At 38.6% G+C, this 230,686-nt stretch carries 223 protein-coding genes, 1 tRNA gene, 1 other RNA gene, 4 pseudogenes and 2 riboswitches (2 of these 231 running past the window's edge); of the genes and pseudogenes, 42 read left to right on the forward strand and 187 right to left on the reverse strand.

All coding sequences use genetic code 11. The features are described 5' to 3' along the window. Window positions 1-119 carry the 3' portion of an AzlD domain-containing protein gene (locus PDT38_RS08170; RefSeq protein WP_270800429.1) on the forward strand. 205 nt of this gene lie to the left of the window's left edge, so only the last 119 of its 324 coding nucleotides appear in the window; the start codon falls outside the window, past its left edge; its stop codon occupies window positions 117-119. Window positions 120-189: 70 nt separating this feature from the next. Here the strand turns inward: PDT38_RS08170 and PDT38_RS08175 are convergent, their stop codons facing one another. The 4 genes and pseudogenes from PDT38_RS08175 to PDT38_RS08190 all read right to left on the reverse strand — a co-directional run bounded on the left by PDT38_RS08175 (window position 190) and on the right by PDT38_RS08190 (window position 4,511). Next, a complete protein-coding gene (locus tag PDT38_RS08175) occupies window positions 190-2,190 on the reverse strand; it encodes a DUF6270 domain-containing protein (RefSeq protein ID WP_270800432.1) in 2,001 nt (666 codons plus the stop codon). A gap of 527 nt (window positions 2,191-2,717) precedes the next feature. Further along, window positions 2,718-2,980, reverse strand: a pseudogene (locus PDT38_RS08180) (SufD family Fe-S cluster assembly protein); the annotation flags it as partial. A gap of 535 nt (window positions 2,981-3,515) precedes the next feature. Next, a complete protein-coding gene (locus PDT38_RS08185) occupies window positions 3,516-3,761 on the reverse strand; it encodes a hypothetical protein (RefSeq protein ID WP_270800433.1) in 246 nt (81 codons plus the stop codon). A 249-nt stretch (window positions 3,762-4,010) separates the two neighbouring features. Beyond that, entirely contained in the window at window positions 4,011-4,511 is a 501-nt protein-coding gene (locus tag PDT38_RS08190) for a phenolic acid decarboxylase (RefSeq protein WP_270800434.1), read from the reverse strand. 180 nt (window positions 4,512-4,691) lie between these two features. Between PDT38_RS08190 and PDT38_RS08195 the strand changes: the two genes are divergently transcribed. Next, window positions 4,692-5,201 (forward strand): PadR family transcriptional regulator, encoded by a 510-nt coding sequence (locus tag PDT38_RS08195; protein ID WP_270801693.1) that lies wholly within the window; start codon window positions 4,692-4,694, stop codon window positions 5,199-5,201. A 356-nt stretch (window positions 5,202-5,557) separates the two neighbouring features. Here the strand turns inward: PDT38_RS08195 and sufB are convergent, their stop codons facing one another. From sufB to PDT38_RS19415, 20 genes and pseudogenes are all read right to left on the reverse strand, one after another. Then, window positions 5,558-6,955, reverse strand: a complete 1,398-nt coding sequence (sufB, locus tag PDT38_RS08200; protein WP_270800435.1) for a Fe-S cluster assembly protein SufB — start codon at window positions 6,953-6,955, stop codon at window positions 5,558-5,560. A gap of 19 nt (window positions 6,956-6,974) precedes the next feature. Next, window positions 6,975-7,418, reverse strand: coding sequence for a Fe-S cluster assembly sulfur transfer protein SufU (gene sufU, locus PDT38_RS08205; protein ID WP_270800436.1), 444 nt, complete (start codon window positions 7,416-7,418; stop codon window positions 6,975-6,977). Further along, a complete protein-coding gene (locus PDT38_RS08210; RefSeq protein WP_270800438.1) occupies window positions 7,408-8,628 on the reverse strand; it encodes a cysteine desulfurase in 1,221 nt (406 codons plus the stop codon). Before PDT38_RS08210 ends, sufU begins: the two co-directional genes overlap by 11 nt. After that, window positions 8,628-9,941, reverse strand: a complete 1,314-nt coding sequence (gene sufD, locus PDT38_RS08215; protein WP_270800439.1) for a Fe-S cluster assembly protein SufD — start codon at window positions 9,939-9,941, stop codon at window positions 8,628-8,630. Before sufD ends, PDT38_RS08210 begins: the two co-directional genes overlap by 1 nt. Before the next feature lie 13 nt (window positions 9,942-9,954). Beyond that, entirely contained in the window at window positions 9,955-10,740 is a 786-nt protein-coding gene (sufC, locus tag PDT38_RS08220) for a Fe-S cluster assembly ATPase SufC (protein WP_270800441.1), read from the reverse strand. Window positions 10,741-10,952: 212 nt separating this feature from the next. Beyond that, window positions 10,953-11,858, reverse strand: coding sequence for a cation diffusion facilitator family transporter (locus tag PDT38_RS08225; RefSeq protein WP_270800443.1), 906 nt, complete (start codon window positions 11,856-11,858; stop codon window positions 10,953-10,955). Window positions 11,859-12,030: 172 nt separating this feature from the next. Continuing rightward, entirely contained in the window at window positions 12,031-12,177 is a 147-nt protein-coding gene (locus PDT38_RS08230) for a hypothetical protein (protein WP_394356245.1), read from the reverse strand. Window positions 12,178-12,367: 190 nt separating this feature from the next. Further along, window positions 12,368-12,736, reverse strand: a complete 369-nt coding sequence (locus PDT38_RS08235; RefSeq protein WP_270800444.1) for a carboxymuconolactone decarboxylase family protein — start codon at window positions 12,734-12,736, stop codon at window positions 12,368-12,370. Window positions 12,737-12,836: 100 nt separating this feature from the next. Beyond that, complete coding sequence (gene metQ / locus PDT38_RS08240) at window positions 12,837-13,661, reverse strand: methionine ABC transporter substrate-binding lipoprotein MetQ (RefSeq protein WP_270800445.1); 825 nt, start codon at window positions 13,659-13,661, stop codon at window positions 12,837-12,839. A 13-nt stretch (window positions 13,662-13,674) separates the two neighbouring features. Continuing rightward, entirely contained in the window at window positions 13,675-14,343 is a 669-nt protein-coding gene (locus PDT38_RS08245; RefSeq protein ID WP_270800447.1) for a methionine ABC transporter permease, read from the reverse strand. Then, window positions 14,336-15,361, reverse strand: coding sequence for a methionine ABC transporter ATP-binding protein (locus PDT38_RS08250; protein WP_270800449.1), 1,026 nt, complete (start codon window positions 15,359-15,361; stop codon window positions 14,336-14,338). Before PDT38_RS08250 ends, PDT38_RS08245 begins: the two co-directional genes overlap by 8 nt. A gap of 114 nt (window positions 15,362-15,475) precedes the next feature. Further along, a riboswitch (SAM riboswitch) is annotated at window positions 15,476-15,583 on the reverse strand. 102 nt (window positions 15,584-15,685) lie between these two features. Further along, window positions 15,686-16,030 (reverse strand): hypothetical protein, encoded by a 345-nt coding sequence (locus PDT38_RS08255; protein WP_270800451.1) that lies wholly within the window; start codon window positions 16,028-16,030, stop codon window positions 15,686-15,688. A gap of 119 nt (window positions 16,031-16,149) precedes the next feature. Beyond that, the gene (locus PDT38_RS08260) at window positions 16,150-16,458 is read right to left on the reverse strand and encodes a thioredoxin family protein (RefSeq protein ID WP_270800453.1); all 309 of its coding nucleotides are present in this window, start codon (window positions 16,456-16,458) and stop codon (window positions 16,150-16,152) included. A 19-nt stretch (window positions 16,459-16,477) separates the two neighbouring features. Next, window positions 16,478-16,819 carry a toprim domain-containing protein gene (locus PDT38_RS08265; protein ID WP_270800454.1) on the reverse strand — a complete coding sequence of 114 codons (342 nt, stop codon included), beginning with the start codon at window positions 16,817-16,819 and terminating at the stop codon, window positions 16,478-16,480. Between the two features lie 515 nt (window positions 16,820-17,334). Further along, on the reverse strand, window positions 17,335-17,718 hold the full coding sequence (gene gcvH, locus PDT38_RS08270) for a glycine cleavage system protein GcvH (protein ID WP_270800456.1): 384 nt from the start codon (window positions 17,716-17,718) through the stop codon (window positions 17,335-17,337). Window positions 17,719-17,777: 59 nt separating this feature from the next. Further along, on the reverse strand, window positions 17,778-18,134 hold the full coding sequence (locus PDT38_RS08275) for an arsenate reductase family protein (protein WP_270800458.1): 357 nt from the start codon (window positions 18,132-18,134) through the stop codon (window positions 17,778-17,780). Window positions 18,135-18,257: 123 nt separating this feature from the next. Continuing rightward, window positions 18,258-20,042 carry an acyl-CoA dehydrogenase family protein gene (locus PDT38_RS08280; protein WP_270800460.1) on the reverse strand — a complete coding sequence of 595 codons (1,785 nt, stop codon included), beginning with the start codon at window positions 20,040-20,042 and terminating at the stop codon, window positions 18,258-18,260. Between the two features lie 19 nt (window positions 20,043-20,061). Beyond that, a complete protein-coding gene (locus tag PDT38_RS08285) occupies window positions 20,062-21,237 on the reverse strand; it encodes an acetyl-CoA C-acetyltransferase (RefSeq protein WP_270800462.1) in 1,176 nt (391 codons plus the stop codon). Window positions 21,238-21,247: 10 nt separating this feature from the next. Then, window positions 21,248-23,638: a 3-hydroxyacyl-CoA dehydrogenase/enoyl-CoA hydratase family protein gene (locus PDT38_RS08290; RefSeq protein ID WP_270800463.1), complete on the reverse strand. Its 2,391-nt coding sequence runs from the start codon at window positions 23,636-23,638 to the stop codon at window positions 21,248-21,250. 211 nt (window positions 23,639-23,849) lie between these two features. Next, a pseudogene (locus PDT38_RS19415) lies at window positions 23,850-24,074 on the reverse strand (DUF3221 domain-containing protein); the annotation flags it as partial. 344 nt (window positions 24,075-24,418) lie between these two features. On the opposite strand from PDT38_RS19415, the gene PDT38_RS08295 reads away from it, so the two are divergent. Genes PDT38_RS08295 through PDT38_RS08305 form a run of 3 tightly spaced genes read left to right on the forward strand, consistent with a single transcriptional unit; the run spans window position 24,419 to window position 25,212 of the window. After that, window positions 24,419-24,580, forward strand: coding sequence for a YuzL family protein (locus tag PDT38_RS08295; RefSeq protein ID WP_270800465.1), 162 nt, complete (start codon window positions 24,419-24,421; stop codon window positions 24,578-24,580). 37 nt (window positions 24,581-24,617) lie between these two features. Continuing rightward, window positions 24,618-24,869, forward strand: coding sequence for a hypothetical protein (locus PDT38_RS08300; protein WP_270800466.1), 252 nt, complete (start codon window positions 24,618-24,620; stop codon window positions 24,867-24,869). 10 nt (window positions 24,870-24,879) lie between these two features. After that, window positions 24,880-25,212, forward strand: coding sequence for a spore coat protein (locus PDT38_RS08305; protein WP_270800468.1), 333 nt, complete (start codon window positions 24,880-24,882; stop codon window positions 25,210-25,212). A gap of 32 nt (window positions 25,213-25,244) precedes the next feature. On the opposite strand, the gene PDT38_RS08310 is transcribed toward PDT38_RS08305, so the two are convergent. The 5 genes from PDT38_RS08310 to PDT38_RS08330 form a co-directional block, all read right to left on the reverse strand. Further along, window positions 25,245-26,177, reverse strand: coding sequence for an RtcB family protein (locus tag PDT38_RS08310; protein WP_270800469.1), 933 nt, complete (start codon window positions 26,175-26,177; stop codon window positions 25,245-25,247). 333 nt (window positions 26,178-26,510) lie between these two features. After that, entirely contained in the window at window positions 26,511-26,729 is a 219-nt protein-coding gene (locus tag PDT38_RS08315) for an RtcB family protein (protein ID WP_270800471.1), read from the reverse strand. Between the two features lie 294 nt (window positions 26,730-27,023). Continuing rightward, complete coding sequence (locus tag PDT38_RS08320; RefSeq protein WP_270800472.1) at window positions 27,024-27,842, reverse strand: ABC transporter ATP-binding protein; 819 nt, start codon at window positions 27,840-27,842, stop codon at window positions 27,024-27,026. Window positions 27,843-27,862: 20 nt separating this feature from the next. Next, entirely contained in the window at window positions 27,863-28,915 is a 1,053-nt protein-coding gene (locus PDT38_RS08325; protein WP_394356246.1) for a FecCD family ABC transporter permease, read from the reverse strand. Beyond that, window positions 28,912-29,913 (reverse strand): FecCD family ABC transporter permease, encoded by a 1,002-nt coding sequence (locus PDT38_RS08330; protein ID WP_270800474.1) that lies wholly within the window; start codon window positions 29,911-29,913, stop codon window positions 28,912-28,914. The genes PDT38_RS08325 and PDT38_RS08330 overlap by 4 nt, the downstream gene beginning before the upstream one ends. A 146-nt stretch (window positions 29,914-30,059) precedes the next feature. Between PDT38_RS08330 and PDT38_RS08335 the strand changes: the two genes are divergently transcribed. Beyond that, complete coding sequence (locus tag PDT38_RS08335; RefSeq protein WP_270800476.1) at window positions 30,060-31,031, forward strand: ABC transporter substrate-binding protein; 972 nt, start codon at window positions 30,060-30,062, stop codon at window positions 31,029-31,031. Between the two features lie 43 nt (window positions 31,032-31,074). On the opposite strand, the gene PDT38_RS08340 is transcribed toward PDT38_RS08335, so the two are convergent. The 3 genes from PDT38_RS08340 to PDT38_RS08350 all read right to left on the reverse strand — a co-directional run bounded on the left by PDT38_RS08340 (window position 31,075) and on the right by PDT38_RS08350 (window position 34,573). After that, window positions 31,075-31,512 (reverse strand): YusW family protein, encoded by a 438-nt coding sequence (locus PDT38_RS08340; RefSeq protein WP_270800478.1) that lies wholly within the window; start codon window positions 31,510-31,512, stop codon window positions 31,075-31,077. Window positions 31,513-31,580: 68 nt separating this feature from the next. After that, the gene (locus PDT38_RS08345; protein WP_270800480.1) at window positions 31,581-33,338 is read right to left on the reverse strand and encodes a M3 family oligoendopeptidase; all 1,758 of its coding nucleotides are present in this window, start codon (window positions 33,336-33,338) and stop codon (window positions 31,581-31,583) included. A gap of 77 nt (window positions 33,339-33,415) precedes the next feature. Next, on the reverse strand, window positions 33,416-34,573 hold the full coding sequence (locus PDT38_RS08350; protein WP_270800481.1) for a D-alanyl-D-alanine carboxypeptidase family protein: 1,158 nt from the start codon (window positions 34,571-34,573) through the stop codon (window positions 33,416-33,418). A 239-nt stretch (window positions 34,574-34,812) separates the two neighbouring features. Here PDT38_RS08350 and PDT38_RS08355 point away from each other — a divergent pair, with 239 nt between their 5' ends. Then, window positions 34,813-35,277 (forward strand): Dps family protein, encoded by a 465-nt coding sequence (locus tag PDT38_RS08355; RefSeq protein ID WP_270800482.1) that lies wholly within the window; start codon window positions 34,813-34,815, stop codon window positions 35,275-35,277. 37 nt (window positions 35,278-35,314) lie between these two features. Here PDT38_RS08355 and PDT38_RS08360 read toward each other — a convergent pair whose 3' ends face one another. Beyond that, complete coding sequence (locus tag PDT38_RS08360; RefSeq protein ID WP_270800483.1) at window positions 35,315-36,661, reverse strand: S1C family serine protease; 1,347 nt, start codon at window positions 36,659-36,661, stop codon at window positions 35,315-35,317. A gap of 223 nt (window positions 36,662-36,884) precedes the next feature. Between PDT38_RS08360 and PDT38_RS08365 the strand changes: the two genes are divergently transcribed. Together PDT38_RS08365 and PDT38_RS08370 are read left to right on the forward strand one after the other, a co-directional pair. Next, a complete protein-coding gene (locus tag PDT38_RS08365; protein WP_270800485.1) occupies window positions 36,885-37,553 on the forward strand; it encodes a response regulator transcription factor in 669 nt (222 codons plus the stop codon). Further along, the gene (locus PDT38_RS08370; RefSeq protein WP_270800486.1) at window positions 37,550-38,890 is read left to right on the forward strand and encodes a sensor histidine kinase; all 1,341 of its coding nucleotides are present in this window, start codon (window positions 37,550-37,552) and stop codon (window positions 38,888-38,890) included. Before PDT38_RS08365 ends, PDT38_RS08370 begins: the two co-directional genes overlap by 4 nt. A 24-nt stretch (window positions 38,891-38,914) precedes the next feature. Here the strand turns inward: PDT38_RS08370 and spxO are convergent, their stop codons facing one another. After that, entirely contained in the window at window positions 38,915-39,079 is a 165-nt protein-coding gene (gene spxO / locus PDT38_RS08375) for an anti-adapter protein SpxO (RefSeq protein WP_172297778.1), read from the reverse strand. A 178-nt stretch (window positions 39,080-39,257) separates the two neighbouring features. Between spxO and PDT38_RS08380 the strand changes: the two genes are divergently transcribed. Then, on the forward strand, window positions 39,258-40,136 hold the full coding sequence (locus tag PDT38_RS08380) for a TetR/AcrR family transcriptional regulator (RefSeq protein WP_270800489.1): 879 nt from the start codon (window positions 39,258-39,260) through the stop codon (window positions 40,134-40,136). Window positions 40,137-40,169: 33 nt separating this feature from the next. Here the strand turns inward: PDT38_RS08380 and fumC are convergent, their stop codons facing one another. Then, entirely contained in the window at window positions 40,170-41,558 is a 1,389-nt protein-coding gene (fumC, locus tag PDT38_RS08385; protein ID WP_270800491.1) for a class II fumarate hydratase, read from the reverse strand. 222 nt (window positions 41,559-41,780) lie between these two features. Between fumC and PDT38_RS08390 the strand changes: the two genes are divergently transcribed. Next, the gene (locus PDT38_RS08390; protein ID WP_270800492.1) at window positions 41,781-42,155 is read left to right on the forward strand and encodes a hypothetical protein; all 375 of its coding nucleotides are present in this window, start codon (window positions 41,781-41,783) and stop codon (window positions 42,153-42,155) included. 26 nt (window positions 42,156-42,181) lie between these two features. On the opposite strand, the gene PDT38_RS08395 is transcribed toward PDT38_RS08390, so the two are convergent. The 17 genes from PDT38_RS08395 to PDT38_RS08475 form a co-directional block, all read right to left on the reverse strand. Then, on the reverse strand, window positions 42,182-42,817 hold the full coding sequence (locus tag PDT38_RS08395) for a response regulator (protein ID WP_270800494.1): 636 nt from the start codon (window positions 42,815-42,817) through the stop codon (window positions 42,182-42,184). Beyond that, complete coding sequence (gene liaS / locus PDT38_RS08400) at window positions 42,795-43,883, reverse strand: two-component system sensor histidine kinase LiaS (RefSeq protein ID WP_270800496.1); 1,089 nt, start codon at window positions 43,881-43,883, stop codon at window positions 42,795-42,797. Before liaS ends, PDT38_RS08395 begins: the two co-directional genes overlap by 23 nt. Continuing rightward, entirely contained in the window at window positions 43,880-44,611 is a 732-nt protein-coding gene (gene liaF / locus PDT38_RS08405) for a cell wall-active antibiotics response protein LiaF (protein ID WP_270800498.1), read from the reverse strand. Before liaF ends, liaS begins: the two co-directional genes overlap by 4 nt. 33 nt (window positions 44,612-44,644) lie before the next feature. Continuing rightward, window positions 44,645-45,508, reverse strand: coding sequence for a LiaG family protein (gene liaG, locus PDT38_RS08410; RefSeq protein ID WP_270800500.1), 864 nt, complete (start codon window positions 45,506-45,508; stop codon window positions 44,645-44,647). Between the two features lie 175 nt (window positions 45,509-45,683). After that, window positions 45,684-46,367, reverse strand: a complete 684-nt coding sequence (gene liaH / locus PDT38_RS08415) for a stress responsive protein LiaH (RefSeq protein WP_270800502.1) — start codon at window positions 46,365-46,367, stop codon at window positions 45,684-45,686. A gap of 20 nt (window positions 46,368-46,387) precedes the next feature. Then, complete coding sequence (locus PDT38_RS08420) at window positions 46,388-46,777, reverse strand: protein liaI (protein ID WP_270800503.1); 390 nt, start codon at window positions 46,775-46,777, stop codon at window positions 46,388-46,390. Between the two features lie 181 nt (window positions 46,778-46,958). Next, window positions 46,959-47,648 carry an aspartate/glutamate racemase family protein gene (locus PDT38_RS08425; protein ID WP_270800504.1) on the reverse strand — a complete coding sequence of 230 codons (690 nt, stop codon included), beginning with the start codon at window positions 47,646-47,648 and terminating at the stop codon, window positions 46,959-46,961. Window positions 47,649-47,666: 18 nt separating this feature from the next. Further along, the gene (locus PDT38_RS08430; protein WP_270800506.1) at window positions 47,667-48,278 is read right to left on the reverse strand and encodes a cob(I)yrinic acid a,c-diamide adenosyltransferase; all 612 of its coding nucleotides are present in this window, start codon (window positions 48,276-48,278) and stop codon (window positions 47,667-47,669) included. Then, window positions 48,275-49,627, reverse strand: a complete 1,353-nt coding sequence (locus tag PDT38_RS08435; RefSeq protein ID WP_270800508.1) for an ABC transporter ATP-binding protein — start codon at window positions 49,625-49,627, stop codon at window positions 48,275-48,277. Before PDT38_RS08435 ends, PDT38_RS08430 begins: the two co-directional genes overlap by 4 nt. After that, complete coding sequence (locus PDT38_RS08440; protein WP_270800510.1) at window positions 49,611-50,684, reverse strand: FecCD family ABC transporter permease; 1,074 nt, start codon at window positions 50,682-50,684, stop codon at window positions 49,611-49,613. The genes PDT38_RS08435 and PDT38_RS08440 overlap by 17 nt, the downstream gene beginning before the upstream one ends. Continuing rightward, window positions 50,647-51,603: an ABC transporter substrate-binding protein gene (locus PDT38_RS08445; protein ID WP_270800511.1), complete on the reverse strand. Its 957-nt coding sequence runs from the start codon at window positions 51,601-51,603 to the stop codon at window positions 50,647-50,649. Before PDT38_RS08445 ends, PDT38_RS08440 begins: the two co-directional genes overlap by 38 nt. Before the next feature lie 176 nt (window positions 51,604-51,779). Next, entirely contained in the window at window positions 51,780-53,525 is a 1,746-nt protein-coding gene (locus PDT38_RS08450; protein WP_270800512.1) for a HAMP domain-containing sensor histidine kinase, read from the reverse strand. Beyond that, window positions 53,522-54,247, reverse strand: coding sequence for a response regulator transcription factor (locus tag PDT38_RS08455; protein WP_270800514.1), 726 nt, complete (start codon window positions 54,245-54,247; stop codon window positions 53,522-53,524). Before PDT38_RS08455 ends, PDT38_RS08450 begins: the two co-directional genes overlap by 4 nt. A gap of 121 nt (window positions 54,248-54,368) precedes the next feature. After that, entirely contained in the window at window positions 54,369-55,181 is an 813-nt protein-coding gene (locus PDT38_RS08460; protein ID WP_270800515.1) for an ABC transporter ATP-binding protein, read from the reverse strand. A gap of 17 nt (window positions 55,182-55,198) precedes the next feature. Continuing rightward, window positions 55,199-56,212, reverse strand: a complete 1,014-nt coding sequence (locus PDT38_RS08465) for a FecCD family ABC transporter permease (protein ID WP_270801696.1) — start codon at window positions 56,210-56,212, stop codon at window positions 55,199-55,201. A 5-nt stretch (window positions 56,213-56,217) separates the two neighbouring features. Further along, window positions 56,218-57,195 carry a FecCD family ABC transporter permease gene (locus tag PDT38_RS08470; RefSeq protein WP_270801698.1) on the reverse strand — a complete coding sequence of 326 codons (978 nt, stop codon included), beginning with the start codon at window positions 57,193-57,195 and terminating at the stop codon, window positions 56,218-56,220. Window positions 57,196-57,415: 220 nt separating this feature from the next. Continuing rightward, window positions 57,416-58,810: an amino acid permease gene (locus PDT38_RS08475; protein ID WP_270800517.1), complete on the reverse strand. Its 1,395-nt coding sequence runs from the start codon at window positions 58,808-58,810 to the stop codon at window positions 57,416-57,418. Window positions 58,811-58,917: 107 nt separating this feature from the next. Further along, a riboswitch (Lysine riboswitch) is annotated at window positions 58,918-59,094 on the reverse strand. 317 nt (window positions 59,095-59,411) lie between these two features. Between PDT38_RS08475 and PDT38_RS08480 the strand changes: the two genes are divergently transcribed. Both PDT38_RS08480 and PDT38_RS08485 read left to right on the forward strand, forming a co-directional pair. Next, window positions 59,412-61,268: an LTA synthase family protein gene (locus tag PDT38_RS08480; protein WP_270800518.1), complete on the forward strand. Its 1,857-nt coding sequence runs from the start codon at window positions 59,412-59,414 to the stop codon at window positions 61,266-61,268. A 131-nt stretch (window positions 61,269-61,399) separates the two neighbouring features. Then, complete coding sequence (locus PDT38_RS08485; protein ID WP_270800520.1) at window positions 61,400-62,827, forward strand: MDR family MFS transporter; 1,428 nt, start codon at window positions 61,400-61,402, stop codon at window positions 62,825-62,827. Between the two features lie 92 nt (window positions 62,828-62,919). Here PDT38_RS08485 and PDT38_RS08490 read toward each other — a convergent pair whose 3' ends face one another. Continuing rightward, a complete protein-coding gene (locus PDT38_RS08490; protein ID WP_270800522.1) occupies window positions 62,920-63,759 on the reverse strand; it encodes an aldo/keto reductase in 840 nt (279 codons plus the stop codon). 25 nt (window positions 63,760-63,784) lie between these two features. Beyond that, the gene (locus tag PDT38_RS08495) at window positions 63,785-64,645 is read right to left on the reverse strand and encodes an ROK family protein (protein ID WP_270800523.1); all 861 of its coding nucleotides are present in this window, start codon (window positions 64,643-64,645) and stop codon (window positions 63,785-63,787) included. A 373-nt stretch (window positions 64,646-65,018) separates the two neighbouring features. Here PDT38_RS08495 and PDT38_RS08500 point away from each other — a divergent pair, with 373 nt between their 5' ends. Then, a complete protein-coding gene (locus PDT38_RS08500; RefSeq protein WP_270800524.1) occupies window positions 65,019-65,435 on the forward strand; it encodes a DUF5412 domain-containing protein in 417 nt (138 codons plus the stop codon). A 5-nt stretch (window positions 65,436-65,440) separates the two neighbouring features. Here PDT38_RS08500 and helD read toward each other — a convergent pair whose 3' ends face one another. The 6 genes from helD to PDT38_RS08530 all read right to left on the reverse strand — a co-directional run bounded on the left by helD (window position 65,441) and on the right by PDT38_RS08530 (window position 72,647). Then, window positions 65,441-67,771 carry an RNA polymerase recycling motor HelD gene (gene helD, locus PDT38_RS08505; RefSeq protein ID WP_270800525.1) on the reverse strand — a complete coding sequence of 777 codons (2,331 nt, stop codon included), beginning with the start codon at window positions 67,769-67,771 and terminating at the stop codon, window positions 65,441-65,443. A 178-nt stretch (window positions 67,772-67,949) separates the two neighbouring features. Further along, on the reverse strand, window positions 67,950-68,558 hold the full coding sequence (locus PDT38_RS08510) for a trimeric intracellular cation channel family protein (protein ID WP_270800526.1): 609 nt from the start codon (window positions 68,556-68,558) through the stop codon (window positions 67,950-67,952). Between the two features lie 271 nt (window positions 68,559-68,829). Beyond that, the gene (locus tag PDT38_RS08515; RefSeq protein WP_270800527.1) at window positions 68,830-69,309 is read right to left on the reverse strand and encodes a GNAT family N-acetyltransferase; all 480 of its coding nucleotides are present in this window, start codon (window positions 69,307-69,309) and stop codon (window positions 68,830-68,832) included. A 25-nt stretch (window positions 69,310-69,334) separates the two neighbouring features. Beyond that, window positions 69,335-69,748 (reverse strand): disulfide oxidoreductase, encoded by a 414-nt coding sequence (locus PDT38_RS08520; RefSeq protein ID WP_270800528.1) that lies wholly within the window; start codon window positions 69,746-69,748, stop codon window positions 69,335-69,337. Next, window positions 69,738-70,442, reverse strand: a complete 705-nt coding sequence (locus PDT38_RS08525) for a thioredoxin domain-containing protein (RefSeq protein WP_270800529.1) — start codon at window positions 70,440-70,442, stop codon at window positions 69,738-69,740. Before PDT38_RS08525 ends, PDT38_RS08520 begins: the two co-directional genes overlap by 11 nt. Window positions 70,443-70,535: 93 nt before the next feature. After that, window positions 70,536-72,647 (reverse strand): heavy metal translocating P-type ATPase, encoded by a 2,112-nt coding sequence (locus PDT38_RS08530; RefSeq protein ID WP_270800530.1) that lies wholly within the window; start codon window positions 72,645-72,647, stop codon window positions 70,536-70,538. Window positions 72,648-73,190: 543 nt separating this feature from the next. On the opposite strand from PDT38_RS08530, the gene PDT38_RS08535 reads away from it, so the two are divergent. Genes PDT38_RS08535 through PDT38_RS08545 form a run of 3 tightly spaced genes read left to right on the forward strand, consistent with a single transcriptional unit; the run spans window position 73,191 to window position 75,739 of the window. Continuing rightward, complete coding sequence (locus tag PDT38_RS08535) at window positions 73,191-73,934, forward strand: metal ABC transporter ATP-binding protein (protein ID WP_270800531.1); 744 nt, start codon at window positions 73,191-73,193, stop codon at window positions 73,932-73,934. Next, on the forward strand, window positions 73,934-74,794 hold the full coding sequence (locus PDT38_RS08540) for a metal ABC transporter permease (protein ID WP_270800532.1): 861 nt from the start codon (window positions 73,934-73,936) through the stop codon (window positions 74,792-74,794). The genes PDT38_RS08535 and PDT38_RS08540 overlap by 1 nt, the downstream gene beginning before the upstream one ends. Window positions 74,795-74,812: 18 nt before the next feature. Further along, on the forward strand, window positions 74,813-75,739 hold the full coding sequence (locus PDT38_RS08545) for a metal ABC transporter substrate-binding protein (RefSeq protein ID WP_270800533.1): 927 nt from the start codon (window positions 74,813-74,815) through the stop codon (window positions 75,737-75,739). Between the two features lie 124 nt (window positions 75,740-75,863). Here the strand turns inward: PDT38_RS08545 and PDT38_RS08550 are convergent, their stop codons facing one another. The 5 genes from PDT38_RS08550 to PDT38_RS08570 all read right to left on the reverse strand — a co-directional run bounded on the left by PDT38_RS08550 (window position 75,864) and on the right by PDT38_RS08570 (window position 79,858). Continuing rightward, window positions 75,864-76,079: a DUF6007 family protein gene (locus PDT38_RS08550; RefSeq protein ID WP_270800534.1), complete on the reverse strand. Its 216-nt coding sequence runs from the start codon at window positions 76,077-76,079 to the stop codon at window positions 75,864-75,866. Between the two features lie 100 nt (window positions 76,080-76,179). Continuing rightward, window positions 76,180-78,600 (reverse strand): heavy metal translocating P-type ATPase, encoded by a 2,421-nt coding sequence (locus PDT38_RS08555; protein ID WP_270800536.1) that lies wholly within the window; start codon window positions 78,598-78,600, stop codon window positions 76,180-76,182. Window positions 78,601-78,629: 29 nt separating this feature from the next. Beyond that, entirely contained in the window at window positions 78,630-78,842 is a 213-nt protein-coding gene (gene copZ / locus PDT38_RS08560) for a copper chaperone CopZ (protein ID WP_270800537.1), read from the reverse strand. Window positions 78,843-78,904: 62 nt separating this feature from the next. Then, window positions 78,905-79,204, reverse strand: a complete 300-nt coding sequence (csoR, locus tag PDT38_RS08565) for a copper-sensing transcriptional repressor CsoR (RefSeq protein ID WP_270800538.1) — start codon at window positions 79,202-79,204, stop codon at window positions 78,905-78,907. A 102-nt stretch (window positions 79,205-79,306) separates the two neighbouring features. Beyond that, window positions 79,307-79,858 carry a DJ-1/PfpI family protein gene (locus PDT38_RS08570; protein WP_270800539.1) on the reverse strand — a complete coding sequence of 184 codons (552 nt, stop codon included), beginning with the start codon at window positions 79,856-79,858 and terminating at the stop codon, window positions 79,307-79,309. An 854-nt stretch (window positions 79,859-80,712) separates the two neighbouring features. Between PDT38_RS08570 and PDT38_RS08575 the strand changes: the two genes are divergently transcribed. Beyond that, on the forward strand, window positions 80,713-81,234 hold the full coding sequence (locus PDT38_RS08575) for a hypothetical protein (protein WP_270800540.1): 522 nt from the start codon (window positions 80,713-80,715) through the stop codon (window positions 81,232-81,234). A 73-nt stretch (window positions 81,235-81,307) separates the two neighbouring features. On the opposite strand, the gene PDT38_RS08580 is transcribed toward PDT38_RS08575, so the two are convergent. After that, complete coding sequence (locus PDT38_RS08580; RefSeq protein ID WP_270800541.1) at window positions 81,308-82,534, reverse strand: MFS transporter; 1,227 nt, start codon at window positions 82,532-82,534, stop codon at window positions 81,308-81,310. A gap of 435 nt (window positions 82,535-82,969) precedes the next feature. Between PDT38_RS08580 and PDT38_RS08585 the strand changes: the two genes are divergently transcribed. Beyond that, window positions 82,970-83,725 (forward strand): tRNA-dependent cyclodipeptide synthase, encoded by a 756-nt coding sequence (locus PDT38_RS08585; protein ID WP_270800544.1) that lies wholly within the window; start codon window positions 82,970-82,972, stop codon window positions 83,723-83,725. Further along, the gene (locus PDT38_RS08590; protein WP_270800546.1) at window positions 83,722-84,939 is read left to right on the forward strand and encodes a cytochrome P450, cyclodipeptide synthase-associated; all 1,218 of its coding nucleotides are present in this window, start codon (window positions 83,722-83,724) and stop codon (window positions 84,937-84,939) included. Before PDT38_RS08585 ends, PDT38_RS08590 begins: the two co-directional genes overlap by 4 nt. Window positions 84,940-84,980: 41 nt before the next feature. Here PDT38_RS08590 and PDT38_RS08595 read toward each other — a convergent pair whose 3' ends face one another. Beyond that, entirely contained in the window at window positions 84,981-85,454 is a 474-nt protein-coding gene (locus tag PDT38_RS08595; protein WP_270800549.1) for a MarR family transcriptional regulator, read from the reverse strand. Between the two features lie 154 nt (window positions 85,455-85,608). Between PDT38_RS08595 and PDT38_RS08600 the strand changes: the two genes are divergently transcribed. Then, the gene (locus tag PDT38_RS08600) at window positions 85,609-86,658 is read left to right on the forward strand and encodes an oxidoreductase (RefSeq protein WP_270800551.1); all 1,050 of its coding nucleotides are present in this window, start codon (window positions 85,609-85,611) and stop codon (window positions 86,656-86,658) included. 313 nt (window positions 86,659-86,971) lie between these two features. Here the strand turns inward: PDT38_RS08600 and PDT38_RS08605 are convergent, their stop codons facing one another. The 4 genes from PDT38_RS08605 to PDT38_RS08620 all read right to left on the reverse strand — a co-directional run bounded on the left by PDT38_RS08605 (window position 86,972) and on the right by PDT38_RS08620 (window position 91,438). Then, window positions 86,972-88,156: an MFS transporter gene (locus PDT38_RS08605; protein WP_270800554.1), complete on the reverse strand. Its 1,185-nt coding sequence runs from the start codon at window positions 88,154-88,156 to the stop codon at window positions 86,972-86,974. Window positions 88,157-88,230: 74 nt separating this feature from the next. Continuing rightward, entirely contained in the window at window positions 88,231-89,277 is a 1,047-nt protein-coding gene (locus PDT38_RS08610; protein ID WP_270800555.1) for a Gfo/Idh/MocA family protein, read from the reverse strand. Between the two features lie 15 nt (window positions 89,278-89,292). Next, entirely contained in the window at window positions 89,293-90,138 is an 846-nt protein-coding gene (locus PDT38_RS08615) for an HAD-IIB family hydrolase (RefSeq protein ID WP_270800556.1), read from the reverse strand. Next, window positions 90,125-91,438 (reverse strand): DegT/DnrJ/EryC1/StrS family aminotransferase, encoded by a 1,314-nt coding sequence (locus PDT38_RS08620; protein WP_270800557.1) that lies wholly within the window; start codon window positions 91,436-91,438, stop codon window positions 90,125-90,127. Before PDT38_RS08620 ends, PDT38_RS08615 begins: the two co-directional genes overlap by 14 nt. Window positions 91,439-91,538: 100 nt before the next feature. On the opposite strand from PDT38_RS08620, the gene PDT38_RS08625 reads away from it, so the two are divergent. Then, complete coding sequence (locus PDT38_RS08625) at window positions 91,539-92,528, forward strand: LacI family DNA-binding transcriptional regulator (RefSeq protein ID WP_270800558.1); 990 nt, start codon at window positions 91,539-91,541, stop codon at window positions 92,526-92,528. A gap of 415 nt (window positions 92,529-92,943) precedes the next feature. On the opposite strand, the pseudogene PDT38_RS08630 reads toward PDT38_RS08625, so the two are convergent. From PDT38_RS08630 to PDT38_RS08670, 9 genes and pseudogenes are all read right to left on the reverse strand, one after another. After that, window positions 92,944-93,213 (reverse strand): annotated as a pseudogene (locus PDT38_RS08630) (T7SS effector LXG polymorphic toxin); the annotation flags it as partial. Window positions 93,214-93,800: 587 nt separating this feature from the next. Further along, window positions 93,801-94,286, reverse strand: coding sequence for a hypothetical protein (locus PDT38_RS08635; RefSeq protein ID WP_270800560.1), 486 nt, complete (start codon window positions 94,284-94,286; stop codon window positions 93,801-93,803). 65 nt (window positions 94,287-94,351) lie between these two features. After that, window positions 94,352-94,741 (reverse strand): hypothetical protein, encoded by a 390-nt coding sequence (locus tag PDT38_RS08640; RefSeq protein WP_270800562.1) that lies wholly within the window; start codon window positions 94,739-94,741, stop codon window positions 94,352-94,354. Window positions 94,742-94,951: 210 nt separating this feature from the next. After that, window positions 94,952-95,377, reverse strand: a complete 426-nt coding sequence (locus PDT38_RS08645; protein ID WP_270801700.1) for an immunity protein YezG family protein — start codon at window positions 95,375-95,377, stop codon at window positions 94,952-94,954. Window positions 95,378-95,433: 56 nt separating this feature from the next. Then, window positions 95,434-97,563, reverse strand: a complete 2,130-nt coding sequence (locus PDT38_RS08650) for a T7SS effector LXG polymorphic toxin (RefSeq protein ID WP_270800564.1) — start codon at window positions 97,561-97,563, stop codon at window positions 95,434-95,436. A 20-nt stretch (window positions 97,564-97,583) separates the two neighbouring features. After that, window positions 97,584-97,844: a DUF5344 family protein gene (locus PDT38_RS08655; protein WP_172297889.1), complete on the reverse strand. Its 261-nt coding sequence runs from the start codon at window positions 97,842-97,844 to the stop codon at window positions 97,584-97,586. Beyond that, on the reverse strand, window positions 97,841-98,275 hold the full coding sequence (locus PDT38_RS08660; RefSeq protein WP_270800567.1) for a DUF5082 domain-containing protein: 435 nt from the start codon (window positions 98,273-98,275) through the stop codon (window positions 97,841-97,843). The genes PDT38_RS08655 and PDT38_RS08660 overlap by 4 nt, the downstream gene beginning before the upstream one ends. Before the next feature lie 457 nt (window positions 98,276-98,732). After that, window positions 98,733-99,605 carry a manganese catalase family protein gene (locus tag PDT38_RS08665; RefSeq protein ID WP_270800568.1) on the reverse strand — a complete coding sequence of 291 codons (873 nt, stop codon included), beginning with the start codon at window positions 99,603-99,605 and terminating at the stop codon, window positions 98,733-98,735. Window positions 99,606-99,701: 96 nt separating this feature from the next. Further along, window positions 99,702-100,334, reverse strand: coding sequence for a spore coat protein (locus PDT38_RS08670; RefSeq protein ID WP_270800569.1), 633 nt, complete (start codon window positions 100,332-100,334; stop codon window positions 99,702-99,704). Window positions 100,335-100,753: 419 nt separating this feature from the next. On the opposite strand from PDT38_RS08670, the gene PDT38_RS08675 reads away from it, so the two are divergent. Then, a complete protein-coding gene (locus PDT38_RS08675) occupies window positions 100,754-101,869 on the forward strand; it encodes a delta-aminolevulinic acid dehydratase (RefSeq protein ID WP_270800570.1) in 1,116 nt (371 codons plus the stop codon). A 20-nt stretch (window positions 101,870-101,889) separates the two neighbouring features. Then, entirely contained in the window at window positions 101,890-102,840 is a 951-nt protein-coding gene (locus tag PDT38_RS08680; protein ID WP_270800571.1) for a DMT family transporter, read from the forward strand. 30 nt (window positions 102,841-102,870) lie between these two features. Here PDT38_RS08680 and PDT38_RS08685 read toward each other — a convergent pair whose 3' ends face one another. The 3 genes from PDT38_RS08685 to PDT38_RS08695 all read right to left on the reverse strand — a co-directional run bounded on the left by PDT38_RS08685 (window position 102,871) and on the right by PDT38_RS08695 (window position 104,418). After that, window positions 102,871-103,506, reverse strand: a complete 636-nt coding sequence (locus PDT38_RS08685; RefSeq protein ID WP_270800573.1) for an FMN-dependent NADH-azoreductase — start codon at window positions 103,504-103,506, stop codon at window positions 102,871-102,873. A gap of 140 nt (window positions 103,507-103,646) precedes the next feature. Next, window positions 103,647-103,853 (reverse strand): sigma-O factor regulator RsoA, encoded by a 207-nt coding sequence (gene rsoA, locus PDT38_RS08690; protein ID WP_270800575.1) that lies wholly within the window; start codon window positions 103,851-103,853, stop codon window positions 103,647-103,649. Continuing rightward, window positions 103,840-104,418 (reverse strand): sigma-70 family RNA polymerase sigma factor, encoded by a 579-nt coding sequence (locus tag PDT38_RS08695; RefSeq protein ID WP_270800576.1) that lies wholly within the window; start codon window positions 104,416-104,418, stop codon window positions 103,840-103,842. Before PDT38_RS08695 ends, rsoA begins: the two co-directional genes overlap by 14 nt. A 230-nt stretch (window positions 104,419-104,648) precedes the next feature. Between PDT38_RS08695 and PDT38_RS08700 the strand changes: the two genes are divergently transcribed. Both PDT38_RS08700 and PDT38_RS08705 read left to right on the forward strand, forming a co-directional pair. After that, window positions 104,649-105,800, forward strand: coding sequence for an oxalate decarboxylase family bicupin (locus tag PDT38_RS08700; protein ID WP_270800578.1), 1,152 nt, complete (start codon window positions 104,649-104,651; stop codon window positions 105,798-105,800). 134 nt (window positions 105,801-105,934) lie between these two features. Beyond that, entirely contained in the window at window positions 105,935-107,374 is a 1,440-nt protein-coding gene (locus PDT38_RS08705) for an alpha/beta hydrolase family protein (protein ID WP_270800579.1), read from the forward strand. A 440-nt stretch (window positions 107,375-107,814) separates the two neighbouring features. On the opposite strand, the gene ssrA is transcribed toward PDT38_RS08705, so the two are convergent. The 7 genes from ssrA to PDT38_RS08740 all read right to left on the reverse strand — a co-directional run bounded on the left by ssrA (window position 107,815) and on the right by PDT38_RS08740 (window position 112,900). Continuing rightward, window positions 107,815-108,172: a transfer-messenger RNA gene (ssrA, locus tag PDT38_RS08710) on the reverse strand. Window positions 108,173-108,283: 111 nt separating this feature from the next. After that, a complete protein-coding gene (gene smpB / locus PDT38_RS08715) occupies window positions 108,284-108,757 on the reverse strand; it encodes an SsrA-binding protein (RefSeq protein WP_172297901.1) in 474 nt (157 codons plus the stop codon). A gap of 89 nt (window positions 108,758-108,846) precedes the next feature. Beyond that, window positions 108,847-111,135 carry a ribonuclease R gene (rnr, locus tag PDT38_RS08720; protein ID WP_270800581.1) on the reverse strand — a complete coding sequence of 763 codons (2,289 nt, stop codon included), beginning with the start codon at window positions 111,133-111,135 and terminating at the stop codon, window positions 108,847-108,849. Between the two features lie 13 nt (window positions 111,136-111,148). Beyond that, window positions 111,149-111,895, reverse strand: coding sequence for an alpha/beta hydrolase (locus PDT38_RS08725; RefSeq protein WP_270800583.1), 747 nt, complete (start codon window positions 111,893-111,895; stop codon window positions 111,149-111,151). 155 nt (window positions 111,896-112,050) lie between these two features. Next, window positions 112,051-112,284: a preprotein translocase subunit SecG gene (gene secG / locus PDT38_RS08730; RefSeq protein ID WP_270800585.1), complete on the reverse strand. Its 234-nt coding sequence runs from the start codon at window positions 112,282-112,284 to the stop codon at window positions 112,051-112,053. Window positions 112,285-112,393: 109 nt separating this feature from the next. Continuing rightward, window positions 112,394-112,699 (reverse strand): AbrB/MazE/SpoVT family DNA-binding domain-containing protein, encoded by a 306-nt coding sequence (locus PDT38_RS08735; RefSeq protein WP_172297909.1) that lies wholly within the window; start codon window positions 112,697-112,699, stop codon window positions 112,394-112,396. A gap of 15 nt (window positions 112,700-112,714) precedes the next feature. Next, the gene (locus tag PDT38_RS08740; RefSeq protein ID WP_270801702.1) at window positions 112,715-112,900 is read right to left on the reverse strand and encodes a helix-turn-helix transcriptional regulator; all 186 of its coding nucleotides are present in this window, start codon (window positions 112,898-112,900) and stop codon (window positions 112,715-112,717) included. Between the two features lie 202 nt (window positions 112,901-113,102). Between PDT38_RS08740 and PDT38_RS08745 the strand changes: the two genes are divergently transcribed. The 3 genes from PDT38_RS08745 to PDT38_RS08755 all read left to right on the forward strand — a co-directional run bounded on the left by PDT38_RS08745 (window position 113,103) and on the right by PDT38_RS08755 (window position 115,917). Then, complete coding sequence (locus PDT38_RS08745; RefSeq protein ID WP_270800588.1) at window positions 113,103-113,507, forward strand: helix-turn-helix domain-containing protein; 405 nt, start codon at window positions 113,103-113,105, stop codon at window positions 113,505-113,507. Window positions 113,508-114,137: 630 nt separating this feature from the next. Then, window positions 114,138-114,530, forward strand: coding sequence for a helix-turn-helix domain-containing protein (locus PDT38_RS08750; RefSeq protein ID WP_270800589.1), 393 nt, complete (start codon window positions 114,138-114,140; stop codon window positions 114,528-114,530). A gap of 616 nt (window positions 114,531-115,146) precedes the next feature. Continuing rightward, a complete protein-coding gene (locus PDT38_RS08755) occupies window positions 115,147-115,917 on the forward strand; it encodes a zinc ribbon domain-containing protein (protein ID WP_270800590.1) in 771 nt (256 codons plus the stop codon). 46 nt (window positions 115,918-115,963) lie between these two features. Here PDT38_RS08755 and PDT38_RS08760 read toward each other — a convergent pair whose 3' ends face one another. The 5 genes from PDT38_RS08760 to PDT38_RS08780 are packed head-to-tail and all read right to left on the reverse strand — an operon-like array spanning window position 115,964 to window position 121,621. Beyond that, window positions 115,964-117,145 (reverse strand): ATP-grasp domain-containing protein, encoded by a 1,182-nt coding sequence (locus PDT38_RS08760; protein ID WP_270800592.1) that lies wholly within the window; start codon window positions 117,143-117,145, stop codon window positions 115,964-115,966. Then, window positions 117,111-118,346, reverse strand: coding sequence for an MFS transporter (locus PDT38_RS08765; RefSeq protein WP_270800595.1), 1,236 nt, complete (start codon window positions 118,344-118,346; stop codon window positions 117,111-117,113). The genes PDT38_RS08760 and PDT38_RS08765 overlap by 35 nt, the downstream gene beginning before the upstream one ends. Next, window positions 118,343-119,542 (reverse strand): ATP-grasp domain-containing protein, encoded by a 1,200-nt coding sequence (locus PDT38_RS08770; protein WP_270800597.1) that lies wholly within the window; start codon window positions 119,540-119,542, stop codon window positions 118,343-118,345. Before PDT38_RS08770 ends, PDT38_RS08765 begins: the two co-directional genes overlap by 4 nt. Window positions 119,543-119,575: 33 nt before the next feature. Continuing rightward, window positions 119,576-120,481, reverse strand: coding sequence for an ATP-grasp domain-containing protein (locus PDT38_RS08775; RefSeq protein ID WP_270800599.1), 906 nt, complete (start codon window positions 120,479-120,481; stop codon window positions 119,576-119,578). Between the two features lie 27 nt (window positions 120,482-120,508). After that, window positions 120,509-121,621 (reverse strand): PLP-dependent cysteine synthase family protein, encoded by a 1,113-nt coding sequence (locus PDT38_RS08780; RefSeq protein ID WP_270800602.1) that lies wholly within the window; start codon window positions 121,619-121,621, stop codon window positions 120,509-120,511. Between the two features lie 418 nt (window positions 121,622-122,039). Here PDT38_RS08780 and PDT38_RS19420 point away from each other — a divergent pair. Further along, window positions 122,040-123,005 (forward strand): annotated as a pseudogene (locus tag PDT38_RS19420) (PDC sensor domain-containing protein); the annotation flags it as partial. Window positions 123,006-123,128: 123 nt separating this feature from the next. Next, window positions 123,129-123,947 carry a methyl-accepting chemotaxis protein gene (locus tag PDT38_RS19425; RefSeq protein WP_394356258.1) on the forward strand — a complete coding sequence of 273 codons (819 nt, stop codon included), beginning with the start codon at window positions 123,129-123,131 and terminating at the stop codon, window positions 123,945-123,947. Window positions 123,948-124,304: 357 nt separating this feature from the next. On the opposite strand, the gene PDT38_RS08790 is transcribed toward PDT38_RS19425, so the two are convergent. The 12 genes from PDT38_RS08790 to lacA form a co-directional block, all read right to left on the reverse strand. Next, a complete protein-coding gene (locus PDT38_RS08790; protein WP_270800606.1) occupies window positions 124,305-124,466 on the reverse strand; it encodes a hypothetical protein in 162 nt (53 codons plus the stop codon). Between the two features lie 94 nt (window positions 124,467-124,560). Next, entirely contained in the window at window positions 124,561-125,853 is a 1,293-nt protein-coding gene (gene eno, locus PDT38_RS08795) for a phosphopyruvate hydratase (protein ID WP_270800607.1), read from the reverse strand. A gap of 24 nt (window positions 125,854-125,877) precedes the next feature. Continuing rightward, window positions 125,878-127,413 (reverse strand): 2,3-bisphosphoglycerate-independent phosphoglycerate mutase, encoded by a 1,536-nt coding sequence (gpmI, locus tag PDT38_RS08800; protein ID WP_270800610.1) that lies wholly within the window; start codon window positions 127,411-127,413, stop codon window positions 125,878-125,880. After that, window positions 127,406-128,167, reverse strand: a complete 762-nt coding sequence (gene tpiA / locus PDT38_RS08805) for a triose-phosphate isomerase (protein WP_270800612.1) — start codon at window positions 128,165-128,167, stop codon at window positions 127,406-127,408. Before tpiA ends, gpmI begins: the two co-directional genes overlap by 8 nt. A 31-nt stretch (window positions 128,168-128,198) precedes the next feature. Further along, on the reverse strand, window positions 128,199-129,383 hold the full coding sequence (locus tag PDT38_RS08810) for a phosphoglycerate kinase (protein ID WP_270800613.1): 1,185 nt from the start codon (window positions 129,381-129,383) through the stop codon (window positions 128,199-128,201). A gap of 140 nt (window positions 129,384-129,523) precedes the next feature. Further along, entirely contained in the window at window positions 129,524-130,531 is a 1,008-nt protein-coding gene (gap, locus tag PDT38_RS08815; protein ID WP_270800615.1) for a type I glyceraldehyde-3-phosphate dehydrogenase, read from the reverse strand. Between the two features lie 35 nt (window positions 130,532-130,566). After that, window positions 130,567-131,607 carry a sugar-binding transcriptional regulator gene (locus PDT38_RS08820; protein WP_270800616.1) on the reverse strand — a complete coding sequence of 347 codons (1,041 nt, stop codon included), beginning with the start codon at window positions 131,605-131,607 and terminating at the stop codon, window positions 130,567-130,569. A gap of 280 nt (window positions 131,608-131,887) precedes the next feature. Further along, complete coding sequence (locus PDT38_RS08825; protein WP_270800618.1) at window positions 131,888-132,637, reverse strand: DeoR/GlpR family DNA-binding transcription regulator; 750 nt, start codon at window positions 132,635-132,637, stop codon at window positions 131,888-131,890. Between the two features lie 146 nt (window positions 132,638-132,783). Beyond that, on the reverse strand, window positions 132,784-133,794 hold the full coding sequence (gene lacD / locus PDT38_RS08830; protein WP_270800620.1) for a tagatose-bisphosphate aldolase: 1,011 nt from the start codon (window positions 133,792-133,794) through the stop codon (window positions 132,784-132,786). 13 nt (window positions 133,795-133,807) lie between these two features. Continuing rightward, entirely contained in the window at window positions 133,808-134,743 is a 936-nt protein-coding gene (locus tag PDT38_RS08835; protein ID WP_270800622.1) for a hexose kinase, read from the reverse strand. Window positions 134,744-134,768: 25 nt separating this feature from the next. Further along, window positions 134,769-135,287, reverse strand: a complete 519-nt coding sequence (lacB, locus tag PDT38_RS08840) for a galactose-6-phosphate isomerase subunit LacB (protein WP_270800623.1) — start codon at window positions 135,285-135,287, stop codon at window positions 134,769-134,771. Between the two features lie 13 nt (window positions 135,288-135,300). Further along, entirely contained in the window at window positions 135,301-135,729 is a 429-nt protein-coding gene (gene lacA, locus PDT38_RS08845; protein WP_270800625.1) for a galactose-6-phosphate isomerase subunit LacA, read from the reverse strand. Between the two features lie 386 nt (window positions 135,730-136,115). On the opposite strand from lacA, the gene PDT38_RS08850 reads away from it, so the two are divergent. Both PDT38_RS08850 and PDT38_RS08855 read left to right on the forward strand, forming a co-directional pair. After that, window positions 136,116-136,781, forward strand: coding sequence for a DeoR/GlpR family DNA-binding transcription regulator (locus tag PDT38_RS08850; protein WP_270800628.1), 666 nt, complete (start codon window positions 136,116-136,118; stop codon window positions 136,779-136,781). A gap of 81 nt (window positions 136,782-136,862) precedes the next feature. Further along, window positions 136,863-137,711, forward strand: a complete 849-nt coding sequence (locus tag PDT38_RS08855; RefSeq protein ID WP_270800630.1) for a Cof-type HAD-IIB family hydrolase — start codon at window positions 136,863-136,865, stop codon at window positions 137,709-137,711. A 321-nt stretch (window positions 137,712-138,032) separates the two neighbouring features. Here PDT38_RS08855 and PDT38_RS08860 read toward each other — a convergent pair whose 3' ends face one another. From PDT38_RS08860 to PDT38_RS08875, 4 genes are all read right to left on the reverse strand, one after another. Next, window positions 138,033-138,755, reverse strand: a complete 723-nt coding sequence (locus PDT38_RS08860) for a LutC/YkgG family protein (protein ID WP_270800632.1) — start codon at window positions 138,753-138,755, stop codon at window positions 138,033-138,035. After that, entirely contained in the window at window positions 138,752-140,188 is a 1,437-nt protein-coding gene (locus PDT38_RS08865; RefSeq protein ID WP_270800634.1) for a LutB/LldF family L-lactate oxidation iron-sulfur protein, read from the reverse strand. The genes PDT38_RS08860 and PDT38_RS08865 overlap by 4 nt, the downstream gene beginning before the upstream one ends. 38 nt (window positions 140,189-140,226) lie before the next feature. Further along, the gene (locus PDT38_RS08870; protein ID WP_270800636.1) at window positions 140,227-140,943 is read right to left on the reverse strand and encodes a (Fe-S)-binding protein; all 717 of its coding nucleotides are present in this window, start codon (window positions 140,941-140,943) and stop codon (window positions 140,227-140,229) included. 129 nt (window positions 140,944-141,072) lie between these two features. Further along, complete coding sequence (locus PDT38_RS08875; RefSeq protein ID WP_270800638.1) at window positions 141,073-141,807, reverse strand: FadR/GntR family transcriptional regulator; 735 nt, start codon at window positions 141,805-141,807, stop codon at window positions 141,073-141,075. A gap of 166 nt (window positions 141,808-141,973) precedes the next feature. Here PDT38_RS08875 and PDT38_RS08880 point away from each other — a divergent pair, with 166 nt between their 5' ends. Then, the gene (locus tag PDT38_RS08880; RefSeq protein WP_270800640.1) at window positions 141,974-143,665 is read left to right on the forward strand and encodes an L-lactate permease; all 1,692 of its coding nucleotides are present in this window, start codon (window positions 141,974-141,976) and stop codon (window positions 143,663-143,665) included. A 48-nt stretch (window positions 143,666-143,713) separates the two neighbouring features. Here the strand turns inward: PDT38_RS08880 and rpoN are convergent, their stop codons facing one another. Further along, window positions 143,714-145,006 (reverse strand): RNA polymerase factor sigma-54, encoded by a 1,293-nt coding sequence (gene rpoN / locus PDT38_RS08885; RefSeq protein ID WP_270800642.1) that lies wholly within the window; start codon window positions 145,004-145,006, stop codon window positions 143,714-143,716. A gap of 75 nt (window positions 145,007-145,081) precedes the next feature. On the opposite strand from rpoN, the gene yvfG reads away from it, so the two are divergent. Then, window positions 145,082-145,288, forward strand: coding sequence for a protein YvfG (gene yvfG / locus PDT38_RS08890; protein WP_270800644.1), 207 nt, complete (start codon window positions 145,082-145,084; stop codon window positions 145,286-145,288). A 13-nt stretch (window positions 145,289-145,301) separates the two neighbouring features. On the opposite strand, the gene PDT38_RS08895 is transcribed toward yvfG, so the two are convergent. From PDT38_RS08895 to PDT38_RS08965, 15 genes are all read right to left on the reverse strand, one after another. After that, entirely contained in the window at window positions 145,302-146,270 is a 969-nt protein-coding gene (locus tag PDT38_RS08895; protein WP_270800645.1) for a polysaccharide pyruvyl transferase family protein, read from the reverse strand. 15 nt (window positions 146,271-146,285) lie between these two features. Then, window positions 146,286-147,431 (reverse strand): DegT/DnrJ/EryC1/StrS family aminotransferase, encoded by a 1,146-nt coding sequence (locus PDT38_RS08900; protein WP_270800646.1) that lies wholly within the window; start codon window positions 147,429-147,431, stop codon window positions 146,286-146,288. Window positions 147,432-147,436: 5 nt separating this feature from the next. Continuing rightward, window positions 147,437-148,078 (reverse strand): acetyltransferase, encoded by a 642-nt coding sequence (locus PDT38_RS08905; protein ID WP_270800647.1) that lies wholly within the window; start codon window positions 148,076-148,078, stop codon window positions 147,437-147,439. After that, window positions 148,079-148,681: a sugar transferase gene (locus tag PDT38_RS08910; RefSeq protein WP_270800649.1), complete on the reverse strand. Its 603-nt coding sequence runs from the start codon at window positions 148,679-148,681 to the stop codon at window positions 148,079-148,081. 20 nt (window positions 148,682-148,701) lie between these two features. Then, window positions 148,702-150,258: an MATE family efflux transporter gene (locus PDT38_RS08915; protein ID WP_270800651.1), complete on the reverse strand. Its 1,557-nt coding sequence runs from the start codon at window positions 150,256-150,258 to the stop codon at window positions 148,702-148,704. A 3-nt stretch (window positions 150,259-150,261) separates the two neighbouring features. Next, entirely contained in the window at window positions 150,262-151,275 is a 1,014-nt protein-coding gene (locus tag PDT38_RS08920; protein WP_270800652.1) for a glycosyltransferase, read from the reverse strand. Beyond that, window positions 151,272-152,351 (reverse strand): polysaccharide pyruvyl transferase family protein, encoded by a 1,080-nt coding sequence (locus PDT38_RS08925; protein ID WP_270800653.1) that lies wholly within the window; start codon window positions 152,349-152,351, stop codon window positions 151,272-151,274. The genes PDT38_RS08920 and PDT38_RS08925 overlap by 4 nt, the downstream gene beginning before the upstream one ends. Window positions 152,352-152,362: 11 nt before the next feature. Next, window positions 152,363-153,394 (reverse strand): glycosyltransferase family 2 protein, encoded by a 1,032-nt coding sequence (locus PDT38_RS08930; protein ID WP_270800655.1) that lies wholly within the window; start codon window positions 153,392-153,394, stop codon window positions 152,363-152,365. Window positions 153,395-153,419: 25 nt separating this feature from the next. Continuing rightward, window positions 153,420-154,523: an EpsG family protein gene (locus PDT38_RS08935; RefSeq protein WP_270800657.1), complete on the reverse strand. Its 1,104-nt coding sequence runs from the start codon at window positions 154,521-154,523 to the stop codon at window positions 153,420-153,422. 1 nt (window position 154,524) lies between these two features. Then, a complete protein-coding gene (locus PDT38_RS08940) occupies window positions 154,525-155,682 on the reverse strand; it encodes a glycosyltransferase family 1 protein (RefSeq protein WP_270800659.1) in 1,158 nt (385 codons plus the stop codon). After that, window positions 155,675-156,517: a glycosyltransferase family 2 protein gene (locus PDT38_RS08945; RefSeq protein ID WP_270800661.1), complete on the reverse strand. Its 843-nt coding sequence runs from the start codon at window positions 156,515-156,517 to the stop codon at window positions 155,675-155,677. The genes PDT38_RS08940 and PDT38_RS08945 overlap by 8 nt, the downstream gene beginning before the upstream one ends. Beyond that, window positions 156,514-157,665, reverse strand: a complete 1,152-nt coding sequence (locus tag PDT38_RS08950) for a glycosyltransferase family 4 protein (protein ID WP_270800662.1) — start codon at window positions 157,663-157,665, stop codon at window positions 156,514-156,516. Before PDT38_RS08950 ends, PDT38_RS08945 begins: the two co-directional genes overlap by 4 nt. A gap of 10 nt (window positions 157,666-157,675) precedes the next feature. Then, a complete protein-coding gene (locus tag PDT38_RS08955) occupies window positions 157,676-159,493 on the reverse strand; it encodes a polysaccharide biosynthesis protein (protein WP_270800664.1) in 1,818 nt (605 codons plus the stop codon). Between the two features lie 250 nt (window positions 159,494-159,743). Further along, window positions 159,744-160,433 carry a CpsD/CapB family tyrosine-protein kinase gene (locus PDT38_RS08960; protein ID WP_270800666.1) on the reverse strand — a complete coding sequence of 230 codons (690 nt, stop codon included), beginning with the start codon at window positions 160,431-160,433 and terminating at the stop codon, window positions 159,744-159,746. Beyond that, window positions 160,423-161,175, reverse strand: a complete 753-nt coding sequence (locus tag PDT38_RS08965; RefSeq protein WP_270800668.1) for a YveK family protein — start codon at window positions 161,173-161,175, stop codon at window positions 160,423-160,425. The genes PDT38_RS08960 and PDT38_RS08965 overlap by 11 nt, the downstream gene beginning before the upstream one ends. Before the next feature lie 234 nt (window positions 161,176-161,409). Between PDT38_RS08965 and slrR the strand changes: the two genes are divergently transcribed. Together slrR and PDT38_RS08975 are read left to right on the forward strand one after the other, a co-directional pair. Then, on the forward strand, window positions 161,410-161,868 hold the full coding sequence (slrR, locus tag PDT38_RS08970; protein WP_270801704.1) for an HTH-type transcriptional regulator SlrR: 459 nt from the start codon (window positions 161,410-161,412) through the stop codon (window positions 161,866-161,868). 195 nt (window positions 161,869-162,063) lie between these two features. Beyond that, window positions 162,064-162,591: an NAD(P)H-dependent oxidoreductase gene (locus tag PDT38_RS08975; protein WP_270800670.1), complete on the forward strand. Its 528-nt coding sequence runs from the start codon at window positions 162,064-162,066 to the stop codon at window positions 162,589-162,591. A gap of 38 nt (window positions 162,592-162,629) precedes the next feature. Here PDT38_RS08975 and arcC read toward each other — a convergent pair whose 3' ends face one another. The 6 genes from arcC to PDT38_RS09005 all read right to left on the reverse strand — a co-directional run bounded on the left by arcC (window position 162,630) and on the right by PDT38_RS09005 (window position 169,864). Next, entirely contained in the window at window positions 162,630-163,574 is a 945-nt protein-coding gene (gene arcC / locus PDT38_RS08980; protein ID WP_270801707.1) for a carbamate kinase, read from the reverse strand. 16 nt (window positions 163,575-163,590) lie between these two features. Then, entirely contained in the window at window positions 163,591-164,991 is a 1,401-nt protein-coding gene (gene arcD / locus PDT38_RS08985) for an arginine-ornithine antiporter (RefSeq protein ID WP_270800671.1), read from the reverse strand. A gap of 79 nt (window positions 164,992-165,070) precedes the next feature. After that, window positions 165,071-166,063: an ornithine carbamoyltransferase gene (gene argF / locus PDT38_RS08990; protein ID WP_270800673.1), complete on the reverse strand. Its 993-nt coding sequence runs from the start codon at window positions 166,061-166,063 to the stop codon at window positions 165,071-165,073. 48 nt (window positions 166,064-166,111) lie between these two features. After that, window positions 166,112-167,344, reverse strand: a complete 1,233-nt coding sequence (gene arcA, locus PDT38_RS08995; RefSeq protein ID WP_270800674.1) for an arginine deiminase — start codon at window positions 167,342-167,344, stop codon at window positions 166,112-166,114. A 645-nt stretch (window positions 167,345-167,989) separates the two neighbouring features. After that, window positions 167,990-169,351: a Kelch repeat-containing protein gene (locus PDT38_RS09000; RefSeq protein ID WP_270800676.1), complete on the reverse strand. Its 1,362-nt coding sequence runs from the start codon at window positions 169,349-169,351 to the stop codon at window positions 167,990-167,992. A 437-nt stretch (window positions 169,352-169,788) separates the two neighbouring features. Further along, a tRNA-Arg gene (locus tag PDT38_RS09005) sits at window positions 169,789-169,864 on the reverse strand. Between the two features lie 252 nt (window positions 169,865-170,116). Here PDT38_RS09005 and clpP point away from each other — a divergent pair. Further along, the gene (gene clpP / locus PDT38_RS09010; protein ID WP_270800677.1) at window positions 170,117-170,713 is read left to right on the forward strand and encodes an ATP-dependent Clp endopeptidase proteolytic subunit ClpP; all 597 of its coding nucleotides are present in this window, start codon (window positions 170,117-170,119) and stop codon (window positions 170,711-170,713) included. A 39-nt stretch (window positions 170,714-170,752) separates the two neighbouring features. Here the strand turns inward: clpP and PDT38_RS09015 are convergent, their stop codons facing one another. The 20 genes from PDT38_RS09015 to PDT38_RS09110 form a co-directional block, all read right to left on the reverse strand. Next, complete coding sequence (locus PDT38_RS09015; RefSeq protein WP_270800679.1) at window positions 170,753-172,696, reverse strand: FtsX-like permease family protein; 1,944 nt, start codon at window positions 172,694-172,696, stop codon at window positions 170,753-170,755. Next, entirely contained in the window at window positions 172,671-173,450 is a 780-nt protein-coding gene (locus PDT38_RS09020; RefSeq protein ID WP_270800681.1) for an ABC transporter ATP-binding protein, read from the reverse strand. Before PDT38_RS09020 ends, PDT38_RS09015 begins: the two co-directional genes overlap by 26 nt. Before the next feature lie 84 nt (window positions 173,451-173,534). Further along, window positions 173,535-174,605: a sensor histidine kinase gene (locus PDT38_RS09025; protein WP_270800683.1), complete on the reverse strand. Its 1,071-nt coding sequence runs from the start codon at window positions 174,603-174,605 to the stop codon at window positions 173,535-173,537. Further along, on the reverse strand, window positions 174,598-175,314 hold the full coding sequence (locus PDT38_RS09030; protein ID WP_270800686.1) for a response regulator transcription factor: 717 nt from the start codon (window positions 175,312-175,314) through the stop codon (window positions 174,598-174,600). Before PDT38_RS09030 ends, PDT38_RS09025 begins: the two co-directional genes overlap by 8 nt. A 2-nt stretch (window positions 175,315-175,316) precedes the next feature. After that, window positions 175,317-176,081, reverse strand: coding sequence for an arylamine N-acetyltransferase (locus PDT38_RS09035; RefSeq protein WP_270800688.1), 765 nt, complete (start codon window positions 176,079-176,081; stop codon window positions 175,317-175,319). Between the two features lie 122 nt (window positions 176,082-176,203). Then, window positions 176,204-176,461, reverse strand: a complete 258-nt coding sequence (locus tag PDT38_RS09040) for an HPr family phosphocarrier protein (RefSeq protein WP_270800690.1) — start codon at window positions 176,459-176,461, stop codon at window positions 176,204-176,206. A 24-nt stretch (window positions 176,462-176,485) separates the two neighbouring features. Next, the gene (gene whiA / locus PDT38_RS09045) at window positions 176,486-177,436 is read right to left on the reverse strand and encodes a DNA-binding protein WhiA (protein WP_270800693.1); all 951 of its coding nucleotides are present in this window, start codon (window positions 177,434-177,436) and stop codon (window positions 176,486-176,488) included. 26 nt (window positions 177,437-177,462) lie between these two features. Next, complete coding sequence (locus tag PDT38_RS09050; protein ID WP_270800695.1) at window positions 177,463-178,416, reverse strand: gluconeogenesis factor YvcK family protein; 954 nt, start codon at window positions 178,414-178,416, stop codon at window positions 177,463-177,465. Between the two features lies 1 nt (window position 178,417). After that, the gene (gene rapZ, locus PDT38_RS09055; RefSeq protein WP_270800696.1) at window positions 178,418-179,305 is read right to left on the reverse strand and encodes an RNase adapter RapZ; all 888 of its coding nucleotides are present in this window, start codon (window positions 179,303-179,305) and stop codon (window positions 178,418-178,420) included. 18 nt (window positions 179,306-179,323) lie between these two features. After that, the gene (locus tag PDT38_RS09060; RefSeq protein ID WP_270800698.1) at window positions 179,324-179,797 is read right to left on the reverse strand and encodes an 8-oxo-dGTP diphosphatase; all 474 of its coding nucleotides are present in this window, start codon (window positions 179,795-179,797) and stop codon (window positions 179,324-179,326) included. A 369-nt stretch (window positions 179,798-180,166) separates the two neighbouring features. Continuing rightward, complete coding sequence (trxB, locus tag PDT38_RS09065) at window positions 180,167-181,117, reverse strand: thioredoxin-disulfide reductase (protein ID WP_270800700.1); 951 nt, start codon at window positions 181,115-181,117, stop codon at window positions 180,167-180,169. A 329-nt stretch (window positions 181,118-181,446) separates the two neighbouring features. Continuing rightward, the gene (locus PDT38_RS09070) at window positions 181,447-182,898 is read right to left on the reverse strand and encodes a tetratricopeptide repeat protein (protein WP_270800702.1); all 1,452 of its coding nucleotides are present in this window, start codon (window positions 182,896-182,898) and stop codon (window positions 181,447-181,449) included. Window positions 182,899-183,070: 172 nt separating this feature from the next. After that, a complete protein-coding gene (hisIE, locus tag PDT38_RS09075; RefSeq protein ID WP_270800703.1) occupies window positions 183,071-183,691 on the reverse strand; it encodes a bifunctional phosphoribosyl-AMP cyclohydrolase/phosphoribosyl-ATP diphosphatase HisIE in 621 nt (206 codons plus the stop codon). Then, on the reverse strand, window positions 183,688-184,446 hold the full coding sequence (gene hisF / locus PDT38_RS09080; protein ID WP_270800704.1) for an imidazole glycerol phosphate synthase subunit HisF: 759 nt from the start codon (window positions 184,444-184,446) through the stop codon (window positions 183,688-183,690). The genes hisIE and hisF overlap by 4 nt, the downstream gene beginning before the upstream one ends. Further along, window positions 184,443-185,180 (reverse strand): 1-(5-phosphoribosyl)-5-[(5-phosphoribosylamino)methylideneamino]imidazole-4-carboxamide isomerase, encoded by a 738-nt coding sequence (gene hisA / locus PDT38_RS09085; protein WP_270800705.1) that lies wholly within the window; start codon window positions 185,178-185,180, stop codon window positions 184,443-184,445. Before hisA ends, hisF begins: the two co-directional genes overlap by 4 nt. Further along, window positions 185,177-185,815: an imidazole glycerol phosphate synthase subunit HisH gene (hisH, locus tag PDT38_RS09090; RefSeq protein WP_270800707.1), complete on the reverse strand. Its 639-nt coding sequence runs from the start codon at window positions 185,813-185,815 to the stop codon at window positions 185,177-185,179. Before hisH ends, hisA begins: the two co-directional genes overlap by 4 nt. Further along, on the reverse strand, window positions 185,816-186,400 hold the full coding sequence (hisB, locus tag PDT38_RS09095; RefSeq protein ID WP_270800709.1) for an imidazoleglycerol-phosphate dehydratase HisB: 585 nt from the start codon (window positions 186,398-186,400) through the stop codon (window positions 185,816-185,818). Then, window positions 186,400-187,680, reverse strand: coding sequence for a histidinol dehydrogenase (hisD, locus tag PDT38_RS09100; RefSeq protein WP_270800710.1), 1,281 nt, complete (start codon window positions 187,678-187,680; stop codon window positions 186,400-186,402). Before hisD ends, hisB begins: the two co-directional genes overlap by 1 nt. Beyond that, entirely contained in the window at window positions 187,677-188,315 is a 639-nt protein-coding gene (hisG, locus tag PDT38_RS09105) for an ATP phosphoribosyltransferase (protein ID WP_270800711.1), read from the reverse strand. The genes hisD and hisG overlap by 4 nt, the downstream gene beginning before the upstream one ends. Further along, window positions 188,308-189,480 carry an ATP phosphoribosyltransferase regulatory subunit gene (locus PDT38_RS09110; protein WP_270800712.1) on the reverse strand — a complete coding sequence of 391 codons (1,173 nt, stop codon included), beginning with the start codon at window positions 189,478-189,480 and terminating at the stop codon, window positions 188,308-188,310. Before PDT38_RS09110 ends, hisG begins: the two co-directional genes overlap by 8 nt. 215 nt (window positions 189,481-189,695) lie before the next feature. On the opposite strand from PDT38_RS09110, the gene PDT38_RS09115 reads away from it, so the two are divergent. Further along, window positions 189,696-190,409: a C39 family peptidase gene (locus tag PDT38_RS09115; protein ID WP_270800713.1), complete on the forward strand. Its 714-nt coding sequence runs from the start codon at window positions 189,696-189,698 to the stop codon at window positions 190,407-190,409. A 20-nt stretch (window positions 190,410-190,429) separates the two neighbouring features. Here the strand turns inward: PDT38_RS09115 and PDT38_RS09120 are convergent, their stop codons facing one another. The 4 genes from PDT38_RS09120 to hprK are packed head-to-tail and all read right to left on the reverse strand — an operon-like array spanning window position 190,430 to window position 193,388. Then, window positions 190,430-190,951 carry an acyltransferase gene (locus PDT38_RS09120; protein ID WP_270800714.1) on the reverse strand — a complete coding sequence of 174 codons (522 nt, stop codon included), beginning with the start codon at window positions 190,949-190,951 and terminating at the stop codon, window positions 190,430-190,432. Beyond that, window positions 190,948-191,595 carry a pyrophosphatase PpaX gene (gene ppaX, locus PDT38_RS09125; RefSeq protein ID WP_270800715.1) on the reverse strand — a complete coding sequence of 216 codons (648 nt, stop codon included), beginning with the start codon at window positions 191,593-191,595 and terminating at the stop codon, window positions 190,948-190,950. The genes PDT38_RS09120 and ppaX overlap by 4 nt, the downstream gene beginning before the upstream one ends. 36 nt (window positions 191,596-191,631) lie before the next feature. Beyond that, on the reverse strand, window positions 191,632-192,444 hold the full coding sequence (gene lgt, locus PDT38_RS09130; RefSeq protein WP_270800716.1) for a prolipoprotein diacylglyceryl transferase: 813 nt from the start codon (window positions 192,442-192,444) through the stop codon (window positions 191,632-191,634). Window positions 192,445-192,455: 11 nt separating this feature from the next. Beyond that, entirely contained in the window at window positions 192,456-193,388 is a 933-nt protein-coding gene (gene hprK, locus PDT38_RS09135) for an HPr(Ser) kinase/phosphatase (RefSeq protein ID WP_270800717.1), read from the reverse strand. Between the two features lie 173 nt (window positions 193,389-193,561). On the opposite strand from hprK, the gene PDT38_RS09140 reads away from it, so the two are divergent. Both PDT38_RS09140 and PDT38_RS09145 read left to right on the forward strand, forming a co-directional pair. Then, the gene (locus tag PDT38_RS09140) at window positions 193,562-194,044 is read left to right on the forward strand and encodes a MarR family transcriptional regulator (RefSeq protein WP_270800718.1); all 483 of its coding nucleotides are present in this window, start codon (window positions 193,562-193,564) and stop codon (window positions 194,042-194,044) included. 138 nt (window positions 194,045-194,182) lie between these two features. Next, complete coding sequence (locus PDT38_RS09145) at window positions 194,183-195,709, forward strand: MFS transporter (protein WP_270800719.1); 1,527 nt, start codon at window positions 194,183-194,185, stop codon at window positions 195,707-195,709. A gap of 52 nt (window positions 195,710-195,761) precedes the next feature. Here PDT38_RS09145 and PDT38_RS09150 read toward each other — a convergent pair whose 3' ends face one another. The 4 genes from PDT38_RS09150 to PDT38_RS09165 form a co-directional block, all read right to left on the reverse strand. Then, on the reverse strand, window positions 195,762-199,556 hold the full coding sequence (locus PDT38_RS09150) for a metallophosphoesterase (protein ID WP_270800720.1): 3,795 nt from the start codon (window positions 199,554-199,556) through the stop codon (window positions 195,762-195,764). 115 nt (window positions 199,557-199,671) lie between these two features. Continuing rightward, complete coding sequence (locus tag PDT38_RS09155; protein ID WP_270800721.1) at window positions 199,672-200,031, reverse strand: phage holin family protein; 360 nt, start codon at window positions 200,029-200,031, stop codon at window positions 199,672-199,674. Then, complete coding sequence (locus PDT38_RS09160) at window positions 200,032-200,229, reverse strand: PspC domain-containing protein (RefSeq protein ID WP_270800722.1); 198 nt, start codon at window positions 200,227-200,229, stop codon at window positions 200,032-200,034. A 4-nt stretch (window positions 200,230-200,233) separates the two neighbouring features. Beyond that, on the reverse strand, window positions 200,234-201,328 hold the full coding sequence (locus PDT38_RS09165) for a DUF4097 family beta strand repeat-containing protein (protein WP_270800725.1): 1,095 nt from the start codon (window positions 201,326-201,328) through the stop codon (window positions 200,234-200,236). Window positions 201,329-201,714: 386 nt separating this feature from the next. On the opposite strand from PDT38_RS09165, the gene PDT38_RS09170 reads away from it, so the two are divergent. Next, a complete protein-coding gene (locus PDT38_RS09170; RefSeq protein ID WP_270800727.1) occupies window positions 201,715-201,936 on the forward strand; it encodes a hypothetical protein in 222 nt (73 codons plus the stop codon). A 29-nt stretch (window positions 201,937-201,965) separates the two neighbouring features. Here the strand turns inward: PDT38_RS09170 and uvrA are convergent, their stop codons facing one another. From uvrA to hag (PDT38_RS09300), 26 genes are all read right to left on the reverse strand, one after another. Continuing rightward, window positions 201,966-204,863 (reverse strand): excinuclease ABC subunit UvrA, encoded by a 2,898-nt coding sequence (uvrA, locus tag PDT38_RS09175; RefSeq protein WP_270800729.1) that lies wholly within the window; start codon window positions 204,861-204,863, stop codon window positions 201,966-201,968. 7 nt (window positions 204,864-204,870) lie between these two features. Continuing rightward, window positions 204,871-206,856 carry an excinuclease ABC subunit UvrB gene (gene uvrB, locus PDT38_RS09180; RefSeq protein WP_270800732.1) on the reverse strand — a complete coding sequence of 662 codons (1,986 nt, stop codon included), beginning with the start codon at window positions 206,854-206,856 and terminating at the stop codon, window positions 204,871-204,873. 147 nt (window positions 206,857-207,003) lie between these two features. After that, on the reverse strand, window positions 207,004-207,234 hold the full coding sequence (locus PDT38_RS09185) for a CsbA family protein (protein WP_270800733.1): 231 nt from the start codon (window positions 207,232-207,234) through the stop codon (window positions 207,004-207,006). A 368-nt stretch (window positions 207,235-207,602) separates the two neighbouring features. Beyond that, window positions 207,603-208,811 carry a PDZ domain-containing protein gene (locus PDT38_RS09190; protein ID WP_270800734.1) on the reverse strand — a complete coding sequence of 403 codons (1,209 nt, stop codon included), beginning with the start codon at window positions 208,809-208,811 and terminating at the stop codon, window positions 207,603-207,605. A gap of 168 nt (window positions 208,812-208,979) precedes the next feature. Further along, on the reverse strand, window positions 208,980-209,333 hold the full coding sequence (locus tag PDT38_RS09195) for a swarming motility protein SwrAA (protein WP_172298093.1): 354 nt from the start codon (window positions 209,331-209,333) through the stop codon (window positions 208,980-208,982). A gap of 348 nt (window positions 209,334-209,681) precedes the next feature. Further along, a complete protein-coding gene (gene ctpB / locus PDT38_RS09200) occupies window positions 209,682-211,112 on the reverse strand; it encodes a carboxy-terminal processing protease CtpB (RefSeq protein ID WP_270800739.1) in 1,431 nt (476 codons plus the stop codon). Between the two features lie 194 nt (window positions 211,113-211,306). After that, window positions 211,307-212,551, reverse strand: a complete 1,245-nt coding sequence (locus PDT38_RS09205; protein WP_317134950.1) for a murein hydrolase activator EnvC family protein — start codon at window positions 212,549-212,551, stop codon at window positions 211,307-211,309. Window positions 212,552-212,596: 45 nt separating this feature from the next. Further along, on the reverse strand, window positions 212,597-213,487 hold the full coding sequence (gene ftsX / locus PDT38_RS09210) for a permease-like cell division protein FtsX (RefSeq protein WP_270800742.1): 891 nt from the start codon (window positions 213,485-213,487) through the stop codon (window positions 212,597-212,599). After that, a complete protein-coding gene (gene ftsE / locus PDT38_RS09215) occupies window positions 213,480-214,166 on the reverse strand; it encodes a cell division ATP-binding protein FtsE (protein WP_270801710.1) in 687 nt (228 codons plus the stop codon). The genes ftsX and ftsE overlap by 8 nt, the downstream gene beginning before the upstream one ends. A 334-nt stretch (window positions 214,167-214,500) precedes the next feature. After that, window positions 214,501-214,824, reverse strand: a complete 324-nt coding sequence (gene cccB / locus PDT38_RS09220) for a cytochrome c551 (RefSeq protein ID WP_270800745.1) — start codon at window positions 214,822-214,824, stop codon at window positions 214,501-214,503. A gap of 45 nt (window positions 214,825-214,869) precedes the next feature. Next, entirely contained in the window at window positions 214,870-215,712 is an 843-nt protein-coding gene (locus tag PDT38_RS09225; RefSeq protein WP_394356247.1) for a YitT family protein, read from the reverse strand. A gap of 168 nt (window positions 215,713-215,880) precedes the next feature. Next, a protein-coding gene (gene prfB, locus PDT38_RS09230; RefSeq protein ID WP_270800747.1) for a peptide chain release factor 2 occupies window positions 215,881-216,982 on the reverse strand; the annotation gives its coding sequence in 2 pieces (ribosomal slippage) (window positions 215,881-216,909 and window positions 216,911-216,982; 1,101 coding nt in all). A gap of 60 nt (window positions 216,983-217,042) precedes the next feature. Further along, the gene (gene secA / locus PDT38_RS09235; protein ID WP_270800749.1) at window positions 217,043-219,568 is read right to left on the reverse strand and encodes a preprotein translocase subunit SecA; all 2,526 of its coding nucleotides are present in this window, start codon (window positions 219,566-219,568) and stop codon (window positions 217,043-217,045) included. Between the two features lie 164 nt (window positions 219,569-219,732). Beyond that, window positions 219,733-220,287: a ribosome hibernation-promoting factor, HPF/YfiA family gene (hpf, locus tag PDT38_RS09240; protein ID WP_270801711.1), complete on the reverse strand. Its 555-nt coding sequence runs from the start codon at window positions 220,285-220,287 to the stop codon at window positions 219,733-219,735. Window positions 220,288-220,433: 146 nt separating this feature from the next. Beyond that, window positions 220,434-220,811, reverse strand: a complete 378-nt coding sequence (locus PDT38_RS09245) for a hypothetical protein (RefSeq protein WP_270800752.1) — start codon at window positions 220,809-220,811, stop codon at window positions 220,434-220,436. 9 nt (window positions 220,812-220,820) lie between these two features. Then, entirely contained in the window at window positions 220,821-221,162 is a 342-nt protein-coding gene (locus PDT38_RS09250; protein ID WP_270800754.1) for a flagellar protein FliT, read from the reverse strand. Continuing rightward, a complete protein-coding gene (gene fliS, locus PDT38_RS09255; RefSeq protein WP_270800756.1) occupies window positions 221,162-221,563 on the reverse strand; it encodes a flagellar export chaperone FliS in 402 nt (133 codons plus the stop codon). Before fliS ends, PDT38_RS09250 begins: the two co-directional genes overlap by 1 nt. 21 nt (window positions 221,564-221,584) lie before the next feature. Continuing rightward, window positions 221,585-223,063 (reverse strand): flagellar hook-associated protein 2, encoded by a 1,479-nt coding sequence (locus PDT38_RS09260; protein WP_270800760.1) that lies wholly within the window; start codon window positions 223,061-223,063, stop codon window positions 221,585-221,587. A 19-nt stretch (window positions 223,064-223,082) separates the two neighbouring features. After that, on the reverse strand, window positions 223,083-223,424 hold the full coding sequence (gene flaG, locus PDT38_RS09265; protein WP_270800764.1) for a flagellar protein FlaG: 342 nt from the start codon (window positions 223,422-223,424) through the stop codon (window positions 223,083-223,085). A gap of 166 nt (window positions 223,425-223,590) precedes the next feature. Next, window positions 223,591-224,439, reverse strand: coding sequence for a flagellin Hag (hag, locus tag PDT38_RS09270; RefSeq protein WP_270800766.1), 849 nt, complete (start codon window positions 224,437-224,439; stop codon window positions 223,591-223,593). Between the two features lie 245 nt (window positions 224,440-224,684). Continuing rightward, window positions 224,685-225,530, reverse strand: a complete 846-nt coding sequence (hag, locus tag PDT38_RS09275; RefSeq protein WP_270800768.1) for a flagellin Hag — start codon at window positions 225,528-225,530, stop codon at window positions 224,685-224,687. Window positions 225,531-225,847: 317 nt separating this feature from the next. Next, window positions 225,848-226,681, reverse strand: a complete 834-nt coding sequence (gene hag / locus PDT38_RS09280; RefSeq protein WP_270800771.1) for a flagellin Hag — start codon at window positions 226,679-226,681, stop codon at window positions 225,848-225,850. A gap of 245 nt (window positions 226,682-226,926) precedes the next feature. Beyond that, the gene (hag, locus tag PDT38_RS09285; protein ID WP_270800773.1) at window positions 226,927-227,760 is read right to left on the reverse strand and encodes a flagellin Hag; all 834 of its coding nucleotides are present in this window, start codon (window positions 227,758-227,760) and stop codon (window positions 226,927-226,929) included. Between the two features lie 453 nt (window positions 227,761-228,213). Further along, window positions 228,214-229,047: a flagellin Hag gene (gene hag / locus PDT38_RS09290; protein WP_270800775.1), complete on the reverse strand. Its 834-nt coding sequence runs from the start codon at window positions 229,045-229,047 to the stop codon at window positions 228,214-228,216. 544 nt (window positions 229,048-229,591) lie between these two features. Beyond that, complete coding sequence (gene hag / locus PDT38_RS09295; protein ID WP_270800777.1) at window positions 229,592-230,440, reverse strand: flagellin Hag; 849 nt, start codon at window positions 230,438-230,440, stop codon at window positions 229,592-229,594. Window positions 230,441-230,544: 104 nt separating this feature from the next. After that, window positions 230,545-230,686, reverse strand: partial view of a flagellin Hag gene (gene hag / locus PDT38_RS09300; protein ID WP_270800779.1) — the 3' portion only. It continues 701 nt past the right edge of the window; only the last 142 of its 843 coding nucleotides appear in the window; its start codon lies beyond the right edge, outside the window; its stop codon occupies window positions 230,545-230,547.

The raw sequence follows: 230,686 nt of genomic DNA on the forward strand, positions 1-230,686 counted from the left end.
ATTGGTCTGTCATAGCAGTTTTAGTACCTACTGTTTTCATTGCTATGAAAACAAAAAGTTTGTCAATCACAGTGATTAGCGGTGTTGTGTTCATGGCTGGCTTGCGGTTATTTTTTTAGAAAAACCGCAGAGACATTTCTCTATGTCATCTGCGGTACATCAAACATTTTTGAAAAGGATGGACATGCCCTACATACAATGATCTTCTAAAACGATTTGATTTAATCTGAAAAGGAATTCTTTATAATAATCAGATTCATAATGAACATAGCTTTTTCCGAAAGGATGTTGAGAAGAACCAACATATTTAGTCTTTCTCATATCAATCATTTTGACATTAGGCAAAAGGTGCAAGAAATAATTTTCAAGTCTATCCCAAACATAATTATTTCTTTTAATCAAATCTTTTTCTGGAAACTCAAACAATTTATGATTTGCATCTTTATATTTTGTTGTTAGCCTTCCTCTGTTTAAAATGATTTTTTCTTCAGGAATAATCTTTAATAATTGTTCGATAAATTTTCGCAAACTCTCTTTCCAACGTTCAAAATAATTGTCAAAGTCAGTTGGGGAAATAACATTCTTCCCTATTAAATTTTTGAAAAATCTTGTACTATGAAGGAGATAATTCAGTGTGATAAAAGAATTTTCTTCCATCTGAATGACCTCTCGGCAAGCATCAACATAAAAGTCTAAAATTAAATAGTCAGGTTTTTCTTTTTTTAAGTTTTCAAAAAAAGTTTTTTCAAAATCTCCTCTGATGTGGCCAATATCTGATGGGTTTAAATTTTTTTCGGAAAAGTCTTCAATATTAAAATCCACTTGGTCTGATACAATACTGATAATATTTGAATGAAATTGAGTAAAAGTGCAAGCATATAATTTTTTATAAGTTGGATTAAAATATTCCCTTGTGTTAAAAGCATTCCTACTGTAGCAAGTACCTAAAACAGCAATTTTAGTGACATTGTTGCTATAGTTCCGATCAATATTAACCCAAATGGAGTAATGACCAAATCCATTAACAAATAATGCAGCTTTACCGTCCTGAGAAATGAATTTATTTTTATTTTGTGCTTTGAGAGGCATATCAAAATAAAATCCGGTTTTTTTATTTTCACATCTCACAAATAAATCCCAAATATCTTTATCCCTTGGATCCTTCAATAATTCATGAAAAGCAACATCAATATTGAATTGATCATGATGATTGATGATTTCCTTTTCCATGACAGTATAGTATTCAAATGTTGTCCCAGCTTCTCTTCTGAGTTTACTTACCAAGCTATAATTTGAGAATGGATAATATGGCAAAGTGCCTTGAATATTTAAAATGGTGTCCTTTTCTGATACTGATGTAACTAACGCATGTAAATCTTTTTGCTTCATACAAAAAGTCAATTCTTTTTTTTCATTTATGATGGGTTCAATATAATAGTTATCGTGATCCATTGGAATATGCGCTAAATCAATTTGGTCATCCATTATCATTGGTCTCACAAAAAGGCTGCCATACATATTTTTTATTTTTATAAAGACATCCCACAATTCTGGTTGATAAGAGAACAAATTGACTTTAACACTAAAACCCATTGTGCCTTCTTGATTTCTAGTGAGCTCTTGCTCAATCATTTCAGTATAATTGAAGATTTCTTTACATTCCCTCTTTCGAAAACAAAAACTGAAATCAATATTGGAAAGATCGACCTCATCTGAATTCATGACTACTTTTCCGCTAACTTTATCTTCACTGATATTAAAATTTTCAATTAACCCTTTTACACTTACAGGCCTTACATACAGCGCCAATGTTTTGGAATATTTTGTCACATAAGGAACGACTTTAAATAGGTTATTTGTCTTTAAATAATAGTCATTAAATTTTTCTTGCGAAGGGCTTGGAAATGAAACCCCTACTCTTGTTTCTCCATTAGTTAAAAAACAATCCCAGACGATCTCTTTTTGTTCTAACATATCTGGACGAATGATTTCATCAATATTGAAACGGAATTCTATATTTTCTCCTTTAGAAAAACCCGTAAAACGTTTTCCTTGGTATAAGCTTAAACTACTGCTATCTTGTCTTCTTTGCCATAGTAGTTCAATATTATCTCCGGCAAGATCACTTTTAATTTCTATATTTAAATTCCCTGAACATGCATCATAAATAAACGAGATGATTTCTGCCATTCAAGTATTTTCTCCTTTACTATCTTTAATTTTCTGGCTCTGTGAAAAGAATTACTTTTTATTACAATAACATTATGAATATCGTTTGTAAATATGGTCTAATTGGTATCCACACAACATCATTATACATATCTTTAGACATGTAAATATTATGACATTCTTCATCATTTTTAACTTTAAAAGTGGTTAAGTTAACGTAAATTTACTGTTTCAGATCATTAGCTAAGCAACACTAATTGATTCAAAAATTATTGCATCATTTGTTCATTTTGTATGCTGAAACTACATAAAGAGGTGATTTCACCATGAGAAAGAAGGTGACTATTTACGTCACGGCTTTCTGCTGATTATGGATTCAATCAAGAGTGAATTCTTTGATATTTAGTGGTAGGGGACATAGTTTATAATAAAGGACTTCAAAATTATTTAACAATTTATGAAACATTATCTGCGGTACACAGGTATATGAACTTTTTGTGGGTGTGTTGTGGATACAATTACATATTAATCTGTTCACACCCTTCGTATTAAAGGATAACCAATAATACTTCCATGATAAGATGATTCATTTCAACCGAATATTCTATCGGCAGTGTGAACGGTTCGATGAAGCCCATGACGATCATTTCGGTTGCTTCTTCTTCAGAAATACCGCAGCTCATGAAGTAGAAGAGTTGCTCTCCAGATACTTTTGATAATTTTGCTTCATGTTCCAATGAATGTAGATATCATTGTAAGGGATAGTGTCTCATGTGGATTTGTGATCCATGATCAGTGTGTCACACTTGATTTGTTTGATTTAAACATGATAGGAGTATCCGCAACATCAGGAACCTTGAAACTCCTTTTAAATGCCTATCCATTCAATTTTTGCGCTCCTAAATTGTCGTTAGTTTTAATTAAAATTATCACAAAAATTCCTACCTTACTGATGACATATGGCTGTTATAAAGGTTGGAACATTCCTTCATACAGTCCAAATATAAACTTCTTACTTCTTCATTCGGCAATAGTTTCAGGTAACTTTCACTTTTCAATATGGAAATAAGAGGTTTCATTTCGAAATAGTATTCATAATGACCCTTTTGTGTTAATAGCTTTTTATAACCTTCTAATATCTTAAAATAATTGTTATCCATCAAACGATATTTGTATTTCTATAACTCTGTATCATAAAAACGGTTTATTTCCTCTGACATAGATTTAGCAAGATAAATCTCGTTATCTCTTAAATAGATATGACTGGCTTGTGAGTAGAAATGAAGCTCATATTTTTTTAAAAATACTAAATTTATGCCATTTCATTACTTCCACGTAACGCCATTCTAATGCACAATATATAATGGAAACCATAACTTCAATATGTAACCAATAAAAGTAACAATCAGTTCAAAATCACCAAGAATTGTAATCGAGGCCCAACAAATATAATTGTTGTCTAAACTGCCTATGATACACACTTCTTTATTAGGGCTAACATAAATATCAACATATATTTCTTTATCATCTATTTGATAATTAGGCTTTTTACAATGATTTGGATGAACTAAATTATATTTTTCTATATCCAATAACAAAACCTCTCTTCTTTATAATGTTTATTGCTATTTCATTATAAAGATGAGCCTTTCCTTTTTAAATTAAATCTTCTTTTTAAGCTTTTAAAGCATTGCTCACAATCCTCCAAAGCTTCAGGAAACACAAATCAACAAAACGCTGATTTACCCACCTAATTTTGACAACTACATTTTGACTCCTAAATAAACCAAAAGGCAGTCATGATATGGATTACCTTTTAGTTTACTTAGATACAAATCCAATTAAAAAGCCAATTTTCCTGAACGAATATCATGAGTCATGCCCTCATAAGGAGCTTGAGATATGACTTTTTCATTATTGACTCCTTCATTTTTGAAAAAAGTGATATTAGCAAACTCAGGGACAACATACTTAGGATAAGTGTCATATTTTAAACGGGATTCTTCCATTACATGAATAAAGTCATTTTGGTAACAAACTGTAATGTCTGGATGTTCATGTACCCATTTGGGAAAGAAGATGACTCCATGCATTCTATTGTCATTTGGCATGAAATTTAGGGAAACATCGGTACCAGTAGGTTCAGTCCATGAAACTTTATAGACTCCATCAGCAATTTTTACAATATCAGTTTTTTGGTCGCGAACCCAGCGACCTCCGACCATCCCACTATGAATACGATAATCTATAGTATCCTCATTTTTTACATAAATCTCATATTCCCAGCCATTTTCATACGTATAAATAAGATGGCTCCCTAAGAATTCGTTAAGTTCTTTCATAAAAAGGTCACTCCTTCAAAAATATTCAACTTTAAACATGTAACTATTTACACGTTTAAAATTACATGTATTACTATATACTTATGCTATAATGATGTCAAGATATTATAAAATGGAGGTTATTTGGTGAGCCGAAGAATATTAAAATACGCAATTTTAGGGTTATTAAGTAAAGAAGATATGAGTGGATATGATATTACGTCTGAATTTAAGAAAGCGATTGGACAGTTCTGGAGTGCAAAGCATAGCCAAATCTATGTTGAGTTAAAAAAATTATTAGAAGAAAATTCGATTTCTCAATACATAAAAATGGCTGGAGTCAAACTTGAGAAAAAAATGTACAGCCTTACAACGAAAGGAAAAGAAGAACTTCGGAATTGGTTGCTGGAACTTGATAAGAACGTGGAAACCGAAAAGGATATTTTCGCATTACGGTTATATTTTTTAAAAGATATCCCTACTGAAGAAATTCCAGTGCTATTCAAAAACCAATTAAAACTCAGAACAGAAAAATTGTCCTTTCTAAAAGAACAGTTTTCTTTTCATTTTGGAGGTGAGAAGAATCCTCTACAATTAGATGCTGAAGCATTAGGTCACTACTTTGTTCTAACAAAAGCCATTTCTCGCGAAGAGAATTATATTAATTGGTTAAATAAAAGTTTAGACATGATAAATAAACAAGAAAGCTGATAAGTCTTTTGCATAGGACTTATCGGTGAATAAAGACTTTCTTATCTTTTTCATGCTGCAGGAACCACAAATAAATTTTTATAACTATTATATGATGATGTAAAACGGCTGCTCTAAAAAAGCACAAACATTATCTCAAAAAGTCGCTTGTGCAAAAACAAAGCTCCCCTTGGTTCCGATCAATCTAGCATCAACACGACAGCGGAAATTTATCTTGATGTAATCAAGAAAATAAAGAAGACGAACTTCAAAAGTTCGCCTCCTACACTAAAAGATAAAATCAAATCGGCATGCCGATAATCTGACACTTTACAAAAATCTCTCAAAACCCTTGATATAAAAAGGTTATTTCTTTTTTACCCGATTGAACCTTCCATTTCGAACTTGATAAGACGATTCATTTCAACCGCATATTCCATCGGCAGTTCTTTTGTGAACGGTTCGATGAAGCCCATCACGATCATTTCGGTTGCTTCTTCTTCAGAAATGCCGCGGCTCATGAGGTAGAAGAGTTGCTCTTCAGATACTTTTGATACTTTGGCTTCATGTTCCAATGAAATGTTGTCATTCAAAATTTCATTGTAAGGGATTGTATCTGATGTGGATTTGTTATCCATGATCAGTGTGTCACATTCGATGTTTGAACGAGCACCTTCGGCTTTGCGGCCAAAATGGACGATTCCGCGGTATGTGACTTTACCGCCTTGTTTAGAAATTGATTTTGAGACAATTGTTGATGACGTATTTGGTGCAAGGTGAATCATTTTTGCGCCTGCATCTTGATGTTGTCCTTTACCTGCCAATGCAATGCTGAGCGTCATGCCGCGTGCGCCTTCGCCTTTTAAAATAACAGCAGGGTATTTCATTGTCAGCTTGGAGCCAATGTTACCATCGATCCATTCCATTGTTGCGTTTGCTTCACAAACAGCCCGTTTTGTTACAAGGTTAAAGACATTGTTTGCCCAGTTTTGAATTGTTGTATAGCGACAATAACCGCCATTCTTAACGATGATTTCAACAACTGCGCTATGAAGGGAGTTTGTTGTGTAAACAGGTGCTGTACAGCCTTCTACATAGTGAACATGTGCACCTTCATCAACGATAATTAATGTCCGCTCAAACTGTCCCATATTTTCAGAGTTGATGCGGAAATACGCTTGTAATGGTGTTTCTACTTTTATACCTTTTGGGACATAAATGAACGATCCACCAGACCATACCGCTGAGTTAAGTGCTGCAAATTTGTTGTCCGTTGGTGGAATCACTTTTGCAAAATGCTCACGGAAAATATCTTCGTTTTCTTTGAGGGCACTGTCAGTGTCTTTAAAGACGATTCCTTGAGATTCAAGGTCTTCTTTCATATTGTGGTAGACCACTTCTGACTCGTATTGGGCGGAAACACCTGCTAAATACTTTTGCTCAGCTTCAGGAATTCCGAGCTTATCAAATGTCTGTTTAATTTCTTCAGGAACTTCATCCCAAGACTTTTCTGAACGCTCAGAAGGCTTTACATAATAAGTGATTTCATCAAAATTTAATGACTTTAAATCTCCGCCCCATTGCGGCATTGGCATATTGTAAAAATGCTCAAGAGATTTAAGACGAAAATCAAGCATCCATTGTGGCTCTTCTTTCATGCGTGAAATCTCTTCAACGATCTCTTTTGTCAGTCCCCGCTCTGAACGGAAAATGGAAACGTCTTTGTCGGCAAAACCGTATTTATATTCACCGATATCCGGCATTTTCTTGGCCATCCATTTTCACTCCAATCTATTAATTATCGCTTTCTTCTTTTTGAACACCTTTTTCAAGGGCTTTCCATGAAAGGGTTGCACATTTGATACGGGCCGGAAACTTGGAAACGCCTTGCAAGGCTTCGATATCGCCTAAATCAAGTGAATCATCGTAATCTTTGCCCTGCATCATATTTGAAAAGATTTGTGACATTTGAAGGGCAGTCTCTAAATCTTTTCCTTTGATCACCTGTGTCATCATTGAAGCAGATGCCATCGAAATCGAGCATCCTTCCCCTTCAAACTTTGCATCTTTTACTTTATTATCCGCTATGGTCATCGTCAGTCTGATTCTGTCACCGCATGTTGGGTTGTTCATATCAACAACAATCCCATCATTTAATATCCCTTTATTGCGCGGGTTTTTGTAATGATCCATAATCACCTGCCGATATAATGTATCTAAGTTCACATTAAAAGACATTTGTGAAATACTCCTTTGTCTTGTGGAGAGCTGCAATCAGTTTATCAACATCTTCCTCTGTATTATACAGATAAAAGCTTGCTCTGGCTGTCGCGGAAACATTCAACCATTTCATTAAAGGCTGTGCACAATGGTGTCCAGCTCTAACAGCCACCCCTTCAGCATCCAACACTGTTGCTACATCATGTGGGTGAACATCTTTTAGATTGAATGTCACCAGACCTGCCCGCTCTTTCGGTCCATAAACAACTGCGTCATCAAGCTCTTTAAACTGTTCTAACGCATATGAAGTGAGTCGATGTTCATGTTCTGAAATGTCATCAAGCCCGATGTCTTCAAGGAAGTCAATCGCTGCACCTAGTCCGATCGCACCAGCAATGATTGGTGTGCCCGCTTCAAACTTCCAAGGCAGCTCCTTCCAAGTCGATTCATAAAGATCGACAAAGTCAATCATTTCCCCACCGAATTCTGCAGGCTCCATGTTTTCAAGCAAGACTTTCTTTCCATACAATACCCCAATTCCAGTCGGACCACACATTTTATGAGCTGAAAAAGTGAAAAAATCACAATCTAAATCTTGAACATCTATTTTCATATGAGGTGTGCTTTGAGCACCATCAACGACCATTACTGCACCACGGTCATGGGCAATTTTGCTGATTTCTTTAATTGGATTGATCGTCCCAAGAACATTTGAGACATGGGAAATTGATACAATTTTCGTATGAACAGACACCGTTTGTCTCACGTCATCTAAAGAAAGGCTACCATCTTTTTGAAGAGGAATATATTTTAATGTTGCACCGGTTGCTTTAGCAGCTTGCTGCCAAGGAATCAAATTCGCATGATGCTCCATCGGTGTAATCACAATTTCATCGCCTGGTTTCAAATTCGCACGGGCATAGCTGAGTGCAACCGTATTAAGAGCTGTTGTCGTACCCCTCGTAAAAATGATTTCTTGCAACGATTTTGCATTGATAAACTTTTTGACTTTTTCGCGTGCTTCTTCATATCGATCCGTTGCTTTTGTTCCCAGTGTATGAACTCCACGATGGACATTGGAATTATATGATTTGTAATAATCATCTAACGTATCAATAACTACACGTGGTTTTTGTGATGTAGCAGCACTGTCCAAATAAACGAGATCATGCCCATTGACTTGTTGGTGAAGGATCGGAAACTGACTGCGAACCTCATTGATATTCATTATTTTACTTTCCTTTCAATCACAGAGACCAATTGTTTTTTCACGCCTTCAATCGGAAGTTCATTCACAACCGGTGCAAGGAAGCCATGAATCACAAGACGCTCTGCTTCTTCTTTTGGAATGCCGCGGCTCATTAAATAGTACAGTTGAACCGGATCAACACGACCAACAGATGCAGCATGACCAGCTGTCACATCATCTTCATCAATTAAAAGGATAGGATTCGCATCACCGCGGGCTTTTTCACTTAGCATTAAAACGCGTGATTCCTGTTCTGCATTTGATTTTGATGCACCATGTTCAATTTTTCCAATCCCGTTAAAAATCGAAGAAGCGGAATCTTTCATCACACCATGTTTTAAAATGTAGCCTTCTGAATGCTTTCCATGATGTATGATTTGTGTTGTAAAGTTTTCAGTTTGTTCGCCTCTGCCGACAACGACTGTTTTTGTGTCGCCAAATGTGCCATCACCATGTAAATTTGTCGTATTTTCTGAAATGGTGTCACCATCATTCATCAATCCTAGTGCCCACTCAATTTTACTGTCTCGGCCAAGAGCGAGACCTCGGCGGTTGACATATGCCGTAACCCCAGCAGATAAATTATCAACTGCTCCATATTGAACACGAGCATTTGCACCTGTGATCACTTCGGCAACGATGTTAAACACAGCTTTTTTAGGATTGACTGTACTAATATAGTTTTCCACATATGTGACCGCACTGTTATCATCTGCAACGATTAAGACATGGTTAAATAGTGCCGTATCAATGCTTTCATGAACATAAACAGCTTGAATAGGGTTTGTGAGTTCAACATTTTTCGGAATGTAAAGGAATGCCCCTCCGTTTAATAGCGCTGCATGTAGCGCTGTTAGCTTATGTTCATCAACTTTCACGCCATCTTTCATGAAGTATTTCCTGACAAGATCGCCATGTTCACGAAGAGCCGTATGAATATCGGTAAAGATAACACCTTTACTCTGAAGCTCTTTTGAGAGAGATATATAAGCAGGTGTTTGATCTCTTTGAATATAAAGGGTCTTATCTTCGTTCTCAAGATCAATCAATGATTTGACTTCATCAGAAAGATCATCCAAAGACTCAAGCGCTTTATTTTCTACAGTATGCTTAGCAAATTGCGTAAAATTCCAATTTGTTATTTTTGTTTTATCAGGTTTAGGCAGTGGCAATTCTTGCGCTCGATCAAGCGCTTTTAAACGCAGGTCTTGTAGCCAAGCCGGTTCCTGATGTTTCTCAGAGAAACTTTTGACATATTCCCGATCTATTGATAGTTTTGTTTGCAATGTCATATCCCCCTAACGCTTACGCTTCTTGACCGACAGTTTCGTCTTCAATTCCTAACTCTTGCTTAATCCAATCGTAACCTTCTGCCTCTAAACGCTGTGCAAGTTCAGGTCCACCTGATTTTACAATACGACCCTGCATCATCACATGGACATGATCAGGTGTTATGTAGTTTAACAGGCGCTGATAGTGTGTAATAATTAAGCAGCCAAAATCTTCGCTGCGCATTTTGTTAATTCCTTTTGAAACGACTTTAAGGGCATCAATATCTAGACCTGAATCAATTTCATCAAGAATGGCAATTTTAGGTTCAATCATCATGAGCTGAAGAATTTCATTGCGTTTCTTCTCACCGCCGGAGAACCCTTCATTTAAATAGCGTTGTGCCATATCAGGATCCATCTCAAGGAATTCCATGTTCTGATCCATCTTGCGGATAAATTTCATCAATGAAATTTCGTCACCTTCTTCTCTTCTTGCATTAATCGCTGACCGAAGAAAATCGGCGTTTGTGACACCGCTAATTTCACTTGGATACTGCATGGCCAAAAATAAACCAGCTTGTGCGCGCTCATCTACTTCCATCTCAAGTACATCTTGGCCATCAAGCATGATGCTTCCTTTTGTTACTTCATATTTTGGATGTCCCATAATCGCTGCAGACAAAGTCGATTTACCTGTACCGTTCGGTCCCATGACAGCGTGGAATTGTCCACCTTTTATCTCTAGATTTACACCTTTTAAAATCTCTTTCCCCTCAATCTCAACATGAAGATCTTTGATTGTTAATGTCGAAGCAGCCATGAAATATACCTCCAATATATATAATCATTATTATCAGTTTATTCTCATTCTAATTTTATAACAAATGAAAATTGAATACAACCAATGCGTTTTATCTTTCTGATGTACAAGTGTAACAAAAAACACCTTTCTATTAAAGAGATTTCGAACATAAACTTTCTGATCTGTTATGGAACAAGGGAATTTTTGTTTATCATAAAGGTAGACTGTTCTCAATTGCATCGTTTATGATGGGAATGCTGCTCACCTTCAATTTGGAGTGTGACATGCTCTAATTTAAATTCTTTTTCTAGATATTCCGATATTTGGTTTATCATTCTATCCCTATCACAGGGCTCATCCACCACTACATGGCAGCTTAAAGAAGGAAAATCTGATGTGATTAGCCATATATGAAGATCGTGGATCTCCTTAACTTCAGGAAAAGATAGCAACCCTTTCTTGAGAGCCTCGATATCAATATGTTTCGGCTTTCCTTCCATTAAAATATGAACAGAGTCTTTTATCACACGCCAACCGCTGACAAGCACTAAAACCGCTACAATCACACTTGCAATCGCATCAGCGATATTTAAATTCAAAAAAATAATCAGCAGCCCTGCAACAATAGCACCGACAGAACCTAAAATATCACCGATAACATGCAAAAAAGCGCTTCTCATATTAAGGTTTTCGCTTGTGTCCCCTTTCATTAATACCCATGCAGCAGCTAAATTGACAAGTAGACCAATAAAAGCAATGACGATCATCCCAACACTTGCCACTTCAGGGGGGTTAAAAAACCGTTGATACGCTTCCCAAAAAATATATAGTGAGATCGCCAATAGAGTGATTCCATTTAAAAATGCGGCCAGTATTTCAAATCGTCTATACCCATATGTTTTACTAGCGGTTGCTGGTCTTTCTCCAAATTTGATAGCAAACAAGCTTAATCCAAGAGCTGCAGTATCGCTAAGCATGTGCCCAGCATCGGACAACAAAGCAAGACTGTTTGTCATGATCCCACCTAACACTTCTATCACCATAAAAAAGAAAATTAAAATAAAACTAACAAGTAACGCCTGTCGGTTTGCATGATGTGTATGATGATGGCTGTGGCTTTTATGAGAATGCCCCATCATGATTCCTCCTTTTTAAAAACGGCGAACTTTCTATTAGCCTTTTCAATTCTTTCCTAAATTATTTTTTCATTTAAATGATCATATATTCATATTAAAATGTTATCTCTCTTATTTTGCATGGTCAACTGTTTTCAGACAAAAAGGACGGAATTTTCACCGTCCCCTTCGATTAGCCGATCATTTTCATATTTGAAATGATCTGTTTACTTTTCCTGTACTGTATTTCTCGTTTTTTCTCAACTTCAAGGCGTGTTGTATGCCTTCTGCTGTATTCCTGATAACCGATGCCGTGAGCACTTTGCATTGCCTTCTCCATTTCCGCAGTAAATTCAAGGTCAAGCTGATCTTGGCTTGAGCAAATAATGAATCATCCTTTCAGAGATTTTCTTACATGATACCAATTATATACAGAATGTTCAAAGCCGATAGAGCCTCAAATATGCGGTTATTTTTCGATATGAAAGAAATATAAAGATTTAAAAGAGAATTTCCTTTTTATTTCTCCCTCAATGTTTCGTTTGTTTAAATTCTTCTATGGCTTGCAAGACAAGTGTTACCGCCTGACTCATTGCAGCTCCCCCACCAAAAGCAGCAGCAACACCAGCGGTCTCAAGAATTTCTTGATCACTTGCTCCCCCGTCAAGACAACCTTTAATATGATAGATCATACAATACTCATCTTGGGCATGAATGCTGATTCCAAGTGCAATCAACTGTTTATCTTTCTCAGAAATCGCCCCCTCCTTAAAACATTCCTGTGTAAACTCGTTGTATTTAGAAGCAATACCCGGCATTTTTTCCGAAAAAGTACCAATTCCTGATTTGTATTCGTGCAATGCTGATTCAATAATACTTTCTGATTCTTGCTGAGACACGATTTTTCCCTCCAATTGTATTAAGCTTTTTTTATTATGAACTGATTTAGAAAAAAATACGCAAAATCCCCCGGTTTTTAGAAACCGAGGGATCCGTTGATTATTCTGAGACAGAAATGACAGAACCTTGATATTTTTTATCAATGAATTGTTTGATTTTATCTGAACGCAATACTTCTAGAAGTGCTTTGATTTTTGCGGAATCTTCATCACCTTTACGGACAGCGATAATGTTCGCGTAAGGATTATCTTTGGGAGATTCAAGCTCGATCGAATCTGTTTTCGGATGAAGTTTGTTTTGAATTGCATAGTTCACATTGATAAATACTGCATCAGCTTCATTCGTTTCATACGCTTTTGCTGTCATTTCTGGCGCAACATCATTTCTGATTTTTAAATTTTTCTTGTTTTCGGTCATATCTTTAATTGTTGCGTCCACTTTTTTAATTCCAGATTTTAATTTGATGAGACCTGCTTTTTCAAGCATTGCCAACATCCGGCCCTGCTCGGCAGCATTGTTGCTCATGATAATTGATGCACCATTAGGAAGCTCTTTTAAAGATTTATATTTTTTCGAATAAATTCCGAATGGCTCAAGGTGTACTGCACCGACATTGACTAAGTCATATTCTTTGTTTTCTTTCATTTCCTGTTCTAAGTACGGAACATGTTGAAAATAGTTTGCATCAAGATCTTTTGAAACAAGCGCTTTATTAATCAGTTTATAATCAGTGAATTTCTTAATTTCTAGATCATAGCCTTTCTCTTTCAATAACGGTTTTGCTTCTTCCAGAATTTCCGCATGCGGTGTTGGTGTCGCTCCAACTGTAATGACCTTATTGTTTTCCTTTTCACTTGATGAGCCGCAAGCTGAGAGAATTCCTGCAAAAATGATAAACAAAGCAATACATAAACTTTTTTTCACTTTGATGTCCTCCTTAACGTTTGTCTAATTTATTTGTTATAAAATCCCCAATAAATTGGATGATAAACACGATAGCTAAGATCAATATTGTTGCCATTAAAATAATATCTGGGTTATTCATCTGAAAACCGTCTACATAAGCAAGATTTCCGAGCCCTCCAGAACCGATAGCTCCGGCCATTGCAGTTGAACCGATAAGCGCAATGGCAGTTACAGTAATGCCTGATATAAGCGCAGGCATTGATTCTGGTAAGAGAACCTTGAAAATAATCGTTGATGTTTTAGCACCCATCGATTTTGCTGCTTCAATTACACCTTTATCAACTTCCCGCAACGCGATTTCCACAAGACGAGCATAGAAAGGTGCTGATGCAATGATAAGTGCTGGCAAGGCTGCATTTGGTCCTAAGATGGTTTTCATTAAAAAGTTTGTAAACCCTAACAGCAATACAATTAATATAATAAATGGAATAGACCGAAAAACATTAACGACTGCTGCAATGACAAAATTAACAAATCGATTTTCCCAAAGATTACCTTTTGATGTCATATACAATAATAACCCAAGAATGATTCCGATGATAAAGGCAAACAAAAGCGAAATACTTGTCATATAAATCGTTTCATATGTCGCTTCCCACAGTAGCTCCAAATCTACATTAGGAAACAATTTTTCAAACATTTGAGATCACCTCAACTTCCACTTGTTTGCTATTGATGAAATCAATCACTTGACTGACTTCATTTTCAGTCCCATCGATATGGATGAATAATGAACCATATGCCCCTTCTTGAGTTTGTGAAATCTTCCCTTGTAGAATATTGATTTCAACAGCAAACTTTCGAATGATTTGCGTAATGAGCGGTGTTTCAGCTGCATCACCGACAAATGTGAGTTTAATTGTTATTCCTGATTTCATTTCTGTTAAAAATTGTTTTAAAGTTTCTTTTGTTTCTTCTGGTTCAGTCACTTGCTGAACAAAGCGCTTTGTTATATCCATCTTCGGTTTTCTGAAAACGGTCAGTACATCGCCTTCTTCGACAACATGACCGTTTTCCATGACGGCAACTTTATGACAGATCTTCCTGATAACATGCATTTCATGGGTAATCAAAACGATTGTCAATCCAAGTCTTTCATTAATATCAGATAGAAGACTCAAAATGGAATCCGTTGTCTGCGGATCAAGTGCTGATGTCGCTTCATCACAAAGCAGAACTTTCGGATTGTTTGCGAGTGCCCTCGCAATTCCAACACGCTGCTTTTGTCCTCCACTTAGCTGGGATGGATAGGCATTTTCCTTTCCTTTAAGACCGACAAGTTCAATCAGTTCATCAACCCTTTTTAAACGTTGTTCTTTGTTCATTCCGGCTATTTCTAGCGGAAAAGCAATATTTTCACAGACAGTTCTTGACCATAGTAAATTGAAATGCTGAAAAATCATACTGATTTCTTGCCTTGCTTTTCTCAGGATTTTGCCTTTAATTTGGCTAATTGTCCTGCCAGCAACCTCAATCTCACCTGAAGTGGGCTGTTCAAGTCCATTCAATAACCGAATTAATGAACTTTTACCAGCTCCGCTATATCCGATAATTCCGAAGATTTCACCTTTTTTGATCGTAAGGGTGACCTCCTGAACGGCATGAACATCTCCATGGTTAGACTGATAAATTTTTGAAACATTCCGAAGATTTATCAAAGTCACCACCTGCTTTCTTGCTGTTATTCGTTCTTCTCAGGAATTCCAAAATGATGAATAAAAAAGCCTTTCTGCACAAATGAGCAGAAAGGCTTTTAAAAAAACTAAACCTTTCTCTCATCTTTCAAAGCAGTCTGCTTTGCGTGAATTGGCACCATTTCAACACTTGTTGATGGTTGCCGGGCTTCATAGGGCACTTCCCTCCACCTCTCTTGATAAGAGAATCAGATATTATTTTTTTGAAAGATCGGAATTCTTAAAGAGAAATATATCATGACTAAAAATAGTTGTCAACCTTTTTCATAGGATAATTGACCCATGTGTTTAAAAATGAAGATTACTGTTTTTAAAAAAGCCGTCTGTCAGCCACAAAATAGCTTCAAGTTTTAATAATGCACGAAAAGAGCCTTTTACTTTTACAGTACCGAGTTCAACAAGATGTTGTAAGGATATATCTCCATGAAGAAGATCAATGATTTCATTTCGCTCTCCTAAAAAAGTCAAGTGAGGTTTTTCTACTGAGAATATTTTTTTCATTTCTCCTTTTTCATTGATCGCAAGTGTGAAATCTTCTTTTTCTTCTTGAAATGTAATAAACAAAACGGTTGTGGATAATAGAGGTTTTAAAACGGCTTGGTTGTCTTTTTCGATCAATTCTATTTTCTCCAACTGTATAACCTCCTCTAAATTGGTCATACATAGTGATTCTCTTTATCCAGCAGGAGTCCTTTATGAAATGATCGACAAGTTTTAAGGTTTATTTCCCAAGAAATATGTCAAAGATACCCTCAATCCGCAATAATTTGTTTAATCATATCATATAAATAAGAAACAGAGTGAAAGGCGTTTTCTTTTTTGACGATTTGACCTTTTTTATAAAAGACAAGACACGGTACACTTTCAATTTTTTGCTGTTCTGCAAATGTTGGTGAATAATTTAGATTATTTTTATAAAATGGAACCCCAATCATCAAATTGTCAACAACTTCCAACATCTTTCCTGCCAACTGACATGTTCCGCAAAAAGGAGTATATAGATATAAAAGACAGGTTTGATCACTAAGCATTTGCAATTCCCGTTCCTGAAGTTCCTGCATATCTTCTTAAGCACCTCTATTATAAAAACTTTGCATATACACGAATATTTGCTCTTAAAAGAATATCTGCCAAATGATCGTTTGGAGCAGAAGCGACTTCTTTATAAACTTTGTCAATGTATATGTGAAAAGCTTCTGGTAGCTCTCTCTTTAGCTGTTTACGGAGTTTTTCACCGGACTCATCAGCATCTACCAAAATATAAACGTCTTTTTCATATAGATCCTCAGCCAATTCATCAAGTCTTGTTAAACTAATCGTTCCATTTGTACAAATAATGTCAACAGGTTCGTCAATTAGCTGTTTGATTTTAAACTTATCAGATTTCCCTTCGACAATGACAACTTTTTTCGATTCCGTCATTTCATCACAACCTCATAAAGAAATTCACGTCCATTGCCTTACCGCTTGTCTATAAGACTGTGGTTATTTATTACATTTTATTCAAAGTATCTTTTAGAGTAAAAAACGTAGTGAGAGTTATCGTAGTTAAGTAAGAAAGCGTTGCAAATCGATGATCAAAAACTGCACCATTCCACATGACGGTGACATATGTTAACGTTTTATATTGATAAGTTTACAAATCTGTAAATTGATTCTTTCAAAGAAAACTTCTTGCCTTTTTATCATTTACACTTTCCTCAATTTTACAATTAACCGATTAGCAAATATCTTTGTTTGGCATCTGTAAACATTAGTCTTCAGTATATTATTTAGACAGAAAACATCATGAAGTAAATATCCGTCGGTTTTAATTTGACGTTTACCCATATCCTTTTGGCGGTCAGTGAATACCTGAAAATTTAAAAAAGAGGCATGACGTGATGGATGCCATACCTCTTTTTTAAATGAACCATTCTGTAAGAGTTTCTTATCAATCAGTCTTCTTTTATCATGTCATCATATTGTTCAGCGGTCATCAGTTTGTCGATTTCAGTTGAATCAGCTGGCTCAACGACAATCATCCATGCTTTTTCGTAAGGAGATTCATTGACAAATTCAGGGCTGTCTTCTAATTCCTCATTGATTTCAATGACTTTCCCATTAATTGGAGCATATAATTCAGAAACAGTTTTAACAGACTCTACACTTCCAAAAGGCTCGTCTGCTTGAATCTCATCCCCGACTTCAGGCAGTTCAACAAAAACGATATCACCAAGCTCTGACTGGGCAAAATCTGTAATACCGATTCTTACTGTATCCCCTTCTGTTTTAACCCATTCATGTTCTTCAGAATAACGTAATTCTTTTGGTGTGCTCATGTTTACCCCTCCATATATAATTAATTAAGCTTATCTTGAAGATACCATAATATAATCCACTATAACCAGTATGTCTTAAACTGATTTTCATTAAAACCGATTGTCACCTTCTGACCATCTGTTACAATTGGACGTTTAATCAACATTCCATTAGAAGCAAGCAATTCAAGTTGCTCATCTTCAGACATTTGTGGTAGCTTATCTTTTAAACCAAGTTCTCGATATTTTTGCCCGCTTGTGTTGAAAAACTTTTTCAGGTTAAGACCGCTGTTTTGATAAAGCTCTTTTAATTTCTCTTTGCTCGGTGGCTGTTCAACGATATGTATATCATGTACTTCTCTTCCGTTGTCTTCAAGCCATTTTTTCGCTTTTCGGCATGTTCCGCACTTCGGGTACCAATAAAAGTCCAGTGCCATATATTCACCCCTTATCATTTATCCGAGGCTATTTTAACATAGATCTTTTTAAAAACCTAAGACGTTGCTTAGCTATTCATAGCTAAAAAACCCCGCTTACAAAAGCAGGGTTTTCTCTTATTGTTAAACGATATATTTTTCTGCTTCAAATACACCTTTAGCCGCCAAGCGTTTTTTCTCAATGACATTGACAGGTGTAAAGCGTGTCAGTTTTCGAAGAGCGGAAAGCATCATCCGTAGCGTATCTCCTGATTGTGTAGCAATGATCGATTCTTTCGCATGGCTTTCAATCTCGTAAAGAGCTTCCTGTGTAAATATTTGTGTATAAAGGATCTTTTGACGGTTTTTCTCTTCTCCTTCAGCCAAAATTGCTTTTTCAGTTCTTAAAATAGCTGATTCCATCGCATATGCTTGACTAACGATATCGGCGATGTTGACAAGAATTTCTTGTTCCTTTTCAAGATCCTTGCCATATTTCTGTGCAGCTAAACCTGAGACTAAAAGTGCGATTTTTTTAGCGTTTTTCAGGATATATTTTTCTTGCTCTAACACGCCGTCACCCGGTTCTTCAGGCATCATCATCATCAGCTCTTCCTGCAATGCCTTAGCCTTCTCTAATAGTGGGAGTTCTCCTTTCATTGCTTTTTTCAAATAAGTTCCTGGAACAATAAGGCGGTTGATTTCATTGGTTCCTTCAAATATTCGGTTAATTCGGGAATCACGATACGCCCGCTCTACTTCGTATTCTTGCATGAATCCATATCCACCATGGATCTGGACCCCTTCATCAGCTATATAATCAAGTGTTTCAGATCCAAACACTTTATTCAGTGAGCACTCAATCGCATATTCAGCAATCGATTTTGCCACTTGTCTACCATCTTTTTGCTCTTCTTCAGACAGCATTCCCATCTTATCTTCAAAAAGTCCGACTGTCCGGTAGACAGAGCTTTCCATCGCATATAATTTTGAAGCCATATTGGCAATTTTTTCACCGATTAAGCTGAAACGGGAAATCGGTGTCTTAAATTGACGGCGTTGATTGGCATAAGCAGCTGACAATTCAATCACACGTTTAGAAGCCCCAATGGTTCCGACAGCTAATTTATAGCGACCGATATTGAGGATATTAAAAGCGATGACATGTCCTTTTCCCGGTTCTCCTAAAAGGTTTTCTTTCGGTACTTGTACCTGATCTAAAATGAGTGTCCGGGTGGAAGATCCTTTAATCCCCATCTTTTTCTCTTCCGGTCCAGTTGAGACACCAGGGTAGTCTTTTTCAACAATGAAAGCTGAAAAATGTTCTCCATCAATTTTCGCATAGACAACAAACACATCAGCAAAGGCGGAGTTTGTAATCCATTGTTTTTCTCCGTTCAGTATATAGTGTGTTCCTGCTTCATTTAAGACTGCTGTCGTTTTTGCTCCCAGTGCATCTGAACCAGATCCCGGTTCAGTCAAGGCATATGCCGCAAACTTTTCACCTGATGCTAGTGTTGGAAGATATTTTTTCTTCTGCTCATGTGTACCAAAGAAAACAATTGGCAATGTCCCAATTCCAACATGTGCTCCATATGACAATGAAAAACTGCCTGCTCTTGAGAATTTCTCAGTGATTAAAGCTGAGCTAATCTTATCAAGACCAAATCCACCATACTCTTCAGGAACATCCGCACCAAGAAGTCCTAGTTCCCCCGCTTTTTTTAGAAGTCTGACAGAGTGATCAAAGTTGTGTTCTTCAATTTCATCAACATGTTCCAGAACATCACCAAGAATATAATCTTCTGTTGTTTTCGCAATCATCTTATGTTCTTCTGTGAAGTCTTCCGGTGTAAACATTTGATCAGGTGTGACCTCTTCTATTAAAAAGGCGCCGCCTTTTTTCATTTGATCCTTTGTTGTTTCCATGTTCCCATCCCCTTTATGTTTAAACTAACTCAAATACTCCTGCTGCTCCCATACCGCCACCAATACACATTGTTACAACTCCAAATTGCTCGCTTCTCCGTCGCATTTCATGAAGTAGTGTAAGTGTCAGCTTTGTCCCTGTACAGCCGAGTGGATGCCCTAATGCAATTGCTCCGCCATTTACATTTACTTTTTCTTCATCAATGCCTAGCTCTCTAATGACTTGTATGGATTGCGAAGCAAATGCTTCATTCAATTCAAATAAGCCAATATCTTTTAATTCTAGACCTGCTATCTTCAATGCACGCGGTACTGCTTCTATCGGACCGATTCCCATCACTTCCGGTGGAACGCCGCCAACCGCAAAGGAACGGAATTTAGCAAGCGGTGCCAACCCAAGTGCATCTGCTTTTTCTTTGTCCATAATCATCAACGCAGCCGCTCCATCACTTGTTTGCGAAGAATTCCCTGCAGTGACCGTACCTTTCGCAGAGAAAGCGGGCCTTAATTTTGCAAGGACATCTTTAGTTGTCCCTGGTCTTACGCCTTCATCAGTAGCAAATGTAAACGTTTGTTCTTTTAATTTATGATTTTCATCAACATGTCTGAGTGTAACTTCAACCGGGACAATTTCATCAGAAAATTTTCCCTCAGCAATTGCCTTAGCCGCTTTTTGATGGCTGCTAACAGCAAAAGCATCTTGATCTTCCCGGGAAACACCATATTTAATGGCAACTTGTTCAGCAGTATGCCCCATACTCATGTAATATTCAGGAGCCGTTTCTGCTAACGCGGAATTTAGTCTGATACTATGGCCCATCATCGGGACTATACTCATTGATTCTGCTCCACCGGCAATGACCGTGTCCGCTGCCCCAAGCATGATTTTTTCGGCTCCATATGCAATTGATTGAAGTCCTGAAGAACAGTATCTGTTAATGGTAACGGCCGGCACTGTGTGAGGCAGACCTGCTAGTGCCCCAATGTTCCGCGCCATATTTAAGCCTTGTTCAGCTTCTGGGGTAGCACAGCCAATAATTAAATCATCAATGTTCCCTTCATATTTGCCCGCTCTTTTTAATGTTTCTTTAACAGTGAGCGCACCTAAGTCATCGGGACGTACTGTTCTCAATGAACCTTTTTTTGCTTTTCCAATCGGGGTTCGAGCTCCCGACACAATGACTGCCTCTCTCATTTTATCCCTCCTAATTACGCAAAGGTTTGCCTTTTACAAGCATATGCTGCATTCTTGCCTGAGACTTCTGTTCACCCACAAGGCTCAGAAAAGCTTCTCTTTCCAAGTCTAGTAAATATTCTTCTGATACTTCTGTTCCAAAAGAAACTCTGCCGCCGGCAATCACAAATGCCAACTTTTTTGCAATTGTCATATCATGATCAGAAATGGCCCCGGATAGTTTAAAAGCCTCTGCTCCAAGCAGGAGAGCAGCATAACCCGTTTCACCAGTAACCGGAACTTTTTGTTTCACTGGCGGACGATAGCCATTTTCGTGAAGTGTCAGTACAAGCGATTTAGCATCATATAAGAGGTGATCCTGATTCATACTAATTTGATCTTGCACAGTTAAAATATTGAGTTCTCTTGCTTCATGGGCTGAAGTGGACGTTTTCGCCATTGCAATTTTTTCAAATGTTTGGTTTGCTGCCTGTTGAAGGTCGACAGACATCCCTTCTGGGAACCCTTTTAAGTGGTTCAAATACAGTTCTTTATTACCTCCGCCTCCTGGGATCAAGCCAACACCAACTTCAACAAGACCCATATAGGCTTCACTTGAGGCTTGAACACGTGCAGCAGGGAGGCATACCTCAGTTCCCCCTCCAAGTGTCATTCCAAATGGTGCTGCGACTACTGGTTTAGAACTGTATTTCACTTTCAGCATCGTCTGCTGGAATTGGCGGATGATCATATCAATTTCCATAAAATTATCATCCTGAGCTTCCATGAGCATCATAGCTAGGTTAGCACCGACACAAAAGTTCTTGCCTTGATTTCCAATGACTAGCCCTTTATAATTGGCATCCACTTCATCAAGTGCATATTTCAGCATTTGAATGATATCTAGCCCGATTGCATTGCTTTTTGAATGAAATTCTAATAGTGCTACATCATCGCCTAAATCTATTAAACTAGCACCGCTATTTTTTTTGATGACACCTTTTGTCTCTTTGATCGAAGAAAGATAAATATTTTTCTTATTTTCTTCTAAAGCCCGGTATTCGCCAGACTCGATATCATAGAAAAAGGTTCTGCCATTTTCTCTTAAATAAAAAGATTTATGCCCTTTTTTAAGCATTTCTTTGACCCAGTTCGCTACTTGCCATCCATCAGCTTCAAGTTTTTGAACAGATTCTTTCACACCGATGCTGTCCCAGATTTCAAACGGCCCCTGTGACCAACCAAATCCCCATTTCATCGCCTTATCAACTGCTACTACGGTGTCAGCGATTTGACCAGTCAAGGCTGCTGAATAAACAAGTGTTGGCGCTGTGGTTTTCCAAAGCAAAATACCCGCTTTATCATCCGAATAGATAAGCGCTTTCATTCTTGCTCCATTGCCCTTTAGCTGTTTGGCAGCTTCAAGACCAGGTGTTTTTAATTTTTTTCGCTCTCCATATGTCATTGTCATTGGATCAAGCTCAAAAATGTCTTTTCCTTCTTTTTTATAAAAACCTTGCTTTGCTTTACTACCAATCCAGCCATTTTCCAGCATTTTTTCGACAAACTCTGGTATCCGGAAAATCTTCTTCTCTTCTCCTTCAACTTGATCATAAACATTTTTAGCTACATGGGAGAATGTATCAAGACCGACGACATCAAGTGTTCTGAATGTCGCACTTTTCGGACGTCCGATGAGAGGCCCTGTAATCGAATCGACTTCACCTATTGTATATCCGCCTTTAAGCATTTCCTGAACTGTAACAAGGAGGCCATATGTTCCAATGCGATTGGCAATAAAATTTGGTGTGTCTTTCGCTTCAACGACCCCTTTTCCAAGCACATCCTCGCCAAATCCTTTCATGAAGCACAATACTTCTGGATCTGTTTCATCTATTGGAATAACTTCAAGCAATTTCAAGTAGCGAGCGGGATTAAAAAAGTGTGTCCCTAAAAAATGCTTTTTAAAATCTACAGATCGTCCTTCCGCCATTTGTTTAACGGAAATACCTGAGGTGTTACTACTCACGATACTGCCCGGCTTTCTGTACTGGTCAACTTTGGCGAACACTTGCTTTTTAACATCCAGATTTTCAACAACAACTTCAATAATCCAGTCAGCTTCTTTTATTTTTTCAAAATCATCTTCCATATTTCCCGTTGTAATATAGCTGATGTTTTTCTTAGAAGTAAGCGGAGCCGGTTTTTGTTTAAACAGCTTTTTTACTGCTGTCTGAGTCAACCGATTTCGCACATCAGGGTCATGAAGGGTGCGTCCTTTTTTCTCTTCTTCTTTCGTGAGTTCTCTTGGAACCATATCGAGCAATAAAACAGGAATGCCAATATTGGCTAAATGCGCTGCAATTCCCGATCCCATCACTCCGGATCCAATAACAGCGGCTTTTCGAATATGCTTGACCATGAAAGATCCTCCCTACCTTTGAATGAATACTCATTCATTTTTGCTTAAAAAAAATAAACTCCCCTGTCTTCTACCATCTTAAAAGATTTTTGAATCAAGTTCAATAGCCTTGAGGAAAATTTCAGAAATTTTTTAGAAATTAGCGTAACATGTCTATAACAGGAGCCCTTTTAAAATCAAACGAATATTACTAACTATATTCTTACAATTTTTAAAATTTATAAATTGTTGCTTGAGGCGGGTTTGATTCTTTAAGCACTTGAAACCATACTTTTACTTTCTGCCTCTTTTTGATGTTTTCTTTGTTTTTTATTTCACTAATCCCCAACAATATCACGTTGTTTTTATACTTTTCAAGAAGCTCTTTTTTTGTTAAATCATAATGCTCTTTTTTGGGGTGATTCTTACTCTCAACAAGGATTACTCTACTCCTTCTTTGAGCATAATATAGCCCACAATGCTTTGTCCCTCTTTATGATATTCTGTTGATTGATATCCAGTTAGTACTGGAATGATAACTTATACAATACACCGTCTTCTTTCCTGATATTTAATTCTTAAAATGATTTTATAATTTGAAAGATGGTTTCTTTTAAAAATTCATTCGACCTTTGGGGTATCACACACAATGAGTTTGAGCGAATGTAATAGAAAATCACAGCAAACTTGTTATATTAAGACACCAAGTGTGAAATGACGTAATAGCAATATTTATATTGCCACCATCCAATAACATGTTTCAAAACTTTTTGGACATTCTATACATGAGGAGGTGACGGCATGGTACGCGAACGAAAAAATCCTTCTGCAGCTGCAATCAGCGCAGCCGCTATGAAGGGAAATGCAGGTCCTGATTACAAAAAGGAAGATGCCGGAGGTAAACAGTCAAGCCAGAACCAGCAGTATAAAAAAGAGTATATGGGCGGTCATGACCATGAATAAAACAAAACATGATTTTAAAAGGTAAAGGAGAATGAATATGCAAAATCAACAACAAATGACAACCCCACCGTCTGTCATTTCTACAAAAGATCATTTGTACTTAAAAGATATGTTGAACTGGAATTTGCTTGCCATGAAAAAAGCCCATTTTATGGCTGAGCAATGTCAAGACCAGTCCCTAAAAACAGAACTTGAGCGGACAGGACAAATGCATCATAACCATTACAATACGATCTTGGAACAGCTCCGTTCAAATCAAAGCGGAAACCAAACAGTCTATATGCAATAGGAGGCCTATCATGAATCAACAAAAAATCGGCAATCAAGAAACACCTGTACCTAATACAAGCGCCATGAATGACCGAGATTTTGTCAATGAATTACTAACAACCGAAAAATATATCACATCTTCATATTCTACTGCACTGAATGAACTGAGCCATGAGACGCTTTATCAAAAGATACAGCCTCTTTTTCATGAAGCGCAAAATACACAGCGAAGATTATACGATATGATGTTTCAATATGGTTGGTACAACATTGAAGCTGAAGACGCAATGAAAATTGAGCAAACTTATCAGCAGTTTCAGTCTACCCTTCAAAACCAATCACCATATCAAAATAATCAATAGTAGAGACCGGAAAAAATCCGGTTTCTTTACATTTAGTGAGCTTTATAATTATAAAGAGGTTTAATGATTTTTTGAATTGATAAGGCGTTTTCTGTATTGGTGATGATTTCTTCCATTGGTTTGTATGCCATTGGACTTTCATCGAGTGTTTCAGATACAACAGAAGTACTCCAAACCTCTTTCATTGTCAACTGAAACTCATGTAGTGATAAGTTCGCTTTTGCTTTTGACCTAGACATCAAGCGTCCTGCACCATGAGGCGCTGAGTAGTTCCAGTCTGGGTTTCCTTTTCCTTCCGCAATTAAACTACCATCCCTCATATTCATTGGAACAATGACTCGTTCCCCTTTTTGTGCTGAGATTGCCCCTTTACGTAAAATCATGTTTTCTATATCAATATAGTTATGAATGGTTGTGAATTCATCAATGATATGCCACTCCATATGCCGTACAATCTCTTCAATCATTGCTTTGCGGTTTAAATCTGCATATTTTTGTGCAATTGCCATATCATGCATATAAGCTGCAAAGGAATCACCTTCTAAATACGCTAAAGCCTTTTGTATTTTGGGGCTATTCATTGAGTTTAGTGTTTCTTGAATTTCACTTACGCGTCCTTCTTGTTTTATATCTTTCATTTCCATTAGTTCTTGATAAGCTAGATCTTGATAATATTCTGCAATTTGTTTCCCCAAGTTTCGGGAACCACTATGAATAACAATTGCTACTTTATCATCCCATTCATTCAATTCAATAAAATGGTTGCCTCCTCCAAGTGTTCCAATTGACCTCTCTGCACGTCCTCTATTAATTGGAGCCTGGACATCATCAATATTGACCAAACTTGCAAACCGATGTTTTTGATTTCTGATCCTGAATCCACTAGGGATATGTTTTTGAATAACTTCATCTAGTTGATCAAAATTGACGTCATCTTTATGTTGATCAATGACAGCGAGTGACATCCCACAGCCAATATCGTACTTGATCCTCTAATTTCTTAGGGAGTGGACTATACCTTCACTACAGTCATCGGAGTATGCAGCTCCTACTATAGGCTCGCCGTGTTAATGATTCTATAAATTGAGTGACCTTCCAATGATACATTTGATCTAATCATTGAGCATCAGTATTACCATTTCACTAATATGGAATCATTCTGCACCTAAGTCTGCTAACTTGGTACAAGTCTCTGAACCATTTGGTTATGTCACCATAACCTCTGGCTGCTGATTGCCTTCGTCACTACACGGTCAGGTTTCCAGCAATTGAGCGAGTTTTTTAAAGTTGGAGCCGACTTAGTTAACCCCAACAAGATTTGGCACGATTTTATCTTTAATTGTCATCGTTGTTCCGATTGTACAACCTGCTCCTGCATGTGTATCAGGCATAATTCGAATTTGGCTGCCTTCAACAAAAGACTGATTACATAACTCTATAATCTGTCCCATAGCTTTTTGATCTAAATTGTCTGTAAATACTTTTGCTGAATTGTATTTCCCCTGTAATTCAATCATGATATGTCCTCCGTTTAGCTAATAGAGTTTTTGTCAAGTCTGTCAGTTCAGTTGATATTTTCAATATTTATTTCCTGTATCATCGTCACGATCTGTTATTATGATAGCATTAAAATTGTCTGGTGTTGTGTTTAATCAAAAAGTATCACGCTGGCGTGACACTTTTTGAAGAATTCAATCATAATTTCCCATTTTCTAGATGTCATAATTCCACACACACCGATATCCTCATCCTTACAAACAATAAAAAGCCTACGCAGCGAAAACGAAGCGTAGACTTCCCATGATATGAAATTATGCATGAGATTGAGCGACCTGCTGGACGATACACCTGCCTCTTCCATATGGAATACAATGTGGTGTGCCAAAAAGCGGATCTCTTGTCACTTCACAGTTCATTTCAAAAACATCTTGCACAAGCTGACAGTCAATAATTGCTTCTGGTCTTCCTTCCGCATAGATTTGCTTATCCTTAATGGCCACTAGGTGATGGGCATAACGACAAGCAAGATTCAAATCATGGAGCACCATGACAATTGTGCGTTTTTCATGTTCATTTAATTCAAAAAGAAGATCGAGAATTTCAATTTGATGGGTCATATCCAAATATGTAGTTGGCTCATCCAATAAAATAATACCGGTTTCCTGAGCAAGCGTCATCGCGATCCAAGCACGTTGGCGCTGGCCACCTGATAGTGAGTCAACTGTACGGTTAGCCAGCTCTTCCATATTGGTTGACTTTAAAGCATTTTGAACAGCTTCTTCATCTTTAACTGACCATTGTTTAAGCCAATTTTGATAAGGATAACGTCCCTGTTTGACGAGTTGAAGGACAGTTAATCCTTCTGGAGCTGCAGGCCCTTGAGGAAGAATGGCCAGTTCTTTGGCGACCTCCTTAGTTGGTAGTTTAGAAATAGAGTCTCCTTCCAACAGGACAGAACCGCCTTTTGGTTTCAGCAAACGTGCAAGCGAGCGAAGGAGAGTTGATTTACCGCAGCCATTACTGCCAATAAATACAGTGATTTCACCTTTTGGGATCGTTAAGTTTAATTCATCAATAATCATTGTTTCTCCATAACCTAAGCTTAACGTTTCTGTCGAAATGGCACTCATAAATGAAATCTCTCCTTTTATTAGTTTCTGCTTTTTATTAGCAAGTAGATAAAGTAAGGGGCACCGATCGCAGCAGTGAACACACCAGCAGGCACTTCAACAGGAGAAAACAGGGTTCTCCCGATCAGATCAGCAATCAACACCAATAAACCTCCAATTAATGATGCAATCGGCAAGAGGGCGCCGAATGAAGAACCGACTAGCCTTCTTGCAATATGCGGAGCCATCAGACCGACAAAACCGATAGTTCCGGAAAAAGCAACAGCAACTCCGGCAAAGGCCGTACTAAGTAGCAGGAGCCAAAAACGATGTTTCTCGACATGACTTCCAGCACCAGTTGCCAATTCGTCTCCAAGCGTCAGAATGTTCACATTTCTTGAAACACCGGCGCAAATCAGAAAAAGGACAAGCGTTACCGGTATCAAAATGAGCACATCACTCCAGTTTGATCCATACACTGATCCAGTAATCCAGACATTTGCTTGGGACATTCTATATATTGGTCCTTTTATCATCAAGACAGTTGTCAAAGACTGGGCAAGCATTGAAAACCCGATTCCAATCAAAACTAGCCTAAAAGTTGAAGCACCTTTTTGATAAGACAAAAGATAAACAAGTATCCCAGCAAAACCCGCACCAATAAACGCAGCGACAGGTAGCCAGTTGATACTGACTGTAAGCGCATTGTTTTGATTTGAAAATAACATGAAAAACAAGACAACAGTTACAGATGCTCCGCCCGTAACACCAATAATTTCAGGTGAAGCTAGAGGGTTACGAATCAGCCCTTGAAGTATCGAACCTGCCGCGGCCAGACAAATACCAGCAAACAAAGCTATTAATATCCGCGGCATTCGGAAAGAGGTAATGATCAGTTCATCCCCCGGATCCCCAATCCCCAGAAAAGTCTTCATGACGGCATCCGGAAAAATAAACCGTTCACCAATCCCCGCGCTGAGTATAATAACACAAGCTGTTAGCAGAAATAAGATCATGAACGTTAACAAAGCTTTGCGATGAATTAAAATTGAAAAACTGCCTTCTTTCATTCGGATTGTGCGATAATTCTTCAATTTTTGAACCCCCTTCTTGCAATAAATACAAAAATGGGTGTTCCGATAATGGCTGTCATAACGCCGACTGGCACTTCTTCAGGCATGATCAAGTACCTAGCTCCAATATCAGCAGTAACGAGTAAAATTGCCCCCAACACAGCACAGTATGGGAGAATCCAGCGATGGTCATGGCCAACAATATATTTTGCAACATGAGGTATGACAATTCCGATAAAGCTTATCGGTCCAGCCACAGCCACAGCACCACCGGCAAGTAATATAATTGAAAGTGCCATCAGCACTTTTATCATCCATGTCTTCTGCCCAAGGCTTTTAGCTACATCTTCTCCCATCGTCAACACATTAACCTTCTCAGCTACCAAAAAACTAATGATGAATGCTGCTAAAAGATATGGTGAAACAGAAATGAGTAAGTTAAGATCTCGCCCTTGAACAGAACCAGCCAGCCAAAATAATGCCTGCTCAAGTGCTGCTTCATTAACGGAAAGCATTCCTTGCGTTAACGATGAAAATAATGCGGCCAATGCAGCTCCAGCAAGAGTAAGCTTTAGTGAAGTCATGCCTTCCCTACCAAGGGAACCGACAAAATAGACGATCAATGCAGCAAATGCTGCGCCAAAAAAAGAAATCCACGCGATCGTTTGAAGTGAGCTAATATGAAAGAAAAACAGGGCTCCGACTACAAAGAAGCCGGCTCCTGCATTCACACCGAAAAGAGCTGGTGAAGCAAGTGGGTTTTTTGTTAACGCCTGCATTAAAGCACCGCTAACACCGAGAGCAGCACCAACAGTGGCAGCAATCAGGGCACGTGGCAAACGGACATTTTTTAAGACGAGATGTTCATTAGAGCCGTTAAAGTCTGTAAAAGCTTTAATGGACATTGTCCATGATGTATTTGTATATCCATATACGATACTGGCGCAAATGGAGAAGGTTAGAAGCAAAATAAAAGCTAATAGTGCGATTGTTCTATATTTATTCGTTCTTAAACGCATACATGATTCTCCTACTTGAACTCCATATCTATTGGTTATTGTATCAGATAACATTGATTTTGAAAATCATTTTCAATTAAAGATTGACAACATGATAGCTGAAAATTTATGATCATGATGAGACTTACATTCTAAGGAGGACAACGATGAAAAGATGGTCAATGTTGGGATTTATCACGATATTAGTGATTTCAATACTTACAGCCTGCAACAGTGGCAAAAAAGAAGCGGCTTCAAACAGCGAAGAAACAATCACTGTTAAACATGCCATGGGTACAGAGGATAAGGCACCTGCTCAGCCAAAAAGAGTAGTGGTTCTAACAAATGAAGGAACAGAAGCTTTATTGGAACTAGGGATTAAACCTGTAGGTGCTGTAAAGTCTTGGACAGGTCATCCATGGTATAAGCATATTGAAGCTGACATGAAAGGTGTTAAAGAAGTCGGGCTTGAAGGAGAGCCAAACATTGAAGCGATTGCCGAATTGCATCCTGATTTAATTATAGGTAATAAAATGAGGCACGAAAAAATATATGATAAGCTAAAAAAGATTGCGCCAACCGTTTTCTCAGAAACACTTCGCGGTGAATGGAAAGACAATTTTTCTCTCTATGCAAAAGCGGTAAATAAAGAAGAAAAAGGTAAAGAAATTTTAGAAGATTTTGATCATAATGTCAGAGAATTAAGTGCAAAGCTTGGCGATCAGAAAAAGAAACGAGTAGCGGTTGTCAGATTTATGGCTGGTCAATCAAGGATTTATTATAAAGATTCATTCTCCGGAATTATTTTAGAACAACTCGGTTTTCAATATCCTGAAAAACAGGAAAAGCTGTTTAAAAAACAAGCTGATAAGTTTGCTTTTATGACGGAAAACAAAGAATCAATTCCAGAGATGGATGGTGACATCCTGTTTTACTTCACATATAAACCTGCTGAAAGTAAAAAAGAGGCTTTAACATGGCAAAATGATTGGACAAGTGATCCGTTATGGAAAAAGCTGGATGCTGTAAAATCGAAAAACGCGCATGAAGTTGATGATGCGATCTGGAATACCGCTGGCGGTGTAAAAGCGGCTTACCTGTTTCTTGATGATATCGAAAAATACTTTTTGAAATCTTAAAGTACATGAGGAAAGGAGGCAATTCCCCTTGGAAATGCCTCCTTTATTCTTTGCCTGTACATACTCTTGAAGTTCCATCAGGCCATTTGACTTGTAGTTGGAACTGATCATAGCCGTCATCAAGATTAAAAGCTTCAAGTACATGACGGATGACTGTACGATCTGCATCAGATTTGGCTATTGAAAGCTCACTTAAAATCATTTTCATTTCATGTAAAGCTTCTTCCCCTTCTCGATTCACATCATTCAACTGATCTTCAATCTCCGCAACCTCACCCTCCTGTTTATGATATTTCGCTTTGAAAGTATTATGTTTTCCATTCCCATAATTCACCTTAAGCGTAAACTCAGCAAAGGGTACGGCTTTAATATCTGTAACAGGTGTATCCTCATTCTGCCGTTCTGAAGGTTTTTCAACTGCCGTTTGACAACCTGTCAAGATGATGAGTATAGCAAAACAGGTGATTTTCAATAAGTTCATACAGTTCAGCTCCTATATGGACATTATTCTTAGCTATTTCCCGTTTGCTAAAACTCATGCAGATAGATTTAAGTGATGGCTAAAAATTCTTTGGCATCCTGAACAGCAAGTTGGATTGCATTCTCCCAAAAGTCCGGTTTCGTCAAATCAACGCCGAGATGTTTCATGGCCAAATCTTCAACTGACATTGAAGCTGTATCTTTTAAAAGAGCGATGTACTTTTCTTCAAAACTCCGTCCTTCTTTTAAGGCCATGGCATATATACCGAGTGAAAACAAATAACCGAATGTATAAGGAAAATTGTAAAACGGCACAGAAGTAATATAAAAATGGAGTTTCGAAGCCCAAAAATAAGGATGGTACTCACCTAGTGCCCCGCAATACGCTTCTTTTTGCGCCTCTTCCATCAGCTCATTCAGTTTGTTAACAGGGACGACACCATTTTTGCGTTCTTCATAAAACTGAGTTTCAAACAAAAACCTAGCATGAATATTCATGAAAAATGCAACACTGCGCTGTAATTTATCGTCTAGAAGCACGAGTTTGTCCTGCTCTGAAGTAGCCTGTTTTAATGCAGCATCAGCCACGATCATTTCAGCAAAAGTCGATGCAGTTTCAGCTACATTCATCGCATATGCCCTGTTCAGTGGTCTCACATTACGAATCGCTTCATGGTGAAATGCATGACCAAGCTCATGTGCTAAAGTTGATACATTATCAGCACTGCCAGAGAACGTCATGAATATTCTCGATTGACCACTTTCCGAAAAATTGCTACAAAAACCGCCAGACCGTTTACCGCTCCTATTCTCAGCCTCAATCCATCTATGTTTAAATGCTTTTTCTGTAAAGACTGACAGCTTTTCTCCAAATGTTTCAAACTGGTCAACTATGAAATGGGCAGCCTCATCAAACGAGTATTCCTTAGTATTTTCCCCAAGTGGTGCTTTCAAGTCATACCAGCTTAATCGCTCTAGTCCTAGAAGAGACGCCTTTCGCTTAAGATAATCTGCAAAAGGCTGTTTATGATCGATAATCACTTTCCACATGACATCCAGGGTTTCTTGCTTCATCCGATTGATGTTAAGCGGTTCTTTCAATACATTATTCCAGCCTCTTGCCTTATACACATTTAATCTGAAACCAGCGAGATGATTAAGTGTGCTACTTAACAAGTCAGCATGTTGTTCCCAAGCATGATCAAGGTTTTTCGTAACAGATTGACGGATGTTCCGGTCCGGCTTAGAAGTCAAGTTCTCAGCCTGTCCAACTGAGAGAATTTGCGTTCTCCCGTTTTCTTCGTATGGAATTTGGATTTGATTCATAATACTGTTATACAAACTGCCCCATGCATGATAGCCATCGACAGATAGCCCTTGAATCAAAGTTTCCTGTTCCACTCCAAGCTTTTCTTTGACCCTCATTCTTCTCTCATTTAGTACATAAGCTACCTCAGAAAACTCTTTTTCCTTAAGAATCGTATTCCAGTCTGTTTCTGGTATTTCAGCCAATTTGCTGTCGACAATGACCAAAACTTTATTAAATTCTGCAGAAAGCTGGGTTACTTCAAACTTAAGAGTGTTTGCTTTTAAATCTGTTGTATCTTGGGCTTGCAAACAACTGACAAAAGAGTGTGCTTGCCGAATTTTAACATCAAGTTCCTCCATAAACTCAACTATGCCTGTCAGTTCTTTATCAAAAGTAGTCGCTTTTTCTCTAAAAGAAGCAATTAAGTTTTTAATCTCACTTAAGTAACGTTGAAAGCTTGAAGCATTACTTCCACCTTCAAAGAAAACATCCAGATCCCACGTATCTTGTAAAGCCATTTCCCATCCCCCTTTACCATAATAATTATATTATAAGATACAATTTCCTTTTATGTAAAAAAAGGACGCCTAGCGCCCTATAATTGTCTCAGTTTTTTCACTACATAACTTATCGCCAATAAGCCAAAAAAACCGGTTAAAAACAGGAAAAGTCCGCCGCTTTTAAGAGGCTCTCCTTCATGTACAGCAGCTCGATCAGCAGATAACCCTCCGTTTTGAGAATGAGCTCTAATATTCACAGATTGAATGAGCCGTCCATCCTCTCCTTTTATATTCAGTGTGCCATCGCGGTCTAACACTTCTGATATTGTTTCCCCTTTCTTTTTTGTGACAAATAAGCGGTTTTTCAGATCAAGTCGTTTTCCATCCTGGTCTTTAAACTGTTTACCTTTTTGATATGCAACAGTTTCAAAGTGATTGAAACCTCCAGCTAAAAGTGTTTTTGTATCATTGTACATCATCTTGTGGCTATCAGCTTTCATAACAACTGCTATCAAATCGAGATCACCTTGTGTAGCCGTTGTCACTAGCGTGTGTTTTGATTGATCAACATACCCGGTTTTCCCACCGGTTATTCCTTGAAAATGAATCTCTCCTGTCAACATTCGATGATGATTTTTCAATGTTGTTTTCCATGTTTTTCCCTTCCAAGCCAATTGCTTTTTCGAAAAAAGTTCTCGAAAGGTTTTGTTTTTCATGGCATATCTTGTGATTTTGGCCATATCAGCGGCTGTTGTATAGTGATTTTTGTCAAACAACCCGTGTGGATTTGTAAAATGAGTGTCATGTGCTCCAGCCCGTTTTGCCACAAATGCATTTACCTCATCTGCAAACTTTTTATCACTACCACTCACATATTCAGCAATCGCCGTTGCAGCATCATTACCTGAATTCATTAATAATCCTTGAAGCAACCGTTTTAATGGAACTGTTTCTCCTTCTTCCAAATATACACTTGTCCCTTCTGTATCAGCTGCTTTTTTGCTAATTTTAACTTTATCTTTTAAATTCCCTTTTTCAATCGCATAAATGGCTGTAGCAATTTTTGTTATACTGGCAGGATACATTTTTTTGTTGCTGTTTTGTTTAAACACAACTTGTCCGGATTTTGCATCAATTAAAATTGCAGATTCACTTTCAATATGAAAGTCATTTTGGTCTCCAGCTTGAGCGGACTTGTGTATAAGCATAGTCATACATAGTAAAGCACTCAACAAAAGGATTTTTTTAGCCATTGTCTCACCTTGCCTTTAGAATAATGCTTTCGTCCCTAAAATCAAAAACTAAAAATAGGACTTTTAGCACTTTATAAATTCTATCAATTGTTTATAACCAATGACAAGTTTTATTTCATGCAAATACACTTTTCTTATTCAGTCGCACTTATTTATAATTATTATAATTTAATATTGATTATAAATAAATCTGTGATATAATATGGTTAAGAAACAAAAATTTGAGGAGGAGTATGGACATGATCACACAACAGTTAACACAACAAAACTTTACACTTGAAACGACTCTGAACACAAATCTATCAAACTGGTTCATCCTCTACACAAAGCTTCACCGTTTTCATTGGTATGTGAAAGGACCACAATTTTTTACACTACATGAGAAATTTGAAGAACTGTACAATCATGCCGCTGAAACAGCTGATGTAATCGCTGAGAGATTGTTAGCAATCGGTGGACAACCGCTTGCTTCAATGCAACAATTTCTTGAGCACGGTACAATTTCAGATTGTGGAACAGAAAAAACAGCAGATGACATGGTATCTTCATTAATCAGTGATTACCGCAAGATTTACAAGGAAACTCAAGATTCAATTAAACTTGCCGAAGAAAAATCAGATCATGCTACTGCCGACATTTTAATTGGCTTAACAGAAGAAATCGATAAACAAGTTTGGATGCTTTCTTCATTTTTAAATGAGTAATGTTGACAAGCCATGGCAATCTGCCATGGCTTATCGTTTAAGATTTGCTCTTCGTTAGCTTTGCCTTCAACGTTTTTTTCTTTCCGTCTCTTAACACTTCAAATGTAACATTGTCACCTGTTTTAGTTTCTGTGTAAAGAATTTTTCTGAGATCAGCAGTTGTTTTAATCGCTTTTCCATTCATCTTCACGATGACATCGCTAGATTTTATACCCGCTTTTTCCGCCGGTGATTTTGATGCCACTTTATCGACATATACACCTTTGTTCAACTGATCTCCAAAGAGGCTGAGTGTATTCTTTTGGTATTGCTCAGGAACCTGATCCATATCAACCATTTGGACACCTAAATATGGCCGCTCTACTTTTCCTTTATTCAGAAGCTGATCAACAATGGGACGAACATCATTACTTGGGATTGCGAAGCCAAGTGATTCAACACCGCTTTCACTGATCTTTAAGCTGTTAATACCGATTACCTGTCCGCTACTGTTAATCAATGGACCACCGCTGTTTCCTGGATTAATCGCTGCATCTGTTTGGAGGACATTCATTTCAAATTGCCCCTCAGATGTAGGGACTTCGATTGTTCGGTTTACACCACTAATAATTCCTTGTGTAACAGTTCTGGAAAACTGTAGACCGAGTGGGTTACCAATGGCGATCACTTTCTCACCAGCACGCAGCTTTGAAGAATCACCAAAACTTGCAATTTTGTCGACACCTTTTGAATTAATTTGTAAAACAGCTAGATCTGCTAAAGCATCACTGCCGACGATTTTAGCCTCTACTGTTTTTCCGTTAAACAAAGAGATTTTGACCTTTGAGGCACCTTCAACTACATGGTTGTTCGTAATAATATAGGCTTTATTCCCCTCTTTTTTAAAGATAACGCCTGAGCCTGTTCCGCCTTGCTCGATTTCATCTTCAGAAAAGCCAAAACTAGATTGGATGTTTGAAACTCCAACAATCGTTGACTCTAAATCTTTGACCATATCGGCAAAATTATCCGCATCTGTAATCGGTTTAGATGTAAAATTCTCCTCTTGTTTTGGTTTTTCTGAACTGACAGCCTGCTCCTGATGATCATGAGGCAAAAAAGGCATGACACCCAAAACAAGACCGCCTCCAATAATCCCTCCTAAAATCGGGCTCATCCATGATGCGATCCGCCGTTTTTCTTTTACAGTTCTTGTCTCTCTGGAATTCTCCAGTGCTACTGCTGTCTCTTGTTGAGAAATGCTTGATTGACTCCCAATCGTTTCTGAGTTTTCGGCCTGTTCCTCTGCAACGTGCTCTTCAGAACTTTCTGCTTGCGATATTTTAAGCTCATCTAATGGCTGCTTATTTTCATTGTTTCCTTCATCATTGTTTTTTAAGTCCATAAGCGTACACTTCCTTTATTATTCTTGTCTTCAACTATTTTTTATGGCAAAAGTTTTAACTATCATTAAAAAATGTTCCATTCAATATTGCTACCTTTCTTCCCTAATGATAGCCTACACAAATGTTATGGGATAAATATTAAAAAAATATGTGAAATTATGAAAATGGACCAGACTTATGTTAAAACTAGTATAATGACGTAGAGAAAGGATGTGAACCCGATTGTCATATACCATTTATCTAGTTGAAGATGAGGAGAATTTAAATGAGCTGCTGACAAAATATTTGGAGAATGAAGGTTGGCACGTCACTTCTTTTCTAAATGGTGAAAGCGCCCAACCATATATTTGTCAGTCGCCTCATTTATGGATTCTCGATATTATGTTACCAGATATCGATGGGTATACGCTAATAAAACAAATAAAAAATCATGATTGTAATGTCCCTGTTATTTTCATTTCAGCACGTGATGCGGATATTGACAGGGTTCTTGGACTTGAACTTGGAAGCAGTGATTATATTTCCAAGCCTTTTCTCCCTAGGGAACTGATCATCCGTGTTCAAAAGCTTCTTAAGCTCATTTACAAAGACGAAACTCAGAAAAAAAGAATCACAGTTTCTTCATATGAAGTCAACGAAGATTTGAGAGAAGTTTATGAAAATGGCAAAATGATTAGTCTGACATCAAAAGAATTTGATCTCTTGCTTTTTTTCACGAATCATCAAGGTCGAGCCTTCTCAAGGGAAGATATTTTGACAGAAATCTGGGGAGACGATTATTTCGGAACTGATCGAGTTGTTGATGATCTTGTGAGAAGACTGCGAAAAAAAATGCCGCATCTAAAAATCGAAACGATTTATGGGTTTGGATACAGGATGTCAAAATCATGAAAAATAAGTCACTTGCTTTTCAAATTTGGACGGTAATCTGCGGGATATTATTAACGATCTCTATTTTATTATTGATTTTATTTTCAACTACATTGCGAAACTTTTTTACAGATGAAATCTATACAAATATTGAAAATGAACAGCATGTCCTAACCGAATATAGCTTTTCTCGTTCTCTTGAAAGGGGGTTTGATGATGGAAACGGTTCACGCAGTGCCAACCGCTATGTACAACATATCATCCTCCCAGAGAACGGAACTCAATATCCACAGGTTCTCCCTCGTTCATTTATAGAAAAAGTTCAAACACTTGGGAAGAATCAGGAATCAGAGTCAAAAAGGTACTCTGAAAAGGTGGATGGGGAGTATGTTTTCTTTGTACTAAAGAAAATTCCAACTGATCATCAAACATATCTTCTGTTATCATATGCCCTTGATTCATACAGAGATGATTTATCGTTTACGCTGTTTAAACAGCTTTTATTTATTTTAATTGGTGTCATTTTGCTCAGCTGGATACCTTCCATATGGCTGGCAAAATATTTATCCAAACCTTTAGTCACACTTGAAAAACACGTTAAGCGTATTTCGACACAAGATTGGGATGATCCAGTTGTGGTTGATAGAGAAGATGAAATCGGAAAGCTCGGCCATACGATTGAAGATATGCGGCAAAAACTCATTCAAAAAGATGAAACAGAGCGAACGCTTCTACAAAATATTTCTCACGACTTAAAAACACCTGTGATGGTCATCCGCGGATATACACAATCAATCAAAGATGGCATCTATCCTAAAGGAGATTTGGAAAATACCATTCAAGTAATTGAAGGCGAAGCTGAAAAACTAGAAAAGAAAATAAAAGATTTACTTTATCTCACAAAACTTGATTACTTGTTAAAACAGGAAAGGCATTATGGAAGTTTTAATATACAAGAAGTGATAAAAGAAGTGATTGAACGTTTGAAATGGTCTAGAAAAGAATTAAGTTGGAAGGTACAACTGGAAAAAAGCACAATGATGACTGGTGATCAAGAGCAATGGAGCAAGCTTATGGAAAACGTTCTTGAAAACCAAATCCGTTATGCAGAGTCTATCGTCGAGGTTAGTATGAAATCGACAAAAACATGTATTTCCATCAAAATAAAAAATGATGGTCCTCACATTGAAAAAGAGATGCTATCCAATCTATATGAGCCTTTTAATAAAGGGAAGAAAGGCGAATTTGGAATTGGACTTAGTATCGTTAAACGAATTTTAACACTCCATCATGCAAATATGGAGATTCATAATGACCAAACCGGTGTTTATTATTTGATAACCGTTCCAAAACAATAGACTGTCATTGGTTGCAGTCTTTTTTTATATAAATGAATAACCATTAAAACCACTGTAATTTGGTTTTACAGCTTTTTTTGGATGTTTCATCCATTTCTTTTCTGCCAGCAGATGTTTGGGGTATTTTACTTTATCTACCTTAATCCCCTGACTGCGCAGACGGCTGATCATTCCATCGATTTCTTTCATCAAATTTCACCCTTTCTCAACTATTTTTGACCACTTGGTCACCTTACTTTATAATATAAAGAATATCAAACAAAAAAACAAGTTACAATCTAATTAAAATTGTGACATAAGCCATGAAGTGACTAGCCAGTCATACCCGGTAAATTTGGAACTCCATCCATTCAGGAAGGTGAAGACCATGAAACAAAAAGAAAGAGTCATTATTGAAACAGCTATTAAACTATTTGCTAAAAAAGGCTATAATGCAACTTCAGTACAAGAAATTGCAAAAGAATGCCAAATCTCTAAAGGTGCTTTTTATATTTACTTTAAATCGAAAGAAGCGCTTCTCCTTTCAGTCCTACATTATTACTATGATAAAGTCTTTTCCCGAATTCATAAAATTCAAACAGAACATGATAACCCACGGACTGTCTACAGAAAACAACTGATCGTTTTTTTCAAAAACATTTTTGACCATAAAGAGTTTATTATGATGCAATATAGAGAGCAGCCACTGCCATACAATGAGGAAATTGAGGCATTTGCTAAAAAAATGCGGACAACTACCCTCAAGCTTCATAAAGAAAATATCCAGAATATTTACGGAGAAAACATTGAACCCTATAGTGCAGAATTGTGTTTTTTGATTGATGGAATGAGCGAAGTTTATCTTGAATTAATGGTTTTATTACATCATTCTTTTGATCTCCACCTTCTTGCTGATCATATCCTTAACTGTATTGATGATTTAGCAACAGGAATGATGAAACGAAGTGAAAGTCCAGTAATATCCAATGAAATGGCGGACAAGTGGTTCGGTCCTTTCTCCAGATTGGATCCCCTAAAAGATACGCTCATTCAAGAAATGCAAATCAAAGTAGAAAAATGGTTTAACAGCGATCCTCCTTCAGAACTGCTGGAAAGCCTGACTATTTTAAAAGAAGAATTGAAAAAACAAACGCCAAAAAAAGCAATCATTAAAGGGATGTTACTTGTTTTGCATGAGTTTGAAGTAGTCCAAAAGGAAGTGGATCAGCTGACCGAGTACATTCAAAAGGATATACTGAATTCTTAGAGGGAAACGGCCGCATCTAGCAGCCGTTTTTTGTTATCCTTTCGGGTTCACCATTTCTTCAGGTTTAACAACTTCATCAAACTGTTTTTCGGTTAAAAGATTCAACTGAAGAGCGGCTTCCTTCAGTGTTAATCCTTCTTGATGGGCAAGCTTTGCAATTTTTGCAGCATTTTCATAACCGATATGCGGATTTAAAGCTGTGACAAGCATAAGTGAATTTTTAAGGTTATTTTCAATCGTCTCATGAGCTGGCTTAATGCCAACCGCACATTTATCATGGAATGAATTCATCCCATCAGCTAGCAGCTGCACTGATTGAAGGACATTATAAATGATAACTGGTTTAAATACGTTTAATTCAAAGTTCCCTTGACTTGCCGCAAAGCCAACCGTCGCATCATTCCCCATAATTTGCGCTGCAATCATGGTCAGGGCTTCGCTCTGAGTAGGATTTACTTTACCTGGCATGATAGAGCTTCCCGGTTCATTTTCAGGAATGACCAGTTCGCCGATCCCGCAGCGTGGGCCGCTTGCCAGCCATCTGACATCATTAGCAATTTTCATCAAATCTGCTGCCAATGCCTTAAGAGCACCATGGACATGGGTCAATTCATCATGGCTTGTTAATGCATGAAATTTATTAGGTGAACTTCTAAACGTCTGCCCGGTCAATTGAGTGATTTCTTCAGCAACCATTTGACCAAATTGTGGATGAGCATTAATTCCCGTTCCAACAGCTGTTCCTCCAATGGCAAGATCGCGAATTTTTCCCGTTGCTTCAAGGATCATTTCTTTAGAACGGTCAAGCATATAGACCCAGCCGCTGATCTCCTGTCCAAGTGTAAGTGGAGTCGCATCCTGAAGGTGGGTACGGCCAATTTTGACGATATCTTGAAATGACGCAGCTTTTTCATTGAGTGTATGTTTTAAGCGGTCAATAGCTGGTACGAGCTTTTCATAAATAGCGAGAACAGCCGCAACATGCATCGCTGTCGGAAATGTATCATTTGAGCTTTGGCTACGATTGACATCATCATTCGGATGAATCTTATTGCTTGAGCCTTTTTCTTGCAAATAAGCTGTCCCTCTGTTTGCCACGACTTCATTCATGTTCATATTACTTTGCGTCCCACTTCCTGTCTGCCAGACAACAAGCGGAAAATGACTGTCATAGTTCCCCTTTAAAATATCGTCACATACAGAAACAATCGCTTCCGATTTTTCAGCTTCCAGATTTCCTAATCTTTCATTGGCGATGGCTGCACTTCTTTTCAAAATTGCAAACGCATACACAACTTCGTGCGGCATTTTTTCTGAGCCAATTTTAAAATTCTCCTTGCTCCTCTGAGTTTGAGCACCCCAAAACTTGTCTGCAGGAACCTCAATTTCTCCCATTGTGTCTCTTTCAATTCTGACATTCATTATGTATCCCTTCCTTCTCTGGTCTGCAACATATTGAATTCGATGAAAATATCAAAAATCCTCTTTAGAAACATTTTCAATAAAAACGTTTCTAAAAAGACTAGTAACAAGGCGATAATTCCTTTAAGATATAACAAATGAGAGTCATAAAAATTTAATAATCTGACCAATTATGAAATCATCGGAAGCAGATGATGTTGATAAAATAGTTTTGAAAGGGTGATGTGCTTGAAGCGGATCTTGCAGATGACAGGTGCTACTTTAATTGTGACCGCAATCATTTTAGCTAGTTTAATGATCAATGATGTTGTTCTAGAACCATTTATGGAGGATTCACAATCGATGCTATTCTTTACGATTGGTACTTCTCTGTCAACTCCGATTTTTTGCTTCATTGGCGGATTTATTTTGCTTGGCATGAGCAAACTGATCGATTTGCAAGAAAAGAATAACTCCATTCTGGTTGAACGACTAGACGCGATACTCAAAAATAGCACCCAAATGGAGCTTGAAGAGAATGAGCCAACGACTAAGTCTGTTCATATAGACTCATCAGCTCTATCTGAAATTGATGACCGCAAATATTGGAACGGCTGACAGCGACAATGATATGACATACGAATCTATCTAACAAGCTTGTTTCGGTGCGCATAGATGGCTGCCTGTGTGCGGTCATCGACCTCAAGCTTGGAAAGAATGTTGGTCACATGAGTTTTGACAGTTTTAATCGTGATAAATAATTCTTCGGCAATGTCCTTGTTTGTTTTCCCAACAGCAACAAGTTTAAGGATTTCCAGTTCCCTCGCTGTCAAGGATTCATGAAGGGGAAGTTCTCCTGATGAATGTCTAAGCTTTGATAACACTTTTCCAGCCACCTTTGCTTCAAGCTTGGATTCCCCTATGCTTGCTGCCCTGATGGCATCGGCAATCTCACTTGCTTTTGATGTTTTAAGCAAATAACTGAGCGCACCAGCTTCTATAACCGGATAAACTTTATCATCATCGATAAAACTTGTTAGCACGATAATTCTGGGATCAGGCAACACACGACAGATTTGCTTTGTAGCCTCAATTCCATCCATTCCCTCCATGACAAGATCCATTAAAATAACGTCAGGATGTGTCTCAACCGCCATTTCAACCCCACGTCTTCCATCTGATGCTTCACCAATCACCTCGATATCTGGTTGGGATTCCAAAAAAGCGGACAGACCCATTCTAACCATTTCATGATCATCAATTAATAGTACTCGAATCACTGTGATTCTCCCCTTTTTCTTGTTCAAAGATCGGAACTTTTACATCAACTTGTGTGCCTTTTCCCGCAAATGATATCACTTCTGCCACTCCGCCCACTTCACTAGCTCTTTCCTTTATGGAATGAAGTCCATATGATGACGATTTGACGGTATCCATTTTAAAGCCTTCTCCATTATCAATAACTTTCAACTGAAGCTGTCGGTTTCTGAGCAACAGCCTGATCGATACTTTTGTTGCCTTTGAATGCCGGAAAACATTTGAAAGGGCTTCTTGAACGATTCTAAATAAATGATCTTCAACCCCTTTAGGAAGTTTTCCGATATCTTCAATTTCCCAATCCATCTCAATTGATTGCTTTGCTTTGAACTCGATGAGAAGTTCAGATAACCCTTCTTTTAGTCCTTTTCCTTCAAGGGTAACGGGACGAAGATGTAAAAGTAAAGCTCTCATTTCACTTTGTGCATCAGCCGCCATTTTTTCAACCATTTTCAGCCTCTGTACAAATTTCTCATCTACTGACGGTTGAATACCTTCCAAAATAGCAGAAGTCATCATTGAAATTGCAAAAAGTTGCTGGCTTACAGCATCATGCAATTCCCGTGCCAGACGCTGCCGTTCCTCGGAAATGACAGATTTTTTCATTTGATCTTGCCATTCCGCCCTTTCATTTGACAGTTTTTGCAGAGAAGCAACTTGCCTTTCAATCCGTTCAGCCATAGCATTTAACTGATCGGCTGCAAGTCCGATCTCATCATCGCCAAGCTGTGGAATTCGATAAGCAAAATTGCCGTTCTCATATTTGATAATGGATTCGATTAATTTTTCAAGCCTTTTTTTCAGCTGGTTACCGAACATATATCCAAAACCAAACCCAACAACTGCACTGATTGAAAAAAGCAGAATAATAAAAGGAATGCCAAACCACCTTGAAGTGATGAGAACCCTTGGGTCAAGTTGATAATAAAACAACATGAATCCCAAAACAGAAAGAAAGATCGTCAAACTGACACCTAAAGATAAACGAACAGCACGCCATTGAATATTCGCTAGTCTACTGGTCTTCATATGAAGCGCACATCCACATCACCGATAAACAGAGAAATTGAAATTTTAACACGTCTTGTAGACTGCTGGTAATTTTCTGACTCGGTATAAATTTGGGTTCCAATTCCGCTTTTTCGATCACCGATAATGTCTATATCACCGATAAAAGCTGAAGAACTGATGGAAACATCAAGATCAGATGGGATATAAATATCAACATCACCGATAAGTCCAGTGATGGCAATTGTATTTTCCCCCTCTGAAATAATGGCTTTTGACAAATCGATTTTAACATCTCCAATAAATCCGGATATATTTAAATCATTTAAGTCAAAAGGTGTTTTCATTAATTTAACGTCCCCAACAAAAAAACTATGTTGTCCCGCGCTTTTCCTAAGAGGAAATGAAGAGCCTTCCAGCTTATCTTTTTCCTTTATTTTCGGGTTTTTACGGTCAAAAACAGGCTGGTTTGTTACAAACCTGTAACCAGCATAAATCAAAAATGCGGCAAATAAATAACCAAACAGACTGAAAGTAATGCTGAACAAATTATTTAAAATTAAAAAACCCGCAAAAATATACATGACAGAGCCGAGCCACCGGCGTGAATACTTCCGAAAAAAATACCCGGCAAAAAGAAAGGCGAGCGGCCAGAATAAAACATCCCCAAGTCCGCTGTTTTGCAAAAATACACTGATTCCAAAAAGGACGATGATTAATCCGATCAGTTGTTTTTTTCTAAGACGCATGCTGACTTCAGGCCCTCCTTTCCTTTTTGACATTTATTCAATTGATAGATTCCCGCTTGTGAGCGAGATACTAATTTTATATCTGCCACTTCTGTTTTTTCCAATCAGTTTCTGTTTGTCTCCACTAGTCTCATCAAACGAATAAGAATGTTTGATGTTGCCGATTGTTGCTTTTGCATCAAGCGAAATATCAGCATCCTCAGGAAGCTCAAGCTTGGTATTTCCGATGTTCCCATCGATACTTAGCGGCGCATTGATTGTAGAAAACGATGCATTCAAATTGCCTAAATTCTGCTTTATATTAAGCTTTCCTGAAACATGATCGAGCTTTGTATTTCCTGAAGTAGAGTCAATCTTTGCCGTCCTTGTTTCCACATTTTCCAAGCGAATATTACCCGAGTTTCCTTTTACTGAAAGTTCGCTTGAATGAAGCTGATTGATCTTCAAATTGCCGGCTCCAGATTTCACTGATACATGTCGTAACGATAAATGCTCACCTGAAATATTTACATTCCCACTATCAGATTTTATAGACAGATCATGTTGAAATTGATATGGTACTTTGACAATCAACTCATTTTTCCGAAAGGAAAATAACAAGGATCCCTTTGGTTGAACAGACAAACGAAAAGTGCCTCCTTGTTCGGATGACTTCAAGTGCACACTTTCACCTGACAAAACCGCCTCTATATTATCACGATTTTCTGCTTTAATCTTCACGGTCATGTTTTGACCATTGATATCAATGTGATTCATTTTCGAGGCTAATGCATGGGCTGACTGATCGGATTCTTGATTGGCTGTGAAAAGCGAAGAAATTCGCCCCCCACCAAAAGTCAAACTGGCGATGATCAAAATTCCAACAATGATCAACATTTTTCCAACCGTTTTTTTCATTTGTTTATCCTTTCGGTCAATGTCTCTCGTTCTTATTATAAGTAAATGTTCCTATGAAAGAAATAAAAATTGTAAAAGGGGCTGTCCAATACGTCAATTTTTGACGATTGGACGCCCTTTTCACATTTAACAAATGCTGTTATATCAGCAATACTCTTTTCGGACAGCTTCTTTTTTATTCATTTCCGACTGACTCTTGTTTTTCTAAGCCGACCTTTTGGCTCCGCATTTTTTCAAGTTCTTCTTCTACCTCTTTTGCATATTCAAGCCGGCTGTATGGGCTGTTAGATGTTGCGGTAAAATCAGCATAACTATTCACCCTTGTCTCCATTTCTTCAATACGGCTTTCCATTCTCATAAACTCGCGGTAGGCGCTCTCGTTATCAATTTTGTTAAAAGAGGCATTCATATGTTCTTTTGCTTTAACCGCATTTGCGCGGGCGATAAGTGCGTGTTTTTTATCCTTTATATCACGAAGTTTCACTTCAAGAGTTTGTAACTGCTCTTTTAATTCAACTAGCTGCTGTTTAGCATGTTGATAAGTATCCTGATATTCAACTGCTTTTGCCTCAAAATACTTCATTTCTGAAAGAGCTTTTTTGGCAAGTTCCTCTTCACCAGCATCAAAAGCAAGTTGTGCCTGATTTTTTCGTTTAACAGCCAATTTTTCCGCTTCTTCATATTTCCCTTTAAAATTTTGCTCAATAACTTGCTGCTTTACAATTGTATGTTTTGCCTTGGCAATATCACTTTCCATATCACGAACATATTGATTTAACATGACCCGCGGGTTTTCGAGTTTATCCAATCCTTCATTAATAGATGCAACAACCATGTTTCTAATACGTTTTAGCGCCATAACTTAGTTCATCCTTTCGTTTATTGTTTTTTTTTCAAAAAATCTTCCCATTCTGTATCAAAACTTGTATCATATGAAGCCGCAGAAGGCTCTACTTTCCCTGAGAAAAACACATTTTCTTCTGGATCACTGTTTTCCTTTATTAAGTTCCAGCCAAAGTAAATCAAGGCGACAGCAAGTGCCATTCCAATTAGAAAAGGAAGCGATCCTCCCAAAAACATGATCCCGATGATGCCTAATATAACAGCGGCAAACTGGTGGCCTACGCGCCATTTTTTAATAGCGTAATAAACAAACAAGGCACCGATTGCCCCAGCAAATAACCCTCCGAAAATACCTCCTCCAAAGAACAGAGAAATACCAAACAGGATGAGAATAAAACCGATGACTGATTTACCTGTTATTTTCATATCTGCTCCTCCTTTCTTGTTTATACATCTACTATATACATTTTCATTCTTCGACAAAACGAGTCACAGATTGATTTTACTGTAAGACCAGGGTCGTATATTGAATAAGACTGAGATGATGTTAGGGTAGCATAGAAAAAACCGTTTCCCTTAGACGGAAAACGGCTTTTGTCTGTAGAACTTATTCTAAAGCTTTTTTTACTGCTTGGGCAGCATGGATTACAGTTGTATCAAATATTGGTACATCAGAATCCTCCGAATTTATGAGAGCACCAATTTCTGTACAACCGAGAACGATTCCTTCAGCTCCTTGATCAACTAAATGGTTGATGATTTGTTGATAATCATCTTTTGAGGATTTCTGTATGTTCCCTAAACATAATTCTTCAAAAATCACCTTATTGACGATTTCTCTTTCTGATTCGTTTGGGACTAATACCTTGATACCGTTAGATTCTAATCTTGCTCTATAAAAATCCTGTTCCATTGTGTATTTTGTACCTAATAACCCAACGGTATCGATTTTTGTTTTTTTGATTTGATTTGCTGTTGCATCAGCAATATGTAAAATGGGGATCGTGATCTTTTCCTCAATATGCTCAATGACTTTATGCATCGTATTTGTACAAATAACTATAAAATCTGCTCCTGCTTTCTGCAATGAATGAGCAACATCACCTAATAATAATCCTGCTTTTCCCCACTGACCTTCTGCTTGAAAACGTTCAATCTCTTCAAAATCAATACTGTATAACAAACATTTTGCTGAATGCAATCCTCCCAATCTATTTTTCACTTCTTCGTTCATGATTTGATAGTATTCAACCGTTGATTTCCAACTCATCCCGCCAATAAGTCCGATTGTTTTCAACAGAACTCAACTCCCTTTTCAATCGTTTTCTTTTATCATACACCTATCATCTGATATGTCAGTGCTTTTTTTCTGTTTAAAAACATTCGCACTTCTTGCATATTCAATATCTTTAATGTTCAGCCTGAAATTGACCACTCTTGCAACCGCAAACAAATAATCTGACAGTCTATTTAAGTAGTAAAGCAACACTTCACGAGTCTCTGTTGTTTTCATTAACGATACTAGCAACCGCTCCGCCCGGCGTGCAATTGTTCTGGCAACATGCAAATACGCCGCTGCGTTTGAACCGCCTGGAAGAATGAATTTTTCAAGCTCAGGCGCTTCTTCACTGTATACATCAATTCGCTTTTCTAAAAATGTGACAGCTTCTTCTTGAAGTTTCTCATTACCGTTCGGAGAAAGATGAGCCAATTCACTTCCACAGTCAAACAGTTCGTGCTGTATCTTTAAGAGCTCACTTTTTATATCGCTTAAGTTTTTTGAATGAAGTTCAGCGCCAGCAAGACCGATAAAGCTGTTCAGTTCATCAACTGTTCCATAGCATTCGACCATAAGATCGTCTTTGTCAACACGTCCACCGATCACATGCGTTTTTCCTTTATCCCCTGTTTTTGTATACAGCTTCATGATTTTTTCCCCTTTCTGATCGCTTCTTTTACACATTGATAGACACTCTGGCTGATGAATAAACCAAACGGTGCAGTCTTTAAAGCGCAGTCAAATGACGCACCACTTCCATCTGCAACAATCACCACATGGTCTAACTGACCGGTTGACATATCGTTTGAAAAGTCTTTTGTCGCCTCAACCTTTGCTTCAGTCACGGTCATGAAAGCCTGAACAAAAGCTTGTTCAGATAGTTCCCCATTGATCATCAGCCAAATCGTAATAGAGTCAGCAGCGGCTATCACCGCGATCAAAATTGAAATGGGACCTACCGAAACCGGTCGGAAAGCAATATGTTTCGGTTTTGCAGCTGTCAATGTCATACAGACAGAATCCTTTTCAGGAAGTAAACTTTGAAGATCTTCTTGCATATCTGGAGTAAACCGGCTGATAAACGTTTGTTTCCAGCCAATACCTGCCCCAATAGATGCCGATGACAGAACACGAAGCGGTTTCTCTGTCTGCAAAACCAGACCTTCAGTGGTTACTTCAAGCAGTTCTGCAAATGGGACTGCTTGATTTGGTTTTGCTTTTCTTTCGGGATCAATCGTGATTTGCGGATTAGACCGATTCGGATGATCCAATTGTTTAACAACTGTCTCATACACATCATTGAGTTTTTTTTCTTGAATTAATTTCTCAGGTGTCTGAAGCTCCTCAATTTCACCACGTTTGAGTAATAGAATCCGATCACAGTAAAGACTTGCCACATTTACATCATGAAATATACTAATGACCGTAAGCTCCTGTTCAATAGAAAGCGTTTTGATGAGATCAAGTAGCTGTTTTTGATAGGAAAGATCTAAAAAATTGGTCGGTTCATCTAGAAGAAGAATGGAAGGCTCCTGTGCTAAAGCTTGTGCTAAAAAAACACGCTGCTGTTCTCCCCCGCTCAGTTCATGGATGAAACGGCTAGCGAATGAAAGAATACCGGTCTGCTTCATCACTTTTTGGACAATTTGTTTGTCTTGTTCAGTTGATTGTCTAAACAATCCTTTTTGATAAGGATATCGTCCAAATAAAACCGTTTGCTGGACAGTAAAAGGAAAAGCCTGCTCTGTTTTTTGTGGAAGCACAGCCATCATTCGCGCTAAATTCTTTGGATGATAGGAATCAACAGGTTTTCCTGCTAGGTTGACAGACCCCTCTGAAGCTGTCAATGTCCCACCTAGCATCTTCAAAAGCGTCGTTTTTCCACTTCCATTCGGCCCTAATATCCCAAAAAACTCCCCTTTTGACACTGAAAAATTGATATGTTTGACGACATCTTTTCGTCCATAACCACCAGACATATTACGAACGTCCAACATTGTACATTCCTCCACGCTGCCGTTGAATTAATATGATTCCAAATATAGGCGCTCCAATTAATGCTGTTATAATTCCGATTGGTAATTCGGATGGCTCAATAATCGTCCGTGCCAATAAATCTGCAAGCACAAGAAAACCAGCACCATTTAAAATAGATAGTGGCAATAGATGTCTGTGATCAGTTCCCCATAATAATCGAAGCAGATGTGGTATAACAAGCCCGACAAAACCAATGGTTCCTGAGACAGCAACTGCTGCGCCTGTTAATATAGAACCTGAGACAAGCACAACAATTTTCCGTTTATTGACATCAACACCAAGCTGTCTTGCTTTTTCCTCTCCATATGTCATGATGTTTAGTTCTCTCCCATTTAACAACAATCCAATCATTCCACAAACAAAAAAGGGAAGAAAGAGGAGAACATAGCTCCATCCTCTCATTGACACACTTCCAAGCAGCCAATGAATGATTGGTTTTAAATCGTCACCTGTTAGGGCAATCATTAAAGAAATGAGCGCACCTAGAAATGAACTCATCATAATACCAGTTAAGATCAATGAAGACAGTGAAAGTGAAGGATGTGCCAACCGGGCAAAGAACAAAACGAGCATCATCACAATGACAGCAGATATTACACTTAAAAATGGGAGGGTAAAACCTGCAATAACCGGCAGCTGGATGCCGAAAAACAATGTAACAACAGCTCCAACTGCCGCACCTGAAGAGACACCTAATGTGTAAGGATCTGCGAGTGGATTTTTCAGCAGTCCTTGAAATCCCGCTCCTGCTACAGCCAGTGCTGCACCAACAAGTGCAGCCAGAATCACTCTTGGAAGCCTGATTCTCATAATGATATTCACTTCTGTTTGATCGACCGTGATTCCTTGAATGTCGAACCATTCATGCATAAAAATCTTAAGTATAGTAGGAATGGGAATCTCCAAAGATCCAATAGAGATTCCCAACAGAATAGAGGCCGTCAGCATGATCACACTGATTAAATAAGCGATCGGCCGGTTATTTCTTATAAATGTCAGGGTAAATGGTTTTCGCAAGCTCCTCGACCCCTTTAATTAACCTTGGTCCAGGACGAGACACAAGGTCTTGATCCACGTTAAAGACTTGTTTATTTTTAATAGCATTGACAGTACTCCAACCGCTTCGTTTTTTAATCTCCTCAACAGATGCAGCTCCAGTTGTTGTGATGATGACATCAGGATTCAACTTAACAATCGCCTCTTCTGTCATCTTTGACCAGCCTTTTTGAGCTGATGCAGCGTTCTTTGCATGGATCACTTCTAGCATTTCATGCATAAATGTACCTTTTCCTGTCGTAAAAATCTCAGGAGCAGGAGATACTTGAACAAAAACTTTTTTTTGTTGCTCAGCAGAAATTCCTTCAGCTGTTTTTTGAATAGCTGCTAGATCAGATTTCATACTTTTTACAAGGTCTGTCGCCGCCTGTTTAGCGCCTGTTGCCTTTCCAATCAGTTTTATTGATTGATATGTTTCTTCAAAAGATGTAGCATCATTCACAATAACCACCGTAATTCCTGCATCACGCAACTGGTTCAAACCTTCTTTGGCATTTTGCATTGATGATGCATGAGCCAAGACTAGATCAGGTTTTAAAGAAATAATTTTTTCTGTATTAAATTCCATGCTGCCAATCTTTTCAACTTTTTCAACTTCTTTTGGATATGTATCTAAGTCTGTTACACCGACTACTTTTTTTCCCAGTCCCAGTGCATATGTAATTTCTGTATTGCTCGGCATTAAAGAAACAATTCTTTTCGGTTCTTTTTCAACTTTAATTTCTTTTCCTGAAGCATCCTTTACACTGACCGGAAAAGCAGTTTCGGCTGTTTTTTCTTGATTTTTCTGCGTTTCAGTCGGGGCTTCTGCTTGTCCGCATCCACCAAGAACACCAACTGCTAAAAGCAGTGAAAATAATAAACCAACAAGCTTCTTCATGAATATTCCTCCTTTGAATAAAATAAAAAACATCTTTACTCTGAGTAAAGATGCAGATGCACTCTCAGCTATTCACACCTACTATACCTTTTTTCGGAATTATTATACTATAACCGATTCGTGCTGTATATGCGTGATCAAAGAAGCCACCGAGAACCGGTGGCTGACTGATAAAGCTAGCTTTGTTTCTTAAACTCAATGGTAATTTCCGTTCCTTCTCCTGTTCTGCTGTCAACCTGGATACTTCCGTCATGGAGATGGACAAGCTCAAGAGCAATGGCCAGACCTAGCCCGCTCCCTTCGGTTGAATCTGTTGTATGTGTTCCCCGATAATAACGGTTAAATAAATTAGAAACGGTTTTCGAATCCATTCCAATTCCATTGTCCTGAATCCGAAGTATGACATACTGCTGTGTTTCTTCAAGTGAAACTTTGATTTCCGTGCCTTTTTGATTATGTTTAACCGCATTGGCGATGAGATTTTCCAAAATCCGTCTAAACCACCCCTGATCAATTGAAAACTCGGTATCTTCACATTGATAAACAAAAGACACATCATAGCCTTCAGAAAACGGGTAGCGGTTAAATTCCTCTACATAGCGCGTTAAAAATGGCACTAGTCTGACTGTTTTCCGTTTAATCGGTAGTGCTGCATTTTTTAATCGATACGTTAAGTTTAGATCTTCGATCAGCTGTGACATGTAACTCGATTTTTCTTTCATCACTTGGCCGATTTCACTAATTTCATCTTTTGTCCATTCGTATTGGGGAGATTCAAGCATCATGCTGTACCCATAGATTGTGCTTAGCGGCGTTTTTAAGTCATGTGATAGCCCTGCAATCCACTCTTCTCTAGTCGTCTGGATTTTTTTGCGATTTTGTTCATTTTCCTTTAATGTTTCAGTCAATTGCTCCATCGATTCGAATACTTCAGTAAACAGTCGGTAAGGCTGTTTTCTTTTCCTTTTATTATTCATGCTTTTCGGCCAACCTTTTCGGTTCTTTGGCTCTTCAAAATGCCCTTTAGATAGATTGACAATCCATTTAATTGTATGAATGATTGGCATACCAAATCGGAACGAGTACCAGAGTGTCATTCCTATCATGAATAATAGTAAACTGCCGATGACGATGAGAACAACTTTTAGAGCTAGGCCAATCATTGAACGATTGAATTCATGATCAGGGTTAAATATTGGATTTGGTGTAGCTGTGACAATCCATTCTGTATCACTTACACGTTGATATGAAAACTCATGTGCATAATTCCATGGTTTCGATTCATATTTTAAGATCTCTAATTCATTAATGCCTTCACTATAATCAATATTCGTATATAAGGAGTCTAAAAGCTGACCTTTTATATTAAACACATATACAGATCCCTTGTTTTCTTTAATGAATTGAAGAGAGCTTTTTTTGTAAGAAGACAGTGTCTTGACATTTTTTTCTTCTCTCAGCAAATGAGACAAAATTTTGTCGCTTTTAGATTCCCATCCAAACAGAATGATATAGTCATGATCATTAAAATTTGCCGACCAATAATTCACTTTGTAATCTTTAATTCTCTTGTTTTCAAAGACGGTAAGTAGTTCTTCCCTCTGATATTTTTTTTGAATGTCATGAGGAAGGTGATAAGAATAGACGGTTTCTTCTTGCCCATTTAAGATTTGCAGCCAACCATCTTGCTTTTTAATTGCTGTTTTTAAGATATCTTCCATTTGCCAATTGCCATCATCATCAATAGATATCCATGATTCAAACGTGTCTGAATTAGCTTTCGCTAAACCTGCATCAGCTTCACTCTGACTAAAGCGTAATGTGAAGAAAATGAGGGATAAGGACAAAACAGCAAGAACAAGCAATAATATAATGAAGATCTGGCCGACAAAATGAAGAATTAACTTCCCCCTAAGCTTCATCCTCGAATCTCTTTTCTTGCCATAATAGGAATAAATTTATAACCTAATCCACGGATTGTCACAATGTAATCAGGATTACTCGGGTCTTTTTCTATTTTTTCTCTTAGTTTTCGAATATGGACCATGACAGTGTTACTGTCACCATATGAAGGAACTCCCCAAACATTTTCGTAGATTTGGTCTTTTGAGAGCACGATGTTTGGATGGTCACAAAAGTATTGTAGAAGCTGAAGCAACTGTGCTGAACATCCGACAATTTCTCCGTCAACAACGAGCTCAGCAAAGTCTGGATAAAACGTAAAGCGCTCATATTCATATGATGTTTTTACCGTTATAGCCCCTTGATTTTCTTGATAAGTCCTTTTTAAATGAGCTCTAACTCTAGCAATTAATTCAAGCGGATTAAAAGGTTTTGTAATATAGTCATCCGCTCCACAGTCAAATCCAGACAATTTATCAAGATCGGATGTTTTTGCGGTCAGAAAAAAGATCGGTGCATTTGTAAAACGGCGAATGTGAGGGGAAACTTCAAAACCGGTCTGTCCCGGCATCATGACATCGAGAAGAATTAAATCTACGGTTTCCTTTTTTACGATTTCTAAAGCTTCTTCAGAACGATTTGCCGTTAATATTTGGGTGAAACCTTCTTTCTTGAGGACACGCCTTACCATTTGAACAATCGCATCTTCATCATCCACAATCAAAATCGTTGCATTCTCCACTCTATTCTTTCCTTTCTTTCTATTTCTTTTTGTCCATCATTCATCATCTTACCATCAATTTTATTGATATCCATTAATTTTAGTAAAAAAAATTAAAAAACAGACATCTTTTTGATGTCTGTTAGCCAATTGCTAGCTTGCTACCTACTTTTCTTTCAATAAGGTCATATGTCAAACATACCGGTTTACCTGTATGCGGATCTTCTACGATGACCGCATCAATCTGAAAAACTTTTTTCAAAACTTCTGTTTTCATCACTTCCTGTGGTGTACCCTCTTGTATGATTGTGCCACCATTCAATGCGACCATATGATGTGCAAAACGGGCTGCATGATTCAAGTCATGGATGACCATCAAAATTGTTCGCCCTTCATCTCGGTTGAGTTTTTCTAATAGCTTGAGAATTTCCAGTTGATGAGCTAAGTCCAAGTAGGTTGTTGGTTCATCAAGTAGCAATAATTCTGTCTCTTGAGCAAGAGCCATGGCAATCCAAACGCGTTGGCGTTGTCCACCAGAAAGAGCTTCAAGCGGGCGATTATAAAACGCCTCTACTCCAGTGACATGAAGCGACCATTCAATCATACGCCGGTCTACTGCCGACAGTCTGCCCATTCCTTTTTGATGAGGAAATCGACCATATGAAACAAGTTCATATACAGTAAGACCATTAGGGGCCTCAGGTGTTTGTGGCAGGATCGCCAGCTGTTTGGCAATGGCTTTTGTCGACATTTGTTGAATAGCGCTGCCATTCAAGTAAACGGCCCCTGTCTTTGAACGATGAATTCTCGCCACAGTTTTTAAAATTGTTGATTTTCCACAGCCATTTGGACCAATTAATGTCGTAATTTTTCCTTTAGGAATCTCAAGATTTAAGTTTTCGACAATCAGTTGCTCGCCATAGGCAATACCGAGCTCATTTGTTGAAAGAGACATTTTACCACCTTTCCTTTCTACTTTGTTTTCATCAACAAATAGATAAAATACGGCGCCCCTAACACAGAAATAACTAGCCCTACAGGAATTTCTGAAGGTGCCAAAATCATTCGTCCGATCAGATCAGCCAGCAAAAAAAGCAATGCTCCTAACAGTGCTGCTGTTGGAATCAAAAACTGATGTTTTGGTCCGACGAGCCTTCTCGCAATATGTGGAGCAACAAGCCCAAGAAAGGTGATATTACCGGCTGCTGCTACAGAGGCGCCACTAAGAGCAGCGGCTGATAGAAGTAAAACAGCCCGTTCTTTTTCAACAGCCGTTCCAAGGCCAGTCGCAATCTGATTCCCTAAACTTAGGATATTTAAATAACGAGCTTTATAGATGATAAATGGAATAAGGGCAACAATCCACGGAAAAACTGCCATAGCGATGTTCCAGTTCGTATTCCAAATATTCCCGGACAACCAGACGGTGGCTTGCATAAAATCGCTTGGGTCCATCTTTAGCTGCAACATTAAGACGGCCGCACTAAATGCTGCATTCACTCCAATACCAACTAAAACAAGGCGAACCGGATTAAGCCCTTTTTTCCAGGCCAGAAAATAGATCAAAGCGATCGCAAAACACGCTCCCAAAAATGCAAATATCGGCAAAGAGAACACGAAGTTCGATTGCAAATGATTGAGAGGCCCTTGAAAGAAGAAAATAAATAGGACAACGGCAAAACTTGCACCAGAGTTGATTCCTAGTATCCCTGGATCAGCTAGATCGTTTTGTGAAACACCTTGCCAGACAGCACCGGCAGTTGCAATTCCCGCCCCTACCAGAATGGCTACTACCATACGTGGTAGACGAAACTCAAACAAGACAAGCGCATCCCGTGCTGTCCCCAGTCCAAAGAACGTTTTTATCGTATCAATCGGAGCGATTCTAATTTCACCTATATTGAGGCTTAATAAAAATATCATAACCATCAATACAGTGATAAGGCTCATGATCATGACGGTACGGTTGATTTTTTTCTTTAGCATTTCCATTATAGCCCCCTTCGATCATGTCGGGCCAAATAGAGAAAAAACGGTACACCAACAAGGGCTGTTACTGCTCCTACCGGTGTTTCAAAAGGAGGATTGAGCAATCTTGCGACGATATCAGCATAGATGAGAAGCACAGCTCCTAAAACTGCCGAACACGGAATGATCCATCGGTAATCAATTCCTACTAAAAAACGAGTGATATGCGGGATGACCAAACCGATGAAGCCAATCGCTCCAGCTACAGACACGGCTGCACCGGTCAACAGCACAACCGCTCCTATTCCAATCACTTTCACTGCCGTTGTATATTGGCCAAGACCTTTTGCCAGTTCCTCTCCTAAGCTTAAAACTGTAATCGAGCGGGCAATCACTAAGACAAGCACCAACCCAATGACGACTGCCGGCAGCAAAAGCTGAATACTTGACCATTTAACACCTGCGATTCCACCTGCATACCAAAAACTCACATCCCGTGCCACATCAAAATGGATCGCAATGCTCGATGATAAAGCGCTCAGCATCGTTCCAACTGCAATTCCCGCCAGAGTCAGCTTCACAGGTGTAAGACCTCCTTGTGAAAACAAACCGATCGCAAAAACAACCAGGGCACCAAAGCCAGCCCCTGCAAACGACCAAAACATCAGTCCAAGCAATGATATCCCTGGAAAAAATGCAAATGCAATGGCAATCGCAAAAGCAGAACCGTGTGTCACACTCAAGATTTCTGGAGAAGCCAGTGAATTTCTTGTCATGCCCTGCATCATCGCCCCAGAAACAGCCAAACAAGCACCAACGAGCATTGCACTAACTGTTCTCGGAATCCTCAGCTCTTGAATAATCTGATGTGCTGTATTTTGAGAATTAAAATGAAACAGCGCGTCCCAAACAGTCCCTAGCTTTAGATCAGCAGCACCAAGGATTATCGATAATGCCGCGCCAACCAACAACAGCAATAACCCGCCTCCTAGAACAATCATTGCACCAAGGGGCCGACTGACAATATGTTGTTGATGATCTGCCTCATTTTCGTTATAAATCTCATCTACCTCCAAAAAAAGCCATTCCTTTCACTATATCATTGATAACGATTATCATTTTCAATATATAGTATATCAGTCTTTTCCTCATTTTTTAATAGAAAACAAAAAAGGAACTGACTCAATTTCTGAATCAGTTCCTGATACTTTACTTTTTAGGTTAGGAATGAAATTTACGATAAATAAAAGGATAAATCATCAGACCGACAAAAAATAGACCAATACCTAGGATAAATGTTTTCATATCAGAGACACCTGTTAAGATAACAAATGTTGAATAGACTAAAGCAAGAACAGCGATCACACCATCCTTTATCCTCGAACCTTTCATTTGATCGTAAGTTTCACCTTTAATAATCAATTTCAGTGAAAAAAGAGCCGATATGAGATATGGAACTAAATAAGCTAGTGTTGCCGATGTCGTTAAAAATTGAAAAGCATCACTGATTGTACCTGAAAGCACTGAAAAAATAAACAACTGTGACATTAGATTTGTCAAAATTAGTGAGTTAACAGGGCTACCTTTCTTGTTCGTTTTTGCAAAGAAAACAGGAAAGTCACCATCTTTCGCTGCCTGATGGGGAACTTCAGAACCGACCAAGATCCAGCCGAGCATTGAACCAAATAAACAGATAATAGCAAGAATCGCCATAATAACACTTCCGGTATTACCAATAATGACATTTAATACATCAACGAACGGTTTATTAGATTGGGCAAGTTGTTCCTGTGATAAGACTCCCATTGTAATAAAAGTAATAATCATATAAATGCTGAGAGCGATTAAAAGTCCAGTAATTGTAGCTCGTTTTACATCACGCTGTGAAGCCGCGCGCCCTGATAAGATAACAGCTGATTCAATCCCAACAAACGCCCATAAAGTTGAAATGGCTGCATTGTACACTTGACCACCGAGTCCGGTTGTTTTTCCATCTACTTCAACTGGAAAATAAAATGAATCAAAAAATGAAGTCTGAAAAACAAATAGACCTGCAACAATAAACAGAATAAATCCGAGTACTTTAGAAAAGGTTGTTAAAAAGTTGAGCTTTCCAGCACCATTTATACTCGTAACAAGAATAGCATGGGTCCCCCACAGAAGGATTGTACAAACGATGAACGTCATAAGCTGTCCCAATGTAACAAAGCGTTCTCCAAGTTTAAACAGTTCGCGTCCGTCAGTTAAAATGGGTAGAAATGTTGTCAAATAACCAGCAAGGCTAGTGATGATTGCTACATTGCTAATCCAACTTGCCAACCAGTAGCCCCATACAACAGTAAAACCTGCTGCATTTCCTTTTTTTCGATCGGTGAATAAAGCTCTAGCATAACTTTGTGGACCTGCTTTAAGATCAGGTCGGCGAATTGATAAATGTCCGAATACAAATGCAATCATTAACACACCACCGCCTGTCAACAACCAAGCCATCGTTACGCCGAGTGGACTTGCCTTTTGTGCAAGCGTACTTGGGAGCATAAATATTCCTGAAGCTATCATATTCCCGACAACGAATGCCGTTAGTAGCCAAAAGCCCCATTTTTTTGTCTGTTCCATAATAGAATACCTCCGAGCATTTTTAAAATATGCCGGACCAGACCGTGAGATCTAAACATAAAAAAGCATGAACAACAGTCCATGCTAAAATTAACATACACTCTTGATCTCCGGATAGCCCTCCGCGGGGAAACCCGCGGCAGTCCTACACTTCTTCAATGCAGGCCCAGCACAAAGAAGGAATGGCTTCTTTATGCTTCGGCGCTGATGCCTTTTACACATGATCACAGGCTCCATCAACCTCACATATGTGACTCATCATCCGCGCAACCTCTACCTCACTAAGAGTTAAGAGTGAGGATTTTTTTCATATATATACTTATGGAAGATTACCAAAGAATGTGCATTCTGTCAAAGGGAACAGGTGGAAAAGCTCAATGACAGATATGTTGCGATTTAACGCCTCATGTGAGTATAATCAAATAAGAACAAATATTCGGATTCTTGATGACCTTTACAACTCCTGTTATAGTTTTTAATTATGTAGTCAACGTCATTTGCACCTTGACAAGGAACTTATGATAGCGTGATATTTGCCAGAGGAAGTTTTTTTAGTAGGTTAAACTTTAAGCTGGATTTTAATGTGAGGAGCTATTTTCCAATGAAAGAACATTTTTTTAAAAAGCAGTGGTTTTTGTGCTTTTCTGTTTTTTTCATGTGGATGAAAACGTATTTCATTTACAAACTGGGCTTTCATTTACAAATGAACAATGGACTAGAAGAGCTGATTCTCTTTATAAACCCACTCAGCTTTCTCATTCCCGTATTTGGCATCAGCCTCTTTTTCCGCGAAAAAACACAGCGGCGGTTTTTAATCGGAGCCAATTTTATTTTGACAGGCATCCTCATCTCAAATAGCATCTTTTATGGTTTCTATATTGATTTTATAACGATTCCTGTGCTGTTTCAGGCAAAAAACATCGGTGGACTTGGGAGCAGTTTTCAAGAGCTGTTCAATCCTCTTTATATCGTTCTTTTTTTAGATTTAGGTCTGCTCTTATGGCTTTCAAAAACCTTTAAAAGAACCGGTGGAAAACGATCGGCAAAAGCCATCAAGATCTATTACACGGTTGCTTTTGGAATTGCGCTTTTTAACCTCGCATTGTCAGAGTTTGAACAGCCCAAATTGTTAACCTATTCTTTTGACAGAGAAATCCTTGTTAAAAATATTGGCTTATACCCGTTCCACTTACTTGATGGGATCTCACAGACATTTCTTTTAACACAAAAAGCGGTTGCTGATGAAGATAACTTGGCCACGATTAAAAACTACACAGACTCAGATTACAGTAAGCCAAATAAAGACATGTTTGGTATTGCCAAAGGTCGCAACGTTATTTTCGTTACGCTTGAATCGACGCAAAGCTTTGTTATTCATCAAAAAGTCAATGGAAAAGAAATCACACCGTTTCTTAATCGGTTTATCAAGCAGAGTTATTATTTCGATCATTTTTACCAGCAGACTGAACAAGGAAAAACATCAGATTCCGAGTTTATTATTGCCAACTCGCTTTACCCGTCTTTAAGCGGCTCGGTCTTTTTCACAAAAAGTGAGAACCAGTATCATTCCCTGCACAAAACATTGGCGAAAAATCATTACAATACCTCAGTGTTTCATGCCAACAACAAAAAGTTCTGGAACAGGGATGTCATGTACAAAGCACTTGGAATTGACCGTTTTTTCGATGTCACACATTTTAACGTGACAGCTGATCAATCAACAGGTTGGGGACTGAAAGATCGAGAGTTTTTAACTCAATCTGTGGAGATGATGAAACATTTACCAAAACCGTTTTACAGTAACTTGATCACACTGACCAACCACTTTCCATTTCAAATTGATGACAAGGATAAACTGATTGATGAATATCATTCAGAAAGTGAAGTATTAAACCGTTATGTGACAACAGTTCGTTACCAAGATGAATCGTTAAAACATTTTATTGAAGAACTGAAACAAAACGGACTTTATGATGATTCGGTGATTGTTTTTATGGGGGACCACTATGGTATTTCTGAAGCACATCAAGAAGCGCTAGGTCAACTTTTGGGAAAAGCAGAAATGACACCATATGACACGATTCAGCTTCAGCGAGTTCCATTGATCATTCACATTCCGGGTATTACAGATAAAAAACCGCGAATCATTTCCGAAACAAGCGGACAAATCGATGTCAAGCCGACATTGCTTCATTTACTGGGAATTGATACAAAAGGAATGATTCATTTTGGTCATGATCTTTTTTCTAATGAAAGAAAACCTTTTGTCGCTCTAAGAAATGGAAACTTTATTACAGATGACTACGTCTATACAAAAAATACGTGTTACAATCAAAAAACCGGAGCTATTGTAAATACCAATAACGCAATCAGCTATTGGAGAGAAAAGGCGAATGAAGAACTTTCCTTATCAGATCAGATTATTAATGGGGACTTACTAAGGTTTTATCAAAAATAATTCATCTGAAAGATAGTTTTGTGGGTAGCATGGGGTTTTAAAACCTTTGTTCCCCACACGACTTGCATTTTATTTCGGGTCTCGATTATTTCATCAAGTGATATTAAAATTTTAATGAAGAAGGTTTTAAAATGAAACAAACAACAAATAAATTGCCGATTGTTGCTGTTCTGATTACTGGAACTTTTATTGCGATTTTAAATCAGACTCTGTTAACAACCGCCATTCCACCTATAATGAGAGATTTACAGATTACTCCGAATCTAGCTCAATGGTTGACAACGATTTTTATGCTTGTTAATGGGATTATGATTCCAGTGACGGCCTTTTTAATTGAAAAATTTACGACGAGAAAATTATTTATGACAGCGATGGGTTTATTCAGTACTGGAACATTAATCTGCGCTTTGTCAGTGAGCTTTCCAGTTTTAATTGTCGGACGAATCGTTCAGGCAGCTGGAGCAGGGATTATGATGCCGCTTATGCAAACCGTTCTTCTTTTGATTTTCCCAAAAGAAAAACGCGGTTCAGCAATGGGGATGGTCGGGCTTGTGATTGCATTTGCTCCGGCACTCGGACCGACTTTATCAGGCTGGGTAGTTGACCATTATCCATGGGAAGTCTTGTTTTACCTATTACTACCTTTTGCAGTGATAGATATGATTGTGGCCTATTTTATTTTAAAAAATGTAACAGAACAAACATCACCAAAGCTAGATACGCCATCCATTATTCTTTCTTCATTAGGGTTTGGGGGCATTTTGTTCGGTTTCGGTAGTGCAGGTGTTGATGGATGGACCAGCTTTGATGTGTTAGCTAGCTTTGCCTTTGGTAGTGTGGCACTCGTTTGGTTTATTAGAAGACAGCTTCGCCTAGAAGAGCCGATATTAGAATTCAGGGTATTCAAATACCCGATGTTTACCCTTGCAACAATGATTGGAATGGTCGTTTTTATGGCGATGATCGGAGCGGCTACTATTATTCCAATCTATATGCAAGATATGCGACATTTTTCTGCAATGGAATCAGGCAAAATGCTTTTTCCCGGAGCTGTTGCGATGGGTTTAATGTCACCGATCACCGGAAGAATTTTCGATAAAATTGGCGCACGGATTTTAAGTATCACAGGATTGACAGCGATCTTTATCACAACATTGTTATTAAGCCAACTTTCACAATCGACACCTTTTGCTTATTTGTCTATCGTTTATGCAATTCGAATGATTGGAATGGGAATGGTGTTAATGCCTGTTACCACTGCAGGGCTTAATCAGCTTCCCCGCCACTTAATTCCACACGGAACGGCAATGAACAATACGATGAGGCAAATGGCAGGATCAATCGGGACAGCTATTTTGATTACGATTATGACACAGCGGGCTCTGACCGATCCAGCAGGGCCAAGGTCTGAAACAGCGATGATCCATGGAGTAAATTTAGCTTTTATGGCTGCCGCTGGTTTAGCCGGTCTTGGTTTAATTCTTTCATTTTTTATTAAACGAAAGCAACGGAGGAGAGAACAACCGAAAAATCATTTGGCTTTTGATAAGAATTCTTGATTGTTAAAATCATGATGCCAGTGTTTGTTCAACATAAAAAGGGCTTCCAACTACTGGACAGCCCTTTTTTCTAGTTTTAGCCTAGGTATGTTTTATTCAAAGTCTTTCATCATCGTATCAGGATCTGAACCTACACGCTCATTTTTGTTAAGTGCATTGATCTTTTCCATATCACCCTTTGATAATTCAAAGTCAAAAATATCCGCATTTTCAATAATTCTTGGCTCTTTAATTGATTTCGGGATCGTAATGACTTCGTTTTGTAAATCCCAGCGTAAAATGACTTGTGCAACAGATTTATTGTATTGATGAGCGATTTTAGACAGCACTTCATGATCGAGTAGTTTTCCGCGCATTAAAGGAGACCAAGCTTCCACTTGAATTCCATGCTTTTTACAATAACTTCTTAATTCAAGCTGGGTCAATCTCGGATGAAATTCGACCTGGTTGACCATCGGTTTGATTTCCGCATCTTCCAATAAACTTTCTAAATGGTGGACATTAAAATTACTAACACCGATGGCTCTGACTCTGCCGTCTTTATAAAGTTTCTCTAAGGCACGCCATGTCTCCTTATATTTATCCTTCCCCGGCCAATGAATTAAATATAAATCAAGATAGTCACACCCAAGCTTTCTTAGGCTTTCATCAAAAGCGGCCAATGTTTTTTCATATCCTTGATCACTGTTCCATACTTTTGAAGTGATGAAAAGTTGTTCACGGGGAATGCCTGACTCTTTAATTCCCTTGCCAACACCTTCTTCATTTTGGTAAATGGCAGCCGTGTCAATGCTCCGACACCCATTTTTAATGGCGGCTTTTACAGATTCAATCACTTCCGAGCCCTCTTCTACTTTAAAAACACCCAGACCAAACCAAGGCATTTTCACACCATTATGTAATTCGACAGTATCCTGCAAACTGCTAACCATTTGAACAACCACCTTTATTAAAGATTTATTTGGCTGTTTGTGCCAAAATTAGCGCCCCTGTAATACCAGCGTCATCTCCAAGACCTGGTGAGACAATGTATTGTTCAAGATCAGGAAGATCGAGGTATCCATTTAAATATGTTGTGAGTTTTTCACGAATGAGCGGAAATAAGTGCTGTTGCTTCATAACCCCTCCACCCATAATAATTTTTTCTGGGCACAAAATTAAAATATATTGCATGAGCCCTTGAGCTAAATAATCAGCTTCAAGTTCCCATACCTCTTGAACATCCGCCAAATCTTTACCTTGTTTTCCCCAACGCTTCTCAATCGCTGGACCTGCCGCCATCCCTTCAAGACACTCCCCATGATAAGGGCAGTTACCTTTAAATGAATCACGTTCATGCCGTCTAATTAAAACATGACCCATTTCAGGATGTGTCACACCTTGAACCAGTTCGCCACCAACAATCGCTCCGGCACCTATCCCTGTTCCAACTGTAATATATAAACAGCTATTTAATCCCTTTGCCGCTCCTTTTTTGATTTCTCCAAGAGCTGCTGCATTCACATCTGTTGTAAAAGAGACAGGAATGCCAAGCCTTTTTTCCAGTTCAGGAATAAACGGATAGTTCTTCCATGCTAATTTTGGTGTATTTGTTATGTAACCATAGTCAGCGCTTTCCTTATCTACAGATATCGGGCCAAACGAACCAACACCTAATGACTCAAGCTTATGTTTTTCAAAAAAAGGAATCAGCCTGCCAATCGTCTCCTCAGGTGTTTCCGTCGGAATCGTCAGTCTGTCAATCATTTCACCTGTCTCTGTTCCAATTGCACAAACAAATTTTGTGCCCCCTGCCTCAATTGCACCATAATATTTCATGATTTTGACTCCTTTTGATGTGTTTTTAGTCTTTAATTGAATAATAAATGAGTCCAAGATCGAAAGCAACTCAAATGAGAACATTAAGACATGACCTTGCGGGGGTTTTCAAAAAACTGTTGAAAGTTCACTCTCTTTTGGAGGTTGTCGAAAGAGAATGGATCGTGAAAACAATGCCAAACAATACAGTGCTATTGTCTTTTGTTTCACCTCTGAAGAAAGTAGCTGATGATACCTACTTTAAAAATCGGTCGGTAACAGCCAAGTCTGCAAAAAACTTGTGCTATCATCATAACCATAATAAACGTTCCTGCGTCTTCTCTTTTTAACTAACAAAACTGAAAATATTTTAAAAAGGGAGGGAGATAGCTTCATGTCAAATAAGAATTGGAAAGATCCTGAATTAGGAGAGTTTAAAAAAAGCATTCACCGAAAAATACTATTTATTGTTTTAGCCATTTTACTTACAGTTGCTGTTCTCATCAGCTATATCGTATATACCCATTTCTATTCAATGGGTCATTTGCCAGAGGGCAAATGGATTCAATCTTCGACTTCTCCAAATCAACAATATAAACTAAACATCTATCTAGTCAATAAAGGCGGAGCAACTGTCGCTTATTCAATCAGAGGCGAATTGCTAAATGTCTCAAGCAATAAACGAAAAAATATTTATTGGGGCTACAGAGAACAAGCAGCGAACATCATCTGGAAAGACAACAAACATGTGTCCATCAATAATAGAGTGCTTGATGTACGTTCAGATACATATGATTGGAGAAGAGAGTAAGCCATTCACTCTCTTCTTGAATACATCTCATTTGGAATATCTTTTAAAAATGGGCTTGCTTCACCACACGAAAAAAGGTGGAGTTCATGCATCGCTCTTGTACAGGCTGTATAAAACAGATTCCGTTCCGTTTCACGCCCATATTGTTTTTTCGATCCGTCATAGATGATGACGGCATCAAACTCGATCCCTTTTGCTAGATAGACAGGGATGACCAACACACCCGATTGGAAAATGCGTGTTTCTTTATCAATGAGTTTGAGAGTTATGTGCTTCTCCAACTGGTTTGCTGCCTCATGACATTCTTGCACCGTTTTACATATAACAGCGATGGTCTTCTGCCCATTTTTTTGCAAATTGGTGATTTGCGAAACGATCTTGTTTCGGTGTACTGAGACATGGTTTGAAATGGTCAATGTTGGCTTTGTACCACTTCGGTTAAAGGGTTCGATCTCATCGCCTCCATTAATAAGCCGCTTTGTAAATTCGACGATCTCTTTTGTCGACCTGTAGCTCCGCCTTAATTGAACGATCTTTGTTTTCTCGACCTCATTTATATCTTTCGAATGAAGTGTTTTTTCACGAAGTGTATGGGCGAGGATGGCTTGGTTTACATCACCCAAAATCGTCATTTTACTTGAAGGAAACAGACTTTTGAGAAAAGCAAATTGAAAAGGTGAATAATCTTGTGCTTCATCAATAAATAAATGACGAATCAGCGTATTTTTTTCCCCGTCTTTCAACTGATTTTTCAAATAAAGAAATGGTACAGCATCTTCATAAAGCAACTGGTTGAAGCAAAACGTTTTTTTCGTGTATGAGCAAATACGTTCCCACTCATCCCTTTTGAGAGCTGAAGGAGCCCAATCTGAAAAAAGCTGTAAGTAAACTCTTTTAAAATCGATAAAATTCAAGGTCTTTACCGCCTGTTTTAGCGGTTTAAACTTTTGTTTGACAATCATCTTAGAGAGCAGTTTTTGTTCTCTTTCATAATCATCAAATGTGTTTTCCGCAAACTGCTGTTCTTCCTGAAGATGTTTATAGGCTTTCAAATAATCCTCTTTATCCAAAAGCTCGATTTCTTCAATAACCCAATCTTTTTTTCTTTCCTGTTTTTCTTGCTCTTTTAATAATTGTAAAAGCCATTTTGCCGTTTGTTCGATCCGATATGGAAGCGATCTTGAAACATCAAGTGATTGAAAGAAAGTAGAGATCTTTTCAACTGTGACCATTTTTTTCCCTCGAAATGTCAATTTTTTAAATAGTAAATTCCCATTCCCTAAAAAGATGAGATAATCATCAATAAAAGTTTTAAATGCCAGACTTGATTTAAATTCAATTGATGTCAATCGCTTGTGATCGTTTTTATTTTCTGAAGCTGTCAAACAATCTTCCAACTGTTGAAACGGATTTTCACATATTACCTGCTTTCCAAGTTGTTTCTCTAAATATTCCTGAAATGTTGTCTGTTGAATGTTTTCCTCACCAAGCTCAGGTAGAACATTGGCAACATAACTGTTAAACAGAAGGTTCGGGGAAAACAACAGCATTTGATCTGCTGCTATTTTTCCACGTCCTCGATACAACAAATAAGCGGCACGCTGAAGTGCTGCCGAGGTTTTTCCGCTGCCTGCCGCCCCTTGCACAATTAAATAATGGCTTTTTTCATCTCGGATAATCTGATTTTGTTCTTTTTGAATCGTTGCGACAATACTTTTCATCTGAATATTAGCCTGATTCCCTAACACTTCCTGTAAAAGTTCGTCTCCAATTGCCATATCTGTATTAAACATCGCTTTCAACCGACCGGCCTTCATAAGAAACTGTCGTTTCAACTCGATCGTTCCATAAATCGTTTCTTCAGGAACTTCATACTCAGCCGGTCCAGGGACATAATTGTAATACAAACTGGAGATCGGTGCCCGCCAATCATAAATCAAAAAACGTTCTTCTTTTTCATCCATCAATGAACTAAGTCCAATATAAATAGATTCGGTTTTTTCAGTGCCTTCTTCTAAAAAATCGATACGTCCAAAGTAAGGAGATTCTTTTATTTTTAAAAGCTTTTTTACTTGGCTATAAAATTGTTTATGACTTCTTTCTCTTTCTGATAAAAGCTCTGCCTGCTGTTTAATACTTGTAAAGGTTTCAACCGCTTCATTTTCATCGGCTAAATTCAGTGTGACATCATCCCAGAAGTTTTTTCTTAAATCAATGATGTCATGTTTTAATCCACCGGTCTTTTCCTTTAGAGATTGAAGTTTTTTGTCCAATTCTTTTAACACCATTTTGACTCGGTTTTCTTCTTCAAGCCATTCTCGATCAATTTCCGGCATGTCATTCACTCCTTTAAAAAGATTTGACAAAGAAAATGATTGATGATACAATACAATTGGATATCTTTATAAAAAAACTATTTTAATGTTAAAGCAATCTTTATCTTACCATAAACTCATGCGTTATACAACGCAAAAAAGCCGATCTTTCAGCTTGAAGGATCGGCTTTTTTCTCATTCAGCTATTTGACCGAATTGAACGGTTCGGCAATTTCCAGTTAAACATATAAGAACAAACTCGGCACACCACAAGGATGGCAAAAAGCATATATAATGTAATAGATTTCTCAGCCCAGCCAAGGCCGATAATCAAACCGCCTAAAGCAGCCCAAACGGCGTAAATCTCCGTTTTAAGGACAAGTGGTTTACGTCCAGCCAAGAGATCTCTAATCATTCCCCCACCGCTTCCTGTCAAAACGGCGGCTACAATTACCGCACTAATCGGATGGTTCATATGAACAGCATATAGTGCTCCTTGGATAGCAAAGGCAGATAAACCGATCGCATCGGAAAAACTCCCCCAAACATTCCAGTGCTTTAACAATAGCATGGGAAACAAGAAGACAATGGTCACTGAAACTAAGGCAATCAGAAAAAGATCCCCTTGTTCCCATAAAGCAGATACCGGCACACCGATTAAAAGATTCCTAATTGCCCCTCCGCCAAACGCTGTAACAATTCCTAATATATAAACTCCCAAAATATCATACTCTTCTTCCATTGCAACAATCGCACCGCTGATTGCAAAAGCGATCGTTCCAATGATACTCAGCACTTCCCAAGCCATCTATGTTGTCCTCCATACTCATGTTCAATCTTTTTGATTTTATAATGAGCCTCGTTTATAAATCAAGCTGAAAAAATGAAAAATATCTTTCCAGATTGTGAGAAAAAATGGTTGGGATTAAAAAACAAGCTTGTCACTCCGATATGATTGAAAAGAGTAATGATGGAAGGGAGTACCTTGAAATGCTAAAAAAGCTCGTTTCAATTTTGACAACACTCATCATGGCTGTCTTATTATATTACTATGTCCAATTGACAAAGTAGACGATAGATTATATGTCTAGAACCATTCTGATCGTTTCGAGGCTATGGTCTTCAAAATCTTTCGTAAATTCAGATTCTTCCGCGAAGCCTTTTGCCTTGTAAAAATACTTTCCAACCTGATTGTCTTTTTCAACATGGACCAATACCTTTTTGACACCTTGAAGCTGCTTGATCCCCTCTTCTAACAAAGCTGTCCCAATTCCTTTTCCCTGATCATCAGGATAGATATAAATTGCTACAAGTCCAGCTTTCCCTTCATCATTAACAAAAGAAAAGTTGCTGAACCCGACGATTTTTCCCTCTATTTCTGAAACAAGGATCAATGAATATTTCTTCCGTCTTTGCATACGTTCATCGCTATATGCCGATTGCAAAAATTTATTTTGAATGTCTAAAGGAATAATCCCTTCATATGTGTGATGCCAGCTCACTTTTGCTACTTTTTGAACTTGAGGGATATCCCGTTTTTCCATGTTCCGAATGATCATTCATTGATCAGCCTCCACTTATGCTTTATTTTCCTTTTTCATTCACAAAACACAGACAAATGATAATCAAAATAAAGGCAGTAAGAGCAAGAAACGGAATCGTCATAAAACCGAACCAATTGACGTATTGCCCTGTGCAAGGCACTCCGGTGACACATGGTTTAATGCCGCTAAACCATGGAAGTTTCTGTTGCAAGTAGTGTGTTAGGGAAATGACTGTACCAACGACCGCCAGCGGGATCACATACTTTTTAACACGCACATCCCCTTGAAATGTTGCAATTCCAAGAATCAGTACCAGCGGATACATCATGATCCGCTGATACCAACATAGTTCACAAGGAATGAACCGACGAATTTCACTGAAGTAGAGGCTACCAATTGTCGCTGTTAACGAAACGATCCAGGCACCGTACAGCCAGAGCTGTTTATTTTTCATCTGCCTTTTTACCTTTAAGTTCTTTGTCAATCGTTTCTTTTAGTTGGTCATAATTAAAAGGTTCTTTCATTTTTACACCGTTTATCACGATCGTCGGTGTTGAATCAACATTGTTCTTCACTATAATCGATTCATCGGCTGCTACCTGTTTTGAATAGGCCTTGTCTTTTAAGCTTTTAATAAGCTTGTCTCCTTTAATTTTTGTATTGGCTTCAACGATTTCAGCCAACTTTGCCGGTGTCGCCCACTCCGTTTTCATATCATCCCCGTCAGGCTGTGCATGATATAAAGCTTCATGGAAAGCCAAAAAGGAATCAGGGTCTTCTTTCCATACTTGTTCAGATGCTAGAGCGCTTAATTCAGAGCCAAGACCATGCTGCTTATTAACAAGATTAATATATGAAAAATTGGCCTTTCCTTTATCAATATAATCCTTTTTTAATTTCGGAAATATGGTTTTGCTCCATTCTTTACAAGGCGGGCATTTATAATCTCCGAATTCAATAATCTTTACAGCTGCATCCTTTTTGCCAATGAGCGGTTGACTTTGATTTTCTGTTAACTGCTTATCATCAAATGTTTGTTGGTCATTTTTAAATTGTTGGTTAATCACAATCAATGCACCGACCAAAAACACGACAATAATTGTTAAAATCACGATCAATCTCATTGGTGATTTCTGGTTTTTTTTCACATAGACACCTCATTATTCTTTAATCACTTTTATTTTAACAAGACAATCTGTCTTCGTGAAGACAGAAAAATAAATTTTTCCAGTTGCATACCATTATTTTCCCTTAATATTTAATACCCGCATCGCATTTAAAACTGCCAAAAGTGTAACACCGACATCTGAAAATACCGCTTCCCACATTGTTGCAATACCAAAAGCACCTAATAGAAGGAAAATACCTTTGATGCCGAGTGCAAAGAAAATATTTTGCCAGACGATTGACTTTGTTCGTTTGGCAATCTGAATCGCTTCAGCAATTTTTGACGGCTGATCTGTCATGATCACAATATCGGCGGCTTCCACAGCTGCATCTGAACCAAGTCCCCCCATCGCAATCCCAATATCAGCCCTTGCTAATACAGGTGTGTCATTGATTCCATCACCAGCAAACAGTAGTTTTTCTCGGGGAAGCTTTTGATTAGCAAGTTCTTCAATGCGGTCCACTTTATGTTGTGGAAGAAGTTCCGCATGCACTTCATCGATGGCAAGTGCCGCTCCGACGGCTTTGCCCACTTCTTTTGCATCACCTGTCAACATGACCGTTTTTTTCACTCCGGCTTTTTTTAAAGCTGAAATTGCCAGTTTTGCATCTTCTTTTAGATCATCTGCAATTAAAATCGATCCGATAAACTTCTGATCAACCGCTACATAAATAACAGTCCCAATTCCTTTTTCTTCTTGATAGAAAATGTTTTCTTTCTTCATTAGTTTGGCGTTTCCAGCCAATATCTGTTTTCCATTTACAACAGCCTGAATTCCTAAACCTGATAATTCATTGTAATCGCTGATGTCTTCTGCACTTACCGGTTTTCCATATGCTTCACGAATCGATTCGGCAATCGGATGTGCTGAGTGATATTCAGCAAGTACCGCATATTCAAGCAGTTTTTCCTCTTTGATTCCTTGATGAGCAGGTACGAGTTTGACAACCGCAAATTGGCCTTTTGTCAATGTTCCTGTTTTATCAAAAACAGCGTATTTCACATCGTTCAGTGCCTCTAAATAATTGCTGCCTTTGACAAGTATACCGGCTTTTGATGCAGCTCCGATCCCCCCGAAAAACCCTAATGGAATGGAGACGACAAGAGCACATGGACAAGATATCACTAAAAAGACAAGTGCCCGGTAAACCCAGTCTGAAACAGTAGCTCCCTCAATTATAAACGGTGGGACAAATGCTAGAAGAAGAGCAGTCATCACCACAAAAGGTGTATAATATTTAGCAAATTTCGTTATGAAATTTTCTGTCTTTGCTTTTCTGTTGCTGGCATTTTCAACTAAGTCAAGAATTTTTGAAACGGTTGATTCATGATATTCTTTGGTGACTTCGACTTCAAGCACACCGTTTTTATTAATAAATCCGCTCATGACTTCTTTTCCAGGTGCGGCTTCCCTTGGAACAGATTCTCCTGTTAATGCTGATGTATCAACGAGTGATTTCCCGTCTAAAACCCGTCCATCTAATGGAATCTTCTCGCCTGGCTTGATGACAATCACATCACCTGTTTGAACCTTTTCAGGCGCTACTTTAACGGTTTCATGTGTCGTTTTCAAATTGGCATAATCAGGACGAATATCCATCAACTCGCTGATTGATTTTCGTGAACGATTGACTGCGGCTCCCTGAAACAGCTCTCCTATCTGATAAAACAGCATAACTGCGACCCCTTCTGGGTACTGCTGAATGATAAATGCACCAGCTGTTGCGATCGTCATTAAAAAATGCTCATCAAAAACACGACCGTGAAAAATGTTTTTGATTGCTCGATATACGACATCACCGCCTATGATCAAATAAGCTAAGAAAAACAACATCAATTCCCAAATTTCATTTGCAGAAATCAGGAAACCGCATACCCCAAGAATAGTCCCTACAGTTAGTCTACCAACCATCTTTTTAGAACGATGATCGACTTGTTGTTCGTGGGATGCCGTCTCTTTCTGCGCCACTTTAATATGTGGTTCAATGGTTTTGATTTTTTTGTTAATGTCTGAAGGTATGGTTTGGCTTCTAGACTTATTAAATGTTACAGTCAAGGTGCTTGTCGCAAAGTTGACTGAACACATGTCGATGTCTTTCATACTAGCAATTTCGTTTTCAATTTTCCGAGCGCAATTCCCACAGTCAAGGCCGTTCAAAATATATTCCTGTTTCATTTTTTCCATCTTGCTTCACCTTCCTATCCAGGGCTGGCTTCTTTTTTCTTATATGAGCATGTATGCATATATACTTCTCCTTTATTATATGCACCAGATGAAATAGGTGTCAATCACATATTCAAATATTCCCGTTTTCTCTTTATCAAAATCAAAATTTGGCATATTGAAAATGATTACTAAACATCCTTAGCTTATCTATTAAATGAACAAACATGTTCTCTGAGAAATATATTTTTATGTTTGTCCTGTAGTTATGGCAACAATGACGGCAAAGTAATGGTTAACAGCGAGACCTTGATATGAGTTTGTTGCTCAATAGCATCAGTTATGAAACTGCTACCCGACACAGAACACATCTCCTTTCATGATTTTACTCTACATGTTTTTTCAGAGGATCTTAGACTTTACAACAAGAGAAAAATATATTAGAATGCAATAAAAGTTGCATTAGGTCAAAAAAATGTCTTTAGGTAATAAAATATTACTCATATAAAAATTTTGGATTTAAGTTAAATTTAAACTGGAGCTAGAAAGGGGTTATTGATTACTATGAAACCCGCAATTACAGTAAAGGATTTGTATGTTTCTTATCACGGATCAGAAGCTCTTCACAACATCAATTTTTCTATTGACCAAGGGAAAATGTACGGGATTATCGGACCGAACGGTGCTGGTAAATCAACACTTTTAAAAGCAATCCTAGAGTTGATCCCCCGAGATAAAGGCGAAATACATCTACTAGAAAAACCGCTTAAAGAGATTCGTAAAAAGATTGCATATGTTCCTCAGCGAAATGACATTGATTGGACATTTCCCATCAATGTTCTTGATACGGTCATTCTCGGAACTTTTCCTGAACTCGGCCTTCTTCGCCGTCCAAAAAAACATCATAAAGATTGGGCATTTCACTGTTTAGAAAAAGTCGGAATGGAGTCTTTCTATAAACGACAAATCGGTGAATTGTCAGGCGGACAGCAACAGCGCATTTTTCTTGCCCGGGCACTTGCACAAAAAGCAGCATTATTTTGTCTTGATGAACCATTTGTCGGTATTGATGTCACAAGTGAAGAAATGATTGTTGCCATACTACAAGAGTTACGCAGTCAAGGGAAAACGATTCTTGTCGTCCATCATGATTTAAGCAAAGCAGACAGCTATTTCAACGAATTAATGTTGTTGAATAAAGAGCTCATTCAAATAGGCTCGGTCTCTGACGTTCTTAAGCCAGATGTGATGATGCAAGCCTATGAATCTCAGCTTCCATTTTTGCAAATGAAACGGGGGGCCATCTAATGGAATTTCTAAACGGCTTAATGGAATACTCTTTTTTACAAAAATCGTTGTTCACCTCAATCATGGTAGGAGTGATCTGCGGAGTGATCGGTTGCTTTATTATTTTACGGGGGATGGCGTTAATGGGTGATGCGATCTCCCACGCTGTCCTTCCAGGTGTCGCGATTTCATATATACTCGGTATTAATTTTTTCTTCGGTGCTGTCTTGACTGGCATTTTGACTGCTCTTGGTATCGGCTATGTCAGCCAAAACAGTCGGATTAAAAATGACTCAGCTATCGGTATTGTGTTTACCGCTTTTTTTGCAGTCGGCATCATACTGATCACACTTGTTAAAAGCTCAAGTGACCTATACCATATTTTGTTCGGTAATGTTTTGGCTGTTCGTTCATCTGATATGTGGATTACCCTTGTCATCGGAATCATTATTCTCACAGCTGTAGTTTTGTTTTATAAAGAACTTTTAATGAGCTCATTTGATCCGACAATGGCTGCCGTTTCCGGTTTACCAAATCGGTTAATTCATTATTTCTTGATGACACTTTTGACTATGGTCACTGTTGCATCACTCCAGACCGTTGGGATTATCCTTGTCGTCGCTATGCTGATCACACCTGCCGCTACCGCTTATTTATTAACAGATCGGCTATGGGTGATGATCTATCTGGCCGCTTTTTTTGGCGCATTGTCTGCAGTTATTGGACTTGGATTAAGCTATACGTACAATCTGTCATCAGGAGCAGCGATTGTACTTGTGACAACAATTCTATTTGGTCTTGCTTTTATGTTTTCACCAAAACAAGGCATACTCTGGAGATCATTGAAATCTAGAAGACAAAGAGCTGCACTTCACAATTAATATTTAGGGGGAAACAACATGAAACGAAAACTAGTTTTTTTTGCTGTTGTCATTCTGCTTCTAATCGCTGCCGGCTGTTCTGGAAAAACGAACAGTAAGCAAAACGGAAAAATAAAAGTCGTGACAACCTATTCAATTCTCTATGACATCGTCAAACATGTCGGTGGAGAGCATATTGATCTATACAGTATCGTCCCCGTTGGCAAAGATCCGCATGAACATGATCCCTTGCCAAAAGACGTCCAGAAGACTGCTGACGCTGATATTGTCTTTTATAACGGATTGAACTTGGAAGCTGGTAACGGCTGGTTTAACAAGCTACTTGAAACGGCAGAAAAATCTGGTGATGATGCCCCTGTTTATAAGTTAAGTGAAGGGGTTAAAGCAAAGCATCTCACCTCTGAAGGAAAAGAAACAGAAGAAGATCCACATGCATGGCTCAATATCCAAAACGGAATTCAATATGCAAAAAACGCACGTGATGCCTTGATCAAACAAGATCCAGATCATAAAGCAGACTATGAAAAAAATACACAAGCCTATATTGAAAAACTGCAAAAGCTTCATACTGAAGCAGTTAACCGCTTTAAAGATATTCCGAAAGAACGCCGTACCCTTGTTACAAGTGAAGGCGCCTTTAAATATTTTGCATCAGCATATGATGTAGATGCCCGCTATATTTGGGAAATTAATACCGAAAATGAAGGCACTCCCGGCCAAATGAAAAGAATTGTTGATACGGTGAAGAAAAAGAAAGTGCCCGCCTTATTTGTAGAGACAAGTGTTGACCCGCGCAGCATGGAAAGTCTGTCAGCAGAAACTGGCGTACCGATTAAAGGAAAAGTATTCACCGATTCTATTGGTAAACCAGGGGAAGCTGGAGATTCATATTATAAGATGATGGAAGAAAATCTTGAGCGAATCCATAAAGGACTTGCTGAATAATGCCAAAACCTGTTGTACCATTGTACAACAGGTTTTTTTGAACAGGTATGTATCAGATGTTAAGCGATTCTGTACGACGAGCTTCTCGTTTCGTAATTGAACTGGTCTTCTGAAAAATAAGCTGCTAGTTTTTTTGGAAAATCAGCTCTTTCACAACATGATAGATCGCAGCAAATCCTATTCCACACAATATGACTATCATTAAGTTTCTAATGATACTCATAAAATTGGTTACAGAAAGATAGACAAATAAAAACCCGATTGGTACGAACAAAATGATGTCCATCATACTGACATGTTTAAATATATCGTATAAGTCATCTTTATGCTTGTTGCTCATAACAGTACCACCTTTATTTATGAATACCGACCACAATTAAAATAGAATAAAAGCTGAAAACTTCCCGACTCGGGAGGTATCCAGCTTTCTTTTACATGTCTTAATTTAGTTTCACCTTTTGCAATCTGAGCGCATTCAGGACAACTGATACTGAGCTGAACGCCATAGCCGCACCTGCTACCCATGGGGCTAATAAGCCCAACGCTGCTACAGGTACCCCAATACTATTATAAGCGAATGCCCAGAAAAGGTTTTGCTTAATGTTTTTGATGGTCTGCTTGCTCATGACGATTGCATCAGCAATACTGTTTAAGTCACCACGGATTAATGTAATATCTGCTGCTTCCATTGCAACATCAGTTCCGGTTCCAATCGCCATCCCTATATCAGCGGCTGCCAATGCTGGAGCATCATTAATACCGTCACCGACCATAGCCACTTTTTTACCTCGCGCTTGAAGTTTTTTCACTTCTTCGGCTTTTCCTTCGGGGAGAACTTCAGCGATCACTTCGTCTATCCCCGCTTCTTTCGCAATCGCTTCCGCTGTTTGTTTATTGTCTCCCGTGATCATGACGACTTCCAATCCCATCTCTTTCAGTCGATTAATTGCTTTTTGAGAGGTCGCTTTGATCGTATCTGCCACAGCTATTAACCCCGCAAATCGCCCATCGATTGCTGTAAGCATTGCTGTTTTCCCTTGTTTTTCAAGCTTATCCATTTGACCCAAAATTGATTGAATATCAACTTGATGCTGTTCTAACAAACGTCTCGTACCGATCAGGACTTGTTTTTCTTCGACAACAGCTTTAATTCCATATCCCGGTACAGCTTCAAAATGACTAGCATCGATTAGGTCAATCCCTCTCTGTTTAATTCCGTCTACGATCGCTTCTGCAAGTGGGTGCTCGGAGTTTTTTTCGGCTGTACCAGCTATTTTGAGAAATTCTGTCTCACTAAGCCATGACGCAGGCTGTACATCTGTCAGCTGTGGTTTTCCGTGTGTAACAGTTCCCGTTTTGTCGAGAATAATCGTGTTTAAACGATGTGCCGTCTCCAAATGCTCTCCGCCTTTAAACAAAATTCCGTACTCAGCAGCTCGTCCTGAACCGGCCATAATCGAGGTCGGTGTTGCTAGTCCTAATGCACACGGACATGCGATCACAAGCACAGCGATCATCTTTTCAAGCGCTGTACCGAATTCTCCGGGAGTTACGAGCGCATACCAGATAAAAAATGTGATGATGGCAATGGCAACAACAATCGGTACGAACACCCCTGAAATTCGATCTGCAAGGCGCTGAATCGGCGCTTTTGAACCTTGCGCCTCCTCAACTACTTTTATAATTTGTGCTAAAGCTGTTTCTTTTCCTACTTTTTCCGCTCTTATTTTTAAAAACCCGTTTTTATTGATTGTCGCACCAATAACCATATCTCCAATGGTTTTATCGACAGGGATGCTTTCACCGGTGATCATCGATTCATCCAATGCTGAACGCCCTTCTACAATCTCGCCATCTGTAGGAATTTTTTCTCCTGGTTTGACATACATCATATCTCCGGCCAACACTTCTTCGATCGGAACTGTCATCTCTTCACCGTTTCTAACGACTATTGCTGTTTTTGCCTGCAAACCCATTAATTTTTTAATCGCTTCAGATGAGCGGCCTTTTGCCTTAGCTTCAAACAGCTTTCCTAAAATAATCAATGTCAGCAAAATCGCACTTGTTTCATAATAAAGACCGATGACATGGTGTTTTGTCATCAGACTTTCAATACTAATATAAAGGCTATAAAAATAGGCGGCTGATGTTCCAAGCGCCACCAAGACATCCATGTTCGCACTTTTATTCCGCAACGCTTTGTACGCACCGATGTAAAACTGTTTTCCGACAATAAACTGAACAGGTGTAGCTAAGGCAAGTTGAATCCACGGATTCATAAATAGGTCCGGCACCCAGATAAATGATGTGAACTTGAAATGGCTGACCATGGCCCACAGCAATGGAAACGATAAAATAGCAGAAAAAATGAATTTTCTCTGCTGCTTATGAATATCTTTTTCTCTTTGTTCCGCTCCCTGATCCCGGTTTCTATCCTCTTTTAATTCCAGCTGATAGCCCAAGTTGTCCACTACCTGCTTTAAATCATCTATTGTTGTAACACTTGGATAGTACTCAACCGTTACCGTTTCAAGAGTAAAATTAACCGGAGCGCTTTTGACACCGGATTGTTTAGATAACCTTTTTTCAATTCGGTTTGCACAAGCCGCACAGGTCATCCCTTTAATGGCAAACTCCGTTTTTTCTGTTGCTACTTGATAGCCAAGAGCTTCAATCTTTTCAGTTAATTGGTTGACTTCAATCTGTGCCGGATTATAATTGACTTTTGCAGTTTCCAAGGCAAAATTGACATGAACATCTTCAACACCATCAAGCCTTTTTAACCCTTTTTCAATTCGTGCAGCACATGCCGCACAGGTCATCCCCGTAATTTGAAGAGTGGCTTCTTTCATATTATTCACTCCTTATACCCTGTATAGGTATATTAGATTCATTGTCCAGCCACATCATATCCCTGTTCTTCAATCTCATCAACAATGTCTTTAACTGTTATTTTCGCTGAATCAAACGTAACATCCACTTTACCAGATTCTAAATGCACTTTTACAGCTTCAACGCCCTTTAGTCCCCCAACATTTTCTTCAATTGCCCGAATACAGTGACCACAAGACATTCCGTTTACATGAAGTGATGTTTGTTCCATATTTAAAACCTCCTCATCATTTGTTTTTATACTACCATACCCATGTAGGGTATTTCAAGTCATTAAGATTTTGAAAACCGTTTAAATACATCAAGCAGTTCTTCAATTGCTTCTTTGCCTTCTCCACTTTTAATCGCTGAAGCTACACAATGGTGTGTATGATTTTCCAACAGATTGAAAGCTACTTTTTGCATTGCCGCCTGCACCGCTGATATTTGCACTAAAATATCGATGCAATAGCGATCATTTTCAATCATATTTTGAATTCCTCTTACTTGACCTTCAATTCTTTTTAACCGGTTTTTCATTTTTTCTTTTTCTTTTGAACTTTTCGGATTTAACATCTGTTCATGCTCTGACATTTGAACACCTCTCATCATTTATTCTGTACCAGAATGATGTTTTTATTATGATAAAACGTTAACAGAAACATCGAGAAAAGAAAACCCCAATTTTTATCGGGGTTATCCTTTTAAAATCGCGAAAAATTCCCTCATAAATTCAGGAAGGTTAGACCAGTCATGTCCTGAGACGAGGTTTCCCTCAACATGCAACTTCTGATCAATATAAGTCGCACCCGCCGCTTCAACTTCAGGCTTACAGGCAATGTAAGCCGTCAGCTCTCTGCCTTTCAGATGCTCTCTCAAACTTGTAAAAATCAAACTAGCATGACAGATGGCGCCGATTGGCTTGTTTTCTTTAAAGAAGTGGGTCACGATCTTTAATAAACGATCATCCATGCGAATATACTCAGGTGCCCGTCCTCCTGGAATAATGATGCCATCGTATTCTGATGGATTTACATCTGCGAATGAAGCGTGTGCTTCGATTAAATAACCCGGTTTTTCGGTGTACGTATCCCAATCTAAGAAGTCATGAACAACCGTATGAAGTTTTTTCTTTTGCGGTGCAGCAATCACCGCTTCAAAACCTTCTTCAAGACAGCGGAAATATGGATAATAGACTTCCAAAGCTTCCACTGCATCACCGGTTACAATTAATACTTTTTTCGCCATCAGACATCATCCCCTTTCCTTTCTTCCTCAATTCTAATCCACTTGTTACTTTTTTTAAAATCAAGTGCTCATGTGTTTAGAGTCAAAGAGCAATTTAAGAAAATAGACTTATTTTACATGTTATATCTTTTAATAAAAAAAGTTTGTTGTAATCTACAAGGTAACTATACATTCCAATGCATAGAAGTTTTCTAGGGATCACACTATTTGACACTATGAACAGTGATACACAGGCTTAAGAAGCTGGTATAAAAGTCCCTCACTACTAAGTGTATACTCAAGATGAAAGAGGTAAGTAAATTTCAATTGACTTTGACAACAAGAGAACATTTAACCAATATTTAAAGACGCATCCTGTTAAACCTAAAAACAAATCCTCCCGATAGCTATTTATCGTACACTTTATGAACGTTACCAAGGCGGGGGGCTGGTCTGTCAGGGCATATGCAAATGTCATGACAAACCTTGCAGGTAACAGAACTCATATTGGAGAAGTTAACCCTTCTTTTTGTTAAACGGGGGCGGCTCTGTATTGGCAATTCTAAAATAACGGTGATTTATATAATTTAGTAAAGAATTGAAATGATAGCGTCTCCTCTGTCATCATTTGCTCAAATTCATTCAGTTTGCGCTGTCTGACGTCTCCTATCTTTCTATACATCGTGCAGTTTTTTTAAAGTTACATTTCACCACAAATCCTCAAACGCACCTTGCTCTTTTTTTCTACCAATTGTCATAAATTGTTCAAAATTAGAATGATCTTACATGTTATATATTGTAATATATGGATTCTTGTTGTAACCTGAAGGCAACCGCACATCCAATGTTGTGTGGAAAAAAAGGAGGTAGTATAAATGAAATTTGCTGTCAGATTACTAGCCTTACTCAGTCTTCTAGGGATCACACTGTTTGGTACTATGAACAGTCAAGCACAGGCTCAAGAAGTTGGTGCGAAAGTCTCTCACTACCAAGTGTATACTCAAGATGATAGTGGAAAACAAATTTCAATTGACTTTGACAACAAGAGGACATTTAACCAATATTTAAAGACACACCCTGTTAAACCGAAAAACAAATTCTCTCTGGCAGCTCCTATTTACAGTACACTTTACGAACACACAAACGGCGGGGGTTGGTCTGTCAGAGCATATGCAAATGTCATGACAAACCTTGCAGGAAATGCTAATGATGCCGTATCATCTGTCAGAACCCATCCACATGGAAATTACACCTATGTTTATATACATGCAAACGGAGGCGGTAATGCATTAGCTTTGGCTAATACAGGCGGCCTATATAATTTACTTGGACCTGTCGGTGACGGTTCAAAAACATGGAATGATGAAGTTTCTTCTGTCTTAGTTCGCTCAAATTAATTCAGAATGGAGGCTGCTTGACAGCAGCCTCCTATCTTTTTTTAAGCCAAAAGCAAAAAACGATTTGTTATACCTATGATCTTGCAGCTTTTTTATTTGCCACTTTTAGTGACGCTTTTCGTAATCTATTTCCCATAACGGCAAACATCAGCAGGCTAACGACTGCATATAGGACTCCAAGGCAACTGAAAATCAGAACAGATGATAGTTTTTCTAAGAGATAGCCGGATATAACGGGTCCGCTCGCCATTCCTATATATCTGATAAAGTTAAATACCCCTATTGCACTACCACGATTTTCCTCAAACTCGTTCGTTATCATTGTTGAAAACATCGGCGGAATGAGCCCCATTGTGATACCAAAAACAATGAGAGCTATGGACATGACAAACAAAGAAAAAGTATGTGTAAGTCCAAAAAACACGATGCCGCCTGCAGCTGTTAGATTTCCATAGACGAATAAACGCTGTAGTGATATTTTCTTTTGAATCGATTTGAACACCATACTCCCTACAATTGTGCTTACTGCTATCGGTAAATAAAGCATACCGACAATTTTCAAGTCAAGATGATAGCTATCCGTCAACAAAATAGGCAAATAAACAATGATTGAAAAATAAGCAAAAAAGATGATAAAACTTAAAATTAATATAGCATTCCCAATTTTATTTTTGAACATATCACCATAGTGAGATAAAAGTTGTTTGGCACTAAAACGGTCTTTTTTCTTCGTTTTTTCTTTTGGAAAACAAATTGCATTTACTAAAAACAGAATGATTGAAATGCCTGTCAAAAACCAGAAAATTCCCCAATAGTTAAAACGGTCTCCAATAAATCCCCCAAGCAATGGTGCAACGGCTGGTGCCAAAGACAGTAACATTTGATAAGTCCCCATTGCACTACCCCGTTTTGTTCCTTCAAACAATCCGCCAATTGTGGTCGCCGCGATTAGAGGAAGTGCTGCTGTTCCCAACGCTTGAAGTACTCTAAAAATGAGAAATACCGTAAAATCTTGAGCAAGAGCACAACCCATGCTAGCGAAAACGGTCATGATCATACTGGCTAGCACGACAAACCTCGCACCTTTAAAATCAACAATTGATCCAATAATGATCTGCATAACGGCTGTAATGAAAATAAAGATGGAAACTGATAAGTTCACCATAGTGACAGAAACATGGAAAGAGTCTCTGATTAAAGGAATGATCGGTGAATAAATGTTTTGATTTAACGAAGCAAAAAATGCACTGAGACACACTAAATACAAAATAAAAGTCGTACTTAGTTTTAAGGTTTTCACGAAAACCGCCTGCCTTATGTTGGTTTATAACACTTTTTAATATTGTTAACCAGTTAACAAAAATATTGTAACGCGCTACTCTTTTATTGTCAATGCCTCAACTTTAATATTTCTTTACATACATTTTGTTCGTCCTGATTTTCCCCGCAAACAAATAGCATTTTTATGTATAATCAGACAAAATGTTACTATTTTTTTCATATTTTGGACTTAGGCCCTGTTGACATCTGGAAAAGTTCGGGATAGAATGACTATTGTTTACTAGTAAACTTTTATTTTTTTCATAACCAGTCTTTAACACCCGCACTAGTGCGCAAACCACAGTAGATTTTTATTCGCCACACTCCATTTGCATTAGTCTTAGTCTATTCTAAGCTCTACTCACAGTACGATATTCACATTGATTGACAAATTGTCCACTGAGGAGTGAAATCAATGACAGAGCTTATGACCAAGAACAAACTTCATTCATTCAAAACAGAAACATTAACACAAAACTGCACTGAAATATTTGAACGCCGCCATCATGTTTTAATTGGGATCAGCCCGTTTAACAGTCAATTTTCTGAAGATTATATTTATCGACTGATCGGCTGGGCAATCAATGAATTCGAACATGTAGAGGTACTGTTGGCAGGAAAGGAAGCAGCCAATCTGCTTGAAGCACTTGGAACTCCGAGGGGAAAAGCCGAACGCAAAGTTCGAAAAGAAGTCTCTCGAAATAAAAGGTTCGCAGAACGTGCGCTCAAAGCACATGGCGGCAATCCGGAAGCCATTCATACGTTTTCTGATTTTACAGAGCAAACCGCATACTGTCATTTGCGAAATGAGGTTGATGATGCGTTTTTTGAACAGCCCCACTTCCGTAAAGCATGCTTAGAGATGTCTCAGGCAGCAATACTAGGACGAGCCCGAGGCACTCAGACAGCGATTGATGAGGTTAGTGAAGCGATGCTGAATTTGGCCGTTGAGTACGTGATAGCAGAATTACCGTTTTTTATCGGGGCACCGGATATATTAGGAGTGGAGGAAACACTTCTTGCATATCACCGCCCCTGGAAGCTCGGAGAACAAATATCTAATCATGAATTTGCGATTAGAATGCGACCGAATCAAGGATACCTCATGGTCACCGAGCAATCCGAGAATGTATGTTTGAAATCTAAAAACCTGCAGGAGGTCAAAAGATGAACCATTCTCTTAAAAGTTTTAGTGTGCTGTCTGAAAGCTACCATGAGGATCCATATCAATATTTTTCATATCTTCGTGAAACAGATCCAGTTCATTATGAAGAATCCCTTGACAGTTATTTTATTAGTCGTTATCAAGATGTTCGCCATGTTCTTCAGCACTCGGATATCTTTACAACAAAACCATTAACCAAACGGGCAGAACCGGTTATGCGTGGACCAGTACTCGCTCAGATGCATGGCAAAGAACACACGGCTAAACGAAGAATCGTTTTACGGCGCTTTGTCGGAAATCCGCTTGAACATCTTACTCCATTAATCAAAGAAAATGCCGAAAGGCTTTTGGCCCCATATCTTGAAAAAGGGCGCATTGACCTTGTCAATGATTTTGGTAAAACATTTGCCGTCTGTGTAACAATGGATATTTTAGGACTTGACAAAAAAGACCATGAAAAGATCAGATCTTGGCACAGTGGTGTTGCTGAATATATTACGAGTTTAAATCAGTCACCTGAAGATCAGGCTCACTCTCTTAAATGCAGTGAACAGCTTGCTAACTATTTAAGTCCAATAATCGCTGAACGGAGAGGAAACCCCGGGCATGATTTAATTTCGATTTTATGCACTTCTGAGTACGAAGGTGTAGCCATGTCGGATAGAGACATTCGAGCATTAATTCTGAACATATTACTTGCCGCAACGGAACCAGCAGATAAGACACTTGCGTTAATGATCTATCATTTGCTACATCATCCTCAACAAATGAAGGATGTACTTGAAGATCGTTCACTGCTCCCTCGGGCAATTGCAGAAACACTACGTTATAAACCGCCTGTTCAACTTATTCCACGGCAGCTTTCTCAAGATGCCGTCATCAGCAATGTTGAACTGAAGGAAGGTACAATCGTATTTTGCATGATTGGCGCTGCCAACCGTGATCCCGAAGCTTTTGAAAATCCGAATGAGTTCAACATTTACCGCGATGATCTTGATGTCAAAAGTGCATTTAGCGGCGCTGCCCGCCATCTTGCATTCGGCTCAGGTCTTCATAACTGTGTAGGAGCAGGCTTTGCAAAAACAGAGCTTGAAATTGTGGCCAACACCGTACTCGATCATATGCAAAACATCAGATTAGAAAAGGATTTCGTTTATCGCGAAACAGGACTTTATACGCGTGGTCCTGTCTCACTTCGAATCTTATTTGATGCCGTTTAAAAGCCGCCCTCCCCACAAGGGGGGGTTTTTCTTCGTTAAGGTTAGATCTGTTTGGACCATTCTTTTAGAAAGTGGATAACGGTTTCAAGTTCAGATTCTGTGAATTGCTCGAACAGCTTGCTGTAACGCTTTTTGGCAATCTCGTGCATCCGCTCATGAACCACAGCCAACTTTTTGCCTTCTTCTGTTAAGGTATAATACAATTCTTTATTATTGTTTGGTTTTTTATGAGACTCGATCATATGATGGTTGATCAAAACATTAACTGCTTTCGTAATTGCCGCTTTTGACACTTGCAACCGTTCAGCAAGAGAAGTATTGTTGAGCTGAGCTTCACTGTCATGAATAAAAGAAACAATATGAAGTTGTGTCAGAGTCCAATGCTTATGCAGCATTTCTTCGCTTTTTAAAGCTTCTTTTGCAAATGTCTGTTGTTCATGCTGTACTCGTTTTTCCCTCTTCAGAATAAAATCTTGAACAGCTTGAAATGCCTGTTCATACGTATTGTTGTCCACTTTTCTTGCCTTCCTTTCTGTTAACTGGTTAACTATTTATAGTTTACCAGTTAACTAAATAAAATTCAATGATTACGTTTTATTTTTTTAAATATGTAAATAAACAGGTACAATAAAATAGACAATCAATACATATCCAGAGAGGAGAATAGAAATGGATAGAATTCGTACTGGGTTATTGGGCTATGGACTGTCAGGTTCTGTTTTTCACGCCCCATTATTATCGGTTTTAACAGAATTTGAAATTAAAAAAGTGATGACATCTCGAAAAGAACAAGTTCACCAAGACATTCCTGGGACGAAAACAGTCAGCTCGATTGATGAAATTACGAATGATCCAGATATTGATCTTGTGATTGTGACAACACCTAGTGGACTTCATTTTGAAATGGCCAAACAATGCCTTCTCGCTGGTAAACATGTTGTTTTGGAAAAACCGATGACAACAAATGCAGAAGAAGCCAAAACATTAATTGAAATAGCTAAAGAACAAAACGTGGTTCTTAGTGTATTTCACAATAGAAGATGGGATAACGACTTTTTGACAATTAAACAGATTATAAAAGAAGAACAACTCGGAGAAATCAATACATTCCATGCTTCTTTTGACAGGTATAGACCGAATGTCAGACAGCGCTGGAAAGAGCAAAAAGGCGCGGGGTCTGGATCCCTTTATGATCTAGGATCACATTTGATTGATCAAGCCCTTCATTTATTTGGAAAGCCTAACGCTGTAACTGCTCAAGTAATCTCTCAGAGAAACAATGCAGAAACAGATGATTATTTTCATGTCGTGCTCAGTTATGACAACCTTCAGGTACTACTGCATTCTGGCTCGATTGTCCCGGCTAATGGTCCCCGCTATCAAGTGCATGGCTCAAAGGGGAGCTTTATGAAATACGGCATTGACGGACAGGAAGAAGCACTTAGAACTGGTCAAAAACCCGTTGACGCTTCATGGGGAGCTGATTCACCTGAATATTATGGAGAATTAACCTTAGTTGAGGGTGAAAACATCAAGAAAGAAACAGTGAAAACACTCAATGGTTCTTATTTAACCTATTATAAGGAACTAGCTGCATGTATCCTTAAAGGTGGCAAACCGCCTGTTACTGCTGAGGAAGGCCTAGATGTCATCAGTATCATTGAGTCAGCCTGGAAAAGCAGCGAATTGAAAAAAACGGTTTTTATCAACAATCTCTAAACCCATCTGAATAACTGCACCCCAGTTGTTAGACCCCATCTAATCATTGAAGGTGCAGTTGCTTGGGAAAAACGGTTAAACAAAGAGATAGGCATTTTGCAACGTGACTTTCACAAATACCAATACTAACATCTCTTCCAATATCGGCTACCACAACATGAATATGTACCTGACCTCTAGTTATTTTTAAACCTCTTACATAGTGACGCTCGAGAAGTGTTCTTAACTGTTGTATCTTCCGATAAACCACTTTTCTGAGTGTCGCTATTTGAAGCAGCATTTTTCCAAACTACCTCTGTCATTTTCAGGGAATTCACATATCCATATGGCTTTGTTTGTTTTTTTGCAAGCTAATGAACAAAATGATGCTGCTGATGACAATAAGCAAGAGCCCCATCCCCGTAAATAACGACAATGGCAAAATAACATCTGTGCTAAAATCAATTGCCCAGCCAATTAGAAAAGCTAGAAGTGCTCCGCCTAGACTTGCCGAAGAAATGAAGAAACTTGTCATTTCTTCTGTGAAAGGTTTTCCAGCTAATGATGCAAGTGTAACAGCACAAGGAAATATCCCTGCTGCAGAGAATCCGATACAAAAGATCAGCAAAATTTGTATTCCATGATGCGGAAGCCATACCAAAATAAACAGCAAACCGGTCAATATGGCAGTGCTGAATATGAGAAAGATAGCAGAAGTTAAGCGATTGCCAAGTAGACTTAATAAAAATCGTCCGAACACCATCCCCATCCAAAAAAATGAAACGCTGATAACGCTGATTTCATCAGCTCCTTTTTCACACATGAGCGCCGGCAGAAAATTGGCGAGATTCGTCTCAATCCCCGCATAGAAAAATGCAAAAATGAGAAAAAAGAGAATAATTTTTTCCTTTTTTCCTTTTTGAAAGATCGCTGTTGCAGTCGGTTTGATTTGACATGTGTTCTGACTTGAAGCAGTCTTATTGCCCTTTCTCTTTAGAAAAATAAACCACAAACCTGTAAGAACTGATACGAACAAAAAAAGAACATAAAGTGGTACATTCCAAGAATGGTGCTCGACTAGGATAAAAATGAGAAAGGGGAACAACAAAGCACCTAAACCAAAAAAAACCTCTAAAATATTCATTCCTTTTGCATTTTTATCTTGTGTAATTACATACGCTCCCATTGTTGTTTCCAAAGTACCAGCTCCAAAGCCCAGCAAGAACCCCATGATCACAAAATAGAGGAAATGGTTAAAGAGAAAAACCCCTAAAAGTGTCGCCAAAATGAGAAGTAGACCATACGTCAATACAGTGGTATGAGAGCTACGTCTGACAAATATCGGTGCCAACAAAACACCGTTTAAAAAACCAATGAATTGAAAAAAAATCAGGAAGGATAAATCGTGAAGATCCCGATGATATTCATGAATGATATATGGTGATAGGCTCCCCAAAAGTATGTGGATGACGCCGACAAGAAAGTAAAATGAACAGCCAAATAGAAAAATTTTTTTCACTAAATCCACTCCTTCATTTTCCAGAATAAAACCCTTGCGGCTGCGGTTAGGGCCGACAAGGGTTTTCACAATGCTCAGTTCGCTTGTTTTGAAAGGGATAACTGCTGGCCTTTAGCAAAGAATTCATTTAAATAAAGCTGTGTTTGATATCCATCTTCAAATGTAGCGAGCCGTGCAAAATCGTGATCTTGAATTCCTTTCATCCATTCAATTAATTGAGATCTAAAGGAATCCGCCCAGCCATAAAATTCAGTTTGGGGATCAGTCAGAAAATTGTCTGACAGAGTGATTTTTTGTTCTGTTAACCCATTCCTAAGTAGACATTCATTCCCCTGGCTTGAGTGATAGTAAAAGACACCGTTCTGCCCATTCACCTCTATACTGAAACCGCAATCTTCCGTTTTTGTACATTTTGATGTGACCATTTTCACAAATACTTTATTTTCAAGCTGTCCGTATACCTCAGAATGATCATCGACATGTACCTGTTTTTGTTCTTTTTCTTTGACAACTGTCATCATTTTGACTTTTAAACTATCTAACTTAAATGGGCTATTGAACAAATGTAGGATAAGATCAATTAAATGCACACCTAGATCTCCCAAGGCTCCACTTGTATTATTGCTTGTTGAGTGATCACGCCAAGTAAATTTTTTTCTTCTAAGCGCACTGTTTTTCTTGAAATCGACTTTGACAGATAAAATGTCACCAAGCTCATTCTTGGACAACATCTCTTTTAACTGCTGAACAAACTTGAGATGCCGGTAATTAAAGCCCATAATCGGAATATAAGCAGATCGAATCGCTCTGTTTCTCATCTCCTCAGCTTCTTCCATAGAAACAGCCATAGGTTTTTCACATAGCACATACTTTTCCGCAGCGAGCGCTTCTAGTACATGTTCTTTATGACAAAAGTTAGGTGATGAAATGATAACTGCTGATGATGCACTCAGCAGATCCTGTATACTTTCAAATGCAGTACCTCCATATTCAAATGCAATTTTACGTGAGGTAAGCAAGTTAATATCAAAAAACCCTGATAGTTCAGCACCTTTAACTGTGGAGATCGCTTTTGCATGTGCCTTTGCAATGCCTCCTGCTCCAATAATTCCGATTTTCATATTAAACACTCCTTATCATTGGATATGAGCTTTTAATACTTCTAAAATGCCGGTCGTATATGAACCTTGCGTGATACGAGAATGGAGCAACTTCGCTTCAGCTGTCGCATTCCCTACCAAATATCCATGGTCTACCTTTTTAAGCATCTCCACATCATTCCCGCTGTCACCAAATGCAAATGCATGTTCTTTTCTGATTTTAAATTTATCTAAAATAAAATCGACAATGTAAGGTTTACCTGTCTGCAAAGGGATAAAATCGACATCATAGCTGTTTTCAGGATCTCCCGCTAAAGGGTTGCAGCGGTTAATATTCACCCCGATTTGATGCTTTGCAGCAAGATCTCTAATGACACCCAGAGCTGTTTGATCAGCACTTTCATTCACAGATGTATAATAATAATTCACTTTGTAACCAGAATAACCATGCTGTGTTTGCGGAATAAGTGTAATCCCATACATCTCATCTAGAGTGTTCTTTAATTGTTTGACCGTCTCATACGTGAAACCAGATTGACGCAAACGCTCTTCCCATTCATTATCAGTTATCTGGCCTTCCTTCGAAAAAAATGTGATTTCCGTTCCAAGATTACTGGCGATAAAGTGCGGAAGATATTGAAATCCTCCACTCTTCATTTTAGTAAGAACAGCTGACAGGCTGCTACCGGTTACCCAACCAAGTAATATTTTGTTATCGAGATGATGCGAATGAATAAATGTTTCAAGATCGATCAATGCTTTTCTCGATTCATCAGTGATGTTGTGAGCAAAGTACGTCTCATCAAAGTCACAAAATACGGCATATTTTGGTTTGTCTACTTGCTCTAAATTGTGAAAAGAAAGTGTTTCATGATATGACATCAATCAAAGCCTCCATTACTTTGTCTTGTTCTTCTATCGTCAGATGCGGATAAAGAGGCAGCTGAAGCATTTGTTTATGCACTAATTCAGTTACAGGAAGTACTGTATCCTGATAGTGAGTCTTCACAAGTGATGTTTTCTGTTGATGGGATAAAACCGGATAATACACATCTGTTTCAACATGATGAAGATTGTACAACTTTTCTTTGACTTGATCTCGATTTCCGTTTATTATTTTAATTGTAAACAAATGCCACACGTGGTCTTCAGCCATTTTCGGCAGTTTAATCTGACCTTTTTCTTCATACAGTTGCAAATGTTTAATATAGCGATCTGCTAATGATAGTCGTTTCAGATTATTTAATGATAGATATTTCATTCTAGCCAGTCCGATTGCTGCTTGAAGATTATCAATCTTTGAATTAAAGCCGTAATCAGCGGTCTTTTTATTTTTCTGATTTAACTCAAACCCATGATACATATATTCAATACACGAAGTGGCAAATGTTTGCTGATCGGTTACAATTGCACCGGCTTTTCCGCATGTGCCAAGATTTTTATACGGATTGAAGCTGAGAATCGTGCAAAGACTGTATTTTCCTAAGCCGGTAACACCAATTGATTGACATGCGTCTTCTATAATAGGAATCCGATATTGGTCAGCAATTTCTGCAATAGCTTTCATATCAGGCTGTTTTCCATAAAGGTGAACAGGTAAAATGCATTTTGTTTTACTAGACATCCTGTTTTCAATATCAGAAGCCGTCATGCAAAAGGTGTCAGGATCAATATCGCAAAAAACTGGCATACCGCCTACAGCAAGCACAGCATTTTCTGTAGCAGCAAAGCTGTTTGCCGGCATGATGACTTCATCACCTTGTCCGACACCTGCCGCCTTTAACGCAACAATCATCGCATCTGTTCCACTTGAAGAAGCAAGACAGTACTTCTTGTTAAGGAAGGTTGCGATTTCAGACTCAAAAACACGAACTTGAGGACCACTCGTAAATTGTCCGGTTGGAAGCACAGCTTTGACCTCGCTTAAAACATCTTCGATTTCTTCTTCTGTAATCAGGCGATGAAGCGGCATAAAATCAACTCTTAAAGGAGGGGAAACCATCTTGTTTAGCAAATTGAAATTGATGTCGAAATTGCGTTTCTGTAAAGTTTGTTTTAGCTTTTGATTGATCAGGCTGTCTTCAATACGGCTAACATTTACCGGCTTTCCATTCTTCAAATCATTGAAAAGGATCAATAAGTCTTTACTTGTGCAAGTCATTTTGCAGCTTGCGGTTTTCATCAATTTCACCCCATTTTTATTAAGAACTGTCATATTTCATCACAAATTTTAAATGATGGAATCGATACCATAACAACTCTTTTTTTCAGGAAGTGACTTTATGCCTACTATTGACGAAATTGCAAAGTTAAGTAATGTGTCAAAAACAACAGTTTCCAGAGTACTAAACGACCATCCCTATGTATCTGAAGAAAAAAGGCAACGGGTTTTAGAAGTCATAAAAAAAATGGACTACATTCCGAATACCTCTGCACGAAAACTCAGATCCAATAAAACCATGTTCATAGCAGTGTCTATTCCCCATGTAGACCATCCCTTTTTTGCTCGACTGATGAAAAATATGTCTGCTGAAGCCCTGCAATTTCAATATAAAGTGATTGTTTTTCAAACATTTTATCAAAAGCAAAACGAACTGAAAGTGATGGATTTGCTGAAAAGGAAAGAAGTCGATGGCATCATCTTGTGCAGCCTCGAAAACGACTGGGAAGATATCAAAGGATACCTCAAATACGGCCCGATCGTGATGGCAAACGAGCTTCATGCTGAAGCGGAAGTCCCAGTGATTTGCTATGACGAGTTTGAAGCCGGTTATAAAGGTACAGAGCTGTTTATTAAAAATGGACATCATTCAATTGCTTTTTGCTGTGACAACCTATACAGCAAAGCTCAGATGATGAGGAAAAAAGGCTTTATGAAGGCTTTGTCTGATGCAGGCTTACGTTTTCACGATCAATGGGTGTTCAGTCACGCTTTTACCATCCAAGATGGTTTCAGGATTATGGATCAAATTCATAGCATGACAGAAAAACCAACTGCTATTTTTACAGGAAATGATCAAGTAGCCGCAGGTATCATTAAGAGAGCATCCCATTATCAATACAAAATCCCACAGCAACTAGCTGTTCTTGGATATGATAATCAATCAATCTGTGAAGTAACTAATCCTGAAATTACGACAATTGATATCCCTGTTGAAGATCTTGCCAAAAAAGCGATAGAGGCCATCATTCGTATATTGAATAACAAAAGTGTTGTAAAAAGAGAAGTTGTGACCATGTCATCATCAATCATTACTAGACAATCTGTTTAATATCCTAACATTAGTAGTACAGACCAAAGCCTTGGTCAGTGCTACTGTTTTTATAGCGGAAGTGAAGGAAGATTGAATACCCCTAGAACCTTGAATAGGGCTTGCTTTTCTGGGGGTGGGGGCTGTTTTAAGGGTTTAAATCATTAAACTTGGTTTTTATTAACTCTAAAACCGGCTTGATTTCAGGTTTCATCTGAAAATTTATTTTCTACCCCTCAATAAAATTCTATTACAACGTACACCTGGATGCTTGGTATGTTCCGTCTGAAGCGACTGGCTACACTACTCAGGCCCAGACGTTTGTTAGGACTTCGAAAATTCCAATGTTCTTAAGAAGTTGCTGCTTTAATGATAGGTCATGCTCTTACTCCGACTGCGGCTCTTGCCCCGATCATACTTAATGTTGCGCAATAAAGCCTTGTGCCTGACTTTCCGCTGACGCTTTCTCGCCAAACATATCTGCTTCACTAAAGCCATTCGAAGCGGCAAGTCCGTATGCGCCCATTTCCGTCATTTTCAGGACTTGCATGCCTTTCGTTGTTTTATAGGCTTGCAGTGCATGTTCAGCGGCACTAAAGGTTTTTGCTGTTTTATAAATGGCTTTTCCGCCTTTAGCGGCACGACCAGCCCAACCGACAACTGGAATAAATCCGGCTGCGGCCATTGCTCCGGCTGCTACACGTTCCTGCGGTCTACCATTGTTAGAACCATTCAGAATATCTTAAATAAACATAAGCTAAGTATTAAAGGTTAACTCACAAAGCCTTGCTTATAGGCTTCAAACTGAATTTATGAGTGATTTGGATCGGGTTTGTAGTAAGATACTAGAAGCAATAACTTGGATTTTTCAAGTGATGTTGATCTGGAGGAAAAGGTGATGAGAGCAAGAGGAAAACGCTACAAACTTAGCCGTTATTTAAGGGCTGCATTGTGGAAACCAGCGCATATCTGCCTTCGAATAATTAAAGGTAAAGTAATTTTTCGATAAACAAAATGTCCTTGTAGAACAGGTGTCATCGTAAAATAATTCCCAATGACAGAGCCATCTTTATAGAGGTTTACCTTATTTACCTTATTGGCAAATTAAAAGAAATAAGTAAACTGAATAATACTAGTGATAGTTTAATAATAAAAAAACTAAACTGAGAAGTTAGAGCTGTACGCTCTCTCACTTACACAGTTTAGCTTACACTCCATAGAGAACACAAATCCTTTTATTCATAGGATTAAAGCATAATTTTCTAAAAAGAATTTAATAAGTATTTTTACAGATTATAGTTCCTTTACTAAAATTGCTTGCTGCTTATATTTTTCCAAGTCTGCACTCAACCAATTACTTTCATCTTCTCTTTTTTTATGAAATCGTAAAGTAGCATATCCTTGGTCATAGCTTAGTATTAAGATAAATTTATGCTGCGGAAATCTATCTTTAAGTTGTTTTTCCCAACCATCCATCGTTTGAAATGCGTATAGAAGGACAGTTGTTTCATCTGTATTTTGAATATAATCATTGACTCTGAGTTCATTACAAGATGCCTCATAACCTGTTTTATCTCGATGAAATTTCATTACTCTTTCCCAATTGATATTTTCAGTATCTAAATTGTTTTTTATATCAAGAATAAAGCATTCACCAGATTCAACAATATTCGGTGTTTTAATATTTTCTATCTGTGAAACATCAATATTTTTAATTGCATTTAAATCATTACATAACTTATCTTTCAACTTTTTCATATTTATATTCATATATTCCATGTTCCTATGTTACACTCCTTAATAACTATTTAAAGATGGGCTTTTCACCCAAATATTTCAACCCTTTATCTATTGTTTTCTGGAAATTTTTTATCTTTTAAAGGTTTTTGAATTTTTTTAGGTGCTAGTTCACCAGTTTTTTGGTTATAGAACTCTTTATTTTCTATATCTAAGTACCACTTCGTATTATCAGGCTCATGGTAGTGAATCTGTCCGTCTCTTTCACCAGGATTTGGATTTTCAACATCTATTCTTTCTGTTTTACCGTTTTTCCATGTTGTATGACTTGTACATTGGGGACCATTTCGCCCTAAAAACTTTTTAGTTTTACCTGTTCCACCACGAGCAAACTTCACAATCCCATGGCCTATTTCACCTAATGTCTTCTTCTCAACATGCACATGATAGTTTTTAAAGCTATGACCGGTCGTTGTGACAAATTCTTCTGCATGCAATCTTGCTTTTACAGGGATCAGCAAAATTGTAAGAGTCATGATTCAAGATTATCGATATACCAACATTTATTAAACGTAAAAAAGGCGTCCAGTAGTCAAAACTCGATTTACTGGACAGCCTTTAAGGGTAGAAAAACTACTTCATGATGATACAAACTTCATGAGTTGGTTATTAACTCAAATTTAAATATATTTATTACTGTAAACATTTTAAAGGTTATTATTTTTTATCTCCTCAAACCACTCATTAGCAACTTTACGAGCTGTTTTCGTATCGTGATTAGTATAAACTAACTCATATTTATAATTAGCTTTGAAGTCACCATTCTTCACATCATATATTAATTTCATTTCTGTTGGCATATCTCTATCATATTTTTTACATAATTTAATCATTTCTCTAATATTTTCATTAATTATTTTCATAACTGCCTTTTGTCGCTCCACTGATACATCATAAGAAAAGTTTGTATCATTCTCTCCATTGAGTATCGCATCATTAAGTTTATGTCTCTCAACAATCTTACTATTAATATCGTAAAAAAAAGAACTTGCAATAATTCCTTCTTCACATGAACCATAAACATAAACTTTATCTGCTCTATCTTCAACATATTCCATACATATCGAAACCATATCTGCTTGCAATTCACTAAAGTAATCCTCAAATACTTTACCCAAATCATTCACCCCTAATTTATTATAGTTGCTTCATCATAAATTCCATCTATCTCATATTCTACAATAAATTCTGATGGTCGTGTATTATCTCCATCATATTTGATTTTAACATTAACCTCCACTTTTCTAGGAGGAATTTCATTCAAAGCTGCAGCCCATTCATTTTCAATCTTCTTATATTGCGTTAGATTAACATCAGACAATTGTGAAACCAAATTATCAATTTTAGGTGAGCCCCCAAATCTGTCAGCTGCCAAATGACCTGCGTGATCTTTGCCTTTTATTTTACCTAATGTATTTCTGCTATGTGATAATCTTTTTTCTCTCTCTGTTAGTTGAAGATTTTCTGTTTCAAATTTTGAAATCCTACCCAAATGATCTGTTTCATAAAAGTAATCATACTCTCCCGTTTTATATCTAATATTAGGTTTTAATCTATTTCTTCTACCATTTGTAAATTGGTTTCCTTTATCGACAAATGTTTTGATTCCACTTACTGTAGAACTATCTGCTGCCACACTTTTGGCACTATCCTTACCACGAGCAAACTTCACAATCCCATGGCCAATTTCACCTAAAGTCTTTTTCTCAACATGCATATGGTAGTTTTTAAACCTATGACCGGTTGTTGTGACAAATTCCTCTGCATGCAATCTTGCTTTTACAGGGACTTTGATACGTTTCACTTTATCAAGTATTTTCTTTGCTGTTTTCATGATAACAGCTTTCGGTGATTTCGCAAGCGGGTATTTTTTAGTTGCTGCTTTAATAAGATGGGTCATTTTCTGACTTGGTTTGACTACATCTTTTGACCTGACTGCGGCTCTTGTTGTCCCACTTACAGCTCTTGTTCCAGCTGCAGCTTTTGCCCCGACCATATTTAATGTTGCGTCAATTAAGCTTTGCTTCTGTCTTTCCGCTGACACTTTCTGACCAAACATATCTTTACCCGTTAGGGCTTCACTAAAGCCATTTGAAGTGGCAAGACCGTATGCGCCCATTTCCGTCATTTTCAGGACTTGCATGCCTTTCGTCGTTTTATAGGCTGATAGTGCATGTTCAGCGGCACTAAAGGTTTTTGCTGTTTTATAAATGGCTCTTCCGCCTTTAGCGGCACGACCAGCCCAACCTACAACTGGAATGAATCCAGCTGTGGCCATTGCTGCGGCTGCTACACGTTCAGCAGCTGTCAGTTTCTCACCTGTGACTGGGTCAACACCATCTTTCGCTCTCTTATAATCATAATACCCACTCATTTCCCCGACAAATGTTTTGGTTCCTTCCAAAGCTTTTTGATACCATGGCTTATTCTCTTCTTCTTCTTGCAGTTTTCTCAAGCGTTCCATTTCTGCTTCCTGTTTGGCTTGCAGTTCTCTTGCTTTTGCTTGCTCTTTTTTCGCCTTAATATATTCAGTTGCCTGTTTATCGATTTTGATTGCTTCTTTATATAACTTATTCGAGTGAAAAGCCTTCTTATCAAAATACATAGGAGAAGCGGTTTTTCCATTACTTGTGGCTTCCAACAATGCTTTGTATTTATCGGAGACACTCTTGGCTTCCGCCGTAGCTCTTATGTATTCGCCTGTTAAAGATTTATCGAGATCGTCCACAGCATCAATTGCATTTTTCCGAGTTGTTTGTGCTTTTGACATCTCCACTGTATAATTATGATCCGTCCACTTATCCAGATCCACGATATCATTCACTCGATCTATGATCCGATCCATGTTATTTTTTAGATCCAAGACAATTTCATCCGAACTTTTATCTGCATTTTTCAGTTCAGTCTTTAAAAAAGACATTTCAATGTACGAATCGGTTAATTTCTTATCTTTGACATCGCCTGCAACCCCATTAAAAAACGAAATCTGCATATCAGCTAGTGCGATCCAACTGTCGACAACCTCGGACTGCCCTCTAAAAAACTCTTTAATGTTATCTGCACCTTTTCCTGTGAAATCATCGCCTAAATCTGCCACTCCGTCACAGGCTGTCTTTAGTGTCTGAAGTTTCTCTTTCAAGTTTTTATAATCTTTTTTTCGTTGATCGGCTCTTTCAATTAAAGTACTCGCTTCAAAGACTTTAACTGAACTGTCCAACTCGTTATTTTTTCCCTTGTCATTCTTTTTGTTTTTCGCCATCGAATTTCCCTTTCCCCAGTTTATTTTCTGGCAATAGCCTCGTCTTGTTCTTTTAGTAAATCAACATTGCCTTTTACATCCTTGATATTTTGTTGAACAATTTGTTTATAGCCGTCAAGCATATTGATAAAGGAGTCTTCTTGGCTTTTATATGTTGTTGTGTAGGACAATTTGTTTTTGCCGTGAGATCCCTTTTTTGCCAACTCTAAATCTTCTACTGCTTTTTTGACAGTATTTAATTTTTTCATAACAATGCCATGTTTCAGTTTAATCTTCGTCATGAGAACCATCTCCCCAATTCGCTTTTAAGGTAGTCCATTTGATTGTTTATTTGATTTTTTATCTCATCAACTGCCTCTTCGCCTTTTTCAATTAAATGATTTACCCCCGCTGCCACCTTTTCTAATTTATCAAAAGCTTCCTTTTCAATTTTTAAAATGGTAATTTTGTTTTCAATAGTGGAGATATAATCTAAGTATTTCTCATTGACAATATCATGCATCTTTGTATGTGCCTCATCTCGTTCCTTATCAAAGTCAGTGGCGAATTCGCCTGTCCACTGTTTATCAAGATGCGGATTTAAAATCTGCCTAATTTCGACAATACCCTCTTCATGTTCTTTTTCTATATCTTTTTTTGCGGCTTTTAATTTTTCAATCTTGCCTTCTATATCTCCCAAATGTCCGCTAATTGCCCCTTTTATGTCATTCAATATGCCTATGTGACTCATTTTGTTTCACCTCAACAATATAAATTATACAGATTTATCCACTGAATTATTGTATATCTCTTCAATTTTAGAATAAATATGAAAAGATCTGAATAGATCCTTAGGCCTTTCTTTTGTGAAGATCGCTTCTATCAAAGGTTAAAAAGACCTATTTTTCTGGTGGTTCTCTTAAAATTCAGGATTTAATAATTGAATCATTGGCTTATTGCAAACAAATATTCGTATTACTATTGAAACAGAACAAATGTTCTTGTATAATAAAAGAAAGAGAGACAAATGGATTCCATAATTAGATGAGAAAATAGGTTAAGAGATCGTGATATTCAAAAGCTGTAAAACATTCTTAACTTTAGCTTCGAAACATAAAATAAATAGTGCCGCCCTCGCCCTCCATAAAAAATCTCCCCTAAATCTGTCTACCTTTAGGGGAGCGTGTTTCTTAGTGGATATATGGTTGATGATTAGGTTCCATCCCATTTTGCATGACTCGCATATCAAGTGGAGGAGTACCATGAATATACTCTGGTCCTGGTGTTAATTGTGGATTTTGTCCCATAGCTTGCGGGTTTTGGATATATTCAAAATTTGCTTGTCCATCAAGAGATGGCCCGCTAGCCCAACGTCCTCTGCTACTTTCTTCACCTTTTGAAAAATTCATAAACGAATAAGAAACTTCTTGTTTTTCAAATTCTTGATTAAAGGTGCTTGGTACTACAGCTCCTTGCGTTTGTTCTAATTCTTCAATGGCAGCCATCCATTGGTTTTGGTGCATCGTATCCCTAGCGATTAAAAATGAAAGCATATCTCTTACACCGGGGTCAGTAGTCATTTCATAAAGACGACAAACCTGCAGTCGTCCTTGTGATTCTGCATTCAAGTTGGCACGGAAATCTGCTAAGAGGTTTCCACTTGCAATCGTATAACGTGCGGTCCATGGGTATCCAACGCTATCATTTGGCTGAGCGCCTAATCCATTTACAATGGCATGCTGAGGATTCATACCACTCAAAACAGCTTCAACAGCGGGATCTTGAGCACCTTGCTCTTGGTCATGGGCTGGGGCCCCATCTAATAATTGGGCAATCATTGTTGCAATCATTTCAACATGGGCGATTTCTTCTGTAGCAATATCTAAAATCATATCTCTATATTTATTCTCGGCACGGCAATTCCAACCTTGGAATAAATATTGCATCATGACTGACATTTCACCATATTGGCCGCCAAGTATCTCTTGAAGTTTTTTAGCATAAACGGGATCTGGTTGTGATGGCTTAGCGTGATACTGTAATTCTTTTACATGATAGAACATGTAGCGCATACCTCCTTTACTTAGTATTTTTGTTCTTCACATAACAACAAAGTGATTGATTACCAACTAAAAGTCTCCCCTCTAGTGCAAATCAATTTATTGATACATTTGATTACTTTCTCCTGCGATAGGATTTTGTCCTTGATATTTATTTAATGCCTGCTGAATGATTTCTTGATTTTCTGGTACGACTTGATACATTGCTCCAATTTTGCTAATCATTGTTTGGTCAGCGGGTTCTAATGGATAGTATCCTTTTTGAACCATATACTGCCACATATCATATGCATGTCCACAACTCATCATAAATGCAGTCTGAAGAAAAGAACGTAATTCTGGATTGGCAGCTTCCATCGCAGAATATGCATATTCTCTTCCAGCGCGCTTTAATGTTAATAAATAGGAAGTAGCCATTTCACGATCATTGAAATCTTGAATAGATGTACGTGGTTGAACTGGTGGATATTGACTAACTGGTGATTGAGTGTAATCAGACAGTTTGCCTTGTTCTTTAAATAATGGCAATTCCATTTTTGCACCTTCTGCTTGATTTAAGAACTCTACTTTCATGTTATAGTCACGGATATGAAAAGGGTAATGTCTTTCAAGGATGCTTTTAAATTCGGAGTCTTGGATGTGCTGATACATGTATGACATATTCGTTATTGAATTAACACAGCTCATTGTTAATTCATGTAATTCATGTAGTTCGTGTGCAGCTAATTTCATTTTATTTTACCTCCTGTAAGTGAATGAAGTCTCATGATGACTTTCGGTGTTAATCTACCCGAAGCAAGTCAGAAATATCATTACAAATAAAGTAAATATAACTGTCATTATTATTTCGATTATCGATCACGTTTTTTTGCATCTATATTGATTGAATAGTTCTACACATCCAAGGAATTACATGTCTTAATAAATACAAATAGCGTGTTCATTATTCATGGACGGAATTTAGTTAAATAGCCTGGTTAGTAACATACAAATTATTAAATAAGTGCAAAAAACAAAGGAAAAGGCATTCTTTAAATACATAATCAAAAAAATGGTTCTTTTTAACCTTTTTGGAAAATTTAAAAGGTTCCACTATTTTTAAAGCGAATTCTAAGTTTTATGAACAAAAAAATTTAGAGAGGGTGTTTTTAGTGCCAAATTCGTTAAAGGACGTTAGCCAAATACAGCTGGGGAGGACATCGAGAAGACTTACCCAAGAATATGAAGTCAATATTAATCCAGCTAAACTGTCTCAACCGATCGATGTCGATATTTATTTAGATGGCAATACCACCAGACCCATGAAAAACATGGATGGCTATCCATTTCGTTCTGTTGAAAATACGATTGAATTGATTAAAGAATTAAAGTCTTATGGGATTCATTCCATCACCTTACGTCTTATTGGGAGACTCTCAAAAGATTTGTATCAAATATTAAATGACCATATTCAAGCCTTTAAAACGATAAGAGGCAACTATCCTATAGGAACTCTCCATATTACCGTTGATCCTTTTCATATTGGATTAAATGAAGATGGAACTTGGGGGGTTAAAAACAGCACCGGTCAGTTGGATTATCAAGCAACAATTGAACTCATCTCTACTATAGCCAGCCACTTCGCTAAAGAGGGAGCAGACTCGATTTTAACTTTAGGGAGAATTGATGCTGAGGTAGAAGTCACAAAAAAGGAATTAGAAAAGATTGGCTCAAGCACTACGATTACTTCCTTTTCACAAAACACAGAAACAAAAAATGCCTATATGTATTTAGAACATACACCCGCACACCTTGATACAGGACAAAAAATTCTAGTTGGAAATGTCACAGAAATGAATTTATACACCCTGATTGATATTTATGATGGGACAGATACCATTATTGTAAAACCAATTGAAAATTTCCATCTACTTACAAATACCTCTCTCTTCTTAAAAGACAAATACAACATCATTGATTTTCTTACATCTGACAAAGTCAAACAGACATTAACCCATCACCCTTGTTTAAAAGAAAAAGTGCTGAATATCTTATTCAATATCGATGATTTTTTTGACAAATGCAAGTTGGTTAAAATCGGTGGTTATACAGTTTCAGGAACCTATTATCTTCAAAAAAACTTTGAAAAGACGAAAGGACAAGACTTCACTTTCTGTGTAATTGATGAGCTGCTAAAAAATGCAATTTCTGCTTCAAATTTTTCTATATCTACAATTATAGATCGACATGCGCTATGGTATGTCAAACAGAAGGCAAGACAGAATTAAAAAAAGAAAGGTGTCATCATATGGGAAAACTTGAAGTGAATCATCAATTAAAATATCATGATCAGTTTATGATTGGGATGTTGTTCATGGTTGTCGGTACTGTATGTTTTGCTTCAAAATCAATTATCATCAAGTGGGCTTACTCCTATGGTGCCACTCCTGAATCGACATTATTGTTTCGACAACTTATTGCAACACCTCTCTTTTACGTTATTTTACTTATGTATTACAGAAAATTACCTGCCAAACCGTCTAAAAAAGACATGATGAAAGCTGGAATAACTGGTTTGCTCGTGTTTTTTCTATCACCATTACTGGATTTTATCGGGTTGCATTATGTTTCAGCTATTGTCGAACGGATGCTTGTGATGAGTTATCCGATTTTTGTACTCATTCTTTCTTTTTTAAGTAGAAAAGAGAGAATTTCCATGTTAGATGTAATCGCCATGGGTGTCGTCAGTTTTGGCGTATTTTTATCGATTGGCGGCTGGAGTCTTCATGAGTTACATGCAAACTTTTTTGGCGCTGTACTCATCTTGCTTTCTTCAGCGGTTTATGCTTGCTACCTTGTCATTTCCGGTCAGATGGTTCATCGGATTGGAAGCATTCGGATGAATGTATATGGTATGTCACTAGCCAGTATCGCAATGATTATTTTTTTATTCATTAGAAACAGTTTTGGATATGAAACAAAACTGTTTTCATTCCAACCGTCTGTCTATCTTTTATTTTTCATGATTGCTATGATCACAACAGTAGCTCCTTTTATCCTTATGTTAGAAGGAATTAAACGGATTGGAGCTGTTAGAGGATCTTTGATTTCAATGGTTGGTCCAATCATTACGATCATTTTCGGTGCATGTTTTTTAGGGGAACGGCTTACACTGATTCAGTGGACTGGCTGTTTTATTGTCCTAGGGATGATCTCCTTTGTAGAAGGGAAAAAAATCAGATTAAAAATGAAAAACTGAAACCTCCCCCCGATAGGAAGGTTTCGGTTTCTAAAATGTCCGGCCCAATTCAATAGCGCGGGCGATCGCATTTTTTTTGATTTCTTCTGCTTTGTCTGGCTCTGCATTATGACCCTCGATAAAAAAACCTTCAAATGATGGAACACCGAAAAACTGCATCATCACGGTAATATAACGATGACCCATTTCCAATTCAGCAGCAGGCCCTTCTGAATAATAGCCACCTCTTGCCTGAATATGAAGCGCTTTTTTATCAGTTAACAGGCCAACAGGCCCCTGATCCGTATATTTGAAAGTCTTGCCTGCAACAGCAATTGAATCAAAATATGCTTTCATCACCGGTGGAAATGAAAAGTTCCAGAACGGTGTGACAAATACATATTGATCAGCCTCAACAAATTGATCACTTAGCTCGTTGAGTCGACCCACTTTTGCTTTTTCCTGATCAGAGAGCTGTTCAAACTCGGTCCCTGATTGCAGTTTCCCCCAGCCACTAAATACATCTGCATCAATTTGCGGAATGTTTTCCTGATAAAGATCAAGATGAACGACTTCATCCTGCGGATGCGCTTCTTTGTAAGAATCGATAAATGCCTTCCCCGCCGCCATACTGTAAGAAGTTTTTTCATCATGAGGATGTGCGGTAATATAAAGGGTTTTTGTCATTTTTGAAACCTGCCTTTTCTATGTTTTATACTAGTATGAGAAACAACAAAAAAGAATATTCTGTGGGATCTCCATTCTTAATGTGAAAGCCCAAACCCGACCTTCTCAAATGTTCTAATTAGCTAGACTCAGCTAAATATTTAACTATCCAAAAAATCGGTAATAAAATCCCAAAACCCCGGAACCTCCTGATAAAGAAGCATGTCCACTTTTTCATAAATCTTAATTCTCAGCTCTTGCTCAAGATCTTCTCTTTCTTGATAAGTTGTGTTTCTTAGTTTGTTTTTGATCATTGGCATGAAGGTTTCCAGTAGTTTTTCAATATCTTTTTTTTCATGCAGACTCAATTTTATGATTCCCCTTCCCCTCTTGAGTTAGCATTGTTCTTATTTTTAACAACCCTCTTTTATGAATCTTTGAAATGTTTTGTCTTGATTCCCCTAAAGAATCTGCTATCTCTTGCATTGAAGCACCATGAAGATAGATCTGTGTAAACACTTGTTTTTGTTTATCTGTCAATTGTAAAAATGCATTGTAAAGTAGTTGATCTTGAATGTGTTCACTTAAATCTTCCTCCCGATTTAAATAATCATCAAATATATCCCCGCGAGGCGGCTCGGCGATATTAGAATTTCCATCAATTATCAGTGGAAAACGGTGCCGATTTTTCCGGACTCTTTTATCAAAATCAACCGAAAATATCCGAATCATAGAATTTATATACTTCATGATCCGAATATGTTTATAAAATTGCTTAAATGCAAAATCAAGAAATTCTGCCTCCTTACAATTAGGATGTTCCATTACATGGTGAAATAGCCGCTCACACTGGGGGTTGCTTAAAAAATGCTTTATCAGCGGATGCCTGGTGATTTCCTCCATTTTTGAACGCAGCAAAGCTTGATCAATCATAAAAAACCGCCTCCTATTTTATTAAATGAAAGAAATGGCAAAAAAGTAAACTCATATGTAAGATAAGTCGGCTATGTTTACTCTCCGACGATATAAGCCAGTTTGTCTATTTATCCACACTGATTGACATAGAGCCCATTTTTTTCACTTAATATGACAGAAGGGAAATACGAAAGGCCTTTCAATACTCCTTTCATACTAAAAACTAATAGAAAGAGGGGATTTTCACAGTGGAAAAAAACAAACCCATTCCACAGCCGATTAGAGGAGAAAAAGGAGCGAAAACAAAAATTCAACACAATATCGAGCGCGATCGCCAAAATCCGAATATGCTTGCTCCTCCTGAAACAGACCATGGAACCTTATCAAACATGAAGTTTTCATTTTCCGATGTCCACAACCGTCTAGAAAATGGTGGTTATGCAAGAGAAATTACTGTTCGCGAACTGCCAATTTCAAATAATCTTGCATCTGTTAATATGAGGTTGAAACCAGGAGCCATCAGAGAACTGCACTGGCATAAGGAAGCTGAGTGGGCATATATGTTATATGGATCAGCCAGGATTACGTCTGTCGACCAAGACGGCAGGAATTTTATTGAGGATGTAAAAGTAGGCGACTTATGGTATTTTCCATCAGGGCTACCGCATTCAATTCAAGGTCTGGAAGAAGGCTGTGAATTCATACTGGTCTTTGATGATGGTTCTTTTTCTGAAAACAGCACGTTTCAAGTTACAGATTGGTTGGCACATACACCAGAAGATGTCATCGCTGCAAATTTTGGTGTTTCAAAAGAAGTGATTTCATCTCTTCCATCTCAAGAAAAGTATATTTTCCAAAAAGCAATCCCGGGCTCACTTGAAAAAGATACAGTCGAAAGTCCAAATGGAATAATTCCAGAGTCTTTCAGCTACCGGCTACTTGAACAAGAGCCGATTGTATCAAGCGGTGGTAAGGTATGGATTGCCGATTCTACAAATTTCAAAGCATCAAAAACGATTGCCGCAGCCTTGGTAGAAGTCGAGCCAGGGGCAATGAGGGAACTGCACTGGCACCCTAATACAGATGAATGGCAATATTACATTTCAGGCGAAGCAAAAATGACAGTTTTTGCAGCAGATGGACATGCCCGCACATTCAACTATCAAGCGGGTGATGTCGGTTATGTACCGTTTGCAATGGGGCACTATGTCAAAAATACAGGAGATACTCCTCTTCGTTTCCTTGAAATTTTCAAAGATGATCATTATGCAGATGTTTCTTTAAATCAATGGCTTGCCCTTGTTCCTGAGAATTTTGTTCGCGACAATCTTGATGTTGACAAGACGTTTACAAACTACCTTTGTAAAGAAAAACATCCAGTCGTTAAATTTACTAGATAATATGCACTAAAGCTTGCTTGCAGAATAAAGATTCTGCGAGCTTTTTTATGCAAGCACAGTTTTAAAAATTTAAGAACCAATCAGCCCTAACATTCGTTATATTTAAGAGCAAATCTTAAAACGGAGGATCTATAATGAGAATATTAGAAATATTATTAATTTTGTCGTCTTTTGTATTGCTATTTCACTTTAAAATACCGAGAAAGGTGGCATTGGCTTTTGGCTTATTAAATATCGGTCTATTGACTGGACACTTCTTTTTTGAAGGTTACAGATGGCAAATGGTTTTTGTCTATCTCGTTTCTTCCATCCTCACCATCTGTATAATATTTCGTAAAAGGCTTCGTATTAAGGTAGGCAAGCCTTTAGCATATAGTTTATTTTTTCTCATGTTTATGATGCTCATTCTTTCAACTTTTGCTAGCTTATATATTCCTGTTTTTGATTTACCAAAACCTGATGGTCATCATGCAGTCGGTACTAAGACATTTCATCTCGTTGATCAAGGTAGAGATGAAGTGCTGACCAAAGATCCACATGACAAAAGAGAATTGATGATTCAGGTCTGGTACCCTGCCCATCACACAAAACTTCAAAAGCCAAAACCGCTTTTCCCTGAAGATCAACAGACATTTAAAAAATATATTGAGAAATATGCAAGCGGATGGCATCTTCCTGAATTTGTTTTCGATTATTGGCGTTATATTCAAACCAATTCATTTGAAAATGCTGAGATATTATCGTCTAAAAAACCTTATCCTTTAGTGCTGATCAGTCATGGCTATGGTACTGGTCGGATGATGCATACTGCTCAAGCAGAGAATTTAGCCAGTCACGGATTTATCGTTGTGGCGATCGATCATACATACAGTACAACAGCGACGGTATTTCCTGATGGAAGAATCACAGGATTAACAACTGATCTGGACGGTTCACCAGAAAAAAGCACAGAGTTGGGGGAAATTTGGACGAAAGACACCGAATTTGTCATTTCTCAAATGAAAAAAATGAATCATACCGTTTTCAATGGAAAAATCGACCTCAATCATATCGGCATCATGGGCCATTCCTTTGGAGGCGCGACCGCTTTCAATGCGGCCTATGCAAATCCAAAGATTAAAGCCGGAATCAATATGGACGGTTCACTCTATAACTTAGATAAAAAACATGCTATCTCAAAACCGTTTCTGTTTATCGAATCAGATGATTTTATTAAAATCAAAAACAAAGTTGAGAAAAATTCTATTTCTGATAAAGAAATAAAAGAATCAGGACTAACAAAAGAGGAATTTATGATGATGATGGAAACAAGAAAAAAAGAATTTCACATCATTGATCAAGCATCCTTAATTCACATTGATGGAACGGGACACTATAATTTTACCGACTTCCAACTTTTTTCGAAAATGTTAAAGCAGATGGGCATGACAGGCGAAATTGATCATAAACGGTCTGCATTTATCGTGAATCAATATGTGTTAGACTTTTTTAACAAACATTTAAAAGGAGTCGGTGGTGATTTAATTAGCCGACCGAATCCAGATTATCCAGAAGTGAAATTTCCGAATAAATGAATTGTAAATCCAAAAAATAAAAATTTTATAAATTGCTGAATCTCATGAAGCTGTTAGAAAGATGGCAAAAACAAAGTAGTTGTCAGTTGCAAGAATGAATAAGCAAACAGTAAGTTAGTTGGTTCTTCCTTACACGTGACAGAAGAACATAGTTTATATGAGCCTGTTAGTATAGAGTACAATGAGATGAGTGGGTTAATAGTCTTCCGAAGTGAATATGGTCGACAATAGGGAAGGCTGTCTAAAAAGTCCTTTACAAATGGATCAGGGGGAATTGCGAGACTCATGCGGAAACAGCAAGTCAGGCAAGACCCCGCATGAGCAAGGAACGAGCTCCAAGGGTGCTCACGGAAAGCGAGCAAATTTCCCGATACCATCAAATACGACTCCCTAAAAAATAAAAAACCCCAATACTTTAATCGCATTGGGGTTTCAAATATGTATGGAGACGGTGGGAGTCGAACCCACGTCCAGAAACGTCGATTGCTTCAGCGTCTACGAGCGTAGCCTGCATATTTGGATTCGCTCATCTTCGTGCCTGCGGGCGGGCCCTCGGAGAGCTAGTCTGAAAAGTCTCTTCCTGCACACTCAGACGGGAGTGCAAGCGTAGCCTACTTAGTTATGGGCTCTGTACCGGCACATAGGCGATGCGGGCAAGAGCTCGCTGCACTTATTAGGCAGCTAATGCTAAGTTCTGGTTATTAGATTTGCCAGTTATATTTAGGTGCGTTTTTACGAGATCGCCTCTCGGCTCGCAACTCAAGCTCGATCCATCCCTGTCGAATCCGTAACGTCCCCTTAGAATAGGAATACGGAAACTGGCTGTATCACTATTATAACAGGATCACACTGATATTCAAATGGTAATATTTATGATCACGTCTTTATAGAATAACATACAATCAGGCTTTAAATCAATCCTTTTTGACGGTCACGAAACGCTTTTTCAATTTCACGTTTTGCGTCTTTACGTTTTAAATCTTCGCGTTTATCATACTTCTTTTTGCCTTTTCCAAGACCTAAGAGGACTTTGGCAAAACCGTTTTTTAAATAAAGTTTAAGTGGGACGAGCGAATATCCTTGTTCTTTTGTCAGACCGATCAGTTTGTTAATCTGCTTTCTTTGCATCAATAGCTTTCTCGTCCGCAAAGGATCATGATTATAGCGATTCCCTTGTTCATAAGGGCTGACATGCATATTATGGAGGAACACTTCTCCCCTCTCAATTTTAGCGAACGAATCTTTTAAATTCACCCGTCCAGCACGAATTGATTTGATCTCAGTACCTTGGAGAACAATGCCTGTTTCATATGTTTCTTCTATAAAGTAATCGTGACGGGCTTTTTTATTTTGGGAAATAACCTTCCCTTCTCCCTTTGGCATTTGACGACCTCCTCTCGCCTGCGAAAAGGCGGCGAATACGTCTTATTCTACCAAATCTTTATCACTCTTACAATTCGCAACCTTTTCTATTACTTCTTTTTCTTTCTTTTTTGTTTCGGGGCGTTTTGAAAACCACGTTTTTTCTTACCCTTTTTCTTTTTTGGTCTTGTGAACCATTCACCTTTATCTTCTGAAGAAACAGGCTTTTTTTGTTTGATTTCTGTTTTAGGACGTCGACGTGATCCTTTCATTCCAACGATTTCAAAATCGATATTCCGTTCATCTTTATTGACATCAACAACTCGAACGGTAATCTCATCACCGATCCGGTAAACATTTCCGGTTCTCTCACCGATCATCGCATAATGCTGTTCATCAAAACGATAAAAGTCATCTGTCATAAAGCTGACATGGACAAGCCCTTCAATCGTATTCGGAAGTTCAACAAACATACCAAAGTTTGTCACTGAACTGATCATACCATCAAATTCTTCACCGATCTTATCCATCATATATTCCGCTTTTTTCAGATCATCTGTTTCCCGTTCCGCATCTACTGCATTGCGCTCCATGTTAGACGTATGCTCTGCAATATCCGGTAAAAGATTGGACCACTTCTCTCTTGTTACTTCATCTGTTTTCCCTTTAATTAAATACGTTCTGATCAACCTGTGAACAATCAAATCGGGATAACGGCGAATCGGTGATGTAAAATGAGTATAAAACTCAGTTGATAAGCCGAAATGGCCAAGGCTTTGTGGATCATATTTCGCCTGTTTCATCGATCTCAGCATGACCGTTGAAATAACAGCTTCTTCTGGACGATCCCTGACTGCATCAAGAACATTTTGCAATGCTTTTGGATGAATATTTCCGGCAGTGCCCTTGACGACATAACCAAAGGTTGTGACAAACTCTAAAAACCGTTGCAGTTTTTCTTGATCAGGCTCTTCATGAATCCGATAAATAAACGGAACATTCATCCAATGAAAGTGTTCAGCAACCGTTTCATTAGCAACAAGCATAAACTCTTCAATTAACTTTTCGGCTGTTGAACGTTCTCGAATGACAACGTCTTTTGCTGTTCCTTCCTCATCAACCAAAACTTTAGCTTCTTTAAAATCAAAATCGACTGCTCCTCGCTCCATTCGCTTTTCACGCAAAATAGACGCTAATTCTTCCATATCTTTAAACATCGGGACGAGTGGTTCATATTTTTGTTTAAGATCTTGATCATCTTCGACAAGGATTTTATTCACATCTGAATATGTCATCCGTTCAGTCGTTTTAATGACACTTTGGAAAATCTCATGTTCTATTACTTGCCCCTGGCTATTGATTACCATTTCACAGGACATTGTCAGCCGATCAACCTTCGGATTCAGAGAACAAATGCCATTGGACAATCTGTGCGGGATCATTGGAATCACCCGGTCAACCAAATAGACGCTAGTTCCTCTTTCAAACGCTTCTTTATCAATGGCTGAACCTTCTGTGACATACCAACTGACATCAGCAATGTGGACACCCAGTTTATATTGTCCGTCGTTAAGTTTTGTGACAGTAACAGCATCATCTAAATCTTTGGCATCTGCCCCATCGATTGTGACAATCGTTTGTTCTCGCAAATCCCGTCTATCATGGAGATCTTTTTCATCGATCGTTTCCGGTGTGGCATTTGCCTGTTCCATTGCCTCAGCTGGAAATTCTCCCGGTAGACCATGTTTATGAATAATGGAGAGAATATCAATCCCTGGGTCATTTTTATGACCGAGTATTTGAACAACTTCCCCTTCTGCACTCATCCGCCCTTCAGGATAACTCGTCAAGCGAACGACAACTTTATGCCCCTCAACAGCGCCATTTTTAGCGTGCTTTGGAATAAAAATATCATTGGTTATTTTTTTATCATCAGGAATGACAAACCCGAAACTTTTCGATTCTGTATATGTCCCAACGACCTGTTGGATATTCCGCTCAATGATCCGGATCACTGTTCCTTCTTTTTTTGTCCCGCCGGTTTGTGTACTTAAACGCACGAGTACGATATCACCATTCATCGCTGTGTTCAGTTCAGACGGTGGAATGAAGATATCATCAAGCGCAGAATCTTCTGGCAGAACAAATGCGAAACCTTTCGCATGCGCCGAAACTTTTCCTTTAATCAAGTTCATTTTTTCAGGCAACCCGTAACGATTGCTTCTTGTTCTGACGACAATCCCTTTATCTTCAAGACTGACTAATGTTTTCACAAGCTCTTTATATTCTTCAGAATCGGTAATCTCTAGCATCTCTTCTAGTTCTTGAACTGTAAGAGGTTTATATGCTTCCTCCTTCATAAAGGCTAGAAGCTTATCCATAAATTCTTGCTTTTCCACTCAACAGACCTCCTTATGACTGCCAATTCAATGTTTCTAAAAACTGATAAATATCCTCGTGTAATGTTTCCCGCTCTTGATCCAAGGTGATGGCATGCCCTGACTTCTCATACCATTTCAATTTTTTATCATCTGTTTCAACTGCATGATAAATGATGTTTGCACTATCCGGATTAATCATCTCATCGTGGCGAGCCTGAACTACAAATGTCGGTGTATAAATCATATCCACATGCTCTCTAACATCGGCAATCAGCTCCTGTAAAGCCTTCAAAGTATTCATCGGCTTTCTCTTGAACTCTTCCATTTCTGCCTCTATCAATGGTTGTGACTTTCCTTCAAACTTTTTATAGTTACGAGCATAATCAAGCACACCTTGATACATTGTCTCTTCACTTTTTATATACACCGGCGCACACATTGGAATAATTCCCTTTACGGGTACAGTGTAACCCAATTTTAATGAAAAAACCCCTCCCAGTGACAGACCGCATACCGCAATCTGTTCATACCCTTCAGACTTTAAGTATTCATAACCGCTAATAACATCTTTCCACCAATCTTCAGGCCCTGTATGTATGAGTTCTTCAGGGGGCACTCCATGACCTTGATACTGTGGAGCATGACAAGTATAATCCCTTTCATTTAAATACCTTCCGAGCATTCTCACATCTGCTGTGTTCCCCGTAAAGCCATGTAAAAGAAGAACAGCTTTTTTTCCCGCTTTAAATGTGAAAGGTTGTGGTTTAACAATTTTCATCAGTCCATGATCCCCTTTTCATCTTTATGTTTCCACATTTTTTCTTAAAACAAACTTATAAAAAGAAAGTGCCAGCGCTAAATCCGCAGCACAGGAAAATCAAGTAAATGCGAAAGAGGCCTGACTTTAACAATCAGACCTCATACTTCCTCGTCTTATACACCCAGATAGGCAAGCGCAATTGTTAAGAGAAAGAAAAGCACTGTCAAAACAACCGTGATACGGTGAAGAATTAAGTCCAGCCCTCTCGCTTTCTGTTTCCCAAACAGTTGTTCAGCTCCCCCAGAAATTGCACCTGATAATCCCGCACTCTTGCTCGATTGTAGCAAAACAACGATAATAAGTGTGATGCTGACAATCACTAATAAAACCATTAAAAGTGTGTGCATTTCTTCTTACACCTCCAGACAAACTGGCTGACAATAGTTTCATTTTACATGAAAAGCAAACGTATGTCACGAGACGATTTCAGTGTTTTGTTTTTTCTAGGGCATAAGCTCAGAGATTTTTATGTATGTGTTGGTTTTTTCTTGTTAATGCTTCCACCATATCTTCCAAAAGGATCTCTGCACCGCGTGGACTGAGAATGATTTTACCGCCAGCATATGTTTTATTTTGTGTCGTGATCTCACCAGTCATGATACACGCCATGTTCGCCGCGTATTTGGTAAGGATAATGTTTTCACCGTCAGTATGAATCTCCAGTGGATCTTTCTCATTGATATTTAGTATTTTTCGCATCTCAACCGGTAGAACCACTCTACCAAGCTCATCAATTCTTCGAACGATTCCTGTATTTTTCATGTTGAAATCCTCCTTCTATTGACTTTTGTCAACATCTTTATAGTAAAAGAGATCTTCAAATTTTTTATCAAAGTAGAGAATCATTTTACCGATAACAAGTTGTCCAGGCCTCCTTTCACCGTTTAAAACTCTGCTCAATGTCGCCGGGGATACACCGATTTCGAGAGCAAGCTGGTTTAAGGAAAGATTGTGTTCGACCATATACTGAAGGACAAAATCTCTTTTGATATGAATCTTTTTAACCAAGTTCCTTCTCACCTTTCCATTTATATAATTCTTTTTTTCTACCTATGAACATATATGATTTGTTAACTTTTGTCAATACTTTTTGCATCCAGATGTTTCCTGTAGTCAATGTTCGTAATAAAATATTGTTTAGTAATAGATTGTGAGGTTTTTAATCATGACAAAATTCGGAAATCATTTGAGACAATTGCGAGAGCGAAAAAAACTAACCGTGAATCAGCTTGCCATGTATTCTGGTGTAAGTTCTGCAGGCATTTCAAGAATTGAAAATGGGAAGCGCGGGGTACCGAAGCCAGCAACGATCCGTAAGCTTGCTGACGCTTTAAAAATTCCGTATGAGGAATTGATGGCCTCAGCTGGTTACATTAACGCCTCCACAATAAAGGAATCAAACAGCAGCTATGACTCTATTTATGATATTGCTTCTCAACATGGCTTAGAAGACCTAACCTTGTTTGAAAGTGAAAGATGGAAAATACTTACTAAAGAGGATATTGAAAACTTGGACAAATATTTTAATTTTTTAGTGCAAGAAGCAAGTAAACGAAACAGAGACTCCTAATCGAACATTCCGCCAGTGAACGATCAGGACTTATGCTTCGCTTAAGAGGCATCTTTCAAACAGAAGTAGACGACTAACAGCGGTTTCTCGTATAATCCCAATCATTCACCCAGTTAACTAGAGGCACTGTTACTTGATTCGATCACCTGAGCATAAGGTTATCATCCTTCTCATTTTGAAACTCCTAAGTCGTTCTACAATACAAGATTCACCTGCTTTCTATTTTTGCTTGTTGAATTCTAATGGAGCACTAGCAGTTGTCAAAATAAAATTTTTTAGTCTATCATGTCCCTTATGATGGCTAAGTTGTATCGAAAGGTCTGGTAGTTCGGATACTTCTAACAAATGTTTGTTTTTTTTTTGCGTATAAAACTCAGAATACTGAATGATGATGCAATCTCATCTCATTTAAATAGGACCAGATTTGTTCAAAAGCAAAAGAACAGGCGATTCATCACACCACCTCCAGAAGTGGGCAATTTCTCGCCGATGAAGTTAAAATGAAATCACTTATCTGGTTGCTATTTTACTCCTCGTGTTAACTTTTGTCAATATTTTTCCCCTCTTACTATTTCCTTTAGTCAACATTTGTATTAAAATGTGAGTAGAAAGGATTGTGAGGTGAAGGAGATGACTGTGTTTGGGAAAAAGCTTAAACAACTACGAGAACAAAAAAGACTATCGATTAATCAGCTTGCCTTGTCTGCAGATGTGAGTGCTGCGACGATTTCTAGAATTGAAAATGGCCATCGTGGCGTCCCAAAGCCAGCGACAATCAGAAAATTGGCAGATGCCCTAAACATATCGTATGAACAGTTAATGGAGATCGCTGGCTATATGACCATAGACAAAATTCATGAATCATCTGAACGATATCAAACGATGAATGACATTGTTGCAACATATGAGACAGAAAATTTGTGGTTGTTTGATCCAAGCAAATGGGAGTTATTGTCTAACAACGATATTTTGAATTTGGAGCAATATTTTAAATTTTTGGTGTGTGAGGCGAAGAAACGTTAAAAAGCCGAATTTCTTTTGAAGGATATTCGGCTTTTTATGGAATCACTGTCGATGCTTCTTGGGAAAAAACTGCGTCATAATATCAAGCAATCCCCGTACTTCCTTGAGCATAGGCACTCGCAAATATGGCGCGGTTCTTTGCCACATATAACATGATTTCACGACCCTTCACCCAATCTAGTCAATTCAGAAAAATCTATGACTTCTGTCTTTGTTTAACAAATAGTTTCCAACTACATAAAAACATCATGAATGTGAGTGAGTGCTATCCCACATACAACACTTACCCATAAAACTCGATTATATAAAAGAAATCCCACTACTTCTGTTGTCATTCCTCTCAATTGCCTGATTGACATACTTATAGCAATAACGGTAGCTGTCCCCATCCACAACACAATCCTTTTTTGCACCTGATACAACAAATAAAAACACTATTTCTAAAAAATATGTTTTCTGGATAAAAATCCGTAAAAACATGTGATGCACACAATGAATTATAAAATGATTCATACTTTTCGACTATTTTTAAAAGCTAAAATCTATTTTACATTCAATATCAATTTCATTTATAATAGATTTTTGTTGTATTTAACTTAAAAGGAGACTCTATGTTATGACATGTTCGAAGTGTGGTCATCAAACAGGTGGCGGAAAATTTTGTGAGAATTGTGGAACAAGCCTTCTGGAAGATGGGGAGAGCAACAATTCTTCAATGGAAAATAAACAATCTGAGGTGCAAAAGTATTTAAAAACAACTAAAAAAACTTTGTCTGCCTATTTTTCATTTTTCGTAAGGGTATTAAAGCGACCGTATGTAGAATTTAAGAATGCAGGCGAGCAACAGATACTGTATAGTATAATAACAATGGCACTTTTTGCTTTAGTTATTCCGTTGATATTTTATTTTGCTCTATTTAATTCTTTCAATGAATTAGGAGAATTCGCCAGTGAAGTTAGACCTTCATTTTTAGATATTGTGATGAAATCTGCCTTCACGATCACTAGTTATATTTTCTTAATAGTTATCTTTACATATGCGGGTTTACGAATTCAAAAAATTCCAGCCTCGTTTAAGGCAGTTCTGGGGCGTTTCGGAACTCTGCTCATTCCTTTCTTACCACCACTACTGATTGCTTTGATTGCATCTATGGTTAAAAGCGATCTATTTGATATCATTTTATTCTTTAGTGTTTGCGGTATCGCGTTTGTGATTCCACCAGCAGTATTATACATTTATCGTGAAGAAAGAAAAGGTGCTGTCGATTTTATATACGCAATACTTTTCGTTTACTTGCTAGCATTTATTTCTTACGAGTTGTTTGACTACGCAATTACAAAATACATTATAAATATAGTGAAATCTACAATCGATTCACTATTTTAAAAGAAAAGCCTTTTTCCAAATGGGGAAAAAGGCTTTTTATACATTTTTATTTTTTTGTCGTCACCTTCAGAGTCGATTTCACTTTCAAAATCAGACGGTCTAGCTCTTCTTGTGTCTTGGCGTATAATATAATATTACCATGTCTGTTTGTGGAATCAGTCGGTGTTTGAAGTACATCTCCTTCTTTAACCGGTAGCTGAAAGTTCTCGATATTCGTCATCTGTTTGAGTTCCTCCACACCATCGATTTGTGTCACTTTTCCTTCCGGGAAAAAGAAAAACTGGTTGGAGGCCATCAATTGATAGTTTAACTTTTCTGGAAATAGCTCGATTTTATACAAATCATAGAGAAACAAAGCATAAAACATACTTGTTCCAGTTGCGATCCGTACGAGATCAGTAATCCCATCTCCGCCTGGTCTGACATGTGTTTCAACGATTTTAGGTCCGGATTTCGTCAAGATGACTTCCGTATGGGACAAACCGGTCTCAAGTTCAACAATATCTAGTACAGATTGGACAATCTCAACAATTTCAGCTTGTTGGTCTGGCACATATGGGACGATGTGAGCTGTTTCAATAAAATGTGGACTGCCTGTTGTATACTTTTCTGTCATGGCGATGACTTTATGTTTCCCTGCAAAGCTGATCGCTTCTACACTGATTTCTTTTCCTTCCAAAAATTCTTCGCAAATATAGACATCCTCACCAGTAAACTGCTGATGTACCGCCTCTAAATCTTGTTTGGAAGTGATTTTTGAGACATTCATGCTAGCGGCTCCACTTACAGGTTTGATGATAAATGGATAGTTTGAATGTTCAGCCGCTTTCAACAGTTCTTCAAAAGAAGAGACCGTATCAAAAAAGACGTAGTGTTGATCATGCTGATTTAATATGTTTCGCATCGTTTGTTTATTCGTTGCCTTCTCAACTGCGCTCAATCCGACCCCTTCAATATTCAGTGATGCCGACAAAAACGATGCTAGTTTAACAGAATATTCACCAAATCCGTAAATTCGGAAGAGCGGCGTTTGCTCGTGAATACTTTTAGTATAATGAAGAGATTTAGCATAATTCGTCCAATCAAATACAAACACTTCATCAGCCAACTCTGCTATTTTATCTGTCATTTGATTGTTAGTCATATAGACAATGATCGATTGGTAGCCCGCTTTACGCGCATCTTCTATAACATTAATTCTCGGACTTATGAACAGTGCTGTTCTCATAAACTTCCCCCACATTGGTTTGTTTTGTCATTTTTTTCATAGGCCATATCAATGCTATGCCTAGTGCTGCGATACTGACATAAATGAACCATAACCAGTGAATGCCATTGGCCACTCCCCAGTCATATCCATATCCGCCTAGAATACTTCCTAAACCGCCGCCGATCATAAAGCTGAACACAACAAAACCGAGATAGCTACCTAACAGGTGCTGTGGCGCCAGCAATGATGCTATATTATCAATCATCGGCGGTATTAATATTTCCCCTAACGTTAATAGGAATGTAAAGATAATGAGCATATACAGCTCATTTGCTACGGTAAGAGAGGTAAAGGCAAGCGCCATAAAAAACATACCTAACATTAAAACTTGATATTCCTTAAATTTATTTTGGAAAAATACCATAATAGGATATTGTAAAAAAATCATCAGTACGCCATTAAAAGAAAAAATCAAGCTGACATACTCAGGTTTACCAAGAAAGTCTTTTGTGTACAGTGGAATACTCAAATTAAATTGCATGTACAAAAAGTAAAACAAGCTAACAGCAAACGTTAAATAGACAATCTGTTTGTCTCGAAAAATGTTTAACATATTTGTAAATGAAACACCGGCTTGCGTTTTTTCCTTGAGCTGAACACCCATTGTTTTTTTCATGATGATTAAGACCATGAGATGAGAAATAGCTGCAAAAATAAAAATGATTTGAATATTTAAAAGATAAAGCATACCACCAATTAAAGGTCCAAGCGCCCCGCCAAAATTGACAGCGGTATTTCGCAAAGCAAAAACAGCACTTCTAATGGACTCGTTTCCAAAAGCCAACACCACTTTTAATGAGGGTGTGATCAGTGCTCCACCAAAACCAACTAAGATTGTCGAAAAGAAAATGAGCGGTTTGTTAAAGGAAAAAATAAACAAACCGTATCCTAGACTTCTGATCACAAGCCCGATCATACAGATCATTTTTGTACCGAAACGATCACCTAAAAATCCGCCAAAAAACGTAAAGCCCTGCTGACTGAAAGAAAACAGCAACAGGACATATCCGATAAAAGCTGTTGAATAGCCTAAATCAGATAAATAAATCGAAATGTAAGGCATGAACATAAACGTACCTAAACTGCTAATGATAATACCAACTAAAGCGGTTTTCGATAATGAGGTCATCTGTTTGTATGTATGAATTAACGATTTCAATGATGCTCACTGCTCCCAGCTGACCATTTGAACTGGCTTCTCATCCAAGCATCCAGCTTATTCAACCTGTACTGTAAAACCTGTTCATTGTCACCTTCAATCATAAATCCTGCCGCTTTATCTATACTTCTTCGCGGATTGGTAAAGTCAGATCCCAGTTCACTTTTGTCATAAATCTTGACCCAGTCAAAAGGAACTTTCTCAGGTCTATCAAGTAATTTTCCCTGATAAGGTGGTATGAGTAAAAAGCCGTGTAAATCGGTTTCAGCTTTTAGCTCTCCTCTCATATTTAAACCACACTGACTTCTAAGCCATTCTGTTTTGAGATTGATACCATAGGTTGCTTCTACAGCCTGGAGAATATAACCTCCTCCATATCTTGAAGCAATCTCACAAAATACGAGTTCCCCGCTGTCATGTTCTCTGAATACCTCGCCATGATAGACGACATGTTCTGGACAATCAAACGAGGTCAACAGCTTTTGAAAAAACGAGTAAACTTCTTGAAACTCACCGCTTTTTTGAGAAAGCTGAAAGCTTCCTAGACTTGCATTTGTTTTAAATGCCATACACCCATTCCAATATTTTGAGATGCTAATCAACACTTCCTTACCGTCTACGTACAATCCATCAATATGGTACATCTCACCATCAATAAACGTTTCAACTTCATATGAATATTTTAATTTTTGTCTTGAAAATTCTTTAATGTCATTTTCATTCCGAATGACGAAAATATCTCTTGAAGCCCCTTGGTCAACAGGTTTAACAATGAGCGGATAACCGTGCTCATCCGCAAATTCATAAACATCAAAAATGGATTGGATCTCTCGAAACAAAGGAGTGCGAACAGATTGTCTCGCATGCTCTTTCATGATTGTTTTATGGCGAAAAGATAACGCACTCTGTTCAGCTTGTCCAGGAATTCCAAAACGATCCCTCATTCTTCCGGCTCTGACCATGTCATACTCATCATGGGCAATCAGCGAGTCAAATTGATAATACTTTGTTAATTCCCTGATTCGGCTTTCAGCACATTCATTTTCACTGATCGCTTCAATTTCTTCATAGTATTGAAATTTGTGATTGTTGTTTAACTTTGGTGTTGTCAATACAACCATTTCGCTTAATTTCTCTGGAGCGATTTCTTCTAAATTTAAATGTTGATCATATGAATTCAAAACCAAAATTGACATTTCTTCACCCCATCAAATTTCCCTTTCTTTCTATTATATGACATGTTCTGTTTTTTTCATTTCTTTTATCATCATTTTGGCAATTGCTTTTTCATTTACAGCTGTTGCTTCAGGCATAAACTGTCGTAAATTGAAATTCGGGCATGTGTTCACTTCCAATACTTTATATCCTTCTGAAGGATCTTCTAAAATATCAATTCCAGCAATTCTGGCTCCCATCGCTTTTGCTGCCCTTTCTGCCAACTGCGCAAGTTCGGGATCGATATTGTGAATAAGAACCGGTTTACCTCCTCTGACAACATTTGTCACCCACTCGCCTTCAGGTGTATATTTGTAAAATGCAGAAGTTGTTTGGAAATCGATGCATATCACTCGAATATCCCTGTCAGGTTTTTCTGTATAAGGCTGTGCATAATAATGTTCATTGTATTGCGCAAACGTTCTTGCCAAATCTTTTAAGAGTCCGGGTGAATCTACTTTAATGACAGCTTGTCCGCCTGCACTGACAATTTGTTTATGGACGAGCGGAAAAGAAAGTTTGTCTGTCCAATGCCCCACATCTCTTTCAGAAAATCCGCTGATCACTGGAAAGTGAGGAATACCTTCTCGATGAAGCGCTTCAGAGTTTAAATATTTATTTTGTCCGCAAAAAAGTGTTTCAGCTTTATTAATCACTGGGATACCACTTCTTTCAAATGCATACAGCAAATTCATACCCATTTTTAAAATATCTTCAAATACCCAGCCCAATACGAGAGCCGGTTTAATTTCCTGTTGTCCAATGAAAAAGCGATTTTCTTTTTCTTGAAAAATAGATGTGATATCTTTAGGATTTGCTCTTACTGTTTCGACTCCATATTCCTTTAAAGCAACAGCTAAAGCATCATGATCCTTATGATCTTCTTCATTACCTAAAATAAGCACAAACTGATCTAACATCGAAATCTCTCCTTTTCTAGTAAACGTTTACACATACTCTTTTATATGGTCAATACTGCCGCGCTCAAATAGCAGCTGTTTACTTGGTGATTCAAGCGTATCAATTAAATACGGCTTATAATTAGCGACTTTTGTTGGTTGTTGGGAATATACTGTCAGTTGCTTCACTTTTTTCAGCAACGTTTCTGGGTCAGCTTTTAGGTTCAAGTGTTGAGAATTCATCCAATCGTCATTGTAAATTGTGTTCAAATAACGTTCCCCACTGTCAGATGCAAGACAAAGCACATTCTTCATTCCTTCAGTCTCAGCAACCTTTAATGCAGCCACAAGTGATGCACCAGTACTGCCGCCGACCAAAATACCTTCATGTCTTGCCAATGTCCGGCAAGCAATAAAAGCAGACTCATCAGGAACTTTATATATTTCATCAATTAAATCAATGTTTTCAATGTTTGTGGGTGTCCAGCTCAGCCCCATCCCTGGTAATAAATAGCCATGTTCATCACCACTGAAAATCGATGATCCGATGGCGTCAACCACAACAATTTTCGTTTTGGAGTCGTGTTCCTTGAAGTATCGTGAAATTCCACCAGTCTGTCCACCTGTTGAAACAGCAAGAACGATTGCATCTAGTCCATCTGGAAATTGGCTAGCAATTTCCGGGGCCGTTATATTGTAATGGGCATCCGCATTGGTCGGATTGAAACATTGGTCAGGACGAAATGAATTTGGAATGTCTCGGTGCAGCTCATTTGCCAATTTGATCCGAGTTTTATGATATGAACCACTATCATCTTTTTCTTGAACGACGATGACCTCTGCTCCATATGCTTTTAACATATTCAGATTGGCCTGTGTCGTTTTCGGATCAACTAAAATCAGCACGTGATATCCTTTGGCAGCGCCAATCATTGCAAGGGATATCCCAAAATTGCCTGAAGATGATTCAATGATCGTGTCTCCGGGTTTCAACTTACCCATTTTTTCAGCCTGTTCAATCATATAAAGTGCAGGACGGTCTTTAATACTGCCAGCAGGATTTCCTCTTTCAATTTTGAGATGCAGATTTGCATGCTTTCCTTTAATATTTTGCAGTGTAATACAAGGTGTATTTCCCACTAAATCTGTAACATGTGCCATTTTTAAGCCTCCGTTTCTTATTGAAATCCAGATCAAACAGCTCGTTAAATGATTGAACACATGCTTTTTTTCTTCAAGAAACCACTCCTCTCGAGCATTTATTCAATTATATAACATATTTCTTTAAAAAAAGACCAACGTTGTCAATTTTGAACATAAATTCCTATTAAAATGATTAAAACCACTTTCCCCCTTAAAAGAGGGTTTATTATCCAGTTAAAATATGACAGATGATGACGATAACTATCTTAACAAGCATTAAGGAGGGTTATCGTTGAAGATTTTAGCCTTTAAAAACTGGCCTATACTCTTGAAAATTATGATCTTAATACCTATTATTACAGTCCTTTTATCTGTGATGATGGTCATCAACTATAAAAATTCTGCCGATCAGTTAAACACAATGATTACTAAGCAAATGGACGAAACGCTTTCTAAAACAATTGAACAAATTGACACAAGTCTTACGACACATGAACGAAATCTTACAGCAGTCAAAGCATTAACAGAGGCAAAACAAACACCATTAAGCCGAAAAGAGTATAGTCAATTTTTTCAGAATATACTACCTGCCAATAAACAAACTTATGGGATAGGTATTTGGTATGAACCTTACATGCACAGCAAGAAAGAAAAATTTGTTGCTCCTTATGTATATAAAGATGGTGACCAGCTCGTTTATACAAGAGATTATGAAAAAGCTTCATATAATTATCTCAACCAAGACTGGTATAAAAATTCAATTAATACAGATCAAACCGTTTGGTCAGCACCATATTATGATGAGACATTGAAGCAAACCTTCATTACGACATCTTTATCATTTAAAGATCATAAAGGAAATGCTAGCGGTGTTGTGACAAGTGACTTTGTTTTAGAGTCAATTCAGGAGCTTGTCTCAGATATTAAGGTTCAAAAGACCGGATATGCGGTCTTAGTCAATGAAAATGGAACATATTTATCAAATCCTGATAAAGAGAAAAGATTAAAAGAAACGATTTCTTCAGATCTTGTCACATCTGAACAATGGGAAAATATGAAGAATGGACAACAACACAAAGTTCAGACTTCCATCGATGGAAAGACATATGAACTATATTACGACAAATTGCCAAAAACAAATTGGAAAGTCGTTCTTATCGCTCCATATGATGAGCTTTACAGTTCACTTTCCACATTGATCAAGCAGCTTATTATGCTTAGTCTGGTCACTATTATTGTGATGATCGCTGTTATATTTTTGCTAGGAAGAAAAGTATCTAAAGATACAAAAGTGATCAACGGCTATTTGAAACACTTATCAACAGGTGATTTGACGCATCGTGCAGAGGTAAATTCAAAAGATGAATTCGGTCAAATGGCAGAATTTTATAATCAATCTGCATCTGCATTGCAAACAATGATGACCGATGTTTCTTCAAGCTCAGAAACAGTTGCTTCAACAGCAGAAGAGCTGTCCGCTAGCTCTGAAGAAATTTCTTCAGCAATCCATGAAACAGCAAATGCCATGCAAGAGGTGGCAAATGATGCCGGTTCGCAAAGATCTCTTTCACTGGAAATGTCTAAAACAAGTGAAACACTGCTAAGCGAAATGAGCAAAATGTCTGAAGCAATTGTCCAAGTGAGCAAAAAAGCCGCTCACTCAACCGAACTTGCAAATGAAGGTAGTGCAACAGTTCAAGAGGTCATCCAAGATATTTCTAACTTGCATACGAAAATTACAGAAACAGCAGAAAAAATTCAATTACTTGAACAAAAATCAGCTGACATTAACCAAATGGCCAGCCTAATCTCAAGTATTTCTGAACAAACGAATTTGCTCGCCTTAAACGCAGCGATTGAAGCTGCAAGAGCAGGTGAATCTGGAAAAGGTTTTGCCGTCGTTGCCGAGGAAGTGCGTAAACTAGCAGAAGAAACAAAAATGGCTTCCACGGAAATTACAACCACCATCGAATCTATTAAAGATGAAATTTCCCACTCAGTAGAATCGATGAAAGATAGCCAGCAAGCGGCACATACTGGTATTGCTAAAGTTAGACAAACAGGTGAGTCATTTACGAGTATTTATCAATCGATTCATGACGTGACAGCTAATATTCAGAATGTGACAAATGACATCCAAAAAGTCTCGCACAACACAAAACAGATGCGTGATATTGCTCAGCAAGTGCAAGACTTCTCGGTCAAGACAAGTGAGCGGATCAATCACTCATCAGCGTTATCAGAAGAACAATCATCGATTACAGCAGAAATTGCCAAAGCATCTGAAGATTTGGCCTACATGGCGCAAAACCTTCAAGAAAAAATTACGCAATTTAACGTGTAATTTTAACAAACACTCGCTTTTCAACAAAAGAAAAGCGAGTGTATTGTTTTTAACCACCCTCTCTTATAAGGCAGAGCAGGGAAATGGCATACACAACTTTGAACCAGCATCTCGATCATGTTGTGATGGCAAACAGGACAAGTCCATTCTCAAATGATTCATCTCTAGATATATAGAGTGAAATCGATGACTCCACAAATAGATACCCTACGAAAAGGCCGTTTGGTAATCAATTTTGCTGATCGGGTCAGAGAGCGTTTGGCATCTTGCTTCTTATGATTGCGGCACTGTAAAAAGCATGAATGTAAGCATTAGACCAATTAATCGTTTGTTTGCTTGATAAGTCCTGTTTGACTATTATTCCTTTGATTTAGAGAATTTTGTTGAATAACCAGCTGCCAATAAAAAAAGAATCGCGAGAATATAGGCTACTACCCCTTGATTAAAAATAAAAATGGCAATTAGATGAGATACTATTGCTAAAAATAGAAAGAGAAAGGTATAGATATTGAAACGCATTAGAAACCTCTCCTTTTATTGAGTGTATTTACCATTTTATCATCTGTAAACAAAAAAATGCTTGGCTGCAAGATAGCAGCCAAGCATTTTTTTATTACTTGCTCAAGTTGTAGAAAGAGTTGATTCCGTTGAATTGAGCAGTTTCTCCCAATTGATCTTCGATGCGAAGTAATTGGTTGTATTTTGCCACACGGTCTGTACGTGATGGCGCACCAGTTTTGATTTGACCAGCGTTTGTTGCAACTGCGATATCAGCGATTGTGCTGTCTTCTGTTTCACCTGAACGGTGAGAGATGACTGCAGTGTATCCTGCGCGTTTTGCCATTTCGATTGCATCGAAAGTTTCAGTCAATGTACCGATTTGGTTCACTTTGATCAGGATAGAGTTGCCAACTCCGTTTTTGATACCTTCAGCAAGCTTTTTCGTGTTTGTTACGAAAAGGTCGTCACCGACAAGCTGAACTTTTGAACCAAGACGTTCAGTTAGAAGTTTGTGACCTTCCCAGTCGTTTTCATCAAGACCATCTTCAATAGAGATGATTGGGTATTTAGAAACCATTTCTTCATACCAGTCAACCATTTCAGCAGAAGTTTTCACAACGCCTTCGCCAGAAAGGTGGTATTTACCGTCTTCTTTGTTGTAGAATTCAGAAGATGCTGCATCCATTGCTAATCTTACTTGTTCACCAGGTTTGAATCCTGCTTTTTCAATGGCTTCAACGATTGTTTGAAGAGCTTCTTCGTTTGAGCCAAGGTTTGGAGCGAATCCACCTTCATCACCTACAGCTGTGTTCATACCTTTAGAAGAAAGAACTGATTTCAGGCTGTGGAAAATTTGTGCTCCCATACGAAGCGCTTCACGGAAGTTTTCAGCTCCAACAGGCATGATCATGAATTCTTGAATGTCAACGTTGTTATCTGCATGCTCCCCACCGTTAACGATGTTCATCATTGGTACAGGAAGTGTTTTAGAGTTGAATCCTCCAAGATATTGATAAAGAGGAACTTGTAAGAAATCAGCAGCAGCGCGAGCACAAGCCATTGATACACCAAGGATTGCGTTAGCACCTAGTTTACCTTTGTTTTCAGTTCCATCAAGTTCGATTAACAATTTATCGATCGCTACTTGTTCAGTAACATCAAAGCCAAGAAGCTCAGGAGAAATAATTTCGTTTACGTTGTTAACAGCAGTTAACACACCTTTTCCAAGGTAACGATCTTTATCACCATCACGAAGCTCAACTGCTTCATATTCACCAGTAGAAGCACCGCTTGGAACAAGTGCGCGGCCAAAAGCTCCTGATTCAGTGTAAACTTCAACTTCAACGGTTGGGTTACCGCGGGAATCTAATACTTCACGTGCATAAACATCAACAATATGTGGCATGTTTGTTTCTCTCCTTTAATATCGTTATTTTTGAATTAATGAAGTTCCTGTCATTTCTTTCGGTTTCGCAACTTCGAGTAAATCTAAAAGAGTTGGTGCTAAATCTCCAAGGATTCCGCCTTCTCTAAGTGTTACATCTTCTTTAGTCACGATAACTGGAACAGGATTTGTTGTATGTGCAGTATGCGGTTCTCCTGCTTCTGTAATCAGGACGTCCGCATTACCATGGTCAGCCGTAATAATTGCATATCCGCCTTTAGCAAGAATCGCATCAACGACTTCGCCTAGACATTCGTCAACGGCTTCAATCGCTTTGATCGTCGGCTCCACTTTACCGGAATGACCAACCATATCAGGGTTGGCAAAGTTCAAGATGATCGCGTTATGTTTTTCATCCTCAATTTCTTTTACAAGTGCGTCTTTTACTTCATAAGCACTCATTTCAGGTTTTAAGTCATATGTCGCGACCTTCGGTGAATCGATTAAAATTCGCTCTTCACCAGGGAATTTCTCTTCACGTCCGCCACTCATAAAGAATGTAACGTGCGGATATTTTTCAGTTTCAGCAATTCTAAGCTGCTTTAAGTCGTTTTGTGATAACACTTCACCGATCGTATTATCGAGATTTACCGGCTTAAATGCAACATAGCCGTCAACCGTTTCACTAAAATGAGTTAAGCAGACGAAATGAAGGTTTTTCGGATGCTTGTCACCGCGATCAAAGTCACGGAAATCTTTATTTGTGAACGTGTTGGAAATTTGAATTGCACGGTCAGGTCTGAAATTATAGAAAATCACTGCATCATTGTCTTGAATAGTGGCAACAGGCTCACCATTTTCTTTTGTTATAACAGATGGGATGACGAACTCATCATGAATTCCGTTTGCATATGAATCCTTTACAACATCAAGCGGATTTTGATAAGAAGGGCCTTCTCCATATGCCATCGCACGGTACGCTTTTTCAACACGATCCCAACGTTTGTCGCGATCCATTGAGTAGTAGCGACCAGAAATTGTGGCAATTTCGCCTACACCGATCTCTTCTATTTGTTCTTGCAGTGCTTTAATATATTTCTCAGCTGTTTGCGGACCCACATCACGTCCGTCAAGAAAACCGTGAATATAGACATTTTGTACGCCTTCTTTTTTGGCAAGCTTTAGGAGTGCATACAAATGATGAATATGACTGTGAACACCGCCATCAGACAACAGTCCAAACAGGTGAAGGTTTGTGCCGTTTTCCTTCGCATGTTTCATCGCTTCAAGAAACGTTTCATTTTTCTCAAATTCACCTTCACGAATGGCTACGTTCACACGTGTCAAACTTTGATAAACGATCCGGCCGGCCCCGATGTTTAAGTGACCCACTTCTGAATTCCCCATTTGACCTTCAGGAAGACCAACCGCTTCTCCTGAAGCTGTCAACATTTGATGCGGGTATTTGTTCCAATAGCGGTCAAAGTTTGGTTTATTCGCTTGGGCAACTGCGTTTCCGACTGTTTCGTTTCTTAATCCAAACCCATCTAAAATGATGAGTGCGGCTAGTTTTTTACTCATATTGACCTGCCTCCAGTAGTTGAACGAAAGACTGCGGGTCTAAGCTTGCGCCACCAACCAAAGCACCATCGATATCAGACTGGGCCATGTATTCTTTAATGTTTGCAGGTTTTACGCTGCCACCATACTGGATTCGAACAGTGTTAGCAGTAGCTTGATCGAATTCAGCAGAAACGGTTTGACGGATGTGAGCACATACTTCATTTGCATCTTGAGCTGTTGAAGATTTGCCTGTTCCGATCGCCCAGATTGGCTCATATGCGATAACTGATGCCGAAACTTGTTCTTTCGTTAAACCAGCAAGTGCTTTTTTGACTTGGTCTGCTACAAGCTCGTTTGTTTTGTTTGCTTCGCGTTCTTCAAGTGTTTCACCAACACAGATAATCGGCACAATGCCATATTTGAATGCAGCATGCGCTTTTTTGTTAACTGTTTCATCTGTTTCAGCAAACATTTCGCGACGCTCAGAGTGACCGATCACACAATAGCCAACTCCAAGATCTTTCAAAGCAGCAGGACTGATTTCTCCAGTGAAGGCACCATTTTCCTCGAAGTGCATGTTTTGCGCGCCGACTTTCAGGTCAGTGCCCTTTACAGCTGATGTTAGCTTTTCAAGGAATAATGCTGGTGCACAGACAACAGCTTCCGCTTTATCTGCTGCAGGAATAGCAGATTTTACTTCTTCGACAAAGCTGACAGCTTCAGAAAGCAATTTATTCATCTTCCAGTTACCAGCTATAATTGGTTTTCTCATGTGCTCCACTCCTTATGCAGTGTTTTTTTACTTATTTATCGTTTAATGCTTTGACACCTGGAAGTACTTTGCCTTCCATGAATTCTAGTGAAGCTCCTCCACCTGTTGAAATATGGCTCATTTTATCAGCAAGACCAAATTTTTCAACGGCAGCCGCAGAGTCTCCTCCACCGATCACAGAGTATGTATCTGTTGCCTCTGCTAAAGCTTCAGCTACTGCTTTTGTTCCCTTAGAAAACGCATCGATTTCAAAGACACCCATCGGTCCGTTCCAAACAACAAGCTTACTGTTTTTAATGACATCTGCATACGTTTTGCTTGTTTCTGTTCCGATGTCAAGTCCTTCCCAATCACTTGGGATCTCACTGACAGGCACAATTTTCGTATTGGCGTCAGCTGCAAATTTATCAGCAACTAGGGTATCTGTTGGCATATAGAAGTTTACACCTTTTTCTTTCGCCCGATCCATGAAAGTCTTAGCCAACTCGATTTTGTCTTCTTCAAGCAAGGAATTTCCAATTTCATGTCCTTGTGCTTTAACGAAAGTATAAGCAAGGCCACCACCGATAATGAGATTATCTACTTTATCAAGAAGACTTTCGATTACACCGATTTTGTCTTTTACTTTCGCTCCGCCGATAATTGCTGTAAATGGACGTTCAGGGTTTGATAATGCTTTACCAAGTACTTCAAGCTCTTTTTCCATCAGGAAGCCCGCTACAGCTGGAAGATGCTCAGCAATGCCTGCAGTAGAAGCATGAGCACGGTGAGCCGCTCCAAATGCATCATTCACATAAACATCCGCTAAATCAGCAAATGCTTTTGCAAGTTCAGGATCATTTTTTTCTTCTCCTGGGTAGAAACGGACGTTTTCTAAAACAAGAATGTCGCCATCTTTCATTTCAGAAATTTGCGCTTTTACAGCGTCACCATAAGCTTCATCCGCTTTTTTTACATCTTTGCCTAGCAATTCTCCAAGACGAGTTGCAACAGGTGTTAAGCGAAGTTCTTCAGAAACTTGGCCTTTTGGACGACCTAAGTGACTCGCAAGAAGGACTTTTGCTCCCTGCTCTGTTAAATATTGTATGGTCGGAATTGCAGCACGGATTCTTGTCTCATCTGTCACCTTACCATCTTTCATTGGCACGTTAAAGTCAACACGACAAAAAACAACACGGCCTTTTACATCAATGTCTTTTACTGATTTTTTATTCATGACTTCAGGAGATCCTCCTTTAATTGCTTTTGATGATGCTATACGTTGAAAAAAGGGAAAGGGAGTGTGTATCCCCTTCCCCTGTCCGCTTTCATTATAGCGTTTCTCTTACTTTTAGAACCAAATCTGATCCTTTTGAATTAAAGACCTTTTTTAGCAATGTAAGCAGCAAGGTCAACGACACGGTGAGAATATCCGCTTTCGTTGTCATACCAAGAGATAACTTTAACCATGTTGCCTTCCATAACCATTGTAGAAAGTGCATCAACAGTTGAAGAGTTTGCATTACCATTATAATCTTTAGAAACTAAAGGCTCTTCACTGTATCCAAGAACACCGTTCAATTCGCCTTGAGCTGCTTCTTTAAGTGCTGCATTTACTTCTTCAACAGTTGTGTTTTTGTCAAGTTCAGCAACTAAGTCAACAAGTGATACGTTTGGAGTTGGAACACGCATTGCTCCACCGTTTAATTTACCTTTAAGTTCAGGTAATACAAGAGAAACGGCTTTCGCTGCACCTGTAGTTGTTGGAATGATGCTTTCAGCTGCTGCACGTGCACGACGGTAATCTTTGTGTGGAAGATCAAGGATTTGTTGGTCGTTTGTGTAAGAGTGAACAGTTGTCATCATACCACGTTTAATTCCGAATTTATCGTTAAGTACTTTTGCAAACGGTGCAAGGCAGTTTGTTGTACAAGATGCGTTAGAGATAACTTGATGGTTAGCTGCATCATATTTATCTTCGTTAACACCCATAACGATTGTGATATCTTCTTCACTTGCAGGAGCTGAAATGATAACTTTTTTCGCACCAGCTTCTAAGTGTTTTGCTGCATCTGCACGTTTTGTGAAGAAACCAGTTGATTCAACAACGATTTCAACACCTTGTTTTCCCCAGCTTAATTTAGAAGGGTCGCGTTCAGCTGTTACTTCGATAGTGTGACCGTTAACGACAAGGTTATTACCGTCAACAGAAACTTTTGCATCTAATTTTCCATGTACTGAATCATATTGTAATAGGTGAGCAAGCATTTTAGCGTCTGTTAAATCGTTAACTGCTACTACCTCAACTTCAGGATTATTTAACGCTGCACGGAATACGTTGCGTCCAATACGTCCAAAACCATTAATACCGACTTTTACTGCCATGATGATTTCCTCCTTTAAGTAAATGAAAGAATTTTTTATTTTATATTGAGGGAAGAAACTTCCCTTAATAACTGTTTTGCGGCTCCCTCGTCAGTGACAAGAACCGTATTGCGGGGTTTTTTAAAGTAGGCTTCTATTGCTTCCGCTTTTGATGAGCCACCAGCCACTGCAATGATATTTGGGATCGAATCAAGATCCTCAAGCTGAATACCAACACTGTGCACTTTATGAACAACCTCTCCATTGCTATCAAAGTAATAGCCGAATGCCTCTGCAACAGCCTCTTTTTCTTCTATCTTCTTTAAACCTTCCTCAGGTGTATTTCTTCGTTTCGCCATAGTTGTAGCATCCCCGATACCATGGATCACCATACTGGACGATTGAATAATTTCTAATAGTTCTTTTATGGAAGGCTCTTCAATGATAGATGAATATGCTTCTTTGCTCAACTCACCCGGCACAAATAACAACTTGTATGTACCGGAAGCTTTTTCAGCCATATGCGCACAAATCGTATTCGCCTGATTCCTGACATTTTCACCAAGTCCGCCCCTTGCAGGAACAAACAGAAATTTACGGTCTTTTGAGTCAGGCGTCATCATGTCAGCGACGGCTTCGAGAGTTGTCCCACCTGTTACAGCGACGATATTTTCCCCTTGAAACCTTTTTTTCATACATGCGACAGCTGCTCTTCCCATTTCTTTTTTAACTAATGGAGAATGATCGCTGTCTCCAGATACAATGATGACTTGTTCTAGATTTAATCTCTTTCTTAACGTATTTTCCAAAACATTTAAACCTAAAACATCTTTCATTGTCTCTTCTAAAATTTTCAGCAGGTCAGATCCTTCTGTCGTGAGTGTCATACCGGTTGTTTTAATCTCTAAAAGATTTTGTTCTTTTAAAAACTGAACCTCCGCCCTTAAAATACGCTCGCTTATTCCGAGACTGGCGGCCAAACTTCTTCTGCCGATCGGTTCAGTCAGCCTTATGTACTGCAAAATTTCATATCTTTTTTGCATGACCTCAAGAAGATCTGGTAATAATTTTTTTTGAGCCTGTATTAGTTGATTCATACTAAAACGGTCCTTTCATCTCGTAGTGGACTAATAATGTCCCACTGTGACTGAAAACGTCCCACCTCAGCCAAAAAAAAATTACTCCTGCTTTCACCTATTATTGTAACAGGGGCATATTTTTTATTCAACTATTTAGCGCCCATTTTTTGAAATATTGACGATCAAGTGTACTTTTTCAGAGAACTTCTATAACTTTTTCATGTCAATCGAGTCGGTCCGCCCAAAGAAAGCGCTGACACGAAGAACAATGATTGCCTTATCTATTTATAGACAATCATCACTTTATGATTTTCGTATATTTACTATAATAGTCTTCAACATGAGAATTCAATTGATGGTCTGTAATGAGTGCTGTAATGTCTCTCACATCATAAAATGTAAAAAATGCTTCTATTGAGAACTTTGTGCTATCAGCAAGGATATAACGATCAATTGTATGATTCAAAACAAGCTGTAAACCGTAACCTTCTTCTTCATTAGCTGTTGTGATGTTTGTTCCAGAAATCCCATTCGTACCAATAAAAGCTTTCTTTACTTTAATTTCAGTTAATAACTTATTTGCAAAATATCCATAAAAAGTTCCGGTTTTTTTACGGTAACGACCACCGGTTAGTATCACTTCAATATTAGGCATATTTTGAACACGTTGAAAAACATTAATAGAATTTGTCACTACATTCACATGTTTATCACCTAAATAATCAAAGATGGAATCGCTTGTTGTTCCGGAACCGATAAAAACAGTATCATGGTCAGAAATGAGATCAGCACAAATCTTACCGATGTGTTTTTTAAATTCAACATTAATATCTTGCTTTTGATTGTGAGATAATTCGATATAATGAGAATCTCTTTTTTTCGCTCCTCCGTGAACACGGATCAACAGTCCGTCATTTTCTAACGCCTGTAAATCTCTGCGAATCGTCATATCTGTTACATCAAGTTGTTTTGCCAATTCTACAACTTCAACCGTCTGATTTTTATCGAGCATAGCAAGAATCGCTCGGTATCTCTCTTCTTTAATCATTTAGACACCTACATTTATTAGCATTGTTAATTGCAATGTACAATAACTGGTATAGTGATGTCAACCTAATAGAGAGCGTATTGTAAGCGGTTTAATTGAAACGAAGTAAAAGACTGCCCCATTCAGCAGTCCTTGTCATCTATTTTTTATTTTACAACAACAGATTCTTTTGTTCCATACTGTGACCACCATGGAGAAGCGGTTTCTTTTAAAACATGATTCAAATTCTTAATATTTTCACGACCGACATTTTTTAACCAGTCTGTCGCTTTTTCTTTGCCAAATTTCGCAAACGGTTCAACGCCATTTCTCCATGTGGCACGACCGCACAATACACCATTAAATGTAGACCCTGCTTCTTTAGCAAATACAAGTGTTTTTTGAAATAACTCTGCTGAAACACCAGCACTTAAGAAAATAAATGGCAATGTGGATACATCTGATTGTTCTTTAAAATAGTGTTTTGCTTCATCCTTTGTATATACAACTTCACCCGTGGTAAAACCTTCGACATAGTTCATATTGACTGGTACTTCTACTTTTAACACATCAACAGCATAACGCGGTTTGCAAAACTCACGAACAGCATCATTCACTTTATGAGGTTTGACCTTAGCATACTCGATACCTTTCACATCATTGTTTTTGGCATCGTAAGAGACAATTTCTAAGAAATACGGTAGATCTTCAGCTATACATTCTGATCCGATTCGTTCTACGAATGCTTGTTTTTGATCATTCGTTTGTTGAGATTCATCTACATCATAATAAAGAAGTAATTTAACGGCATCTGCACCTTTTTCTTTTAAACGTTTAACAGACCAGTTTGGCAGAAGATCCGGGAGACGCCCTTCAATGGAAGCATCATAGCCTGTTTTTTCATAAGCAACAAGCAACCCCGCGTTCTGGTCTCTGTTTTCAGCTGCAGTCCAACCGAATTCTGGATCTAATAGAATAGAAGAAGCATATGGTGTTAGTTCTTTTGAAACAAGTACTTTAAAACGTTCTAAGCTAGATGGGACATGATTCCCTTCATTGTATGAGGCAATCATTTTTTGCAAAGATCCGCGCTGATCAATTGCTAACGCCCCAATAATTCCATTTTCATCAGAAAGTTTTTTTAATCCTTCATATTTACCCTTTGATATATTTAACATGCCAGTCACTCCATTAAAGTTTTTGAACTTCCACTAGACTTGCATAATGAGTAAATTTTGCTTGATCCACATAACCTGTTTGCGCCTCCATTGCATTGAGAAGTCCAGCAGCCATACCGTACTTCAAAACAAACTCATCATTGAGATTCATTTCGATCGCTTTGGCTAATCCGGCCACAGTTGCATCTCCTGAGCCGACCGGATTGACAACGTTAATTCTCGGAATTTCAACATGATAAAAAACATTTTCATGTTTAACGAAAGCTCCCTCTGCACCTTGTGAGACAACAATCCATGGAATGCCAGCAAACATTTGATGGTTCAATATTTTTTTCCATTCAGCTTGGTCATTCCCAATGGAACAACCCAAGATTTGTCTTAACTCATTTACATTCGGCTTAATTAAATATGGTAGAGCTTTTTTATTCCGCAATGATTCTGTTAATGATTCACCAGAAGTATCTAAAATAACTGGAATATGATTTTCTCGAGCGATCTGTAACATCTCAGAATAGACGTCTTTTGTGAATCCATTCACAATACTACCTGAAATCGTGACCACTGCTATGTTGTTCAGCAGCTGACGAAAATGGTTTAAAAACAGCTTCTGGTCATCTTTGGTTAATGTCGGACCAGATTCAAGAATTTCTGTTTGCATCTGCTCATGTAAAATAGCAATACAATTTCTAGGTTCTTGATTTGTATGAAGAAACTGGTGTTTCATTTGGTCTTGATCTAGCAATCTTTCAATCAATTGACCTAATGATCCGCCTAGTACACCGGTGGATATGACGTCCATCCCTAATAAATGAGCAACTCTAGCAACATTTAATCCTTTTCCGCCTGCTGTTTTACTAGTATCAGCAACTCGATTGACATCATCGAGCTTGAGTTGATCAAGGCGATAAGAAATATCCACAGAAGGATTTAAGGTGACGGCTAACAGCATGAACAACTCTCCTTTATATCATCACTTAATCGTGATATTCTCCGCGATCCCATTTTGCAAGCAACTCATCAAAAAAATGCTGATTTCCCATTTGATTTTCTGTTGCATGATCTAAATCATTTATTTTTTTAATTAACTTTTGATTGTCAGGAGTTTCTTTGTATTCGCTTTCAACGAAAGTATCAATAATGGATTGGATAACATGCAATCCGGTAATCTTTCCACCAACCCCAATCACATTGGCATTTAATTGTTCTTTTGCATATTTTGCTGTTGTTAAATCACGGACAAGTGCTACACGAGCGCCAGGCACTTTACAAGCAGAGGTGGAAATACCAACTCCTGTTCCACATAAAACCACACCTAAGTCTGCTTTACTGGCAACAACTTCTTCAGCTACTTTTTTCCCGAATATCGGGTAATGAGTTCTTGTCATATCATAAGTACCAACATCAATCACATCATGCCCTTGACTTTTCAGATAATCTGAGACTTGCATTTTTATATCCGTTACAATATGGTCACAACCTATAGCAATCTTCATATTGTTTTCCTCCTTAGCACATTTTATTTAGCATATCTACACGAATTTGATGACGTCCTGCAGCATATTCAGATTTCAAAAATGCATCAACACAAGCTTTTGCTAATTCTTCACCAACAATGCCAGATCCTAGAGCAATCGCCATTGTATTGTTATGATTGCGAGTCATTTTGGCGGAATGTTCATCAGAAACTTCTGCACAAATCATCCCTTTACATTTATTCGCTGCCATAAATGAACCGGCACCAAACTGATCAATTAAAATACCGCGATCACCTTTATTGTCAAGGAGTGCTTGGACAACACGTGTAGTGGAGTCAACAAAGTCTAGATTTGTTTCTGGTGTTTGATCAATCACTTCATACCCCTGTTTGGTCAGGTAATCTTTTAATACTTCTTTTAAATGTATCCCATCTTGATCTGCGCCAATGAGTACTTTCATCTTTACTCCTCTTTTCTTTATTTTTAATAAATAATCATTTCGTTTCAAACATTATCGATATTATTTTAACAACTATTCAGCTTTTATAATGTTTGAAAATGTTCTATGATGTTAGATTATCATGTTCGTTTATAGCTGTCAATGATCTACAAAACAGATTGTTTTTTCTTCATAAGCCCAAGTTCCCCCTTGATATATTCGCTTTTATTTAGAAGTTGACAAAAAGTTGGTTTCAATTTATTCTTAATTTACAAAACGAACAATAACAAACAAATAAGGAGGCAAAAACAGGAGTTCATGATAAAAGAAGACCGATTTCATCTCATACTAGATTCAATTGAAAAAAAAGTATTGTTGAAGTTTCTGATTTATCCGAAACATTAAAGGTGACTGAAACAACAATTAGAAGAGACTTATCTGAACTAGAAGAACGTGGGTTACTGATGAGAGTTCACGGTGGTGCAAAAAAAAAAAAAACGGTTTCAACTTATACTGAATTAACCAATAGTCAAAAACAAACGATCAATGTAGAAAAGAAAAAAGAGATCGCAAAAAAATGTGCCTCTCTTATAAAAGACAATGACATTATTTTTATTAGTTCAGGTACGACGAATGACTTTATATTCGAATATGTAAATGCAAATCATGTAAATGTGATTACAAATTCAATTCATGTATTTAATCGAATAAAAGATCGCTCCAATTTTGACGTTGTATTAAGCGGTGGACGTTATCGCCAAAGAACCGGAACCTTTGTTGGCTATTTTGCTAATCAATTATTAAATGAAATCAAAGTGACGAAAGCATTTGTTGGAACAAATGGCATATCTGATTTGAATATGACAACTGCAAACGAAGAAGAAGGGAATGGATTACGAGTCATATTAGATCATGCACATGAACGCTATGTTTTGGCCAATAGCACAAAATTTAATGTTCAAGCATTTTTTTCTTTCTATAATGTAAAAAATATTACTGGTATTATTACGGATTCAGAAATCAATTATGATGTTGAAGATTACTACAAAAGATTTACTAGAATCATAAAATAATGTCAGCTAATCGATGCTCAGTCATTTACTCATATAGGTTATGGCCTTTTATGAATGACGTAGAAATACTTGGAGGTTTCGATGAAATTAATCGCAATTGATATGGATGGAACATTATTATCTGAAGATGGAACAATTAGTGATACCAACATTGAATCGTTGATAGCAGCCGAGAAAAAAGGGCACCGGATCGCGATCTGTTCTGGAAGATCCCATCATGATATTTCACAAATTCTCGAACATTATCGGCTGAATGCATCAATTATTAGTGGGAATGGCGGAGTAATTTATCATAATAGATTATTAAAACAATTGCTCCTCCCTCATAAGACAGTTGGAGAATTAATTGAAATTATTCAGAATGAGTGCTTGCTCTGCGAATTATATACTGACAAAGGCATCCTCATCAAAAAAAATGATCGGCAGATTCTTGAATGTGGATTAGCTGAGCAAGAACGATTAGATCCTGCCACAGCTGCTATTTATAAACGCGAGATGAAGAATTTATTTGCTCAAAAACAAATTCACTTTGTGAACCACTTTCACGAAGTGGATCTATCCACATTACGTATTTATAAAATAAACGCCATTTCTTATCGAAAAGAGAAACGAGACAGCTTACTTATCAAACTTAACAAACGCCATGATTTATCGATGACATCTGGAAGCCTAGGAGCGATAGAAATCGGTCATGCGCAAACAAATAAAGGATTTGGCTTAACTTTTTTAGCAAACTTTTTCACGATACCACTTAAACATACCGTTGCAATTGGTGACAATTTCAATGATATCCCAATGTTCGAAGCAGCAGGGGTCAGTATTGCAATGGGTAATGCTCATGAAAGTGTTAAAGCATATGCGACATATGTAACGGACGATCATCATCATAACGGTGTGGCAAAAGCTTTGAAAGATTACGTGTTATTCTAATATTTTATTGATTCATGTCCTACCTTGATTTACAGTAGAAACATCAAGTACAGCTGAGGTGATCTATTGTGAAATCTACTAATCGGATTCCTGCCGCCCTTTTCATTATTCTTGCTCTGTTTGTATCCATCTTTCTTAGTTTCCGACCGGAGCTATTGCAGCCTTCCGGTTACTCACTGACAGGTGATGGAATTTTAATTACCCGAACATTACTGATTGTTTCTTCATTGTTTTTTATCACTAAACTAGGATACTTTCTTTTAAGAAGTTAAACAGGGAAACCATTTTCACGGTTTCCCTGTTCGATTTTTTACATCCGTTTTATCGATCTGTCACCACAATATAAGCCGCTTGAATAGGTCCATGGACACCGACAACTAAATCCATTTCAATATCAGCTGAATTACTTGGTCCTGTAATATAGTTGATGCAAGACGGGATGACACTGCCGTCCGCAAGCTTTTGCTGGATGATCTCGCTTGCCTGTGTCATTCTTGGCACAATTGTGCTCTTCGGAACAATTGCAATATATGTCGTTGGCAATAGACTAACCGAACGCCCTTTGTCCTTTGAACTAAACAGGACAACAGTACCTGATTCGGCAAGGGTGATTTCACTAAAGGTGATTCCAATGTTTGCTTGTTCAGCCTGCTCGATATTTTTCTCTCCTGCAGCAGCATCCCATTCCCACACCTTTGTGCCTACTTGTGGCCAGCTGTCCATTAACAGATCGAACAGCCCAAACTGCCTAAAACGATCATCTTTTGGAACAATGACAGGCCCGCCTCCGAATCGCGCTACTTGTTTATCTAAAGCCTGATCCAATCCGACGGTGTCTGTTTCAATGAATTCGGTATGAATCTTCTCGCATTGTTCTTTTAATACTACGAGAAGATCATCTACAGAATAGCCTTGGTACACCCGGTACTGTGGTTGATAAGTGTAATCTGGGACAGTGACACCTGCTGTTCTTCGTTCACGACCAAGTTGATGTGCAATCCGATTTAAAAAACGTTCTTGATGTTGGATAGTTCCTTTTGTCATCGGTCTTCCCCCTTAGTGCCTGTTTGCCTATCTTGAAACCAGTCACGAAACCTTGAACGATTTGGTGCAGGAAAATCACGAATTTGCGTCCATTGTTTTAATGGCCCCGGTCCTTTCGTGAGTTTTTCCCCCTCTTGAAATGGCTTCATGGCCGCAGGTGCCCATTTCGATCCCATTTTATAAAGAGCTGGTGTTGATGTACCCAATCCGAATGCTTTCATGGCCAACTTTTCAGAAATAGGTGCCCGCCCTTCTTTTTCAACAATTTGCTGCCGGTGTTTTAAGAGCAACTCATGAAGAGGAATTTTGACAGGACAAGCTTCGGTACACGCTGCACACAATGATGAGGCATATGGAAGCTCTTTGTAATCATCATATCCTCCGAGAAGCGGTGATAATACAGCACCGATTGGACCTGGATAGATCGAACCGTAAGAGTGTCCGCCAACATGACGATAAACCGGACAAACATTGATGCACGCTGCACAGCGAATACATTGTAAAACAGATTGAAATTCGCTGCCTAGAATTTTTGACCGTCCATTATCAACGATGACAAGGTGGAATTCTTCAGGACCATCTGCTTCATCAGGCAGCCTAGGACCCGAAAGCGCCGTAATATAACTTGTCAGCCGCTGTCCGACGGCACTTCTTGTCAACATTCCGACAAGTACCTCAAATTCATGAAAAGATGGAACAATTCGTTCCATGCCCATTACGGTAATTTGTGTTTTCGGAATGGTAGACACTAAGCGGCCATTCCCCTCGTTTGTCACAAGACTGACAGAACCAGTATCTGCAATAGCAAAATTACAGCCGGTTATCCCAATATCCGCTTGCAAAAATTTCTTTCTGAGTACGGCTCTGGCATGCAGGACAAGCTCTTCAGGCTTTTCTGTTTGATGATAACCGATCCGTTCTTTAAAAAGGTCGCGAATTTGTTGTTTATTTTTATGAAGTGCTGGTGCAACGATATGTGACGGTGGATCTTGATGATCAATTTGCAGGATGTACTCGCCCAAATCGGTTTCAACAACTTCACATCCCTCTTGTTCAAGTACTTCATTCATATTTATTTCTTCTGTGACCATCGATTTTGATTTAACGATTTTTTTACCGTTTTTCTGTTTCACGACATCACGTATGTAGGAGGATGCTTCTTCAGCGGTCTCCGCAAAAAAAACATGCCCACCTTTTTTGGCGACATTTTCGGCAAGCTGTTCTAAATAATAATCAAGATTCTCTAGCACATGTTGTCTCATTTCTTCAGCTAACGACCGCCATTCTTCCCAGTTTCCTAGTTCTTCGGCTGCTTCCAGACGCCGCGCTCTTAACCGTTCCTGGGCACTTGAGACTGCCCCTCTCATGAAATCGTTTTCAATCCCTTTTGCGACACGTTCTTTAAATTTATCTGTTCCAATCTTCATTGCCATGACCATTTTCCCCCTTATCTGTACATGACCTTGATGTGTTATCTGCTGTTTAATACCTCTGCAATGTGCATCACTTGGATAGGCTTACCTTTTCTTTCGATCCGACCTCCGATATTCATCAGACAGCCACAATCTGCCCCAATTAAAACATCAGCAGCGGTTTCTTCGATACATGCCACTTTTTCATCGACCATTTGCTCAGAGATTTGCGACATTTTCACAGAAAAAGTGCCCCCAAATCCACAACAGTTATATTTATTTGGTAATGGTATGAATTCCAATCCTTTGACATGGCTGAGCAGTTTCATTGGTGCATCTGATACGCCAAGCAATCTTGTCATATGGCATGAAGTATGATAAGTCGCCTTTTTTTCAAGATGCGCTCCGACATCCTCTATTTTCAATACATGAACGATAAAATCCGTTAATTCGTATGTTTTATTAGCCAACCTCTGTGCTTTTTCCACCCAGTCAGGTTCATCTTTGAAGATGTGCGGGTATTCTTTAAACATAAACGCGCATGACCCCGATGGACTGACAACATAATCGCTGTGTTCAAATGCTTCAATCATTTGTTTCATCGCCTTTTTGGCGTCTTTCACATATCCGCTATTATAGGCGGGTTGACCGCAGCAAGTTTGCCTTTCCGGAAAATCAACTTCACAACCGAGCCGTTCCAGCAATTCAACAGTTGCTTTTCCGACATTTGTCTGAAACATGTCAACCAAACATGTGACAAACAGTGAAACTTTCATATGAATCCCCTCTCCCCATGTTGAAATAAATCAGGTCATCTGATGTTTAAAACCTTCTTCTTCCATCTTACACCTTGTTCATTTTTTTGGAAAGGGGGTTATTGGAAGTTTACTCATCAAAAAAACAGATCACTGGGATCTGCTTTGACCTGTTTCTTCAAAATAAGCGACCAGCACTTTTTCAACATTTGTTAGGTGCTCTAGCATCGCTTTTTCTGCTTTTTTGGGGTTCTGTTCTTTCACAGCCATATAGATGGCTTCATGTTCTTCATAAAGGCGTTTCATCGTTGTCTTTTTAGAAAACAGCCAAATTTTGCGTGTTTCTTTCATCGTTTCTAATAGAAGGGATGAGACATGGTTCATTAAGCTTTTTAACAAACCATTTTGTGAAGCACCGGCAAGCGCTAAGTGAAATGCAAAATCAGCTTTTTCACCAAGTTCATCATTTCCATCTGCCATTTTCATATTAATAAGCGCTTCCTTCATTCGCCTTAGATCAACTTCAGTCCGCTTTTGTACTGCTCCAGAGACAGCACCAATCTCGAGAATTTTCCGAACTTCAAGTAGATCACGGACATCGTTCTTTTTCATGAGCAAAGCAGCAGACAGCTGGGTGGAAATCTGTTCAGGTTCAAAGGTTTGTACATATGTACCTTCTCCTTGCTTCATCTCCACGATTCCCATTGCTTTTAAAGCGGACAGAGCCTCTCTAACTGCAGAGCGACTCACTTCAAAGCTTTCTGCTAGCGATTGAACGGAGTCTAGTTTATCACCTGGTTGAAGGTCCCCAGTCTTAATCATTTCAAGCAATGTTTCAGCCACTTCTTCATAGATTTTTTTCGTCTTGATTTGCTTGTACTTCATTTTTTTCACCTCAGGCTCGTGCTTCATTTTTCATATTATACCGTTCTTTCCAACATGAAAAAAGGATTGTATTTTATGGCAATCATTAATATAATGCTAAATGATTGGTCTTGTGATCATGTCATCTGATGATTAAAGACCATGATCGACAAAGGGGGAATTGAATATGGGATGGACACAAGATTATACGCCATTGGGGAACAATTTGTTGCTCTCTTCACTAGCCGCGCTGATACCGATTTTGTATTTTTTTTGGGCCTTGGCTATCAAAAGAATGAAGGGTCACACAGCAGGGATCACCACTTTGCTGATCACAGTGGTATTAGCCATTTTCATTTACGGTATGCCGGCAGAAAAAGCTGTGATGTCAGCAACTCAAGGGGCGGTATATGGACTGTTGCCAATCGGCTGGATCATTGTCACATCAGTCTTTTTGTACAAGCTTACAGTTAAAACTGGACAGTTTAAAGTGATTCGCAGCTCGGTTCTATCAATTACTAATGACCGTCGTTTGCAAGCACTTTTGATAGCGTTTTCATTTGGGGCTTTTTTAGAAGGAGCGGCAGGTTTTGGGGCACCGGTCGCGATTTCCGCTGCATTACTTGTAGGACTTGGGTTTAACCCTTTATATGCCGCAGGAATCTGCTTGATTGCTAATACGGCACCAGTTGCCTTCGGTGCGATCGGGATTCCGATTATCGCAGTCGAGGGACCGACCGGGATTCCAGCGTTAGAAATTTCAAAAATGGTTGGCCGACAATTGCCGTTTTTGTCTATTTTTATTCCGTTTTATTTAATTGTGATGATGAGTGGTTTTCGAAGATCTTTAGAGGTCTTACCAGCCATCTTAGTGTCAGGTATTTCCTTTGCGTTCACACAGTATCTCAGTTCAAATTTCTTAGGACCTGAACTGCCCGATATATTGTCAGCGATCATATCACTTGTTGCACTTGCTATTTTCTTAAAATTCTGGAAACCAAAAAGAATATTTAAATTTGCTTATGAAAAAGAAACAGCGGCAGGACAAGAAGCTAGACAGCTCAACAGTGATAAACAAACACATTCAGGTGGACAAGTTTTTAAAGCATGGTTGCCGTTTTTATTGCTTACAGCACTTGTCTCTATTTGGGGAATACCTTCCATGAAAAAGGCATTGACTGGACATTATACAGGGGACAACTCATTTCTGCTGTTCATTAATGAGATTGGGGAACGGTTATCATTTGCTCCTCGTGTGCCTTTTCTGGACAATCAAATTATTGATTCTAGCGGAAAACCGATTGAAGCCCTTTATAAACTCGATTTGCTTGGTTCAGTCGGGACCGCAATCTTACTTGCCGCAGTGCTTACTAAATTTGTAACAGCCGTGTCTTGGAAAGAGTGGGGAGCTGTATTGATAGACACGCTGAAGGAATTAAAAAAACCGGTTTTGACAATTGCAGCTGTTGTCGGCTTTGCTTATGTAGTTAACTCTTCTGGGATGAGCACAACACTTGGCATGTCATTGGCAATGACTGGTACAATGTTTTCATTTTTTTCACCTGTTCTTGGTTGGCTTGGTGTGTTTATTACAGGGTCTGATACATCTGCAAATCTCCTGTTTGGCAGCCTACAAAAAGTGACGGCATCATCGGTCGGAATGGAGCCTGTTTTAGCAGTGGCAGCTAATTCCTCAGGTGGAGTCACCGGAAAAATGATTTCCCCACAATCGATCGCAGTCGCCTGCGCCGCTGTCGGACTGACAGGTAAAGAATCTGACTTGCTCCGCTTTACACTGAAACATAGTATATTTCTCTTGTTTCTTGTCTGTTTGATCACGTTTTTGCAACATCATTTGTTTTCATGGATGATTCCATAAAAGGCAGAAAAACAGTCCGTGGAGAAAGACCACGGACTTTAGCCTTTGTTAATAACGTTTTCTGATAGATGAAGGCAAAATATTGAGCTGATCTCGATACTTGGCGACCGTTCGTCTTGAAATCACAATGCCATACCTCTCTTTTAATAAATTAGCTAGCTTTTGATCTGAAAGCGGTTTCATTTTATTTTCTTCTTCAACAAGAGAAAGGAGTTTCGCTTTGGCTGTCTGGTTGGAAGTATGACCGACACTTGCATCTTTAACTTTTGCTGAAAAAAAGCGTTTAAGTTCGCAAAGCTCATAAGGAGTTTGCACATATTTCCCCTTTACCGCTCGGCTGACCGTTGATTCATGAACTCCGAGAACATCGGCAACTTCTTTTAATGTTAATGGTTGAAGGTCGTCTTTTCCTTTTAGAAAATAATTTTGTTGGCAAGCAATAATTTCTCCCATCACTTTAGTCATTGTTTCTCTTCTCTGTCTGAGCGCCTGATCAAGCCATTTCCACTGTTTATATTTGTCAGCCAAAAAGACGGATGTGTCATCTTTTGCTCCTCGATTCAAGAATGGTTCATAAAATGAGTGTAATTGAATGTCCGGAAATGAACGACTGTTGAGCTCAAACATCACGATACCGTCTCGAATAAAAATCAGTACATCTGGTTCGATATAAACACTTCGTTCATCAGCTTCATATGCCAAACCAGGTCGTGGTGAAAGCTCTGTGATCAGATCTTGAATATGTTGTAGCTCTGCTAGGGAAAGTCCTGTTCTAGCAGAGAGCTCTTTCCAAGCTCTGTTTGCGAACAATTCAAAATAACTGGAGATGACTTCTTCTGCAGCTGCTGTTTCTTTTGGCAGGCGTTGCAATTGGATGAGAATACACTCCTGCAGCGAACGGGCGCCAACTCCTGCTGGTTCAAGAGATTGCAATTTTACGAGAACTTTTTCAATCTCTTCACTCGTTTCAGACAAATCAGACGCGATAACGAATAGATTTTCTGTTAAATAACCGTTTGTATCAAGGGAATTGATCAAGTATTGAAAAATTCGTGTTTCTCGTTTTGATAGTTGTAAATCGAGCGCCTGGCGTTTTAGAGCGGTTTGTAAATCTTCCTGAGTTTTTGCTGTTTCAGGTCTTTGTAAAACCTGATCTGTTTTATGGTAAAATGATCGAGGAATATCAGAATCTTTTCGTTCAATAAGAGGGTTTTCCAGTGAGAGTTCATCAATCTGATTGTTTAGTTCGGCTGAAGTATACTGCAGAATTTGAATGGCTTGTGTCAGGTTTTGGGTTAAATAAAGCTTTATCGTTTGTTGTTGCTGAACATGCAAGTTCATGAGCTTTCCCCCTCTCTTCATTAGTTTACACGATTCATTCCATACCGTATAGACTTTTAAAGGAGTGTTTTTTAAATGACAGAACTTTTTTCAGTACCGTATTTCATAGAAAATTTAAGGGCACATATTGAAATGAATCCAAACGAGGATAAGATTCATGCGATGAACAGCTATTACCGCTCGGTCGTCTCAACGCTTGTTCAAGATCAATTGACAAAAAACGCAGTTGTCTTAAAACGGATTCAGCATTTAGATGAGGCTTATACCAAAGTAAAAGATTGATGAAAACCGGCTGTTATCTTTGAACAGCCGGCTCTTTTTCTGTTTGATGTTGGATGAGCTTTGTGTATGGAATATCCTTCATCCATGTATTGTAATAGTTTGCATTTTTCCCATATGAATTATCAATCACGACATTTTCCTTTTGCAACAAACACGATAAAATATGACCGTGTAACCTTGATGTCTCAACAGATTCATAGCGGCTGAAAAAGCCGATCGATTTTGTGACGAGATAATCGGAGTAACGTTTCCAATAAGACGCGATTGGCAGCAGATTTCCCACCTTTTTATTGAGCATGTTTAATGTCTGTAATCGTTTAATTCCACGTTTATCACGATCTGATAAGATTACGTTCCAGTCATATGTATCTTGTTCACTTTCGTTTTGTAAACTGCTGTTTGCTTCTTTATCTGTTCTGATTAATCGTAAAACAGGAGCTAAAGGTTTTTCAGTTGGTTCAATCGGCCACAGCTGATGAGCCATATCAGGCATCATCCTAATATGTTTTACTTCTTGGAAATGTTCATTTGCAAATTGGAATGATGCTAATTCCCTCGTGAATAAATACAGGTCGGGATGGGATTCTAATATATGCTTAGACATCTTGATATGCTCTTCATTTTCATAATAAATCGATTGCGGCAAAATGACAATTCGATTTTCGGGATAATGCTTGATGACAAGTTCTCTAAACTGCTGAAAATGCGGATATAAATCACCAAAATTACCGCCGCCTTGACAGACAATGATCACATCTTTATCAATCTTTCGGCCCGGAATGAAATTTTCAGCGTTCCACCTTTCACGCACTTTGATCCCATAGTTTTGAAAAAAAGCTTCCGTACCTTTCATAATCAGAAGATCCCCTACATTCCCATACAGAGGATAATCTAAATAAACTACTGATGAACCCTTTGGAATAGCATCTAACAATTCTCCAAGCTTTTCTTTTAAACTGTCCATAGAATAAGTTTTAGCCATGTATACGCCTACCTCTCATTGATATTGAATTTGCTGAACAAGCATTTGAATAATTCGGTCTTGTTCTTCTTTTGTTAAACTGGAACCTGAAGGCAGACAGAGACCTCTCGCAAATAAATCATCACAAACAGAGTCATCTTCATGATGTGGATAAAAAACGGCATCTTGAAAGAGCGGTTGTCTATGCAATGGTTTCCACAGTGGCCGCGCTTCAATGTTTTCGTTGGCAAGTGCTTCAATGATTTCTCCTGGTGTCGTTTTCATCTTTTTCTGATCAAAAGTTAAGGTCGTTAACCAACGGTTTGACATTCCTTGTTCAGGCATAAACTCGATTCCATCGATTTCAGAAAGCGCTTCTTGATATCGTTGAAAAACAGCACGCCGTGCGTTTACTCTGTCATCCAAAACGGCAAGCTGAGCAACCCCAATTCCAGCCAGAACATTACTCATCCGATAATTGTAGCCGGCTTTTTCATGCTGATAGTGAACCGCTGGCTCACGGGCTTGTGTTGCTAAAAACCGAGCCTTTTTCAAGGCATCTTCATCATCACTAACAAGCATTCCCCCGCCTGAAGTCGTAATAATTTTATTACCGTTAAATGAATAAATACCAAATCGACCAAAAGCTCCACTCTTTTTGCCTTTGTAGACAGAACCAAGCGATTCGGCCGCATCCTCAATCACAGGCACAGCATATTGATCACAAATAGCAAGGATCTCGTCCATTTTTGCACTTTGACCATATAAATTGACAACAATGACGGCTTTTGGAAGGTTTCTGTTTCGTTCAGCTTCGTCCAATGCGCGCTCAAGTGCTTGTGGAGACATGTTCCAAGTATGTCTTTCAGAATCGATAAAAACCGGTCTTGCTTGTTCATATAAGACAGGATTTGCACTAGCTACAAATGTAAAAGCAGAACAAAATACTGTGTCACCTTTTGTAACTCCCAATAGTTTGAGTGCAAGGTGAATTGCAGCAGTCCCTGAGCTGACGGCAGCTGCTCCAGCTGTTCCTACATAATCAGCCAGTTTTTCTTCAAATGTATTAACAAGCGGGCCAAGGGGAGCAATCCAGTTTGTTCGAAATGCTTCGGCAATATAACGCTCTTCCTCTCCGCTCATATGTGGCGGTGATAAAAAAATTCGCTTCTTTTGACTCATTGTTTTCACCCTTTTATGCTGTTTTTGATGATTCTAGCAGGTATTCCGACAGCAGTTGTATCATCTGGAATATCATTGATGACTGTTGCTCCTGCCCCCGTTATGCTCCGGCAACCAATCGTTTTTCCTGGAATCACGACCGTTCCTGCACCAACATGTGCACTTGCCTTCACTTTAACCCCTCCGGTTAAAACCGTTCCTGGTGAAAGGTGAACATAGTCACCAATTTGATTGTCATGTTCAACAATGACACCGGTATTGATGATACTGTGAGCACCAATATGGGTATCAGCTTGGACAACACTCGCGGCCATCACGACTGTTCCGTTTTGAATCTGTGCCGATTTGCTGATCACCGCAGATGGATGAACAAGTATCGTATAACTTTCGAGTGGAAGACCGAGACGCTCAAACAGCTGTTTTCTCACAGTGTTAGCACCGACACCTAGAATAAATTGAACATCTGGGAGAGCTTGAAAGAGCTCTATTGCGGCACTTGAAGGTCCTTTATAGAGGTTGTTTTCAACATGGAGGTTGACAAACTTGTCATCAAGAATCCCGACAAGCTCAGTGTCATGCAGTTCTTCAATGACCTCCCGAATCACCTTGCCATGACCACCATCTCCGATCACCACCACTTTTCGCATTTAAGCATTCCTTCTCCCTGTAAATTTTTCAACTGTCACATGCTGATCTTGGCTGATGCCATCAGACTTCAGCACTTTTACTACTGTTAAAAACAGAATTTTAAGATCTAGAAAAAAAGACCGGTGATCAACATACCAGACATCGAGTTCAAACTTTTCCTCCCATGTCACTTTATTTCTTCCATTAATTTGCGCCCAACCCGTAATACCTGGTCTGACCTCATGCCGCCTCCATTGTTTTTTTGTATAAAGAGGAACATATTCCATTAAAAGCGGGCGCGGGCCGACAAGACTTAAGTCACCTTTAATGACGTTTAACAACTGTGGTAGTTCATCCAGGCTTGTTTTTCTGATCAGCTTACCCGTTCTTGTCATCCGCTTTTCATCACTGAGTAGATTTCCCGCCTTGTCTCTTTCATCAGTCATTGTTCTAAATTTATATAAAGTAAATGGGTTACCATCCAAACCGGGACGAACTTGGCGAAAAAGGACAGGAGAACCGATTTTCCATTTGATAAGACAAGCTGTTAACATCATCGCAGGACTGAGAACAACTAGAAGAACTAACGCTGATACAAGATCAAAAAGTCGTTTAACTTTCACAAAAACCGTACCCCTTTCTGCTATTTAAAAAAACCTTTCTGAAAAGGAACTGATGCCGAAGACCAAAGCTTTTGCAACCAAACGAAGATCTCCTGCCGCTCTTCTTTTGTACAAATGACACCATACACAAACAATATATACGCAACGGAAACGATCAATGCCGTTAACAATAGAGTAAACATGCTGTTAACCGTAAAAAAGAATTCGATTGTGTAACAAATAGCTAAAGCAAATGAAGCTCCAGCAAGCGGTGCATATATCCCTTTATAGAAAACTCGTTTTCTCTCACCCGTTATTTTTGATGTATAGATCGGGGTAAAAAACACGTTTTTCAACATTAAAGCAATAGCGCCACTAATAGCTATCCCATAGAGCCCAAGACCCGCAGGACCGCTCAAGACAATGGCGAGTAACAAATTGACAACACCGAATGCTACCGTTGCCAGTGCCGGGGTTCTCAGTTTGTTGTAAGATGTAAAAATGTAAAACAGCGGGGACGGACTTAAACAAAGAACTAAATAGCCGGCATGTATCAATAAAAGCCATTTTAGATGCTCAAATGATGGGCCAAGCCAGATGGTCAAAAATGGTCCAGCCAAGCCACCTAGCAGTGCTGCTGGCAAAGCGAGCACCATTCCGTTAAATCTGACGGCCTGATTGGCATAACGGACAAGCCCCTCTTTGTTACCCTTTGAATAATAGAGCGTAATCGTCGGCGAGAATACGGCAGCAAGTGTACTTGACAGTGTCCGTAATAACAGTGGAAACTGAATAATCGCCGCATACCTCCCAGACTCTGACACGCCCAACATGACATTGGCCACCATCAAATCAATCTGCAAAAATAATAGAATCCCAACTTGGTTAACTGAGCTCCACCCTCCTAAGCGGAGCAGTTTTTTACATTTTGTTAAAGACATATCCTTCATACGAAACGTATACCAAGGTATCAACTTTTTAAAGAAAAAAATCGACAACATACATGCTGAAGCAACAGCGATCAATGTTGCAAACTGAATATACCAAATTCTCGGTGTGAACCATGAAAATATGCAGACAACACATAATACGCGAACCATCATTTGCACAGCTTGGATTGTGCTTGTAATATAAATTTTATTAGCAAAAAATGGTCCAGCGGAAAAACCAGACATAAAAAAAGTTAACAAAAAGAGTAGCGCCCCAATGATTAATGCAATTTGTACATCTCCTAAGAGAGCAGCAGGGACTTGAATGATCTGATCGACAAACCCGATCATCGCTAAAATTGGCAAAAGCAATATCAGTGAAAGGATAAAAGATGAAATCATAAAAGTATTCATATATCCTCTCGCTTCATCAAACTCCCCTCTGTGGGCCGAAACGGAAAAAAATCTGACGACAACCGCACTGAGGGCAACCGTTATTACCGAAAAATAGTTGATCATATTTTGCGTTAACGTAACAAATCCAAATGCTTCAACCCCGAGGTGTTGAATAACAAACGGAGTCAGCCACATTGAGAAAAGCACGGATAATAAAAACGACACCATATTGGCGCCTAGGTTTAAGACAAATTTCTTATTCAAGAGGCTCATCCCTTACTGGGCAATTTTTCGTTTAAAAAAGAATTCAAGCATAATCGGAACATTTAGTTTGCATAACAATAAAACAAGCCGTTGGCCGGATAAAAGCTTGTCATTCTGAATAGACGTCTTTTTCAATGACGACTGTACCATCGGATAAGTCAAAATTTCTTTAATATGGCGTCGTATTTGTTTTGAAGGCTTCTGTCCAGCACAGGCGTTGGCGATTAACATTGGAATTTGATGCTTGCAGATGTAGGTTTGCAAGTCTTCCTCACATTCCTCTACCAACTGGAATGTCTCATAAAATCGTTTTTTCGCACGGTACTGTCTGATCAGGTTTTCATCCATATACGGTTTATAAGGAACCTCTGTTAAGCTTTGCGGATTCCATCTGTACATGTAATAACCTGCATCAATCGCCTTGACCCGTTTTGCTGCATAGAAAGCATACAGATTAAATGGTGAATCCTCAGCAAAACGAATATCCTCACAAAAATAGAGCTCATTGTCGCGCAAAAGCTCACGTCTGTATAAGTTACGCCAAACATACCAGATAAACTGGGTTTCATGAGCTCTTTTCAGTTCTTGCTTTAAGTCTTGTCTCAACAATACGCGATCTTTCGGTAAAGTCGGTGGAAAATACTGACCACCTTTGTCCGAATGTTTATAATAGCCGCACATCACGATATCGAGATCATCTTGTTTCGCAGTGATGTACATCTCGTTAAACATCACATCAGCAACAAAATCATCACCATCAACAAAACCGATATAATCTCCTGTAGCCGCTTTAAGACCGGCATTTCTGGCTGAGCTGAGCCCGCCATTTTTCTTATGGATCACTTTGACTCTTTTGTCCTTCTCACAGTACTGCCTAGCGATTTCCCCGGATCGATCTGGAGAACCGTCATCAACAAGAATGATCTCAATATTTTTTAATGTCTGTTTGAGCAATGAATCGACACATTCTTCAATGTAATTCTCGACATTGTACATCGGTACAATAATGCTGACAAACGGCTTCATTCAGCATCACCTAAAATCTTTCGTTTCAAATCTGTAAAATAATGCTCCCTTGACGGGATTTCTTCATGATTTGAATCGTTTTTCATCAGTTCATTAATCGCATTGATCACTTCTGATGTTTCTGGATTTTCGACCATTTTGATATTGGGGTTTTCTTTTAACCAGCTAAACCCTTCAAGTACTTTATGATCAAAGGAACGGATGACAACACATGGCGTACCTGTAATAGCACAAAAAATCATGCCATGCAGTCTGTCAGTAATGACAACCTCTGCATTTCTCAGCTTATCCCAGAGTTTATTCAGCTCCTTTTCGCGCGAAAAGCGGCTGACTCTTTTTCCGATCGTCGTTGTAAAGGTTGACATCTCACGATATTCAGCACGAATGACTGTTTGCAATAGTTGGCGCTCTTCCTTTTTAAGAAAACTCTCTTTATCATCTCTTAAACAAACTAATACACCCGTTCTCTCACATTGTTGCTCTTTCTTTAAATACAGAACCATATCAGGTTGCTTGATGATGGTTTTGTTCGGAAAATGCTTCTCCATAAACTGATAAGTTGTCTCATCACGTGCCATCAACAATAGCTGTGGGTGAGCATTGTATATTTTTTGCGCTCTTTTTAATTCTTTTTGGCCTTTACGTGTTTGTGAAAAGTGGGCAGTAGCAGGCAGCTGTACAATTTTATAATGCTTAAACTTCTTCATAATAAAGCGCCGCGTCCATTCTTCATTTCTATACAAATCACCCATATTTCCACCGCCGATGATAAATACCATATCCTCTGGATGGCGGATACGACGCAATGCTTTTGCATGTTTATAAATATCATTAATCGCAATCTCAATAATTTCAAAATCAGGAAACTCTGTTTCTGCAAATGTTTTGCTTGCCAATGCAATGGCATGGTCTCCTAAATTATCATGAGAAGGGATTAATGTCAGAATGATTTTCTTCTTGTCTTTATACTGATCAAAACGATTTAAACCAGGTGTCCCCATCATATATTCAGACGGATATTTCACTTTTAACAAAAGCCATTCCACAAGATTGATTTTTAATTCGTTAAAGCTCATTTTTTCACCGCCTATTTCTTCATTCTGTACTCTATCATTTTTTGATAAATCGCTGCGAACCCATATACAGCTGGGGTGAATCGCAACCGTATCAGCATCAGAAGCAACCTTTTCTTCGCATCAAAAGTTGTCGGTTGGATTGTTGGAATCTTCCTTCTGAATTCTGTGCAGGCACAAATACGGCTAACATTTTTATATTTTTCTGTCAAAGGGCTTTTGTTTTGACTTTTACACTCATTCAAAATACTGTTGCAACCATGATTGATCATAAAAACTTGCAGTGCTTCATGAAAAGGTGATAGTTTTCCATGCTTTGTCAAACAATCAAAGTTTGCTTCATAAAGAGTCAATCCGTTTTGAAACAGCCCTTTCTGATACTTTTGGACAATCGATGATAAATGAACTCTGTAATGGTAGAGTGGTTTTGTTACAAATGTCACATGATTCGCAAACAGCAAGCATCTAAAACTGAAATATTGATCTTCAATATTTTCCAATTCATCCCTCAGTGGAAATGTGAGGTGATGTCGCTTAATTAAGTCTCTACTGTAAAGCTTATTCCAGGAAAAACCGCTAACCTTACCTTTCAACAAATCAGCAATTAATTCAGCTGTTGGTTTTTTCTCATATGCTTTTCCAACTTCCGGATAGACTGTTTTATTTGTATCCTCAATTTCAACAGCATAATCACATAGGACAAGGTCGGCTTCGCCTAGCTTGGCTTTCTCATACATCGCTTCGCAATAATCCGGTTCAATCCAGTCGTCGGAATCAATAAAAGCGACGTATTCACCTGAGGCCGCCTCTATTCCTTTATTCCGCACAGCACCTAAACCTTGATTTTCCTGAACGATTATTTTTATTCGGCTGTCTTTTTTAGCAAAATCATCGATAATCTTTTGACTTCCGTCAGTCGAACCGTCATTCACAATGATTATTTCAATATTTTTCAAAGTCTGATTGAGCAAAGACTGTAAACAGTTCGGCAAAAAAGCTTCTGTATTATATACTGCGACCAGTAAACTAACTGCTGGGTTTTCCACTAAGATTACTCCTTTGTCGACATTTTTAACGTTCAAAAATGGTTCGGTATGGTAGCACTGCAGAATCAAATGGTATGAGACTAAAACTGTAAAAGAAATAACAGATCACAATTAAAACATATAAAAGCGCATTCGACTTCGGTTCATATATTCGAACAAAATAAGGAACGAGAATCATTTGAAAAAGTCCAAAATAGATATTGAATCTTGCAAAAATCACATCCTTTGTCGCTAATAAACCGAACAAAAAGCCGATGAGACAAAGGTTGACAATATAATCAATCTCAGGCCAGCGTTGCCGCAATTGATGTCTGGAGAAAAAAGCGAGCAAAAGCGGCAGGAAAAGAACAGCAATTTTAATGATATTCATCCCATTTGAACCTTTCGACAGCCAATCTTCATAGTGTCCGTATGAACTGTTCTCCAGAACGACAAGAAACACCGAGAGAAATTTTTGATACAAAAATGTTCCCCCTAGAAATAAAAAAGTGAGACACCAGAGAACTGGTGACCACGCTTTTCTTCTGACAACGAAATAGATCGGAATCATAATTAAAGCTGACGAATGAAACAGTGAACAAATTAGGACAATGACTGTGTATCTCAGGAAGTTGCCGTTAATAATATAACGGACTGCCCAAAACAGGATCGCTGCCACCATATACTGACGAATTCCATTGAATGATGCATAGTAGTGAAACATCCCAATAAACAAAAACATACTTAATTCAAATGGTCTTCCGTAATCATAAAGCGTCTTAACAATGAAAATATATGTAATACAAGCTACAGAGGCAAACATGATTTGCGGATCAGCGGTTATTTTGTTCAAGATCCATAAAAACGCAGTAAATCCAGGATCTGTTGTTGCTTTAGCTGAACCGAAACCAAAAATATCCCAAATACTTTCGTGTTTACCCGCCAATTCATAAAGCAACATATACGTATGATAGTCTGTACCGACTTTGTATCTGAGTCCGGCAACAATTATTAAGGAAGCCAGCGGTACAACGGCTAAAAGCGGATTCGGCCGATAGCCTGTTGGCACTGATAAATCTTCTCTTCCATACATTTTTGCAAACCATGACCAAACAAAAACGACACCTAAATTCACGATATATATAGTCATATTATTGTCCTTCTGCACCAGAAATCGAATAAATATTCATAAGTCTTGTTAAGTTGGCCTTCGCATCATAGCCTCTATTTGTTAGTGTTTCTTGAATCTTTGACCATGCCGGCCTTTCCTTGTCACTAGCATGGTTTATTTCTTCGACCCAGCGTTCTACTCCTGCTTCAAGACTGATGTGGCTCACTAACCCAAGATCTAAATCTGTTTCCTGAGTGATTCTGTCTGAGATGACACAAGGGAGACCTGAAGCCTGTGCTTCAACGAGAACAAGCGGGAGTCCTTCAAAAAAAGATGGCATCACAAATACATCAAATGTCTGCATGAGAGCAGGTATGTCTTCAACAACGCCGAGAAAAATGATTTCGTTTGTTAATCCAAGATTACGGACTTTTTCTTCTATCTGTTGACGCAGTGGTCCATCACCCGCAAACACAAGCTGAAAGGGTCTACCTGCCTTCTTTAAACAAACTGCGAGTTCAAGCAAAAAAGTGTGATTTTTTTGTTCATAAAAGCGACCAACATGTCCGATAATCAATGAATCTTCTTGAATAGCAAACTTCTTTTTAATATCCGTCTTAATACAGTCGTTCGCCTCTTTGAACTGTTGAAGATCAATCCCGTTTTGTAAAAGATGCACTCCGTTTCCATCCATCTTTTTTTTACCGAATAAAAAACTTCCTGCTTCTTCACCACAAGCACATAGTGCTGTTGAACATGCAAGAATGAGACGACGAAACACATGCAGCTGTATCGTATCCAAAAAACGCGGATTCGGCTTCCATGCTGTGTTGTGGGAATGGCAAATACGAACCGGAACACCGGCAAGTTTGGCAGCCAAAGCTGCAAAACCGGTCTGAAAATCGGTATGAGCATGAACAGCCGAAAATGGGCCTTTCTCAATTAAAATATTCTTCATGTTTTTAATGTAAGCCCTGATCCCTGCTTGACCAATGCTTGGCACAAAAAATACGCGGCCCCCAAGGGAAATGATTTCCGGATCATAATCACACGTCTCTTCCCGATGGGATATAAAGTCAAATTGAACATGGCGCCGATCTGTGTGACGATACATATTCATAATCATCGTTTCTGCTCCGCCGCGGTTCATTCCACTGACGATGTGAAGCACCCGTTTTGGTCTCCCGCTGTCATTCATGTTTTACGACCCCTCCACCTTGATTCATCAATCTCTTTTTATGATATTTGTTCATGATAAAATGAGGTATGAACCCTCTGATAATCGGCTTCATCATATATACATAGTGATAGAGCGGCAATTTTAGTCGTCTACAAGCCTGAAAGACTAGTAGAGCATTATCAATCGAATAGCTGAACTTCCGTCGTTTAAATGCTGATTCATCTTCCCTTACTTTATATAAAGCTTCTTGGAGATTATAACCCCTAAATCCAGCTTCAAAAAATCGGATCCACAAGTCGATATCTTCCATTCTCCTTGTCCTTCGGCATACACGGTAACCTTTCAGTTTCTGATAAGCTTCCGCTCTCATCATAATCGTCGCATGGCAAAAAGGTGTTCCTTTTGCCATAATGGCTGGACTTGGTGAAGAAGGCAACGTCCTGACACCTCTGATCCCATTTTCATCAAAAGCAATCATTCCACTTCCGACAACTTGATAATGGGGTTGCGACTCCAGAAATGCGACTTGTTTTTCAAAACGTTTGGCTAATGAAAGATCATCACCATCTTGACGTGCAATGTATGTTCCATCTGCATACTTGAGACAGTGATTTAACGAAGCCGCAAGCCGCATGTTTTTTTTATTTCGGATCAGCTTAATCTTGTCCCGATATTGGTCAGCATACCGACTGGCAATTTGATATGTTTGATCTGTTGAAGCATCATCACAAATGATCAATTCCCAGTTCCGATAGGTTTGCTTCAAAACGGATTCAATGCTTTCAGCAAGCGTGTCTTCACAATTGAAGACCCCCATAATCACAGAAACCTTTGGTTTTTGTCTGCCTGTCATCCTTCCAGCCTCCTCTTTGCAGTTGTTTCTTCATTCATGAAAGACGTGTAGATATGGGCCATCTCTTTTACTGTACATGACTCAGAAAAGATTGCCGCTGTGCTTCGTCCAGCTTCCCCCATTTGTTTCCGCAATTGAAGAGAATGATAGAGACTCAAAAGCCGATCGCTAAAAAGTTTAGTATCTCCTTGTGAAATAAGAAAACCGTTTACTCCTTCTTCAATCACTTCACGATGACCACGGTTGTCTGTTGCTACAGCCGGTTTTCCAGCTGCCATGCCTTCCAGCAGATTCATCCCAAGACCTTCCCTAATACTTGAAGCAACAGATACATCAGCAAGTTTGATCCATTCATGAATCTCTTTTTGAAATCCTGCAAACAGAACGTGTGAAGCGATTCCTTTTTGTTCTGTCAAGCGGCGGTATTCTTCTTCCATCAGTCCTTTTCCGGCCAAGACAAGCTTTATATTTGGCATATCTCTATGCAACCGTGCAACTGTTTCAATTAAAAACGCTTGGTTTTTGTTAGGATTCAATTCTGCTGGATAGATGAGAATAAAATCGTTGTCTTTAAGGTTATATTTCTGTCTAAGCCGGGCTTTTTCTTCTTCATCAACTGGCTGAAACTGCGTGGTATTTACTCCAATACCATGTATTTTTTCGGTTCGCATCTTTTTTCGCAAAGCTTTTCCAAGCTGATAATCTTCTTCATTGATTGTAATCAGACAGTCAGTCAAAAAAGACAGCACTTTTTCAATCGGGTAGTATAACAGCCAATTTTTTAATGGTGCACCTTGGCAAAAATGAAAACCATGGGCGGTATAAATTACTTTTGTCCCCCGTCTTCTTTGTTTGCGGGCAGCAAGACGAGCCAAAACCCCGCCCATTGGTGTATGACAATGGATAATGTCGTAGTGATTCTCATTGATAATACGCAGCAGATCGCGATATGCCGTTATATTGTTAGGATGAAAAGGAGAGCGCTCAATTGCAATATCAAATTTTCGATCGACAAAGGGAAGAGAGATATTGCCTTGAGCTGCCACATGAACATTCCAGCCCTGATCTTTAAACCATTTTAAATATGGTAGATGAAACGCTTTAAAATGATAGTCTACTGTTGCGCAAAACAAAACTGTTTTTGTCATGCTCATCCCCCTAGTGCGCTGTCACCAATTTTTTCTCTTGATGTCCAATTGCTCTGAATAAACGCTCTCTTAGCTCATGTTCTGGAAAATCCATGAATTCTTCCATAAATGTCTTTAAAGTCGTCCATTCAATGTCTATCGCCTTACCAATATGGATTTTTGGAAAAACTTGTTCCGCTAGAATTTCATTTTGATTCAATAGTTCTTCATACATTTTTTCACCAGGTCGAATACCCGTAAATTCTATTTTGATCTGATCTATCGTATAACCTGACAACTGAATGAGATTTTTGGCAAGATCAACAATTTTAACTGGTTCTCCCATATCAAGCACAAAAATCTGTCTACCTTTTGCAAGGGCCCCAGCTTGAATAACCAGTCTTGAAGCTTCTGGAATGGTCATAAAATAGCGGGTCATATCTTGGTGTGTGACCGTTACTGGACCACCTTTGGCAATTTGCTTTTTAAATATTGGAATAACGCTTCCCCTGCTTCCGAGAACATTTCCAAATCGAACAGCGACAAACTTGGTATTGCTTGTTTTACCAAGATTCATAATCAACATTTCGGCAAATCGTTTTGTCGCTCCCATAATATTGGCAGGATTAACTGCTTTATCTGAGGAGATCAATACAAATGTTTCCACTCCGTTTTCATCAGCAGCTTCCGCGACATTCCTAGTACCGAGAATATTATTTTTGATGGCTTCCCGCGGACATTTTTCCATTAATGGAACATGCTTATGTGCAGCTGCATGATAAATAACATTCGGTCTATAACGTTCCATTAGTAAAAACATTTTCTTTCTATCTTGAATATCTGCAATTTCTGGATAATAGTTTATATTTTTCCCAAACTTATCTTGCAGTTCAAGTAAAATGGAATGAATGCTGTTTTCACCATGGCCAACGAGAATAATGGATTTGGGTTTAAATTTGCTAATTTGCCGACAGATTTCCGAACCAATTGAACCACCCGCTCCTGTAACAAGGACGACACGGTCTTTAACAGTATTCGAAATTTCGCTCGTATCAAGCTGAACGGGCTCTCTTCCAAGAAGATCCTCTGCTTTGACATCACGGAGTTGACCAACAGACTGTCTACCAAGCAAAATCTCATCAATTTTTGGCATGATTTGCGTTTTTACTCCCGTTTTCGCACAAGCTTTGTACATCTCTTGAAGTTGAGCAACGCTCAAGGACGGAATAGCAATAATGATCATATCGATATTCAATTGTTTGACGGCCTGCGTAATCTTTTCCTTTCCACCAAAAACGGGAACCCCCATGATTTCAAGCCGATGTTTCGTTGTATCATCATCAATAAAGGCAACTGGTTCAATATCCAATTCGTGTTTCTGTAATAACTGCTTAACAATCAAACTACCGGCTGCTCCTGCCCCAATGATCAGCGCTCTAGTCGCTTCCTTGTTTCGTTTGTTCACGTGTTCCCTGATGATTCTCCACATCATCCGCGACCCACCAATTAACATAAGTTGGAAAATCCAACTTACACATAAAAGGCGGACCGGCACGTTTTGAAAGATACATAGCTCAATAATAGCTGTTACGAGATGTGATAAAGTGATCGATTTTAATAAAACGTATAATTCCCCAACACTGGCATATTCCCACACTTTTTTATAAAGATGAAAACAATGAGCAAATACATGCTGTCCAAACAATAAAATAAATGAGGTGACCAGTATCATTTCAGAAGGATATAATGCATATGATGGCAAAATTAACTGGTATCCAATAAAAATAGACAGCAAAATCAAATATGAATCGAGTGCGGTTATCATGGATAGTCTTCTTCGATATGTCATTTAACTAACCTCCTATGTATCTTTCTAGCTAATAGGATCTTTCTAGCAAAATCCCATAAGCTAAAAAGATACGATCATTGGGTACCCGATGTTAGAAAGCACATGGATAAAGAGGGCATCTAACCCTTCCTCACGCTCCACCAACGACGACTTGCATCTAAGGCGGCCAAATAAAACTACCCACAGTAGAGCCGAGTGCCTCTATTGATAAAGGTAAAGAGACATCACCATTCGTGCTTGTCCAGTTGCACTATTTATAGCTATTATATTGGCGAGCTTTCTTCACTTTCCGTCCATTTAATACAGCTCCCAATAGCTCACTTTTAGAAGAGCTTAAAATCTCTCTTGATTTGAGCGCATTGTCCAACTTTGTCTTTCCACTTAAGATGACAAGAATACTTCCATCAACATAATTTGCCAAAATTTGTGTATCAGCAACTGGCAAAAGTGGAGGAGAATCTAAAAGCACAAGATCATATTGCTCGTTCGCCTCTTTTAATAGTTCTTCCATTGCCTGTGAGGAAAGAAGCTCTGCTGGGTTTGGCGGAATTGGACCGCTTGTTAATATATCGAGATTTTCCGCCTCACTATGCTGTACAACATGGTCTAAACAAGATTTCCCCATCAAGATATTTGTTACACCAAATCGATTATCAAGATGAAAAATTTTATGGGTTGCAGGTTTTCTTAAATCAGCATCGATAAGCAAAACCTTTTTCTCCTGTTGTGAGAAAACAACTGCCAAATTAGCAGCAGAAAACGATTTCCCTTCCCCTGGTAGCCCTGAAGTGATGAGCAATGATCTGAAAGGCTTTTCAAAAGAAGAGAATTCAATGTTTGTCCGAATTGTCCGATATTGTTCAACAATTGGCGAATGAGGCTGATGTAAAGCGACAAGTGCTGAATCATATTCTCGAGAACGCTTTTTTCTATGACCCAAAAGGCTCACTCCTTCCCGATTTCATACGCATGTTCGAATTGTGATCATCGCCGAAACCGCTGTTATTATTTTTCAATTGTTCTATACTTCCTAAATAAATGAAGCCGGCTTCTTTCTCAACTTGTGAAGGCCTTGCCACCGTATCATCGATAAAGTCAAGGAAAAACGCTAAGGCAATACCAGTCATCAATGCAGCTCCAAATGACAGTAATATATTCAATTTATAGTTTGGTTTAACTGGAGTTGGTGCTTCAACAACATCTGCTTTTGAAAGAACGGTGATCCGATCGGTTTTCATAATTTGTTTAATCTCTTTTTTTAGGACAGCTGTTAGCGTGTTCGCAATTTCAGCCGCTTTTTTCTGGTTTTCATCCTGAACCGAGATATTAATAATCTCTGACTCACTTTCAGTGCTTGTCATAATTTTCCCACTTAAACTGCCAATTGATTCTTTTAAATCAAGTTCATCCCTTACCCGTTCCAAGATGACAGGGTTTTTCATAAGCGCTTGGAACGTCCTCGTATACTGAAGGTTGATTTGAATATCACTAAACGTGGCATTCCCCTTTTTCTCGCCCACTTGGTGTACTAATATTTGGGTTGAAGCCTGATAGATTGGTGTCAGCATAAAGAACTGAATAATTCCGCTAATTAATGTTACACCTATTGTCAAAACAAGAATAAGAACGGTTCTTTTTCTTAATATTGCAACCAATTCTCTAAAGTTGAAATTTTCTTTCATGACTGCCTCCTCAGGAAAATGCCGCTTGTTAATGATTGGATTATAAAAGAAATTAATCGGCTTGAAAAATGCTGAAATATGCGATATGGTTCTCTTTAACGAACAAAATCGTTCGTTTCCTTTCATTTTCTGTTCCTATCTTACATTTTTGAATTTTATAAAGAACGATTTATTTCTTATAATGAACAAGAAAGCGTTTAAATTCGACTAGCAGGGGGAAGGGGGAGGATGAGCATGATTGGCAAAGTGATTCGAATGTACCGAAAAAGAAACGGATACTCCATAAACCAGCTTGCTGATATAGCAGGCGTCTCAAAATCTTATTTAAGTAAAATTGAACGTGGGGTCCACAAAAACCCTTCTATCGAGTTTCTCAAAAAAATTTCTCGAGCGCTTAAAATAGATTTAAAAGAACTGTTTGATACTGAGGTGATTCTTTATAAGCGGTCTGAACATGAAGATGAATGGAGAACCCATCTATTGCAGGCCGTTCAAGCCGGAATGAATCAGGAAGAACTGTTCCAATTTACACATCGACTCAAACAAAAAAGAAAAGAGCGAATTCTTTATCGGAGTAGAGAACTTACCCAAACAAATATTGGTGAGTGGAGATCATTAATGAATGAAGCAAAAGAACTAGGACTAACTATTCAAGAAGTAAAACATTTTCTACATAAAACAAAAAACACATAATAACACTACTCAAAAAAACGATTAATTCTAGTCTTTAACGCAACTGCGGATAAAGACTTTTTATTTCTGGGTATATATAATTGAAGAAACTCGACAAAACCTCTCCACCTCTAACCTTTTAAATAGAAGCTTTTTTATTGAATCCATCACACTGCATGATTTAAAATTGGATAAAATGGAAAGTAGGTGATCGAAGTGAACATATTGGTATCTGCCTATCACCCTCATATGGAACAGTCTGTTGTTAACAAATATTTTAAAGATAAGTTGAAAGACGAACCTTATATCACTTTTCGTGACATGTATAAAGAATACCCAGACGAGATCATTGATGTAGAAAAAGAACAACGGCTTTGTGAAGAACATGACAGACTTGTCTTTCAATTCCCTCTTTATTGGTACAGTTCTCCACCACTCTTAAAAAAATGGTTTGATCATGTCCTCCTTTACGATTGGGCATACGGAACAAACGGAACAGCACTTCGCGGCAAAGATTTTATGGTTGCTACTTCTACAGGGGGGCCTGCAGAAGTCTATCAAGCCGGAGGTTCCAATCATTATTCCATCAGTGAACTGTTAAAACCTTTTCAGGCTACAAGCAACTTTATTGGGACGAATTACCGACCACCATTTGTTTTTTTCAATACAAATACAGCCGGTGAAGAGCAATTAGCTCAAGGTGCGGAACAATACAGACAGCATATTTTCAAAACAGATTTTTGAAAAAAACCGGGTCTTTTACACGACCCGGTTCATTCGTCCTATGCCTCGATCACTGTTCCTTTTTTACCTTGTATGGCTTCATAAGCGTGCTCTAAAGAAGTAACGATTGATTTACGTTCATTTTTTGATTCTACAAATTGTAAGGCTGCTTTTACTTTTGGAAGCATACTCCCTGGTGGAAAATGCCCTTCTTCCATATATTGTTTTGCTTCCGCTGCCGAAATATGAGTTAATTTTTTTTCATTCTCTTTTCCAAAGTTAATTGCGATGTTTTCAACACCAGTTAAAATTAACAACATATCTGCATCTATCATTTCCGCTAATTTTTCGGATGCAAAATCTTTGTCAATGACGGCTTCGATCCCTTCAAGTTGATTCCCTTTTTGAGAGACTGGAATTCCACCACCACCGCCTGCAATAATAAGGTGATCCTTTGCCAACAAATCATTAATCGCTTCTTTTTCTAAAATATCAATCGGCTGAGGTGATGGAACGACACGACGATAACCACGGCCCGAATCTTCTATCATCTTATAACCATTTGTTTCTGCTAAGCGATCAGCCTCTTCTTTTGTAAAAAAAGAGCCAATGGGTTTTGTCGGATTTTCAAATGCTGGGTCATGGCTGTCCACAAGCACTTGGGTGACCAATGATACAACATTTTTCTTTATATTGTTTTCTTTTAATACCTCATAAATGGCGTTTTGTAACCAATAGCCAATCATTCCTTGGCTCATTGCACCACACGTATCAAGCGGCATAGCCGGAAGAGTCTCACTCTGACTCATTTGCTGCTGAAGCACAATATTTCCGACTTGCGGTCCATTTCCATGGGTAAGTACAAGTCGATGACCTTCTTTAATCAATTCTACAAGCTGTTTTGCGGTTTGAGAACAAGCTTGCTTTTGATCTTCTGCAGTTGCTCCATTCCCTGTTTGAATTGCATTTCCGCCTAGTGCTAAAACAATTGTTTTTGACACGATGTATCCTCCTTGATTTCTATATGCTGATATTTCCTGTTGACAACATAAAAATTGCGACTACTGCAGTGATGATAAAAATAACTGCCCATGTCATCTCCAGTCCATTAAATGCCTTCCGATTATTTTCTCTTTGAGCATAAGCATAGACGAAAATACCCAAAGAATATAAAACAGATGTCAGTACTAAATAACTAAGTCCAGCAGCATACAATAACCAAACCCCATAAATTGCTGCAATTAAACCAATGACAACATGCTTCGTTTCTTTTTTCTGTATACTATATTTCATCTGATAGAGGGCAGAAAATAAATATGGGATGAGAATGGTTGAGCTGGCCATTGAAAAAGCGAAATTATACGGCTCTTCTGAAACTAAAAATGTGAGCAAAAATATTTGAATCAATACATTTGTCATGATTAATGAGTTGACAGGTGCATTATTTTTGTTCTCTTTCGCAAACATTTTTGGAAGTATGCCATCTTTAGCAGCGATATATGGTAATTCTGCAGCGAGGAGTGTCCAGCCTAACCAAGCTCCAAGTACGGAAATCACTAATCCTAAATTAACAAGGGTTGCTCCCCATTTACCGACAACCTCTTCTAACACATAAGCCATTGACGGACTATTTAATCCAGCCAGTGCATCACGAGGCATAATGCCAATTGATAGCAGTGAAATGAGAACGTAAATGATTAATGTGGACAATAGACCAATGATTGTTGCTTTACCTACATCTCTTTTTTCTTTAGCGCGACTTGAGAGTACAACTGCACCTTCTATCCCAATAAATACCCATAATGTCACTAACATCGTACTTTTTGTCTGATTCAATACATCTGAAAAATCAAATCCTTTTTCACCCCAGAATTCAAAGGAAAATTGATCAATATTAAAAGCAAAAATTCCAAGAATAATAAACAGGAATATTGGAACCAATTTGGCAATGGTGACAACTAAGTTCACCAAGGCAGCTGATTGCACGCCTCGTAGTAATAAGAAATGGACGACCCATAAAAGAATTGAAGCACCAATAATCGATTGTACATTCCCACCATTAAAGACCGGAATGAAATAGCCGAGAGCACTAAATAGTAATGTGGCATATGCTACATTTCCCAGCCATGCAGATAACCAATAACCCCAAGCAGAATTAAAACCCCAATAATTTCCGAATCCAGCTTTAGCATAACTAAAAATTCCGCCTTCTAAATCCGGTCGTTTATTGGTTAAGTTTTGAAAAGAAAAACCTAAGGCAATCATTCCGATTCCCGTAATAATCCAGCCGATGATAATGGCACCTGCTCCGGCCCCACCCGCCATATCTGTTGCTATATTAAAAGCTCCTCCACCAATCATGGAGCCTACAACTAAAGCGATTAAGGCAGCTAACCCAAGTTTTTTTTCGTTTTCTGCCATGATATATGACCTCCCTTAATGAATATAAATGTCAGACTGCCTTTAGAGGCAGAACTGACATTTACAATTTCTCATGTTGTTATGAAAGTGTTGCTGCCATAACAGCTTTGATCGTATGCATCCGATTTTCAGCTTCATCAAAGACAACACTGTTTTTTGATTGAAAAACTTCATCAGTCACTTCCATTGCATCCAGCCCAAATTTTTCATGGATTTCTCTACCGACCTGTGTTTCTAAATCATGAAAGGCTGGTAAACAATGCATAAATAATGTATGGTCTTTTCCTGTCATATTCATCATTTGCTGATTGACTTGATATTTTTTCAACAAATCAATTCTTTCTTTAAATTGATCTTCTTCTCCCATAGAAACCCAAACATCTGTGTAGATCACATCTACATCTTTGACACCTTCGGCAACATCATCGGTTATCGTAATAGTGGCACCAGTTTCACGTGCTACACCCTTTGCATAGTCAACAAGTTCCTGATTCGGAAAAAGTTCTTTAGGACTAACAGCGCGGAAATCGATTCCCATTTTAGCCGAGCCTATCATGAGTGAGTTCCCCATGTTGTTCCTTGCATCACCAACATATGCAAACTTAATACCTTTCAGATAACCAAGCTTTTCTTTAATGGTCATAAAGTCAGCTAAAATTTGTGTTGGATGGAACATATCTGTTAACCCATTCCATACAGGAACACCTGCATACTTTGCTAAAGCCTCTACAGTTTCATGCTTAAACCCGCGGAATTCAATACCATCAAACATTCTCCCTAAGACGATGGCAGTATCACGATTCGATTCCTTTTTCCCAAATTGAATATCGCCTTTTCCTAAATATTCTGGATGTGCACCCAAATCGATACATGCTACTGTAAAAGCACAACGTGTCCGTGTTGAAGGTTTCTCAAATAATAGCGCAATGTTTTTTCCCGCCAACACTTGATGTGGAATACCTGCGTATTTTAATCGTTTAAATTCAATCGACTGCTCAATTAAAAAATCGATTTCCTGCGGTGTAAAATCCTTTAGAGTTAAAAAATGTCGGTTCTTTAAATTAAATGCCATCTTCCTAAACCTCCCAGATTTTGATAGTTACTACATTCATACAAAAAATTACAAATCATTTCGATAAAGCGGCATACTCATACAACGAGGACCTCCACGCCCACGTGCAAGCTCACTACTTAATACCTCAATCACTTCAACACCATGTTGTCGCATTAGGTCATTTGAGACATAGTTTCGGTCATAGGTGATGACCACTCCTGGAGAAATTGCCAATGTGTTGCTTCCATCATTCCATTGCTCCCGGGCCGCTGTAATACTATCACCACCACCACATGGAATTAAGGTGACTTCTTTTAAATTCAGCACTTCTTTTAATGTCTGAATGATATTTGAGCGGCGATGAATCGTTAACTCACCGTCGTTTTCTCCTCTTTCCAAAATAAATGTGTTCATTTCACCCTCAGGACCTAAAATTCCTGGATGAACAGTAAATTTATCATGGTCTACCATGGTAAATACGGTATCAAGGTGCATAAATGCACGTGATTTATGGATTTCGACAGCCACAATTTTTTTATAATGTTTATTTCCTGCAAATAATTTCAATGCTAAGCTTTCAATAGCCTGTGCAGTTGTTCTCGCACTAATACCGATAGCTACTGTATCATGACTAAGAACAAGCTCATCCCCACCTTCAATAGAGTAAGCACCTTCTCGATTAAACCAAAACGGAATATCATGAGCCGCAAACCGTGGGTGATGATTCATAATATACTTCATAAATAAAGACTCTCTTCTTCTCGCTCTTCTGTTCATTCTATTTAAAGACACGCCATTACCAATGATAGCTGCGGGATCGCGTGTAAAGTAGAGATTTGGCATAGGGTGTAAATAAAATGGTTCATGGTCATCTATCAGTTCATGCAAAAACTTCTTTGATTCATTAGGCAGTTCTGTTTTTCGAAGACCTTCCATCATCACCTTCACTAATCTATCCTTAGGCAAACTTGTTAAATATTCATTTATAATGTCAAATGATCCTGTTTCGTTTACCCTGCTTTCCACTAAAAAATCGTTGATCATCTGTTTTCGAACATCTTCTTTTGCTAATGATTCCGTGACAAGCGTATCTAAATAAACCACCTCAACCCCTCTATTTCTAAGAGCATTGGCAAAATAATCGTGTTCTTGCTGAATAGCCGGCAAATATGGGATATCATCAAACAACAGCACTTCTAATGTATCAGGTGTTAAATTTTCAAGTTCGCCACCTGGACGTTTAAGCAAAACTGTTTTTAATTCCCCAATTTCAGAAGTAACATTTAAAGGGTATTGCATTTTAACACTCCTTTTTTGGATTAAAATACATGGTGTTATGACATATTTTTTACATGCATTTTTGAAATATACATATTTAAATACAAAGGTTGGAAAAATAAAAAAGCATGAGCCCCGTTATATAGGAACTCATGCCTGAGAAACGTTTATTTGAAGATTTAGTTAGAAAACTGATGACTAAAGATCTTCTTCTTGTTTTGGTCAATAAAAAGCGAACATTTTTTCGTCTGAGAAACATGTAGGTCACAACTGTTGATACTTTCAATAGAGGTGGTTATGCCATATGACGGTGATCACTAATTCGACCCCTAACTATCAGTTAAGGACCACCTTTGTTTAAATTTGATGTTGAAGTGTTATTTCTATTAGTCTGGATATCAATTATAGAGAGGAATATGACAAAAAAGACAAGGGCGGCAGCTTGCCAAAACCCTTGTCTTTTTTATAAACGCGCTCGGAGGGATTCGAACCCCCGGCAGACGTGGTACCGGAAACCTAACCGAATTAAACTCGTTTGAGTATTCGTAACCTTTACGACAATTAACAATCCCAACTACATAATCAATAATAATCCCCTCAAAGTTAAAGTAGAGGCATTTTTGAACCGTCTACCTGATGGGGATACTTATTATAACGCTGGAAATCTTACTTATATTTGTTGACTTCAAACATTAAAATATTCTTAAACACAACATAATCCTTTTTGCTTTCAAATGGACCTTTATTGTTGTCATGTTCATCAATTGCATAAAAGCCTTTTCCTTCTCCTCGATCACGTGTTTCATACCATTTGATAAAGTCATTGACTTCCTTCATGGAAAGTTGATATTCCTTCTGCAGACCCCCAACCATTGTGATTACAAGAAGAGCGTCCCCGTCATCAGAAGGTTGCTTTTCATCAGTCGGCTTATCTTTGGCATCAGAAGGTTGCTTTTCATCGGTCGGCTTATCTTTGGCATCAGTGTTTTTATCTTTATCATTGCCACTTTCAGGAGATGTTGTGGTTTTATCATCTTTATCTCCTGTATTACTGTCTGGTTGAATACCTAAATCTTTTAATGAAAGTGCAATGGTTGTGTGGTAATTATCGTTTGCACCTTCACCATGTTCTATTGTTCCACCTATAAGGTAGAGAGTATCATCAACGATGACAGCCGAATGTCCCTTCCTTCCATAATTTGCTTGAGGAACTGGTATCCTCGTATTTGTTTCAGTTTTTGGATCATAAACAACAATTTGTTTAGCTTCTCCTGTCATTAAAATTTTTCCATTATACACAACAGACGAAGGTGCTTCTCTTATATATCCTCCCTTTTTCGCTGACCAGTTATCCTTAACTGGATCATACTCATACACTTCTTTCAACGAGTAATTATGCCCACTAAAAACATATAATTTATTATTTAATACAACTGAATTTCCTTTCCATACGTGATAAGGAAAATTTTGTCCCTTTTTTTCTTCCCATTTTTTTTCTTCAGTATCATAACTATAGGTATTTTTCTTCAAAGCTGGAATAGTCCCCAATGCAAAATCAAATCCAACTACATATATTTTCTTTCCAATCGCACCTACATATAAATACTCTGGACTATATGGTGATACAAAAGGAATATCCTCCATCTTTTCCCATGTGTCTGTTTTTGTATCATATACTTCTAGTGTGTTGACTCCAATCCCTTTTTCTGATCTTCCACCGAGCACATAAATTTTATGACCAATCGTAACGGTTTTTACACTAGATCTTAAAGTAGGCATATCAGCTTTTCTTGTCCATTCATTCGTTTTTGGATCATACATAAATGTTTGATTTTCACTAGATTTTTTAGTGCCTGCTCCCCCAATGATGTATACCTTCCCATCAACAACAGCACTACCTGCATTGATACGAGCTTCAGGCATTTTTGCTTTTTCTTCCCATTTTTTTACTTCAGCTGCACTTACTGTTTGAAACGACTGAGACATTGAAATGATCAATAACAAAAACATCATAAACCATTTTTTCAAAAAAACCACTCCTTCTTATAAGCAAATTTACTACTTAGCACATATCGGCAATAATACTAAAGTTTTTAATACATTATAAAAATTTTTATATTTTCAGCGAACTAAGAACTTTTTAAAAAGTTTTGGTATTGTTAATTTGAGTAGGATAAATAGAGGGTATTTTTAAAATTCGTTCTCAAAATAATTGAACTGAAAAATATGAGAGAGGTTGTGAAGAAATGGTTGATGTTCTGTGCATAGGTGAATAAAATGCGGGGTGAAAATCTCTGATGAGCATATGAGTTTGCCACATAAAAAAAACCTCGCAGATATTTATCCACGAGATTGCGTTTATTCGTTTTAGATGACGCAAACCAAATTATGGTCGGTCACATTTTTCTCTAGTTCGTTTCCGTTTGAACCATTCCGTACCACTGTACGGTCTAAAAGCATATAAACGCGCTCGGAGGGATTCGAACCCCCGGCAGACGTGGTACCGGAAACCACCGCTCTATCCAACTGAGCTACGAGCGCATAATCATAATTTAAACGTCAGCAATTTATATTATAAAGGGTGTTCCTTAAAAAGTCAATTCATAATTTACGTTGGTCAGTCATATGAAGAATAAACAACGTACCTTCACATATTTTACAGCTTCTGTTTGAAGTCCTTTGAAAATGGGAAAGATAAACCTTAGCAAAGAGATTGCTTTTTGTTTGACCTTTATTGACCAAAAATGTATGATTAAATTACATACTTACCTTTTAAGGTGAAGGAGGAGTATTATGAATTTAATACCTACAGTCATTGAACAGACGAATCGCGGGGAAAGGGCGTATGACATTTATTCTCGCTTATTGAAAGACCGTATCATCATGCTCGGATCGGCAATTGATGACAATGTTGCGAACTCCATTGTATCACAACTGTTGTTCCTTGAAGCGGAAGACCCTGAAAAAGATATTAGTATTTACATTAACAGTCCAGGCGGCTCGATTACAGCAGGTATGGCAATTTATGATACGATGCAGTTTATTAAGCCGCAAGTCTCTACGATCTGTACTGGAATGGCAGCATCCATGGGTGCATTCCTTTTGGCTGCTGGTGAAAAAGGCAAACGTTATGCCCTTCCAAACAGTGAAGTCATGATTCACCAACCGCTTGGCGGTGCTCAAGGGCAAGCAACTGAAATTGAAATTGCGGCAAAACGCATCCTGTCATTACGTGACAAGCTGAATAAGATTCTTGCTGAGCGTACAGGACAGCCACTTGAAGTGATTGAACGCGATACCGACCGTGATAACTTTAAAACAGCAGAAGAAGCAAAAGAATACGGCTTAATTGACAAAGTTTTGACACGCAATATTGATTCACAAAAGTAACATTGTAAGAGCTGCTGGATACCCAGCAGCTCTTTTTTGTTACATATCTATATTTCTTAATACAGCCTTCTCATAAATTTTTCTTGTTAGTAGAAAGTAAACTGCTTGAAAGGCAAAATAGATGCCAATGACGATGACAGCACTGAACAATAGGTTGGAGTTGAGCATATTGCTAAGCGCTTTATAGGCAAATCCGGCATGAATCGTTCCGACAACAAACGGAATAAAAAACAAAAAGCCCATTTGTTTTTCTAGAATTGCGCGGATTTCTTTTTTTGTCATTCCAATTCTTCGTAATGCAAATACTTGAATTCTCGTATCTTCAATTTCAGTAAAGAGCCGCAAGTACATCAAGCTTCCTTGAACAACGAAAAATACAAGACTGATAAACAACCCGATAAACAGTGTCAATGATGTTGCCTGCTTCATAATCTGATAGCCAGGTGCTCTTACTTGAAAAGAATTTTTCAGCTTTTTCGGTACCATGTTTTCCAGTTTTTTTGACACTTGAACTTCATTTTCCCAGTTATGAAGCTCATAGCCGATGACTCTTGTCTGTTTATTTAAAGGTACATGTTTAGCCTGCTCAACATATGTGTTCTGATCAACAATAACTAATTTACTTGCGTTACCCATACTAAAAAGGACACCTTGATTGCGCTCTTTCCCCATTGTTAATGCAAGTCTTTTCCCAGCTATGGTGTTGATTGTTGCCTTCTCTCCAGATTCAAAAAGCGGACGGCCCATACTGAACGGATAACTAATGAATGCTTCTCCTTTTTTTAAATGTGCAAGCGGAAGATTCTTTTTCTTCGCTGCTTTATTAAAGGATTCTTCCGAAATCATCAACCCATTAGTTTCCACTCTATTTCTCATTACAGAGTCTTTCGCTTGAAATGAAACGGGAAGACCCGTTACTTCAATCTGATAGGAAATCTCAGCTTTGGCATCTTTAAGTGCTGTTTCAACCTCATCAGGTTTGATCACATGATATGTTGAGGCATCTTTTTCAACCCAGCCAATAGCCTGCGGAGTACTGGTTTCCCCCTGTTTTTGCAAATCAGCATAAAACATATAAATGACTCCTGTCGCCGTTAAAATGACGGCTGTGATAATAGAAGTCAAAAACAGCATCCGCGCATAATCCTTCAAGTGAAACATAATATTGGAACGTGTGATAAGGTTCGTTCCCCTGTAAAAGCTTGTTTTATGCTTATACAAATTCCGAAAAATTGCCACACTGCTTTGCGTAAATAGAAAATATGTTCCAATTAAGACAAGAATTAAAATGGGAAATACACGAAAAATAATATCGATAATGCTAGCCGTTGCTGCAAGCGTATAACAACCTGCCAGACAAATAAGCGAAAGTGCAGTCAGCCATTTGGAATAGACAGGCATATCTTTTGGCTGTTTTGCCGCTTTCAACAGATCAATGATTTCCAGTTTACGGATCCTTGTTAAGGATAAAATGGTCAATGTTTGAAACAGAATGATAAAACCAACTGCGGTAATGATCAAAGCTTTTGGCACAACCGTAAACGAAATGGGTGCTTTTACATCCATCATGGCTGTCATCGCCATGAAAAACAGCTTAGAAAATAACAGACCAATACCAATTCCTGTTGCAATTGAAAGAACAGAAATAATCGTCTGTTCATAGTAAATCATTTTCCTTAATTGGCGCTTTGATGTTCCAAATAAACTTAATAAACCAAATTCTTTTTTTCTTGCCTGTAAAAAGGCGGAATTCGAGTACAATATGAAAAAGATCGCAAAGACAATAATGATCACTTCAGCAGCATAAAGACATATTTTTACGGTTTCTCCTCCGTAGATTTTATCCTCTGTTACATCAGGATGATAAATAAATGAGGAAAAGATAAAAAACACGGACACTGTAAAGACACAGCTTAAAAAATAAGCTAAATATCGCTGAAGATTTCCCTGAACATTTTTACGAGCGATAACTTTCATGTTCATGAAAATCACCTCCCAAAACACTTAACGTGTCAAGGATGCTCTGATAAAAATCTTGTCTGTTTGAGCCTTTGCGAATTTCCGAGAAAAATTTTCCGTCTTTAATAAAAATAATTCGTTCGCAGAAACTTGCAGAAGTCGGATCATGGGTGACCATCAAAATTGTCGCATGTTTTTCACGATTCAGTTTTGTCAGGGAGTCCATGACTTGTTTAGCAGATTTTGAATCAAGGTTTCCTGTCGGTTCATCCGCTAGAATAAGAGCAGGTTCATGAATCATCGCACGGGCACATGCCGCTCTTTGTTGCTGACCACCGGAAACTTCATATGTACGGTGGTCAAGAATATGATCAATCTCCAGTGTTTTCGCCAAATCAAGAAGTTTTGACTCCATTTCTTTCGGTCGCACCTTATCAAGAGCAAGCGGCAACAGAATATTTTCGCGAATTGTCAATGTTTCAAGCAGGTTAAAATCTTGAAAGATAAAGCCGAGCTCACGCCTCCGAAATAACGCCAGCTTTTGATCTTTTAATTTAGCAGGGTTTGTTCCATTAATAATTAAATCTCCATTTGTCGGCTGATCAATTGTTGCGAGAAGGTTGAGAAGTGTCGTTTTTCCACTGCCTGAAGGCCCCATTACCCCGACAAACTCGCCTTGTTCAACCGAGATATTAAAATTATTTAAAGCATCGTGTGAAAAACCGCCTTTTTTAGAAAAATATGTTTTAGATAAGTGTTTAGTTTCAAGTACGTTCATTGGTTTCCTCTCCTTTTCCTCTTTATTATAAAAAGGAGTGAAAACATCTCCCATCGAATTACCTTGCAAAGCAAACAGCCAATCTTACAGTTTTGTCACATTACTATAAAGAGTGTTGCTTGTAAACGTCACTGTTATCACTGTTCCTTTTCCTTGCTCTGATGATGCGCTAAGTTCATGACCTAAATGACGGCAAATCTCTTTTGATAAATAAAGTCCCATCCCTGTCGCCTCTTGTTGTCTCCTTCCATTTTCCCCGGTGAAAAATGGCTGAAAGATACGTTGGAGGTCTTGAGCTGGAATTCCGATCCCTTGATCAATGATAGACACAGCAGTTTGATCGCCTGTTTGCTCTACCTTCATCACAATGTCTGCTCCTTTGTGTTGCGGCGAATATTTTAAGGCATTATGAAGGATTTGCTGAAAGACGACAGTCAACCATTTTTTATCACTGTAAATCCATACACAATCATCTGAAATCACTAGCTTTGGAAAAAGTCTTCGTTTAATAAACTGCCGTTTTTCCTCATTGATGATTTCTCTGAGTAAACTGATGACATCGATTTGTTCAGCTTTTAGATCGATAGCAAAGTGATCAAGCCTTGCCATATGAAGCATCATATCTAAACCATAGCGAAACCGGTCATTCTCTTCTTCAATCTCAGTAAACAGGGACCTGATCGACCTGATCTCTGACTGTTTCTTCCCTTCTTGAATGAGGAGCGAAATGACAGATACGGGAGTTTTCATATGATGGATCCATTGATTTGTAAAATCGAGATGCTGTTGCCGCTCTCTAGAATAACAGGAAAGCTTTTCACGGTAATCTTTATTGAGTTTAGCAACTAGTTCAGTCCACATTTTCTGTTCTTTTGTTGCTGGCTGATAGGCTTTTAATACTTCTCCAGTTTGCATAGATACTTCAACATACTGTTTCTTTAATTGACAAAGAAACGAACGTTGTCTGCCATAGTCAATGATCAAACCGATGCTGAGAAAAACGATCATCAAAATAAACATATAAAAAATATTAGCCCTTGAAATACCTGACCCTTTTTCAAGGATACCAAGAGCTGCAACAATGGTGACAAATCCTGTACCTAGTATAGAAAATAGAATGATCCAAGCGCGATCCCGCAAATATGCTTTAAACATCTTCTTGTTCATCCTTCCAACCGACACAAAACCTGTACCCTTGTCCCCTGACAGTTTTAATGGCATCATGGATTCCAAGTTCACCAAGTTTCTTTCTTAAACGATTAACATTGACCGTTAACGTATTGTCATCTACAAAATGGATTTCATCCCATAATGCTTCAAGCAGTTCTTCCCTTGTGATAATTCGATCATACTCTTTGACAAACATTGATAAAAGCTGAAATTCCTTTTGAGAAAGAGACATTCGGTGATCTTCCCTTTGCATTTCAAAGCGCTCTGGATAAATATACAGACCTCCAACTTCTAGTACTTGTGTTTCTTGATGAAGAGCTGATGAGTATTCACCATATGTACGCCGCAGCACACTTTTGATTTTGGCGAGCACAACATCGAGATGAAATGGTTTTGTGATATAATCATCTCCTCCATGTTCAATCGCCATCACCTGATTCAATTCATCCGTCCGAGCAGAAATGAAAATAATGGGTACATTTGATACAGTACGGATTTGTCTGCACCAATAAAAACCATCAAAATAAGGAAGGTTAATGTCCAAGAGGACCAAATCAGCGGTTTTTTCGATAAATTCTTGTTTGATTTGAGAAAATGTTTGAACAGTACTGACTTCATAGCCGTACTTTCGCAAATGATTTTGCAGGATAGAAGCAATTCGTTCATCATCTTCAATAATTAAGATGTTATACATGTTTAATCATCCTCAAAAAAATACTTGTTAAACATTATAGTAAATTCCCCTTGTTTCAAGTTTTGTTTGGAGAGATTATGACTGGTCCGTTTTGTGAAATGATCTTTCTTCAAAATGATTGTTCCGTTCCTTGTCCATTTACAAGCAAGTGGATCTTGATTAAACGGTGAGTCAGGATGATTGTGGATCAGCTCACGGACTTCAGCAAGCACCACTTCATTAATTGGTTCAATTGAAAATGCGTAACCTGTCTGCCAGCCTTCACCTTTATCCATTTCAAGAAGATAGTCTCCTTTATCAGTATTCGCTTTTTGAACACGATAACGTCCTGTTTTTGAAGTCATCACTTCTCCTGATAATGGAACTGGAGCAAGGGGCAGATTCAGTCCAAACCCGGTATCAATGAGAAAAGCCTCGTTTCCTTCCCACAAAACAATGGCAACATGTGTACCTGTTAGTGACCATAGTTGGTTTTTTTCATTGTAAACCGTTCCTTGAATCATATGGACTGAAAAACCGAGATCTTTCAACACATAATAGAGAAATGCGTTCAAATCATAACATAATCCGCCACGCTGATGATTCAACAGGGCTTCAGTCAGACTTTTCTTTGTCATTGGAATACGCTCTTTTTTTAAAACAGAACTATTTTCAAATGGAAACTGATAGGCGATCCGTTCTAAAAATTCCGGCAAGTTAGCGAAAGAGATCACATGATGAGAATCGTATCCGATTCTCTTATATAGCAAGTCAAGCAAAACCGTCATGATTCTTCTCCTTTCGATTTCTTATTTAATACTGTCTGACATCTCTTTTAAAACGAATAAAAAGTACCCTTATAGTAGGCTATATGCTAAGATCCCACTATATAGGGTACATGTTGTGATGGTTAGTTTTGTTCCAAAACATACGCACTCAATGCATCAATCGCGTCTTGTTCATCAGCTCCATCTGCAATCAGTGTGACTTCAGATCCCGAACTGACAGCTAGACTCATTAATCCCATGATGCTTTTTGCATTCACTTTTTTATCTCCCTTTTCCAAAAAGATGTCTGATTGAAAGCGGTTGGCTTCCTGAACAAACAATGCTGCTGGACGTGCTTGCAGTCCTGTTTTTAATCGAATTTCGACTTTTTGTTGAACCATAAGATCTCCCCATTCCCTTGTCCATTATTTTAAAGAGACAAATTGCCCTAAACGTAATTGTTCAGCAATCTCATCTAATTTGCGAAGTCGATGGTTAATCCCCGATTTACTGATTTTTCCGCTGGTGACCATTTCCCCAAGTTCTTTTAAGGTTACTTCTTGATAATGAATACGGAGCTGTGCAATTTCTCTCAGTTTTTCTGGCAAAGCATCAAGACCGATTTTTTCATCGATATATTTAATGTTTTCCACCTGTCTGAGCGAAGCACCAATCGTCTTGTTTAAGTTGGCGGTTTCACAATTGACCAGTCTGTTAACCGAGTTCCTCATATCCCGTACAATTCGGACGTCTTCGAATCGGAGCAGTGAATGGTGAGCACCAATTACATTTAAAAACTCGGTGATTTTCTCCGCCTCTTTCAAATAAGTGATATATCCTTTCTTCCGCTCCAATGTTTTGCTGTTTAAATGAAACTGATTCATCAGTTCTGATAATGACTCATTATGCTCTTTGTACATCGAAGAAATTTCTAAATGATAAGAAGATGTTTCGGGATTGTTGACAGAACCACCAGCTAAAAAAGCTCCCCTTATATAAGAACGTTTACAACACCTTTTTTTCACTAGTTTTTCTGATATATTTCTTGCAATAACAAAATTTTCTCCAAGTATCTTTAAGTCTTCAAGGATGGTCTTTGCATTTTCGATCAGACGTACAATGTAGACATTATTTTTTTTCAGCCTCATTTTTTTTCGAACGAGCAGTTCGACAGACACCTCATATTGCATTTTAAGCAATGTATAAATTCTTCTGGCAATGGCCGCGTTCTCGGTTTGAACATCTAGAACCACTTTTCGGTTTGAGAAGGACAGTGAACCATTCATCCGAATGAGAGCAGAAAGTTCCGCTTTCGCGCAACACTCCTTCACTTCCAAGTTTGTAAGTTCCTTTTTCGTTTCAGACGCAAATGACAATTTAGACAACCCCATTCCAAAGCCTGCTATTCTTTTAATAAATCAACAAGCAACGAAGCGACTTTATGTGTATCATGGCGAATGACGCCATTCTCATACGTTACAATCTGGTCTTTTATGACTTCAAGCCCCATGAGAGTCAGACTCTCAATATTAAACTGCACAGGCTGGGCAAGTTCTTGCGCATATCTTGCTCGAATATCGTCTGGAATCTCCTCATTATTAACAAGAATCGTATCAATAAAAGGAGCACCCATATGTTGGTTCAATGCTTCAACATGGTCTGCAGCACTGTAATACAAGGTTTCCCCTGGCTGAGTCATCACATTGCATATATAAACCTTTTTGGCAGAAGCATTCAAAATTTCTTCCCTTATTTTTGGAACAAGTAGATTAGGTAAAATACTTGTATATAGGCTACCTGGACCAAGAATAATCAAATCTGCCTTCCGAATGACATCGATCGTTTCTGGTAATGGGTCAATTTTTTCAGGGGTTAGAAATACTCTTTTAATGCGGCGCCCATAGGATGGAATCACCGACTCCCCTGAAATAATTTGACCATCATCCATTTCTGCATGTAACACAACACTAGTATTTGCAGCTGGTAGCACCTTTCCACGAACATTTAATACTTTACTCATTTCAGTGACGGCATGAAAGAAATCACCGGTTATGTTTGTCATTGCCGCCAACATTAAATTCCCCAATGAATGGCCGATTAAATCGCCGCCCTTGTTAAAACGATGCTGAAACAGGTTTTCCACAAGCGGTTCCACATCAGATAACGCAGCCAGTACATTGCGTACATCACCAGGAGGAGGAATTTTCAATTCATTTCTTAATCTCCCTGAACTTCCTCCATCATCTGCTACTGTTACAACAGCTGTAATGTCCACAGCGTGGTGCTTTAAACCTCTCAACAACACAGATAGACCTGTTCCACCACCGAAGATTGCAATTCTTTTCTGCTTGGTCATTTTATTTTCTGCTTTTCTTCTCAATGTCCCGGTGAGTAACATGAGTATAGTAGTCTTTTTTAAAATAATCAGCAATGTATTCAGTAAGCGTCACAGAACGATGTTGTCCTCCCGTACATCCAATTGCAATAACAAGCTGGCTTTTCCCTTCACGTTTATAGGAAGGCAACATAAAGCCCAATAAATCGGTCAACTTTTCAAGGAATTTTTGTGTTTCACTCCATTTCATCACATAGGATGATACTTCATGGTCTTTGCCAGTTAATGGTCTCATACTATCAATGTAGTATGGGTTTGGAAGAAATCTCACATCGAAAACAAGATCGGCATCAATCGGAAGCCCGTATTTAAATCCAAATGACATGACATTGACAGTAAAAGTGTGACCTTTATCTGTCGCAAAATGCTGAACAATTTTTTCACGCAATTCTCTTGGCTTCATGTCAGATGTATCGTAAATAATTTGGGAGCGACCTTTCAATTCTTCTAAAAGCTGACGTTCCATTTCAATTCCTTCTAGTGGAAGCCCTGTTGTTGCAAGCGGGTGGGAACGTCTTGTTTCTTTATATCTTGAAACTAACACCGAATCTTTTGCATCCAAAAACAAAATACGTGGGGTTATCCACGATGTTTCCCCAATTCCATCAAGAGCTTCAATCAGACGATCAAAAAATTGGCGACCGCGCAAATCCATGACAAGCGCAACTTTGCTCATTTTTGAACTTGATTCCTTCATCAGCTCCAAAAATTTCGGGAGTAAAGACGGTGGCAAATTGTCCACACAGAAAAACCCGAGGTCTTCAAAACTTTGAATCGCAACTGTTTTTCCTGCTCCAGACATTCCGGTTATAATGACAAGCTGAATTTCATGGCCCCCATTTGCACTCATATGTTTCCCCCCTTATGATTAGTCGCCCTGTGGATCTAAGCGATAAGACAGTAATTTAAAGTCAGGCGTATAGGTAAAGGTCCCGTGAAGAAGACCATTGCCTTTTAGCATAAAGTCGAGAATGTGTACATCACCTGGCGCCATTGGTAAATGTTCTATATCTCTAACTGAATGCCATTCGATCATTCCTTCTTCAGACTCTTTTACAGGTTTACCTGTATAATGATCGGCGACAAACGTGAACATCATCCATTCTGAGACAACCTGATCATTCTCTTTTATGATAAAGGTAAATATACCTTTTAATTGTGGGTTTAACACATATATACCTGTCTCTTCACGGTACTCTCTGATGACGGCGTCTCTGACTGTTTCCCCGCATTCCATTTTACCGCCGGGGGCTACCCACCAGCCTCTACGAGGTTTTTTTAGCAACAGAACTTTATCATCAGACATCAGTACACAATTGGTCACTCTTTGCAAGTTTGTCACCCATCCTTTAGTTCCTTCAATTCTTTACTCTATTATACCGCTTCCTAGTGCCACCCACAATGAACATGGTGTCAAACTGGGAAAAACGTCTTTTTTCAAACAGAACATACTCGAAAGCGCTTACCTTAAGCTGTTTTATATATTATTTTATAGCGAAACAGGTTCTTTCATGAAGTAAATATGAACAAAATATGAAAATGATGATATATGGTTTCTTTAGAAATGATATCCATAAAAAAAGACACGGATATGTAAATCCGTGCCAAAATAATTCATTATAAAAGGGGGTCAATTACTAAAGTAATCATATCAAACGATTGTTTCACTGGTGTTACAGTGCGGTTAAAACATGATGACTTTTACATTTTGTTACTTTACAGATTTTTCTTTTTCGTTCAGTTCTTCAACGTATTGTTGAACACTCTGAGCTGCAATACTTCCATCACCTGTCGCTGTTACAATTTGACGGAGGCTTTTTTCGCGTATGTCTCCCGCCGCAAATATACCTCCAACCTTTGTTTCCATCCGCTCATTCGTTAAGATATAACCCTCTTCATTTGTAATGCCAAGATTTTTAAATGGTGCTGACAATGGTAGCATACCAATATAAATAAAGACACCATCAGTAGAAAATTCTTTTTCTTCACCTGTGATTGTATCAACAAGTGTCACTTTACCAACTTTTCCATCCTTTTCGTGGATTTCCTTCACTGTCTTGTTCCAAATGAAGTCGATTTTTTCATTGGCAAATGCTCGCTCCTGAAGAATACTTTGCGCCCGCAGCTTATCACGACGGTGGACGATTGTGACTTTTGAAGCAAAACGAGTTAAGTAAACACCTTCTTCTACAGCTGAATCACCACCACCAACAACGACGAGCTCTTTGTTCTTAAAGAAAGCACCGTCACACACCGCACAATAAGATACACCCCGACCACCGAGTTCTTTTTCACCAGGAACATTTAGTTTTTTATATTCAGCACCTGCAGTGATGATCACAGTCCGTCCTTTATATTCTTTTGATCCAGCTTTGACAATCTTGTATTCTTTCCCATCAACAACTTCTTTAATATCACCATACGCATATTCTGCTCCGAACTTTTTTGCATGTTCAAACATCTTATTTGATAGTTCAGGCCCAAGTATACTTTCAAATCCTGGATAGTTTTCAACATCCTCGGTATTGGCCATTTGTCCGCCAGGTACACCTCTTTCAACCATTAAAGTTGACATGTTCGCCCTAGATGTATAGACAGCCGCTGTCATTCCCGCAGGACCTGCTCCAATAATAATACAGTCATAAATTTTTTCTTCTGACACAATGTTCACTCCTTCACGAGTCCTTCTGCTACTTTAAGCCTAGCAGTCAGTTTCTCTAAGTAAATATTCCCTAGTTGCTTCTTCCTTACCCATATCCTATAAAATATCTTGCGTCTGTGCTATTGATTTGCTCAGAAAGCAAAAAACAGATCTAAATTTTGCAATTAAGCAACCAGGGAACTGTTCAAACAAGCAAACTAAAAATGTGGAAAGGGTGCGCAATTGTCAAACAGCCAACATTTTTTAAAGCTGTCTTTGAAAGTTGCATAAAAAAACTTGCCGATGAAGCCGTGTTTTCGACCTTATCGACAAGCCTATGCTACCTACTTTTAAAGATGTTCTTTTAATACACGTTCATATTTTGTGAGTGTTGCGGATGAGATGTTAAAAAGCTTCGCTGTTTCAGCCTTGGTGAGCCGTTCATGCTGTTCCGTTTTCCAAATATAATAGATAGTTGCAGCCAAGCCGCTAGGATTTCGCAACTGCACCCCTGAAGCTCTCATTTGCTGGATCACATGAAATATCCAAAAGCACATGGCATCTTCCTCAATTACAGAACAATCCGCTTCTTCTATTGCTTTTGCTGTTCGATAAGCAAAAAGTGCATCTTTTGAAATGACTGTTTTTTTGTTTTCACCGTAAAGTAAAAGCCTGACAAACTGGTCTTCAAACTCTGTTTTTGCCATTTTTGAGTCTAGTACAGCTTGAAGTTGATCTTTTTCTCCTTTTCTTCCGCTTACATAATATGCGGCAAGGCGTTCCTCAAGCGAAGGCTGTTTTTCCAGCCTTTCTTTCCAAGGCTCAATGCGAGCATGACCTGGGTACTCCGCCTCCATTTTCCCCCATATTCGTTCAGCGAATTGGATACGGTCAGTAAAATAAGCGGAACATGCAAGCCAGTAATAAAAGGTTACATCTCCTTCAAACCCTGTACGATAAAGCGATTTTAGCCATCTATAGCCAAGGTCATACATGCCGATAAGCGAAAAAGTTGCACCGAGCTTATACCTTTGCTCATTCAACATGGGATAAATATTGGAAAGTTGTTCAGAAAGAATTCTCACTTGTTCATCTTTTCTTTCATAATGGAAAAAGATCAATAAGTTACATAGGGCGTGCAAATTTCCATCATTTTTTTCTAACACGGTCATGACTGTCAGCTTTGCTTTGTAAATATCGCCAGCATAAAAATAGGCAAGAGCCAGATTGTTATAAGCCGACCAAAATTCTGGATAATCGTTGATGATCTCTTCAAGCATCTCAATCGATTCTTGTAGTTGCCCATTTTCCAAAAATGATTTTGCCTGATCTTGCTTTAAGATTAAATCGTCCTGATCATACTCTGAGTAATGATCGCTTTCTTCTCCCATATCTAACAAGTCAAGTAGCTCCATATTTTCCGTCATGAATTCACCGTTTGGATCTTCATTTAAATAGGTTTCGGCTGCTTTATAAGCCTCTTGAAAAAGACCAAGATGAGCATAATTATTTGCCTTAAAATAATGGCATTCAGTCATTTTTTCATTCATATTTTTTAAAATAAAGTCCAATAGCTCATTTGATTGTTGATAAAAACCCATTTCCGTATAAATGACGGCAAGCTGAGAAAGCATACCTGTATTATCCGGTTCAAGAAAAATTGCTCTTTGAATGAGCTTGCTTGCACGGGATAGATTCCGTTCTCGGTATGCTTTGAGTCCTTTATGATAGAGATATTGTCCATCTTGAAACAATTGAACAATGCTTTCGTTATGATGATGTTCAGAAGTGTACTTACTCACAGCTACCCTCCATTTCAAACTGTATACCGTCAGTAGTATAACATAATTTCCAGCCGGCTTATAGACCAAAAACAAGTTTCTAGAAAATTCTCTTCATTTTCCACCTTTGGTATCTTCTCTGCACTATAAAAACCAGTGGCCAACGTTTCTCCACTGGTTTTTGAGTAAGACCCTAACTCCGTTCATAGCGTTTCCTAAGTTCATTTAACACCTCAGCAAACGGTAGGGACTGTTCTTTTAACAAGACAAACAGGTGATATATAAGATCAGCCACTTCCCATCTTAATTCTTCAAGATCGCGATTTTTTGCAGCAATGATGACCTCGGCAGCTTCTTCACCAATTTTTTTTAAAATTTTATCAATACCTTTGTCAAATAAGTAGGTCGTATAAGCTCCTTCTGGCATTTCGACATATCGTCTGGCAATGGTAGATTCGAGCTCACTTAAGATTGCAAAACGCCCATTGACTGCTGTTTTCTGTATCGATGAGAAACAGCTATCATTTCCTTGATGGCAGGCCGGTCCAGTCGGTTCGACAAGAATAACAAGAGCATCATGATCACAATCAAGGCGAATCTCTTTAACATATTGAATATTGCCAGATGTTGCTCCTTTATGCCACAGTTCTCCACGAGAGCGACTGAAAAACCATGTTTCTTTTGTTTCCAGCGTTTTTCCAAATGATTCTTTGTTCATATAGGCCAATGTTAGCACTTCTTTTGTGATCTCATCCTGAACGATCGCGGGGATTAACCCCGCTTCATTGAAATTCAGTTCATCGACAGTGATCATCGTACATTCACCCCACACTCTTTCAAGTAAGTTTTGACTTCCTTAATAGATGTTTCTTGATAATGAAAGATGGACGCAGCAAGTGCCGCATCGGCTTGCCCTTTTTCAAATACTTCATACATGTGTTCAGCATTGCCAGCACCACCTGAGGCAATGACAGGAACGGTGACAGCTTCTGAAACAAGCTTTGTCAGTTTGAGATCAAATCCGGTTTTTTCACCATCAGAGTCCATACCTGTCAGCAAGATTTCACCTGCACCTCTTTGCACGGCTTCCTGTGCCCATTCTAAAACTTCTAGTTTTGTCCTCTGCCTACCACCATGCGTATATACAACGTATTTGCCTTTGTCTAGATCAAATTTTGCGTCAATCGCAACAACAATACATTGAGAGCCAAAAAAAGCTGCACCTTCAGTGATAAGTTCGGGACGAAGAACGGCTGCAGTATTAACTGAAACTTTGTCTGCTCCCGCCCGCAAAATTGTTTTCATATCTTTCAGATGGTTGATACCACCGCCAACGGTGAAGGGGATAGCTAACGTTGCGGCGACTTTTTCCACAACATCAACAATGGTTTTTCTTCCTTCATGTGATGCAGAAATATCGAGAAAGACGAGTTCATCAGCCCCTTCATTGTCATACATTTTCGCAAGTTCAACTGGATCTCCGGCGTCCTTCAATCCGAGAAATTGAATACCTTTCACAACACGACCATCTTTCACATCTAGACATGGAATAATTCGCTTTGTTATCATTTGCTGTTAATCCTTTCAAGCGCTTCCTTCATGGTGAATTGCTTTGTGTAAAACGCTTTTCCGACGATGGCGCCACTAATGCCGTCTGGCTGTCGGTTAGCTAGTTCTTCAAGATCGGCAAGACAGCTGATACCACCTGAAGCAATCACTTGTTTGCCGGTTGTTTTTGCAAGCTCAACCGTGCGGTTCACGTTTGGTCCAGACAGCATTCCATCTGTTGCAATATCAGTAAAAATAAACACTTCAGCCCCTTCATTTGCAAGCTCAAGACCAAGCTCTTCCGCTTTAACAGTTGATGTTTTAAGCCAACCTTCTGTGGAAACAAATCCATTTCTTGCATCAAGTCCTATTGCAATATGATTGCCGTAGTTTTTGAGCATTTTTTTGACAAAACCCGGATTGGAAATCGTAGCACTACCTAAGATGACTCTCTCTATACCTTGTGATAGATAGTTTTCAATATCTTTTTCTGTTCTAATCCCACCGCCGATCTGTACCTTTACTTTCAGTTGCTTAGCAATTTTGATGACTTGGCTGTGATTCACAGTCTTACCTTCTTTAGCGCCATCCAAATCGACAAGGTGAACCCATTCTGCTCCCTCTCCAACGAACGATGATGCCATTTCGAACGGAGAATCTCCATATATCGTTTCTTTTGCATAATCACCCTGGATCAGTCTTACACATTTGCCATTTCTAATATCAATGGCTGGATATAATGTAAATGCGCTCATTTTTTCACCTTCTGTTCTTCTGAAAGCTGTTTAAACCGTTTTAAAATTGACATCCCGACTGGACCGCTTTTTTCCGGATGAAACTGAACACCATACACATTATCAATACCGACAACAGCTGGAATTTTGACACCATAATCAACACTGGCAAGCAATGCTTTTTCATCCATTTCACTGACATAGTAAGAATGAACAAAATAAGCGTATCCTTGTTCGCTATCGGTCAAAATTGGAGAATTATTGTGGATGGAGAGACTGTTCCACCCCATGTGAGGCACTTTCAGACGCTTTCCTTCTCGATCCTGTTCTGCCAGCTTAACAACTTTCCCTTTTAATAAGCCAAGCCCTTTTGAAATGCCCTGTTCTGCACTTTCTTCGAATAAAAGCTGCATGCCAAGACAAATACCAAGCAATAGCTTGCCTTCAGATACAGCAGTCTGAATAAAGGTTGTCAATTTCATGTTATCTAATATAGCGGTCGCATCCCGGAATGCGCCTACTCCAGGAAGGATATAGCTATCAGCTTTTTGCAATTCCTCAATTTCTTCTGAGATGACATATGGTGCTTCAATTCGTTCCAGGGCTTTAGAAACACTGTACAGATTACCCATTCCATAATCAATGACACCGATCATTCACAGCATTCCTTTCGTTGAGGGGATATCTTTTATACGAGGGTCGATCATTGTTGCTTCATCAAGCGCACGTCCGAGTGCTTTAAAAATCGCTTCAATTATGTGATGAGTATTTTTTCCGTGATGGACAATGACATGAAGATTCATCTTTGCTTCAAGTGCCAACTTCCATAAAAATTCATTGACAAGCTCTGTATCAAATGTACCAACTTTTTGACTAGGGAACTCCCCCTTGAATTCAAAGTGCGGCCTGTTACTCAAATCAACGGCAACTTGGGCGAGCGCTTCATCCATCGGTACTAAGCTGGAACCATAGCGTTTTATCCCTTTTTTGTCTCCCAGCGCTTCCAAAAGCGCCTGCCCAAGACAAATCCCGATGTCTTCAGTTGTGTGATGATCATCAATTTCAACATCACCATTCGCCTGAATGAAAAGGTCAAACTGACCATGTTTTGCAAATAGATCAAGCATATGTGTCATAAACGGTACATCTGTTTGAATATCGCCCTGTCCTTGGCCATCAATCATAAATGATAGGGTGATATCTGTTTCATTGGTTTTTCTTACCCGGTCCGCTTTTCTCATCACTCTTCCTCCCAGCTTCTCGATTCAATTGCTCTGGCATGCGCTTCAAGCCCTTCCAACCTAGCAAAGGCTGCAATTCTTTTTGCATGTTCCTCAAAAGCTTGTTTACTGTAAGAAATGATGCTTGATTTTTTTTGAAAGTCGGTCACCTGAAGCGGACTTGAAAATTTGGCTGTTCCATTTGTCGGGAGCACATGGTTTGGACCTGCAAAATAATCTCCGACAGCTTCAGAACTGTACGCTCCTAAAAAAATCGCACCGGCATGTTTGATCTTTCCCAGTAGTTCATCAGGCCGTTCTGTTAAAATCTCTAAGTGTTCAGGGGCGAGTTCGTTGATCAGTGAAACAGCTTCAGTTAAAGTTTCTGTCACATAGATCATTCCGTGTTCTTCTATTGACTGACTAGCGATCTCTTTTCTTGGCAAATCTTTAAGCTGGCGGTCAACCTCTTTGTCAACAGCTTTTGCAAGCTCATAAGAATTTGTAACAAGTATGCTTGATGCCATGATATCGTGTTCAGCCTGTGACAACAGATCAGCTGCAATTTCACGGGGATTTGCCATTTTGTCAGCAAGAATGGCGATTTCACTTGGCCCAGCAATCATATCGATGTCAACCTGGCCGAACACTTCTCGTTTAGCAAGCGCGACATAAACATTACCAGGACCAGTAATTTTATCGACCGGTGAAATGGTCTCCGTTCCGTATGCTAGTGCCGCTATCGCTTGGGCACCTCCAATTTTATAGATTTCTCTTACCCCTAGCTCTGCTGCAGCAACTAAGACACCTGCAGGAAGATAGCCGTCTTTTCCCGGGGGTGAGGTGAGAACGATCCGTTCAACCCCTGCCACAAGTGCTGGAATGACATTCATTAAGACTGATGAAGGATATGCCGCAGTCCCCCCTGGCACATAAACTCCGACCGAATCAAGCGGTGTTATTTTCTGTCCAAGCATTGTGCCATCATTCCGATGATAAAACCATGATGATGTCAGCTGTCGTTCGTGATATTCTTTTATATTAAAGATGGCTGACCGCAAAATTTCAATATCATCTTGTTTAAGCCTACTGTATGCTTGTTGGATTTCAAATTCAGAAACGAGAAAATCAAAGATTTCAACTCCATCGAATTGTTTAGTATAAGCAGAAATAGCAGCATTTCCAACTTTTCTCACTTCATCAATCATGAAGCGAACAGTTTTTCGTTGTTCTTCTGTTCCAGAATCAATAGACCGTTTTAAGGATATAGCAGCATTTCCGCTAGTGAAGGTCAGCTTCATGTTGTTCCTCCTTCGACAATCAGTGAGAGTTGAGAGGCCATTTCATCAATAATCGCATCTTTCAAACGGTAACTGACAGGATTTACGATAAATCTTGAGGTAATATCACAAATGGTCTCTGTTTCAATCAAACCGTTTTCTCTTAACGTCTGTCCTGTTGAAACAATATCAACAATCCGATCAGTAAGACCGATTAGTGGAGCTAATTCAATTGAACCGTTAAGCTTAATGATCTCCACTTGTTCTCCCTGTTCCTTGAAATATTTTGATGCAATATTCGGATATTTCGTCGCGACTCTATGGACAACACCGCTTGCTACTGTTTGTGGCAAACCGGCTATAGCTAAGTGACATTTACTCAATTTCAAATCAAGAACTTCGTATACATCCGGCTCTTTTTCAAGTATGACGTCTTTACCTGCAATGCCGACATCAGCTACTCCATGCTCGACATATGTTGTGACATCGAGCGGCTTGGCGAGGATGAAGCGGAGATTTCCTTTAGGTGTATCAATCATTAGTTTTCTTGTATCATCGAGCTCCTCAGGAAGTTTGTATCCGGCCTGACGTAGTAGATCGCAAGTTTCAGCAAAAGTTCGTCCTTTTGGCAGTGCGATTGTTAAGGGATTACCCATGTCTTTCGTCCTTTCTGGAACCGATAAAATAGGTTACTTTTTGAAACGATTTTGTCATCTGATCGATGTTTTTGATACCAGCCAAATCTTGAAGGACGACTTTTTTTCCTTGTGTCCGTTCTTTCTCAGCAAATTTGATCGCCTCTTCTCGCTGCTCTGTGCTAAAAATAACTGCATCAATTTTCGTTTGCACATCATTCAATTTCAAGGCTTCTAGTAAGCGGTCAAGCCGAATCCCAAATCCAGTGGCTGGCGCGCTGAAATTGAAGCGATCAAGGAGCTCATCATAGCGGCCCCCATTCCCAATGGGAAAGCCAATATTTTCTGCATAAATTTCAAATAAAATTCCGTTATAGTAACTCATATGACGAACCATACTCAGATCGATTGTTACATGATCCGCACAACCATAGTCAACAAGTGTTTCCCAAAGTGTTTCCAATTGTAGGATTGCATTCTTTCCTGCCTCAGAACCGATGATTGCTTTTGCTTCATCACAAATTTCAATTCCGCCTTTCAAGTTGAGCAGTTTTAATAATCTTTGTTGATCAATTGTTGATAAACTTAACGATTTTACATGTTCACGGAAACCAACATAATTTTTATCATATAAAAAACGTTGGAGTACACGGACTCTTTTTTGGTTTCCTAAAATATCCATAAACAAAGCATCAGCAATACCAACGTGTCCGACAGAAATTTTAAATGTTGATAAACCTGCTTTCTTCAATGAAAAAATCACAAGGGCGATTACTTCAGCATCAGCGCTTGTTGAACCATCTCCAATTAGTTCAACACCGACTTGTTCAAATTCAGCAGGTCGGCCACCTTCCTGTTCCTGGGCTCTGAAAACATTTGCCGCATACCCAATCCGGAGAGGATGATGTTTGTCGAGGTTTGCAGCCGCGATCCTTGCGATTGGTCCTGTCATATCTGGTCTTAAAACAAGTGTTTGCCCTTTTTGATCAAGTAGCTTAAAAAGTTGCTGGTCTAAAATTGCTGATTGTACGCCGACCGTATCATAAAATTCTAATGTCGGTGTTTCCATAAATTGATATCCCCATTGCTCTATCAGTTCTGTTAATGAAACGCGCGTATCTTTCATTGTTTGATAAAGCCCTGGCAGTATATCTCTCATCCCGTCGGGTTTTTCAAACATAAACATGATGTTTTGACACCTCCCAGAATCCAAAAATTCAAAATCCTTTAGTTCACTAATATGATAACATGGTAACAAATTAAAGTTTGGAAATCAACCAATTTTGGAAAGTTTGTTTGTCCAGACTTCATAAAATAATCATTTTATTTCTTAAACATTTGAATGATATAATACTTAAAAACGCATAGTATAGACATCATAGAGAGAACAGGAGATCGAATATGAAATTCCTTAAAACGTTACTTGTTGCTTTGATCTTAGCAACGATTGTTATCTTTATACTGTTTTCTAAAGAAATCAAAACCTCGTTCATTAAAACATTTGCAGCAACTAAACAAACATCAGCTGAAATGGAACGTAAACCGCTAGATGTCCCGCTATTGAAACAAATGGACCATCCAAAGCTTTATAATGGCTGTGAAGTCACAAGCTTGGCGATGATCCTAAACTACAGTGGATATGATGTGACAAAGAATGAATTGTCTCAGAAAGTCAAAAGGGTGCCTTTACAATATAAAAACGGTTTAAAAGGAAATCCAAATGATGGCTTTGTTGGAGATATGGAAAAAGGGCCAGGTCTTAGTGTTTATCATGGTCCAATTTACGAATTAGCAACATCTTATGCAGGTGACAAAGTCATTGATTTAACAGGAAGCAAACTAGAGAAAATCTACGAGCAGCTCAATCACAGCAGACCAGTTTGGGTGATCACGACCGTCAACTTCAGCCCTGTGAAAAGTATGAAGACATGGAACACACCGACAGGCAAAGTCAATGTGACATATAAAGTACATAGTGTTGCGATCACAGGATATGATCGAAAATATGTTTATCTAAATGACCCCTATGGCTATAAAAACAGACGAACTGACAGAACAAAATTTGAAAAATCGTGGAAACAGATGGGGCGGCAAGCGATTGTAATTGCCGATTAAAAAGGGCAACAAAGCCCCCGTTATAGTAAACGAGGGCTTTGTGAGCGTTGTTCCATTTCTTCTTTTGTATAAATGATCCGCATCGGATTACCACCGACCAAGACACCTGGAGGAACATCTTTATGAACAAGAGTACCTGCGGAAACGACAGCACCTTGTCCGATCTCAACACCAGGAAGTATTGTTGAATTAGCTCCGATCATCACTTCATCACCAATGATCACTTCACCAAGACGATATTCTTTAATTAAATATTCATGAGCTAAAATCGTCGTATTGTAGCCAATCACAGAATTGCGTCCAACAGAAATCTTTTCTGGGAACATCGTATCAGGCATGACCATCAGTGCAAATGCCGTTTGCTTTCCAACTTTCATTCGCAAAAATGTCCGATACATCCAGTTTTTCAATCCTAAAAAAGGTGTATAACGCGCGATATGAATGACAATGAAGTTTTTAACAACTTTCAGAAATGGAACGGTTTGATAGATTTGCCATAAAGCATTAGCACCTGACACGGGATAACGCTTTGTTTTCCTCAATCTACCGCCACTTCCAAAACGTGAAGCAGGTCTTTCATTTCAACTAACATATAATCAGGCTGAAACTTCTCTAAGTTCTTTTCACCTTTAATTGACCAAGCAACTCCAGCCGTTTTTGTACCGGCATTTTGCCCAGCCAAAATATCGTGGTAATTATCACCGATCATGATGGCCTCTTCAGGTAAGCTATCAAGCTTTGATAACGCTAAGAGAACAGGCTCTGGATCCGGTTTAGCTCGTTTAACATCATCAAGTGTCACGACAGTTTCAAAAAAACGATCGAGACCGGTCCATTTGAGACCCATATTGACTGTATCACGCAACTTTGTTGTCACAATACCAAGCTTATACCCTTTATATGCCAAGTGCTCAAGCGTCTCATAAACCGTATCATACTCTGTCACAAGCTGATCATGCATTTTATGGTTATATTCACGATACATCATGATCATTTCATTGACCTTCTCCTGATTGATACTGCTAAACGTTTCATAAAGAGATGGGCCAATAAAATTCAGCACATCTTCACGTTTATACTGCCCTGGATGATAATGATCAAGTGTATGTAAGAAAGAAGCAATAATCAGCTCATTTGTATTGATTAGCGTTCCATCTAAATCAAACAGCACAGTATTGATTTTCATAAAAAATTTCCTTTCTTTGCAGCTTTTTTCGCGAACTCACATTTCTTGATACCGTTTAATCTCGCCGCCTTTAAACCGCCTGAATAACATAACACCAACTGCACAGACGATAAGGACAATGGAAATAACTTGAGCGATCCGAAGCGTATCCGTCAACATCAGACTGTCTGTCCGAAGCCCTTCAATATAGTAACGCCCGATCGAATACCAAATGACATACGTTAAAAACAGTTCGCCCCGCTTTAAATTAGCTTTTCTTAAAAGAATCAAGATCAGAACACCTGTTAAACTCCATAATGATTCATATAAAAAAGTAGGATGATAATATTGCCCATTTACATACATTTGGTTAATGATAAAGTCTGGTAGATGAAGGTTTTCTAAAAATTGTCTTGAGACAGAGCCACCGTGTGCTTCCTGATTCATAAAGTTACCCCAGCGACCGATTGCTTGACCTAACAGAATGCTGGGAGCCGCGATGTCGGCAAGTTTCCAAAAAGAAAGTCCTTTTTTCTTGGCAAAAATGATTCCAGTTAAAATTGCACCAATTAAACCGCCATGAATGGCAAGGCCCCCATTCCAGATTTGAATGATTTGATCAGGGTGTTCACTATAATAATCCCATTTAAACAGAACATAGTACGCTCTCGCACAAAGAATCGCAATCGGAATAGCAAACAGGATCAGATCAACAAAGGTATCTTTATGAAGCCCCCTGCGCTCACCTTCTCTGACCGCCATCCATAATCCCAGTAAAGCACCAACACCGATAATAATGCCGTACCAGTGCACAGCAATGGGACCCAATTGAAAAGCGATCGGGTTTAGTGGTTCAAAAGTTTCATTCATCATGACAACTCCTAATCATCAATTTCACCATCTTCAATCACATCCGCTAGTTTATTCGTAAATTGTTCGGCCGCATTCAAACCCATTCGTTTCAATCTAAAGTTCATGGCAGCCACTTCAATAATAACAGCGAGATTTCTTCCCGGACGGACTGGGATGGTCAGCTTTGGTATTTCAGTATCAATAATTTTCATCTTTTCTTCGTCAAGTCCTAAACGATCATACTGTTTCCCCTGTTCCCAGAGTTCAAGACTCATGACAAGGGTGATCCGTTTAAAACTTCTCACAGCACCTGCACCAAATAAAGTCATGACATTAATAATGCCAAGGCCTCTAATTTCCAGAAGATGTTCAATTAAATCAGGTGCACTTCCAATCAATGTATCCTGATCTTCCTGTCTAATTTCTACACAGTCATCCGCAACAAGGCGATGACCTCTTTTCACAAGCTCCAAGGCGGTCTCACTTTTACCAACACCGCTCTTTCCAATGATCAAGACCCCTACACCGTAAATGTCTACGAGTACACCATGTATGGCGGTTGTTGGCGCAAGTTGACTTTCAAGAAAATTTGTTAGGCGACTGGAAAGACGAGTTGTCTTCAATGGGGAGCGAAGGACAGGCACACCTTTTTCTTCAGAAGCTTCAATAAGTTCAGGCGGAATTGGCAAATCACGCGAAAGAATGATTGCCGGTGTAACCTCAGTACATAACGAAAACATTCGTTGTTTTTTTTCTGCTTCAGGAAGCTTCTCAAAAAAGGTGATTTCTGTTTTCCCTAGCAGCTGAACTCTCTCTCTTGGATAATATGTAAAATACCCCGCCATTTCAAGGCCTGGCCTAGATAAATCACTCATTGTAATCGGGCGATTAATCCCCTCTTCTCCACTGATTAATTCCAGTTTGAACTTGTCTATCATGTCTTTTGTGCGAACTTTTGCCACGATGTTAACCTCCTCTTCTAAAGGTGAAAGCTATACACATTTAGCTTTATTCTACCACTTTCAAAATAAACCTAAAAACATTTTTTTAAAGCCGTACATTAATTGGCTTTCTTTCAGCAAGAAAAATCAGTAGTATGAAGGAGAAATGTTATGTTAAAGGAAGTGAATAGTGCGTGAAATACAATATTCACGATACAACTGTGTTAAATGAAGAAATCCTTTCTCCAGAGGAAAAAGAAACCTGGGTACTATATATGAAAGTGCTGACTGCAGCCGGACTAGGGGATGTTTCTGAATGGATGAAGCTTGATATCAGTATGCCACAAATGAAAGTCTTAATGCTTCTAAACACCCACGAAAAACTGAAAGTCTCGGAGATCGCTGAGAGAATGGGAGCTTCCCTGTCAAACATGACTGGGCTGCTCAGCCGGCTTGAGGATGCAAATTTTATTATAAGGACCCATTCTAAAGAGGATAGGCGAACAATCGTCGTTGAATTGGCAGAAGAGGCGAAAGATATTTTTCGCGGATTGTATCAAAAAGGACATGAAAAATTAAAGAAAGCCCTGCAAAGCCTAAATGAACAGGAAAAGAAAAAAGTAAATGAAGGTCTATCCATTCTTGAAAAAGCACTAAAATTAAATGACGAAGAATAACAAGCTGCCGCCAAGCCCTAGCGCAGCTTTTTTTTCTAAAAAAACTTTTGACAAAATTAGTATTTTAATGGATGATGAATTTAATTCATTTTAAATTAATTATTAATTTAAAGTGAATTAATTAAAAAGGGGGAACAAATGGTGACGAAAGAAGGTTTAAACCAAAAGTGGGCAATTGCCTTATTTACCGTTGGCGTGTTTATGGCCGCATTAGACAATGGCATTATTTCAGCTGCACTTACGACAATCAATGATTTTTTCCAAGTGTCTCCTTCATGGGGTGCATGGGGCATCACACTGTATACACTCGGTTTGGCAGTCAGTGTCCCAATCGTCGGGAAATTGTCTGATCGATATGGACGAAAAAAACTGTTTATCACCGAAGTAATCCTGTTTGGGATCGGTTCTTTATTGGTTGCCTTAAGCCAAAGTTTCCCAATGTTTTTATGTGCGCGGCTCATCCAATCACTTGGCGGGGGTGGGATATTTATTATTGGGAGTTCTCACATTCTTTCAACAGTTCATAAGGATAGACAAGGCTCAGCACTCGGGCTTTTAGGAGCAATGAATGGTATTGCAGCAGTGCTGGGGCCAAATATCGGCAGTTTCATCCTCGATATAACCGGCAGCTGGCATTGGCTGTTTTTCATTAATTTACCAATAGCTTTATCCCTTGTGCTGTTAAGCTTCCCATTCATTATCGAAACAAAAGAAGATCACATCAAACCACTTGATATAACAGGAACGATTATTTTATCTTTCGCCATATTATCTGTGATGTATGGAATTACTAATTTAAATGGTGAACACTTCCTTACCGGATTGCTAGATCCACATGTATATGTTTTTTTGCTTATCGGTCTCATTTTATTGACAGGATTGTTTTTTTATGAGAAAAGGGTGGAGCATAGCGGGGGTGACCCAATACTTGCCTACAGTTTATTAAAAAATAAAGTGTTTCAGTGGACATTGTTTATCGGTTTTATTTCTGGTGGGCTCTTAGCGGCCGTCATCTTTATCCCTTCATACGCGGAACAATATTTACACATTGCACCAGAGAAGTCAGGATATTGGATGACACCGCTCGCACTCGCTTCAGGTATAGGTGCTGGGCTAGGTGGTATGCTAGCAGATCAAAAAGGACCTATTAAAACAGCATGGCTATCAGCCATTGTTTCATGTATCGGATTTTTATTATTATCAGTATGGGTCGTAGAAAAATGGGAATTTGTCATTGCCAGTATCATTGCCGGTATTGGTTTTGGCATCCTTTTAGGCGCCCCCTTAAACATGCTCGTCTCTGAGGCAGCAAACACCCGTTATGGAACAGCACTTGGAACACTGTCTCTTGTTAGACAAATAGGACTGACATTAGCCCCTACTCTTTATGCAGGTTTTATTTCAGCTGGATATGAAAATATCGGCAGTCACATCACGAATAAACTAAAAGATACCGGTATTCAAACGAACGGAATCCCAGATCCAAAAGTGAAATCCATCATTTCAGAGGCAATTGATGAAAGTATTGGAAAAGGGTTTGGAAATCTTTACTTGACGGCTGCATTGCTGTCTTTCATCATCATTTTCGCGGTTATCGTATTATCGATCTACAGAAAAAAACAAGCCAATTTTACAATTCATCACAGTCAGGAACTGTCCAAGTAAACATTTATAGCTCCGGAGACACTTTGCCCTCCGGAGCTATTCTGAAACCATTTTAATCTTTTGTTGTAAATCTCCAAAGGATCGAACGGATTTTTCCACCGTATTGATCTAACACTGTCGTATACCAATAATATCTCGTATTTGGCTTTAAACCCTTCCAAATAACCGACACTTTTTTTCCACTTTTCGTTTTTTTCACTTTTCCAATTTGTTTATCAGTATAAACGTTCATTTTAAAATGATTTGTTCGTACTTTTTTCAACTGTGGTGAAAGGTCGGTCTTCATACTGAATTCATCTTTTTTTCCAAATTGATGTGAATCATAAAAATTGTAATCATCAAGATAAGGTGAATATGTTTTTACATGTATGGTGTCATGTTTCGGATCAACATGAAATATTCTTAAATAGCCTTGACCACCTTCAGGCCCACCCTGATAATCAGCAACCATTTGATAAACATTGCGGTCTGATTGTCCATCACCATCATCATCTAACTGATCAATCTTCAAATTAGAACTGTGATAATGACCGCTTAACACAGCCATAACATTGCGATTCGGTTTTATGACATGTTCAAATATTTTTTCACCAAGTGGGCTTCTACTCCCGCTCACCAGCAAAAATTCATGAAATGCCAAAATTGCTTTTCGATCAGGATATTGCCTAAGCACCTGATTGATCCATTCCAATTCTTTTTCGCCGATTCCCCAGCCCATCGAAATCATCACATAATCATGACCACCGCTCGATATTAAATCATAATGACCTTTATTATGATGGTTATATGCACCTCCATAATAACGTTTATTTTTAAAGCGCTTTTCACCAAAGTATTTACTAAATGATTGATAAGAATTAGATTTATGGTTGACATCGTGATTGCCTGCTAGTACACCATATGGGACCTGATTGTCATCCAGGACTTTCATATACTGATCAGCACGCTTCCATTGGATCAACTGGTCCGCCTCATCTACCAAATCCCCTGTGTGAAAGACATATTGAATGTTTAGCTTGTCTTTTTGACTGGCTATCCAGTTGACTTGCTTTTCAAAAATATGTGGATAACTCTCTGCATAGTATTGCGTATCTGTCATCCAAATGAACGAATAATCATTAGGTAAAAGTTGAATCCGATCCTGAACGATGACACTAATCTGCGAATTTCTGAGATAATCTTTTGCCTTCATACGACCTTTTAGTGTAAAAGCCTTTTCATCTTTTGCAATCTGATAATCCAGTGTCTCCCATGTCTGTTTCGCATGATTCCAGACGAACATTGACACCTTTCGTCCTGGAAGAGAGCTTCCTCTCCATTTCACTTCCACCTTATCAGTTCCCTTCACTTGTTGATCAACTCTTACATTAAAACGGTGATAAGGGAACCCATTTATCGAAGTTGTTTCAAAACCTTGTGTTGTTATCTTGTCTCTCTCTGCTTTTGTTAATGATGACTCACCATTAACCGTAAAACCGTGTGGTGGTTCTGTATCACTTCGATTCACTGATATTTTTACATGTGCATCGTCTTTTGTTGTATATTGATACCCTTGGAAAAAAGAAACACTCATTTTATCCTTTGTTGGGTCTTTGACTCTTACGGCTAGTTTGGCGTGTTTGCTGCCAGGAACTGTTTTTAGTTTTTTAGGTTCATCAGGTGTTTCTTTTTTTGTGAAAAACACCTTTTTTAAAGTAGAGCGATTTCCTGCACTGTCATCGGCAATAATTTGAAATACATGCTTTCCTGGCTTCAAATCTGCAGAAGACACCGTATACGGTAACGTAATTTCCTTACCATCAACAAGTGCTGTCACTTTTTTTACTTTACTCCATTTATCACTGCATATCGCTTTAATTGTGAATATCCCTTTATACGTTTTCCCGCTTTGTAAAGAGGTTTTGATTTTAGGACCACTATTATCAACGGTGACCTCTCGCTTCACCCTATCCTCTCGATTGACCGCTTCAATTGTATGTTTCCCTTGTTTATAGGCTTTCGTATCCCAATTGTATGCTAGTGATTGAAAACTTTGATCTGAAAGATTGAATTGAAAATCATACGCCACTTTGGCATTTGCCTGATCTCCAACAGGTAGCTCTGTTTTCGAATCGAAATGATGTTCATCATATAAGACTGTGCCATCAGCTAAAATAAGTCGCGGGTTTTTCAACAAAAAATCATCCCGGTTTTCCGAAGAAGAATGCTCGAATGTCGATGATTTAGATCCAGCTTTGACCGTGATGACAAACGGTGTTCCTTTTGTAAACTCGTCAGGTGAAATTGGAACAGTCATTGTTGTATAACGGTTGTATGTGTCATCAAAGATCTTTTGAACCCGCCTACCAATTGTGATAGCATTTTTAAAATAGAGGTTTGTTTTTTTAATATCAAAAGCAAAATACGCTTTTTTCTCAAGCATCCGTTTTCCAAGTGGTTGCTCTTGTCCATCAATTCTTATATTGATCTCATCTGGCGGCCGTTCTGATGTGGCTTTCAGCAATATGTTTCCAGACACAGTATCACCATCTTTCACATTAAGCCTAAGCCCTTCTAAAACGCTTTGTTTCATGGTAATCGTTGTCTTCTTAGTACTCGTCATATGAGACCCATCATTTGCTGTCATATAATACTGCAGGCTTTCTTTTCCAATTAATTCTGCAAAAAAAATCTGATGATGATAAAAACCGTCATTTTTACTTTTCTCAACACTGATACTGGTAAACGTGTCACTTTCAGCTGTCCGATAAAAAAATTGAACTTTTTTAAGCTGTTGGTTGTCTTTAACGTCTGCCAATAATTCGATTGACCCTCCAGGGTTAACTGAATGACAATCTGTTAGGTCCTGTATTTTTGGTTTCTCACGATCTGGAACAACGGTCACAACCTTTGAAGGTGTTTGGTCTTTTAAAAGCAAACCTGGGGTTGGCTTTTGTTCTCCACTTGATATGTTCGACAGTTGTTTCGTTCCATCAAGTGGATATTTAAATAAAATGGCTTTGTTTTTGACCACATCACTTTGTTCTGACTGATGTTGGTAATGGGCGGTCACAATTTCTTCGCCGCTGTTTGTACTGATGACAAGATCTCTTGTTTTCCTGTTTTCCATACCAATTCCATTTAGTGAAGAAAGTGTTTGTCCTTCTGCAAGATGGACACCGTAATGGCGGTTAAAATCGCTGGCTATTAAATGTTGATTTGCAGCATTTTTTATCCAAAGCACATGTGTTTTTCCAGAAGGTACTTTGATTTGCTCTTGGCCAAAAGACCCAAGCAAGTCCGAATCCTTACCTTCAAAGGGATTTCTATACCTGATTTTGTAACTGTTTAAATGAATCGGTTTATTTGTATTATTATAAACTTCGATAAACTCATAACCATCCTTCCCACCAACATTTGTTGAATCAACAACCATTTCAGTTATTAAAAGTTGTGGCAGTTTCCTGTCATCTACATGAAAACCTTTAATATCGATTGTGTACAAATCTGTTTTGACTGAATGATGATCGCTTTTTGCTTCAATATAATAGGTCAATTGGCGAGAAGACAGTTCTTCACTTTTTATTTTTGCAATGTATTGATCATCTGTTCCCGGTTCTAGTTCCATCAGAATAGAGCGATATGGCAGTTTGTCATGTTGTTTATAGTGCAGAATAACACTTTCAGACGACACCTTTGCATGAAATAACAAATCATCCCCCTTGTTAGCTTTTTCTACAGGTGTATGTTTGATCATAAGGGGGACCTGTTTTTGAGAATAGGCTGCCTCCACAGCAACAATTGGAATGAGCAAATGGGATGCCAAAATCAGCAAAAATAAGGTTTGACGGTTTATGTAATGTTTCATTGTCCACCTCCCTTTTTTTATATTGCCTGTTTATCCCTTTTTTATGAAACCGATCGATTAAAGGGATTCAGTCCCAACACAAAAAAAAAGAAGTCTGACACATGTCAGACTTCAGTTATTTTTTCGAAATGGGATCAATGATTGCTTTTTGAATTAACACATGGAAAAATGATAGAACAATTGATGCGAGAATGGCTGTCCCAAATCCCTCTAGCTTAAAACTGTCCCCCATGAGCGATGCTGTCATATAAAGTGTGATAGCATTGATTACAAATAAAAATAAACCTAGTGTTACAACTGTGACCGGTAATGTCAAAATGATAAGCACCGGCTTCACCAACACATTTAGTATAGACAAAATCAAACTTGCTGTAATAGCAGCCCAAATCCCGTCAATATAAACCGCATCAAAATAACCAGCAATAACAATTAATAATAAAGCATTAATAAAAACACTTGTTATCCATTTCATCATCTATTTAGCGTCTCCTTCGTTTGGTACAACAAATATCCAGATGATATATATGAGGCCGACTGGTATCCCCGTTGAACAAATAAATAATATGACGGTAATGATTCGTAATAATGATGCATCCATATTTAAATATTCAGCGAGTCCACCGACCACACCAGCGACCTTTCTATCTGTTTCTGATCGAAATAGTTTTTTCATGATATCACTCCTGCGTATGATTTAAATGAATTGAGCCCGTCTTTGATTCTAGAAACACTGTCATTTGATGATCATGATTTTGATTGGCTTTTATATACATCTCTTTTTGAATGGTTTCATTTTTCTCTTTTAATATTTCCGCATCTAAAAGGTTGTTTGTCAAAGAACCAAGATTACTTTTAAGTTCTGCCGTGACAGCACAGTTCAGCGGTACATTCAATTCAATGCTGCCTGTGGTCGTTTTGACATAAGCTGAGCGACAGTGTGGATGATTGACAGTTGCAACAATATTTCCATTAAAACTTTGTAAATCAATCATCTCACAAGTTCCTTTCAAGTCAATTAGACCGTTGATCGTTTCCGCCTCAATTTCACCACATTCAAGATCAGCCAATTTAATTTGGCCATTTGCTGTTTCAAGTGTAGCTTTGTCAGCAGAAAGTCCAGCAAAAGATAAAACGCCATTGGTTGTCTTGGCAAACAGTTCTTTTACGTTTAAATGTTCCCCCCTAACAGGGCCATTAAACAGCTTGAAACGGATTTTACTATACTCTTTCTCAGGAATATAGATCACTAAATTTGTCTTCATCGTTTTTTTCTCTGTACGGACAGTAAATTTATCCCCGTCAATACCGCAGTCAATATGCTGAAGAAATGCCTGCCTTGCTTCATCTTGATGATCCATTCGGTAAACTTTTGCCTGGCACTCAATCCTTATATCTGAATCACTCCATGGTATAAGGTTAACACTGCCGTTTGCTAATTGAATATCAAGTGTTGAGAAATCCACATCTTTAAATTGAAAAATATGTTTAATATCAAACGATTGCCCAAAATTCAAATCTAAGTCAGCTTCTTTTACTTTTTTTACTGCTGTATCAATCCAATCAAACAGCTTCGAACCAATTGAAGGTTTTGCTTCTTGTTTCTTCTCACTGTAAAACTGATCTGAATCAAAAACATTCTCAGATAATGCTGTTACTTTCTGTTCTTTTTGTTTATGATCTGCGTCAAGTTTCTCTAGCAAAATGAGTGCTTCTTTTGCTGACAGTTTACCTGTTTCAACGAGTTTTAAAATTCTTTCTTTTTCACTCATCATCAAAACGCCTCCTTAAACTGAATCAGGACTTTTATCCTTTGTACCACGTTCCAGACTACAAAATATTAATCGGTTCATCAGTGATAAAGGGAATCATATCTGCAAGGTTGAACGCAAGCATGTTTCTTTGTTAGACGATCATCCGTTATAAAATACACAGCAATAGGCAAAATAACAGAAGTTAATATATGGCTACAAGTCATCTATCTCTCTCTCATAGACCTAATGATTATTCTACGTATATCATAACCGTTTGGTTTCATCATCGGCCAAAAGACATGAGTCAATCTTCGCAAATTGATTTTTCTAGATTTTATGAATAGATTCTTTTTTTATAACCCTTTAAAATATGGGCAAGGGCTAGAAATAAAAAAAGGAGGCGCGTTATGAGAGAATACCCGTTATCTGCTCCACAGCTTCTTGAACTGATTGAGGAACAAAAAAGAGTGAATCAGGAAATTGTCAAGCGATTGGAAGCGGTTAATACCGCGCCTTCACTGATCGGTGAGATTCGCTACTTAAAAGTTCTGCTGAACAGCAGTAGCGTTCATATATTAAACAGTTTAACTGAAGTTACGAACCAAATCAGTAAGTATGAAGAGGAATAGATCTCTTGTCATGAAAAAAACTGTCGGCATCAAGATGTCGACAGTTTTTCTGCTAAGGCAACGGCTTCTTCTTTTTCCTGAAGTCGTTTTTTCATTCTGATCCGATCACGCTCAATGATCGGTTTTAAATAATGTCCCGTGTAAGATCCTTCAACATTGATAACCTCTTCAGGCGCCCCGGTGGCAATAATTTTTCCGCCGTTATCCCCTCCTTCAGGACCTAAATCAATCAAATAATCGGCAGCCTTAATGATATCAAGGTTATGCTCGATCACAAGAACAGTATCACCGTTTTCAACCAGACGTTGAAGGACGGTCAACAGCCTTGCAATATCATCGACATGCAGTCCTGTTGTTGGTTCATCCAAGATATACAGCGATCTTCCCGTTGACCTCCTGTGTAGCTCTGATGCCAGTTTAACACGTTGGGCTTCACCACCAGAAAGGGTTGTAGCTGGCTGACCAAGCGTTATATAACCTAGTCCGACATCATAAAGGGTCTGTAGCTTCCGCTTTATTTTAGGAATATTTTCAAAAAACTGAACCGCATTCTCAACTGTCATTTCAAGCACATCGGCAATATTTTTACCTTTATACGTCACTTGAAGCGTTTCGCGGTTGTACCGCTTCCCATGGCAAACTTCACAAGGTACATACACATCAGGTAGAAAATGCATCTCAATTTTGATGATACCATCACCACGGCAGGCTTCACAGCGACCGCCCTTCACATTAAAACTAAAGCGCCCTTTTTTGTAGCCTCTGACTTTGGCCTCATTTGTCTGCGCAAAAACGTCACGAATATCGTCAAACACACCTGTATAAGTTGCTGGATTTGATCTTGGTGTTCTGCCGATCGGAGACTGATCAATATCAATAACCTTTTCAAGATGTTCAATGCCCTTGATCTGCTTGTATTCTCCAGGCTTTGTTTTAGCATTGTGCAATTTTTGTGCAAGGGTTTTATGCAAAATTTCATTGACAAGTGTACTTTTTCCTGAACCGGATACACCGGTTACAGCATTAAACACACCAAGTGGAAATTTTACTGATGTATTTTTCAAGTTGTTTTCTTTTGCCCCTTTGACTTCGATAAAACGGCCGTCAGGCTTTCGTCTCTCGATTGGAAGAGGAATAAATTTTTTCCCTGAGAGATATTGTCCAGTCAAAGATCTGTCATCATTCATGACTTCTTCAGGAGTTCCCGCAGAAATCACTTCCCCGCCGTGAACCCCTGCCCCAGGACCGATGTCGATTAAATAATCAGCAGCAAGCATCGTATCCTCATCATGTTCAACAACAATTAATGTATTACCGAGATCGCGCATGTTTTTCAATGTTTCAATCAGCCGATCATTATCACGTTGATGAAGACCAATTGACGGTTCATCAAGAATATAAAGCACCCCTGTCAATCTTGAACCGATTTGTGTAGCAAGCCGGATACGTTGTGCCTCTCCACCTGAGAGTGTACCAGCTGCCCTGCTGAGTGTTAAATAATCTAGACCGACATTGTTTAAAAAGCCAAGCCGTTCTTCAATCTCCCGTAAAATTAAATGGGCAATCTTCAAATCCTTTTCAGAAAGTTGTAACGTGCGAAAAAACTGGAGCCCATCCGCCACAGACATGTCTGTGATCTTTCCAACATGAAGACCGTTAATCAGCACAGCCAAAGACTCTTTTTTTAGGCGATATCCTTTACAAGTTGGACAAGTCTGGTTGGCCATATATTTTTCCATCTGTTCACGGATATAATCAGAACTTGTTTCTTTATAACGCCTTTCCATATTGCGAATGACACCTTCAAATTCAATATAACCTTCACGGATTTTCCCAAAATCATTTTCATATTTAAAGTAAATTTGTTCACCATCGCTACCATAAAGGACTTTATCAAGATGATGTTTTGGCAGATCTTTGACTGGTACATCCATATCAATACCGTAATGACTGCAAACCGCTTCCAACAATTTCGGATAATATTGAGAGCTCTGGGGTTCCCAAGGCGCAATCGCATGCTCCTTGAGCGTTAGTTCAAGATTTGGGATCACAAGGTCCACATCAACTTCAAGTTTCGTTCCCAGACCATCACAGCTTGGACAAGCACCAAACGGACTATTAAAGGAAAACATTCTCGGTTCAAGTTCACCGATGGAAAAACCGCAATGTGGGCATGCATGATGTTCACTAAATAACAGCTCTTCTTGGCCTATTACATCAATCATGACCCGGCCTTCGCCAAGACGTAAGGCGGTTTCAAGCGAATCTGTAAGGCGGGCGTTTACACCTTCCTTGACAACGATCCGGTCAATCACAACTTCGATCGAGTGTTTTTTATTTTTTTCCAACGCAACATCTTCAGAAAGATCGTGCATTTCACCATTGATGCGGACTCGGACATACCCTTGTTTTCTGATCTGATCCAACACTTTGACATGCGTTCCTTTTCGTCCTGAAACAACCGGAGCAAGAACTTGAATTTTTGTACGATCAGGGTATTCTAAAATACGGTCTGTCATCTGTTCAATCGTTTGTGAAGTAATTTCAATTCCGTGCACCGGGCAGACTGGTTTTCCAATCCTTGCGAATAACAGGCGGAGATAATCATATATTTCCGTGACAGTTCCGACAGTTGAACGAGGATTCCGGCTCGTCGTTTTTTGGTCAATACTGATCGCTGGAGAAAGACCTTCAATTGCATCTACATCGGGTTTGTCCATCTGGCCTAAAAACTGGCGGGCATAGGCAGACAGTGACTCAACATATCGCCTTTGCCCTTCAGCATATATGGTGTCAAATGCAAGAGAAGATTTCCCCGATCCAGAAAGACCTGTCAACACAACAAGTTGATCACGGGGAATTGTAACATCGATATTTTTCAGGTTATGGGCCCTTGCCCCTTTCACCTCAATTCGTTCCATTGCCATCGTCCATTCATCCTTCCGATTTTAGCTCTAACAGTAAGTCGCGAAGCTCTGCAGCGCGTTCAAAGTCAAGCGCTTTTGCCGCTTCCTTCATATCGTGTTCCATCTGAGCAATGACTTTGTCGCGCTCTTTCTTTGTCAATTTTGAAAGTTTCGGTTCTACTTTTGCTTTGTATTCTTCTTGATCCTCAGCCACATGCGTTGCCCGGATGACATCACGGATCTTCTTATTAATGGTTTGTGGTGTAATGCCGTGTTTTTGGTTAAACTCTTCTTGTTGCTCGCGTCTGCGCTTCGTTTCATTGATCGCAATTTCCATCGAGTTTGTGATTTTGTCCGCATACATGATGACCCGTCCCTCAGCATTTCTGGCAGCCCGTCCGATTGTTTGAATTAAAGACCGCTCAGAGCGGAGAAAACCTTCTTTATCAGCATCCAAAATCGCGACAAGTGAAACTTCAGGAATGTCCAATCCCTCTCTTAACAGGTTGATACCAATGAGAACATCATGCTTGCCAAGGCGCAAGTCACGGATGATCTCAATACGTTCAAGCGTCTTAATCTCAGAATGCAAATATGTGACTTTAATGCCGATTTCCTTTAAATAATCTGTCAAATCTTCGGACATTTTTTTCGTCAAAGTGGTCACAAGTACCCGTTCATTCCGTTCGATTCTTTGCCTAATTTCACCGATCAGGTCATCGATTTGCCCTTCAATCGGTCTGACATCAATCAGCGGATCAAGCAACCCTGTCGGACGGATGATCTGTTCAACCATTTCAGGAGTATGATCAAGTTCATATGCACCAGGTGTTGCTGATACATAGACAATGTTATGAATATGTCTTTCAAACTCTTCAAACCTGAGCGGACGGTTGTCTAAAGCAGAAGGCAGTCTGAACCCGTGATCGACAAGCACTTGTTTTCTTGCTTGGTCGCCATTATACATACCTCTGACCTGCGGGATGGTAACATGTGACTCATCAATGACAATCAAGAAATCATCGGGAAAATAATCGAGCAACGTATATGGAGTTGAGCCTGCCGGACGAAGCGTTAAATGTCTTGAATAGTTTTCAATTCCCGAACAAAAACCCATTTCACGCATCATTTCCAGATCATATCTCGTCCTTTGCTCCAAACGCTGTGCTTCAAGAAGTTTGCCTTCTTCATGTAAAATCTTAAGCCGTTCTTCAAGTTCGGCCTCGATATTGGTAATCGCTTTTCTCATCTTTTCTTCTCGGGTGACGAAGTGGGAAGCTGGATAAATCGCAACATGATCACGGTCTCCCAAAATTTCGCCTGTCAGTGCATCCACTTCCCTGATCCGTTCAATTTCATCCCCGAAAAGCTCCACTCGAATACAGTGCTCATCTCTTGAAGCTGGAAAAATTTCAACGACATCTCCACGCACTCTAAATGTACCGCGCTGAAAATCAATGTCATTACGAGCATATTGGATATCGACGAGTTTTCTAAGAAGCTCATTTCGATCAATTTCCATTTCAGTTCTTAGTGAAAGCACCAATTCTTTGTATTCCTCAGGGGAACCTAAACCGTAAATACAAGAAACACTCGCCACAATAATGACATCTTTACGTTCAAAAAGAGCCGATGTGGCCGAGTGCCTCAGTTTATCTATCTCATCATTAATGCTAGCGTCTTTTTCAATAAACGTATCCGTCTGGGGAACATATGCCTCCGGCTGATAATAATCATAATAAGAGACAAAATACTCAACTGCGTTATGAGGAAAAAACTCTTTAAACTCACTGTACAGCTGTCCTGCTAACGTTTTGTTATGGGCAATGACGAGCGTTGGTTTATGAACCTCTTTCATTACATTAGAGATCGTAAATGTTTTTCCCGTACCAGTTGCACCCAAAAGCGTTTGATGTTTTCTTCCTTCATGAATACCTTTGACAAGCTGTTCAATCGCTTTTGGCTGGTCTCCTTGGGGCTGATAATTTGAAACTAATTCAAAACGGTCCTTCACAAAAAAGCCTCCGTTTCTTTACCAATTCATTTGTTTTCTTATTTTAACACAATCGCACAAAAAATACGAACTAAAGTTCGGTTTTCTTGAAAATATATTGAAAAAACCCCTCCTTTTATCCAAAGCAGGGGTATAACAAACATTTTTCTATAACTCTTTCCTTTCACCTGCTCTTTTTGCGGCATACAGTGCTCCTGTCACAAGCGATACAACATCCAGTCCCACAATAAAATAAGTTTGCGTATACCCTTTTAAATAAGACGCAAATAATAATGCAGCAGTAAGTGCAATGCCAACATAATGGTTATAAGTCACTCTTGTAAAAAACATCACAAGTAAGAAAGGAAAAATTAGTGCAAAAACGGCTTTTGTAAACACAAAAACCCCCCTCACGTTTCTGTTCTTACTTGATTATATTAAAGAACAAAGAAACGGACAAATTTTATTTTTCCCAGAATTAAGATAGATTATTCTTAATCTGAGTTGTTTAAAAGCGAAAAACAACGACACGGTAGCAACAAACGGGTAGGAAAATAATGGCAAAATATCTCATTGGTCTCACCAATTGGGCTCCAACTTAAATAAAGTGAGACCTGACATTTTAATCAGAAAAGGACCCGTATAAAATATACTATTTACCCATATAATTCATAGAGCCTTTTGAAAAACAAAGATATGAAATGAATGAGTTTCACATGATCATGCAACTAAAAAGAGGCCGGATTGATCATGATCCGACCTCTTGCCTAAGGTGTTTCTGTGGATGCAGCTACCTCAGAATCATCATATTCCACTTGTTCTTCCACGAACAAAATTCCTAGTTCGTGATGTTCGCCTTCGTAAGAAGCCCTTTGTTCAAAACGTACTTGCTGATTCAAACCAATGATTTCAAGTTTAAAAAAGGCGCGATTTTTTTGCAATGCTTCGTAAAAATCGGTTGTATTTTTCACTTCACACCCATTGACTTTTGTAATAATTTCACCAATCTGCAATCCGAGATCCGCTGCTGGCGTGTTCGGAATAATCCCGAGAACCATCAATCCTTGATCTCTTTTCGAAAAATAGAAAGGTGCGGAGTTGTCGTTCACTCGCTGCTTCCATGAAATAAAAAACCTACCTATGATAGCCATTCCAGGTACTACCATAGTGAGCGGTGACCACCAGATACCGGCTGTAGCAATAAGCAGAGTGAAAATTCCAAGAATGCTTATGCGCCGTCCTGTCACCTTAATACTCTCTATCGGCAAGGAACCTTGCACTCTTTGATGAAATCCGAAGAAATACGGAATCCATAATAATTGAAATGTATCGCTATGAATCGGCAGAACAGGCCACCAAGATACAGAAGATTCAATCGCATGTCCAGGTATGAGGATAAACAACGGCAGTAACCATACACGACGAGCAATTTGTTGTCCAATAGGTTGTCCTCTCTTACTTGTTACAATTGCCGGAGACGTCTTAATGTGTGCCGTTTTATAAATCAATATCCCTTCAGCTGTTAAAAGTAAGCCAAGCAAAATAGCTAGTGCAGACCAACTAACATAAGACATTTGCGGAAGAGCAAAAGCTGTTTCTGATCCAAATGTCATGAGACAAAAACCTAGAACCATGCTCAACCCAAGTGTATATGCTGAAGAAAGTAAACTTTGTCTACATGTTAAAGCGGCAATTGCAGTTAATATCGCTATAATTAGCAACATTGTAAACGGAACAATCAGCCCTATGCCAAATGAGACGAGCGAGAGTAAGATCCCTGGCAAAATCCCTTTTGAATATGTAAATTTTAATTCATCATATACATCCTCAATCCGTGTTTGGAAGGTTTTTCTTTCGCGTTTAACCCGAGCATAACCGTATAGAAGACTCATAGCGATCATTAGATAGAAAAGCGGATGCAAAAAAAATATTCCCACACCCTTTAAAAGTTCAATTAAGCTATCTTCAACAGACAAGGAAACGTTCACCGCCTTTTAAAAACTGCCGGCAAACGACAGTCACTTTTTGGTCGTTTAGAAAAACGGCTTTGTCTAAAAGCGTTAAATTCACGATTTAGACAAAGCAATCACTTTTAATACTATTTTAACAAATAAAAAATAGCTTTGGTATAACAAATAATTGGTTTATTTTTCCTGACTCATCCAAAGTGTCACATTTGACAGAGAAAAGTCCTTTAAATAATGATTCATCTCAACATTTAAAATATCTCCTATCAACTGCATTGACCGTTTAATATCTGTTAAATTAATGCCTAAGCGTTTGTGATTGTCCATTAAGTAATTGAAATAAAGATCTGCGCACTCCTCATCAATGTCATCGACACTCTCCACTGAAGTGTAGTTCACGAGATATCTGCTGAACAACATCAGCAACCCTACTGCCTTTGTAGCGGAAAACGTAACGTCTTGTGATCGAACTTTTAACTGCTCCACTAATTCATAGTATTTTTTCTCTCTCACAATACTTGCCCTTTTCAATCGTGTACCTCCATTTATTTATGAAATATAAGAAAAGCGCAAGCGTCAGACGACTCCACTAACCAGAGACGAAGAACGCAAACAGCGCTAACATTCTCCGCATTAAATGCTATATTTTCATGCATTATTGCCTTATCTTTATTGTAAAAAGTTTTTGTCTCATAAACAACTTGCAAAAGTTACATTTTCGTTATTGTTTTGTATCATAATAAAGTCTCCCCTATATTTATCATATCGGGTTATTTCTATTCAATATAAATGTTTTTTTTGTGAATTAACAAGAGTTTTGGGTAAAAAGTTTCAGAATTTATTTTCCGAATATAAAAAAGTGAGGAAATAGAACGGTCCTCACTTTTTAGAAAACAATACTTTTAGTGCTGTTTGTAATTGTAGATCACTTTTTTCACTTCGTTTTTTTTCTTCAATTTGCATATTAATTGTATTTGCTGTCATTTGATCAATAACCCCTGACTGTTTCAGTTGATGATGTGACTGAAAGGTTGTGACAGCTTGTTTAGTCCCAGCATGATAGTAGCCATCATAACGACCGCAATCATATCCTAAACCTTTAAGTAACAACTGTGCTCGTTTCACTTCATTATGATTCATATCGAGTTTAAGTGGTTTGTTTAGTTGAATAGGCCCAATAGAAAAATAAGCTGGCTGTGAGACAGGAACAGTCGGCTGAATTCCCTTTTTGTGAATCCAATTCCCATTTGGTGTCAACCATTTATACAATGTCAATTTAATATTACTTCCGTCTCCCATTGGAACTGCTTGTTGAACTGTACCTTTACCAAAAGAAGGCTCACCTACAACGTGATAACCTGATGCTTCTTTTAAAGCACCGGCGAGAATCTCTGATGCTGAAGCGCTCCCTTTATCTGTTATCACAGTAACAGGATACGGTTTTGTTTTTTTCAATTTAGAAAAATATCGTTTTTTATGACCATTTCTTTCCTGAATTTGAATATAAGGATGCTTTTTTGTCACAAAATGTTTTAAAATATCTTCAACACTTTGTAAATACCCACCTGGATTTCCTCTTACATCAATGACAAGACCGTCAATCTTTTTTTTCTCTAACTTCTTCAATGCCGCAGCAAAATCTTTTGCTGTATGTTCGGAAAAAGAAGAAATTGCAATCAGTCCAACTTGCTTGTCTTGCACATTTTTTAGTGAAGCAAACACAGTCTCAAGCGGAATTTCATCACGTTTAATCGTAAAAGACAGTTGATCCTTTATACCTGGGCGTTGAACTTTTAATGTCACTGTTGAGCCTTTTTTTCCTCTTATTTTTAATACAGCATCATTGAGATCCATTCCTGTCATCGGTTTATTGTCAATACTGATGATTTCGTCATTTGGCTTTAGTCCCGCTTTCTCAGCTGGAGATTGTTTAAATGGAGAAACGACAATAATCTTATTATTTTCCATACCTATTTCTGCCCCGATTCCTTCGAAAGAGGAATCAAGAGAATCGGAAAACCGCTTTGCAGTCTGCCTGTTCATATAAACAGAATAAGGATCATTTAATGTGGAAAGCATGCCCTGAATGGCTCCTTCCAACAGCTTTTCCTTATCTACCTGTTCAACATATTCATTCGAAATCAGATCGTATGCCTTCTCAATCTTCTCCATTACGTTGCGGTTTTTGGCGCTGTCTCTTGCTTCAGCTGACACAGCTGCCGCTTTCGGAATAGACGTATCTAATGGTCCCCCAAATAAACCGCACAATAGACTGACAGCAATGATGAGTGACGCAAGCTTCTGATTCATCATATACCTCCTCTTCTAGTTGCACTATAGATTCTGTTACTTTGTGTAGTCTATGTAAAATTCGCCGTTTCATGTAATTGATTTTTGTCATAGAAAAACGATGAAGTGGTATATGGATAGAGAGTGAAGGTAATGTGGATTTAAAACATAAAAAAGCCGGCTTGGTTAACAAAACCAAGTCGGCTCATGCATGTTTAAAGTGGTATATAGTCGGCTGGATCAACAGCGTTTGACTTACTGTTGTTCCAAAGACCTTTGTGAATTTCAAAATGCAAATGCTGACCGTAAGACCTACCAGTATTACCCATTGTACCAATCACCTGACCTTGCTTTACACGTTGGCCTGACCGTACTTTAAGAGAAGACATGTGGGCGTATACGGTCTGATAAGTTTGTCCATTAATATAATGAGTAATGAAAACAACATTACCATAACTCGATGAGTAGCGAGCATTATAAACCGTGCCCGCAGCTGCTGCGTATATCGGAACACCTGAACCACGATTAGCAATATCTACACCGTAGTGGTTCCCGAGAGAACGCCCGCCAAATCCGGAAGTAAACCTGCCGGAAGCAGGACGGATAAACCCTTCACTGCTAGGAACTGACGGATGAGATAACGAGGAATCTTCAATGTCACTAGATGACTCGCTTTTAGATTGTACTTGTTGCTGGTATTTTTCTTCAGCTTTAATTGCTTTCTCTTGATCTTTTAAAACTTCTGCTTCATTTTCAAGGGAACCAAGTTCTTCATGAGCATGATCTTTATCTCGTTTGACTTGATTCATCACTTTCGTTTTTTCCTTTTGCTGTTCATCTAACTTCTTGATTAACTCTTTTATATCTTTAAGAGCTTTTTGAAGGTTTTCTAGATTTTCATTCAGCGATGTTTCTTTATTCTGAATCTCCTGAAGATCTTTCCTTTGTTCTTCTAATAGGTTGTTATCGGCATCAACAATTTTTGATAGAGCACCAGCTCGAGTGATGAAATCCCCGAAACTTTCTGCCCCTAGAAGAACATCGATATACTGAACAGAACCACCGTTTTCTTGAATCGTGCGCATACGATCTTTTAAAATCTCATTGCGTTTTTTCGTTTTTTCTTTTAAACTTTTAATCTGTTTTTTCAGTTTTGCAATGCTTTTCTTTGTTTTATTGATTTCTTCTTTTTTCTTTTCTAACTTTTCATTAGTATCCGTCATTTGACTATCGATTTTCTCTATATCGCTTTTTAAGTTTGCTTCCTTTGATTCAAGCTCGGAGAGTTCTTGCTTCTTTTTTTTCAGCTCTTCCCGGTTTTTCGACTGCTTATTCTGAACGTCATTTTTCTTTTTCTCCAAATCTTGATAAGCCAGTGCATAATCGCTTGTCAAAGGAAGCAAGATCGCCGCTGTTCCAAGCGCAGCAGTTAAGCCCACAGACATAAGCATTCTTTTCAACAATAGTTCCTCCTCTACCCTAAAACATCATGGCCGGAAAAGCGCCTATACTTTTAAGAATTTGCGGACGGACATCAAGCTTCCCCATACACCAATGATTGCGCCGAGCAACACCAAAACGGCGGAAATCTGAAAAACAAAAGGATGGTATGGTAACACCTTGACAATTGTCCCTTGAAGTTTTGGTGCAACCCATTGGATGGCATTTTGATAGGTTCCTAGTAAGATTGAAATTGGAAGGATAGAACCACAGATACCTAACAACAGCCCTTCAATGAAAAATGGCCAGCGAACAAACCAGTTCGTTGCTCCAACTAGTTTCATAATTTCAATTTCTTTACGTCTTGCAAAAATCGTAATCTTAATCGTGTTTGAGATTAAGAACATTGCGGTAAACAATAAACCAATGATTAATACAATTCCAACCCATTTAGCATATCCAACAATCTCAAATAAACGGCTTACTTTCTCTTTTCCATAAGCAACTTTGTGGGCATGGTCAAGTTTCTCAATTTTTTTGGCGACTTTAGGAGTATCGTGTGGGTCAGACGTTTTGACAATAAACGCATCATTTAACGGATTCTCCTGTTCAAACATAGAGAAGACATCACCGTCTTCACCAAAGCCTTTTTTCAAGTTTTCGAGTTCTTGATCTTTTGAAGAGTACTTCACACTACTAATATCTGATATCTTTTTAATTTCTTTTTCAAGTTGATTTTTTTGATCTTTATTCGCAGTTAAATCAATTAATACTTTGATTTCGACTTCTTTTTCAGCGCTTGATGCCATATGGTACAAGTTAAGGATGATCACCAATGAGACACCAACTAAAATAAGTGTAACTGTTACAGCACTGATGGATGCGAAAGTCATCCAGGTGTTTCTTGCAAGAGATTTTAAACTCTCGCGTAAATGCCGTCCGAGAGTTCTAATCATATGAACCATACTCCCCTCTAGACTCATCACGAACAATCAGTCCCTCTTCGATTGCGATGACCCGTTTCTTCATGTTGTTTACAATATCTTTATTATGAGTCGCCATAACGACTGTCGTTCCACGATTATTAATTTCTTCCAACGTCTTCATAATTTCCCAAGATGTTTCAGGGTCTAAGTTTCCGGTCGGCTCATCGGCAATTACAACATCAGGGTTATTGACGATTGACCTTGCAATTGAAACCCTTTGCTGCTCCCCACCTGACAGCTGCTCTGGAAACTGTCTCGCTTTATGCTTAAGCTGAACAAGGTCTAGCACTTCAAGCACTTTTTTTCTAATGACCTCTGAACGCTCTCCGATGACTTCTAAAGCAAAAGCGACATTTTCAAATACTGTCAGCTTTGGCAACAATTTAAAATCTTGGAATACAACGCCGATTTTTCTTCGGACATATGGAATGTCTTTCTCTTTTACTGTGGCCAAATCTTTATTATTGATAATGACCTTTCCTTTGGATGGCTTCTCCTCACGATAGATCATTTTAATAAAGGTTGATTTTCCCGCTCCACTGGGACCGACAACATAGACAAATTCACCCGGGTATATCGAGACGCTGATACCGTTCAATGCTAAGATACCATTGGAATAAGTCTTATACACATCTTTCATTTCGATCATGTAATCACCTAGTCTTTTATGTTTGTACAAACATACACTTCGAAAAGGTATGTCGTTTTCTGTCTTTAAATACCACGCCAATTATTGCTTGTGTTTTTTCAACAATATCCATTATACGTCATGTTTAGACATAATAATATTACAGTTTTATTTCAATACTGCCATAAGTTACAGGAAAAACGTAAAATCAACCAGAAACAGTCTACTTTAGACCTTTTTTATTACGAAAGAACTTGATATACAGACTTTTTTAATAGTTAAAAAGTCCTTTTAAATATCCAAAAAAGACCTTTTCACCCAAAAGTGAACAAGGCCCTTTGATTTTTCTAATCTATTATTTTTTCTCCGCAAGCCATTTAGCTATCGCTTCAGCCTGGTCTTCTTTTACGAGTCCTCCAGGCATATTCCCTCTGCCGTTGACAACAATATCTTTAATGTCGTTTTCATCATACTTGCCGCCAACTTCTTTCAAGCTTGGTGCAGATCCGCCGGCTAAATCCTTTCCATGACAACCAGTGCAATTCTGCTGATAGACTTCTTCACCGTTAGCCGCAGACGTTTGCCCGCCAGTACTTTTGTTTTCGGTTTCTTTATTTCCTCCACAGCCAACGAGGACAACAGAAATGGTCAAAAACAGAGTAAATACTTTTGCCTTCATTTTGAGTCAACTCCTCCTGACAGATCAATCCTATTATACCGATTATTACCCCCGTTTGAAACCCTCTCCAAGGACTTCTGAAGCATCCATTGCAATGACAAATGCTGATTCATCAATATGTTTCACCAGTTGTTTCAGCTTTGTGAATTCAGTTTGACCGACAACACACATCAAAATCGGACGTTCATCATCTGTATAACCACCGACAGCAGAAATTTTCGTCATGCCTCTGTCAATTTTCGCCAAAATGGCTTTTTTGATTTCTTCTTCACGATTGGTAATAATCATTGCCATTTTAGAACGGTTAAGACCAACTTGAATGACATCGATGGTTTTGCTTGATATGTAAACACCAAGAATCGCATATAGTCCCTGTTCAATATTAAAAACAAATATAGCTGCTATAACAATGGTTCCATCAATTAGTGCCAAACATTTACCATGGGAGAGCCCTGAAAACTTGTGGATGATCTGCGCAGCGAGTGCTGTCCCTCCTGTAGATCCTCGACCAAGAAAAACGATCCCGATCCCCACTCCGATCCCCACTCCGCCAAATATGGCAGCCAATAGAGCTTGATGTGTTGCCGGACTGATATCCCGTGTTAGATAAACGACAAACGGAAGGAACACAGATCCTACAAGCGTCTTTATCCCAAATTTCCCGCCGAGAATAAGCACTCCCGCTACAAATAAGGGAATATTCAATCCCCATTGTACATATGCCGCTTCAAAACCGAAAGACTGTAAAATCGTGCTGATCCCACTGACTCCACCTGCTGCAATCTGGTTGGGAAGCAAAAACATATTAAATGTAACAGCAACGATTGCTGAACCTACGAGAATATATATGTACTCACGCAAGCCTAAGACAACTTTACCCCATGACATGTTGATCATCTCCCACCCAAATCTTTACCAATCGAGAGTATAGCATTTTGCAAGTCTTTAGTAAATAACAGCCTAATAACGTATTACTCAAATAAAGCATGAACCATATCTTCAAAAATGAAGCCAGTGAAGAAAACTCCACTGGCTTCGAATAGTCCATTTGTCTGTTTAAGATAGTTTTGAACGTAAATAAGCATCAATAAAGATATCAATGTCTCCATCCATCACAGCTTGTACATTCCCCATTTCCGTATTCGTTCTATGGTCTTTGACAAGTGAATAGGGGTGGAAAACATATGAACGGATCTGGCTTCCCCAACCGATCTCTTTTTGTTCTCCACGAATTTCATCAAGCTGTGCCTGCTGCTCTTCAATGCGCCGCTGATACAGTTTTGATTTCAGCATTTTCATCGCATGTTCACGGTTTTTAATTTGCGAACGTTCTGTTTGACAAGTGACGATGACACCTGTCGGTAGGTGGGTAATTCGGACGGCCGAGTCTGTCGTATTGACATGCTGTCCCCCGGCTCCACTGGCCCGGTATGTGTCTACCTTAATATCTTCTGTTCGAATTTCAATATCAATTTCTTCATTGAATTCTGGCATCACATCACATGAAACAAATGAAGTATGCCTGCGTCCAGACGAATCAAACGGAGAAATTCGCACAAGACGGTGGACACCTTTTTCGGCTTTTAAATAACCGTAAGCATTATGCCCTTTAATGAGAAGTGTTACAGACTTGATTCCCGCTTCATCACCCGGAAGATAATCAAGTGTCTCCACTTTAAAACCGCGACGCTCAGACCATCTTGTATACATTCTGAGAAGCATTGAACCCCAATCTTGTGATTCGGTACCGCCGGCCCCCGGATGAAGTTCCAAAATAGCATTGTTTTTGTCATATGGTTCACTTAACAATAATTGAAGTTCAAACTCATTAAATTGCTTCGTCAAACTTTTCAACTCAGTGATGAGCTCAGCTTGTAATTCATCATCAGGATCTTCTTTTAACAAATCATGTGTCATCTGTAATTCTTCATGTGATTCGCTTAAGCTTTTATATGTGTTAACATAATCCTTTAAAGCATTCGCTTCATTTATGATGGTCTGTGCTTTTTGCTGATCTCCCCAAAAACCAGGGTCAGCCATCTGTTCTTCAAGTTCGCTAATTTTTGCTTCCTTTGCTTCGAGGTCAAAGAGACCCCCTAAAATCAGCTAATCGAGAAGCCATATTTTCAAGTTCTTGCCTAATTTCAGTTAATTCCATTAATCTTCACCTCATTCAATATTAAAACAACTCAAAATAAAAAGAGGCGCTCACCTCTTTTTATTCTGTTCTTCCGCAGCAATTTTTGAATTTTTTTCCACTTCCGCAATAACAAAGGTCATTTCGTCCAATATCGATGACTTTACGCACAGGTTTTTTCTTAGCTTGTTTAGCCTCTTCGCCTTCTTTTGGTTGATGGGCTGTTGTTTGTCCTTTCACAACCTCTTCACGCTCAAGATTGGTTTCAATTTCAGCCTTCATCACATATTTTGCGACATCATCTTCAATGGCAGCGATCATGTTTTCAAACATTGCAAAGCCTTCCAGCTGATATTCGCGTAACGGATTTGTTTGAGCATAGGCGCGTAAATGGATACCTTGGCGAAGCTGATCCATTGCATCAATGTGGTCCATCCATTTCGTATCCACTTCGCGAAGAACGATTACTTTTTCAAATTCGCGCATCTGCTCAGGGCCATATCTTTCTTCTTTTTGGTCATATTTTGTCTTGATACGATCAAAGATAAGCTCTGTCATTTCATCTGGTTCTTTGCCGTAAATATCGCTTTTTTCAAGTTCGCCTTCATCAAGGAAGTTCGCATTGATCAATTCGACAAGACCTTCCAGATTCCAGTCTTCAGGTAATTCTTCTTTCGGTGTGAATGAAGCGACAGCCCGATCAAGAGAAGACTGGATCATTCCTTCAACAATGGAGCGTAGGTTCTCTGAATCAATCACTTCAAAGCGCTGTTTATAGATGACTTCCCGTTGTTGGCGGAGTACATCATCATATTGCAAGAGCTGTTTACGAGCATCAAAGTTGTTTCCTTCGACACGTTTCTGCGAAGATTCAACCGCTTTTGAGACCATTTTACTCTGAATCGGTGTAGAATCATCCATTCCAAAGCGGTCGAGCATTCCCATCGTCCGTTCTGCTCCAAACCGTTTCATTAATTCATCTTCCATTGAAAGATAAAATTGAGTAATACCAGGGTCACCTTGACGTCCTGAACGTCCACGCAACTGATTATCGATCCGACGTGATTCATGGCGCTCAGTACCAATTACAGCAAGACCACCAAGCTCTTTCACACCTTCTCCAAGCTTGATATCTGTTCCCCGTCCGGCCATGTTTGTCGCGATCGTCACCGCACCTTTTTGACCAGCGTTTTCGATGATCTGTGCCTCACGTTCATGGTTTTTAGCGTTTAAAACTTGATGAGGAACCCCTTTATTCTTAAGTAGTTTTGAAATTAATTCAGATGTCTCGACCGCAACTGTCCCGACAAGAACAGGCTGCCCTGTCATATATCGCTGAGCGACATCTTCTGCCACAGCTTTAAATTTCCCTTCCATACTGCGATAGATTAAATCAGGGCGGTCATCACGGACAATCGGCATATTGGTTGGAATTGACACAACCTGCATGTTATAAATGTTGCGGAATTCTTCCTCTTCTGTTTTCGCTGTACCCGTCATACCAGCTAGTTTTTCATACATGCGGAAATAGTTTTGGAATGTAATCGTTGCAAGTGTCATGCTTTCATTTTGAACTTCCAGACCTTCCTTCGCTTCAATCGCTTGATGAAGTCCGTCACTGTAGCGTCGACCTTTCATTAGACGACCTGTAAAGGAATCGACAATGACAACTTGTCCGTCTTCCACAACATAATCAACATCGTTATGCATTGCTGCATGTGCTTTAAGTGCCTGAGCAATATGATGGTTTAATGCTACATGGCGCACATCAAATAGGTTTTCAATCCCAAACGCTTTTTCAGCCTTTGTCATTCCTTCTTCAGTGAGCTGAACGCCTTTTGTTTTAATATCATATGTGTAGTCTTGTTCTTGTTTTAATGTACGAACAAACGCATTAGCCTGCACATAGAGTTTGGTCGATTTTGCCGCTTGCCCCGAAATGATCAGCGGTGTTCGCGCTTCATCGATTAAGATGGAGTCAACTTCATCAATGACAGCAAAATGAAGTGGACGTTGAACCATTTCCTCTTGATAAAGAACCATGTTATCCCGTAAATAATCAAAACCTAGTTCATTGTTAGTGGAATACGTAATATCAGCAGCATATGCTTCACGTTTCTCATCTTTAGAAAGACTGTTTAAATTTAAGCCAACCGTTAAACCGAGAAATTGAAAGATCTGGCCCATTTCTTCAGCATCACGACTCGCCAAGTATTCGTTGACTGTGACAATATGAACACCTTTACCGGAGAGGGCATTTAAATAAACAGGCATCGTCGAAGTCAATGTTTTACCTTCACCTGTTTTCATTTCTGCAATGTTTCCTTCATGGAGTGCAATACCACCCATCAACTGAACTTTAAATGGAAACATTCCTGTTACACGCTGAGAGGCTTCCCTGACGACTGCAAAGGCTTCAACTAAAAGCTCGTCTACAGTTTCGCCATTTTCAAGCCGCTCTTTAAACTCAGTGGTTTTCTTCTTGAGCTCCTCATCAGTAAGTTGTTCCATCTTCTGCTTAAGTCCGTCAATTTCATTTGCCTTCTTTTCATAACGGCTGAGTGTGCGTTTTGTCGGATCAAACACTTTATTTAAAATTCCAAGCATAGAATAACGCTCCTCTGTTAATATCCTTGTTTAACATTGTAAACAGTAAATTTATATATCCTCTATCATATCACACCTTTTGTTAATTCCAAACAATTTGCCATATGAGGAATAAAAAAAACCTCTCCCGAAAAATCCGAGGAGAGGAGTTGTGAGTTTATTTTTTATTCATTCGGTTCAATCAAACCGTATTTTCCGTCATTTCTCCGGTAAACGACATTGGTTAGATTGGTTTCGGCGTTCGTAAATACAAAGAAGTTGTGGCCTAGCATATTCATCTGTAAAATCGCTTCTTCATTGTCCATCGGTTTTAAATTAAACCGTTTTTGCCGGACAATCTGAGGTACCTCATCGGTCTCCTCATCAGCTATTGCAACGCCTGTTTCTTCCGTAAACAAATACTTAGGGAAGCCATTTTCACGAAATTTTCGGTTTACTTTTGTTTTGTGTTTGCGGATTTGACGTTCCAATCTGCTTGTTGCAAGATCGACTGCATTGTACATATCTTCATGATGAACTTCTGCACGGAGAGAGAGGTCTGTCATTGGAATTGTCACTTCGACCTTTGATTCCTGATCATTATAGAACTTTAAGTTGACGTGAACATTCGCATCAACGTTATTTTCAAAATAACGTTCTAGCTTTCCAATTTTCTTCTCGACGTGTTCTCTTAACGCTGTTGTTACCTCAATGTTTTCTCCTCTGACGTTGTACCTCATCAAAAGAACGCCTCCTTTATATTAAGGATATGTTAATACATTTCGCCTTATCCCTACTAAACTCCTGCTTAGGACGCAAAAATCATGTGAAAAAAACATGATTTTTGGCGAAATTTGTTTCATTCCAAGGTCACGACTGTTGAGTGTTAATGAATGACATACGGCTTCATAGATTGATGAACCCTCTCCATCCATTGTTGATACAGTGGTAAAAAGCGGTTTTGTAAATAATCTTGAAATTCGGAAGAAGGAAAAGAGCGATCAATCAAGCTGTCAAAATCACTGAAAACTCTGTCAAATAAACGGATAGAGGCTTGTATACTGTTCCCCTGCATTATCGCAAGAAGAACAGAATGTGATGAATCGAGATGAAAAAACGCATAGATGAGATCATTAAAAATTCGTTCACCTTCCGTTTTTGACAAATTCCGATCTGCCTCAATTAAATAGTAAAGCCCTTCCTCAATTGTAAAGAGAAGCTGATAATAGGTGGACAAGAGCATATAATCTTCAGTTTTTGTCAAAGACATCACCTATTTACGCTTGTCATAATATGTGCCGTCAATCGTCACATTTTGGTATGGCGTTACGTACGTTTGATGCAAAGCACGCTTTTTCTTTACTTGAATCAGCTCTTTTTTGATATCCTCCTTCAGTCTTTTCAGTTCAGTCATGATCAATGGCTCCATTTTAACGACTTGCTCCAGCTGCAGCTTTTCTTCATGAGAAAGCGGCGGCTTGATCTCATCAATCAAGCCTTCACGTTTCTCAAGATAATCTTCAATCCTCTGGAGCAGCTCATCACTTTCAGGAATATCCTTTATTTCGGATAGTATGTTCTCGGTTTCACTTAATAACAGCTTTATTCTGTTCATTATGCTTGCCCGCCTGATCCGAAGCGCCCTTGTCGTTCAATTTGAAGGGCCTGTTTCCAGGCATCGCGTAAGTCTTTTACATAACCTTCGACTTCCGTCAAAATGTCTTTATCATTTTTAATATTCGCTTCAATTAAACGACGATGTATATAGTCATACATTGCACCCATTGATCCAGCCATTTCAACCTTTTTGTTTAAGGTCAAATTTAACTCTTGGATAATGTTTTGTGCTTTAATCAAATTTGTATTTTTTTTCTCGATATCCTTTTGTTCAATCGCCTGTTTCGCCAATTTCATAAATTTAAGACAACCGTCATATAACATGAGCGTCAATTCACCAGGACTTGCCATGGTAATTGAATTTTGCTGATAAGCTACATATGGATTGTTTAAAGCCATTGTTAATCCTCCAGGTTACGATTATTGTCCAAGCAATTGTGACAGATAAGCCGATCGCTCATTCATCTTTTGAATCGCTTTTTCCATCGCCGTAAATTTCGCATAATAGCGATTTTCAATCTTTGTCAAACGATTTTGTAAAGATGACATATCAGATTCAACATTTCTTATATTTTTTCCGATTGAAGATTGAGTATTTGGCATGAGTGTGTTTCCAGCTTTATCTTCAATCAGTTTCTTTGTATCTGTTAATGAAGACTGAAGACGCCACAAAATCCCTTTTTCATCATAGTTCGAAGTACTTGTGCCTGCTGTAAAGAGGCTAGCCACCTTTTCGGGATCTTCTTGAATTTTCGCTTTCAGTTTTTCTTCATCTATCTCTAAATGACCACGTTGATTATACAATTTTGAAGTGTTAATTCCAAACTGTGTCAGCTGAAGAGATTCTCCATTTACAGAGACATTCGAGTAAAAGTCCGTCCGCATTTTGTTCGTACCACTGCTTAAGATCGAGTCATTTCTTAGCAGTCCACTTTTTGCTTTTTCTTCCCAAAGTTCGATCTCTTTATCTTTCATTGATTCTTTTTGTTCGGCTGTCAGCGGTCGAAAATCTCTGTATTTTTTCTCATGCAATTTACCGGTTACAGTATCAACAAGATCATTATACTTTGTTACAAACTCTTTAATTTTATTATATACCCCATCAACATCTGTAGAAACATCAATTGATACAGCAGTTGAAGTTGTATTTTTCAGTGAATATGTGACATTATTGACCGTGAAATTGTTGGATGTTTTCTCCATTTGTAAACCGTTAATGACAACTTCTGCGTTTTGCCCCGTTTGACTGGCGACCATCTTGTTATCAGCATCTAGCGCAAATCCGAGCTGACTTGTCATAAAAGTAGCTGTTGCAGCATCACCTGCTTGAATACTGCCGCCTGCTCCTGTCGTTTTCGAAGTGAAGGCGATTGTTTCGACGTATTCCGTTCCATTAAATATTTTATCTTTAATGGCGGTTACACCTAAACCTGATGTATTGATTTTAGAAACGATGTTATCCAATGTATCTGTACTGGCAACAGTAATATTTACTGCTTTAGCGGTAGATTCTCCAGGAGCAGTCACATTGAAGGTTAATGTTTGATCACTGCCTGTGTAACCTGAAATATCAGCTGACTTATAAGTTGCCGCAGTTGCTAATCGATTAATCTTGATCGTGCTTGAAGCGGAGCTTGTTGTGGCTGTTGCTGTTACTGCTGACTCATCAGAGCTTGTCACTTTTTTTGCACCATATGTGCTCGGACGGAGCATCGAGTATATTGAATCCTGAAGTTCTTTCACTTTCTTATTCACATCACGATAGCTGTCACGCTGCCATTCTAACATTTGTTTCTTTTGTGCCAATTTATCAAGTGGGACACGTTCCGTTTGCATTAATTTGCTGACGATATCATCGATATCCATTCCTGTAGCTAACCCTGAAATCCTCATGACCATTTTATCAATCACTCCTGTTCTATGTTGATTTATCGACAATTAACCCCATAAACTCTGCCATAGCCGCATAAAAATCAAGCCAATGTTTAGGAGGAATCTCTCGAACGACTTCTTCTGTTTGATTGTCGACAACTTTCACATAATATTCACCAAGTTTTTCATGAAGTTCAAACTTAAGGTGAACTTGTGAAGGTTCCATTAGTTTATTTGCCCCTTGCACAGTCTTTTCAAGCTGCTCATATGAGACTTTATTTGAAGCAGGCTGCTGTACCTGTTTCGTTTCATCTCGCTGCTGATTCATGATTTGTGTCTTATAAGCATCAATAATAGGTTGAAAAGATGTCAGTCTTCCGATCGACAATTTTTACCATCTCCTATCCTATATCTAAAATTTATATCGGCAAAACGCCAAGTATATTGAATATTTTTTAAAAACTTGTTTTGATCAGAAAACAGATCTTTAGTATAAATTGTAGCGAAACATAAAAAAAGACCTTGGCAAAACGCCAAAGTCTTTATAAAGCCTATTAACGTAACAATTGAAGAACGCTTTGTGGCTGTTGGTTTGCTTGTGCAAGCATTGCTTGAGACGCTTGAGAAAGAATGTTGTTCTTTGTGAACTCACTCATTTCTTTCGCCATGTCAACGTCACGGATACGAGACTCTGCTGCTGTTAAGTTCTCAGATGCTGCACCAAGGTTGTTGATTGTGTGTTCAAGACGGTTTTGTACCGCACCGAGGTTTGCACGTTGAGTAGAAACTTGACCAATCGCTGCATCAATACCTGCAAGTTGAGCATCAAAATTATTAGTAGTAAAATCAGTTACGTTAAGTGCACTAACTTTTACCGCTGCACTTCCTAAAACTGTTGATGCCATACTTCCAACATTCACTGTTAATTGTTGTCCAGCATTTGCACCAATTTGGAAGATAAGATCTCCTGTTCCAGATGCAAAGCTACCATCTAACAATTTTTTACCGTTGAATTCAGTACGGCTTGAAATACCATCAATTTCACTTACTAATGCATCCATTTCTGCATCGATCGCAGTTAGATCTTCAGCTTGTTGTGTACCTGTGTTTCCCGCTTGAACCATAAGTTCACGCATACGTTGAAGGATCGCATGTGTTTCAGTTAGTGCACCTTCAGCTGTTTGGATTAAAGAGATACCATCTTGAGAGTTTTTAGAAGCCATTTCTAGACCTCTGATTTGCCCTCTCATTTTTTCAGAGATTGCTAGACCTGCTGCATCATCTCCAGCACGGTTGATGCGTAATCCTGAAGATAATTTCTCCATGTTCTTTTGGCTGGCGCTGTTGTTTGAAGACAAACGGTTTAGCGTGTTAAGCGCCGCAATGTTGTGGTTGATTCTCATTATGTAATTCCTCCTTGAGTGTTTGTTTGCACGTCCATGTGCATGATCTGTAACAGCCAGATGGACTGTTACATCTGTTATATCGGAATTGAACAGGAAATGTTTAGCTAAAAAAATAAAAAACGCTATTTTTTTTCTAACATTTAGCTGACTTCCCAACAAAACGTTTTTACAACCTTGTTTTGAAAGTCAAGAACGGCAAAAAAAAGACCTTGGCAGAGTGCCAAGATCTTTTCCAGTATTGATTAACGCAATAATTGTAGAACGCTTTGCGGTTGTTGGTTTGCTTGCGCAAGCATTGCTTGAGACGCTTGAGAAAGAATGTTGTTCTTTGTAAACTGGCTCATTTCCTTCGCCATATCTACGTCACGGATACGAGACTCTGCTGCTGTTAAGTTCTCAGATGCTGCGCCAAGGTTGTTGATTGTATGTTCGAGACGGTTTTGTACCGCACCAAGTTGAGCACGTTGCGTAGAAACTTGGGTAATCGCTTCATCAATACCTGTAAGTTGGTTATCAAAAGAAGTCCCAGCAAAGTTTGTTACGTCAAGTGCACTAACAGTTACAGTCGTACCTAAATCTGCTGCTGCCATACTGTTAACATTCACTGTCAATTGTTGTCCAGCATTTGCACCAATTTGGAAGATAAGATCTCCTGTTCCAGATGCAAAGCTACCATCTAACAATTTTTTACCGTTGAACTCAGTACGGCTTGAAATGCCATTTACTTCACCGATCAGTGCATCCATCTCTGCTTTAATCGCAGTCAAATCTTCAGTTTGCTGTGTACCTGTGTTTCCTGCTTGAACAGTTAGTTCACGCATACGTTGAAGGATTGCATGTGTTTCAGTTAATGCACCTTCTGCTGTTTGGATTAAAGAGATACCATCTTGAGAGTTTTTAGATGCCATTTCTAGACCTCTAATTTGTCCTCTCATTTTTTCTGAGATTGCTAGACCTGCTGCATCGTCTCCAGCACGGTTGATGCGTAATCCTGAAGATAATTTCTCCATGTTCTTTTGGCTAGCTGCACTGTTTGAAGACAAACGGTTCAGCGTATTAAGCGCTGCGATATTATGATTGATTCTCATGTTAAATTCCTCCTTGAAATGTGTTTATTTGCACATCCATGTGCATGTTTTGAAGCATTCCAGTTGGCCGCCTTCCTGCCCGTTACATTCTTTATATCGGAGTGAACATAAACTTTTTTATGATAAAAACCTTCCTACCTTGGAAAGAAGTACACATAAAAAAACACATTGGCATTGCAGGTAATTAAAAGAGAGGTGAAGTTATACTTACATTTTAATTAATAGACTCATCCAGACTTTAAACTTTGTCGGCAAATAAGTTAAACTGACATAAAAAAGACCTTGGCAACATACCAAGATCTCTTTTCTTAAATTGACTAACGTAACAATTGCAGAACGCTTTGCGGTTGTTGGTTTGCTTGCGCAAGCATTGCTTGAGATGCTTGAGAAAGAATGTTGTTCTTTGTGAACTCACTCATTTCTTTCGCCATGTCAACGTCACGGATACGAGACTCTGCTGCTGTCAAGTTCTCAGATGCTGCACCAAGGTTATTAATTGTATGCTCGAGACGGTTTTGTACCGCACCTAGGTTTGCACGTTGCGTAGATACATTTGTGATTGCAGTATCAATAGCGGCAATGTAAGTGTTAAAGTTTGGTGGAGTCGTTAACAAAGAAGTAACATCGATAGTTGTAGCATCAACTCCAAGAGCAGTAGCACCCATATTACCAATTGTGACATTCAGTTGTTGGGTCGCGTTTGCACCGATTTGGAATGTGAAACTAGGAACAGTACCATTCAACAATTTTTTACCATTGAATTCAGTACGTGTTGAAATCCCATCAATCTCCTGAATTAATGCATCCATTTCTGCATCGATCGCAGTTAGATCTTCAGTTTGTTGTGTTCCAACGTTACCGGCTTGAACAGTTAGTTCACGCATACGTTGAAGGATCGCATGTGTTTCAGTTAATGCACCTTCAGCTGTTTGGATTAAAGAGATACCATCTTGAGAGTTTTTAGAAGCCATTTCTAAACCTCTAATTTGCCCTCTCATTTTTTCAGAGATTGCTAGACCTGCTGCATCATCTCCAGCACGGTTGATACGTAAACCTGAAGATAATTTCTCCATGTTCTTTTGGCTTGCACCGTTGTTTGCAGATAAACGGTTTAGCGTGTTAAGCGCCGCAATGTTGTGATTAATTCTCATTATGTAATTCCTCCTTGAGTGTTTGTTTGCACGTCCATGTGCATGATCTGTAACAGCCAGATGGACTGTTACATCTGTTATATCGGAATTGAACAGGAAATGTTTAGCTAAAAAAATAAAAAACGCTATTTTTTTTCTAACATTTAGCTGACTTCCCAACAAAACGTTTTTACAACCTTGTTTTGAAAGTCAAGAACGGCAAAAAAAAGACCTTGGCAGAGTGCCAAGATCTTTTCCAGTATTGATTAACGCAATAATTGTAGAACGCTTTGCGGTTGTTGGTTTGCTTGCGCAAGCATTGCTTGAGACGCTTGAGAAAGAATGTTGTTCTTTGTAAACTGGCTCATTTCCTTCGCCATATCTACGTCACGGATACGAGACTCTGCTGCTGTCAAGTTCTCAGATGCTGCACCAAGGTTATTAATTGTATGCTCGAGACGGTTTTGTACCGCACCAAGGTTTGCACGTTGCGTAGATACAGTTGTAATCGCAGTATCAATAGCGGCAACGTATGTGTTAAAGTTAGCTGGAGTTGCTGTCAAAGTTGTTACATCGATAGTTGCAGCATCAACTCCAAGAGCAGTAGCACCCATATTACCAATTGTGACATTCAGTTGTTGGGTCGCGTTTGCACCAATTTGGAAGGTGAAACTTGGAACAGAAGCATTCAACAACTTTTTACCATTGAATTCAGTACGCGTTGAAATTCCATCAATCTCTTGGATTAATGCATCCATTTCTGCATCAATTGCAGTCAGATCTTCAGCTTGTTGTGTTCCAACGTTTCCTGCTTGAACAGTTAGTTCACGCATACGTTGAAGGATCGCATGTGTTTCAGTCAATGCACCTTCAGCTGTTTGAATTAAAGAGATACCATCTTGAGAGTTTTTAGAAGCCATTTCTAGACCTCTGATTTGTCCCCTCATTTTTTCAGAGATCGCTAGACCTGCTGCATCATCTCCAGCACGGTTAATGCGTAAACCCGAAGACAATTTCTCCATGCTCTTTTGGCTAGCAGCATTATTTGAAGACAAACGGTTCAACGTGTTAAGCGCTGCGATATTGTGGTTAATTCTCATTTTTATTTCCTCCTTGAAATGTGTTTGCACGTCCTTGTGCTTATTTTGTAGCATTCAGGTCGGTCGCCCTTCCTGCCTGTTACATACTTTATATCGGAAATTGATAGACTTCTTTTATGATAAAAACATTCCTAAGTTGGAAATATGCACTATAGTAAAACCGGAACAAATTCCCCTAAAAAAATTCACGTCAGAACTAGCAGAAAATCAGTTTTCAGTGGTAACCAGTTATACAAAGATTTAAGTCGTGATGGATCTAATTTAAATAGCAAATAATCCCCAGATGGTTGTTTCAAAAATCATAACTTTGACTACTTATAATGGCTGATATCCATATATATATTTAATCTAATTGAATCCATCATCAACTTCTTGACAAAATGAGCTTCCAGTACGAACTCTTTTAAATAAAACAAGACCTTGGCAAAATACCAAGATCTTTTCCAGTATTGATTAACGCAATAATTGAAGAACGCTTTGCGGTTGTTGGTTTGCTTGTGCAAGCATTGCTTGAGATGCTTGAGAAAGAATGTTGTTCTTTGTGAACTCACTCATTTCTTTCGCCATGTCAACGTCACGGATACGAGACTCAGCTGCTGTTAAGTTCTCAGATGCTGCACCAAGGTTGTTGATTGTGTGTTCAAGACGGTTTTGTACCGCACCAAGGTTTGCACGTTGAGTAGATACAGTTGTAATCGCAGTATCAATAGCGGCAACGTAAGTGTCAAAGTTTGCTGGTGTTGCTGTCAAAGTTGTTACATCGATGGTTGCAGCATCAACTCCAAGAGCAGTAGCACCCATATTACCAATCGTAACATTCAGTTGTTGGGTCGCGTTTGCACCAATTTGGAAGGTGAAACTTGGAACAGAAGCATTCAACAACTTTTTACCGTTGAATTCAGTACGCGTTGAAATTCCGTCAATCTCTTGGATTAATGCATCCATCTCTGCATCGATTGCAGTCAGATCTTCAGCTTGTTGTGTTCCAACGTTTCCTGCTTGAACAGTTAGTTCACGCATACGTTGAAGGATCGCATGTGTTTCAGTCAATGCACCTTCAGCTGTTTGAATTAAAGAGATACCATCTTGAGAGTTTTTAGAAGCCATTTCTAAACCTCTAATTTGTCCTCTCATTTTTTCAGAGATCGCTAGACCTGCTGCATCATCTCCAGCACGGTTAATGCGTAAACCTGAAGACAATTTCTCCATGTTCTTTTGGCTTGCACTGCTGTTTGAAGACAAACGGTTCAGTGTGTTAAGCGCTGCGATATTGTGGTTAATTCTCATTTGTATTTCCTCCTTGAAATATGTTTGCACGTCCATGTGCATATTTTGTAACATTTAGGTCGGCTACGCTTCCTGCCTGCTACACTTTTTATATCGGAGGTGAAAACAACCTTTTTCATGATAAAAACCTTCCTGCATTGGAAGGAGTTGTTTGACCAAAAACCAGTCAAAACTGGCTATCAGCTTTACAGGCGAGGACAGTAATCAATTAATTAAAAGGACTTGCTTCATAGATTCACATTAAAAATGAAGGATAGTAGCTGCCAATATCCAAAATTCATTATAATGGTTGCCTGCACAAACTCATGTAAATAAAACAAGACTAATTCAACATTTAGATAACAATAAATTACCACCAGCTGTCTAAAAAATTCTTTATAAACTGCATCAGAAGTTATCGCGATACCCCAACGAGCTCAGAGGAGACTCGGGAACGCTCGCGAAAAGCAAGTAAATTCCCCTATTTTTATAAATGCACACTACTTTCAGGACAACGCCTAAAAAAAGACCTTGGCAAAATACCAAGATCTTTTCCTAATTTCTATTAACGCAATAGTTGAAGAACACTTTGCGGTTGTTGGTTTGCTTGCGCAAGCATCGCTTGAGACGCTTGAGAAAGAATGTTGTTCTTTGTGAACTCACTCATTTCTTTCGCCATGTCTACATCACGAATACGAGATTCTGCTGCTGTTAAGTTTTCAGATGCTGCACCAAGGTTGTTGATTGTGTGTTCAAGACGGTTTTGCACTGCACCAAGGCTAGCACGCTGTTTAGAAACACTGTTGATCGCTGCATCAATACCTTTTAGTTGGTCATCAAAAGAAGTAGTAGCAAATTTTGTGACGTCTAGATCATTCACTTTTACCGTTGCACTTCCTAAAGCTGTTGATGCCATGCTATCAATATTAACTTTTAATTGTTGTCCAGCATTTGCACCAATTTGAAGAACAAGATCTTCTGTTCCAGATGCAAAGCTACCATTTAACAATTTTTTACCGTTGAATTCAGTCCGGGTTGAAATGCCGTCAACTTCAGATTTAAGCGCATCCATTTCTGCTTTGATTGCTTCAAGATCTTCAGTTTGTTGGGTACCTGTGTTTCCAGCTTGAACAGTTAGTTCACGCATACGTTGCAAAATTGCATGTGTTTCAGTTAATGCACCTTCTGCTGTTTGGATTAAAGAGATACCGTCTTGAGAGTTTTTAGATGCCATTTCTAGACCTCTAATTTGGCCTCTCATTTTTTCAGAGATCGCTAGACCTGCTGCATCATCTCCAGCACGGTTGATACGTAAACCTGAAGAAAGTTTTTCCATGTTCTTTTGGCTGGCACCATTATTTGAACCTAAGCGGTTCAGTGTGTTAAGCGCTGCGATATTGTGGTTAATTCTCATCCTGAATTTCCTCCTTGATAGGTCTTATATATAACTAAGTTCAATATATATTTAAGTAAAAATACACTTTGTTAACTATAGTGCCGCAAAAAAGTAAGCATTAATTAACGCAATAATTGAAGAACACTTTGCGGTTGTTGGTTTGCTTGTGCAAGCATTGCTTGAGACGCTTGAGAAAGAATGTTGTTCTTTGTGAACTCGCTCATTTCTTTCGCCATGTCTACATCACGGATACGAGACTCAGCT

This window comes from Bacillus changyiensis (genome assembly GCF_027706145.1).
GTDB classification, from domain to species: domain Bacteria; phylum Bacillota; class Bacilli; order Bacillales; family Bacillaceae; genus Bacillus; species Bacillus changyiensis.

Excerpts from the sequence above, each read along its gene's own strand:
- PDT38_RS08175 (WP_270800432.1), bottom strand. The coding sequence starts at position 2,190 with ATGGCAGAAATCATCTCGTTTATTTATGATGCATGTTCAGGGAATTTA.
- PDT38_RS08190 (WP_270800434.1), bottom strand. The coding sequence starts at position 4,511 with ATGAAAGAACTTAACGAATTCTTAGGGAGCCATCTTATTTATACGTAT.
- PDT38_RS08195 (WP_270801693.1), top strand. The coding sequence starts at position 4,692 with ATGAGTGGATATGATATTACGTCTGAATTTAAGAAAGCGATTGGACAG.
- sufB (WP_270800435.1), bottom strand. The coding sequence starts at position 6,955 with ATGGCCAAGAAAATGCCGGATATCGGTGAATATAAATACGGTTTTGCC.
- sufU (WP_270800436.1), bottom strand. The coding sequence starts at position 7,418 with ATGTCTTTTAATGTGAACTTAGATACATTATATCGGCAGGTGATTATG.
- PDT38_RS08210 (WP_270800438.1), bottom strand. The coding sequence starts at position 8,628 with ATGAATATCAATGAGGTTCGCAGTCAGTTTCCGATCCTTCACCAACAA.
- sufD (WP_270800439.1), bottom strand. The coding sequence starts at position 9,941 with ATGACATTGCAAACAAAACTATCAATAGATCGGGAATATGTCAAAAGT.
- sufC (WP_270800441.1), bottom strand. The coding sequence starts at position 10,740 with ATGGCTGCTTCGACATTAACAATCAAAGATCTTCATGTTGAGATTGAG.
- PDT38_RS08225 (WP_270800443.1), bottom strand. The coding sequence starts at position 11,858 with ATGGGGCATTCTCATAAAAGCCACAGCCATCATCATACACATCATGCA.
- PDT38_RS08230 (WP_394356245.1), bottom strand. The coding sequence starts at position 12,177 with ATGGAGAAGGCAATGCAAAGTGCTCACGGCATCGGTTATCAGGAATAC.
- PDT38_RS08245 (WP_270800447.1), bottom strand. The coding sequence starts at position 14,343 with ATGTTTGAAAAATTGTTTCCTAATGTAGATTTGGAGCTACTGTGGGAA.
- PDT38_RS08260 (WP_270800453.1), bottom strand. The coding sequence starts at position 16,458 with ATGCAGGAACTTCAGGAACGGGAATTGCAAATGCTTAGTGATCAAACC.
- PDT38_RS08265 (WP_270800454.1), bottom strand. The coding sequence starts at position 16,819 with ATGACGGAATCGAAAAAAGTTGTCATTGTCGAAGGGAAATCTGATAAG.
- gcvH (WP_270800456.1), bottom strand. The coding sequence starts at position 17,718 with ATGAGCACACCAAAAGAATTACGTTATTCTGAAGAACATGAATGGGTT.
- PDT38_RS08275 (WP_270800458.1), bottom strand. The coding sequence starts at position 18,134 with ATGGCACTGGACTTTTATTGGTACCCGAAGTGCGGAACATGCCGAAAA.
- PDT38_RS08280 (WP_270800460.1), bottom strand. The coding sequence starts at position 20,042 with ATGGAAACAACAAAGGATCAAATGAAAAAAGGCGGCGCCTTTTTAATA.
- PDT38_RS08285 (WP_270800462.1), bottom strand. The coding sequence starts at position 21,237 with ATGAGAGAGGCAGTCATTGTGTCGGGAGCTCGAACCCCGATTGGAAAA.
- PDT38_RS08290 (WP_270800463.1), bottom strand. The coding sequence starts at position 23,638 with ATGGTCAAGCATATTCGAAAAGCCGCTGTTATTGGATCCGGAGTGATG.
- PDT38_RS08295 (WP_270800465.1), top strand. The coding sequence starts at position 24,419 with ATGGTACGCGAACGAAAAAATCCTTCTGCAGCTGCAATCAGCGCAGCC.
- PDT38_RS08300 (WP_270800466.1), top strand. The coding sequence starts at position 24,618 with ATGCAAAATCAACAACAAATGACAACCCCACCGTCTGTCATTTCTACA.
- PDT38_RS08305 (WP_270800468.1), top strand. The coding sequence starts at position 24,880 with ATGAATCAACAAAAAATCGGCAATCAAGAAACACCTGTACCTAATACA.
- PDT38_RS08310 (WP_270800469.1), bottom strand. The coding sequence starts at position 26,177 with ATGTCACTCGCTGTCATTGATCAACATAAAGATGACGTCAATTTTGAT.
- PDT38_RS08315 (WP_270800471.1), bottom strand. The coding sequence starts at position 26,729 with ATGATTGAATTACAGGGGAAATACAATTCAGCAAAAGTATTTACAGAC.
- PDT38_RS08320 (WP_270800472.1), bottom strand. The coding sequence starts at position 27,842 with ATGAGTGCCATTTCGACAGAAACGTTAAGCTTAGGTTATGGAGAAACA.
- PDT38_RS08330 (WP_270800474.1), bottom strand. The coding sequence starts at position 29,913 with ATGCGTTTAAGAACGAATAAATATAGAACAATCGCACTATTAGCTTTT.
- PDT38_RS08335 (WP_270800476.1), top strand. The coding sequence starts at position 30,060 with ATGAAAAGATGGTCAATGTTGGGATTTATCACGATATTAGTGATTTCA.
- PDT38_RS08340 (WP_270800478.1), bottom strand. The coding sequence starts at position 31,512 with ATGAACTTATTGAAAATCACCTGTTTTGCTATACTCATCATCTTGACA.
- PDT38_RS08345 (WP_270800480.1), bottom strand. The coding sequence starts at position 33,338 with ATGGCTTTACAAGATACGTGGGATCTGGATGTTTTCTTTGAAGGTGGA.
- PDT38_RS08350 (WP_270800481.1), bottom strand. The coding sequence starts at position 34,573 with ATGGCTAAAAAAATCCTTTTGTTGAGTGCTTTACTATGTATGACTATG.
- PDT38_RS08355 (WP_270800482.1), top strand. The coding sequence starts at position 34,813 with ATGATCACACAACAGTTAACACAACAAAACTTTACACTTGAAACGACT.
- PDT38_RS08360 (WP_270800483.1), bottom strand. The coding sequence starts at position 36,661 with ATGGACTTAAAAAACAATGATGAAGGAAACAATGAAAATAAGCAGCCA.
- PDT38_RS08370 (WP_270800486.1), top strand. The coding sequence starts at position 37,550 with ATGAAAAATAAGTCACTTGCTTTTCAAATTTGGACGGTAATCTGCGGG.
- spxO (WP_172297778.1), bottom strand. The coding sequence starts at position 39,079 with ATGAAAGAAATCGATGGAATGATCAGCCGTCTGCGCAGTCAGGGGATT.
- PDT38_RS08380 (WP_270800489.1), top strand. The coding sequence starts at position 39,258 with ATGAAACAAAAAGAAAGAGTCATTATTGAAACAGCTATTAAACTATTT.
- fumC (WP_270800491.1), bottom strand. The coding sequence starts at position 41,558 with ATGAATGTCAGAATTGAAAGAGACACAATGGGAGAAATTGAGGTTCCT.
- PDT38_RS08390 (WP_270800492.1), top strand. The coding sequence starts at position 41,781 with ATGTGCTTGAAGCGGATCTTGCAGATGACAGGTGCTACTTTAATTGTG.
- liaS (WP_270800496.1), bottom strand. The coding sequence starts at position 43,883 with ATGAAGACCAGTAGACTAGCGAATATTCAATGGCGTGCTGTTCGTTTA.
- liaF (WP_270800498.1), bottom strand. The coding sequence starts at position 44,611 with ATGCGTCTTAGAAAAAAACAACTGATCGGATTAATCATCGTCCTTTTT.
- liaG (WP_270800500.1), bottom strand. The coding sequence starts at position 45,508 with ATGAAAAAAACGGTTGGAAAAATGTTGATCATTGTTGGAATTTTGATC.
- liaH (WP_270800502.1), bottom strand. The coding sequence starts at position 46,367 with ATGGCGCTAAAACGTATTAGAAACATGGTTGTTGCATCTATTAATGAA.
- PDT38_RS08420 (WP_270800503.1), bottom strand. The coding sequence starts at position 46,777 with ATGAAAATAACAGGTAAATCAGTCATCGGTTTTATTCTCATCCTGTTT.
- PDT38_RS08430 (WP_270800506.1), bottom strand. The coding sequence starts at position 48,278 with ATGAAGCTGTATACAAAAACAGGGGATAAAGGAAAAACGCATGTGATC.
- PDT38_RS08435 (WP_270800508.1), bottom strand. The coding sequence starts at position 49,627 with ATGTTGGACGTTCGTAATATGTCTGGTGGTTATGGACGAAAAGATGTC.
- PDT38_RS08445 (WP_270800511.1), bottom strand. The coding sequence starts at position 51,603 with ATGAAGAAGCTTGTTGGTTTATTATTTTCACTGCTTTTAGCAGTTGGT.
- PDT38_RS08450 (WP_270800512.1), bottom strand. The coding sequence starts at position 53,525 with ATGAAGCTTAGGGGGAAGTTAATTCTTCATTTTGTCGGCCAGATCTTC.
- PDT38_RS08460 (WP_270800515.1), bottom strand. The coding sequence starts at position 55,181 with ATGTCTCTTTCAACAAATGAGCTCGGTATTGCCTATGGCGAGCAACTG.
- PDT38_RS08465 (WP_270801696.1), bottom strand. The coding sequence starts at position 56,212 with ATGCTAAAGAAAAAAATCAACCGTACCGTCATGATCATGAGCCTTATC.
- PDT38_RS08470 (WP_270801698.1), bottom strand. The coding sequence starts at position 57,195 with ATGATTGTTCTAGGAGGCGGGTTATTGCTGTTGTTGGTTGGCGCGGCA.
- PDT38_RS08475 (WP_270800517.1), bottom strand. The coding sequence starts at position 58,810 with ATGGAACAGACAAAAAAATGGGGCTTTTGGCTACTAACGGCATTCGTT.
- PDT38_RS08480 (WP_270800518.1), top strand. The coding sequence starts at position 59,412 with ATGAAAGAACATTTTTTTAAAAAGCAGTGGTTTTTGTGCTTTTCTGTT.
- PDT38_RS08485 (WP_270800520.1), top strand. The coding sequence starts at position 61,400 with ATGAAACAAACAACAAATAAATTGCCGATTGTTGCTGTTCTGATTACT.
- PDT38_RS08490 (WP_270800522.1), bottom strand. The coding sequence starts at position 63,759 with ATGGTTAGCAGTTTGCAGGATACTGTCGAATTACATAATGGTGTGAAA.
- PDT38_RS08495 (WP_270800523.1), bottom strand. The coding sequence starts at position 64,645 with ATGAAATATTATGGTGCAATTGAGGCAGGGGGCACAAAATTTGTTTGT.
- PDT38_RS08500 (WP_270800524.1), top strand. The coding sequence starts at position 65,019 with ATGTCAAATAAGAATTGGAAAGATCCTGAATTAGGAGAGTTTAAAAAA.
- helD (WP_270800525.1), bottom strand. The coding sequence starts at position 67,771 with ATGCCGGAAATTGATCGAGAATGGCTTGAAGAAGAAAACCGAGTCAAA.
- PDT38_RS08510 (WP_270800526.1), bottom strand. The coding sequence starts at position 68,558 with ATGGCTTGGGAAGTGCTGAGTATCATTGGAACGATCGCTTTTGCAATC.
- PDT38_RS08515 (WP_270800527.1), bottom strand. The coding sequence starts at position 69,309 with ATGATCATTCGGAACATGGAAAAACGGGATATCCCTCAAGTTCAAAAA.
- PDT38_RS08520 (WP_270800528.1), bottom strand. The coding sequence starts at position 69,748 with ATGAAAAATAAACAGCTCTGGCTGTACGGTGCCTGGATCGTTTCGTTA.
- PDT38_RS08530 (WP_270800530.1), bottom strand. The coding sequence starts at position 72,647 with ATGGAAAAAATGAAACAGGAATATATTTTGAACGGCCTTGACTGTGGG.
- PDT38_RS08535 (WP_270800531.1), top strand. The coding sequence starts at position 73,191 with ATGAAACCCGCAATTACAGTAAAGGATTTGTATGTTTCTTATCACGGA.
- PDT38_RS08540 (WP_270800532.1), top strand. The coding sequence starts at position 73,934 with ATGGAATTTCTAAACGGCTTAATGGAATACTCTTTTTTACAAAAATCG.
- PDT38_RS08545 (WP_270800533.1), top strand. The coding sequence starts at position 74,813 with ATGAAACGAAAACTAGTTTTTTTTGCTGTTGTCATTCTGCTTCTAATC.
- PDT38_RS08550 (WP_270800534.1), bottom strand. The coding sequence starts at position 76,079 with ATGAGCAACAAGCATAAAGATGACTTATACGATATATTTAAACATGTC.
- copZ (WP_270800537.1), bottom strand. The coding sequence starts at position 78,842 with ATGGAACAAACATCACTTCATGTAAACGGAATGTCTTGTGGTCACTGT.
- csoR (WP_270800538.1), bottom strand. The coding sequence starts at position 79,204 with ATGTCAGAGCATGAACAGATGTTAAATCCGAAAAGTTCAAAAGAAAAA.
- PDT38_RS08570 (WP_270800539.1), bottom strand. The coding sequence starts at position 79,858 with ATGGCGAAAAAAGTATTAATTGTAACCGGTGATGCAGTGGAAGCTTTG.
- PDT38_RS08575 (WP_270800540.1), top strand. The coding sequence starts at position 80,713 with ATGAAATTTGCTGTCAGATTACTAGCCTTACTCAGTCTTCTAGGGATC.
- PDT38_RS08585 (WP_270800544.1), top strand. The coding sequence starts at position 82,970 with ATGACAGAGCTTATGACCAAGAACAAACTTCATTCATTCAAAACAGAA.
- PDT38_RS08590 (WP_270800546.1), top strand. The coding sequence starts at position 83,722 with ATGAACCATTCTCTTAAAAGTTTTAGTGTGCTGTCTGAAAGCTACCAT.
- PDT38_RS08600 (WP_270800551.1), top strand. The coding sequence starts at position 85,609 with ATGGATAGAATTCGTACTGGGTTATTGGGCTATGGACTGTCAGGTTCT.
- PDT38_RS08610 (WP_270800555.1), bottom strand. The coding sequence starts at position 89,277 with ATGAAAATCGGAATTATTGGAGCAGGAGGCATTGCAAAGGCACATGCA.
- PDT38_RS08615 (WP_270800556.1), bottom strand. The coding sequence starts at position 90,138 with ATGTCATATCATGAAACACTTTCTTTTCACAATTTAGAGCAAGTAGAC.
- PDT38_RS08620 (WP_270800557.1), bottom strand. The coding sequence starts at position 91,438 with ATGAAAACCGCAAGCTGCAAAATGACTTGCACAAGTAAAGACTTATTG.
- PDT38_RS08625 (WP_270800558.1), top strand. The coding sequence starts at position 91,539 with ATGCCTACTATTGACGAAATTGCAAAGTTAAGTAATGTGTCAAAAACA.
- PDT38_RS08635 (WP_270800560.1), bottom strand. The coding sequence starts at position 94,286 with ATGGAATATATGAATATAAATATGAAAAAGTTGAAAGATAAGTTATGT.
- PDT38_RS08645 (WP_270801700.1), bottom strand. The coding sequence starts at position 95,377 with ATGGTTTCGATATGTATGGAATATGTTGAAGATAGAGCAGATAAAGTT.
- PDT38_RS08650 (WP_270800564.1), bottom strand. The coding sequence starts at position 97,563 with ATGGCGAAAAACAAAAAGAATGACAAGGGAAAAAATAACGAGTTGGAC.
- PDT38_RS08655 (WP_172297889.1), bottom strand. The coding sequence starts at position 97,844 with ATGACGAAGATTAAACTGAAACATGGCATTGTTATGAAAAAATTAAAT.
- PDT38_RS08665 (WP_270800568.1), bottom strand. The coding sequence starts at position 99,605 with ATGTTCTATCATGTAAAAGAATTACAGTATCACGCTAAGCCATCACAA.
- PDT38_RS08670 (WP_270800569.1), bottom strand. The coding sequence starts at position 100,334 with ATGAAATTAGCTGCACACGAACTACATGAATTACATGAATTAACAATG.
- PDT38_RS08680 (WP_270800571.1), top strand. The coding sequence starts at position 101,890 with ATGGGAAAACTTGAAGTGAATCATCAATTAAAATATCATGATCAGTTT.
- PDT38_RS08685 (WP_270800573.1), bottom strand. The coding sequence starts at position 103,506 with ATGACAAAAACCCTTTATATTACCGCACATCCTCATGATGAAAAAACT.
- PDT38_RS08695 (WP_270800576.1), bottom strand. The coding sequence starts at position 104,418 with ATGATTGATCAAGCTTTGCTGCGTTCAAAAATGGAGGAAATCACCAGG.
- PDT38_RS08705 (WP_270800579.1), top strand. The coding sequence starts at position 105,935 with ATGAGAATATTAGAAATATTATTAATTTTGTCGTCTTTTGTATTGCTA.
- smpB (WP_172297901.1), bottom strand. The coding sequence starts at position 108,757 with ATGCCAAAGGGAGAAGGGAAGGTTATTTCCCAAAATAAAAAAGCCCGT.
- PDT38_RS08725 (WP_270800583.1), bottom strand. The coding sequence starts at position 111,895 with ATGAAAATTGTTAAACCACAACCTTTCACATTTAAAGCGGGAAAAAAA.
- secG (WP_270800585.1), bottom strand. The coding sequence starts at position 112,284 with ATGCACACACTTTTAATGGTTTTATTAGTGATTGTCAGCATCACACTT.
- PDT38_RS08735 (WP_172297909.1), bottom strand. The coding sequence starts at position 112,699 with ATGAAAAATACAGGAATCGTTCGAAGAATTGATGAGCTTGGTAGAGTG.
- PDT38_RS08740 (WP_270801702.1), bottom strand. The coding sequence starts at position 112,900 with ATGGTCGAACACAATCTTTCCTTAAACCAGCTTGCTCTCGAAATCGGT.
- PDT38_RS08745 (WP_270800588.1), top strand. The coding sequence starts at position 113,103 with ATGACAAAATTCGGAAATCATTTGAGACAATTGCGAGAGCGAAAAAAA.
- PDT38_RS08750 (WP_270800589.1), top strand. The coding sequence starts at position 114,138 with ATGACTGTGTTTGGGAAAAAGCTTAAACAACTACGAGAACAAAAAAGA.
- PDT38_RS08755 (WP_270800590.1), top strand. The coding sequence starts at position 115,147 with ATGACATGTTCGAAGTGTGGTCATCAAACAGGTGGCGGAAAATTTTGT.
- PDT38_RS08760 (WP_270800592.1), bottom strand. The coding sequence starts at position 117,145 with ATGAGAACAGCACTGTTCATAAGTCCGAGAATTAATGTTATAGAAGAT.
- PDT38_RS08770 (WP_270800597.1), bottom strand. The coding sequence starts at position 119,542 with ATGTCAATTTTGGTTTTGAATTCATATGATCAACATTTAAATTTAGAA.
- PDT38_RS08775 (WP_270800599.1), bottom strand. The coding sequence starts at position 120,481 with ATGTTAGATCAGTTTGTGCTTATTTTAGGTAATGAAGAAGATCATAAG.
- PDT38_RS08780 (WP_270800602.1), bottom strand. The coding sequence starts at position 121,621 with ATGGCACATGTTACAGATTTAGTGGGAAATACACCTTGTATTACACTG.
- PDT38_RS19425 (WP_394356258.1), top strand. The coding sequence starts at position 123,129 with ATGCAAGAGGTGGCAAATGATGCCGGTTCGCAAAGATCTCTTTCACTG.
- PDT38_RS08790 (WP_270800606.1), bottom strand. The coding sequence starts at position 124,466 with ATGCGTTTCAATATCTATACCTTTCTCTTTCTATTTTTAGCAATAGTA.
- eno (WP_270800607.1), bottom strand. The coding sequence starts at position 125,853 with ATGCCACATATTGTTGATGTTTATGCACGTGAAGTATTAGATTCCCGC.
- gpmI (WP_270800610.1), bottom strand. The coding sequence starts at position 127,413 with ATGAGTAAAAAACTAGCCGCACTCATCATTTTAGATGGGTTTGGATTA.
- tpiA (WP_270800612.1), bottom strand. The coding sequence starts at position 128,167 with ATGAGAAAACCAATTATAGCTGGTAACTGGAAGATGAATAAATTGCTT.
- PDT38_RS08810 (WP_270800613.1), bottom strand. The coding sequence starts at position 129,383 with ATGAATAAAAAATCAGTAAAAGACATTGATGTAAAAGGCCGTGTTGTT.
- gap (WP_270800615.1), bottom strand. The coding sequence starts at position 130,531 with ATGGCAGTAAAAGTCGGTATTAATGGTTTTGGACGTATTGGACGCAAC.
- PDT38_RS08820 (WP_270800616.1), bottom strand. The coding sequence starts at position 131,607 with ATGAATCAACTAATACAGGCTCAAAAAAAATTATTACCAGATCTTCTT.
- PDT38_RS08825 (WP_270800618.1), bottom strand. The coding sequence starts at position 132,637 with ATGATTAAAGAAGAGAGATACCGAGCGATTCTTGCTATGCTCGATAAA.
- lacD (WP_270800620.1), bottom strand. The coding sequence starts at position 133,794 with ATGTTAAATATATCAAAGGGTAAATATGAAGGATTAAAAAAACTTTCT.
- PDT38_RS08835 (WP_270800622.1), bottom strand. The coding sequence starts at position 134,743 with ATGCTGTTAGCCGTCACCTTAAATCCTTCTGTGGATATTTCTTATCGC.
- lacB (WP_270800623.1), bottom strand. The coding sequence starts at position 135,287 with ATGAAGATTGCTATAGGTTGTGACCATATTGTAACGGATATAAAAATG.
- lacA (WP_270800625.1), bottom strand. The coding sequence starts at position 135,729 with ATGAAAGTACTCATTGGCGCAGATCAAGATGGGATACATTTAAAAGAA.
- PDT38_RS08855 (WP_270800630.1), top strand. The coding sequence starts at position 136,863 with ATGAAATTAATCGCAATTGATATGGATGGAACATTATTATCTGAAGAT.
- PDT38_RS08860 (WP_270800632.1), bottom strand. The coding sequence starts at position 138,755 with ATGACAAAAGGAACTATCCAACATCAAGAACGTTTTTTAAATCGGATT.
- PDT38_RS08865 (WP_270800634.1), bottom strand. The coding sequence starts at position 140,188 with ATGGCAATGAAGATTGGAACAGATAAATTTAAAGAACGTGTCGCAAAA.
- PDT38_RS08870 (WP_270800636.1), bottom strand. The coding sequence starts at position 140,943 with ATGAAAGTTTCACTGTTTGTCACATGTTTGGTTGACATGTTTCAGACA.
- PDT38_RS08875 (WP_270800638.1), bottom strand. The coding sequence starts at position 141,807 with ATGAAGTACAAGCAAATCAAGACGAAAAAAATCTATGAAGAAGTGGCT.
- PDT38_RS08880 (WP_270800640.1), top strand. The coding sequence starts at position 141,974 with ATGGGATGGACACAAGATTATACGCCATTGGGGAACAATTTGTTGCTC.
- rpoN (WP_270800642.1), bottom strand. The coding sequence starts at position 145,006 with ATGAACTTGCATGTTCAGCAACAACAAACGATAAAGCTTTATTTAACC.
- yvfG (WP_270800644.1), top strand. The coding sequence starts at position 145,082 with ATGACAGAACTTTTTTCAGTACCGTATTTCATAGAAAATTTAAGGGCA.
- PDT38_RS08895 (WP_270800645.1), bottom strand. The coding sequence starts at position 146,270 with ATGGCTAAAACTTATTCTATGGACAGTTTAAAAGAAAAGCTTGGAGAA.
- PDT38_RS08900 (WP_270800646.1), bottom strand. The coding sequence starts at position 147,431 with ATGAGTCAAAAGAAGCGAATTTTTTTATCACCGCCACATATGAGCGGA.
- PDT38_RS08905 (WP_270800647.1), bottom strand. The coding sequence starts at position 148,078 with ATGCGAAAAGTGGTGGTGATCGGAGATGGTGGTCATGGCAAGGTGATT.
- PDT38_RS08915 (WP_270800651.1), bottom strand. The coding sequence starts at position 150,258 with ATGAGCCTCTTGAATAAGAAATTTGTCTTAAACCTAGGCGCCAATATG.
- PDT38_RS08920 (WP_270800652.1), bottom strand. The coding sequence starts at position 151,275 with ATGAAGCCGTTTGTCAGCATTATTGTACCGATGTACAATGTCGAGAAT.
- PDT38_RS08925 (WP_270800653.1), bottom strand. The coding sequence starts at position 152,351 with ATGAGCTTTAACGAATTAAAAATCAATCTTGTGGAATGGCTTTTGTTA.
- PDT38_RS08935 (WP_270800657.1), bottom strand. The coding sequence starts at position 154,523 with ATGACTATATATATCGTGAATTTAGGTGTCGTTTTTGTTTGGTCATGG.
- PDT38_RS08940 (WP_270800659.1), bottom strand. The coding sequence starts at position 155,682 with ATGAATGACAGCGGGAGACCAAAACGGGTGCTTCACATCGTCAGTGGA.
- PDT38_RS08945 (WP_270800661.1), bottom strand. The coding sequence starts at position 156,517 with ATGACAGGCAGACAAAAACCAAAGGTTTCTGTGATTATGGGGGTCTTC.
- PDT38_RS08950 (WP_270800662.1), bottom strand. The coding sequence starts at position 157,665 with ATGACAAAAACAGTTTTGTTTTGCGCAACAGTAGACTATCATTTTAAA.
- PDT38_RS08955 (WP_270800664.1), bottom strand. The coding sequence starts at position 159,493 with ATGACATATCGAAGAAGACTATCCATGATAACCGCACTCGATTCATAT.
- PDT38_RS08965 (WP_270800668.1), bottom strand. The coding sequence starts at position 161,175 with ATGAAAGAAAATTTCAACTTTAGAGAATTGGTTGCAATATTAAGAAAA.
- slrR (WP_270801704.1), top strand. The coding sequence starts at position 161,410 with ATGATTGGCAAAGTGATTCGAATGTACCGAAAAAGAAACGGATACTCC.
- arcD (WP_270800671.1), bottom strand. The coding sequence starts at position 164,991 with ATGGCAGAAAACGAAAAAAAACTTGGGTTAGCTGCCTTAATCGCTTTA.
- argF (WP_270800673.1), bottom strand. The coding sequence starts at position 166,063 with ATGGCATTTAATTTAAAGAACCGACATTTTTTAACTCTAAAGGATTTT.
- arcA (WP_270800674.1), bottom strand. The coding sequence starts at position 167,344 with ATGCAATACCCTTTAAATGTTACTTCTGAAATTGGGGAATTAAAAACA.
- clpP (WP_270800677.1), top strand. The coding sequence starts at position 170,117 with ATGAATTTAATACCTACAGTCATTGAACAGACGAATCGCGGGGAAAGG.
- PDT38_RS09015 (WP_270800679.1), bottom strand. The coding sequence starts at position 172,696 with ATGAACATGAAAGTTATCGCTCGTAAAAATGTTCAGGGAAATCTTCAG.
- PDT38_RS09020 (WP_270800681.1), bottom strand. The coding sequence starts at position 173,450 with ATGAACGTACTTGAAACTAAACACTTATCTAAAACATATTTTTCTAAA.
- PDT38_RS09025 (WP_270800683.1), bottom strand. The coding sequence starts at position 174,605 with ATGTTTAAAGCATATTTGCGGGATCGCGCTTGGATCATTCTATTTTCT.
- PDT38_RS09030 (WP_270800686.1), bottom strand. The coding sequence starts at position 175,314 with ATGTATAACATCTTAATTATTGAAGATGATGAACGAATTGCTTCTATC.
- PDT38_RS09035 (WP_270800688.1), bottom strand. The coding sequence starts at position 176,081 with ATGACGGTTTTGCTTGACTTGCTATATAAGAGAATCGGATACGATTCT.
- PDT38_RS09040 (WP_270800690.1), bottom strand. The coding sequence starts at position 176,461 with ATGGTTCAACAAAAAGTCGAAATTCGATTAAAAACAGGACTGCAAGCA.
- PDT38_RS09050 (WP_270800695.1), bottom strand. The coding sequence starts at position 178,416 with ATGACCAAGCAGAAAAGAATTGCAATCTTCGGTGGTGGAACAGGTCTA.
- rapZ (WP_270800696.1), bottom strand. The coding sequence starts at position 179,305 with ATGAGTGCAAATGGGGGCCATGAAATTCAGCTTGTCATTATAACCGGA.
- hisIE (WP_270800703.1), bottom strand. The coding sequence starts at position 183,691 with ATGATCACTGTCGATGAACTGAATTTCAATGAAGCGGGGTTAATCCCC.
- hisF (WP_270800704.1), bottom strand. The coding sequence starts at position 184,446 with ATGATAACAAAGCGAATTATTCCATGTCTAGATGTGAAAGATGGTCGT.
- hisA (WP_270800705.1), bottom strand. The coding sequence starts at position 185,180 with ATGAGCGCATTTACATTATATCCAGCCATTGATATTAGAAATGGCAAA.
- hisH (WP_270800707.1), bottom strand. The coding sequence starts at position 185,815 with ATGATCGGTGTCATTGATTATGGAATGGGTAATCTGTACAGTGTTTCT.
- hisB (WP_270800709.1), bottom strand. The coding sequence starts at position 186,400 with ATGAGAAAAGCGGACCGGGTAAGAAAAACCAATGAAACAGATATCACC.
- hisD (WP_270800710.1), bottom strand. The coding sequence starts at position 187,680 with ATGAAGCTGACCTTCACTAGCGGAAATGCTGCTATATCCTTAAAACGG.
- hisG (WP_270800711.1), bottom strand. The coding sequence starts at position 188,315 with ATGGGTAATCCCTTAACAATCGCACTGCCAAAAGGACGAACTTTTGCT.
- PDT38_RS09110 (WP_270800712.1), bottom strand. The coding sequence starts at position 189,480 with ATGTTTATGTTTGAAAAACCCGACGGGATGAGAGATATACTGCCAGGG.
- PDT38_RS09115 (WP_270800713.1), top strand. The coding sequence starts at position 189,696 with ATGAAATTCCTTAAAACGTTACTTGTTGCTTTGATCTTAGCAACGATT.
- ppaX (WP_270800715.1), bottom strand. The coding sequence starts at position 191,595 with ATGAAAATCAATACTGTGCTGTTTGATTTAGATGGAACGCTAATCAAT.
- lgt (WP_270800716.1), bottom strand. The coding sequence starts at position 192,444 with ATGAATGAAACTTTTGAACCACTAAACCCGATCGCTTTTCAATTGGGT.
- PDT38_RS09145 (WP_270800719.1), top strand. The coding sequence starts at position 194,183 with ATGGTGACGAAAGAAGGTTTAAACCAAAAGTGGGCAATTGCCTTATTT.
- PDT38_RS09150 (WP_270800720.1), bottom strand. The coding sequence starts at position 199,556 with ATGAAACATTACATAAACCGTCAAACCTTATTTTTGCTGATTTTGGCA.
- PDT38_RS09155 (WP_270800721.1), bottom strand. The coding sequence starts at position 200,031 with ATGATGAAATGGATAACAAGTGTTTTTATTAATGCTTTATTATTAATT.
- PDT38_RS09160 (WP_270800722.1), bottom strand. The coding sequence starts at position 200,229 with ATGAAAAAACTATTTCGATCAGAAACAGATAGAAAGGTCGCTGGTGTG.
- PDT38_RS09165 (WP_270800725.1), bottom strand. The coding sequence starts at position 201,328 with ATGATGAGTGAAAAAGAAAGAATTTTAAAACTCGTTGAAACAGGTAAA.
- PDT38_RS09170 (WP_270800727.1), top strand. The coding sequence starts at position 201,715 with ATGAGAGAATACCCGTTATCTGCTCCACAGCTTCTTGAACTGATTGAG.
- uvrA (WP_270800729.1), bottom strand. The coding sequence starts at position 204,863 with ATGGCAATGGAACGAATTGAGGTGAAAGGGGCAAGGGCCCATAACCTG.
- ctpB (WP_270800739.1), bottom strand. The coding sequence starts at position 211,112 with ATGAATCAGAAGCTTGCGTCACTCATCATTGCTGTCAGTCTATTGTGC.
- ftsX (WP_270800742.1), bottom strand. The coding sequence starts at position 213,487 with ATGATTAGAACTCTCGGACGGCATTTACGCGAGAGTTTAAAATCTCTT.
- ftsE (WP_270801710.1), bottom strand. The coding sequence starts at position 214,166 with ATGATCGAAATGAAAGATGTGTATAAGACTTATTCCAATGGTATCTTA.
- cccB (WP_270800745.1), bottom strand. The coding sequence starts at position 214,824 with ATGAAGGCAAAAGTATTTACTCTGTTTTTGACCATTTCTGTTGTCCTC.
- PDT38_RS09225 (WP_394356247.1), bottom strand. The coding sequence starts at position 215,712 with ATGTCATGGGGTAAAGTTGTCTTAGGCTTGCGTGAGTACATATATATT.
- secA (WP_270800749.1), bottom strand. The coding sequence starts at position 219,568 with ATGCTTGGAATTTTAAATAAAGTGTTTGATCCGACAAAACGCACACTC.
- hpf (WP_270801711.1), bottom strand. The coding sequence starts at position 220,287 with ATGAGGTACAACGTCAGAGGAGAAAACATTGAGGTAACAACAGCGTTA.
- PDT38_RS09250 (WP_270800754.1), bottom strand. The coding sequence starts at position 221,162 with ATGAACAGAATAAAGCTGTTATTAAGTGAAACCGAGAACATACTATCC.
- fliS (WP_270800756.1), bottom strand. The coding sequence starts at position 221,563 with ATGGCTTTAAACAATCCATATGTAGCTTATCAGCAAAATTCAATTACC.
- PDT38_RS09260 (WP_270800760.1), bottom strand. The coding sequence starts at position 223,063 with ATGGTCATGAGGATTTCAGGGTTAGCTACAGGAATGGATATCGATGAT.
- hag (WP_270800766.1), bottom strand. The coding sequence starts at position 224,439 with ATGAGAATCAACCACAACATTGCGGCGCTTAACACGCTAAACCGTTTG.
- hag (WP_270800768.1), bottom strand. The coding sequence starts at position 225,530 with ATGAGAATCAATCATAATATCGCAGCGCTTAATACGCTGAACCGTTTG.
- hag (WP_270800771.1), bottom strand. The coding sequence starts at position 226,681 with ATGAGAATTAATCACAACATTGCGGCGCTTAACACGCTAAACCGTTTA.
- hag (WP_270800773.1), bottom strand. The coding sequence starts at position 227,760 with ATGAGAATTAACCACAATATCGCAGCGCTTAACACGTTGAACCGTTTG.
- hag (WP_270800775.1), bottom strand. The coding sequence starts at position 229,047 with ATGAGAATTAACCACAATATCGCAGCGCTTAACACACTGAACCGTTTG.
- hag (WP_270800777.1), bottom strand. The coding sequence starts at position 230,440 with ATGAGAATTAACCACAATATCGCAGCGCTTAACACACTGAACCGCTTA.